Genomic DNA, 192,389 nt, shown 5'->3' on the forward strand with positions numbered 1-192,389 from the left:
TGCAATGGCCTGAAAACAGCAAACATCCTTAAAATCTATGCTATTTAATTTATATTTACGAGGAATCGACGACCATAAACAGTTATTATCCTATTAACTTAACGGTATATCGACGATAAAAGTTATTAGAAAACGAGTTAGGCAACAATTGCACAAACCTACAATAATGAATAAACTTTTAGTATTTGGAACAATATTCCTTCTTTCATCAAATCTCTTTGGCCAAATAAGTGTTAAAGATTCTACCGTCCAAGTCATTGGATATTGGTCAAAACTAGAGACTCAATCATATGATGTTACCTATGACAAATACAAAGTAAAAAGCAAAGACACAATATCACGAGAATTAATGAAATATGAAGTGGATATTAAAGTAATAGACTCAACAGAAAACAGCTATATAATTGAATGGTTTTATAAAAACTACTCAATAGACACAGAAAATGAATTAGTTAGAAAACTAACATCAATTACTAATGATATTTCTGTAAAAATAAAAACAGATGAATATGGAGCATTTGTCGAGGTTGTCAATTGGCAAGAAGTTAGTGATTATTTAGGAAAAATTACTGAAACCCTTAAAAATGAATTAAAGGATATTCCTAACCACGAAAAAATAATAGCTAATGTTATGAACATATACTCTAGCAAAGAATCTATTGAGGCTAATGCAATTAAGGATGCTTTACAATTTTATAAATTTCACGGAGTAAAATATAAACTTGGAGAAGAGTTAACAGGAAAATTAGAAACCTCAAACAATTTCGGGGGAAAACCTTTTGAAACCGATGTTCATTATAGTTTAGACGAAATAAATGAAACTGATGGAAATTCAATTTTAAGGTCAAACGAAGTCATAAATTCACAAGAATTAACTGATGCCACTTACAATTATCTAAAAAAATCAGGGACCTTTGGAGATAAATTTCCGCCAAGAAATAAATTTCCTTCATTGACAAATGAAACGAATACAGCATCTAGAATTCACGGAGAAACTGGTTGGATTATATACAGTATAGAGACAAAAACTGTAACTGCGGAAGAAACAACAAATATTGAGGAAAGAATTATGGAATTAAAATAACTGTGCATAAAATCCTATATAACCTATAAAATAACACATCAGACCGACTGAACTATTTAGCTCAACTCATTAATAACAATCCACATCCATTATCAACCGCACACTTCTAAACTGTGCAATGGCTTGAAAGCTGGTTTTTACTTTAAGAATGGCGGTTTTAGTCTGGGAGATGTTTTGCTTTCGCGAAAGCTTCACCATCACATTTCTTCTGTACTGATTGCGCACACGAGCCACAGAGGGTGTTTCTGGACCCAATACGGCTTCATCGCCCAGCACTTGACGTAGCGCTCTTGATAACCAAATACTACTATCCTCAATCTTCTGGTAATCCCTATGCTTTAACGTAATCCTAATCAACCTATGAAATGGCGGATATTTGAAACTACGCCGATCCTCGAGTTGCTCCTCGTACATCGCCGTAAACTTATTTGCGCTTACCTGTTGCAATATTTGATGATAGGGATTGTAAGTCTGTACCAATACCTTCCCCTGTTTCTCGGTACGCCCTGCCCTACCCGATACCTGCGCTATGAGCTGGTAACTACGCTCGTGAGCGCGGAAATCTGGAAAATTGAGCATACTGTCTGCATTGAGAATGCCGACTAAGGATACGTTTCTAAAATCCAATCCTTTAGTAAGCATCTGTGTACCTACGAGGATGTCTATTTCTTCTTGCTCAAAGGCAGTAATTATCTTTTCAAATCCATACTTCCCCTTTGTCGTATCAGAATCCATCCGGCCTATGTTGAGCTCGGGGTAGAGTTCGCGTAGTTCCAGTTCTATCTGTTCGGTACCAAAACCTTTTGTGGTGAGGTCTGGACTGCCACAGGCCATACATTTTAATTGCATTGCAATGTGATAGCCACAATAGTGACACCGCAACTGATTGCGATATTTATGATACGTTAGACTTACGTCACAGTTGGGGCATTGTGGTGCGTGACCACAGGTCGTACATTCCAAAATGGGTGAAAAACCGCGCCTGTTCTGGAACAAAATCACTTGCTCTCCTAAAGAAATGGCATCGGTTATTGCTCGGAGCAAGGTATCGCTAAAATGCCCTGTCATCTCTCGCTTACGGTGCTTTTCCTTGATATCTACCAAGTTTATTTCTGGCATCAGGATGTTTCCGTGGCGCTGTTTAAGTTCTACAAAGCCGTATTTTCCAGATTTGGCATTGTATACCGTTTCTAACGCTGGGGTGGCGGATCCTAGTAAGACTTTGGCATTAAAGATATTTCCTAAAACTATGGCAGTGTCCCGAGCGTGATAGCGTGGCGCTGGTTCAAACTGCTTAAAACTGCTCTCGTGCTCCTCATCTACAATAATAAAATCTAGATTTCTGAACGGCAGTAAAATAGCACTACGCGCCCCGATGATAATTTGTGCTTTGTCTGCCTTCGCCAGTACATTGTTGTACACCTCTACCCGCTCGTGTATGGAATATTTGGAATGAAAAACGGCTACTTTTTCTCCAAAATACGCCTGCAATCTAGAAATAAGCTGTGTCGTCAGGGCGATTTCTGGAAGTAAGTATAAGACTTGGTTACCGGTATCCAGCATTTCTCCGATGAGGGAGACGTAGATTTCTGTCTTTCCTGATGCGGTTACGCCGTGCAACAGGCACACCTCTTTGATTTCGTAGCTCTCCTTAATTTCGGCGAGGGCGGTTTCTTGGTGTGGGTTTAGGGTTTTGGTGACCTCGGTATCTCCTTCGAATTCTATGCGGTCTTTTCGTTTTTCAAAAAGTTCGAATATTCCCTTGTCTACCAAGGATTGTAGTTGCGTTGCGGTGGCTTTGGCTTGCTTTTGGAGGTCGAGTGCTTTTATGGGTTTATTTGTTTTCGCTTTAAGCGAAAAAAACTGTAGTACCATTTCCCGTTGTTTGGGCGCTCGAGATAGTTCTTCCATAATCGCCGTAAATGAGGTCTCGCTCTCATAATCGGGATGCAGTTGTACAAATTTTACAATTTTAGGCTTGTACTGCTCGTAGATTTCCTCGCGCAGTGTGAGCGCTCCTTTCTCCAAAAGACTTTTTATGTGCGGAAATACCTTGCGTTTTTCCAAAATATCCATCACCTCTTGAATCTTAAGCTCCGACTGATGTTGTAGGGCTTCGTATATCAAGAATTCCTCGTCTTTTAGGTTTTGATCTTCGAGGATGGTTTCCGGATTTCGTACAACTATGGTTTCACTTTCTAGTAAAAATGCGCTGGGAAGTGACGCTCGCATTACTTGGCCCTCCGTACACATATAGTAAGAAGCAATCCACTTCCAGAGTTTAAGCTGTTCTGGCGTGACGATGGGCGTCTCATCTAGAATGTGCTCAATTTCCTTTGCCTCATATATCGTGGGCGCCGTATTGTGAATGTGCTTTACAATCCCAGCGTAGACCTTTGATTTCCCAAATGGAACAGCCACCCGCATCCCAGGTTGCAGGAACTGAGCTTCGGCTTGAGAAACACGGTAGGTAAACGTATTCTCGACTGGAATGGGCAGTATGACGTCTATGAAATAATTCACAGCGCTAAAATACGAAGATGTCTAATTACGCTTTCGCGAAAGCGTAAAAACTATCCAATCTAATATGGACAACTAATTAGTGTCTTGACGGAAATACGCCTTGTATAGCGATGCAAGGTGTTTCTAAAGGACTATTATCATCTCTGAGGTCCGGAAGCCCAAAAGTAGTCCTCCCATCTCCTCCATATTTAGTTCCGAGGAGTGCAAAGAGTGCCGTATTGTTGTTAATTTGTAAAATTTGACCTTCACATTTTTCCCAGTATCGCAGTGCAAAATTAAATCCGAATGTTTCTATTTGTCCAAGAAAAGGTTTCATAGTGTATTATTTTATGAGTACTATCCTAGCTGGAATAACTTACTTTGTTAATCACCACAAATAAACACAAAATATTGATTTACAGATACTTATTGTTGTAATATTAGGATTACAACGGCTTTTCTAATCATCGACACGTATCCACTCTTGCGTTCGGTATAAAAAAGCTATATACCCTCGCACCATAAGTGTATTAGGTTCATCTTTTTCCACCCAAATTTTTGCGGTATACTCCTTCCCTTTTTCAGGGTCAAAGATGGTTCCATCTTCATACTTGTCTCCATCCTTTTCAAGGTCTTTTATGATTGTAAGACCTATTAGTGGCTTGCCCTTATCTGCTCCCTTGCAGTAAATACAGGTTTTATCGCGATCTGCAGGATTAAGGATATTCGCAATTTTACCGTATACTTTCCCATCTTTTTGGTAGATCTCGACGATAGATTTTGCCTCACCTGTGTTATCATCTATGGTTTTCCATTTTCCAAAAACAGATGCTTCTTGGGCTTGCATACTGCTCGCTACAAAAGTCAAACAGAGTATTAAAAGTATTTTTCTCATTGCAAATTTTATTTAAAATGAAAACGGCGAATGATTCCATTCGCCGTTTTAAAATGATTTTTAAGGATTACTTTCCTAGCATCGCCTTTTTAAGATCTTTATCTGCAGGCTCTTTCCCCAACCAGATACCAAAAAGAGCTTTCTTAAAGTCCATACCTTCAATCACTCCAACTTCTTTTCCGTTTTTGTAAACTACAGATCCTTTTCCTTTTATGTAAGCAATGTCAAAAACGTTTCCATTTACAATCTCCTCATTAAAAAATCCTTTAAACTTCTCGATCTTATCTTTAAGTGGCGCAATATTTCCTCTCATAGAAGCATCAAAACCATCATTTACAGCCTCTACCATTTTTTCTTTAGAAACTAGTCCGGATACGATATGTAGTTTCATAACCATAGTCTCATCTGCATTTATGATAGTGTTTGCGTCTTTGCTTTTTGCTTTAAGATACAATCCGCCTGCATAAAGATCTATCCAGACTTTCTCTCTCATTCCTGCTCCATTGAGCATTAGGTCAGCTCCCTCGATAGTCATTGTGTTTGGGAGTGTGGCGTCACCTACTTGGGTTTGCGCTTTGGCAAAAGCAAAACTAAAAACAGTAACTAAAGCTAAAAATACATTTTTCATAATTTGTTTATTTATTTAAGGGTTGGTGCGATTTCCGCAATTTTCGTAAAACAGCGTTAAGCTCGAAGCCTAACAATATCAGGTTTGAATTTATCCAAATATATAACAACATTATTAATAGTGCACCTATGGAACCGTACAGCTCATTATAGTTTGAAAAATTATCAATGTAAACACCAAATAAATAGGTAGTTAACATAAATAATAGTGTGGTCATTAGTGCTCCTGGCGAGAAAAACCTGCTGTGTTTTCCTTCTTTGGTGCCAAAATAATATAACGTCGCTACCGTCACATAGATCATAATCGTAAAGAAAATGTAACTCCCTACACTCAATAAAACAATGTCTGTATCGTCACTCATAAAGTCCCTATCTCTTAAAGAATTGAGAACATATTCAAAATAAACCAATACTGTTATCGTAGTAACCAACAACAATGCCAAAATTATTGAAACACTCAGAGCTATAGCGTATTGCCTGAAAAAACTACGGTTTATATGCACATTAAAAGAGCCTTCAAAACCACTAAAAATGGCATTTACGCCATTTGCCATAAGAAATAGTGCAAGTATACCGGCAAATGATAAAAGTCCCGCTCGCTCGTTCTGCGCAATGTCAGAAATTATGGGTTGAAAAAAACCTTGCGACTGACTAGGAATAAGTTCATAGATGAATGCCATAAACTTAAGATTAAAGTCATCTATGGGCACATACGGAATCAAGTTTAACAAAAAAAGTAGCGCAGGAAAAAGCGCCATAAAAAAACTGTATGCGATAGAACTCGCTCTTGAGGACAATGCTCCTTCAAGAATTCCTGTAAAATAGGTTTTTGTGAGATCATAAGCCGTCATTCCTTCAAAACCTGGAAGCACGATTTTCTGTAAACCCTCTACTATATAGCAAAAAGGCTTAAATCGCATTAACTTCTCTTCCAGCGTCTTTTCGGCCATTAGACTGCTTTAAGACTTAGGTCTAAATTGTATACAGAATGTGTGAGGGCACCACTAGAAATATAATCTACACCGCACATCGCATACTCGCGTATGGTCTTTTCATTTATCCCACCAGAAGACTCCGTAAGGCACTTATCGCCAATTAATTTTACAGCCTTGCGCGTATCCTCATAATTAAAGTTATCTATGAGAATGCGATACACGTGCTCGTGATTTTCTAGGATTTCTTCGATTTCAGTTAAACTCCTTGCTTCGACAATTATCTTTAAGTCGCGGTTTGTTTCTTTAAGATAGTGCACCGTTTTTAGGATTGCTTTAGTAACTCCACCAGCAAAATCTATATGGTTGTCCTTAAGCATAATCATATCGTACAGGGCAAAACGGTGATTCTCGCCTCCACCAATTTTTACCGCCCATTTTTCTAGGGCTCGTATCCCTGGTGTTGTTTTTCGGGTATCTAGAATTTTAGTTCCCGTTCCTTCTAGAAGGTCTACAAAAAATTTTGTTTTGGTTGCTATGGCACTCATACGTTGCATTGCATTTAGGACTAAGCGTTCGGCTTTGAGGATGCTTTGGCTACTTCCCGAAACGTAAAATGCAATGTCGCCGTATTTTACAGATGCTCCGTCCTCCAATAGAGTTTCTATTTCTAATGAAGCATCTACGTGGTGGAATACCGCTTTCGCGAAAGCGATACCCGCCAAAATCCCTTCATCCTTCACAAGTAGTTTTGCCTTACCTGTCGCTGTTGCTGGAATACACGCCAGCGAACTGTGGTCACCATCTCCCACATCCTCTCGAATTGCATTCTTAATTATACCTTGAATTTCTTTATCAAACTGTTCCTGAGAAATCATAATCTTGCTTTGTGTAAAAATAGCAAAACCGCCGAAACCTTAATTAAATAGTCGATGATAGTTGCTACTTTTGGAATATGAATATAAGACTATTGTGCATAGGAAAAACGGATAACAAGCAATTGCAACAGCTTATAGATGAATACAGCAAGCGCCTTAACTTTTACATAAAGTTTTCCATCGAGATTATTCCAGACATCAAGAATGTAAAAAACTTGAGCGAAATCCAGCAAAAAGAAAAAGAAGGCGAGCTTATTTTAAAGAAAATCAGTCCCCAAGACCATCTGATCCTCCTCGATGAAAATGGAAAGGAATTCTCTAGCGTAGGATTTTCTAAGTTTCTGCAAAAAAAAATGAATGCAGGATTAAAAACACTTGTCCTTGTCATAGGTGGACCATACGGCTTTTCTTATGAGGTTTATAGCAAGGCTCAGGGGAAAGTTGCATTGTCTAAAATGACTTTCTCACATCAAATGGTGCGCCTTTTTATTACGGAACAGTTGTATCGCGGTTTTACTATTTTAAAGGGAGAACCATACCATCACCAATAAATCTGTTATATTTATACGAATTCTAACCACCTAATTTCTGATTTTATGAAAAATGCTTTCTATCTGCTTTGTGTAATTCTCATTTCAAGTTGCAACTCTTCTAAAAGTAAATCTACCCAACAAAAAGAACTTAACTCTGGCACCTATAAGGTGACTAGGATAAATAGCGACGACGTAACCTCAATGGATGTGACCTTTATCTTAAACAAAGAAGAGAAAAGAGTTTCAGGTAATGCAGGCTGTAACGATTACTCTGCAACCATTACTATGGAAGGAGCTACAATGACCACAAGTGAAGCTGCAATGACTAAAAAATACTGCGACGGTAAAATGGAAGTTGAAAAAGCCTTTGCGAGCGCACTTAACGGAGTTCAATCATATAAAATGGAAGGAAACGTAATCTCTCTTTTGGATAGTAGTGGAGAAGCTATTATAGAGATGAAATAAAAATATCTATTCCACAAAAAAAGGGTTGCCTCTGGCAACCCTTTTTCATTTTATGATATTTTTTTTAATTACTTAAGAATGATCTTCTTTGAAGTCTTAGTTCCATCGTCTAGACTCTCTACATTTAAGAAGTAGATTCCAGATGGGTTACCTCCTAGCTGTATCATTTCAAGAACACCGTCCATAGTTCCAGACTTAACTTCTTGTCCTAGTACGTTGTATACTGTATAGATAAGTTCATCACCGCTTCTGTTAACGATACTCAACTCTCCATCTGTAGGATTAGGATATACAGTTACAGAATCGTTTAAAAGATTATCTGCAAGACCAAGAGCCTGACTAAGTGTAGAAATTTCTGTAACTCCAGAATCTGTAGGATCTAACCACTGTGCCAGACCATTATTATTGTAAGAAACAGCAAAACGACCGTAAGCATCCCAACGACCATTATCATTTGTACCCGCGCAAGCTGCAAGACCACAACATAGAGTACCTATAAGTTGTCCATCTTCATTATATAGTGCAGATCCAGAAGAACCACCTTCGGTAACTCCTTGTTCCCATCCAGTTTCTCCACCTGTATCCATTATTCTCCAGAATTTCTGACCACCATCTTGTTTAAGAAGACCTTCATCGTTTCTACAAACTTTCATAATGTCCCCAGCTGGGTGGTGTATACCAATAGTATAGTCCGGCTCCTCATCAGATACATCCCATCCAGAATATTCAATCTCCCAATCTTCACCAATTCCTCCAGTAATTTCAAATAATCTGTAATCACTCTCTCCATTTGTAGATAAAAGCGTTGCACCAGAGGTTGAATTAAATGATCCATTTGTACTATTTGTAGTTGTAGCACAAGAAGGATCTGGACTTATCCAGTTAAATCTAAACGAAGAAGAAGCCGCGTTAAAACCACAATGATTTGCAAATAAGAAATATGGAGTTTCATCTAGTGCTGTATTGTTAAGTAAAGTACCAGTACAAAGACCACCGCCTCCTATTACGAGACCTACAGAATGCTTTAAAAGTTCCTTTACAGGATCAAAGTCAGCTCCTATAGAACAATCAACATCAAGATTACAAGCACCAGAATCATTTAGCCCTTTATTAAGTAAGTCAGAATCTGTAACTGATCTGTATCCGTGAACAACTTGTCCTACATTAAGTAAACCTTGTCCTCTTACAGCAGCTGGCTCGTGATACTCAATCCAGATATTATCACCTTCTACCCACCAAGTTCCTAATACTCCTTCTTCTTGGTTCATTTTACTTGTGTAAGCTCCTAAAAGGTGCTCACGATCGTCAGAGTATAAGTATACAGTTGCTCCTTCTGGAAGTTTATATTGGTCAAAAACAAAATTCAATGTTTTTGCACCTTCAGACCGAACGTTCACCTTCCATACACCATCTCCGTTCTCTAATTCTGTCCAATTACCAGCAGACTCAATTCCAAAATCGGTTAAGAATTCATTTCCAAAACGGTAAGGTTTTGATTTATTTAAATCATTAATTTCATCTTCAGCTTTCAGTGCTTCTAAGTCAAATGATGCCATAATCACAGGAGCAGCGTCACTTTTAGTAGCTACTTCCCAGCTCAAAGGAGTTCCTTCGTTTGTTACCTGAGCAATAGACGACAGACCAAAAAGAGCTGTCAATGCAAAGGCAAATACATAATGTAGATTTTTTTTCATTGTAGTTTATTTAAAATTAAATTTTACTCATTGAGTAACTTGTTATCAAAAATAAGGTGTTAGAATCAAATTAACAAAATAATAACATCCTAATATTATGTAATACGACGTTAATATGATATCTAAATGGGTTAGCATTGTTTAATTTTGCCAAAAACTGAATTTCAGCTATGGGTCCTTATACAGGTACAAAAAAGAAAAATAGGTTACAGCTACTACATCAGTACTATCAGTATACTGGGTTTTACACTTTTCTCGCAGATGCGATGAAAAAAGCACTTCCCCCTATTTTACTTGTTGTAGCGGGTATTGCTGCCATTCATTTTTTTGTGTATGATATCAACGATGCCCTAGAGTATGTCATAGCTAACTACTCTAATTTTCTTATTCTCACCGTCTTTTTCGTCTCAGAGTCTATATTAGGTATTATCCCTCCAGAATTATTTATTGCGTGGAGTGATAAGACGGATGCTCCTATTTTTTATCTCTCTATGATAGCTGTACTTTCCTTTGCAGGTGGTATTGTTTCATATTTTACAGGGAGAGCAGCACTCAAGATTCCGAGAATATATGAATATCTTGAGGTGAAGATGGCAAAGCATTTAAAAAACGCGCGTAAATGGGGAGGCTTCCTAATCCTCGTGGGAGCTCTGCTTCCACTACCCTTTGCTGTTGCTAGTCTGGCTGCTGGTATGATTAGGTTTAATTTTAAATACTACCTTCTTTTTGGCTTGGCGCGCTTTGTACGTTTCGCTATTTATGGAGCAGCTATTTTTAGTCTCGTAGAAGGATGAAAATAGTCTTTGCCACACACAATCCCAATAAACTTAGAGAAATACAGGCATTAGTGCCTTCACATATTACTTTAGTGAGCCTTACTGATATAGGCTGCACAGAAGATATCATCGAAGACGCACCTACTATTGAGGGTAATGCGATTCTTAAGGCTAAATATGTAAAGGATAAATACGGTTTTGACTGTTTTGCAGATGATACGGGTCTGGAAGTCAACGCACTTAATGGAGCTCCAGGGGTATATTCGGCGCGATACGCAGGTGAACAGAAGAATGCTCTGGATAATATGAATAAGTTACTTATCGAGCTAGCGACTAAGCACGATCGAAGTGCGCGGTTTAAAACGGTTATCGCTTTCGCGAAAACTTGTCCCGAACTTGATTCGGGAGCGGACAAAATCCAAACGTTTGAGGGAATATGTAAAGGTCAGATTACCCGGGAGAAATTGGGAGACGGCGGATTTGGCTATGACCCGATATTCCAACCTGATGGTTTTGATGCCACATTTGCCCAAATGGCAATGCAATTAAAGGGTAAAATAAGCCATCGCGGTAGGGCTTTTGAGAAGTTTGTTGACTTCTTAGGTCAGTAAACACAACAGTTCACACTATCCTCATAAACTAAATCTACATTATAACTTGGAATCCACTATTTAGGAGTACTTTTGCACTTTGAAAAACCTCAGGGTGAGGTTATGCCGAAATCATCGGCACCGTGTTGAAAGAAGCAATTGGTTATTATATGTCGTTGCGCTTCATACAGCACGATAACATATAATTATATATCAATGACATTTGATCAATTGGGCCTAAGTGCGCCCTTACTACAGGCAATTGCCGATATGGGCTTCGAAACCCCATCAAAAATCCAAGAAGAAGCAATCCCACAACTCCTCGCTGAAGATCGCGATATGGTTGCGCTAGCTCAAACAGGTACAGGAAAAACTGCAGCCTTTGGCTTTCCGTTACTACAGCAAATAGATGCTGACAGCAAAACAACACAAGGACTTATTATTGCCCCAACTCGTGAGCTCTGTTTACAGATTACAAACGAGATGAAACTCTATTCAAAGTATCTCAAAGGTGTACGTGTCGTAGCAGTTTATGGAGGTGCAAACATACAAGAGCAAGCCCGTGAGATTAGTCGCGGTGCTCAAATTGTAGTAGCTACACCTGGACGTATGCAAGATATGATGCGCCGTCGTATGGTCGATATCTCTAAGTTGAGCTATTGTGTACTAGACGAAGCAGATGAAATGCTCAATATGGGTTTTTATGAAGATATCACAAATATCCTTGCCGATACACCAACAGATAAATTAACGTGGCTTTTTAGTGCGACGATGCCCAAAGAAGTATCTCGTATCGCAAAGGAGTTTATGCATAATCCCCTTGAGATAACAGTTGGCCATAAAAATGAAGGTGCAAAAAATGTTTCTCACGAATATTTTGTCGTGCATACCAGAGACCGTTACCAAGCGTTAAAGCGACTTTCTGATGCAAATCCAGATATCTTTTCTGTGATTTTCTGTCGCACAAAGAGAGACACTCAAAAAGTTGCAGAGCAACTTATAGAAGACGGTTATAACGCAGGAGCTTTACACGGAGACTTGAGTCAAAACCAGAGAGATTTGGTGATGAAAAGTTTTAGAAATCGCCAAATCCAAATGCTTGTCGCTACAGATGTTGCTGCACGTGGGATTGATGTAGATGATATCACACACGTGGTAAACTATCAACTTCCAGATGAGATAGAAACTTACACACACCGTTCAGGACGTACTGGACGTGCTGGAAAAACAGGAACTTCACTTGTAATTATCACAAAAAGTGAGATGCGCAAGATCAAGCAACTAGAAAAAATATTAGGAAAGAAATTTGAGCAAAAACAAATTCCTGACGGGACAGAAATTACACAAGTCCAGCTATTTCACCTTGCAAACAGCATTAATAAGACAGAAATCAATCACGAGATTGATGCATACTTACCAGAAATAGAAGAAGTGCTAAAAGACAACACCAAGGAAGAGCTTATTAAAAAGGTCTTTTCAGTGGAGTTTACACGTTTCTTTAATTATTACAAGAAAGCAAAAGACCTTAACCAGAACGCTGTAGCTCACGCTAAGGAAGCCTCTGGAGATACAACTCGTTACTTTATAAATGTAGGGCGTAAGGATGATTTTGACTGGATGCAACTTAAGGATATGCTTAAGGAAATGACAGGTCTGGGTCAGGATGGCATTTACCGTGTAGATTGTAAAGACGCATTTTCTTTCTTTAATACAGATACAGAGCATAAAGAAAAAGTCTTAGCTCTCTTTGAAGATTATCAAATTAATGGTCGTCGTGTCAGCGTAGAAGAAACACAAGGTGGCGGTGGTCGTGATCGTAATCGTGGCGGCGGCGGTGGTCGTGGTGATCGTGGTGATCGTCGTAAGAGTAGCGGCGGTAGTGGCGGCTTTAGAGGAAGACGTGACGATAGCGGTGGCGGAGATAGAAGAAAAAGAGACAGTAAACGCTCTGGCGGAGGGTTTGGCGGAGGTCGCCGTCGTGATGATACTAGATCTAGCGGGGGTAGCGATCGCCGTCGTCGTGATGATGGTGGTTCTGTTGCTTACGGAGGAGATCGTAGAGATCGCCGTAGTGATGAGAACAGATCTAATAGCGATGACAGAAGTTCTAGACGCTCTCCCGACACTTCAAGTGAAAGCGGAGGAAAAAGCCCATTTTCAGGAAAAAGACGTCGTCGCAACTAGATAGATCTCTAAATACGGAATTATTATTGAGCCAAATTGTTATTTTTAATGTAAAAATTTCGATTTGGCTCGATTTTTTATATGGAATGTATAAATTGCCATTGCTATGAAAGAAAACCTACTCCTACTTTTCCTTTTTATAGGATTTACAGTGTCTGCACAAGACACCCCTACTGAGGAAGTCTCCCTCGAATCTGGAATTATTAATGGTACCGTTTTAAGTGCTGCAGATGACCAACCGTTACAAAACGTAAATATTGTTAACCTCAATAATGTAAAAGGGGCTATTACAAATCTCGAAGGCTACTTCGAAATCCCTGCTAAGGTCGATGATACACTTTACTTTTCGTATTTAGGGCATAAAAGCCTTCAAGTACGAGTGAGTGCAGATTGGGTACGTTTTGGTGATGTCAAAATTAAAATGAACGAAATAGGAATTACCCTAGAAGAAATAACAGTGCAAGAAATACAGCTCACGGGATATCTAGAAATAGATGCAAAGAAAATTCCTATCTACAACAACTCACGCTATCGCATTGCGGGACTCAACTCTGGTTATGAAGGAGGAAGTAGTGAACCTGGAGCGATAAGTCGTGCACTTGGGGCTATATTTAATCCTGCAGATTTTCTCTACAATATATTCGGCAAGAAACCTAAGGAAATGAGGAAGTTACGTAAGATGAAAGAAGACGATAAAGTACGTAACCTTCTAGAAAAAAAATATGACCGTGAGACGCTCGTTGCTCTGTTGCAAATAGATCGCAACGATATTGATGCCATTTTATTAAACTGTAATTATTCTGATAACTTTATAGTGACCGCAAATGATCTTCAGATTTTAGATGCTATGTCAGAATGTTATGAGGAATACCAAGTGTTACAACAGAGAGATTAATTCTGAAGAATACGCTTTCGCGAAAGCGTAAAAAACCTATTTTCCCTCCTGATTGTAACGCTCCATCACACCATCTATATCCTTGATCATCTTTTTGGTCCAAGTTAATTTTTTGTCAAAAAGCTCTTGCTCCGAAAATTTCCAATCTATTGCTGAAGTTTTAAGCTTATTTGTAATATGCTGCAAGGTAATGGCCGCAGAAACAGAAATATTAAGGCTTTCTGTAAACCCTACTGTAGGAATATAGATGTAGTCATCTGCCTCATCAAGAACTAAGTCGCTAAGCCCTTCTGTCTCTCTCCCAAAGAAAATGGCGGCTCTCTGTGTGATGTCAAAATCTTCTAATCTATGTGCGCCCTTATGTGGAGAAGTTGCTACAATACGATATCCTGCCTTCTTAAGTTGTTTTATGCAATCTGAAGCACTTAAGTGTCGCTTAACATCTACCCATTTCTGAGCGCCCATTGCAATTTCCCTATCGATACGTTTTGCATTAACCTCCTCAATAACGTGCAACTCTTGGATACCAAATGACTCACAGCTTCGTATCACCGCGCTTGTGTTATGAAGTTGATACACATCCTCTACCGCAACCGTAAAATGCTGTGTGCGCTCTTTTAGAACTTTGTCAAAAAGTGCTACACGTCTTTCAGTTAAAAATGATTCTAGGTATTCGAGTAATTTATGATCCATTGTGGTTGTTAAGGTTTCAAAGATACTGTACTTTTAAAAGAGGTAAAACGTATGCTATGAGCAAGAAAAAAATTGTTGTCCTCACTGGAGCAGGTATAAGTGCAGAAAGCGGTCTAAAAACCTTTAGAGATTCAAATGGTCTCTGGGAAGGTCACGACGTGATGGAAGTTGCTACACCTCAAGGCTGGGAGGCAAATATGAAGCTAGTTTTACAATTTTATAACGCTAGGCGCAAACAATTACTAGAGGTAAAACCTAATGAGGCTCACAAGGCGCTCGTAGATTTAGAAGAAAAATATCACGTCGCTATCATTACTCAAAATGTAGATGACCTGCACGAGCGGGCTGGAAGTACAAATATCATTCATTTACACGGCGAGTTGCTCAAGGTTCGTAGTACTTTAGATGATAAATTGATCTTGGATTGGAAAGATGATCTCAATGAGGGTGATATGTGCAAATTTAACCACCAGTTACGGCCGCATATCGTATGGTTTGGGGAAGCTGTGCCACTATTAGATAATGCGGCAGTATTAGTAAGTGAAGCAGACATAATCATTATTATAGGTACATCTATGCAGGTCTATCCTGCTGCCGGCCTCATAGATTATTCTCAACGGGACGCACAAGTTTATTTTATAGATCCGCATCCCTCTATAAAGGCCCAAAAGAATCTTGAAGTTATTGCAGCAAAAGCCACGACTGGTGTTTCACAACTTGTTGAGCGTTTATTAAAAGAGAGCTAATAATGACCTTAAACGAACTCTATAAGGAATTAAATTATGTGAACCATAGTCGTGAGAAACGGGCATATTATGCGACAATGGTACGTAACGACCCCGCATTATTCCCTCTTGTTCTTGAAATACTCTTTTTGGTAGATGATTCAGCCTCAAATAAAGCTGGTTGGATAGCAGAATTTACCTGTAAACAGGATATTGCAATGCTCTATCCTCATCTCGATATGTTCACACATAATATGCCTATGGTCTATCAGGATAGTGCCCTGAGACCCGTGGCTAAAATATGTGAATATCTTATACTGGAATACTATAAGATAAAAAAACCGCTTGCGCGAAAATCTCTAAAACCTCACCACAAAAAACGTATCGTTGAAGCTGGTTTTGACTGGCTTATCACCGACCAAAAGGTTGCTGTTAAAGCCTACACGCTTACTACACTATTCTGGCTAGGTACAGAAACAGATTGGGTGCATCAAGAGCTCAAAAAAATAATGGAACAAGACTATGCTAACCAAAGCGCCGCTTACAAAGCAAGATGCAAGCACACTTTTAAAGCAATTGAGATTTTTAATAGACAGAAAATGAAGATTATTTAAGGCGAAGAAATCTTGCGAGGCTTTCTTGACGTCTTTTTGCAATAGGAAGTGAGATGTGGTCTCCAAGCTCTACGTAATTACCAGCCGACTTATTTATATTCTGTACATAATTGAGATTTACGATATAAGAATTATGAATTCTAAAGAACACCTTGTCATCTAAAAGTTGCTCGTACTCGCCAAGATTTTTACTAGATACAACCTTTCTCTTATCTTTAAGATGAAACTCAGTATACTTGCCGTCAGACCGACAGTAGGTAATGGTATTGGTTTTAATAAATTCAATCTTATTTACTGTAGGAATCGCTATAAAATCTTGATTTAGTTTTTCAGTAGTCATTGCCTCGACTAGAGCCGATAGTCTTTTCTCTTCAATAAATTGGTTATTCTCAACGCGCTCTGCAGCGTGATTTACGGCTAAGATGAGTGCTTCTATTTCTACAGGTTTTAGCACAAAATCTACGGCGTTATATTTGAATGCTTTAATTGCAAATTCGTCAAATGCAGTCACAAAAATAATCTGCATATTAGTAGTGTCGATGGATTCTAAAACGTCAAAACCAGTTCCTTCGTCCAATACAATGTCCATAAACAATAAGTCTGGCTCAAGTTGTGGAATGATTGCTATGGCATCCTCCTTTGTATCTGCCTGTCCTATAACTTCTACCCGTGGGCAGTATTTTTTAAGAAAATGACTCAGCAACTCTATATTATTAGGCTCATCATCTACCAGTACAGCACTTAACTTTGACATTATAAATTCAATGTTTATTTATCTGAAGATACTAATAATTTGACTTTATCGTAATTAAAGTAAGGTTAATATTTTCGCGAAAGCATAACTAAAATATTAATTTAGGGGTAACTTTAATATGACCCTCGTTCCTATCGATATATCCCCTTCATACAAGTCTATGATTTGAAGATTAACGTTTTTATTAGTGTATCGGTTTATGATTTCTATACGCTCTTTTAGAATTTTTGTAGCCCACGATTTGTGGGTCTTTCTATTTTTTGCTTTAAGCGCTATCGCAGCCTTTCTACCGATTCCATTATCTGTAATGGATCCAATAAGATGTCCATTTTCCTCCTTGAATTTTATTTCAATTTTTGCCTCGCCATCTCTTTTGGGAGCCAGACCGTGGATTATAGCATTCTCGACAATAGGCTGAAATAACATGCAGGGAATTTGTATACTCGCGATGTCGAGGTCTTCTGGATCAATCGTGATTACAGTTTCTAAGGATCGTGCCTGACGTATCTTTTCTAAACTTAAATATGCTTCTAGATACTCTATCTCCTCGCTTAGACTTATAGTGTCTGTACGGCTCATATCGAGTGATGAGCGTAGCAACTTAGAGAAAGAACCTAAATATTTATTTGCTTCCTTTTCTCCTTTAAGAATCATTGTACTCTGCAGTCCATTAAGTGCATTAAACATAAAATGCGGATTCATCTGAGCTCTAAGAGCCTTTGCTTCCAACTGGTCTACCTGACGTTGCTGTCTATATTTCTCTTTCCAACGATATTTTCTGAACTCGTAAAAACCGATAAGCATAAGCGCTATTCCAGCGATATTAAGCAAGAGGAACCACGTGGTTTTATAGAAGACCTGCTCAACCTTTATGGGAATGGTTATTTCATTTACCGTAGGGCTCCCTGAAGAATCGTCCCCGCGCAGGCGTAAGATATACTCCCCTGGCGAAAGCGCATTCAACTGTAAAGAATTAGACGCTCCCAAATCTATCCAATTAGGATTAAGTCCCTCTAGTTTATATTCATAAGTTGCTTCTTCTGCGTTAAAGAGATCCGTAATGGCAAAACTTATATTGAGAAAAGTTTTGGAATAAGGAAGAACTAAATTATCTAAGCGTCTTTTAACATTATAGGTTTCCGTAACTACTTCTTCTTTCTCATCATCATAAAACTGAGCACTTACGATCTTAATCTGTGCATCAGATTTCTTAAAAGTTAAGTCGGCAGAGGTAAAATAGGCTACACCATTAAGTCCTCCGAAAAATAGCGCATCAGATTTACTTTTGAAGTATGAGGTTTGATTAAATTCATTTTCTGGTAGTCCGTCTTTTTCATAAAAATTATAAAACCAATCATCTATCTTATGATAACAAGTCAGGCCTCCAAAAGTGCTAAGCCAGACACCTATGTCATCTTCTAATATTCCGACTACTGTATTATTTGCTATTCCATCTGCTTTATCGTAATGCTCCCAAGAAGTTAGGTCACTATTTAAGATTACCAGCCCAGCATCGGTACCTAGATAATATGACCCATCGTGCCCCTTATGAATAACATATATGGTACGTGCAGGAAATGGCTTTATCTTATCATCAGGTGAAAAATGAACTACCAGACCACTCTCAAGGTTCTTATAAAGTAGTCCATCGCTAGATGTGGCCAGTAATAAATATCGATTCTTCTCATCTAAGTAAATGTCCTTAATAGTATATGCTGCAAGATCAAATCCTGGCAGGATATCATTCATTTCCTTAACTTCTTTACTAATCCTATCAAAAACGAAGAGTCCTTTGTTAGTTCCTATAAAAAATTGGTCCGAACCTGTTGCTACGAGTTTTTGTGAGGTAAGTAACCGACCCTCATTTTCTCCTTCTAAAATGTAGGGAGTAGAGACTCTCGTGTTCAAATTTATACGCAACAGCCGCCTTGTTTCACCTAAGTTCCAAAGAATACTATCGTTCTCAACGTATAAACTCCGATTGAGATTAAGTAACTTATTGGATTGATCCCTTAACGGCAGATCGACCATAGAAACTTGCTCATTACTATCCATCTCATACAATCCTCCATAAGTTGCAAATAAAATATTTCCATTTTCCTTTTGTGCCATTCCTCTAACACTAACTCGGGAAGCTTGTATCGGTAATTGATCGCTTGTTAATAACGTTTTAAAGGGGAGCTGCTTATATTTTAATTTAAAGGCTCCTCCTAGTGTCGATATATAAATGGGAGCATCACTAGTAGAAAAAATACGCTGTACAGACCTTTGAAAAGTTACTGGTTTAAGGATTGAATTCAATTTCTTTTTTTCCCTGTCGAGTACGTAAAAATTTACTTTAGCACTATTGCTAGCATCAATTTCAGAAACTACGACTCCTTGTTGCATATCTGGCAACCCTGATTCTGTTAAGACCTGAAAACGTTGTGACGGTAAGACTAATACTTGACTCTCAATGCTAGATAAAACGTCAAAGGGGTATTTTTTATCATTATGACTATAAAAACCTGAAGTTCTAAGAGGCATTACAGCACCATCAGGAATAACTTTTAAATATGCCCCATCTGCTAATTGATCCCTAAGAGATTCATACGATTTTATAAATGTTATTGCATCATTCTCAAACTTTAAAACTTTATCAAATTGAGTAAGAATTACTCCATTTAATCCAACTCTGTTTTGAAATTTAATGCGATAACTATCAAAATCATCTGTTGAGACTGGAGTTACATATAGGTCGTCATCTAGTTTAATAGGAAGTAAACTATCAGATTTAGAGTTATAGCGCACCACATACTGACTGTTTGTAGTAAACAGCATCGTACCGTCACTAGTTTCATAAATACTGGTAAACCCTAAAGCCTCTTTTGTATTCGGATTAGATAATTGCAACCACCTCCCACTTAATGTTTCTTCTGAAAACTGATAAAGCCCAAGGCTTGTAGCAACCCAAACTGACCCGTCACGAGACTGATAAATATCCCTAGAAGGATTGGGACCCAACTCTTCTGGAGGAGGAGAAAATGAATGCGTCATCTCCTCTACACCGTAATACTTTACGATACCATTTGCTGTAGTATACCAAGGAAAACCATCTATACCCATACAGAAAATGGTAGATACAGCTGCCGAACCTCCATTCCTATTGATCTGAATCTCGGCAACCTCTAATTTTCCATTTGATTGTACTTGCCCAAAAATGGCTGATGGAACCAAACTTGTTAGAGATAGCCAAACAAAAATTATACTTAGTGAGATTCGGTATATCATAGATGTTTTAAATATAAGATTTTGTGGGGTTTATTTTTATTCTTTCGCGAAAGCGTACACCGCTCAAACCTCAATTGGAATATTATTGTCGTAGCTTTCCCATAAATTCCAGATTATTATGAAAGTAACATTTGTTGAAAAAGGGTTTATTCTTGCGGGTTTGAGTAATATTCTTGGAGTTCTTTTGTTTTCAAGATTATTTACAAATGAGGTTATGATGCATAGCCAGCCTGAGGTTATGAGCTATTTTGGCCTCATATCTATTATATTATGGGGACTTGCGTATATCGCAGTTTATCAAAGTTATGAGTATGTACCCTTATTGCTGCTTGTTTTTGTTATAGAAAAGTTTATTTATGTTATCCTCTGGTTGCTTTGGATAATTACCCATTCTCTAGCTATCACATACGAAAAGGACCTATTTGCCGGCATTTTTTATACAATTTACGGGGTAAATGATTCAATTTTCGGAATTTTCTTTGCGTGGGTGTATGTTAAGATGAAGTCTGTGCAAACTAAATAATTAACCTTAGAACTATTTGAAATATGAAATACAATATTTTAAATGTTGAAATTAAAAAAGGTCATAATTATACTTGCGTATGATTATAACCTTGATAAGTTACATTTTTTATAAGTCATAATATAAATCTATATAGCCTCCATCCCAGCTTGAGCAACGGTATGGTCATTTTCGACAGAGCTTCCGCTTACTCCTATGGCTCCTATAATTGCCCCGTTAGCCCCGCTTATTGGTATTCCACCAGGGAAAGAAATAAGCCCTCCATTAGAGTGTTCTATGTTAAATAGCGGCTCGCCAGGTTGAGATAATTTTCCTATTTCGCCAGATGGCATATCAAAAAAACGGGCTGTCCTTGCCTTTTTTAAAGCAATGTCAGCGCTTCCAAGCCAAGCCCCGTCCATCCTTGCAAATGCAACTTGATTTGCTCCAGCATCGACAACACTTATATTCATTTTTGCGTCTATCTCTAGCGCCTTTGCCATTGCTTTTTCTATGACAGTCTGGGCTTGCTTTAGTGTGATATTCATAAAGTTAGTTTTAATGATTAGTTTATTTCTCTCTTACTATTTGCTTAAAGATACCTTATGAGAGCTCCGAAACCATTTAAACTTGCATAAGAATAGGTTAAATGTTGTAAAACAGCGCTTAATTAAAAGCTTTGGGGAGAAGTTTGCTTTCGCGAAAGCGTAAAAAAAATGCTATTCATCAGAAACAGGCATTTTTTTAACATACTCAGAATATATCCAACCCGTGGTGCCATCCTTGCGAGTTACCTTACACCACGATAACGTATCAGAAGCTGGCAACAGCAACATAACACGCTCTCCCTCTTTCGGAAAGAAGTCAATAATATCGGCATTAAGGTTAGGTTTTTCTCGCATATTAACATCGCTTCCCGTAATAATTGCATTACCATATAAAGAGTCTGTTGTGGTAGTTGCAAATTCGGACATAGGAGTCGGTTCTATTTTATCGATCATCGGGGGCTCTGTCTTACTAGGATCATTGTTATTCCAGGTAGCATATACAATTGCGATGGTACCGATTATTATTACGGTAAATCCTAATAGCATAAAAAGCGTTTTCTTTTTGCGCTTTTGGAGGGCTTCTTCTTGTTCCTGTTCAAAAATATCCAGACGTTCCCTTTGAGCTTCTTTCTTTTTGGCGATAAGCTTTTTTGACCAAGCTCTAGAAGTGTAAACTGTATCATTATCGCCAGCATAGTATCCTGTAAACTTTTGATTACCCGAATCATCGACTTCTAAAATTCGATTTAAATTGTCTTTGATAAACCTTTTGTCACCGCTCGCAAGGCTCTCTATAATAAGTTTAAGTTTTTTACCCATAAAATTTGACACATTGCATTTACTCTAAGATATTAAACTCGCAACAAATAACCTTCCCCAGCTCATATAATTAATGAATTTTGAAAACAGGTAAGACTTTAATCAATTACGTTAATATCAACACCTTATATCAAAACTTTTTAGCCCCCAATTACGTTTATCATGTATATAACTTAAATTATAAGGAGGTACGTATGAATAAGGAATAACCGAAAGAAGTCATTGCACAAAACATGTAATGCAAATTAATGATTTAATTATTCACTAATAATTGAATTAGCCAAAACAAAAGTGCTGGGAATCGTTCTCGGCGCTTTTTGTTTTGTAACAATTTATCATTTAAACCTACTTATAAGTATCAATCAAACTTTAAGAAAAATGCAAGCACACGAAATAGACTACGAGATACACGGAGAAGAAATGCAATATGTCGAGATAGAGCTCGACCCACAAGAAGGCGTCATTGCCGAAGCGGGAAGCTTTATGATGATGGAAGATGGTATAAAGATGAATACCATCTTTGGCGATGGGTCAAAAAATGACAATACTGTTATGGGGAAGATATTTGGGGCAGGGAAGCGATTACTCACAGGAGAAAGCTTGTTTATGACGGCTTTTTATAATGATGTTTCTTTTGGCAAGAAAAAAGTAAGCTTTGCTTCGCCGTATCCCGGTAAAATCATTCCTATTGATCTTGCCCTTAATGGCGGAAAGTTCATTTGTCAAAAGGATGCTTTTTTATGTGCTGCAAAAGGTGTTTCTGTGGGGATCGAATTTTCGCGAAAGCTAGGAAGAGGACTTTTTGGCGGTGAAGGATTTATAATGCAAAAACTTGAAGGGGACGGACTTGCTTTTGTACACGCAGGGGGAACAACTCTGATTAAAGAACTTGCACCGGGTGAACGGCTAAAAGTCGATACTGGTTGCATCATAGGATTTGATAATAGCGTGAATTATGATATTGAATTTGTAGGAGGAATCAAAAACACCATCTTTGGTGGTGAAGGGCTCTTCTTTGCTACGCTCACTGGTCCTGGAACAGTTTACATACAATCATTACCGTTTTCCAGATTGGCAAATAGAGTCATCGCAATGGCGCCTAAAGCGGGAGGGAAATCAAGAGGAGAAGGCTCCATCTTAGGCGGACTTGGAGATTTACTTGATGGTGACAATAGGTTTTAAATATAGTGCCAACGCTTTGTTTAAAATTAACACGTTAAAGTTTAAAATTTAACGTGTTTTGTTCAACAAAAATTACTACTTTTAAAGAGAACAAACGATCAAGCCTATTGAGAAATTACTACTTTTTTAATTTAACCTAAACCTAATTCGAACTATGGCGAGAGCAATGTTTGAGTACACCAAAACTATCTTGAATAAAGTAAGTTTTGATAGTGTGTTGTTTTGTAAAGAATTACAAAAAGCAGTAAAGAGACTACTCCCCTATGAAATAGAGGAACTTAAAATCTGGGTAGATAATTTACTTGTCGATAAACCAGATTTAAATCATTGTCTCGTTTATCTAAACCCTTAAAAGCAAAATGTCCCGTTAACCACGGGACATTTTTCGTTAATATTTAAAGGAATTTAATGCTTTGCCCCTTTCTCTATCCCTTGTGACGATGTCTCAATAAACTCTCGTATGTCATCATTAGCCTTGATCAAGTCCTCATTACGTAAATACATCATATGACCACTGCGATATCCCTTAAAGCTCAAGCGATCTGCCAGTTTACCAGAAGCATTGAGTTGCCACATAATATACTTTGCATTAAAATATGTAGTTGCCCCATCATAGTAACCACTCTGAACCATTACGTTAAGATTAGGATTTACACCCATAGCTCTACGTAAACTAGCTCCAGAATTATTATTCGTTCTATCCCAAGGTCGCACGGGTCCAAACATATTGTAACTTAAGTCAGTTTTAAAACCGAGTTCCTGACTGTAATAATAATTAATCGCTGGAGTAAAGGAATGTAACCAGGATGTGAGCTCGCTATTGTAATCTGGTCTATCGCCAGCCTCTTTTACATCAAGTCCTTTATATCGAGAATCTAGTCTTCCTATGGTTAGTCCATCACGATCGCGCAACAAGTCTTTCCAGAAATAATTAAAAGGTACCTCAAGGTTATGCTGTCGTATCGTTTCTTCCGAAAGTCCTGAAAAATATGCCATTTTCTTAATCGCATTCTCTTTTTTATCCTTTTCAAGATAACCTGATTTTACGAGTAACGGCAAGAGCTCATTTACTGCATAGTCTTCACTTTGAGCTAGAACTTCTGGAAGATCTTTTTGCTGAAGTGCCGCAGGAAGCATCTTATGGTACCAAGCGGCAGCGGTAAAATAGGGTAATCTATTTGCCACCTCTACGGGTCCGTCAAATTCAAATCCTATCTCAGTAGGAGAAACAAGTATGACCCCGTTTATAAACATCCATTTACTGTCTTGAAGTGCGGCGGCAAGCCCAGATACGCGAGTGGTACCGTAACTTTCTCCTATGAGGAACTTTGGTGAGCGCCAGCGGTTGTTGCGTGTCACAAATGTGTTTACCCAGTCTGCTAGGTATTTTATATCTGCATTTACGCCAAAAAACATTTTTTTATCAGGCATTTTGCCATCTTCCCCTGGTAGCATTCGGCTGTAGCCAGTGTTTACGGGATTTACAAAAACGATATCTGCAACATCAAGAATAGAATTTGGATTGCTTTTTATTCCATAAGGCTGTACGGGAAAACCCTCATCATCTATTTTCAGAATGCGCGGTCCCGTATAGGCAATGTGCATCCATACAGATGCAGAGCCAGGCCCTCCATTAAAAGAGATTACCAGCGGGCGCGTTTCATCATTTGAAATATCGCTCCGTTTGTAATAAGTATATAAAAGACTTGCTACGGGCATTCCTGCGTCATCCCAAACAGGTTGAAATCCCACGGTCGCAGTGTATGGAATCGTCTTTCCTTTTATCATCGTGCTGTGTTTAGACACGATTGTGGTATCTACGGGAACGTGTATTTTTTGTGAGAACGCTTTCGCGAAAGCAAAAACAAAAACAAACCCAACAAGAATAGTTTTAAGTTTCATAATATCAATTTAAATTAAGTATGGATTTTAGTAAAAGCCCAGAACCTATAGCAATAGCAAAGCTCAGCATCGTTCCGATAAGCACATATTCTGTTTTAAGGTAATCGCCATCTTTAAAGCGTAATATGGATTTTGCCGTAATTAGAAATCCCACTGCGCTAAATTGTCCTATGAGAATAAATACAATTACCATCCACCGTTCTGTAATTCCTATGAGTCTTCCCGCATTGGGCAAATCCTCAGATTTTCCAGTAAATGATACTGAAAACAGATTGAAAATCTCGCGTATCAGAATATTAGCGGGTTTTGTGCAAAAGAGAAAAATTGCAAATATTACAAAGTATGATATGTACGAAATATCAAAAATTATGGGCTCCCAAGTAAAAAGCTTTAAAAATAGCCAACTCATCACCACATAGGTTACTATATGAAGAAACTGGTCTATAAAAAAGGCTCCTTTTTTTAGTGCTTTACTTTTTAGTAATAAAGGTTTACAACCATCAATAACCCAATGTAGCAAGGCTGTTCCAAGCGCAAAGGGTAAGAAGCGATAATCAAAAGCAAACACAGCTGCACACCCAAATACAATGAGAATATGCCATTTAAGCATCGGACTTCTAAACCCATGCTTTGCCTTAGACTTCGCAATTTTCTTGCTTTGGAATGTATAATCTGCAAAGAGATGCGCGATAGTTTGCAAAACTACAAGGGTGTACATAGCGTTCATTTATATGCAGATAAAGTATTATAAAAGTACGAAACAGATTTCTCTATAGCATTCCACCCCGAAGCAGTGGAGTGTTGATTTACAGATGACTGACTGATTTCTAATTGTTTGGCAATTTCCTTTTCACTATTTCCCATAAGTTTGAGGAAAATTACTTCACTCTGTTTACTTGTAGCTCTTGCGAGAATATGGTCCAGTAATCCTAATATCGTTTCCATTGCTTCATTAAGGACTTCTTCTTTTGAACTAAAGAAAAGGGTGTTTTTAATTACAATACGTTCCTTATTATGTGTGCTTTCATCACTTATTGCTCTACCACTGCGGTAAATAGCATCTCCATCTATAACATTACTCTCCCTGTCGAACCTATCTAAAGTACCTAATCCCATTGCAAGACGTATGCTGTATGTCTGAAAAACCTTAGAACGTGTATTAGTAGCTTTCTCTTCTATTTCTAGAGATTTAATAAATGTTTTGATGATAAGAGCTACAACTAGTCCATTTTCAGGGTCTGGAACAACTGTTTCGAGATAATCACCTTTTACTAAACGGCTAAAGGTGTTATAACGTTTCTCCATATCCTTGAATAAACTTTGGATAGATTGCTCCAGCTCCTGCTTTTCTGCTGTAGATAAGCTGGTATATGAGATAAAATCTCCTGATATAACAATGTAATTTTTCATTATAAGTAAATATGCTTATAAAGCCCAAATATAAGTAAATATGCTTATAAACAACATTTATAAGTGAATACGCTTATAAATATCATTTATAAGTGAATACGCTTATAAATTATTGATGTCCCACGTGACAGCCACATCCTGGGATTGTAAAGCTATTTGTTTCCTGATGCCAAGGGAAAGATTCGCTCTGCATTGTATTCTCCCACCAGAACATACCACGCTCCTTAGGTTCATTGCCTATTTCATTCATCGTGGCAGTTTCATACAGACGGCCATTAACCATAGTATGTGTAACATTTTCCGTGTTTCTAATATCCTCTAGCGGATTTCCATCTATGATTATTAAATCTGCAAGTTTTCCAACCTTTAAAGAACCGATATCATTTCCAGCCCCGATGTATTGTGCAGCATTTAATGTTGCTGCACGTAGTGCTTCCATATTTGTCATACCGCCTTGGTGCAACAGCCACGTTTCCCAGTGCGCTCCAAGACCCTGTAACTGACCGTGAGCGCCCATATTTACCTTAACGCCCCTATCTGTGAGTTCTTTTGCCACTTTAGAAACCGCTACGTGACCGTTTTCATATTCCTCGTCTGGTACCATTGTGCGGTGTCTCGATCGGGAATCGACGATGGCTCTTGGGGTGTACTTTAAAAGTTTTTCATTCTCCCATACGTTGTCTTTTTGGTAGAAATAATATTCACCATTCAATCCTCCGTAGTTTACAATAAGCGTAGGCGTATATCCCGTACCACTTGCACCCCATAATTCATATACATCCTTATATACCGGAGCGACAGGAATATTATGCTCAACACCTGTATGACCGTCCATAATCATTGTCATATTATGGTAAAAAGTAGAACCTCCTTCTGGTACTACATTTATTCCCAGTTCTCGAGCGGCCTGCATTACCTGCTGGCGTTGCTCACGACGTGGCTGATTGTAACTCTTAACAGACTTCGCGCCAAAAGCCATCGTCCTACGTATCGCAGACTTAGCATCATCTAGATTATTAATCACCGCTTTAAAATCCCCATCGGCGCCGTAGAGGATGAAGCCTGTGCTGTAAAGACGAGGTCCTACCATTTCGCCACTCTTAAGTAATTCACTCAATGAGAAAACCGTTTCTGTGTTTGCACTTGGGTCGTGTGCGGTCGTTACTCCAAAGGCAAGATTTGCATAAAATGGCCAATGCTTTTGAGGGTTCAGTCCATCTCTAAAAGCTCCCACGTGGGCGTGTGCATCTACAAGGCCAGGCATAATTGTTTTTCCACCTACATCGATGACTTTTGCGCCTTTAGGCACGGGAACTTCGTTTCCTATTCCTACGATTTTGTTACCTGTCACGGCAATCGCTCCGTTCTCAATGACGGTATCACCTTCCATTGTGATAATGTGGGCATTTGTAAAAACGATAGAGCCCGATGGTTTATCTGTTTGTATTTCAAGGCCAATCTTAGTTCCTGAAGTGGTCATATCCTCAACCTTCTCTGGCGAACCAGGCAGGTAGGTAAATCTGTCTTTTACTTCATTTACAAAGTACTCCTCACCCAGCGTCCACATCACTTTGTCACTCTCTGGCGACCAGTGAATGTTAATACCCGCATCCTTTGCAAACTGTGATACCGGAACATATTTAGAATTATTGTCCAAGTCTATCTCCTGTCCGTTCATCACTAAAGGTGCAAGAAATGCCTTGTGCAGATTTGTGTAAGCAATCCATTTGTTATCTGGACTGGGAACGAGTCTGTTCGCATATTTTGATTTTACGTGTACACGCTTGTCTTCTCCATTTAGGTCTACAGAAACAAGGCTCTTTGTGAGATTTCCAAAATACTCTCCTCCCTCTTGCAAAAAGATTCGTTTTCCATCTGCGCTATAGGTTGGGAAAGCTCCGTCTTGCGTGATGAGTTTTGGCGTTCCGCCCGAGACGGCGATGGTGTAGATTCCTGGTGTTTTGGCATAAGCGAGCCCTTGATCTGTATTTCTAGATTCTTTACGGTAGATGATTTCTTTTGTGGTGTTTGGTTGCGCTTTCGCGAAAGCGGGAGTACGATAAATCCCCTTTTCACTAGTTACCTTCTGAGATACCCCTCCATTTATCGAAATCGTGTGAATCGCCCCGTACTTCTCATCATTCCAAGTCACATACACCAGCCGTTGCCCATCTTCCGAGAAGGAAGGCTCAAACTCGTAATCGTTTTCTTGAGTGGTTAATCGCTGTGGTTTTCCGTCTGGTAAAGCCTTTTTCCAAAGCTTCCCGATAGCGCTAAAAACAAGCGTTTTGCCGTCTGGCGAAGTAACTGCACTTCGTATCATCTTTGCATCAAACGTTTCGGGAGCTACAGGTGAGTCAAAATGTACTGTTTCGGCAATTTGTAACTCCACATCTGCGGTAAACGGGATCACGCTAGATTCGTAGGTTTCAATATTTACTTTATTTATTTTTCCGTTTGCCCAGAATACGATTTCCTTACCGTTAGGCATCCAGTCAAAGTTAGGATACACCCCAAAAATCGCCCACGCTTCCTGCTGGTCTTTATTGAGCTTATCGTATACCGGCCATTCTTCGCCAGTTTCTAAGTTGTGTATGTACAGCACACTTTTAGTACGCACGCGCTTTACAAAGGCAAGCTTCTTACCATCTGGCGAAACGGTAGGACGCGCGGCTCCACCTGGTCCATTAATAAGAGTTTGGATTTTTCCATCCTCAAAACGGTAGCGTTGCACCACATATATCTGACTATTAGGGTCTTTGTTGTATTGGAAATTTCCGCCAGGATAAACGTCCTCGCTGTAGTAGAGATATTTTCCATCTGGAGAAACGGATGGTTCGTTTACGTCTTGCTGATCATTCTTACGCTCCGTGAGTTGCAGTCCGGAACCTCCTGTGATATGATATTGCCACATCTCCCCTGCTCCCAGAGATCGTCCAGAAGTAAAATGTTTTCTAGCGATGAGGAATTGCCCATCTGGTGTCCAGGTGGCATTGTTTAGGAGTCTAAAATCTTCTTTTGTAATTTGTTTTGCATCGCTTCCATCTGCATTCATTGTCCAGATGTTGTCTCCTCCGCCAGCGTCGCTGGTAAAAGAAATTTTTGTACCGTCAGGAGAGAACTTAGGCTGAATTTCAAAAGGAATTCCTGTGCGCAGTGCTTTTGCCTTTCCTCCAGTCACGGGAATGGTATAGATGTCTCCCATCAGGTCAAAAACGATGGTCTTGCCGTCTGGGCTTACGTCTAGGTTCATCCACGTCCCTTCATCGGTCTCAAAGGAGTGTTTTTTATAGTTGAATTCATCGCCCGGTGAGGAAACGTCCCATTTCTCTTCGGTTTTATCTTTGTCTTTTGATTTTTTCTTTTTGCGCTGGGCGGTTGCGGTTAAGGTCACAAAAAGTGCAAGTAAAATAGTCAGGAAACGTGTAGTCATTGTGGTTGAATTTTTGAAACCACAATTTACACAATTAAGCAATAAATACTTTTAGCGGTTTGTAAGATTATGGAAGAAGTGTTTCCATCACCTCAAGATATTCTGGAAACTGAATCAGATTATTATGTCCACCTTCGGGAACCGTGGTTAAATCTTTGTCAGACTTGCTTATATGATCAAAAAGTCTCTTCCCGTGATCATAGTCCACTACGCCATCATCAGTTCCGTGTATGATGGAAATAGGCATCTGCACATCATTTATGAATGAATACGTCGGAAACTTGTATTTCAGCAAATGTTTGAGTGGCAGGAATGGAAATCTAGATTTTGCCTCATCCTGGATGCTATAAAATGGAGTTTCAAGAATAAGCTGTTCGGCGGGATTTTTACTGGCTACATAAGTTGCAAACGTCGTCCCTAGACTACGTCCGTAGATGTGCAATGGGGTTGTGGAGTATTGCGCTTTCGCGAAAGCGTACCACTTCAAACTATCTTCATACAACGCCTCTTCCGAAAGTGTGCCACCACTTTTCCCGTACTGCCTATAATCCATCACAATAACCGAATACCCTTTCTCTACGAAATATGTGGTTATCTCGCCCCAACGTTGCACGTCACCAGCATTACCGTGATAGTAGAGCATTGCGCCTTTTGCGTTTTCAACAGGAAAATGGATGCCGTGCAATCGTTGCCCGTCCTCAATGTCGAGATATACTTCCTCAAAGGTATTCTCAAACTCAAATTCGTAATCCTGTACGAGCCGGCTAGGGTGGAAAATCAGGTTTTCTTGAAAAAAATAAAGTCCCCCGCAGCCGATTGCATAAAGATTTGCCACGATAAAAAGGAGAATAAGGGGTTTTTTAATCTTTCGCATTCTTGCGTTTTGAGTTGTGTTTTACCTTGTAACTGGTGCTCTCTAAAATAATAGGTTCTGACCTTTCATTTAAGATATTTGAGAGCATCTTGTGATAGCTTTCAAAGTTATTTAAATTCTTATGACCACCGCCTAAAACCGTATGCAAGGTGGTAATTTTTGGTTGGATTTTAGACAAGCGCACGCTCGTTTTATAGGGAATCAATTTGTCGTCTGTGCCGTGAATGATATGAATAGGACAACGCACATATTTTAACCATTTATAAGTAGGAAGCGGATATTTCATAAGCCAGCTCAGTGGCATAAAGGGTGCATACTGGCCAGCAACTTTAGTAAGACTGTAATATGGCGCGTCCAGAATGAGCATTCTGGGATGATTTATGGAGGCGAGTTTTGTAGCAAGACCAGAACCCAGACTTCTACCATAGACGATGATGTGCTTTTCGTCCACGTGCTCCTTGAGTTTGTTGTATACTAACTGGACATCTCTTTTTAATGCCTTTTGCGTTCGGCGACCGCTACTTTTTCCGAAACCGCGGTAGTCCATCATCACTACATCGTAGCCGTTACGGGTGAAGTCTACCGCAAACTTTCCCCAGCCTTTTATGCTTTTTGAGTTTCCTTTGAGGTACAGAACTACGCCTTTAGGGTTTTCTATTTGGAAATGGAGTCCGTTCAGGATGGCGCCGTCGCGGGTTTCTATGTTGTACTCCTTTGTCGTTTGGTTTTCGTAGTAAAATTCAAAATCTGACGGTAGTTTTTCGGCTCTAAAAAGGAAATAATCTTGTAGGTAAAAGACGAGTATGCTTATCAAAGCATAAATTCCTATGACTACGAGCAATATGTATAACCATCCTGGCATCCCTTAAATATACTATAATTTAATTCTTGTGCGTGGTGTGGGTGAGATATACGCTTTCGCGGAATTTACTCTGAACTTGATTCAGAGCGCAACCAAACAGAGCATTTAACAGAATATTAAGAATGCTAGAAACGTTGGATTGTATATTTAACGACTTCAAAAACAATCAAATAATGATACAAATTAAAAATGTAAAAATGTATGCTCTTGCCCTTTGTGGTATGGCATTGTTCTTCACATCTTGTGGAGATGAAAATTCTAAGGATGTTGCGGTGGCAGATGATGCCTCGCTCTCCATAGATTATGAAAAATATGAGCTAGAGAATGGTCTAGATGTGATTTTACATAAAGATAGTAGTGATCCTATTGTTTCGCTAGCGATTCAATACGGTGTAGGTTCTAACCGTGAGAAAACAGGTAGAACAGGATTTGCTCACTTGTTTGAGCATATGCTTTTTCAAGAGTCTGAAAACGTGCCACAGGATCAATTCTTTAAAACTGTGCAAGACGCTGGTGGAACACTAAACGGTGGAACGTGGAAAGATGGAACAATCTATTATGAGACAGTGCCTAACAATGCCCTTGAGACGGTGCTTTGGCTAGAGTCTGACCGTATGGGATTCTTAATTAATACGGTAACGGAGAGTGCTTTCTACAATCAGCAGGAAGTTGTGCAGAATGAGAAAAGACAGCGTGTAGATAATAATCCTTACGGACATACGAGTTGGGTTTTAGATAAAAACATTTACCCAGAAGGACATCCTTATAACTGGCAAGTGATAGGTGAATTAGTAGATCTACAAAATGCAACCGTAGAAGATGTACGAGAGTTTTACGACAAATATTATGGACCTAATAATGCAACTTTAGTACTTGCGGGAGACTTTGATACTGCAGAGGCTAAAGAAATGATTGAGAAATACTTCGGCGAAATAAAAAGACGTCAAGAAGTTCCAGCTCTGGAGCCACAACCTGTGACAATTGCTGAAACGAAGATGTTGTACCACGAAGACAATTTTGCGCAAGCGCCACAATTGCACCGAGTGTACCCTACCGTACAGCAATATACGGATGATGCTTACGCTTTAGATTTCCTTGCCGAAATTATGTCTAGCGGAAAAAAAGCGCCTTTATATAAGGTACTCGTAAAAGAGAAAGATCTTACTTCCAGAACTACAGCTTACAACAATAGCCAAGAGCTAGCCGGAGAATTCCACATTATCATCACAGCAAATGGCGGTGTAGATTTAGATTCAATCGCTTCTGGTGTAGATGAAGGTATTGCTTTATTTGAGAAAAATGGTGTTACTGAGAAAGATGTGGAACGCATAAAAGCAGGTCTTGAAACGCAGTTTTACAACGGTATCAGTAGTGTAAATGGGAAAGCATTCCAACTAGCGAGTTACAATGTTTTTGCTGGAAGTCCAGATTTTATCGAGAAAGATATTGAAAACATAAAAGCTGTAACTAAGGAAGACGTAATGCGCGTTTTTGAAAAGTATGTAAAAGGGAAGCCTTATGTGCAAACGAGTTTTGTTCCAAAAGGTCAGATGGACTTGATCGTCGAAGGTTCTACTAAAGCCCCAGTCGTAGAGGAAGAGATCAAAGAAAACGTAGAGACTAAGGTTGTAGATACAAAAACTGAAGTAGAAAAAACTCCTTCTAACTTTGACCGTTCTGTACAACCCGCTTCTGGAGATTCGCCAGCACTTAATATTCCTGACGCCTGGACTGCTGAGCTCAGTAACGGGATGGAAGTCTACGGAATCGAGCAAAACGAAATTCCTACTGTAAACTTTAGCCTTATTATCGACGGAGGTCATTTACTTGATAGTATGGATAAGAATGGAGTTGCAAACTTGATGTCTGATATTCTTATGGAAGGAACGGCAAACAAGACTCCAGAAGAGCTAGAGGAAGCCATCGAACTTTTAGGCGCTAGTATTAATATGTATACCACTCGTGAATCTATCGTAGTACAAGGGAATACGCTTACGCGAAATTTTGACAAAACAATGGACCTTGTAGAAGAAATTCTTTTACAGCCACGTTGGGATGAAGAAGAACTTGCCCGTATTAAAACGGCAACTATAAACGGCATCCAACGTAGCTCGGCAAATCCTAATGCTGTTGCAAATGAAGTATACAATAAAGTACTTTATGGAGAGGATCATATCTTTAGCTACCCAACAAGCGGTACCGAGGAGTCTGTTAAAGCGATTACAATGCAAGACTTGAAGGATTATTACAACAAGTACATTTCTCCTTCTGTAAGTCGTTTTCACGTGGTAGGTAAAATAGAGAAAGCAACTACACTCAATGTTCTTGAAGATTTAGAATCTAAATGGGAAGCAAAGGAAGTTACTATTCCTGAATTCCCTGTCGCAAATAATAGAGACAAGTCTTCGCTTTTATTTGTAGATATCCCTAATGCAAAGCAGTCGGTAATTAACATAGGGTATATCGGGTTACCTCGCACAAGCGAAGACTTCTACCCTGCCGAAGTGATGAATTACAAACTAGGAGGTTCTTTCTCCGGTTCTGTAAACTTAATATTACGAGAAGAGAAAGGTTACACTTACGGAGCACGCACTGGATTTAGTGGTTCTAAGATTCCTGGAACCTTCACGGCTTCCTCTAGTGTACGCACAAATACTACAGGTGAATCTGTAGAAATATTTAGAGATGAGATTAATAAGTACAAGGAGGGGATTTCTCAGGAAGATCTGGACTTTACTAAGAACGCCCTCATTAAGTCTAATGCACGTCGTTTTGAAACGCAATTTGCATTGCTAGGAATGTTACAAGAACGTAGTGCATATGATTTACCTGCAAACTATATTGAGGGTGAAGAAGCGACCATTAGAAATATGACGCTTGAGCAACACAAAGCACTTGCAAATAAGTATCTAGATGCAGATAAGATGGTGTATCTCGTCGTAGGAGACGGAGCAACACAGTTTTCTCAGTTTAAGGATATGGGCTTTGACGAAGTGAAGATGGTAGATAAAGAAGGAAATGAAGTCAAAATGTCTGACGTAAAACAATAATCTAATAGCTTAGTTTATTTAAAGAGAGTCTAGCAATAGGCTCTCTTTTTTTATGCACTCACAATTTCTAAAACAACGTTATAGTTATGCTTCAGACTGTCCGAGGCTTACTTATTCTAAAATATCTTAACAACCCAGCGTTAAATAGTATTAAAACAACACCTACCCTTTCATTCTGTCCATAAATTAGAGAAGAACTTTAAATTAAGATATTATGGAAAAGCCAAATAACGAAGACAGATCTGCAGAAAAAACAAGCAAAAGAGAACAAGCCATTAACATAGGTGAAACTCAAGGAAAAGAAATTAACCATCAAGTGAAGGACAAAAAAGAAATTCATCAACCACGGGATAATGCCTAATCAGCATCAAAAGAATATTTTAAACGTCTTAATTTAAGGCGTTTTTTTATGATTGAATATCAGTTCGCTTTCGCGAAAGCGTAAAAAATCTACCCTCTCCTTATTAAGGTAAATGGACCTTTAAAAACCCTCCCATCTGCAAGTTCAATGTGGTACCAATATCCATTTACAGGAAGTGGGTTGCCATTATAATTACCATCCCAGCCAGCACCGAGGGGTGCGACATTAGCCAGTAATTTACCAAAACGGTCAAAGATCAAAATTTCTTTTACCGTAGGGAATTCTCTGCTCAATCCTTTTATACGCCAGAAGTCGTTAATACCATCACCGTTTGGCGTGAAGAATCTTGGAATACCTATGACTGCTATTTCGTCTACAACAAATCCGCAACCGTTCTTATCTCGCACATAAACATTTATAATTCCGGGTTCTACGTTTTCAAAAAATGGACTTTCCTGATAAGGTCCAGCCGGCGAGGTAATGCTATATTCATAGTCCCCTTCCCCACTTGCTGTTACTAATAAGGTGTTGTTCTCAGAGACATCTGTAACTTCTATCTCCTCTATCGTTGCAATATTAGAAGCAAAAGCTGTAAAATCTATAGTTGTAGTGCATTCGCGCATTCCTTCTTCAGAGCTGTATGCATAAGCAACTTCTAAGGTATAATTTCCTGGTTCCTCAAGTGTCAAAAACTTATTTTCAGATATGACCATCCCTGATCTTGACCAAGAGTAGCGATCAAATCCATCTGGTGCCGTAAGTTCCTGCGGTACTTGATTAAGACAAACCAAGAACTCACTAGGAAAATCAACGGTAGGAGTAGCATCTATTACAAGATCAATGGTTACGATACTCACACAATCATTTTCATTTTCTGAGCGAACATATAAGGTTGTATTAGGAAAATTTACAGCTGTAAAAGGAAGCGAGTTCTTTTCTAAAATAGCATCTTCTCTACTACTATAAAAACTAATCTCCATATCGCCTGGAAAAAGGTCTTGAGCGATGCTTGCAATATTAAATAAGGCACTTGGAGCTGCTGCTTCAGTACTTTCGTCACAGGCGTAGAGTGTAGTGATTTTTGGTAAACTGGATAATGTAGGCTGTACGATGAGTTCGAGACGACCAATATTCCTACAGCCAGAATCAGTTCTAATTTCAACAATTAATTCCTGACTAAAAGGAATAGTATTTTGATACCCAACTAGATTTATTATAGGCCTTTCGTTACTTAAATCTAAATCATTCTCATAAAATCTGATCTGGATATCTTCAATTCCCTCTGTAAATACATCTATAGTCTCTTCAAGGTTGAAAAAAGTAATACCGTCTGTAGAGTCGTTTACGTCAATATCACATTGCGTTAAAGATTGTATTTGTGCTGCGGGAAGCTCAAGAACGGTCATGAAGCCAAACCCTTCCAAAGGACAATCGCCATTCATAGGATCTATCTCTACGCGATACAAACCAGAGTCATCAGCCCCAACATTGTTGACCGCGCATTCTGGGCCGCTACAGTTAAGGATAGTTTCTGCCACACCATCATCAAAAAACCAAGTATATGTACTTCCAGGAATGGGATTCTGAACTTCAAAAGTAAATTCATCATCCGTACATAAGGTCACTTGATCTAAAGGCACTCCTTCATCATTGGTAAGACCTGTAATATCTACAACTTCATTAAAAAGTGATTGAATAAATGGAGGCAAGCCAAAATTAGAACTCCTACCTCCTAGTGGTACTGCACGCCTTCTGTAGTCTGCTCCTTGACCCACGGTATTAGGGTTCTCAATAACATTTAAAGATGTTTCAAAACTAGAATGATAAATTTTACCATTTGCGGCAAGTTGTAAAGCACCAGAAGATGTACTACCCGTCGATAATGTACTGGAGGAAATATCACTAATTGATAAATCATATTGAAACACATTATTAATATTTCCCGTCTGCACCGTAGCATAAAAAACTTGACTATTAGGGGAAAACTCGACTCCATAGGGAGTTCCAGAACTGATATCTAATTCGATTTCGTTTGTAACAGCTCCAGTAAGTGTATTAAAATCATAAAGTAACAAAGCTCCTGGGGCATCCGTATCTACAATACTAGAAAGATTTTGGTGTGCAATACCCAGTCGAGTTCCATCTGGAGATGCTTTCAAATATCCTATAGCATTACGACGATGTACAGGAAATGGAACTTCTAGAGCCGTTTGCGAAACGACCGCATTACTATCTACTCCAGCTGCAGAGACGTTAAAAGAATAAAATGAATCTCCAAAATGGGTAATGACCCAGATGGCGCTACAATCTGCAGCGCGTACTGCAGTAATTTTTTCGGAATTTGGTATGAGTAGCGGCATTCCATCATTGCCGTGTTCTATAACACTTCCATTGGGGCCTTCATCGAGGTCAACCACATAATAGTTAAGTCCCTTAAGTTTATCTAAATCGGTCAGAGGAGTCTCGCCTGGTTCCAGAGCTGCAACGGTAAAAATGTAATAAATGGTATTGCTATCTGGCTTAGGAACAATAATCGCAGACTGTGCGCTGGATGGATCGCCCAGTAATCCGGACCCACCAGGCATCACTTGGTGCGTCCTATCATAAACCGTTACCCCATCTGTGTAAAAAAGTAAACTTCCAAAACGGTCTGATATCGCCGCACACCCTTCTAAGGTATTTAAGGACCCGTCTGATAATGTTTCAACACTTCCATCGGGATTAAATCTTATGCCCGCATTAGATCCAAAATACCAATGTGCGGCTTCACGTTGGGCTTGAACTGCTGTTAAAAACAGGAAAAAAAATATGATGAAAAGCTGTCGCCGCATCTTAATTTATTAAGGTATTAAAATACAACTTATCCTAAAGGTACTGAAGTTAATTTACAGATGAATAGCGCAATTGAGGTGAGTTTTTACGCTTTCGTAAAAGCGTACATATAAAATTTAATTAACCATACAATATGAGGCATTATTAAAAAAAGCCTTTGCGACGAGCAAAGGCTTTTACATTATTAAGAGCTGCAATTACTTAGCAACAACTGTTTTATTGAGACTTTTAGTCATTTCTATTGAAATCGCAGAGCGTTCAAATTTAAGTTTGCCTGCTCCTGACTCAATAATACAGGTACCATCGTTATTCATAGTTACTACTTTACCGTGTAAGCCACTTTTAGTAACAACTTTTGCCCCCACTTTTAGACTTGCGTCAAATTCTTTTTCTTGCTTTATTTTCTTACGTTGTGGTAACACAATAAAGAAAATGATAAATACTGCAAAGAGTAATATCGGGCCTGCAAGTTGTCCTAAGTCACCCATAAGAATTACTTAGTAGCTCCAGCTGGTGCAGCTACAAAAGCTTTGATACGGATAGTCTCCTTACCAGCTTCAGTATTTGCTTTTATAGTAACAGTTTTTGTTACTTGATTTGTTCCGCTTCCGTTATATTTTACAAGAAGCTCTCCAGTCTCACCTGGTGCAACAGGGTCCTTAGAATATTGAGGTACAGTACAACCACAAGAGCTTTTTGCATCTACTATCACTAAAGGAGCTTTTCCTGTGTTAGTAAACGTAAATTTGTGCTCTACTGCAGTTCCCTTGTCGATGTTTCCAAAATCAAATTCAGTCTCGTCAAATGACATTACTGGGTACTCCGTAGCTTTGGCATCACGAGCCGCTGCAACTTCAACATTCTCTTCTTTTACTTTGCTAGTTGCATCTTCCTTACAAGATGTAAAGATCATAGCAGAAAGTACACCTAGTACTAAAATACCTTTTTTCATTGTTTATTTTTTTAAAAAATTAATGCACAAAAGTAATAAAAAAATTATTCCTGCAACCCTCTTCCTGTTTTCTTTAACGTATCATCATTCTTGTATTGTTTTACAAGTTTATCTAGAATACCATTAATAAAAATGCTGCTTTTGGGTGTAGAATACTCTTTTGCAATCTCAAGATACTCATTTATTGTTGCCTTTACTGGTATTGATGGAAATTTTAAAAATTCACATAGCGCCATTTTTATAAGTACAAGATCTACATCTGCGATACGTTCTTTATCCCAGTTAGGAGTGTTTTCTGTAATCTCCTGTGTGAGAAAATCGTCATTTGCTACGGTTTTGGACAGTAATTCCTGTCCAAACTCTCGATCATCTTCATTTTTGTACAAATCTGGAAGTAAAGAGCTATCAGGTGTTGCGGCTTTAATTTTTTGCAATCTTCTAAGAACGGCCATATTTACAACAGGCAAATCATCTAGCCAGGTCAGACGCTTATCTTCCAAATAGTCGTATAACTTATCGTTTGGAGCAAGAATATCTGTGTAAAATTTTATAACAAAAGCTCGATCTGTTTTAAATTTTTGTTCACTTTCAGACATATAGTCCTCATAAAGCTCGCTCTCTATTAGGGCGTTATAAATAACTGCTACATACTCATCATCCAATCGCCAGTTTTTGAGCTTACGTTTGTCTAATGTTTCTTGTAATATTTTATTTTCAGCGAGTTTTAGAAGAACTTCGTTTTCGATAAATTTCTTATTCGGGTTGATATCTTCTTCGGTAGCAAGAATTTTTTTTGAGTGCATTTCTTGTTTTGCTTTCGCGAAAGCGTGTACCTCAACAATCATATCCAGCATCAAGAGATACAGATTGTAGATTTCCTTTATACTCTCTTCCAGAAATTTTTCTTCCTGGGGAAGTGAGCTTTCTGGGCGGCATCCCATTGCATAAATAGATTGCATTACCTTCACACGGATGTGGCGTCTGTTCAACATATCACCAAAGAACTTTAAGAGTAAGACTTGCGTTTTAATTTATTTAAAACCACGGCAAAAATACTACTTTCTATGTAACCTGAATATTAAGTTTTAAATTAAAAAAGCATAAAAAAAGCAGGAATAAATTCCTGCTTGCTACTATTATAAAAAATTGAAATGTGCTACTTATTTGCTGCTTTGCGAGCAGCAATACGCTCAAGTGCAACTTCAAGAGCTGCTTGATGGGTAGTAATTCCTCGCATTTCGGAAGTGTTAAGAATTTCTAATGTTGTATCGTATATATTTTCTGTTTTGCGCATAATCTCGTGTCTATCATATTTTTCGAGTTCTGCATATACATTTATGATACCTCCTGCATTAATTAAAAAATCCGGAGCATATGTAATTCCTCTTTCTTGAAGTAGTAAAGCATGTTTATTCTCATCTGCTAGCTGATTATTTGCTGCTCCAGCCACAATTGTAGCATTGAGCTTATGAAATGTATCATCATTTATAGTTGCTCCTAATGCACAGGGTGCGTAAATATCTACATCTGCAATATATGGATCGTTACCTCTATATACTGTTGCGCCATACTTCTTGCTTACTTCTTCTAGTCGGGCTTCATTAATATCACTTATAATTACTTCACCACCTTCATTTGTAATATGCTCAACCAGCACTTCTCCTACGTGGCCTATTCCCTCGACTAGTACCTTCTTACCTTCTAAATTATTTGAACCATACGTAAATTGAGCTGCGGCTTTCATTCCCATAAAAACACCGTAGGCAGTTACGGGAGAAGGATTTCCAGCACCACCCTTATCTTCAGATATTCCTGTGACATATGGAGTTACTGTTCTTACCAGGTCCATATCTGCGGTTTCCATACCTACATCTTCTGCTGTGATGTATTTACCACTTAAGGAATGTACAAATTCTCCAAAACGTTTCATTAACTCTGGTGTCTTTTCGGATTTTGCATCTCCTATGATAACGGCTTTCCCGCCGCCCAAGTTTAATCCTGTAATAGCGGCTTTAAATGTCATTCCTCTGGAAAGTCGAAGTACGTCATTTAATGCATCCCACTCCGAGGCATAGTTCCACATTCTCGTTCCTCCTAATGCAGGTCCCAATACCGTATTGTGAATTCCTATGATAGCTTTTAATCCTGTATCTTTGTCATTGCAAAAAACGATTTGCTCGTGATCATTAAAGGAGGTCTGACCAAAAACTGGTGATGCTTTTTTAAGCTTGCCTGGAGAAAGAATATCTACCGTCATAGATTAATTTATGTTAAGAGTTAATTTTCGACTTTATGATTTTACGGCACTAAAATAATGAATTATTCAATTTACAACGTTATAGCGTGTGCAAATTGCGAATTTGTTAATAAATCCAATTTTTAAAATAGTTTAATGAAAGCACTTAAGTCGCTCAATAAATATTTCTTACGATATAAATGGCGCCTTATTCTAGGCTTTTTTATTGTCATTGCGGCACGCGTTTTTGCGGTAGCAAATGTCAATTTTATAGGAAAAATTGTAGATGTTGTTCGTTCCTATTTAAAAGGAGATATTACCCAAGACCTTTTAAAAAGCGGACTTCTAAAATATTTACTTTTTCTTCTAGGGGCTACTGCCCTATCTGGACTTTTTACCTTCCTTATGCGACAAATGATTATAGTGGTGTCTCGATTTATCGAAGCAGATCTTAAAGACGATGTTTATGCACAATATCAACGTCTTTCCTTAGGGTTTTACAAGAAGAATCGTACGGGAGACTTGATGAACAGAATTTCTGAAGACGTGAGTAAAGTAAGAATGTATGTGGGTCCTGCAATTATGTACTTACTCAATGCGATCGTACTTTTTGCAACAGTAATACCCTATATGTATGTCACTGCACCCAGTCTTACACTATATACGCTAATACCACTTCCCGTTCTATCCCTTGCAATTTATAAATTGAGTAGAGAGATTCATAAACGCAGTACTATTGTTCAGGAATATCTTTCTAAGCTTACGACCTTTACTCAAGAATCCTTTAGTGGTATCGCAGTTATTAAATCCTACACTATGGAGGGTCAGGTGTATGGAAATTTTGCACAGTTGAGTGAAGATAGTAAGGGTAAGAATCTAGATTTAGTAAAAGTTCAGGCCTTCTTTTTTCCGCTTATGGTTGGGTTGATAGGCGCTAGTAACCTACTCGTAGTTTTTATAGGAGGGAAACAATATCTGGATGGCACTATTACAGAGTTAGGAACGCTGGTAGAGTTTATCATGTTTGTAAATATGCTCACGTGGCCTGTAGCTACAGTGGGTTGGGTAACCTCAATTATTAAGGCTGCCGAAGCTTCTCAAATAAGAATCAATGAGTTTCTGGATGTGCAACCTGAGATCCAAAATCATATAGAAGTTGCAACTCCCATACAAGGAGACATTACTTTCAAGGACGTAACCTTCACCTACGATGATACGAACATCACGGCACTTAAAAATGTAAGCTTTGAAGTTAAGAACGGTCAGACACTGGCTATTATAGGTCGCACAGGTTCTGGAAAATCTACAATTCTTGAACTTATCGGTAGATTATATGATGTGACTTCGGGTAAGATTATGGTAGATGGTACAACGATTACTCAGGTAAATTTAAACAGTTTACGTTCCAGCATAGGGTATGTGCCGCAGGATGCTTTTCTCTTTAGTGATTCGATAAAAGAAAATATTAAATTTGGAGCCACAGAAGCTACGGATGAAGAGGTTACCGCTTTCGCGAAAGCGGCCTCCGTACACCATAACATCATAGATTTTAAGAATGGTTACGATACAGTCCTGGGAGAGCGAGGCATCACTTTATCCGGAGGTCAAAAACAGCGCGTATCCATTGCCAGGGCACTTATAGGTAATCCAAAAATTATGCTCTTAGATGATAGCTTAAGTGCCGTAGATACGGAAACAGAGGAAGAAATACTTACGAATCTGGCAAAAATTGCCGCGCATACGACTACCATAATCGTGAGTCATCGCATCTCTTCTGCAAAAAATGCTGACCATATCATCATCCTAGATGAAGGTCGCATCACACAGCAAGGCACTCATAATCAGCTCGTAGCACAAGACGGTTACTACAAGGAACTTTATAAGAAACAAATGGATGAGAAAGAAAGTTAAAAAATAATTGGGCAATACTCATTTTTTTACCATTTTTGAGCAACTAATTAAATTTAAACTAAAACGAAAGATTGACTATGAGTGATTACGGAACGCGTGAGAATGAGGAGATATACTCTAAGGTACTGAGAGCAGGAAGACGCACCTATTTTTTTGATGTACGCTCAACTAAGGCGGGAGACTATTACCTAACGATAACTGAGAGCAAGAAGTTTACAAATGACGATGGATCTTTTCACTTTAAGAAACATAAGATTTACTTATATAAAGAAGATTTTGAAGGATTTGAAGAAATCTTAAAGGAAATGACCGGTTACATTCTAGACGAAAAAGGTAGCGAGGTCATAAGCGATCGCCACCAAGCAGACTATACAAGACCAGAAACAAACGACCAAGCGCCGAGCACTGAAGAAACTGCAGAGGCTCCAACAGCAGAGAAATTTACAGACGTAAGCTTTGATGACATATAAATTATTATAATCACAGTAAAAAAGCCGTTTCAGCATTTCTGAAACGGCTTTTTATTTTTATGATTTTCTTCTACATCATTTCTGCAAAATGTATCCTTTGTGATGTGCCACAAGGCCATCTATAGGTCTTTTCAACACTTTACCAATCTTGAGTTCGTAGTCCTCAAGAACAGCTTTTAATTCCTTTTTTAGATAAAAAGCAATAGAGCCCACAAAATGAACAGGCACTTCACGAGCATCGTCAAATTGCAAGACCTGATTCTCAATAAACAGCGACAACCCTCTTTTGATTAATCCTTGACAATACTCTTCATCCTTATTCTCTATAAGAAAACGAGCAAAAGTCGCCAGATATGTGTTAGGATTTGGATTTTTATACAAATGATTTTTTACAGTTTCCGAACTTAAGTCATACGCCTTACCAAACTTCTCAGCCAGAGCTTTAGGAAATTTGTTAAAATGATAATCTCTTATGAGCTGGCGTCCAAAGTAATTTCCACTCGCATCATCCATTAAGATATATCCTAGCGAAATAACGCGTTGATCTATTTCTTTACCATCATAATAGCTACAATTAGATCCTGTACCAAGAATACACACTATAGAAGGTGTATCATTCTGGGCAACTGCGTATATAGCGGCGTAGGTATCCTCTTTTACTACAATTTCGTCTGCAAGTGAAAAGAAATCATCAAAAACTTCTTTTATAAGCTTGCGAGGTTTTTCTACCCCGCAACCAGCACCGTAGAAATAAAGCTTTTTTACTTCCTGCCTGTGTTTATAAAGTTCAAAATTATTGATGATGCGCTCGCGCAAGATTTCTTGAGATAAGACCTGTGGATTTAGACCTAGTGTCTGGGTTTGAAAAAGTTCATTCCCGTCGTCAGACAAGGCGATCCAGTCGGTCTTAGTGGAGCCACTATCAACAATTAATATCATCTCTAAAAGGTGTGAATTAGATGTATAAATACGCTTAAGCGAAAGCAATCTATTCAGACGTTTTCGCGAAAGCGTAAAAAATCAAATATTACAGTGCATTTACTTTTTGCGCAAGATCTACAAGCTTATTTGAGTATCCAAACTCGTTGTCATACCAAGAAACTAACTTAAAGAACCTCGAGTTGAGCTCTATAGATGCATCTGCATCAAATATTGAAGTACGATCATCACTTACAAAATCTTGAGACACCACACCTTCTTCAGTATATCCTAGAATTCCTTTCATCGAACCTTCAGATGCTTTTTTGAAAGCTGCTTTAATTTCTTCAAGAGAAGTTTCTTTTTTTGTACGAACTGTTAGGTCTACAACAGAAACATCTGCTGTTGGTACTCTAAAGGCCATTCCTGTGAGCTTTCCATCTACAGCTGGAAATACTTTTCCTACAGCTTTTGCAGCTCCGGTAGATGCTGGGACGATATTTACGAGTGCGCTACGCCCTCCTCTATAATCTTTTTTAGACGGACCGTCTACTGTAAGCTGTGTAGCCGTTGTAGCGTGTATTGTTGTCATAAGTCCTTCTTCAAGTCCCCAGTTATCTTCAACAACTTTAGCAAGTGGAGCAAGACAGTTAGTTGTACAAGAGGCATTCGATACGATCTTATCTGAAGCCTTTAATTCATTATCATTTACACCCATAACGAACATTGGTGCATCCTTAGATGGTGCTGAGATTACAACCTTCTTTGCTCCCGCTTGGATATGATAGTCTGCTGTTTCTAATGTTGTGAATATCCCTGTGCACTCTGCAACAACGTCTGTTCCAACTTCGTCCCATTTAAGATTTTTAGGGTCACGTTCTGCAGTAATTCTTATGGTTTTTCCATCTACTACGAGGTGTCCATCTTTTACTTCTATGGTACCGTCAAAGCGTCCGTGTACAGAATCATACTTTAAAAGGTAAGCAAGGTGATCTACGTCAAGAAGATCATTAATCGCTACTACATCTACATCTGCCCGTTTAACCGTCGCTCTAAAAACGATACGACCTATACGTCCAAAACCATTTATTCCTAATTTTAAATTTGCCATTACTCTTTCAATTTTAATGTTATGTGGTCATAATATCTGACACACGGATAAGCTCTTTATTTAGTTTAGTTTTTCCTTTAATCGCTTCTTCCAGTGGAGTGAGCGACATTTTATCGTGTATGGTACCTACCATATAATTAGATTTTCCTTCCATTAGGGATTCTACGGCCTTTACACCCATCCTGCTGGCAAGCACACGATCGTAACAGGTAGGAGAACCTCCACGTTGCATATGTCCTAGTACAGAAACACGCACATCATACTCTTCTAGATTTTCATCTACGTAGTCCTTAAGTTCAAAAACGCTTTTTCCTATTTTATCACCTTCGGCTACAACTACGATACTTGAGGTTTTTCCACTCTTCTTACTGCGTTCAAGGGATTCTACCAGACGGTCTATACCCATATCTTCTTCTGGAACCAAAATCTCTTCTGCTCCTGCTCCTATTCCTGCGTTTATAGCAATATGACCTACGTCACGCCCCATTACCTCAACAAAGAAAAGTCTGTCGTGAGAATGTGCTGTATCTCTTATTTTATCGATTGCTTCGACCGCAGTATTAAGTGCAGTATCGTATCCTAAAGTCCTATCCGTACCGTTTATATCGTTGTCTATAGTACCAGGTATTCCCATAACTGGAAAACCATACTCGCTATTAAAAACAAGCCCACCTGTAAAAGTACCGTCTCCACCTATTAGAACGATACCATCTATTCCCGCTTTAGTTAAATTATCGTAGGCAATCTTGCGCCCTTCTGGAGTCATAAAGCGCTTACATCTTGCAGACTTAAGGAAAGTTCCGCCTTTGTTAATAACACCACGTACACTACGGGCATCGAGTGCTACAAAATCTGCATCTAGCAGACCGTCATAACCTCTATATACTCCTACACAATCTATTTTGTAATAAGCACAAGTTCTTACTACAGATCGGATAGCCGCATTCATTCCAGGGGCATCACCACCAGAAGTTAAAACAGCGATTTTCTTCATTTTGTCTATCATTCAATCTCCAATTGTTGTTAAAATTAGGAAACTAAATCTAGATAATTCAAGTATTAACGGGCTTTTTAGACGGATTGTCAATTTCAAACGTTTTCGTTTGACAACTTTTTTCTCTATGTCGCTCTAGAAACTGAAAAACAGGAATGAAATTAAGAAATATTAGGTTTTGGGGAGTGGTTACGCTTTCGCGAAAGCGGACAATGCTACCTTTAGAAAAAGCTTATGCCGTCACCCACATTTTCGCCGAAAGGCTAGTTCTTAAAAGTTACACCGTCTGGGCCGATTTTCTCATTTTCTGAAGGCCTCTCACGGAGTTCATTTTCGACGCTCTTGTTCTTTCCTTTAAAGATTTTATTGATGAGTTCCTTAAAGGTATTAAAATCAACCGAATAGGAAATACCTGCGCCTTGCGTATAGCCTTCGGTCTCACCTATGAATTGAATATCACTCTGACGATTAAAGACCTTTGCTCGTAATGTTCCATCCTCATTAAGTAAGAAATCTACCTCGACATCTCCCACAATGACCGATTCACTCACGCCGCCTGTAGGCACCCCAACTTTACCGTTTATAAGCACTCGATTAGAAATTTGAGTAGATAATGTAAACCCGACACGGCCAGCACTCTGCCGGTTAGGATCACGGTCTGCAGCGACGATGTCTACACCCACGTCAAAAACTTCGCCATTATTATTAAATAATATCCCACTTAATATAGAGGAGCCGGTTTCAAAAGCGTTATTTACTAATGCGGCATTGCTCACATTACTTACAGATGCCCCACTCAAAAATGAACTTTGTGATACCAATGAAATAGCATTAAGTTCTCTTGTATTCCTATCCTGTAATAAAAACTCTAACTCTGATGTCACCGTACTACCAGAATTAGGAAAATTAATATCAAAGTCGATGTCAGGCTGTATGAGCTCACCATTAAGATTAATAACAACCTCAACAGGAATCTTTCTGTTAACTGAGGATGTCTCCAGTAATATAGATGGATTTGCATTAGTACGATACACGGCTTTTACATCTAGTAATGCTCGCTCAGGATTGCCATCCCAGCGAATGTTTCCCAAAGGTTCTACATCAAATTGCTTAGAAACCAAGCCTCCATATTTAAAAAAGAATTTGCCTTCATAGGCCACAAAATCTCCCCACATATTGAACTTTCCATTGGTATTTATTTCCATATAGATTGTTCCTGCACCCCGACCAGTAAGGTAACTACCGTTTACTTTGTCTACTACAATTTCAATAAGTGCATCGTCATCTATGTCTAGGTCAAAATTGAGTTCTAATCCATTATCGCGTGCCGTCTGTACTACTTCACCGTTTATTTTTGCCTCTTTTTCTTCAGGACTTAGGAAATGTATGTAAGAGTTATCTCCTATTGCTTCTGAGTCATCTATGGGAACGTAGAATTTAGTTCCTTTTTCAGTCTCGGCTGTAACATCTATGACGAGATTATCAGTAGGTCCTTTTAGAGAAGCACTACCGGCTATAAAACCTGTCCCATAGTATAATGCCTCTAATTCCTCTTTTGTATCGAGTACTAAGAGTCTATCTGTACTAATGCCTAAGTCTAACTTCCAGTCAGAAAATGAAGTGTGAGATATGGAGCCATCTAAAATACCACGGGTCTTGTACTTTATATCTTCTAAGTCTACCGCTTTAAATATAAATTTTTGCTTGCTCAATCCTATGTTTGATGTACCTGCAAAATCATAATCTGTATTAAGATATGGGATTTTTAACCCTGCATTTTCTAGTGTAAGGTTTCCATTAATATCTGGATTTTTGTAATCGCCTTTTACAATAGCATTACCACTTGCAAGTCCCCTGATATTTGTAATCACATCTCCTCCCAAAGCATTAAAAGGACTTAAATCAAAATCTTTTAATGCAACATCAAGATTTATTGTAGAATAGCTACTCACATTAATTGTCCCTGTGGCACTTAATGATTTTAACTTATCATTTTTGAGAACAGTCCTTACATCATAACTGGAAAGCGATGTATCTCCCTCTACTTTGAGATCTAAAATTCCTAAGATGGTTCCATTTACACCAATGTTATCTACAATTATTGAGGAATTAGGGTAGTAAGCTCCATTTTTTTGAAGTAAATCTAGTTTACCATTTACGCGACCTTCAAGGTCAATGTTCTCAATTTCAGGAGTGATTTTTTTGAGATCGACGTTTGTAAACTTAGCCTCAATGTTCTTATAAGTAGAATCTCGCAACTGCCCCTTTAACGCTATACGTTCATCTTTATGGCTGAGCACCAATGTTTTGATATCAACATCCTTAAAGTTATTATCAAAGACGACGCTATTATTCTTATCGTTTGCCTCGTTTATAAACCACTCATTATTCTTAAACTCGATTTCTGACTTCTTAAATCCTAGCACAGAATTACCATCTGCATTAATGGTATGATATAAGGAGAGATTAAATGCATCGTCATTGCGCTTCCCTCCTGTAAATTCTGAACGCATAAACAGCGTGTCTTTAAGCGTCACATTAATGAGGTTAAAATCTGAGACGGCATAAAAACCAGCGTCTATACTATCTGCAGCAACGTAGGTGTTAAAGAGCGGGTTCTTATTATCTACTTTTACTTCTATGGCCTGCGCCATTCGTCCGAAGGCTTCAATCTTTGGCGACTTGAAAGTAAGTTTAAACTCAGAGTCGTTTGAAACGACACTACCACGAATGATGGTTTCTGGTTCAAACTCTATTTCTGGAACAAAAACCTCAACAATTTTATTCTTTATATCAAAGTCAAAATCCATATACTGACCTTCTGTGGTAATTTCTGGCTGATAGTTTGTATATAGACTTCCGATAGCATTTTTAAAAAGCGGAACAACCTCTCTAAAATCCCAGACACCCGTTACTGTCCCACTAACAATATCTGGAGAATTTATCTCTATAGTTCTAACGCGTTTATCATCAAAGACAGACGTAATTTCAAAATCTTTAAACTCATATGTAGCATTAATGTTCTGAAAACTTGCATCTGTAAATGAAATACGCCCAAAGGCATCATCTATCCCAGTTCCCTTCATATCCATAAGCACCTCGCCCTTAAGAATAGCAACACTATCTTTAACAAGGTTGAGCGCATTTAAATCTGCATAAGAAATGTCTGCAGTAAAATCATAATTATTTACAGCTTTAGTCACATCAATTAGTCCTTGAAGATCTGCATTGAGATTTTTATCCTTGACAAAAATCTCACCATTAAAAACTGGTGCTTTAAGGTTTCCGAACACCGTAATATTGCGATAGGTGTAATCATTAAACTGGACGCTACTAATTTCACCAGACAGCTGTGTTTTGAGGTTGTCTTGAATAAAGCCCACGCCCTTTACATCTAAATCTAGAGTTGTTTTTCCTAGACTCTTTACATCTGCAAAGCGGCCTACATTAAAATTATCCAACTTTACATTGCCATTGTAAATGGTAAACTCTGTATTTTGAATATTATCTAATGTCACATCCAGCGTTGCTTTTCCTAACCCCGTACTTAGCGTTCCTTTTGTGTCTACACTACTTTGGGTAACTACATTTCTCCCGCGCAATTGGACCGTTCCCAATCGCGACAAGGAGGCAGGAAGTGCAGATAATACGTCTGGGAGTAATGCTTTAAGGTCAAAATAATTGGTTTGGATAAGATTGTAATTTCCAGAAATTTCAAAATCTCCGCTTTCTACAAGTCCCTTAAAGTTAACATCTCCGTAAACCTTCGAGTTCTGTAGACCCGTTAACTCCAAATTGGGAACATTAAAATCGTTCAGCGTTCCTTTTAAGTCACCTTTTAAGGATAGCATTTTATTTGGAGCTAGTCCATCATAAAAGGGTCTGATATCGTTAGTTGATATTTCCGCTTTCGCGAAAGCAGCTTCAACCCCAACTCTCGTATTAAAATCATCTAGCGCACCATCCCGAGTATCTAGCTTTATAGTCCCCACTATAGCCGAATTTTCCGTCTTCAAGTCAAAATCTGTAAGCGTAATTAGTTCCGGATCGTAGTGAATTTGACCTTTCAGATCCGAAATTTGATATCCTCTACGCGCTTCGAACTGCAGATGGTCTATATAAGCATCTACCGCTTCCCCCTCCAGCTTAAAATCTTGCCAGTCTGTATTAATATTGCGATAATCTATGACTAGCGGATTCTCTAAGTCCTCATTCTCAAATCGAAAAGCGCCGTTCTCTATCTCGATATCTGGTGAACTAAGAAGAAATACTTTCCCAGAAGGCGGTTGTCCCGTATTAAATTTGCGAGAGAAGAGTGAAAGATTGTCCACTTCATCATCTTCATATTTTTTGATGTAAAATTTTACACCTTCTAAATCTATCGAACCTAGCTCCATCGTGCCGTCAACCACATTCTTAATACTGAGTATACTTGTGGCGAGTGTTCTTGCGTAGATTAGCGTATCTGCCTTATGATCTTTTATATAAACACCCTTAACATTCACATCGCCATTCCACTTAAGTCCGATTCTTTGAATGTTTATATCCGTATTATATTGTTTGTTAATTTTACTTGTCGCAAAATGCGCAAGCCTCGTCTGTACACTAGGAATTGAGAATAATAGCAACAACAGTCCAAATAGCAATAATAAGACAAGCAAAGTGCGCAAGGCGATTTTGCTTATTTTTTTGGTACGGGAGGTTGTCTTAACTTTGTCTTCTTTCACAAGTATTTTGCCCTAGCTCATGTCCTTAAAAAATGATTGTTTTATTCTAGCGATTGAGTCCTCTTGCGACGACACATCTGCTGCTGTATTGCACAACGATAAAGTGTTGTCTAATGTTGTTGCTGGTCAGGCAATTCACGAGCAATATGGCGGTGTGGTTCCAGAACTTGCCTCTCGCGCACATCAACAACATATTGTTCCTGTAGTTGCCGCAGCCTTAAGGCAAGCAAATATCGATAAAAAACAACTAAATGCCATAGCATTTACTAGTGGTCCTGGACTACTAGGATCCTTACTTGTGGGCACCTCATTTGCAAAGTCACTCGCATTAGGTTTAAACTTACCACTTATTGATGTAAATCATATGCAAGCTCATATTCTCGCTCATTTTATTGATGAGGAAGGATATGAGAAACCATCATTTCCCTTTCTAGCAATGACTATTTCTGGAGGGCATACTCAAATTGTACGTGTAGATGACTATTTTGAGATGACCGTCATAGGAGAAACCATAGATGATGCTGTAGGAGAAGCCTTTGATAAAAGCGCAAAGCTACTAGGCTTGCCCTATCCAGGTGGACCCTTTATAGATAAATATGCTGCCCTTGGGAACCCCAAGGCTTTTCCGTTTACTAAACCTAATGTCCCTAAGTTAAATTTTAGTTTTAGTGGTTTAAAAACCCAAATAATGTATTTCGTACAACGCAATACAGAAGCTCAATCAGATTTTGTAAATGAGAATTTGAATGATATTTGTGCTTCGATTCAGTACACTATCATAAACATAATTTTAGACAAACTTAAAAAAGCTGTCAAGGAAACTGGAATTAAAAGTATAGCCATAGGTGGAGGTGTTTCTGCAAATAGCGGAATCAGAAAAGCAATTAAAGACGGAGAAGCAAAATGGGGGTGGAAAACATACATCCCAAAATTTGAGTACACCACAGATAATGCAGGGATGATTGGGATTGTAGGATATCTTAAGTATCAGAACCTAGAAAACAAAAACTCTTTTGTAGATCAAGGAGTGTCAGCACAGTCCCGTTTAAAAATTTAATATGCAATTATTTTACAACTCAGACATAGAGCTCCTAACTAAAACTTATTCGTTTCCCAGAGATGAGAGCAAGCACATTGTTCGCGTACTTAGAAAGCAGGAAGGAGATACATTGCATATCACAAATGGAAAGGGTTATATTTTTAAAGGAACTATTACTGCTGCAGGACAAAACAAGTGCATAATTGAGATAAAAAGCTTTGAGCAGCAGGCACCACTACCCTATTATCTTCATCTAGCAGTTGCCCCGACTAAGAGCAACGATCGTTTTGAATGGTTTTTAGAGAAAGCTACAGAAATAGGAATCTCTGAAATCACACCATTACTATGTGATCATAGTGAACGCAAGGTTATTAAGCAAGAACGCTTTGAAAAAATAATTCAAAGCGCAATGAAACAGTCGCTCCAAGCACACTTACCTAAACTTAATCCGCTAGCCTCCTTTAAAGATTTTATTAATGACGCTTCTTGCGAACATAAATTTATTGCTCATTGCGAACCCACAAAAAAAAATAAACTTAGCCATAGTGCTGCTTTAAAGAAGAAAGTACTAGTATTAATTGGCCCAGAAGGTGATTTTTCTCCAGAAGAAATTTCTAGTGCGGCAGAAAATAAATATATTGCAGTCACGTTAGGGAGTCAGCGATTGCGAACAGAAACGGCAGCTATTACCGCCTGCCAATTAATTTCTTTTCTAAACGATAATTAAACCAACTCAAGACATGTGAGGTTGGTCTATTATGGAAAATATAGAGAATTGAACAACACATATATTCAAGTAATGGACCGTCGCCTCATTAATGCAAACAGAAAACCCGCTTAAAAGCGGGTTTTCTTATTTCCAGGCTATCTAAACTATAATATTTTACTTCTTTACTGTAAATACAAACTCGGTATACTTACCTAATTCTGAACTCACTTTTATGGTTCCGTTAAAACTATCTACCAACTTCTCAACCGTAGAGAGACCTATACCGTGCCCCTTTTCACCATCGCGATCTAAGTGTCCTATCGTACTAAATAAGGTAAAAATAGTGTCTAATTTATCCTCCTCAATTCCTCTTCCATTGTCTCTAACAGAGAACTCAAAGTAATTTTCCATTTCACGTGCACCAATACTTATTATGGTACGCTTTTTATCATTGTATTTAAGACTGTTACCTATTAAATTGAGAAAAACCTGCTCTAACGCAGAGCGATTGCAATGTATCTCAAAATTAGTATCAGGCAAGTGTACTTCGCATTCATATTTTATATCGAGTAAATCAACAAGATCTTCAAGCATCTCATTGAGCTGGAAGTTATGCGCATCGTCTCTATCGTAAGCCGTACTTTCATAATGCGCAAGTATATTTGTTATGTACTTACTCATAGAAAGTGAAGATTTCTTTAAGTACCCTAAATAGGTTAAGCCTGTCTCATCAAGCATTCCCTCGTATTTCTTTTTAAGAATATCCGAAGTCAAGATCAGATTTGAAAGTGGCATTTTCAGGTCGTGCGATACAGTTCCTGCAAAATCTTTTAGTAAGTCATTATGCTTTGAAAGGCTATTCTTAGCTTGTTCCAGCGCACTATTCTTTAACCGAAGATCAAACAAACGCTCTACTTGTTTTCCTAAACTCTTGAGAGCCATCCTTTGTCCTTCATCTAATATCTTAGGTTTACTATCAATTACACAGAGGGACCCCATAGCCATTCCATCTGTAGTTAAGAGTGGTATACCCGCATAAAAAACAACAGGCTCATCTGCTTTGGTAAGCGGGTTCTCTATAAATCTAAGATCTTTTCTTGCATCTGGAATTTCGAGAATTTCATTTGGCTTTAAGATAGCATGAGCACAAAAAGAATTGTCGCGAGATGTTTCACACAGAGTCGTCCCTTTTTTAGACTTAAACCATTGACGATCCTTGTCTATGAGAGAAATTAAAGAGACCTCTGTTTTACATATATATGCAGCCAGAGCCGTAATATGTTCATAATCCCCATCCATTGGGGTATCAAGAATTTCAAGACTATGCAACGCTTCAAGACGTTGTGCTTCATTTTTGGGAATAGCTGCTACAATCATTTTGAAGGTTTTAAATTGTTGAACAAAACAAAGATAAAATAAAACATTAACACAATTGGACGGGATTCAATCTCAGTGAACACTATTGAAAGAATTTATATCCTAATTACGCTTTCGCGAAAGCGTATAAATCATAAATGGAACTACAAATCCAATTAATTGATCAAATTATTTTTTAAATATACTATGCACGCATAATATAATTTGTATATTTACAACGTTTTCGCAACCAAAATTCATGAAAGACAAAACAATAGATTACTGTTTAAGAGCCACTTGGCAAGCAGTTATGAAAATGTACAACGAGCAAGCCTCTCAATTTGACGTGACAATGGCTGTTGGATTTGCACTTCTCAGCATTGATCCTGATCAAGGTACGCCATCTACAGCATTAGGGCCGAGAATGGGAATGGAAGCCACTTCCCTATCGCGCACACTCAAAACAATGGAAGAGCGTGGACTTATAGAGCGTAAACCTAATCCTGCAGACGGACGTGGCGTCCTTATACATCTTACCCCTTTCGGTAAAGAAAAAAGAGATTTTGCAAAGGCTCAAGTAAAAACCTTTAATGGTGCCGTGCGCAACAATATATCAGAAGAAAAGGTAAATCATTTTTACGAGGTAATAGATACCATAAATGACCTTATCCAAAATAGAAAAGTATTTAACCAAGAAGAAACTATACTAAAATAATGGCAAAACGTAGAATTAAGAAAGTCGCCGTCATCGGTAGTGGAATTATGGGAAGCGGTATTGCTTGTCATTTTGCAAACATCGGTGTAGATGTCCTATTATTAGATATCGTACCGCGCGAACTAAACGACAAAGAAAAAGCAAAGGGACTTACTTTAAAAGATAAAGTAGTACGTAACCGTATGGTAAATGAGGCGCTAGCAACTGCGCTTAAAAGCAAACCCTCTCCTATTTATAGTCAGGATTTTGCAAACCGCATCACAACAGGAAATCTGGAAGATGATATTGCAAAAGTAAAAGATGTAGATTGGATCATAGAGGTTGTTGTTGAGCGACTGGATATCAAGAAGCAAGTATTCGAAAATCTTGAGAAACACAGAACTCCAGGAACACTTATAACATCAAATACCTCTGGAATCCCTATTAAATTTATGTCCGAAGGACGTAGCGACGATTTCCAAAAGCATTTCTGTGGGACGCACTTCTTTAATCCTGCGCGTTACCTCAAGTTATTTGAAATCATTCCTGGACCAAAAACCGATCAGGACGTACTAGATTTCTTAAATGAATACGGAGAGAAATTCCTAGGTAAGACCTCTGTAGTTGCTAAGGACACCCCAGCATTTATTGGAAACCGTATTGGGATTTTCTCGATTATGTCACTCTTCCACACCGTAAAGGAAATGGGAATGACCATCGAAGAAGTTGATAAACTAACAGGTCCAGTAATAGGTCGTCCTAAGTCGGCGACATTTAGAACGGTAGATGTTGTTGGTTTAGACACACTCGTACACGTAGCAAACGGTATCGCAGAAAACTGTCCTGACGATGAGCGTAAGGAGCTTTTTGCTCTTCCAGACTTCATCAATACGATGATGGAAAACAAATGGCTAGGTTCTAAAACGGGTCAAGGGTTCTATAAAAAGACAAAAGATGATAAAGGCAATACCGCCATTTTATCTCTCGATTTAGAAACACTAGACTACCGCGCAAACAAGCGTGCTAAGTTTGCAACGCTCGAACTTACAAAGACGATAGATAACGTTGCAGACCGTTTTCCAGTGCTCGTAAAAGGGAAAGACAAAGCCGGAGAGTTCTACCGCAAGTCTTTTGCCCATTTATTTGCTTACGTACAAAACAGAATTCCAGAAATTACAGATGAGCTTTACAAGATAGACGACGCGATGAAAGCTGGTTTCGGCTGGCAGCACGGACCGTTTGAAATCTGGGACGCCGTAGGCGTTGACAAAGGAATCGAACTCATGAAAGCCGAAGGTCTTGAAGTTGCCTCTTGGGTGACTGAAATGAAAGCCTCAGGAAGTGAGAGTTTCTATACAGTAAAGGATGGAGCTACTTACTTTTATGATATTCCTTCTAAGACACAGACTAAAATTCCAGGTCAAGATGCATTTATCATACTAGACAATGTGCGTAAGACGACTGAGGTGTTTAAAAACTCAGGTGTTTCTGTCCAAGACCTAGGCGACGGAATCTTGAATGTTGAGTTCCGCTCTAAGATGAATTCTATAGGTGGCGATGTACTTTCTGGACTAAACAAAGCCATCGATATGGCAGAGAAAGATTATGATGGTCTCGTTGTAGGTAATCAAGGAACTAACTTCTCTGTAGGGGCAAACATCGGGATGATCTTTATGATGGCCGTAGAGCAAGAATATGATGAGCTTAACGCTGCCGTAAAATATTTCCAAGATACGTGTATGCGTTTACGCTATAGCGCAATACCAACTGTAGTCGCTCCTCACGGAATGACGCTAGGTGGTGGCTGTGAGATGACCCTTCACGCAGATAGAGTTGTTGCTGCAGCAGAATCTTACATCGGTCTCGTAGAGTTTGGTGTAGGTGTGATTCCTGGTGGTGGTGGTTCTAAAGAAATGGCGCTACGTGCTTCTGACACTTTCGTGAAAGGTGACGTACAGCTTAACGTTCTTCAAGAGCACTTCCTTACTATCGGGATGGCAAAAGTTTCTACATCGGCTTATGAAGCTTACGACACAAATATCCTGAAACACGGAAAAGATATTGTCGTGGTAAATCGTGACCGCCAGATTGCAACAGCAAAAGCCGTGGCAAAACAAATGGCAGATCAAGGATACACACAACCAGTAAAACGTAATGATGTTTTAGTATTAGGAAAACAGGCCTTAGGGATGTTCTTAGTAGGAACAGACTCCATGCAAGCCTCTCACTATATCTCTGAACACGACCGTAAAATTGCAGACAAGCTTGCCTACGTAATGGCAGGTGGAGATTTATCTGAACCTACTAAAGTGTCAGAGCAATACTTACTGGATTTAGAGCGTGAAGCTTTCCTAAGTCTTACAGGAGAACGCAAGACATTAGAACGTTTAGAGCATATGATTAAGAAAGGGAAACCGTTGAGAAACTAGAGTTTCTTAGATGTGAGACGTGAGATTTGAGATTTGAGACGCTCACTCTCTTTAACCATTTTATCTCATTTCTCGCATCTAAATACTAAAATCTAATAAAATGCACGATTTTCAAAAATTACTAGTCTGGCAAAAAGCGATGGATATTACAGAAGATGTATATCGCCTTTCTGCACTATTCCCAAAAGAGGAAAAGTACGGACTTACTAGTCAAATAAGACGTTGTGCAGTTTCAGTTCCTTCAAATATAGCAGAAGGCGCGGGCAGAAATACAGATGGAGAATTTAAAAATTTTCTAGGTATTGCAAGCGGCTCTTCAAATGAGCTTCTTACGCAGCTTATATTATCAAAAAGATTAGAACTCGTTAATGATAACCAAGTTCAACCGATTATTAAAGATTTGATTGAGGTTCAAAAGATTAATTACTCGTTAATTAGAAAATTTTCAAAGTAAAAAATCTAAAATCTCATATCTAACATCTAAAATCTACAAAATGAAAACAGCATACATAGTAAAAGCCTACCGTACCGCAGTAGGTAAAGCCCCAAAAGGAGTTTTTCGCTTTAAGAGAGCAGACGAACTCGCAGCAGAAACCATTCAATATATGATGGATGAGCTGCCTAATTTTGATAAAAAGCGTATAGACGATGTCATCGTGGGTAACGCTATGCCAGAAGGATCTCAGGGTCTTAATATGGCACGTTTAATCTCTCTTATGGGATTAGACATTATTGATGTACCTGGAGTAACGGTAAACCGTTTTTGCTCCTCAGGTATTGAGACCATCGGGATGGCAGTAGCAAAGATTCAAGCCGGAATGGGCGATTGTATAATCGCTGGTGGTGCAGAATCTATGAGCTCTGTGCCTATGACAGGTTTTAAACCAGAACTAAACTACGACATCGTAAAATCGGGTCACGAAGATTATTACTGGGGAATGGGAAATACGGCCGAGGCAGTAGCTAACGAATACAAAGTATCTCGAGAAGATCAAGATGAGTTTGCCTACAACTCTCATATGAAAGCCTTAAAAGCACAGGCTGAAGATCGTTTTAAAGACCAAATCGTACCTATAGAGGTCGAGCAAACCTTTGTAAACGCAAACGGGAAAAAAGAGTCTAAAAAATATACGGTAACTAAAGATGAAGGCCCACGTGCTGGAACGAGTAAAGAAGTACTCGGCAAGCTACGACCTGTTTTTGCAGCAAACGGCAGTGTTACCGCGGGTAACTCTTCACAAATGAGTGATGGTGCCGCTTTTGTACTCGTTATGAGTGAGGAGATGGTAAAAGAATTAAATCTTGAGCCTATAGCACGTATGGTCAACTATGCAGCAGCAGGTGTACCTCCTCGCGTGATGGGAATAGGACCAGTCGCTGCGGTGCCAAAAGCACTTAAACAAGCAGGATTAAAACAAAGCGATATAGAACTTATAGAATTAAACGAAGCTTTTGCGTCACAATCTCTAGCTGTTATTCGTGAGTTGGACTTAAATCCAGATATCATAAATGTTAATGGTGGTGCTATTGCTTTAGGTCACCCGCTAGGATGTACAGGTGGTAAACTTTCTGTACAATTATTTGACGAGATGCGTAAGAGAGATATGGCTGGCAAATATGGTATGGTGACTATGTGTGTTGGTACTGGACAAGGAGCAGCTGGGATTTACGAGTTTTTGAAGTAAGGGAATGATTTCGCTTTCGCGAAATGATGTATGACTTAGCCTTCGGCTTGATGTACGATGTACGACTAAAGTGGTTTGAAATGGAAGTTGATTTCGCTAGGGCGAAATGATGTCGATGTATAACATAGACGATATCTCTATAGATAAATATGAATAGTAGACATAATTTTAGAAAACTAGGGATTTGGAAAGAAGGTATTGAGGTTGCTAAGGAGACTTATGCAACTACTAAGATATTTCCTAAGTCTGAAATGTATGGGTTGAGTAGTCAAATGCAACGATGTGCTGTATCTATTCCTTCAAATATTGCCGAAGGAACAGCAAAGAGTAGTAATAAACATTTTAATCAATATTTAGAAACTGCGCTTGGATCTGCATTTGAATGGGAAACACAGTTGATTATTGCTTATGAAATAGAATATATTTCAGAGGAAACTTTTAGTCACCTTGAGAATAAAATTCAACGAATACAGAATATGATTTCTAATTTTATGAAAACAATCGTTTAAGTCATAAATCGTATATCAGCAAAGCGCAGCGAGCAAGTCTTACATCGCGAAGCGTAGCGGAGCAAGAATAGAGTAGATTATAGAAGATTAAATACAACAGAGAATATTTTCGCGAAAGCGTAAAAAAATAATTAATAAAGAATAACACAAAATAAACATAGAGAACAGATTTTAGAAGGACGATACAACACTCCTATCTAACGTCTAAAATCTCAAATCTAATATCTAATTATGGCAACAGAAACAACAGAAAAAGAAATCCTACGCGGTGGTCAGTTCCTCGTTAAGGAAACAGCATGTGAAGACGTGTTTACGATGGAAGACTTAAATGAAGAGCAACGTATGATGCGTGACTCGACCAAAGAGTTTGTAGATCGTGAGTTATGGGCACACTGGGAGCGTTTTGAGAAAAAAGACTACGCTTATACTGAAGAAACGATGCGTAAAGCTGGTGAACTCGGACTTTTAGGCGTTGCTGTACCAGAAAAATATGACGGTCTAGGAATGGGCTTTGTCTCTACAATGCTCGTTTGTGATTACATTTCTGGAGCTACAGGATCATTTAGTACGGCATTTGGAGCGCATACGGGAATTGGTACCATGCCTATCACGCTTTATGGAAACGAAGAGCAAAAGATGAAGTACGTACCAAAACTTGCTACTGGTGAGTGGTTTGGTGCATACTGTCTTACAGAGCCAGGTGCTGGTTCTGACGCAAATTCTGGAAAAACAAAAGCAGTTCTTTCTGATGACGGAAAAACATACAAAATTTCTGGCCAGAAAATGTGGATCTCAAATGCTGGATTCTGTAACCTATTTATCGTTTTTGCTAGAATAGAAGATGATAAGAATATCACAGGGTTTATCGTAGAAAATGATCCTTCTAACGGCATCACATTAGGTGACGAAGAAAAGAAGTTAGGTATTCACTCTTCATCTACGCGTCAGGTATTCTTTAATGATACTGTGGTTCCTGTAGAAAATATGCTTTCTGAGCGTGGTAACGGTTTTAAAATTGCTATGAACGCCCTTAACGTAGGTCGTATTAAACTAGCTGCGGCTTGTCTAGATGCGCAGCGTCGTGTGATTAATGAAGCAACTACCTATGCTAAGGAACGTGTACAGTTTAAAACACCTATCATCAACTTTGGAGCGATTAAGAGTAAGCTCGCTATTATGGCGACAAATGCTTATGCAGATGAGAGTGCTTGTTACCGTGCTGCAAAAAATATAGAAGACCGTATCGCAATGCGTGAGGCGGCTGGAAACACCCACCAAGAAGCAGAGCTTAAAGGTGTAGAAGAATATGCTATAGAGTGTTCTATCTTAAAAGTTGCCGTTTCTGAGCACGTACAAGCGTGTAGTGATGAAGGTATCCAGATTTTTGGAGGAATGGGCTTTAGTGCAGACACCCCAATGGAATCTGCCTGGAGAGATGCACGTATTGCTCGCATTTATGAAGGTACAAATGAGATAAACCGTATGCTTGCGGTAGGAATGCTTGTAAAGAAAGCGATGAAAGGTCACGTAGACCTTTTAGGTCCTGCAACAGCGGTAGGTGAAGAACTTATGGGAATCCCAAGTTTTGACACTCCAGATTATAGCGAACTCTTTGCCGAAGAGAAAGAAATTATCAAGAAGCTTAAGAAAGTATTTTTAATGGTAGCAGGAAGTGCGGTACAGAAATTTGGCCCACAATTAGAAGAGCACCAGCAATTATTACTTGCTGCTTCAGATATCTTGATCCAAGTATATATGGCAGAAAGTGCGTTACTACGTACCGAAAAGAATGCTAAGAAAAAAGGTGAAGATTCGCAGAAAACAGAAATTGCAATGACGCAATTGTATCTGTACAATGCAGTAGACATCGTAGCCACAAAAGCTAAGGAGTCTATTATCTCTTTCGCCGAAGGTGATGAGCAACGCGTAATGCTTATGGGACTTAAACGTTTTACAAAGTATACCAATATGCCTAACATCGTTGCCCTTAGAAAGCAAATTTCTAGCGATCTTGAAGAGAACGGAAAATATCGTTTTGATGGGTAGACAGGAATGTATTTGTCACTTCCGCGTAGGCGGAAGTCTCATTTGATTACCGAAATACTTTATCAATACATTTTTATAATTCGCTTTATATGTCCAAGTCTTTAGCTTGGCGCGAAAAATCAAAACCACCTGAGTAATTGGGTGGTTTTTTTGTGGGGAGCTATATGGACTTCTCTGTAGACTTCTTTGGTATTTTCGTTAATGCAAGAATTCATAAGTGAATTAAGAAAATATACAATTATTCTATTTCTCTACTTCTATATGCAAAAGACCTTCAGAGTATCCACCTATAAACCCAATTATATTCTCTACTTTCGTCACTAGAAAAATTAAGTTTTAAGAATGGCTAATAAATATCTGAATTTTATAACCGATGAACATCTCTTAAATTGTATTGAAAACCTTCACAAATCATATTTGAAGGCTAAAGCAAATGTGAGTAAAAAGAAATTTTACAAAAATAAAATAGATACAATTAAATTAACTTTTGATAGTAAATTCAATGATTTAGATGAAGAGACACTCATAAAAACAGAAATAAATCGTCAGATAGATAAATCTATAAATAACTCCATTGGTACATTTCACGAACAAATTTTAGGAGGCATTTCTGGTTACGAAATAGGAAATTTAAGTGGTTTTGATATTAAAGCAAGTAATGACACTCTATTTGCTGATATTAAAAACAAGCATAATACTATGAATAGTAGTTCGGCTGAAAGCTTATTTCAGAAATTAGCCAAATATGCAGATACCTATAAGCAAGCTAATTGTTATTTGGTTCAGATTCTTGCAAAAAATAGCTTTAATGAAAAATGGTTTGGAGAAATAAATGGTAAAGAATACAGTCACAGTAGAGTGTACAAAATATCAGGTGATCAATTTTACAAATTACTATCTGGCCAAGAAGACGCTCTCTTTCAATTATACAGTGTTTTACCTAAGGCTATTACTGATTATTTGAAAAAGCAACAAAATGAGAAATCACATACTAATTCGGCTCTTGAAGAAATTTCAACTAGTTCAAGTCAAACTAAAAGAACTATTTTAAACGAAATTACTTTTGAAAATTTTAGCTACTACTTAGGTTTTGACAAACTTAAATAATAAGAGTTCAGGAACTTTATAACAGAATACCCAACTTCCTGCCCCAAATTACAAGGCACTGCATTACCTATTTGTTTATACTGTTGTGAAGTAGAACCTGCAAACTCCCACTCATCAGGGAACGTTTGAATTCTAGCATACTCTCGAACTGTGAACGGTCTTGTTTCATCAGGATGGCAACGTTCTGTTTGTTTCTGAGCAGGACTACACGTTAAAGTTAAGCTTGGTTCGTCCCAACCAATACGCCTTGCCATACCTGTTTTTCCGCCTCCTAAGTAGAAACTACCTCCCATATATTCCTTTTGCAAATCAAGTGGAAGGTCTCTCCAATATCCTTTAGGTGGTATCAAATCCAAAATTTGCTTCTTATATTCCGGATATTTTGCTCCTTCCGATTTTGGAACTTTCTTATTGTATAGTTCTCCTTTCTTAAGAGCATCTTTAAGATTATAAACCTTTTTATGTGGAGTAGGATATTGATAATCTATATTAATATCTTTTCTTATGCCCACTAAGAACAGACGTTCGCGCTTTTGCGGAACACGATAATGAATTGCTTTAAGAACTTCTACAGGAACTACTTTATATCCAATTTCGTCAAGAATTGATTTCATTCCTTCGAGAGTTTGTCCTTTTTCGTGACTTAAAAGTCCTCTCACATTTTCACCAATACAAATAAGTGGTTGCACCTCTTGAACTACTCTCGCAAATTCATAAAATAATGTTCCTCTCGCATCATTTAAACCTAATTTTTTTCCTGCATAACTAAATGCTTGACAAGGAAATCCTCCAGTAACTACATCTACGGAATTCCTATAATCTTTAAAATCAAAATTTTTGATATCTCCTTCTAATACATTCCAATTTGGTCTGTTATTTCTAAGGGTTTGACAAGCCCATTTATCTATTTCATTTAGTGCAACACATTTAAGTCCTGCTTTTTCCATTCCGACCGCTAAACCACCAGCCCCAGCGAATAATTCAAGTACAGAATATTCCTTTTTAGGTTCAACTACATTAGAAACTGGAGTTTGAAAATTTTCATCGAGTAATTCACCCATAAATAGTTGGATATCCGTTTTTCTATAAACACGATAGTTCGATCCAGGTTCTCTTACAGCGTTTAATACTCCATCATTATCCCATCTTCTTAATGTTTCTTTACTCTTCCCAACTATCTCTGCAGTCTCAGATAATGACAAATATTCTTTCATAACCAACTTATTAAACATTATACAATGGTTACAAAAATATAACGTTTATTTGAAAGATTAAACGTAACTTTAAATTATTATTGAAAATAAATAGAAACATTAATTTGAATCAAAATGAAATACCCACAAACCGAAGAAGAACGCATAAAACTAGCTCACCCCTACTACAAAATAATGGAGCTAAATAAGGAAACGCTCTTAAAAGAGTTAGCATCTTGGAGCCGTACAGAACTAATTGAATGGCTTTGCTGGAATGATAGAAATGGTGTTTACAAAGACCAAGAGCGTATTGACGAAGGAGGTGATCCTATGGACAGAGATTACGCACTAGAAACTATGACAAGACAAATTCTTCAAGAAGATGAGTGATTATCTACTTACTGTTTATTGTGAACTACTTTACTCTTTGTGAAAGAACAAGCCAAAGATGAACACAAAAACACATTAGGTTATGTTTTTATAGGCCTTGGTAGACTAGAAGCGTATTCAGGCGCAAAACCTATGAATATTAACTGGAGACTTGAAGAACCGCTACCACCCTATTTATGGAAGGATAGCGCTAAACTAGCGATATAATAAAACGCAAATTTCCCCCATCACACCTCATACACCACTGTCCGAATCAACCCATCACTTTCTGCAACACAGCACAACTCCCGCTGGGTTTTAGCATTAAACTCAAAAGGAGCGGCTGTAATATCTACCCCACTTTCCTTTTTAAGCCGTGTCCCTTGACCTGAAATAATATCCACGTTGGGCGTAAACGTGCCGTTTGGGATATGTTCGGTTAAAATTACGTAAGCATATTGTGATAATTTATCGAGTATGGCCTGTATTTCAGCATTAGAAAGGTGTTGTAAGACCTGGCGCACGAGTGCACAATCGGCGTTGGGTAGTGGGTCTTTAGCGATATCTTGGCATAAAAAAGTAACGCTCGTATCAGTTACCGTTTGCTTATGATACGCGATGAGTTCTGGAACAATATCTACCGCAAAGTACTTAGCCGTATGCGCTACGAGTTGACTGCCTACGTTAAAGTCCCCACATCCTAAATCGCACACCATTGGTGGCTGGTCAAAATTGCTTAAAAACGCCTGCACTGCCGTCACATAAGGCGCCGTTATGTGCTCCTTATGCGATCCTTCTCCAGAATAAAAAGGCGTCGTGCCAGCACCCCAAAGCTGTTTTGCATACACTTGCTGCATCGCATCTTTAGTAGGCCAAGGTTTCTTATGTCGTTTATGCGTGCTCAAGAGGTTGAAATTAGAATATTATATACAAAGAAAGTCATATAATTTGTCTTGTGTGCGTACGCTTTCGCGAGACCTGTCCCGAGCTCGCATCGGGAAGCGTAATCTCAACACCCTAACCCCTCAAAATCTACTAGATAATCGCATATCTTTGCCCCAGCAAGACTCACCTATGTCCTATACCCTTTTATCGTCGCCGCTGCAAGGTTTTACAGATTTCCGCTTTAGGAATGCGCAGCAAAAGTTTTTTGGAGGGATAGACACCTATTATGCGCCGTACATTAAAATGGGTAAGAAGCAGATCATTAAAGGCTCTTACCAGCGTGACCTCAATCCTGAGGTGAACACGACATTAGAAGTCATCCCGCAAGTAATGACCGCAAATGCCGATGATTTTATATTTGTCATCAAGTATATACAATCGCTAGGCTACAAAGAACTAAACTGGAATCTAGGCTGCCCCTACCCGATGGTGACTAAAAGTGGGATGGGCTCCGGCCTGATTTGCAATACTGAAAAAATAGACCATATTCTAGACCGTGCCCACAGCGAGACCGATTGTACCATCTCTATGAAAATGCGTTTAGGGTACGACAGTCCTAATGAGATTTTAGAATCTTTTAAAGTGCTGGACAAATACCCACTTAAAAATGTAGCCATACACGCGCGTCTGGGCAAACAGTTATACAAAGGCGGTACTGATTTAGAAGCTTTTCAGCGTTGTGTAGATGTGGCTAAACATACCTTGTACTACAATGGTGACATCACCTCAGTAGCGAGTTTTAAAAAACTACGGGAGCGTTTCCCAAGTATTCAGCATTTTATGATGGGCAGAGGTCTCATCGCAGATCCATTCTTACCGAGTATGATAAAAGCAGATACGACGGAGTATCCTGCAAATAGGTGGGATATTTTTCGCGAATTTCACGATACGATTTATCACCAGTATGATGCCGCGCTCTCTGGCCCTACGCCTATCAAGATGAAAATGTTAGGCTTCTGGGAGTTTTTCTCTCAATCTACCCACAATCCTCAAAAGGTATACAAAGCAATTAAGAAAGCTGGCAACCCTTTTAAATACCAGCAGGCGGTTAGCGAGATTATTGCACAGCAAAAACGTTTGTAACGTTAAAATAAAATAAGTAAACTGCAACCATACACGATACATACCTTGTACACTGAGCGTGCGTACTTCTGTATATAATGCTATTTTTATAGTATCTAGTTCTTAGCATTTATTTTATGAAACACCTACTCACGTTACTATGTGTACTGCTCTTGATTTCTTGCGATACTGGTCCCACATTTTCTTGGAATCCTGAAATCGAAGAAACGGTTAGTGGTGATCTCACCGCTTGGCTTAAAAGCGCACCCTTTGACGGGCTCTGGGATCCTAATGATAATGACCGTGGTGACGTTTACATTACCAACGCACGAGAGGTATTTCCTTTTATAGGTGAGCTTATTAATGAGGATAATAATTTAGTCCTGATTAGCGAAAAAAACAGACCGTTTTACAAGGAGCAGCTTGTTGTTTTTAAAGACCCTACTTGGGGCGAAAGCGTGGTTTATGGAAGTTTACTTTACGATAGCCAAGAACTGTTTATGCGTAAGTCTTATTCAAAATCGGCAAATATTATTACAGATGGTCTGGCAAATATGAACAACCGTAATTACGCCAGCCTTGGGGCGACTGAACTGATTGCTACTACAGCAGACCATAAAACAGCTGCCTATTGGGTCCAGGCAAACAATACGACCTACTTAATGGGGTTTTATCAGAAAGACCAGCTTGCCTTTCAAGTCGCTTTTCCCTGCCCGATGACTAAAAAAGAAAAAGGACTGGCACAACTTAAAAAAGTAGCAGCAACCTTACAGTTAGACATCCCAGCCTGGAAAAATGCTGCCGCTGACGACTTAGCGAGAGCAGACCGTACAGATGCTTTCTGGCAAGATCCGTACATTCCGCTGTTTTACTCTCGAGGGTTAATGCCTATTATAAACATAAAACTCAAAGGCACCCTTTTTGAAAAGGAGACATTTAATAGACAGTCGCGCTCTTCAAACAAGGCAAGCATAAGCCACGTAGCTGGTGACAAAACCTACACACTGACCATAAGCAAAGAAGACACGGAGTTAAGTGCACTCGCTTTTCGCGAAAGCGAAACCAGCAAACCACTACCAGGTGCCGTAGATAAGGACCGAGAGTACATACTTGAAACTACCGAAAGTGGCGCAATGACCCAAATAAAAGCCACCACCTATTACAAAGACCATCAAGTATTTGTATTTACCTACACCTACCCCACTGCTCAAACTGATCAAGCCGCAGTACTTAACACCGTATTGCAAACCATAAAAATAAGTCGTTACACCATTTAAGTCGCAGGCTATGTACAATCTAGAAGACATTTTTGCACTAGTACAAGCAGGTAAAAAACTGGAAGCCATAAAGCGGTTACGGCTTATGTATACTGGTTTAGGATTAAAAGGTGCACACGATATGGTACAATCAATAGCAGATGGGTCATTGACTCGTGAAGAAGCCATAGAAAAACTAAAAAATCATACTCGCCTCACACAAGCAGTTCCTGAAAACGGAAATATAATCATCGAGAAAAGCACAAAAGACAAGGTTATAGGTTGGCTGGCGGTGATTGTACTTCTTATCTTGATGTTTATCATTATGTATGCCGTTGGCACTTTCAATATCTAAAAACAAACACGATGCACAAAGCTTTTTTAGGTTTCTGTTTCCTTGCATTAGTTGTTGCAACTGGCTGTACAGAGCGACTTCCGACAGACCACAAATTAAATCCACTCGCCTACGAAGCGATACCTTACAAAGGCGGTGAGCAACTTATCTTTCAGTCAGATAGTCAACAATTAGATACGATTTTTATTACGGGAACCACGACTGCGATGGTGCGTGGTGGTGACCCTTTTAGCATAAACCCAGATCGTTTTGAACACCTACGCATAGATTATACAACCACCAGAAAACCCAGCGAGCAAGGGCTACTATACCTAAGCGGTTCTGGTGAGACGTACAACCTACGGTTTGAATTTGACGCTGGGCACTCGCGCTTGCTTTTAAATTACGACTTCTATAAAAGTGAATACGACACCATACCATCTACCCGCCTTCGTATTATGGATAGTCTCTACACAGATGTAAAAACCCTACACACAGAACCCTATTATGAAGACAGACCAGAGCGCATTCTCAACTTTTACTGGAGCACCTCGAGCGGACTTTTAGGTTGGGATACGCCAACTGATACCTGGAGACTTATCACAATTAAAAAATAGAAATATCCTGTTTTATAAGATAGGCTGCTACCCTACCTTTGCAGCATAATTTATATAATGACCATCGTTTCAAAAGACATTGCGCACGCAGCACAATTACTAAGACAGGGAGCACAAGTTGCTATCCCAACCGAGACGGTATACGGTCTTGCGGCGAATATTTATGATACCACGGCGGTGCAAGGCATTTTTAAAATGAAGCAGCGGCCATTATTTAATCCGCTTATTGTGCATACGTTTGGGGTGGAGCAGCTGGAGCAGTTTGTAAGTTATATTCCGCTTAAAGCGAAAAGGCTTGCGGAGGCCTTCTGGCCTGGTTCGCTCACCTTAGTTTTACCTAAAAAATCAAACGTGCCAGACATTATCACGGCCGGTAAAGACACGGTTGCTGTGCGTGTCCCTAATCACCCGCTTACACTTGATCTATTGCGTTTGCTGGACTTTCCGCTGGCGGCGCCCAGTGCAAATCCTTTTGGATCCATAAGCCCCACCACAGCGCAGCACGTAAAAAATTACTTTGACGGTACACTTAAAATGGTACTAGACGGCGGCCCGTGTCAGAATGGGATAGAATCTACCATTGTAGGTTTTGAAGGCGATGAGCCGGTGATTTACCGCTTAGGCAGCATCTCTGTAGAGCACATTGAGGCAGTCATTGGTCCAGTGCCTGTTAAAAACAAAAAAGAAAACGCCCCACAAGCGCCAGGCATGTTATCGCGTCACTATGCACCAGATACACGCACGTTTTTAGAGGAGGATATATACGCTTTCGCGAAAGCGTATCCAGAAAAATCCATTGGCGTCATTTCATTTTCTGAAGTATTTACAGCGCCTAACATTAAGGCAATAGAAGTGCTTTCTCCCGAGGCCAACTTGCAAGAAGCGATGTCTAATCTGTACGCTGCATTGCACAGCCTAGACGCAAAAGGACTAGACATCATCGTCGCACAACGCTTTCCAGACACAGGATTAGGAAAATCTATGAACGATCGCCTAGAGCGCGCTACTAAAGGGAAATAAAATAACGGTCTACTCAAGCGCTCACGATAACCTGCTGGACGGGAACTCCTTTCATTTGTACTCATCCCATTACAAAACCAATTAAATCAATGCTTTCGCTAGAAGAAACTCTTGTGATGACGTATTTTTATAAAAGATACGAATCGTCATAAATAAACCCCTTTGTCACAACAAATAACGACCATTACGCTTTTTAAATATGCAGGACTTCGCAATAAGTTTTGGGCATTTTTAATGATGCAACGGGCGCATACAAAACTCGCTGGCGTAAACGGACAGCAGTTCTATAAACTAATGGGCAGTGGCAAAGGAATGGGCTTTAACCCACTACCCGACTGGTCTATCTATTCCTTATTACAAATATGGGATTGTGAAGAAGATGCAAAAGCATTTTTTAATAATGCTCCTATCATCGAATCATATAAAGAACACACCACCGAGCAATGCACGCTCTTTATGCGCAGCATTAAAGCACACGGCGAGTGGAATGGAAAAAATCCTTTTGAAAAAAGCACACAACTAGACCCAGAAAATCCTCAAGTAGCCATTATCACACGGGCAACTATAAAACTGAGTAAACTACACACCTTCTGGAAATACGTGCCTACCTCAGAAAAACCGCTTAAGAAAAGTAAAGGGCTTATCTATACAAAAGGTATAGGTGAAGTACCGTTAACCCAAATGGCCACCTTCAGCCTTTGGGAAACTATGGACGACGCAAAAGCATTTGCCTACAGCAGTAAAGAACATCAAGTAGCGATACAGAAAACAAGAAGTTTAGACTGGTATAAAGAAGAGTTGTTCTCTAGATTTCAGCCATATAAGGCTATAGGAACTTGGGAAGGAAAAACGCTAATTACTAGCTCTTAAAGTGATATTGGAGTCGCTACAACGGTCATAATACCGAGAGATCGTGACTTTTGTTGCCACTTCTTAAAGGTAAAAGGAATCATTCCAGTAACATAACTGAAAAATTCTTCTTCCATATTTTTGTCCCAAGCAATACCTTTTTGTTCCATCGCGCTCATCCAGTATAGCACGTAAGGATCTAGTGTACCGTAGGTGAGAATCTTTGTCACTTCCCAACCGCTTTGATTAAGTAATTTATGAATCGCCTCAGCAGAAAATAAAGAAGTATGACGAGGCGTGTGCCAGCCAGCCCAGTGTTCTTTGTATTTTTCTCTACTTTCAGATTGAAAATTAGGCACTTCAAATATGAGTGTTGTTGAGTCTTTGGCTAGCTTTCTTAGTATTTTGAGATTTGCAACTGGCTCATAATCGTGCTCCAGATAATGCCACATTGTAATAACATCTGGCGAGTGGGATAACTCTAAATCTGACACCTCGCCTACTTGTAATTTTAAATTTGCAAAACGCGCTGCCTCGTCTTTCCATCCATTATTAGAAAAATCAATCCCATTTCCTTTACAACCATAAAGAGCGACTGTTTGTTCCAAAAAAGTAGGATTTCCACAGCCTACATCTAGAATTATATGCTCTGTAGAGAGCTTATGAAACTTATTAACCATAGTTGCTCTGCGCGTATCTAGTTTTTCTTGGCTTTTTAGGACCATCTTCTCATATTTTCCCCAAGCCTTTGGACCACGATACGGTAAGTAATAGTCTGTGTAATACTCCTTTAATTCAGACTCAGAAACTCTAGGATTTAAAAAAACAAGGGCACACGTTGAGCACTGATCAAAGTTAAACACCTCATCTGAGGGATGCATCTGTGCTTTCGATTTTATAAAAGAAGTAAACGTTTGTGACTTACACACGGGACAAGCCGAAAGGTGTTGCATACTTAAGAAAGTGGCTTATTAAAGGTAAAATAGGGTTAGTAGCAATGCGTTTACGCTTTCGCGAAAGCGTATTAAAAAGGGTTAACCTGTAATAACTATATATTACTACAGCGTATAATAGACTGCAAAATAGGTAAAAAACACAAGCTGGCACACATACAAGTGTACAGAAAAGAACGTGTCTCCCTTAACACACATACGCTGAAAGATGAAGTGTAACACACTCGCAATCGCAAACCAAGCGATATAATTTTGGAGCGGTGCTACCCCGCCATCAAACGCCCAAAAGTCAAATATGGGAGCGGCAACTTCTATCATAAAATCAAGAAAAACCATTAAAAATGCGCCCAAAAAGACTTTGAGCCACTGGTTTATTTTAAACGTATTTGCCATCGCACCAGTAATAAAAACAAGTATCGCCCAGTTTACCCCGATAAGATAAGGTACGCCGTCTAGTTTCCAACCGAGGTTGTCACCATAAGCATAGGGACCAAAAAGAAAATCATTATGTACCCCAACCCATTCTACAAACATCCCTGCGCTAAAAAAAGTGAGCAGCAATAGCGAAGTCTTGAGCGTATTAATTTTGTAATTTAAAACTAAAAGTGCGATCGCGATGATGAGATTAAGCGGAGTTTTAGTTACAAAAAACTCAAAATAACCAGCTGTAATCCCAATAATTGCCGAAATATGAAAAAGCCACAAGGTGCCGATAGAAAGCCACTTGGCATCTAATTTCTGCATAAAACGGGGAAGTTGTATACTCAAGCTCATACGTCTGGAATTAGGTCATTCACAATCTTTGCAGATTGTAAACATAAGGGAATCCCTCCTCCAGGGTGTACTGAACCACCACAGAAATAAAGGTTTTTCATTGTAGAAGAAAAATTAGGATGGCGCAGGAATGCTGCAAACTTTGAGTTACTGGCGGCTCCGTAAAGCGATCCTCGGTGCGAACTTGTTTTGCGCTCAATCGTAATTGGGTCAAGTACTTCTTCTACTGTAATTAGAGATTCTAAATCAACCTTAAGCATGTTATTGAGCTTTTTTATAATGGCCGCTCTTGCTTTAGTTTTTAAAGCCTCCCAATCTTGATTAAAATTGCCAGGAGCATTAATCATAACAAACCAGTTCTCGCAGCCTGCAGGTGCATCAGCTGCTTCTTCTTTACTGGTGATGTTTATGTAGACTGTAGGATCGTCTGACAAGGATTTCTCTTCAAAAATCTGCTTAAACTCTTCTTCATAGTTATCACTAAAAAAAATGTTATGTAGATCTAGTTCTGGGAATTCTTTATTCACTCCCCAATAAAATATAAGCGCAGAGCTAGAACGCTCTTGTTTTAGCACTTTGACAGGCTTTTTTTCTTCCTTTAGTAAATGTTGATAGGTAGAAAATATATCCATATTTGACACAATGATGTCGCCATCGTACGTGCCTTGAGAAGTAATGATTTGAGTTGCTTTATTACCAGCTCGCTTTATCTCTTGAACACCTTCACTTAATCTAAATATGATGCCTTGATCTAGAGCAAGTTTGTAGAGACTCTCGGTTATAGAAATCATTCCTCCTTCTGGGAAAAAGGTACCGTAATACATCTCTAAATGCGGAATCATAGACATAATCCCTGGTGTCTTATATGGCGAAGAACCATTGTAGGTAGCGTACCGATTAAAGAGCTGGACTAAGTGTTTATTTTTGAACGCTTTTTTATTGGTGCTGTCTAAAGTCGTATTTGTATCTAACTTATAACTCTGTACCAATGATGTTAAGGTCTCTACAGAGAAGTAGGTGCTAAATTTATGTAGTGATTTTTCTAAAAAGATAGAAGCCGTTAAGTCATACTTTTCTTTTGAAGCGTCTAAATATTTTTCAATCGCGCGAGTTGGTGTTTCAAAGGTTTCTGAAGCTTGTTTTACAAACTCCGCTTGATTTGCCACGGCGCTAAACGTTGTAGTATCTTCCCAAAAATAATTGCACAATACATCCTTACGCTTGTAGTTAAAATAAGTTTTAGGATCTATATCATATAATTCAAAAAGCTCATCTACCAGATGCGGCATTGTAAAGAGTGAAGGTCCTGCATCCCAGCGATAGCCTTCTTTTTCAATGGTAGTCAATTTTCCGCCCACATAATCATTTGCCTCAAATACAGTCACTTCATAGCCTTTTTTGCGCAACCGCAATGCAGAGGCAATGCCTGCAATTCCAGAACCTATGATTAATGCTGTTTTCAATAGCCTATGCTTTGTTTGTTACAAGTCACTTCTCGTGTAAACAAAGATACATAGTTACTTTTGTAATGTTTAATGATTTTTTATTTAGAGTAAACAAAATAAATTTATTAATAATGTTGATTAAGAATAGGTTTCAGTTATTTAAGTCAATTACAAAAATTTACTTCTGCTTTCCTAGCCAGACCACATAATTCACAACCTTTTGCAGCGCCTCATTGTTCCCATCATTAGTATCATTTATAGCAATACTACAGTTATACTTAGGGAAATGCATAAATAACGTTCCCCAAAATCCAGAGTGTGTATAGGCAACTATGCCGCTTTGCTTACCTTGAATACTGCCAAACCCTAATCTTGCTTCTGGCAACGGTTTCCCATGTGGGTCATATTCCTTTTCCAGTAACATCACGCCAAGACTGTCTTCATTTTCATAAATCTTTCCATTAAAAAGTGCTTGAAGAAAAATACCCAAATCTCGAGTGGTAGAAGCAAGTCCTCCACCTCCATACAAGTCTACAGAGTTATCCCAGTCTGTAGCATCTATAGTTCCCATATATCTTTTTACAGAAGGTAGCAATCCATCGGGTCTAGGCTCTAAGGATTCTAACCAAGTCGTGCTCATTCCTAGCTCATCAAATTTTAAGAGACTTCTTAAACCTTGAGCAAGGTTTTTGTTTGTAAGTTTTTCTATGATTTCGCCTAGCAATACAAAACCAGTATCACTATAATGATACGCTTCTCCCGGTGGTCCGTGTGGTTTCCCGTGGTCCATCGCAAATTGAATTTGCTCGGTGCGCGTCCACCGTTTTGATGGATCTTGGGAGGCGACCTCAATATATTCTGGACCACCTTCGGCGTAGTCGTACAGGCCGCTAGAATGAGTTAGGCAGTGACGTAAAGTAATCGCATCAGGATTATAACCTCCTTTTCTGAGGATATCGATATGGGCTGGTGAAATATACATTGATATAGGATCTTCTAGCGATAGTAATCCTTCTTCGCGCAAGCGAACGATGGCTGTTGCCACAAAGACTTTAGTGAGACTGGCAATTCTAAAAGGCTGGCTAGCGTCTAATTTAGTATTTCGCTCTAAACTGCCGTATCCCGCGGCACCAGTAAAATCAATATTCAATTCGGGTGAAATCACAGTCAATGAAAGTCCCGCTGAGTCATCTTCTCCTGTACCAATTTCTTCATCCAAAATACGCTGTAAGTTTACCGCTGGATTAGTATCGTACATTACGTTTTTTTGAGTGGTTGCACAACTGGCAAGTGCAAGGGACGCCGTGATACAAATATGTCTAAAAGTCATTCTGATTAATTTTTGGTAAAGGTGACGCTTTCGCGAAAGCGGTCATTGTAAAAATTCGTCATAAATAAGAAGGACGAACTTGAATAAAAGCGGGAGTATTTAATAGTTGCGCCGGCGTGTGACTCGTATAGCGTTTTATCTCCTTAATAAAATGGGACTGATCGTAATATCCATACTTTGCTACATAATGCTGCCAGTCACTATTACGAGTTACATACAATTCTCGCACAGCGAGTTTATAGCGCTGTAAGGATTGAAAACGCTTAGGGGTAAGCCCTGTATCTCTTTTAAAATAGCGCTCTATCGTGCTGTACGAATAATTTGTAGCTTCCATAATCGTACGAATGTCGAAGCTCGCACTTACCTCTTGTGCCATTTCTACAACAAAACCCTCAGCCTCTTTGTTATAATGTTGGAAGAACCAATCGTCTAGCGCAGTAGCGATTTCAATGTCATCAAGCGTTCTTAAATGCGCTATAAAATGGATGATTTCGAGACCAAAGAAGTACTCGACAGGAGCTACTGCATCGCGCATTAGGCTTTTTGCATCCTTCTGTACAAAAGGCATTAAGGAAGAAAGTGCACGAGATTTAAACTTGACAATAATGCATTTTTTGAGCGATGACAAATCGATGTGCAATTGCTCTTGTATAAAACTGAACAACATACTCTGATCCGAGCGATACGTTTTACCCAAATACGTCATTGTAAAATGACCGTCTAAAACAATAATCATATCTGGTGTAACGCCAGGATATGCGTACATTAAGGGACTATTCATCGCGGTAATAGCGGCGTGATCTAAAACCCAATAATGGTCTATATGCTTTTGTATAGCTGCTATCGCAGGCTCGAAAATCATAAACCGAAACTAGCAATAAAAAGGAAGCTCTCAAAAGAAATTCTTATGCAATATGAGTTTAAGGTATCTTTGCTATTCGCAACCCTATTTCTAGTTTTTGGAAGATATTTTACTCATAACGCCGCCCTTTACACAGCTTAACACGCCTTATCCAGCGACGGCGTACATCAAAGGTTTTTTGAATACAAAAGGAGTTCCGAGTTTCCAGATGGATTTAGGGATTGAGGTGATTCTTGAGCTATTTACAAGTGCTACGTTTACAGCGATTTTTGACGAAATAAAAAAGTCAAACATTGAACTCTCCCACAATGCTGCACGCATACTCGCTTTAAGCAAGCAGTATACGCAACCTCTAGATCGTGTAATTGCTTTTTTACAAGGCAAAAATCCTACGTTTGCGCGTCAAATATGCACCGCTAATTTCCTACCGCGTGCCTCTCGTTTTGAGCAGCTGGATGATTTGAATTGGGCGTTTGGCGAGATGGGAATGCAGGACAAGGCAAAACATCTGGCGACCTTATATTTAGAAGATCTTTCAGACTTTCTTGTGGAGTGTGTAGACCCACATTTTGGGTTTAGTCGGTATGCCGAAAAGCTGGGACAGAGTGCAAATAATTTTGACGAACTGTATGAGCGTCTGCAAGATGATCTAACCTATATAGACCAGATTACGATTGCTTTGTTGGAATTACGCTTTCGCGAAAGCGTACCCGAATTAAATTCAGGACGCGCACCCAAACTCGTTTTACTCTCAGTGCCATTTCCCGGAAATCTGTATAGCGCCTTCCGTTGTGGGCAATATATAAAAACGCATTTTCCGGATGTAAAAGTTGCGATGGGCGGTGGTTTCCCAAATACCGAATTACGGTCTATCACAGATGCTCGCGTATTTGAATTTGTTGATTACATCACTCTAGACGACGGCGAGTTGCCCGTAGAACTTTTGATAGACGCAGTTGTTAATAAAAGCCCAGAACCAACTTATAAACGTACGTTTTTACTAGAAAATGGCGAGGTGGTTTATAAAAACGACACGCTAAAACCAGAATATAAACAAGCCCAGCTAGGCACTCCAGACTATTCTGATTTGTTACTAGAAGAGTATATATCTGTCATTGAGATTGCAAACCCAATGCACAGCTTGTGGAGCGATGGTAGATGGAACAAACTCACGATGGCGCACGGTTGTTACTGGGGCAAGTGTACATTTTGTGATATCTCGCTAGATTATATTAAAATTTATGAGCCTATTGCCGCGACGATTCTCGTAGATCGTATGGAGCAGCTGGTAGCGCAAACTGGCGAGACTGGTTTTCACTTTGTAGATGAAGCTGCACCTCCAGCACTTATGAAAGCTGTTGCCCTAGAAATACTCAAACGTGAACTCGTCGTAACTTGGTGGACAAACATTCGGTTTGAAAAAAACTTTACCGCAGATTTATGCGTGCTCCTTAAAGCTTCTGGGTGTATTGCTGTTTCTGGCGGTCTGGAAGTAGCGTCAGATAGATTACTTAAACTTATAGATAAAGGAGTAACTGTGGCGCAAGTCGCTCAAGTTACTCGTAATTTTACTGCTGCTGGAATTATGGTGCACGCCTATTTAATGTATGGTTATCCCACGCAAACGGTACAAGAAACGGTAGATAGTCTGGAGATGGTACGCCAGTTGTTTGAGCTTGGGATTATACAATCTGGATTTTGGCATCAGTTTGCGCTTACCGCACATAGCCCTGTAGGTTTGGAACCAGAAGCTTATGGAATTACACCACATTATAATGAGATCTCGTTTGCAAATAACGACGTTGACTTTACAGACAGCACGGGAATAGACCACAGTGCTTTTAGTTATGGACTCAAGAAATCACTTTTTAATTATATGCACGGGATTGGTTTTGACTTATCCTTGCAAGAATGGTTTGATTTTGAAATTCCAGAAGCTACTATACAGCAACATTATATAGAAGATTGTCTCAATGTGTCTGCAGAGCTCACTGTAAAACCTACTGCCAAAATCATTTGGTTAGGAACCACGCCTATAGTCGACTCATTTACGAAGAAAAAGAGAGCGATGTCCAGGCTTACCTTTCACGAAGTAGACGACGTGTTTGAAATCGTATTAGCACAAGAACAAGCCGATTGGCTCTTGGAAATATTACCAAGCTTACAACCTTCTAGCGGTAGAACGCAAACTTTTGCCACGATTAAAAAGGATTTTGAGTCTCGCTTTGAACATTTTGAACTGTTCTGGTTCTCAAAGCCTATGGGAACATTGCGGGAAAGTGGACTTTTAATCTTATAATCAGTCGTACAAAAGACTTCAAAAAAAATACTATGGAACTAAAGAAAATGAATAGCCCAATTAAAATAGACATCGTCTCAGATGTGGCTTGTCCGTGGTGCTATGTAGGGAAACGTAGACTAGAAAAAGCATTAGAACTTTGGGATGGCACGCCTGTAACGGTAGAGTGGCATCCGTACCAATTAGATCCTACGATGCCAGCGGCTGGAAAAACGAGAGATACCTATCTCGTAGATAAATTTGGCAGCATTGACGGAATGAAAACAATGACTGACCGACTAGAAGAAGCTGGAAAAACAGTAGGCATCGATTTTAATTTTGGTAAAGACTGGCTGGCTGTAAATACATTACCATTGCATAAAATGCTACTCGTAGCAGGTCAAGAAGGCTTTAAAGATGCATTAAAAGAGCGTTTTCTCAAGGCATATTTTGTGACCTTAGAGCCACTAAATGACGTTAAGGTTCTAGAACATATTGGAGCAGAATTTGGTTGGGATGCTGAAAAAGTACAAACTATAATCGAAGATCAAGAACTTGCTAAAGCCGTCCAGCAAGAGATCGCCCACTATCAAAAACTAGGAGTTACAGGAGTTCCATTTTTTATACTCAATAACAAATACGGTATAAGCGGTGCGCAGCCGCCAGAAGTGCTACTCGATGCGCTAAACCAACTTTCTAAAGAAATGGAAATGGAAGACAGTCCAACTGGCGAAGCTTGCGGTATAGACGATGAAAATTGTTAATCACTTTTAAATAAAAATTTTGCCTTTATGAGCGATTATAAAAATGTTTTAGGAGAACCGCTTATTGCTTGCTGCACAGATCCTATGACCGGGTATTTTAGAGATGGATTATGCAGAACGATAGACCACGACCGTGGTACGCACGTCGTATGCGCAATAATGACCGAAGCGTTTCTTACCTACACGAAGAGTAAAGGTAATGACCTCTCTACTCCCATCCCACACTGGAACTTTCCTGGTCTTAAACCTGGTGATGGTTGGTGTCTTTGCATTTCTCGCTGGCTAGAGGCAGAAAAAGCTGGAGTTGCTCCAAAAATAAAACTCGAAGCCACTGCAGCAGAAGCACTCAAATACACGTCACTAGACTTACTAAAAAGCTACGCATTATGAAAAGAAAGCTAGTATATGTGATTGCAAGTCTTACGCTTTTTATTACAGCGTCCTGCAAAGGACAAACTGAAAGCACATCGCAAACAGAAGAAGCAGTATATACCTATAAACGTGGAGACCCTAACGGCATAGGTAAATGGTACATGGGTCGGCAAATTGCGCACGTCATGGGCTTTCAAGGAATAAACTGGCTAGAACGGTCAGAGCGTGAAGAAGAAGAAAACACAGCTACACTTCTTAAAAACATGAATATACAACCTACCGATGTCATTGCAGACATAGGCGCAGGTTCTGGTTATCACGTCTTTAAAATGGCGCCAATAGCAAGCCGAGGAACGGTCTACGCAGTAGATATTCAAGATGAAATGGTACAAACCATCGTAGATCGAAAAGCAGCTGGCGAAATCGCTAATGTAGAGGCGATTCTAAGCACAGCAAAAGACGTCAGATTACCAGAAAACAGTATAGACAAAATCTTGATGGTAGACGTTTACCACGAGTTCGAATTCCCAATGGAGATGGTCGCGTCGATGAAAAAAGCACTAAAGCCCAATGGCAAAATCTTCCTTATAGAATATCGAGGCGAAGATCCTGATGTGCCTATAAAAGAAGTTCACAAAATGACTAAAGCCCAGGCAGTAAAAGAAATGAAAGTCGCTGGATTTAAGCTAGAGGAAAAAATAGACAACTTACCGTGGCAACATTGTATGGTGTTTGTTAAGGAATTGCTCTAAAATTCCGGTGAAAAGCTCAACGCTTAACACTGTAAATGAGGTAATAATTCAATTCACTTTCTTTATTTTTATACTCCTAGTTAAGATACACCTATTTAAGAATCTACTCATCAGCATCTATGTCTCAAAAATCAACTAAAATACCTAACGGCGTAATGCTCAACGCATATCCAGATAGCATAGGTACAAAACTAAGTGATACTGTAGCTCTATTAAAAAGACCTGAATTCAAGGATGTTTTTTCTTTGTTTTATGCGCTCCCTACGTTTTTTAATAGCGATCTGGATCGTGGTTTTTCAATCATAGATTATGACCTAAATAAAGATCTCGTCACACCAGAGGATCTAGAGACCTTAGAGGAACTTAATGTGATGCTCAAGTTTGACATTGTACTCAATCACCTTTCTGTGGGTTCGCCGCAATTTCAAGATATGCTTACGCACGGGGATGACTCTAAGTACAAGGATTTCTTCATTAATTGGAATCAGTTTTGGGAAGGAAATGGCACTAAAAACGAGCAGGGCATCATCGTCCCAAAAAAGGAGTATCTCGATAAGCTCTTTATGCGCAAGCCCGGCCTCCCTATTCTCAATGTACTATTTCCCGATGGCAGCGAGCGCCCGTATTGGAATACATTCTATCAGCAGGTGACCTTCCACCCTATCCAGCAAAAAGATTTAGAAGGTATTGATATTTCAGAAGATGACCGAGCGCATACTGTATCGCTGGTAAATGATGCGATTGGAGCTGGAGAAGAACTGTCTAGTATACGCTTTCGCGAAAGCGTACGACCACACAAAAAACACATACTCACCGTCGTAAATCAGAAACGCACCTACCTGGGCCAGATGGATGTAAATGCAAATTCTGAGCTTGTTTGGGATTTTTACGATGAGACGCTTAAGAAAGTGAGCGCGTTTGGCTGTAAAATATTACGTCTGGATGCTTTTGCTTATTTGCATAAGGAAGTTGGGAAGACTAACTTTTTTAATACGCCAGGCACTTGGGATCATCTCGAACGCATCAGAAAAATTGCCGAAAAATATGAGCTTGTTTTACTTCCAGAAATACACTCAGAATACGGTTTAGGATTGCACGACGAGGTAGCGAGTAAAGGCTACCAAATCTATGATTTTTTCTTCCCAGGATTAGTCATTCATACCCTAGAAACCGCGGATGCCACTGCGCTGGTCAAGTGGGCAAATGAAATAGTGACTAAAGTTTACAAGACCGTAAATATGCTAGGCTGTCACGACGGGATTCCCGTTCTAGATCTCAAAGGCGTTGAGAAAAACGGCGAGTATCATAAAGGGTTGCTTCAAGATGCTGAGATAGAAAATATCATCAATATCATTCTGGACCGTGGTGGTCGGGTCAAGAATATTTATGATCCCGAGGGAAATAAAATTTCTTATTATCAGGTAAATGCGACATTTTATAGTGCTCTGGGTGAAAACGATGACAAGTTACTTCTTGCGCGTGCGTTACAGCTCTTTATGCCTGGAATACCACAGATATGGTATCTTGATTTGTTTGCTGGAAAAAATGACTACGTCGCTGCAGATGCTGCTGGTACTGGCGGTCACAAAGAAATAAACCGAACGACATTATCACAAGAGGATATAGAAGCAGGTTTGCAAAAAGAAGTTGTGCTTAGACAGCTAGAAATGTTGCGTCTACGCAATACACATCCGGCATTTAACGGGAAGCTCTCGGTGACAAATATCAATAAAGACTACCTTGAAATTTCGTGGAAAAACGGGGACGAAATTGCGCTACTCAAGGCAGATCTGAGTGATATGACTTTTGAAATTACTGTCTCATAACTCAAATTTTACCATTTTCACCACGACGTATCATCTAACCTTTAGAAACATCATAAATCCGTATCTTCATAACTCATTAAATTTTGGAGATATGAAACCGCTCAAAAAAGAAGACATTGCTCAGGAGGTATTTGACCTATACGACGATTATGCCCACAATAAAATAGACCGTAGGATATTTATGGAGCGTCTATCAGTTTTTGCTGTTGGCGCCGTTACTCTTCCTGCCCTAATGAGTTTTATGTCTCCAGATTATAAAACGACAACAACGGTATCTCAAACAGATCCCAGGATATCAAGTGAATATATTCACTTCGATTCTCCTAAAGGCGGTGGTTCGATTAAAGGTCTTTTATCCATTCCTAGAGAAAACCCTGGGAAGTTGCCCGGTGTTATTGTCGTTCACGAGAATAGAGGTCTCAACCCTTATATAGAAGATGTAGGAAGGCGAACTGCCGTAGCCGGTTTTATTTCGCTCGCACCAGATGCGCTATCTCCATTAGGAGGTTATCCAGGTAATGATGATGATGGGCGTACAATGCAACGCAAGCGCGACCGCCTTGAGATGCTGGAGGACCTTATTGCCGCCTACCACTACGTAAAAAATCACGAACAATGCAATGGTAATGTTGGTGTGGTGGGATTCTGTTTTGGCGGTTGGATTTCAAATATGATGGCCGTGTTGTTACCAGACTTGGGTGCTGCGGTTCCTTTTTATGGGAGACAACCAGAAGAAGATCAAGCTAGGGAAATCAAAGCCCCATTATTACTGCAATATGCTGGTTTAGATGAGCGCGTTAATGCAGGTTGGCCAGCTTATGAGAAAATCTTAAAAGCCGAAGACATAACACATACAGCACACTTTTATGGTGGCGTAAATCACGGTTTTCATAATAATACGACACCTCGATATGATGAAGAAGCAGCAACGTTAGCTTGGGAGCGAACGATTGCTTTCTTTAATGAACATTTGACGGATTTTTAATTAAATATTTTCTAGGTGCGCTTTCGCGAAAGCGAATAACAACGTCCGTAATTCGGTTTATTAAAACGCTCTCTTGTCAAAATAAGATCTATAATGAAACATCTTCTCCTCTTAATTACTTTCTTAACGATTACTGTAACATCATTGGCCCAAACCTTCACAGGTCCCAAAGATGATATAGACCAGATTCTCAAAAATATTGAAACCTTCTCAAGTCAAGTGATGGCAGGAGATTATGTTGCTGTAACAGCAAACTATACAACTGATGCAAAAATTTTTCCTAATAATCAAGATATTCTAGAGGGAACGGAGGCCATCAAAAACTACTGGAAACCTAGAAACGACAACAAAATCATTTATCACAAGGTAACACCCAGCGAAATCAAAATACTAGGTAACGAAGCCTATGATTATGGATATTACGAGGGAACTACCCGTCTAGCAGACGGTACAGAAACATCTTGGCGCGGAAAATATGTCATTACCTGGAAGAAAGTCGATCAAGCGTGGAAAATTTATCTAGACATTTGGAATAGTATAAAATCATAGTTACGCTCCTGCCTGCCGGCAGGCAGGTTCGCGAAAGCGGAAACCATTACCATTACCATTACCGAAACTTAATCACCAAAGAATTTGCAACATCAAAATACCACCAAAATGAAAATCAAACACACCTACCTCCTACTTACTTGCCTACTTGCCACAACGCTCATCGCGCAACAAAAGGAAGATCCTATCATAAATGCTTTGATTGCTGAAGCAACCCAAAATTCACAACTCGAGGAGCTTGCCCACGAAGTAACAGATGTTGTAGGCCCACGACTTGTAGGAACACCGCAAATGCAAAATGCGCACAACTGGGCTGTAGAAAAGTATAAATCTTGGGGCATTGAGGCTCGCAACGAGAAATGGGGCGAGTGGCGTGGCTGGGAACGTGGCATCTCACATATCGATATGTTAGAACCCAGAGTTCAGAGTTTGAGAGGAACACAGCTTGCCTGGAATCCTAGTACATCAAAAAATGGTGTGACCGCATCCGTAATTACACTTCCAGAAGTTGTAAATGCTGCAGCTTTTGAAAAATGGTTGCCCAGTGTAAAAGGAAAAATTGTACTTATCTCAAAACCTCAGATTACAGGAAGACCTGATTACAATTGGGAAGAGTTTGCCACAGAAAAGTCTTTTGAAAAAATGAAAAGACAACGTGATTCACTTTCAAATCTTTGGAATGATAATATGCAACGCACAGGTTACAATAGCAGAGAGTTACCAGAAATATTAGAAAAAGCCGGTGCAGTGGGTATTGTTACTTCAAATTGGTCTAGAGGTTTTGGAGTAAACAAAATCTTTAGTGCCCGTACAAAAAAGATTCCTACGGTAGACCTAGAACTTGAAGATTATGGAATGTTGTATCGTCTTGAACAATCTGGCCACACTCCCAAGATCAATATCACTGCTATATCAAAAGAACTAGGCGCTGTGCCAACGTTCAACACCATTGCAGAAATTAAAGGAACAGAAAAGCCAGATGAATACATTATTCTCTCAGCGCACTTTGATTCTTGGGATGGTGGTACAGGTGCGACAGATAATGGCACGGGAACCATTGTAATGATGGAAGCGATGCGCGTGCTAAAAAAAATATATCCCAATCCTAAACGTACTATACTTGTTGGACTTTGGGGAAGTGAGGAGCAAGGATTAAATGGTTCCAGAGCATTTGTAGAAGACCATCCAGAAATCGTGGCAAAACTACAAGCCTCTTTTAATCAAGATAATGGTACGGGACGTGTCGTAAGACTTAATGGCGGCGGATTCTTAAGAAGCTATGACTACCTAACAAGATGGTTACAGCCAGTTCCTGATGAAATAAAGGACGAGATAGAAACTACTTTTCCGGGAGCACCCGCCCGCGGAGGATCAGATTATGCTTCGTTTCAGGCTGCTGGAGCACCTGGATTTAGTTTAAGTTCGCTCAACTGGTCCTACTGGAATTATACGTGGCATACGAATCGTGACACGTATGATAAGATCATTTTTGACGATGTGCGTAATAATGTGATTCTTACAGCCATCCTTACCTATATGGCAAGTGAAGATCCAGAATTTACCTCTAGAGAACAAGCTGTATTGCCTATAGATAGAAGAACTGGAGAACCTAGAGATTGGCCTACACCTCGTAGTCCGGTGCGTAAAGGCGGTATCGATTAATTATGTACTAACATATAGTCACATTGCATAAATTCAAAATACGCTCCTATGGACCATCACGGATTAATTGCCCATTTTTATCAATCCTTTGCTCAAGGCGATGCACAAGCAATGACTGATTGTTATCACGAGAATGTTATGTTTTCTGACCCTGCTTTTGGAACCTTGCACGGAGATAAAGCAAGAGCAATGTGGTTTATGCTCCTAGAGCGCAGTAAAGGAAATATTCAGATTTCCTATAGCAATATTAACGCACACGGAAATTCAGGAAGTGCAGATTGGAGTGCCAGGTATCCCTACGGTGCCAAGAAACGTCCAGTAGTAAACAACGTCGCCGCAACGTTCACCTTTAAAGATGGAAAGATTAAAGAACACCACGATAGTTTTAGCCTTTATAAATGGTCGCAACAGGCATTAGGATTATCCGGTTATCTTTTAGGGTGGTCAGGGTTTATGAGAAGTAAAATACAAGCGCAAACCAATGGGTTACTGGAGAACTATATGAAGAAAAACTCTTTCAGTTAACATCACAATAAAACCATATTTGAGTAATACAGAGAGATTTAAATCAATCCCGTACATTGTACTTCTTATCCTTGCGGGAGAGGCGGTATTTATACTTCCTTTTGTTCTCGCCAGAGTATTTAGAGCAACCGTTTTAGATGTTTTTGAAATTAACAATACGGAAATAGGGTATTGTTTTTCTATTTATGGTCTTGTAGCACTTGCCTCTTATCTTTTTGGTGGTCCGCTGGCAGATAGATTCCCTCCTCGTAAATTAATGGGAGTTGCTTTAGTACTTACTGCCCTGGGCGGACTAGTGTATGCAAATGAACCTTCATTAAGTACATTACAATATTTATATGGCTTCTGGGGATTTACAACTATCTTTTTGTTTTGGGCAGCGATGATAAAGGCAACCCGAGTTTGGGGTGGCACTAAAAATCAAGGGAAAGCCTTTGGATTTCTAGATGGCGGTCGCGGCCTTGTCGGGGCATTATTTGGAGTTTTAGGGGTTGCTGTATTTTCGCTTTTTGCAAATGTAGACGGGACAGAACTCTCTTTAGCACAGCAAAAAGAAGCCTTTCAATATGTAGTATATATCTCTGCGGCGATTGTCGCATTCATTGGAGTGCTCGTCTTTTTCTTTTTAAAGAGTGATGTAGATGAGAAAGAGATTGTTGTAGATAAAATTACAAAAGAGAATATTAAAACCGTTTTGAAACTTCCGAGCGTCTGGTTACTGATGATTATTATTCTTTGTGCCTATGTTGGCTATAAAATCACAGACATCTTCTCCTTATACGCACGGGAAGTTATGCTATATAACGAAGTAGATGCTGCCAAAACTGGAACCTTCCTCCTCTTTATTCGTCCCGTAGTGGGCGTTGTCGTAGGCTTTCTTGCAGATAGGTCACGAGCATCATTGTATTTATGTATAGGCTTTTTACTCTCGATTATTGGAGCAGTGCTATTTGCTTCTGGCATTTTACTGGAAGGCGATACCTTTTTGTTTTTCCTTACCATCATAATTACCGCATTAGGTGTTTATGCCGCACGGGTACTTTACTTTGCTGTGATGAAAGAAGGTAATATCCCACTTGTGCTTACAGGAACTGCCGTTGGTATTATCTCCTTTGTAGGGTATACTCCAGATATTTTTGCCGGACCGCTTATAGGCTATTTTCTCGACGGAATGCCAGGACGTGCGGGTCACGAAGCGGTGTTCTGGATGTTGGCTGTGTTTTCTGTGGCGGGTGGGGTTGCATCTTTTGTGTTTTATAGATTATCTGGGAAGACGGGAGATTGATTTAAATATTACTTTCGTAGTAGTAGGGTTTATTTATCTTTATTAGATACTGATGATAAATAGCCGATGTTATCCTGTGGATTTTACTGAATATTGATAATAAAAATACTTTATAACAAGTTAGCATTAACTCCGGCAAAAACCGCATACACAAAACAGACCGACAATGAAATTGAACATATTTTCATTCTTAATTATATTAACTTTTCTATCCTCGTGCAACGGACAGAACAATTCAAAAGTCCATAGCAAAAAAGAGAATACAAGTGTAATTGACATTACAAAAGTTGAAACTACTAAGGAACTTGGAGAAAATATAATGCTTGTATATCACGATAAACAAAACAATTATTGGTTTGGAAGTTCAGAAGATGGATTATATAAGTATGACGGTAAAAAAATTCTTCATTTCACAACTAAAAACGGTTTGCCCAATAACGGAATTGGTGAAATTAAAGAAGACCATTTAGGTAATATTTACTTTAATACAGGTGGTGGCATTATAAAATCTGACGGTGAAAATTTTAATTTATTACAGGTAAATGATTTCGAGAGCAATTGGCAATTGAAACATAATGATTTGTGGTTTAAAGATGGTTGGGATTCAGGATATGTGTATAGATACGATGGAAGTTATTTGTACAAACTAAAGCTACCAAAGACAAAAATTGGAGAAGATCATTTATTAAACTATCCAAACTATCCAAATCCTTATACAGTCTATAGCATATACAAAGACAATAAAGGCAATGTCTGGTTTGGAACAGGAGGATTGGGAGCGTTCCGATATAATGGAGAATCATTTGACTGGATTTTAGAAAAAGACGTTGTAGAAATTTTCAACGAACCCAACGAAGGCTCTAATGGAGTGCGGTCAATTGTTGAAGATAAAAATGGCGATTTTTGGTTCAATACCGAATATCGTTATAGTATCTATGACAACGCAACATTAAATAGTAATAAATTTTATTCTAGACATAAAAGTATAGGCGGGTTAGATGGTAAGAAGGATAGAGATTTGGACGAGTATCTAGCAACAGTAAGAGACGATAATAAGAATTTGTGGTTTGTAACCTATCTTAATGGCGTATGGAAATATGATGGATCGGAAATTACACATTATACTGTTCAAGATAATATAAAAGACATCACTTTATTCAGCATTTACAAAGACAACAATGGCGACCTTTGGCTTGGCACGCACGAAAACGGAGTATTTAAATTCAATGGACAAACTTTTGAAAGATTTAAACCATTCTGAGCGACAGAATATAAGCTCCTAAAGTGTTGTATTAACAAAAAAAATCAATTAAAATTTTTTCAAGTCAATCTATTAAGACTTTTCTCATATACATTCTATTCCGCTTTCGCGAAAGCAAACCCCACAACCCCACCCTCCACGTTAAACTCATCCTAATCCTCATAAAAAACTTCCCGTCCCAGCGTTCATTTCTTAACTTTAAAAGAAAACCTAGAAATGAGCAAAACAAAAACAATACTTTTAAATAAAAGACCCGAAGGGAAGCCTCAACTTTCTGATTTTAAGTTTACAGAAGAAGAAATCCCAGCGCTAGATAATGGTGAGGTTTTAATAAAGTCACTTTTTGTTTCTGTAGACCCTTATTTACGCGGGAGGATGCGCGATGCAAAATCCTACGTTGAACCCTTTGAATTGCACAAACCCATAAGTTCTGGCGTAATAGGCGAAGTCACGGAATCTAAAAACTCCAAATTTAAAAAAGGAGATTATGTCTCTGGAATGCTGGCCTGGAAACAAGTCCAAAAATCGAATGGTTCTGGATTAAACAAAGTCTCTAAGGAAGATGCTCCGCTCCCAGCCTATTTGGGTGCGCTGGGAATGACGGGGCTTACGGCCTATTTTGGTCTAGAGGAAATAGGAAAGTTGCAAGAAGGCGAAACCATTTTAGTCTCTGGTGCCGCTGGCGCTGTAGGAAGTGTCGTGGGTCAAATTGCAAAAACTAAAGGCTGTCGGGTCATAGGCGTCGCAGGTACCGATGAGAAGATTGAGATGCTCAAGGAGGAATTTGGCTTTGATGATGCGTTTAATTACAACACGGAGAAGAGCTTTTCTAAGGCCATAGGAAAAACCTGTCCAGATGGTGTAGATGTATATTGGGATAATGTAGGCGGCAGTCTTTCTGACGCGGTATTCTTCCACATCAATTAGAAAGCGCGTATTATTAATTGTGGGGCTATTTCTATTTATAATGATACCGAAGTGGCAAAAGGTGTGAGTCCGCAGCCATTTTTGATTAAAAATAGTGCCTTGATGCAAGGGTTTATAGTTTCTAATTATATGGAGCGTTTTCCGGAGGGCATCAACTTTTTAACTAAACTGTATCAAGAAGGAAAATTGAAACACGAGGAAACGGTGGTCTATGGTTTTGACAACATCCCACAAGCGTTTATAGACCTTTTTGATGGAAAGAACACAGGAAAAATGGTGGTCGATGTGTTACAATCCTAATTATAGATTAATTTTATAGCTATGAATGCACAACTAGAGCACATAAAATCCTTAAGTCAAAACGGCAAGAAACTCCACGCTATAAAGGAGTTAAAAGAGCATTATAACATCGGTTTAAAACACGCCAAAGATTTAGTTGACGGACTAGAAGATAATTCGATCCAACTGGAACACGCCGAAAAAATCATTGCCCAATACCAAAAAAGTGGTGTCGTAGAGAGGCAGGATGGTGTGGAACGCAATCAGGTAAAAAAACAGTCTACACTCATCAAGAAACCTAAAAAGAATTATACGAAGCTTATAATACTGATCATAAGCATTTTAATTTTAGTGTATTTCTTTTTTGTAAGGCAAGAAATTTAAACGCCAAATAAAAAAAAAGCGCCAATTGGCGCCTTTTTATACTATAGAACGGTATGAAACTATGCGTTTTCCACTTGTACTTTTGTCAAAGCATCTGCAATAATGTGCTCACCGTTTAGAATTTCAAATACCTCACGATTTGCCACATCGTCGTGCAAACTTCTTACTAATACTTGCGCAACATCACCACGAGGGATTTCTCCGTCACGAGACGATAAACTTTTCTCCAAAAAGATTTTTCCCGTTGGCGTTTCATTATTTAATGCTCCTGGCCTAACGATGGCGTAAGTTATTCCACTATTGGCAAGATATTCATCTGCATCTCTTTTGGCTTGCAAATATTCTTTCAGCTCGCCATCATCCTGTGGATTGTCTGCTCCCAATGAGCTCAACATTACAAATTTTTTGATTTTATGTTTTTTGGCCGCATCGGTTAATCCCATTGCTCCTTTTCTGTCTACTGCGTCTACGGCCTTTCCTCCTGAGCCCGCTGCAAAAATCACTTTGTCTATACCTTCTGTCACGTTTGATATATCTTCAGTTAGATCTCCCATAACTGTTTTTATACCTTCAGTTTCAAAATCTGAACGTTGTGATTCTTTACGAATCATTGCAACGGGCTCAAAGTATTGATCGTTCTTTAATAAATTAATAATATGTCTTCCGGTGGTGCCTGTTGCACCTGCAACTAATATTTTTTCCATAATCTTAAGATACAACTATCGCACTCCGTTTTCAATTTTAGAACGCCGTTTAACCTAGGTTTAGGATAGTGTTAGGTTAATTTTTGATAAGATTTTGTGGTGAATGATTACGTTACTTCGACTGCGCTCAGTATAAATTTCGCGAACCTGCCTTCCGGCTGGCAGGAGCGTAAAAAAAAAGAAACCCCAATAATTGCTTATCGGGGTTTCTAACCTAAACTTAACTTAACTAATTAGGGGGACATTTACTTAAACTTATTGTTTATGATATTGGATATACGCCAGGAAGTTTATCTCTGGATGTTTTGAGTTAAAATAAAATTAAAAACACCATTCAAGTTTCTAATAAACAGGTTTTTAAGTAAAAACATTTTTCGAAAATGAAATTTATTGTAAGTATTTTAATTTGGTGCTGACTGAATGGCCATAAATTATAAGCTATGCTATCACGACATAAATCTCTATTTAATCTCATCAAAATTTTCAGAAGTAGTTCTCGTAAAATCTCGCGTAACATTAGTACAAAAACAGAATGCGCAACGCATTTTCTTGCTGATTTTTATTGCGAGACTAAACTTTACAATGGCTCTAACTTTTAAAATAAAATCGCTAGAAAATCCTAGCCGCTAAAACATTATATTATTATGAAAAAATTTATTGCAGTATTTGCCCTTATCCTATCTGTTTCATTTGCCGCACAAGCACAAGATAAAATGACAATGGATACCACCATTAAATTAGAACAAACTCCTGGAGAGTTTACACAAAAAACCCTTACAGTTCCTGCTGGAACATACACCTTTGAGATTGCAAACAATAATACTGGTGGCGATGTAGGGTTTGTTCTTGTAAAAAAAGGTGAAGATATTTCTAACCCAGCAAATCACATTAAAACTGCTTATGTAACGGCTGTAGTACCAAATAATGAAACAGGCAATTCTAATCCTACAATCCTTGAAAAAGGGGAATATGTTTATTTCTGTCCACTTAATAAAACTGCAACAGACAACACGCTCATTGTAGAGTAAACGATTATTGCACATAGCTTCACTATCGCCCGTGGGTTTTTCCTGCGGGCGATTTTGTTTATACCTATCTTTGCTCTAAAATCTATTATAATGACAAAACAACTTTTCCTCGCCATAGCTGCACTTAGTATCCTAGCTTGTAAAAATGATACAACAACGACACAAAATACTGAAGAAGCCATAACTGCAACTCAAAAATTAGCCGAACTCACCGAAGCAGAAAAAATTGCTATGAAAAACGGTTTTGAGAACTGGAGGGATGTAAAACAGATAGATTTTACCTTTAACGTAGACCGTGGTGGTAAGAATGTAGCCCAGCGCTCTTGGTCTTGGAAACCCCAATCTGGCGATGTTACAATGATACAAGGAGAAGATAAGGTTACTTATAACCGTGCATCGATAGACAGCACTTCTATGCGGGCAGATCAAGGCTTTATAAATGATAAATTTTGGTTACTTGCGCCATATCAGCTGGTTTGGGATGAGGGGACGACCATAAAAGTAAGCGATACCGCTACTGCCCCACTCTCTGGAAATAAAACAAAGATGCTTACCATTACCTACGGAAGCGACGGAGGTTACACACCTGGCGATGCATATGATTTTTATTATGATGACGATTACATAGTAGACGAGTGGGTTTTTAGAAAAGGAAATAGCGAGGAACCTTCTATGATGACCACTTTTGAGGGATATCAAGAGTTTCAAGGTCTTAATATCGCTACAGAGCACAAGGATAAAGAAGGGAATTTTAAGCTTTATTTTACAGATATTAAAGTGACAAAGTAGTCTTCTTATTACTTTACCGCAACCACTTCAATCTCAATCAGCGCTCCGGCAGCTAGTGCCTCTGCGGCAAAAGTGGTACGCGCGGGTTTTTGAGGAAAATAGGTTTTATACACTTTATTAAAAGCTTGAAAATCGTCAATATTATCTAGAATAACTAGCGCCTTCACAACATTGCTCATATCCATATCATGCTGAGCCAGCACCGCTTTGATATTTTCTAGCGTTTGTTTCGTTTCGATGGTGATTCCTCCTTCTACTAGTACTCTCTCGGTATGATTCATTCCTATTTGTCCAGATAAGAAATACAAATTACCCACTTGGACAATGTCAGAAAAAGGTGCGTTTTCCTTTTTGGGCTCGTGTGTTTTATGGAAGGTAACTTCAGTAGGAACGGAATCCTCTTTATTAAAATGCGCTTCTGTTGCTTGGGAACAGCTGGAGAGCATAAATGACCATACAACAATGTAAAAGAGTGTTTTCATAAGTTCTGTATTTGACACTATAAATGTAGCAGATTAATCTCTTAATTTTTTAGCGGATTGCTTATTTTTATGGCTTCACGGTTAGGCTTTGTGAAGGAAGTGTGTTTTTATGCGCTTTCGCGAAATTAATACTGAACTCGTTTCAGTAGCGTAACCACAACAACAAGAAATGGATAAGAAACAGGAATTTTTTGATTCGATAGTAAAGGGAAATACTTTTAAGGGCGATTACATCACTATGGGAGCCGCAATGCTAGATGGTGAGACCATTACAAATGCGCACGTAAAAGTGCCTCTCAAAACCTTAAACCGTCACGGCTTAATCGCAGGAGCGACGGGAACGGGAAAAACAAAAACCCTACAAGTCATTGCCGAAAACTTATCTGACAAAGGTATCCCCGTGCTCCTTATGGATATGAAAGGAGACCTTTCTGGAATTGCAAAAGCAAGCCCAGGACACCCTAAGATAGACGAGCGCCACGCCAAAATAGGATTGCCGTTTAATGCCAAAGACTTCCCCGTAGAAATCCTGACACTATCCGATCAAAATGGTGTGCGATTAAGAGCAACTGTAAGCGAGTTTGGTCCCGTATTGTTCTCAAGAATTCTAGATGCAACCGTTGCCCAGTCCGGAATAATTTCTATACTCTTTAAATATAGCGATGATAATAAGTTACCGTTACTTGACTTAAAAGATTTCAAAAAAATCCTACAATACGCCACAGATGAAGGCAAAGAAGAAATAGAAAAAGACTACGGTCGCATCTCTGCCGCTTCTGCGGGTTCTATTTTGAGAAAGATTGTAGAATTAGAACAACAAGGAGCCGATATCTTTTTTGGAGAAAAATCTTTTGATACAGACGACCTTTTGAGAATTACAAATGACGGTCGCGGGATGATTAATATCATACGACTTACAGATATTCAAGATAGACCAAAACTATTCTCCACCTTTATGCTAAGCCTTCTGGCTGAGATTTACTCCACGTTTCCAGAGCAAGGAGATAGCGACAGACCAGAATTAGTCATCTTTATAGATGAAGCGCACTTAATTTTTAAAGAAGCATCAAAAGCCTTACACAGCCAGATAGAGAGTATTGTAAAACTAATACGCTCTAAAGGTGTGGGATTATACTTTGTTACCCAAAACCCTACAGACATTCCGGAAGGGGTTCTGAGTCAGCTAGGGTTAAAAGTGCAACACGCCTTACGAGCTTTTACTGCAAAGGACAGAAAGGCCATAAAACTTACGGCAGAGAATTATCCAGATTCACCTTTTTATGACACTAAGACGGTGCTCACTTCGCTAGGTATAGGAGAAGCACTTGTCTCTGCGCTAGATGAAAAAGGACGCCCTACGCCGCTTGCTGCCACAATGTTACGGGCTCCTATGTCGCGTATGGATATTCTTACAGATAAGGAGCTGGAAGAAATAAACGAAAGCTCGAAACTTGTAAAAAAATATAGTGAAGTCATAGATAGAGATAGTGCTTATGAGTTGCTCAATAAAAAAATAGAAAAAGCAAACGAACAAGAGGCAAAAGAAAAGGCTCAAGAAGAACGTAAAAAAGCTGAAAAGTCATCATCCCGTTCGCGTTCATCGGGTCGCCAGACGCAGAGCGCCACCTCAAAAGCCATTGTTAAAGTATTGACAAGTGCAACGGTAATTCGCGGCGTTTTTGGTATTCTTGGCAAACTTTTAAAATAGTAATCACATCAAGCATCTTGACTAAAATGATTAAAAAATACCTCTTATTTTTAATTTGTGTTGTACTCTTTGTAGCGTGCACGGAGACAGATCCTTATGCAATCACAGATAATAGTATTGGTCCACTAACTAAAACCACTCAATTACGTGATTTAGAAAAAGTATTTGAAAATGATAGCGTTATCAATACAGAACGTCGATCAAAATATAAAGGAGTAGGGAGTCCAATTAATATTTTTGAAAAGAATACGGGAAAGAAACTACTCAGTATAATGCCTAGTAATAGTGCAGATACGAGTTACATAGAAAATATTCAGATTTTTGATGAACGTTACAAAACGGCTAAGGGAATAAGTTTAAAAAGTACTTTTAAGGATATTACAAAAAATTATACCATAAAGCGTATAGATAATCTTATAGGTGCAGCCGTAATTTTTGTAAATGAGAGCGATGCCTATTTTACAATAGATAAAAAACTCTTGCCGCCAGACCTAATGTTTGACTCTGATAAGAAGATCGAGGTTAACCAAATTCCTGATGATACCCCTATCAAATACTTTATGGTGGGATGGTAAAGAACAAAACATATAAAATACAGGATAACCCTTTTATAGTTCCCACAGATGACGGCAAACACATCGCCGAACATTACGGACTAGCAACAGATGGAAATTCTAATATGAGCATCGCTCATATGGTTGCACCACCTGGATGGAGCGAGCCTTTCCAAACGCCAGATTTTGACGAAATTACTTTAATCGTAAAAGGCAAAAAACAGTTTGTCATTGCAGGGGAAACAATAATACTTAAAGCTGGACAATCCATAAAAATTGATAGATACACACGAGTACAGTATAGTAACCCTTTTGACACTCCTTGCGAGTATATTTCGATTTGTACACCTGCGTTTTCGGTAGATTCCGTTCATCGTGAATAAAATTTTTTACTTGAAGAAATACTTTAAAAAAGCGCTTCCTAAAATAATTGGCACCGCCATAAATATTCAATCCATTTACAATCCAAAGAAAGCCGCCTTGCGCGCTTTTCTAATTTTTAGCGCTCCACGATTGGGGCGCGTTCAGGAAAATCAAATTCCTTTTTTAGAAACTGGAAAAGATAATCGTCTTAAGAGTGAAAAATTAGACATACAAGGATATGCGTGGCGTGGTAAAGGAAAAACAGTCTTGCTTATACACGGCTGGGAGAGTAACACTCATCGCTGGTTTAAGCTTGTGGAGGATCTTCAAAAACAGGATTACAATATAGTTGCCATAGATGCTCCCGCGCAGGGATATTCAAGTGGTAAAATCCTTAATGTCCCAAAATATGCTCAGGCTATAGAAATGGCCGTTCAGAACTACAATCCAGAAATTATTATAGGGCACTCACTAGGTGCGCTTTCGGTAATTTTTCACAATTATACCTACAATCCAGAACAAGTAAAAAAGTTTGTTTTATTGGGGTCTGCATCAGAACTTAATGAGATTATGATAGATTATAAAGGCATCCTAGGACTTAACGACAAAGTAATGAGATATCTAGAAAAACTCGTGGTAGATACTTTTGGGTATAATTTTAAGGAGTTTTCTGGTGCCGCTTTCGCGAAAGCGATAAAATCCCCTACCCTTATCATACACGACAAATACGACAGCATCACACCCGTAAAAGCTTCTCAAAATATCCATAAAAATATCGAGCATAGTACCTATGTCGAAACGGAAGGTTTTGGACATTCACTTTACCAAGATGCCATAAGAGAAAGAATACTTGAATTTATTGCTTGATGCCATTTAATTACTCTATTACCTAAAATATAAAAGCTATGCGCCCTTTATTCTTCATTTCGTTATTTATCATATCCCTAAGTGCTAAAAGTCAGTCACAGGATTTTAAAACTTTAGATAAGTACTTTGAGATCCTTGCCGAGAATGACAAATTTATGGGGTCGGTGGCGATACAAAGAGATAGTACGATCCTCTTTGAAAAAGCAATTGGACAACGTGATATTGATAACAACCTCGACACAAATATAAACACGGTTTTTCGGCTGGGTTCTATAAGCAAGATGTTTACGGCGACCATGATTTTTCAGATGGTCGAAGAAGGAAACATTGGATTAAACACAACGCTAGCAGAGTATTTTCCACTTATTCAAAACGCAGAGGATATCACGATAGGTCAAATGTTGCGTCACGAGAGCGGACTTTTTGACTTTACAACCGATGTAAAATATACAAGCTATATGTTTACAGAAAAAACGCGTGACGATCTGATATCTATCATAAGAAGAGGAGAACCCGCCTTTGCACCAAGAGAACGAGCAGATTATTGTAATACTAATTTCCTTCTTCTCAGTTATATTATCGAAGATGTAGATAAACGTCCTTACTCAGAAAGTCTAATGGCTCGAATTACATCAAAAATGAATGCCCCAAGTATTGCCCTGGGAAAAGACGCAGTTACCGAAAATAATGAGGCCTTATCCTATATTTATCTAGGCGACTTCTGGCAAGGTGCAGGTGAAACAAATATGAGTATTCCTATGGGAGCGGGTGCCATTGTGGCAAATGCAAAAGATGTAAATACGTTTATAACAGCATTATTGAATACTGAACACCTCATCACAGAAGCATCTAGAGAGCAAATGATAAAGACGGTAGGAGAACGCTATGCACATGGCATTTTTAAATTACCTATGGAAGATGTCGTAGCCTACGGCCACGGTGGATCCATAGATGGTTTTAGAACACGCACAGCCTACCTCCCAGAACAGAATATCGCTATCACCATTTTGTCTAATGGTTTAAACTATGATATGACAGAAATTGCAAACATTACGCTAGATGCATCTATGGGAAAGGAAATCACCCTTCCACTTTTTGCCGATATAGACCTGTCTCTAGAGCAACTTACTATGTATCCTGGAATATATCACTCGACCGATATTCCATTAGAAATTACAATTACAACTAAAGATGACCGTGTAGTTCTACAAGCTTCTGGACAACAGGCATTTTCCCTAGATACAGAGAGCGAAACTACATTCTCTTTACTTGCTTTAGGACTCGAGATTGAGTTTACTGAAAAGAACAATGGAAAGTATACTACGTTTGTACTGAGACAAGCTGGAGGTAGTTATACCTTTAATCGTAAGGAATAGTAGTTTTCTAAAGGTCTTGTTAAGTCGCAGAGCCATATCCCAAATTATTATTAATTCCGCTTTAAACTGTTGTTAAACGGATGGTGTTGCCACGGGTGTTTCATTACATTTAGATGAAATAACTTAACAACTATACCATGATAAAAATTATAGGAACAATCGCACTACTTGCTGGAGCCATTATGCTCGTCGTTGGAGTTTTAGGGATTTTTGGAAGCCTATCTACCGGATTGAGTCCTTGGGCCTTTGCTATACTTGGAGTTATATTCTTTTTTGCAGGTACCTCATTATTAAAAAATAGAAAAGATACGGATGCAATAAACGCAGATAAGTAAAATAAGAAATTATAAATCATCATTTAAAAGTGTATTTTTAATAAACCAAATACACTTTTTTTATGCTCAGACCTTTTCACCTTGCCGTACCCGTAACAGACCTTGAAAAAGCGCGCGTTTTTTACAGAGATATATTAAAACTTAAAGAAGGTCGCAGTAGTGACCATTGGGTAGATTTTGACTTTTTTGGCCATCAGTTCGTGATTCATTACAAAGAAGGTGGTAATTCCAATAATGACTCAAATGAAGTCGATGGTAAAGCGGTGCCAGTTCCTCATTTTGGTGTTGTTCTGGAGTGGGATGATTTTCACGCTTTCGCAAAAGCGATATCATCTCACGTTACCTTTGTAATCGAACCATACATCCGCTTTGAAGGGCAAGTGGGCGAGCAAGCCACGATGTTCTTTTATGACCCGAGCGGTAATGCATTAGAATTTAAAGCCTTTAAAGACGATAGTCAACTATTTGCTACCTAACTAAAAAATCCATTAATGCCTAAAGACCAAGCCATATCCCCAAAACTCATACGTCAACTCTTTATTTTAGGATTGATTATCCTGCTAGGATACCTTATTTTTAAAGAGATGGCCACCTATCTCTCTGGAGTTCTTGGAGCCATAACATTATACGTTCTTTTAAGAAAATGGCAAGGTAAACTTGTAAAACGTAAGTGGAATTCCTCTCTCGCGGCAGGTTTCCTTATGACACTTTCTTTCCTAGTAATTTTAATACCTATTGCTGGGCTCGGACTTATGCTTACCTCAAAAATTAGTAAAGCTGTAAATAATAGCGAGAAGGTCGCAGGTATTGTCAAAGAAAAAATAGGCGAATTCGAACAGCAATATAATCTAGATATTGCAAGCTCCATGGACACAGGAGCGATTGCAGACTGGGTAAGTTCAAATCTTCAAGACCTTGCTGGAAGCACCTTTAATGTATTTATTGCTGTTGGAATTATGTACTTCCTACTCTATTATATGCTTACAAACAGGAAAGCACTACGTGAGAGCCTAATGGAGTATATTCCTTTAAGTGGTGATAACCTAAAACTTATAGGAAAAGATAGTGTTAATCTTGTAAAATCTAATGCCATTGGTATTCCACTTGTAGCCTTACTTCAAGGAGTCGTAGCATTAATAGGTTTCCTTATTTTAGGAGTAGAAGACCCTTTCTTTTGGTTTGCAATTGTTGCAGTAGGCTCTATGATTCCCTTTGTGGGATCTGCACTTGGAATAATTCCCGTTTGTATCATTCTTTATGCATCTGGAGACGTTTGGCAGGCAATAGTTCTCGCAATTTACGGTACTGTGGTCGTGGGAGCTACAGATAACTTATTCAGGCTTGTAATCCAGAAAAGACTTGCAGATATACATCCGCTTATTACTTTAATTGGAGTAATTGTTGGCGTTCCTATTTTTGGTTTTATTGGTCTTATTTTTGGCCCCATTTTAGTGAGTCTTTTTGTTCTAGTAGCAAAAATTTACAAGCAGGAATACGGGAAATCCATATCAGGCAAAGAGGGGGAAGTACTATAACCAGCTTTCACTTTAAATAGGTTCTATCAAATTACGTATCTTCGAAACACCGAATCATCTAACATAACATATGCAAGTATTAGGTATCGATATAGGGGGCTCAGGAATTAAAGGAGCTCCAGTAGATTTAGAACGTGAAGACTATCTAGCAGAACGTTTTAGAGTAGAAACTCCGAGGCCCGCAACCCCGCAAGCAGTTGCCTTGAGCGTTCAAAGATTAGTAGACCATTTTAACTGGAAAGGCCCTATCGGCTTTGGATTTCCTACTGTAATTGTAAACGGCCAGGCAAAGGCTTACGGCAATATGCATCCAGACTGGCTCGGTGTACAAGTAGATAAACTCTTTGAAGATCAGACAGGACTTCCTTGTACGGTAATAAACGATGCAGATGCTGCAGGATTAGGAGAAATGCGATACGGCGCCGGTCGTGATAAAAAAGGTCTCGTAGCTGTGATCACAGTAGGTACAGGAATAGGTAGCGGTCTCTTTTATAACGGAAAACTCATACCCAATTTTGAATTAGGACGTATACGCTATAAGAAAAAACCTATCGAAAAATATGCCGCTAACTCGGTGCGTAAAAAGGAAGGTCTCACTTACAAACAATGGGCAAAACGCTTTAATTTCTTTTTAGAAAATGTCGAACTCATGTGCACTCCAGACCACTATATCATAGGTGGTGGTATAAGCAAATATATGGATGAATTTAAGCACGTATTTACAACACAAATTCCCATAGAAGCAGCCCAAACTAAAAACCACGCAGGAATCATAGGTGCGGCCTTTGCTGCGATGGAGCGAGAGAAATAGGCTATTTACGCTTTCGCGAAAGCATACCTTTATGAAAAAAAATATTACGACTATTATATTTGACCTTGGGGGCGTTCTCATAGATTGGAGCCCTGAGTATGTGTATCTTAAAGAATTTAGAGGCGATCGAAAGAAAATGGACTGGTTTCTAAATCACGTATGTGCCTGGGATTGGAACGTAAATCAAGATGCGGGTTACCCTATTGCCAAAGCTACACAAGAACGTATCGCTCTTTTTCCTGAATATAAAGAGCTCATAGAAATGTATTATGGGCGCTGGGAAGAAATGCTAGGATTTACGCACGAGGGTACACTCAATATTCTCAAACAACTTATAGATAACCCAAATTATCGCGTCCTAGCCCTCACAAACTGGAGCGGAGAAACTTGGCCTAAGGCCATCGCCAAGTTTCCCTGGTTACAATGGTTCGAAGGTATTTTAGTATCTGGCGACGAAGGTATGCGCAAGCCATTTACAAAAATTTATGAACTGATGCTATCCCGCTACAATATCAATGCCGCTGAGGCGGTCTTTATAGACGACAGTTTAAAAAATATACACGGTTGTGAAGAAGTAGGCATTACCGGAATTCACTTTAAAGATGCTCCTACCCTAGCCGCACAACTTAGAAATTTGGGTATTTCCATAAAGCTACAAAATATTTAAAATGATCACCATTTATCACAATCCCAGATGTAGCAAGAGCCGACAAGGACTCGGCATCCTTGAGGAATCAGGTAAGGATTTTGAGATTATAAAGTATCTCGACGATCCGCTATCTGAAAAGGATCTTGCAATCCTTATTAAAAAACTTGAAATCGCCCCCATAGATTTAGTTCGGACAAACGAAGCTATTTGGAAAGAAAAATACAAAGGAAAGCAACTTACAGATGACGAGATTATTAAAGCGATGATGAACTACCCCAAGTTAATAGAACGTCCCATAATTGTTTCAGAAAAAGGTGCCGTAATAGGAAGACCTCCAGAAAACATTCAATCCATACTATAAATCGTGGCGTTGCTTGAATCTAAACGTATTCCAGTATACATTCAGGGTACACACCGTATTGAGATTCCAGATGACATAGGAAATACCTTTAGAGAAGCGGGTCATACTCGAGTTGCTGTGACCGCTTATTTTGAAAAAAATTCTTTTGCTTTTCACGGTAAACTCCATAAATATAAAGAGGAGTACGTCATAAGTTTTGGAAAACGCTACCAAAAAGAACTAGGCATTTTCCCGTCAGATTTCTTTGAAGTACAACTTAGAGAAGACACCTCAACTTACGGAGTAGAAGTTCCAGAAGCCTTTCAGGCGGTGCTAGACAGTGACCCAGATGGTGCATCACTATTTGAACAACTTACAGATGGAAAAAAACGAAGTCTTATCTATTTTGTAAAACGCATAAAGAGAGAGCAAACTCAAGTAGACAAAACACTTATTATTTTTGAGAATCTCAAAAGAGGGATTACAGATCAACGGGAGTTAGTTAAACCTTTTTAAGAGCCTACATTAAGAAATTGTAAACTTCTATCCTTCCTACGCAACGTTTTTTTCCTTAGTACATCTTTAAGGAAATAAACAATTTATGAAAACCATAAAACTACTTACACTATTCCTATGTTTAGGAGTATTACAGAGTTGCTGTGTAAATGGCGACTGTGACGAGGATGATTTTGTCGGAGAGCCTGGCTTTTCTGAGTCTGCTTATGAACCTATTGCACTCTCAAGAGCAGATTTTGAAACGAGCGTGAAGTTACTTCCGCCAAAACCTATTGCCAATTCTGGTAAAATTTACGTGCTCAACGGTTTACTATTTGTAAACGAAAAAAACGAGGGTTTCCACGTATTCCAAAACGAGGACCCATCAAATCCTACGCCACTTAATTTTATCGAAGTTCCAGGATCTACAGATGTTTCCATAAGAAATGGAATCTATTTTGTAAACCAAGCCGTAGACCTCATTGCGATTTCTTTTGAAGCACGAGTAAGCGAACTCAACGTTTCTAAACGTATTCGAAATGTATTCCCAGTAAAAATATCGCCAGATGGATATTATCCTAATGTTGCACAGGACTCCGTCGTTGTAGGTTGGAAATTAAAAACACAAGGATAATGAAAAAGATTATATACATATTAATGTTAGGAGCATTACTGACTAGCTGTAGTTCTGATAGCTCAGATTCAAGTGTAAACGAGTTTGCGGGTGATAATGATGGGCAGGGAGGTTCTCTAGCAATTTTTGCGCTTAAAGGAGAACATCTTTATGCTGTAGATGAGAGTGACTTAATTGTTTTCTCCGTAGCTACTCCATCTGATCCAGTTCAAGTGAATCGTGTAAGCATTGGTTTTAATATTGAGACTATTTTTGGATATCAGAACTATCTCTACATCGGTTCTCAAAATGGAATGTTTATATATAGCATAGACAATCCTGAGTTTCCCGAGTATTTGAGCTCTGTAGAGCACTTTACGGCTTGTGATCCCGTAGTTGCAAACGACACTACGGCATTTGTAACACTTTGGTCAGATTTGGGTTGTGGTAACAATGTCAATCAACTGGAGGTGTATGACGTTACTGAGATTACAAATCCAGTATTGCTGAGCACTCGTGAGCTCACAGGACCTAAGGGAATGGGACTTTTTGGCGATTATCTATTTGTATGTGATGATGAAATCAAAATTTTTGACGTCTCTGACCCCACAAATACGGTGCTTGTACATAATATAGATAGACTCGCTTTTGACGTAATCATTCAGGGAGATCTATTGATTGCCATAGGCGAGAATGGTGTGTATCAGTATCGTCTCGATACATCGGATATCACAAATACTACTTCGTTGAGTACGATTACGATTTAAAACGGTTTTTATTATTTTGCATAATGGTCCGCTTTGAGGAGGTGTTTATTACGCTTTCGCGAAAGCGGACTTTGCATTTTACCAGAATGGTTCTCCAGAAAAGATGGATATCGCTTATGAAAGCCCTGAAACGGTTAAAGGTTTTATAAACTTGATTCAGAATGTTAAAACAATTGTATCTTAGATTCCTAAACCATAAAACCAACAAAATGAAAAAAATAGCAAGCATAGCCTTTATGAGTCTAGCCATACTAGCAACAAGCTGTAAAAAAGATAAAAAAGAAGATAATAACGCCGAAGATAAGGTTGAAGCAACTACATCAGAAGACAACAGCTCAAATATAAGCGAAGCTGCTAAAGAAGAGAAAGTTACTTTTAAATTATCTCCCAAAAGCGGAAGCAAAGCCTCAGGAAGCGTTGTTTTTAAGGAGAATGATGGTAAAGTCACTTTTACAGCCGTAATTGGCGGTCTTGCCGAAGGTACCCACGCCATCCACATACATGAAAGTGCAGATTGCTCTTCAGAAGACGGAAAATCTACTGGCGGTCATTGGAATCCTACAGGAAAACCTCACGGAAAATGGGGCGATGCAGGAGGATATCATAAAGGTGACATCGGAAACTTTGAAGCAGATGAGAATGGAAATGGGACCATCACAATGACCACAGACGAGTGGTGTATAGGCTGTGATGATGCTAGTAAGAATGTTTTAGGAAAGGCGATTATTGTACACCAAGGAGTAGATGATTTTACGTCTCAACCTAGTGGTGATGCTGGAGCGAGAATAAGCTGTGGCGGGATTATCCAATAAAGAAAATAGCACGAATTGATGAAAGCCAGCAAAATGCTGGCTTTTTTTTTATATCTAATTTCTATTACGGTTGTCTTTAAAGCTAAGACTATTTCGTATTAATTTTAGAATCGATGACCTCTAATGCGCTGGCAACAGTATCCATTTTTTCAATCTCATCGTCTTCTATCGTGATGTCAAAATGATCTTCTACATCCAGAACCACATCTACAAGGTTTGCAGAGTTGATGTTTAATTCATTTATTAAATGACTATTAGGTGTTATCTCATCTACAGAAACATCTTCTGGTAAATATATCTTAATGATATTCTTAAGTTCTTCGTAATGTGAATTCATAGTATTCCTTTTTCTTCGAATTTAGGCAATTATCTGGTCCTAATCATATTTTTTAAAAATCATACAGCAGTTTACATCTCCAAATCCAAAACTCGCTTTTGCTAAAATCTTTAAGGATAAATCCATTGTTTTTCTAGGGATTCTGGAAGCAGAAACAATTTCTAAAATTTCTGGATGAATTTCTCCACAATTTACGTTCCCAAAAATCCAACCATTGTCTAACTCTAAAATTCCTGCTACGGTTTCTATTGAACCTGCTGCTGCCAGACAATGCCCTGTCATACTCTTGAGAGAGTTTATGTATGGGAAATCGTCTCCAGAGCGACCTAGAGCTAAGCTCCAGTTCTTAACTTCTGTTGGACACATTCCCGTAGCTGTAAGGTGTCCATTTATAGTATCTATATGTTCGGGTTTTATTCCTGATGCCCGCACAGCAGCTTGAATGCATTTTTGTACAGCCTCACTATTAGGTGCTGTCATACTTCCAGAACCGCGCTGTCCTCCACTATTTACAGCACCACCTAAAACTTCTGCATAAATGTATGCGCTCCTGGATTGAGCACTTTCCAGACTCTCTAAAACTAAAGCTCCTGCCCCACTACCAGGTACAAATCCGCCAGCGTCTGCAGCCATTGGTCTACTACCTTTTACTGGGTCATCATTATGTTTTTTATCCAGTACCCTCATCGCATCAAATCCAGCCCAGATGTAAGGTCCAGAGTCATTACAGCCTCCAACAATCATACGTTCTGCTTTTCCAGCTGCAATACGTTCATAACCCATTAATATACTTTCTGTACCTGTCGTACAGGCACTAGAATTTGTAGTGACTTGATTTCCAGCACCTATATACCCACCTAAGTAAGCGCTTATGCCGCTAGACATTGTTTGGATTACCACAGAGCTTCCTAGGCGCCTTACTTTGCCTTGGTCTGTCATCTCAATAGCCGTTTTGAGCTTGTCTACACCTAATGTCGATGTGCCAAAGATGATCCCAGAATCATAATCTACGGTATCTTTATCTCCGGCTTCCAAGCCCGCGTCCTGCCAGGCGTCTATTCCCGCGATCATCCCGTAATAAATTCCTGTTGCTTGTAGATCTCTAAGTTGCAAAGGCGTAAAGTATTGAGAAAGTAACTCCTCCGTTATTTCTGGTTGTCCCGCAATCTGACATCCAAAACCTAAGTCTGCAAGCTGTTGATGGAATGTAACCCCTACTACTCCATTTTTAATACTCTCCGTAAATTGTGAAAGCCCTACACCATTAGGTGCGCAAACTCCTAAACCCGTAATAACAACTCTTTTATTCATCTCTCTTATCGTATATCATCCCTGAAAGTTCGCCACTACAAACAATCACTCCTTGTACATTTTGCATCATCACTTTGCATTTGAGTTTACCAAAACGATAATAAAGCTTTTTACTCTGTACAACTACTTTTTCTCCGGGAAGAACAGGTTCAAAAAACTCCATTGTAGATTGTACCAGCGCAATTTTTGTCTCTAGCAATCTTGATTCATCACCTATTAAGAATATTCCCAAACTTACTAATCCTATTTGTGCACAACATTCTGTTAGAATAACTCCTGGGGTTATAGGGTTATTCTTAAAGTGACCTTTATAAAAAAAAGAATTCTTTGGGAATGTATAGTTACCTCGCACTCCTGTGCCTTGCACCTCCTCGATTTCATCTACAAATAGAAATGGATCGTCGTAGGGAAGTATGGATATGATTTGCTCTGTATTCATCGTATGTGCTCTCCTCCGTCCACAGGAATAACCGTACCATTAATCCATCGAGCTTCATCGCGACATAATAGATACACAGCGTTTGCAACGTCTTGAGGCGTGGTTAATCTTCCATACGGATTACGCCTTAAGGTTTCGGACTTCATCATCTCACTCCCTGGAATCATTCGTAAACTTTCTGTATCCGTAACCCCTGCTTTAATACAATTTGCCTTGAGGTGTATAGGGGCAAATTCTAATGCGATGCCTCGTATGATACTTTCTAGTGCGGCTTTGGCAGCAGCGACGGCTCCGTACTGGTGCCAAGCCCGTGTACTACCCTCGCTTGTAAATGCAATGACTCTGGCGTCGTGGGTAAATAATTCCGCTTTCGCGAAAGCGGAAACCCAATCATAACAATTTATCGCCATTGCATCTATAGTTAACTTGAAATCTTCATTAGTCAGGGTTCTTTCCGTCTCGTGATATAGAGGTTTTAGGTTTCCTCTTGCAATACTGTGCACTAGTACCTTAAATGCTCCAATTCCTACATTTTTAAGTGCCTCCTGAACAACTGCCGAACGTTTTTCTGCGTTCATCGCATCTATATTGAATTGATAAATTTTTGTACCCTGTTCCTCTAATTTTCTTGTAATACTTTCTAGGTCGCCTAAAACACTTCTCCTACTGCGATGCACGATGAACAGGTGCATTCCCTCTTGGGCTAACTTTTGAGCCGTAGCAAGTCCCAAACCGCTACTACCGCCTAAAATTATAGCCCATTTATTTTTATATGATTGTTCCATTTAGATTACCATTTAAGTAACACCCTTTGCGCAGAAAAACCTGGTCCAAAACTGAGCATAATTCCTAAATCTCCTTCTGGGAGCTTCCGGTCCAGAAATCGCTCTAAAACGTATAGTACTGTGGCACTACTCATATTACCGTAGAGACGTAGCACTTCTTTTGTGTCGTCTATATTTTTTCCTAATTTACCGAATAAGTCCTCCACGGTTTCAACAATCTTGCGACCACCTGGATGAAAAATAAGGTGATTTACATCCTTTATGTCATATCCATTCTCCTTAAGAAAAGGGTGTATGATGTCTGGGAATTTATCGGCGATTTGTTCGGGGACTTTCTGATCTAAAATCATCTGCAAGCCAGTATTTACCAACTTAAAACCCATCATTTCTTGGGCATCATAAAAATGATACATTGCCGTGTCTACGATTTCTGGCCCACTATCCTCCTCTTTACTAGATAGAAAAACGCAAGCTGCTCCATCCCCAAAAATAGCAGCACTTACCACATTTACCATAGAATAGTCTGTGTGTTGAAATGTTGCTGTAGGGCTTTCTATTGCAATAACGGCAGCTCGCTTGCCAGGGTTTGCCTTTAAAAATTCATTTGCATAAACCACACCGCTTACTCCGGCCGCGCAGCCCATTTCTGTGACAGGAAGTCTAATGATATCCTGTCTGAGCTTTAAGGAGTTTATTAAATAAGCATCAAGAGAAGGAATCATAATCCCTGTGCAACTTACGGTAATGATAAAATCAATAGATTGAGACTCCCAACCTGATTTTATTAACGCTTTAGAAAGTACTTGCTCCCCTAATTTTACAACTTCTCTTGTATAAATATCATTTTTATCTTGAAATGTGGTTGCCGTAAAGACTTCTTCAGGAGCCATAATGCTGTAACGTTTATCTACAGCAGCATTCCCAAAAATCTTCTTTACCTTGCGTTTAAATCGATCTTCTTGTCCTTCAAGCCAGATATCCAGAAATGGTAAGATCTCATCAGTCGTTCTGGAATATTGAGGCAACTGTTTTGCAACAGTTGTTATTTTTACACTCATACAGTCTTTATTATCCATAGATAGCGGAACGCCCATTTCCAAGTTATGGAGTGATTCTTAAGATCCAACTCCCTGGCGTATGCTTCTAATTCTTTTCTCTTAAACGAACGGGCTATGGAAATACGCCCATCGTGTTTTGCAATTTTACTTTTCATAAAAATACGACTAAATACCTTAAACAACTGATAGGCAACCGCACTCCTTTCTAAATCATTTACCACAATCGCGATACCTGCAAGTTTTTGGAATTTTTGCATAAACTGAATAATTTCCTCATCATTAAAATGGTGCATCGTGAGCGTACATAGCAATATATCGCAATCATACGCTTTTTCATCTACTTCTAGAATGTTACGTTGCTCGAAACTTATGTTCGGAAACTCGGTAGATAGGTTTTTTCCTAATTGTATACTTTTTGCGTTGAGATCTACTCCGATAAGATGTAAAGCGTTAGTATGTTTCTCAAAATATCGAGCTATGCGCCGTAACATCTGTCCGTCACCACAACCAAAATCTACAATACTCCACTCTTTTTTATCTGGAAACTCCTCAAATAATTTTTCAATTGCTTTCACAGTTATTAGATTGCCATTGAGCAGTTTATTCACTTTTGTTATATCATTGAGCGCAGGAATAAGTTCCGAGGTAGGCAGCTCTGGATTATCCATGAGCTCTGGCGCGCTGCTTCTGTGTGTTAGGTCTAACATTATATCGGAGTACCGTGAGTTGATTTAATAACTTTGGTTAATGTTCTGGGTGAACGCCTTAAAAAATTTACCGCAAGTTTGGTAATAATAGTACTTTGTAAGCCGCGCTGTATGATGCTACCATTGCGCATTCTTGCATTGAAGGTGTGATTCCATTCTTGGGTAAAACTTGTTTCTAAGTGAGCGCGCGTTGTTTGTTCTTCAAAATGGCTTAATAGGGCTTGTGAAACTATTTTTGCACTATGTATGGCCATTGCCATCCCATTACCACATAGCGGATGAATAAGTCCTGCGCTATCTCCTACCATTAAAATATGATTTTCTACAGCGGTTTTCTTTTCAAACGATATTTGACTAATAGATAATGGCTTTTCGAAAACCATTTCAGATTCGGAAAAGAAAGATTTTAATTTGCTGTTTTGTTCTAGAACTTCTTTTTGATAGATCTCTAGCGATTTGTATTTTTTAAATGACTCATAATCTGCGAGGTAGCATACATTTATTTTATTACCTTCAACTTTAGATAAGCCACAATATCCTCCTTTAAAGTGGTGTAATCCTACCAGATGGTCTGGAAAATCTGCCTTATAATGAGCTTTAACGCCAAGCCACGGAGATTTGTGTTGGATAAACTTTCGCGAAAGCGTAATATCAAGTCCGCTTCTCTTTCCGTAGGCTCCTATGATATAATCTGCGGTGCAAGTGCCCCATATTTTTAAGGTCAGCTCGAAGATATTGTCACTAAAAGAAACGGACGTCACTTCATCTTTAATAACATCAACTCCCAAGGCGATTGCACGATCATAAAGTAGTTTGTCAAAAGTATACCGACTCATACCAAATCCCCCTAGTGGCAACTCTGTCTCTAAACCATTTCCATAAAATCCTGTGAAGTGGAAATGCGTAATATTTGTAGCTCCGTGAGCAAAAGGTTCAATACCCAAATGTTTCAAGTAAGGAAGCACCTCATTAGATAAATATTCTCCGCATACCTTATGTTTAGGGTAGGATTGCTTTTCTATAAGTTGCACAGCACATCCTTTACCAGCAAGATGAATTGCGGCCGTTAATCCTGCAATACCTCCGCCTATAATTATTATGCTGTCTTGTTTTTTCACGCGTCCCGAAGATAGAAAGAAAAAAAGCCTCAATGCAAGAGCATTGAGGCTTTATAAAATATTTACAATAAGTTTTATTGACCGTTTCCGGCTTCTTTTATTGCATCTTGCTTCATTTGCTCATTTGGAACAATTGCAAGAGCTACTCTTCTATTCTTTGCTCTACCCTCAGCAGTTGAATTATCTGCAGCTGGTTGAGTTTCTCCGTACCAAACTGTAGTAAATCGTCCTGCAGAAAGACCATTACTTACAAAGTATCCAGTCACAGCCTCTGCTCTATTTTTAGATAATGTTAAGTTTGAAGCATCTGACCCTACACTATCCGTGTGACCAGCTACAATAACATTCGTTTGCGTATACTCTTTCATCACGGTAATTAGCTTGTTTAACAACACTTGTGACTCTGCGTTTACATTATACTTTGCGGTGTCAAAATAAACTCCTGAATTTTCATCAAAAGTTACAACTATACCATCATCTATACGCTCCACTTGAGCTCCTGGGATTTCTTGCTCTATCTTTTGAGCCTGCTTATCCATTTTGCTTCCTATAAGGACGCCAGCACCGCCTCCTACTACGCCACCTATAACGGCACCTAGTTCAGAATTATCACCGCTTCCTACGTTGTTTCCTATTACGGCTCCAAGGATTGCGCCACCTGCAGCACCTATTACGGCACCTTTTTGTTTATTGTTTGCATTCTTTGTTGCCTCGCAACCTACAAGCATTGTAGCACTCATTGCAACTACTGCTAATGTTTTAAATATATTTTTCATTCTGTTATTTTTAAGGTTTGTTAAATCTACGGTCTAGTTTCCTATCTGGATTACTCGGCGTTCTTAGAAAAGTTCATTTTAATTGTAAATGGACTCCCTTCTAATTGCACCGTTTGTCTGATTTGTAACTGATCATCAGATAGGTAAGATAGTGCTAGTCTAAATCCAGTATTGTTCATAGTAGACTTCATTTTCTCATCTGTAGGTTTCAGCATAATATCGTAGTTAGATGCGTTATCCCCAGTATCTGGTATGGTCCATACAAAATATCTTTTTCCAGTAGGACAACTTGTATTTGAAATTTCGTAGTTCCCAAAATTGTTATTTGGGATAAAACGCCACTGGCTTCCTTCAAGACATTCGGCAGAGGTATCTTCAAATATGGTAACGTTAAAGGTTCCTGGTCTGTCATAACTTATGTCGTTAAGTGTCCAGTACCCTTTAAGTGTTTTTTTTGATTCTTGAACCGTTTTACTTGGTCCACAGGCTGTAGTAACAATTGCTGCAAAAGCAATTAATAATATCTTTTTCATTTGTTTGATTTAAGTGATAAAAATAGAGCCTCTCAAAACTGAGAGACTCCTTAATTGTAATATTTCTATTTTATTTTCTAAATAATCTACTCAAAAGTGAAAGCACAAATAGAATAATAAAAATGAAGAATAAAATTTTGGCGATGCTTTCTGCGCCACTAGCGATTCCTCCGAATCCAAAGATGGCAGCGATAATTGCAATAACGATAAAAATAATTGTCCAGCGTAACATAGTCTATTGGTTTTATTGATTAGTATGTCTCAAAACTACATACCCTTTCTGCTTAAGAAAGCCAGATTAATAATCTTTAACTAGCAACTGTTAATGACTTCTAAGTTTGAGGAGAAAAAGCAATTTTTAACGCAAAAAATTAACAGAATTAAATGTTAAGAATGGGCTGGGTGCTGGGTGCTGGGTGCTGGGTGCTGGGTGCTGGGTGCTGGGTGCTGGGTGCTGGTAATAAATATAATCCCAAACCTAATTCAAAAAAGAAATAATTAATAGGCTAGAAGCTCCTCGAGTGTTTCGAGCAATCTAGATTTGGACAGATATTGCTTCTCGAGTTCAGCATCAAAAGGGATTGGCGTGTCTAGACTTGTCACCCGGCGTACAGGAGCGTCAAGATGTTCAAAACAATCTTCCACAACCATTGCCGAGATATCTGACATCACAGACCCAAAAGATGAGTCCTCCGTAAGCAACAAGACTTTTCCCGTTTTCCTTACCGAAGCGTATATAGCTTCTTTATCTAATGGTTGGAGCGTTCTTAAATCTAGAACATCTGCGTCGATATGTGATGCGGTTTCTAATAATTCTAAAGCCCAATGAACACCTGCGCCATAAGTGATAATGGAAACCTGATTACCTTCCCTTAAAAGCGCTGCTTTTCCTAATGGTATGGTATAATAGTTTGTAGGTACTTCCTGACGGATACTTCGGTAGAGTGCTTTATGTTCAAAAAATAAAACTGGATTTGGGTCTTCGATGGCGGTGGCTAGTAGACCTTTAGCATCTGCTGGAAAGGCTGGATAGACCACTTTTAAACCTGGCGTGTGCGTGAACCACGCTTCGTTTGTCTGCGAGTGAAAAGGTCCCGCGGCAACTCCTGCACCGCAAGGCATACGAATAACAACAGCTGCAGGTTGTGACCATCGGTAATGTGATTTAGCCAGATAATTTACGATGGGATTAAAACCAGAGGTTGCAAAATCTGAAAATTGCATTTCCATCATTGCTTTCTTTCCGTTAATCGCAAGTCCCATTGCCGTTTCGACGATGGCACTTTCACAAATGGGAGTATTGCGCACTCGGTCGCGCCCAAACTGCGCTACAAATCCATCTGTGATTTTAAAAACGCCTCCATATTCGGCAACATCTTGCCCCATGATAATAAGGTCGTCGTATTTTTCCATAGACTGCCTTAAGCCCTGTGAGATAGCGTCTATGAGTCGGAGTTCTTCTGTTGTGGTGCTGGGTTCGCTTTCGCGGAAGCGGAATGGCGCATACACATCTTCCATTTCGGTTTCCAAATTTGGAACAATAGCATCCTCTGCATAAGCGGCATCCAGACCTTCGTTTATTTCGGCTAGGATTTCTTCGCTATACTGAACGTTGAGCTCCTCGGTAAGGATATTTTCATCCATTAAGAATTGCTGAAAGTTAGTCACGGGATCTTTTGCTCCCCACTCGTCCATCAACTCCTGCGGAACATATTTTGTACCGCTCGCCTCCTCGTGCCCGCGCATCCTGAAGGTTTTGAACTCAATGAGCACAGGTCGTGCATTGTTGCGCATACTTTCTGTAATCTCAGAAATTTTCGTGTATACCTCGAGGATATTATTACCGTCTATTATGTGGGATTCCATCCCGTAGCCCTTAGCACGGTCTGCAAGGTGCTCGCAGTTGTATTGTTCACTCGTAGGCGTAGATAGGCCGTAGCCATTATTCTCAATACAAAATAGCACGGGAAGTTGCCAAACGGAAGCGACATTAAGCGCCTCGTGAAAATCTCCCTCACTCGTACCTCCTTCCCCAGTAAATACTGCCGTAACGGCTTTTTCATTTCTGAGTTTGTGCGCTAGCGCGATCCCATCGGCCACGCCCAACTGTGGACCTAAATGGGAAATCATTCCTACAATCTTATATTCCTGTGTCCCGAAGTGAAAACTACGGTCACGACCTTTTGTAAAGCCACTCGCCTTGCCTTGCCATTGGGTAAACAATCGATATAACGGGATTTCTCGTGTTGTGAAAACACCTAGGTTGCGATGCATGGGGAGAATGTATTCCTCAGCTTGCATTGCGCTCGTCACACCTACAGATATGGCCTCCTGCCCTATTCCTGCAAACCACTTAGAAACCTTGCCTTGACGTAATAATATGAGCATTTTTTCCTCTATCATACGCGGTTTAAGCATCGCGCGATAGAGCTTCAAAAGGGTGGTATCGTCCAGAGATTTACGGTCATATGTAAAGGGTACTGTAGGATTTGTGGTAGTCGCCATTAGGTATGTTTCTGTAATATCAAATGTAGGGAATTATTGGAAAGTGATTAGGACTGTTAGATGAGAATTACGCCTATAAATTTATTGTACCTTACGATAGAGAATAATGACCAACTGAACTAATCCCAACCAATAATCATATGAATAAGTCTATTTTTTTTGCAATCCTTTTTACTCTTATAGTATGTAGCTGCAAAAATGAATCTGCTCCCATTGCTGGGGCACAAGCCAGTCATCAAGATTGGGCATTTACCAATTTTACAAAAATGGATAGTATTAATCCCATTTTAAAACCAACGGTCACCCAAGCCTTTACTTGTCCTATCACAAAAACACAAAGTAATTGGGAAGCTAGAAACGTGCTGAACCCATCTGCGATTGTACATAATGATACGGTGTATTTGTTTTACAGAGCACAAGATGATATGGGGACGTCACGCATAGGGCTAGCTACAAGCATAGACGGTCTAAATTTTGCAAAAGAAAAAACGCCAGTTTTCTATCCAGATAATGATGCGATGAAAGTGTACGAATGGAATTACAAGAAACTAAATACAGATGAGCTTCTCGAAGAGTGTAAGACGTGCTATTTTGACGGTGTAGAGGACCCTCGTATTATCGAGAGTGAAGAAGGTAAGTATATAATGACCTACACAGCCTATGACGGAAAAACAGCTCGTCTTGCCATTGCCTCCTCTACAGACCTGCGCACGTGGACCAAGCACGGCCTTGTATTACAAGGAGAAAAGTATGAAAACTACTGGTCAAAATCTGGAGCTATTGTGATTCAAGTGGAAGATTCTAAAAATGTTGCAAAAAAAATAAATGGAAAATACTGGATGTATTTTGGCGATACAAATCTATTTATAGCTACCTCAGATGATCTTATACATTGGGAAGTATCTGAAGATGCAGAAAATCAAAAAATAATCTCTGTGCTCCATCCTCGTAGAGGGTATTTTGACAGTCGTTTGGTAGAGCCAGGACCTTATGCAATGTATAAAGAGGAAGGTATATTATTAATCTATAACGGGAGCAATGCGGCAAACTATAATGATACAAGCCTACCCAAGTTTACCTATGCGGCTGGTCAGGCGTTATTTGAAAAAAACGAACCTTTTAAACTCATTGACAGAACGGATCAATACTTTATTCATCCAGATAAGGATTATGAAAAAGTAGGCGAAGTAAACGAAGTGTGTTTTGTCGAAGGTTTAGTCCAATTTAAAAACAAATGGTTCTTATACTATGGCACCGCCGACTCTAAAATTGCGGTTGCCGTACACGACGTAGAAAACTAAGGATGTACCAAGCACTGTTTAGAATGCCAGAGTCGCTTCCTTGTGCGCAAGTACCCACAGCTCCACTTCCTCAGAGCCTCGCCAGTGTTGCTCGCGTTTAGTTTTATCAGAAGCATTTTTAACTCTTTTCTTGTAGCAGCGTTCTAACTGGAACCTATCGCTATGTGCTAGTTCGGCCTCTATGGGATGCTCTTTTGTGACATTTGTGATACGTGCAATGTTAGAAAATAAAAGAACGAGTTTTCCATCTGGTAATAAGAGTTCTTTCGCTTTCGCGAAAAATTCAGGAAACATTTGTTCATCATAATACATTGCATCATCCACATCTTTAAGACTTTCTGAAACTGGCAACCACGGGGGATTGAAAACAATAAGCTCCGTGGGTTTGTCAAATTTTCCAAAAAATGGTGCGTGGTCCAACTCAATCTTACGCGAGAGTTTGGTTACCCCCATAGATTCCATTAAACCGAAAATAGCATTAGGATTTGTGTCTGTACCAAATACTTTTTGAAAACCGTGTTGTACCAATTGCAAGGCGAGAACGCCGCTACCTATTCCCACATCTACGGCAGTCTTTTTAGGACCCTCATATCGCTTTAACCAATTATCAAATACCTCCAAATGCTCAAAACGCGTAGGAAAATATATTCCATAAAAAGGATGTACTTTATTACGCAGGACTGGTATTACGATTCCATTTTTATACCATTGCCAGGAGCTGTTCATTCCTTGTGCTTTTGGGAATGGCAAGTAAAACTCTTCGTGCTCAGGATAGAGTTTTTTTAGCCAACCTATCGCTGGTGCTTTTTTAACTATTAATTTATGGTCTATAACTTGGATAACAATGAGGTTAGACAGCCTATAATACTCAGCACGGTGCGCATATTGCTCTCTAAATGTGTCATTAGGCATCTTCTTATCCAGATAGTCCTTAACCGCCTTGAGTAATTGTAAGCCGTCGCTATAAAATCCCGAAATCAAAACTTCTTTCCCTCTTTCTAATGTCCTAAGCGTACGGCTTACGTCTGTCTCGCGCTCAAAAGTTGCAAATGGCTTTTCAAAAAAGATAGGTGATGGTCTGTTAATCTGAGGGGTAATCGTCATTCTTTTATTTTTTAGGGATGCCCCTGTGATTTTGTAAGGTAAGTCAACTATCTGCCAATCACAGGAAATACCATAAAAGACTTCTATTTAATTTTAATAGATAGATTTCCTAATTTCTTTTTGTAGTTTACAGGAATGATATATCATAGAATAATTTTACAGCATATCGACAACCATAAATAGACACAATACATAGAATTTTACGGTATACCGACGATAAAAGTTGTTACATAATTGGTTAGCAACAACTCAAAGACTACCAAAAAGTCATAAAACAGATGAAAGTAAAATTGAACTTATTCATTTTTTTTAACGCATTGATTTTATTGGCATCCTGTAATGGACAGACTTCCGTTAAACTAAATAAACAAGCTAAGGCTCAAAACATTCTTAAGGGTGATACCGTGCCAGTAATTGGTAATAACGTAATGGTAATTTTTCAGGACAGTAGGAACGATTATTGGTTTGGTAGTTGGGAAGCTGGAGTATATAAATACGATGGACAAACAATAGTTAATTACAACATAGAACACGGTTTGTTAGATAACAGGGTAGATGAAATAAAGGAAGACGAATTTGGTAATATCTATTTTTCCAGCGCAAACGCAATATCTGAAATATCAAAATTTAACGGAAAGACATTTACAACCTTAAAGGCCATTCCAAGTGAAAATTGGAAACTTAACTCTGGTGACATTTGGTTTAAATCTTCTTATGAAGATACGGGAAAAGTATATCGTTATGATAGTAGTACTTTGTTCGAATTACAGTTACCACATCCACCACACCTCACAAATCCATTTGCTGTTTACAGTATCTACAGAGACAAAGAAGATAATATTTGATTTGGAACTAATCCTGTAGGAGTTTGTCGATATGACGGAAAATCATTTCAATGGATAACGGATGAAGATGTAACAGAGTTTCGTAACGAGGGAGCAAACGGCGTACGTTCCATTACAGAAGACAAAAATGGCGACTTTTGGTTCAATACAGAATATAGATATAGTGTTTACGACAGTGCTACAGTAAAAGGCAACAAATTTTACACAAGACGCAAAAGTATAGGCGGTTTAGACGGAAAAAAGGATAGTAATTTAGATGAATATTTATCAACAATAAGAGATAACAATAATAATTTGTGGTTTGCAACTTACCGTGATGGTGTTTGGAAATATGATGGAATAAAAATCACGCAATATTCAATAAAAGAGAAATCCAAACAAATTGCTTTATTCAGCATTTATAAAGACAACAAAGGAGACCTTTGGCTTGGGACTCACGAAAATGGAGCGTATAAATTCAATGGAACAACATTTGAAAAATTTAAAAATAATTAATCAAAAAAAAGAGCTACAACAAACACATCATAAAAACAATAAAATGAAAAGCCTATATCTCTCCCTATTTCTGGCGCTATACGTTATGTTATCGTGCAATGCCGTGATAGCTCAATGTGATAATGTCTCTGTTGATGACCTTATAAATCCAGGTCCGTTTCAAGTAGCTACACTTACTGAGGCAGATGGATTACGCAATGGCCCAGAATATAATGGTGCAACGGTTTACTATCCTACAGATGGTATACCCCCTTACGTAAGTATTGCAATTGTACCTGGATTTACAGCGCTACCGTCTAGTGTACAAGAGTGGGGACCGTTTTATGCGTCTCACGGTATTGTTACCATTATAATAGGAACAAACTCTCTGGTTGATTTTCCTGAGGAGCGAGCCATCGCCTTGCTAGATGCCTTAGAAACCATAAGACAAGAAAATGAGAGGGAAGACTCACCTTTAGTTGGTGATTTAAATTTAGATCGGCTCGCCGTGAGTGGGTGGTCTATGGGCGGTGGTGGTGCGCAGCGCGCAGCGGTATTGGACAATACGATTGCTGGGGTAATTGCTTTATGCCCATTTTTAAGTAACCCACAACTTGAACATTCAAGTCCTATACTCATCTTAAGTGGCGAAAATGACCCCACAGCTCCACCCGCCCAACACGCAGATGTGCACTATAATGCCACACCAATAACGACAGATAAACTCTTATTTGAGATTGCAAATGGTAATCACTCCGTTGCAAATACACCTAACGGTGGAGACGGTGCCACAGGACAATTAGCACTATCGTGGCTTAAACTTTATGTAGAGGGTAATGAGTGTTACTGTTCCATACTTGAAGATGACCTTTTAGATAATCCTACCGCAGCATCTAAGGTAGAGCAGGATTTTTTATGCAGCTCACTTGGTCTAAATAGATTACAAAAGGTAAGTGAAGCCTATCCTAATCCTGCAAAAGATATGATCAATATTCCCGGTAATGGTAAAGTTCAATATCAATTCATTTCAGCTCTAGGGCAGGTGATGCTTAATGGAGAGCTTACAGGCAATGATAAACAGATAGATATATCAGAATATCCTGAAGGTTTGTACTACTTAATCATAAATGGCAAAACTTTTAAGATTCTTAAGGAAAATAGATAAAGTATAATTTTATCTAAGAAGATTTATTTTTAATATCATAACACAAACTCCGCAACCGCCAGCGCGACCGCATCCTCCTTGTTTGTAAAAGGGCTTACGTAGTTTGCAATATCTTTAACGTTTTTAGTTCCATTTGCCACTGCAACGCCCCAACCAGAACGACGTAACAACTCTACATCGTTATGGTTATCGCCAAAGGATATTACATTTTCTATATCAAAATCAAACTCAGCAGCAAGCAAGAATTCTAGCGCTTTTGCTTTGTCTATGTTTTTAGGAGTAATCTCCACATAGGTATCTTTAGAACGGTAAAAATGAACAGTATCAGAAAAATCTGCTTCTAAAAATGTTATGATTTCGTCTATTTCGGCAACGGCACCCATACACATCAATTTGTGGATGCCTAAATTTTCAGATTCCAAAAAACGGAGACTTTCGGTTACTGATTGATATTTAGGGTGGACTCGCGTGTTATTTATTTCGCGTAAGCTCCACGCGTCCTCCTTGTCTGTAAACCAATGGTTGTGACTGTAAATGCTCAAATTATAACCGCGGCTCTTGTGATGTGGAATGAGTCTTTCTAATACTTCGGTGGAGAAGTTATTGCTTTGTAGCTGCTTTCCTCCTTTACCTAATATGAGTCCGCCATTGTAGGCTATTAATGCTTCTCCTTTTATACCGAGACCATCTTGTAAATAGCCCATCGCATTAGGCATTCTCGCCGAGGCGAAGATGATGGGTAAGTCCGCTTTCGCGAAAGCGGAAACAGTAAGCTTACTTAGCCATCTCTCAGCATTGAGTAACGTTCCGTCTATGTCTGTGCAGAAAGCTTTTATCTCATTCTTCATACAACAAAGATAAGGAGAGCATGTAGATGAGGGATGAGGGATGAGGGATTAGGGATGAGATTTGAGATTTGAGATTTGAGATTTGAGACAAAATCAAAAATCCCCACCGTTGCCGATGAGGATTTGTAATTATGATTCGATAGTTGTCTAAAAACCCTTTGACTCCGCTAAGGGTTCGGTAATTGCTATCGATTCTCAAGAAGTAGAGCGCGTCTACTTCAGAATTCTTAACTTAAGTAATTTTGTTACGCTTACGATCTACCTCTTTTAAGTATACTTTACGTAATCTTAAATGATTAGGTGTAACCTCTACATATTCATCCTTTTGGATATATTCCAAAGCTTCCTCTAAAGAGAATTTAATTGCAGGAACAATCTTAGCCTTATCATCTGCTCCAGAAGAACGTACGTTAGACAGTTTTTTGGTTTTTGTAATATTTACAGTCATATCATCCTGACGAGAATTCTCACCGATAACCTGTCCTTCATAAATATCCTCTCCTGGATCAACAAAGAATTTTCCGCGATCCTGAAGCTTATCGATGGAGTAAGGAATCGCATTTCCGTTTTCCATAGATACAAGCGACCCGTTTATTCTTCCTGGAATATCTCCTTTAAGCGGTTGATATTCTTTAAATCGGTGTGCCATAATTGCCTCTCCAGCTGTAGCAGTAAGCAACTGATTACGTAATCCTATGATACCACGTGATGGAATCATAAATTCTATAATCATACGCTCACCTTTTGCCTCCATAGAGAGTAATTCTCCTTTACGCATTGTTACAAACTCCACGGCACGTCCAGAAACAGTCTCAGGAAGGTCAATTGTAAGTTCCTCTATAGGCTCACACTTTAATCCATCTATTTCCTTTATAATTACTTGAGGCTGACCGATTTGTAATTCATAACCCTCACGGCGCATTGTTTCTATTAATACGGAGAGGTGCATTACACCACGTCCATACACTAAAAACTTATCTGCACTATCTGTATCATTTACACGAAGAGCAAGGTTCTTTTCTAGCTCCTTTGCTAGACGATCCTTAATATGACGTGACGTTACAAATTTTCCGTCTTTACCAAAAAATGGCGAATCGTTAATTGAGAATAACATACTCATCGTAGGCTCATCTATTGCAATAGTTGCGAGACCTTCTGGGTTTTCAAAATCGGCTACGGTATCACCTATCTCAAAACCTTCTAGTCCTACAATCGCACAGATATCTCCTGCTTGTACGCTCTCAACTTTTATACGACCTAAACCGTCAAAAATATGTAACTCTTTAATTCTAGTCTTTTTGATAGTCCCATCGCGCTTTACTAGGGCAACAGGCATATTTTCTTTAAGCTCACCACGGTTAAGACGACCTATAGCGATACGTCCTGTAAATGAAGAAAAATCGAGTGATGTAATTAACATTTGAGTAGAACCTTCTTCAATTTCTGGCGCAGGGATATGCTCCATCACCATCTCAAGTAAAGGCTCGATGCTGTCTGTAGGCTTCTGCCAGTCGTCAGACATCCAGTTATTTTTTGCACTACCGTACACAGTTGGGAAGTCTAGCTGCCACTCCTCTGCTCCAAGCTCAAACATTAGGTCAAAAACCTTCTCGTGTACTTCTTCTGGCGTACAGTTTTCCTTATCTACTTTATTTACAACCACACAAGGCTTTAACCCAAGATCAAGTGCCTTTTGCAACACAAAACGCGTTTGTGGCATCGGTCCTTCAAAGGCATCTACAAGAAGACACACACCATCTGCCATATTTAGAACACGCTCTACCTCTCCACCAAAATCGGCGTGACCAGGCGTATCTATAATATTAATTTTTGTGCCTTTGTACATTACCGAAACGTTCTTAGACGTAATGGTAATCCCACGCTCACGCTCTAGGTCGTTATTGTCCAGAATAAGCTCACCCTTAGACTCGTTCTCTCGGAAAAGTTCACAGTGATACATAATCTTATCAACCAGCGTCGTCTTACCGTGGTCTACGTGTGCAATAATTGCGATGTTTCTAATATCCATACAAATGCCCGCCTAGGCGGAATCTTTAAATTAATACCTCAAAACACCTGTGCATCAGGTGCCTATTTTGGCGGTGCAAAAGTACTACATATTAACGAGATAAAATCCTAATAGATGAGAATAAGAAAATAGTAACAATTTAGTAATATGACTTGGGCATTCCCTACGGTCAGGCTATCCGCTCATACTCCTCCTCATTATGGACGTTTCGATACATCCCGACTTGACGTCGGGACACTCAACCACCTCCATTCGTGCGGGGTAACCGCTGCTATCCTTAACGCGGGGAGTTCACACGATTCAAAATTCAGAAATGGTTATTTAATAACAAGGCCACAATCAATGCAATGTGCTTCTTTTTTAGAGAAAGCACTCCCACAAGCAGGACAACAATCGCTTACTATAATTTCAGAAGGAGGTAAAATAGATTTAAATTGATTAATAATCTCTGGTCGTACTTCTTCTTTTAATTCCAATCGACTCTTATTAAAAGGAAAAAACAAAACAGACGCTTTCCCAATGAGCCAAAAGAACCGATGTTCTTCCGTCTTTGAATCCAAAGTTTCGACAAATTCATATCGAGTAGCTTCAAGCGACCATCGTATAAACAAAGACTCCAATTCAAAAGGTGCATTTTTTAATTCCCCAGCCGAAAGTACTCGATGCGTCAAGTATCGCTGGTGAGTTTCTTCTAATATCGTAAACCGTTCTGCAGGTGATATGGAATCACCCAAAACAATATTCTTAAAAACATATTTCATCAGAAAGTACCAAACAAAAATAATAGCAAGCGCAATTCCAATGATACTTAATAAAAGAATTCCGTTGTCGACCATTTGAAAGATGAAGTCTGATAGAAGATTAGAATTTGTATATTTCTGACATCAATAACAAAATAATGAAATTAAGCTTTTTCTTACTAGTACTTGGATTCATTTTATCAATGCACAGTCAGACCAATACTATTCAAATAAGACTCATTGACCAAAATATCGGTTACCCAGCTGGAGACGCTGTCGATACTGGTTATATTCCTGAGTCTAATGACGATGGTCTTAATCAAATATTTATTGAAAACGGTGCTACCGCATATTATCCTGGACAACATTATGTTCAAGAATTAGGGCCAAGAGTTCATTTTGTAGAGTGCAATTGTGACACGGGCAATTTTGCCCAAGAGCTAAATGATTATTTAAGTGTTGTAGAAATAGCAACTATCAGCCCTGAGAATGGAGCATACACTGATCTTATGGAATATCAACTTTTAGACGAATTCGATGGCGATTTGACAGGAAATACTACCGCAAATGGAAACCTCATTACCACAAACGACCGATTAAACGAAATTTTTGAAGAATATTCTGTTTACTTCTCAGAGCAATTTTTTGCGACATCACAGCAGTCACATTTAAGGAGAATATATGATGCAGCTTGTAATTGTAATGTTGTAGATCTAAAAGCTGCACTAGATGCAGAACCCGATATTATTGAAAGTACACAATTTATATATTTTGGAATCTTAGGGCTAAATGACATCACAAATTTAGATTTCAAATTTTATCCAAATCCAGTTGAAAATAATATTGAGATAACAACCACAGAGAAAATTGAAACATTTACCCTAATGAATAGTTTAGGTCAAACAGTTTCCAAATCCAAAAATATCAATAACCTAAATCAGGTATTAATTACCTTAGAAACTGGAATGTATTTGCTCAAAATCACTACAACCAATCAGAAAGAGGGCAATTATCGATTGGTAAAAAAATAGTTATTCAATAACCCTACATCCGCTCCGGCATCTCAATCCCCAGCAATCCAAAGCCACTTTCTAAAACCTGAGCAACTTTCCCACTCAAGGCTACGCGAAAAGCCTTTGCATCCATATCGTCAGTTCCTAAAATGGTAATCTGCTGGTAGAACGAGTTGAACTCTTTGGCAAGGTCGTAGGAATAATTTGCAATTATGGCAGGGCTATGATTTTCGGCAGCTAGGGCAATGGTTGCAGGATATTCCTGTAATAGTTTGAGCAACTCTTTTTCCTTCGCCTCGAGCGTATCATAAGAAAAATCTGTGGCTACCTTCACCTCCTTAGCCGTTCTTAATATAGATTGAATCCTAGCAAATGTATATTGAATAAACGGTCCCGTGTTTCCCTGGAACTCCACAGACTCGGCTGGATTAAAGAGGATGCGCTTTTGTGGATCTACTTTCAGAATATAATATTTTAAAGCTGCTAGACCTATCATTTTATGTGTCCTGGCTTTGTCTTCATCTGAGAGACCTTCCAGCTTTCCTTGCTCCTCGCATATTGCTCGGGCGGTATCTGTCATTTCCTGCATCAAATCATCTGCATCTACCACCGTTCCTTCTCTGGATTTCATTTTTCCTGAAGGCAGATCTACCATACCATAGCTAAGGTGGTACAGATTTTTTGCCCAATCATACCCAAGTTTTTTAAGAATCAAGAACAACACTTTAAAATGATAATCCTGCTCATTTCCTACGGTATAAATCATACCGCCTACATCTGGATGATCCTTTACCCGCTGTATCGCCGTCCCAATATCTTGGGTCATATATACGGCTGTTCCGTCAGAACGTAGTACAAGCTTCTCGTCCAGACCATCATCTGTAAGGTCACACCATACAGAGCCGTCTTCCTTCTTGTAGAAAACGCCTTTTTCCAGTCCTTCCTCAATATTATCTTTTCCTAATAAATAGGTATTGCTCTCGTAATAATAGCTATCAAAGTCTACGCCCAGATTTTTATAAGTGACCTCAAAACCTTTGTACACCCAACCATTCATCTTCTTCCAGAGTGCAACGGTTTCAGGATCGCCAGCCTCCCATTTTAAGAGCATATCTTGCGCCTCAAGTAATAACGGTGCTTGTTTTTTTGCCTCCTCTTCGGTTTTACCTTGAGCGATTAACGTGGCGATTTCTTTTTTGTATTCTTGGTCAAACTTTACGTAATAATTCCCAACTAGTTTATCCCCTTTCAAACCTGTAGACTCCGGAGTTTCTCCATCTCCATAACGTTCCCAAGCCAGCATAGACTTACAGATGTGAATCCCGCGATCGTTTATGATTTGCGTTTTGTACACTTTCTTGCCCGAGGCTTTGATAATTTCAGATACTGAATATCCTAAAAGGTTGTTACGTATGTGTCCTAAGTGAAGCGGTTTGTTCGTATTTGGTGACGAATATTCTACCATTACTGCTTTTCCCTCTGGAGCGCTGGTTCCAAAGTTTTCATCGCCCTTTACACTCTTAAAAAAGTCTAAGTAATGTGCATCTGCAATAAGCAGATTCAAGAAACCTTTGACAACATTAAATGCTGTTATTTCGTCCACGTTTTCGACCAGATATTCGCCTATTTGGGTTCCTATCTGTACGGGATTTCCCTTTACCACGCGCAACATTGGGAAAACGACTACCGTGATATCTCCTTCAAACTCCTTACGCGTAGCTTGGAATTCTACAGACCCCAATTCTGCATTAAAGATGGATTGAACGGCATTTTTTACGTGTTCTGTTATGGTTGCTTGTAAGGACATAATGATTGCTATGAATGCTTTTGATTTTTGAGATTACGCTCTGAAATCACTTCAGAGTAAATTTCGCGAAAGCGTACTAAACCCCAAAAAATACTTCTATTTTAAAAACGAGATATCCGCCTGCGCGGATATTTTTATGAAATACAAAGATATGCCAAAATTCAAACCTAGCCTTCCTATAAAGCACCTAAACCCGTATCTTTAAAAGAAAAAAATGTTACTGAATGTTTCTTACAACAACCCAGAAATACGCCGAAAGATAGATAAGGAAGTTGGTCCTGCCTTTGGCTTGCGAGAAAGGATAAAACAACGGGGTATTGGCTTAGGACACCTCATCATTACGGACTCGAGTATCCAAGTACAAAATTTGCTAGCGCTGGATAAGTACACAAATAAGTGCAATATAGAATTGCGCCCTAATGGGATTATTGTGGGTTTCCGTGCATTGCTGGATTCCTACGGGCTCATTATTCCGTACTGGAAATTAAACCTTTATAAAGGTCGTGCAGAGGAATACAGCATTTATCGCGACAACTATTTCATTAAAATAGAGGCTAAAGCTAAAGACAAAAAAGTCCACAATTTTATGAAGCGCATCCTTGAGGCAAAAGCCTCTCAAGCACCCACAAATATAGAAGACTTATGAAAGTCCTCATCACTGGAGCAAACGGATATATAGGAATGCGGTTACTACCGCTATTGCTAGAGGAAGGTCACGAGATTATTTGTACTGTCCGAGACGCTGGGCGACTTTCGGTGTCAAAATCTGTGCGCAAGCAAATTACCATTATCGAGATAGATTTTTTAAAAGAGCCGGACTTATCGCTTTTACCCAAAGACCTTGATGTGGCGTACTACCTCATACACTCGATGAGTAGTTCGACTCGGGATTTTGATGAAAAAGAAGAGACATCTGCGCTCAATTTTAATACCTATATCAATGCCACAGATTGTAAGCAAGTTATCTACCTAAGTGGCATTGTAAATGAGGAGAATCTTAGTCGGCACCTGTGGTCACGTAAGAACGTAGAGGATACGCTGTATAAAGGAAACGCCTCGCTTACCGTCTTAAGGGCAGGAATAATCGTGGGTTCGGGCAGTTCGTCCTTTGAAATCATTCGGGATTTATGCGAGAAGTTGCCCGTAATGATTACGCCTAAGTGGGTAAAAACCCGTTGCCAGCCCATCGCCATACGCAATGTTATACAATACTTAATGGGCGTATTGGGGCGAGAGGACTGCTACAATGACTCCTTCGACATCGGTGGACCAGACATCTTGACCTATCGAGAGATGATGAAGGGCTACGCAAAAGTACGCGGACTCACCCTGCACATCCTCACCGTTCCCGTGATGTCACCTAAGCTTTCCTCCTACTGGCTTTATTTTATCACCTCGACCTCCTACAAACTTGCGCTCAATCTAGTGGATAGTATGAAAATTGAGGTCATCACCAGAGACAAGCGTCTACAGGAAATGCTGGACATAGACCCAATTCCGTATGAGGAAGCGATTAGACTGGCTTTCGCCAAAATTGAACAAAATCAAGTTGCCTCCAGCTGGAAAGACAGCCTCGTGAGCGGTCGTATCAAAGTAAATCTGGACGATTATATCCAGGTTCCAAAGTTTGGTTGCCTGCGGGATAAACAAACACGTAAACTTAAAGACAGAGACCTCGCTCTCGAAAACATATGGGCCATAGGCGGAAATCGCGGATGGTACTACGGCAACTGGATGTGGAAAATACGCGGATATTTTGATAAGCTCATAGGTGGCGTTGGATTGCGTCGTGGGCGCACCCATCCCGATAAAATTTATAGCGGGGACGTGCTGGATTTTTGGCGCGTGTTACTTGCAAATAAGGAAGAACCCAGACTTCTACTTTTTGCCGAAATGCGCGTTCCAGGAGAAGCTTGGCTGGAATTTTATATAGATGACGATGACGTACTCCACCAAACAGCTACTTTCAGGCCTAAAGGTTTATGGGGTCGCTTATATTGGTACTCGATGATACCCTTTCACTATTTTATTTTTGATGGTATGATATCGAGGATTGCAAATAGGAAATACTCGTGAAATTTACTCTGAATACATTTCAGAGCGAAAAATCAAATAAAAAATCTCCTAGCCGAACCCTGAGCGTAGTCGAAGAGTGAGCACAGTCGAAGGGTTAGCGTAGTCGAAGGGTGACCTCTCCCTACTCAAACCGTATCGCCTTAACCGGACTAATCTTCGTAATGAGGTAAGAAGGAATAAGCAACACCACTGCACAAAGCGTAAATACTCCTAGATTAAGTAGTAAAATATACACCCAGTCTATGTAAACTGGCGCTTCCTTCACATAATAGGTCGCAGGATCAAGAGTGACCACCCCAAAATAATGCTGGATAAAAATAATACCTAGCCCGATGAGATTTCCCCAGAAAAGCCCGAGCCCAATAAGGTACATCGCATTATAAATAAAAATCTTGCGCACACTCCAATCTGAACTTCCTAAGGCTTTTAAGACACCTATCATTCGGGTACGTTCCAAAATAAGAACAAGCAAAGCTACGATGATGTTAATGCCTGCGATAAGAATCATCACAGCCATTATCAAGTACGTATTAAAGTCAAACAATTTAATCCACTCAAAAATCTGGTAATTGCGCTCGCCTATAGTAATTGAACGCAGGAAAGAACCAGAGTTTTCGTAAACGTCATTATTTATTTCCTGCACACGGTCAAAATCGGTTACGAACACCTCGAAAGCACCCACCTCATCCTTTTCCCAGCGATTAATTCGGATGATGTGGCGTATATCTGCCATCAGATAGACCTTGTCAAATTCTTGATAAGCACTCTCATAAATTCCCACAATGTCCAGTCGCAAGGGTTTTACATCCTGCTCTTCCTCTCGAACAAAATAAACCAACACTTTATCTCCCAGCTTAAATCCCAGCCTATTGGCCAGATATTTACTAATGAGCGTCTCGCCATTTAATTTTTGCTGGGTAAAATCTGGTTTTCTCCCCTCAATGATATAATCTTCTATGCGCGACCAGTCATAGTCGGCGCCGAGGCCTTTTACGAGGACGCCTTCAAAGTCTGTCGGGGTTCTAATGATACCGCCCTTTACGGCTACACCTTGGATATGTGCTACTTCTGGAACGGCTGTAAATGCTGGATAAAAGTCTTGTTTTGTACTTACGGGATTTATGGTTTCGGCGCTGTTGTTTCCGTCAAAATTTGAAATGAGAATATCACCTCCAAAAGCAGATACCTTCTCACGAATAGTCTTTTGTAACCCGATGCTTGTCGCCACAGAAACCAGCATCATCACCATCCCGAGGGCAATGGCAACAATGGCAATTTTAATAATCGTCGAAGATGCACTACTTTTATACGATGCGGTGCTACTCAGGCGTTTTGCTATAAAATATTCCAGATTCAAATGCTCAATCTTTTGCTCAAAAATACCTTTTTTTTAATGCTCCCGCTCCTTATTTCTTGTGGAAATAATGTGGGTGGTAGTGATAACGCTTTCGCGAAAGCGGACTCATTCCCACAAAATTCAAAATTAAAAATTCAAGATTCAAAAATTGCTGATTCTTCTATTATCGTAGGAGCAAATAGAATTGACGAATATCTGCCACTTCTCCAAAATAAAAAAGTAGGAATCGTCACAAACCAGAGCGGACTTATTTTCAAATCCTATCCTCACAACAAGGAAAATGCTACTCATATTGTAGACTCCCTTATTGCACGTGATATTGAGGTTATAAAGATTTTCTCGCCAGAACACGGTTTTCGCGGTGACGGAGATGCGGGTGAAAAAATAAAAGATGGAAAAGACCCGAAGACAGGACTTCCCATCATCTCCCTGCACGGAAAAAACAGAAAACCGAGCCAAGAGCAACTGGATGGATTAGACATCATCGTTTTTGATATTCAAGATGTGGGCGTTCGGTTTTATACTTACATTTCTACACTCACCCACGTAATGGAAGCGACAGCAGAAAAAGGAGTTCCCGTCATTGTGCTCGATAGACCAAACCCAAATGCCCATTATATAGATGGTCCTACTTTACAAAAGCAACATTCTAGTTTCCTAGGAATGCACGAGATCCCGCTCGTTTACGGGATGACGATAGGAGAATATGCCCGTATGGTAAATGGTGAAGGCTGGCTCAAAGACAAGATGCAATGCGAGCTTACCGTAATCCCGCTTGAGAACTGGAGCTATCAATCTAAATATTCACTCCCCACGAGACCTTCCCCGAATCTTCCGAATGATAAATCTATAAACTTGTATCCCAGTCTCGGCTTTTTTGAAGGAACGACTATAAATGCTGGTCGCGGTACCGAAATGCAATTTCAAGTTTTTGGTTCACCACATTTACCTAAAGAATATTATCCGTTTACGTATACGCCAGAGCCTAATTTTGGCTCTAAAGACCCCAAAGAAAAAGGAAACCTTTGCTACGGTTTAGACCTAAGAAATGAACCGTACCTAAAACGTGTCAACCTAGAATGGCTGGTAGAAGCCTACAACGCAAGCAATGACAAAGTAAACTTCTTTAAAACAGACGGTTTTACCCTACATGCAGGAACAACCGAATTAGAAAAACAAATTAAGGAAGGATACACTTTTAGAGAAATTAGAAAAGGCTGGTTTAAAGATATTGAGAGCTTTAAGAAAACAAGAGCAAAGTATCTTATATATGAATAAGGAGCAGAAAGAAGATTTTTACCGCCGATTATCAGCTTTATTCTCTAAATATGAATCCATACTTACAAGTCCAGAACAACTCGAAATACTGAAAAAGGGTTTTGCATTTTCTGATATAGATTATAACGCAGATGTACTGATTATGGGGATGAACCCCTCACTGCGCACGAATTTCCTTTCTGAAGATGGTTATTCCTATGACTACCCATTGCAATCTCAAGATATGTACTTTAAGAAATTCTATAAATTATTAGAGCCATATTCTGAACATAAAATATCCTACACAGACCTATTTTACCAAAAACACTCAGAACAAGTAAAACTCAAATATTTCTTAAAAGACAAAAACGGAAGAGAATTTCTACAAGAACAACTCGAGCTCACCAAAGCACAAATCATTAAAACACAACCCAAACTTATATTACTATTCAACAAGCAGGGTGCAGATTTCTTTAGAACGCCTTGGCTTCCCGTACAAATCGAAAGCGTAGAGAACACTCCTATTCCAGAACTAAAAAGCATAAATTTTTACGCTTCCGACGGAAGCTCAATATGTAAGCTTCTAGCCTATTTTTCGACCTATTTAGGGTATCGTACCTCAAAGAAAGCACTTGAAAAAGTGCATCGAGAAATTCCTGAAATCTTTAAGTATCTTAGCAATTACATTCAAAATTGACTTTTTTGCGCTTTCGCGAAAGCGTAAACACCCTAAAATCCATAAATTCACGTTATCCATAAAAAACTATGACAATGAATATAAAAGCCCTACTAATCCTACTACTCTCTGTTCTTACCTTTTCTTCTTGTACAACAGATATAGATGATGAAATAAGAATCTCTTCTGCTACAGAAATTTCGGACTTCGTATATCGTGGCTTAAACTTTTGGTCACTTTATAAAGGAGATGTGCCAGCACTTGCAAACGACGCGTTTGCATCTGACGGTGAGCGCAGAGAATTCCTAGAACAGTTTGCAACTCCTGAAGATGCCTTTGAAGCGTTAAAATCTCAAAGAGACCGTTTCAGCATATTGAGGTCAGATTATATTGAACTTGAAAATGCTCTTGCTGGAATTCGAACCTCGACAGGGATGCGATTTTCTATTGTAGAAGACCCAAATAGTAATAATCTTTTTGGCGTTGTACGTTATGTAATTAATAATAGTCCGGCAGCTACTGCTGGAGTAGAGCGTGGTATGCTTTTTACTGCTGTAGATGGTGTAGCTCTTACAGACAACTCCGACCTAAATGCAATTTTTGGAGCAGACGCATATACTATAAACCTTGCAGATTACGACGGTACGAATTTTACTTTAAATGGCAATGATATTCCACTAACTCAAGCACAACTTAACATCAACCCTGTACATAAAGTCTCTGTGACTGAGGTGCAAGGAAAAACAATAGGTTACCTGCATTACACAGGTTTTACAAATGAATTTGATACACAGCTTAACGAAGCTTTTGGAACATTTAAGGCTTCGGGTGTGACAGATTTGATTTTGGACTTACGTTATAATGGTGGTGGTTCTATAGAAACGGCAAATGACCTATGTACGATGATTACAGGGCAGTTTGAAGGTCAGGAATTCATAACCCAGGAGTACAATGAGGATCGTAATCCAGACAACGAGTTTACACGTCGCTTTAATAATAATTTAGGTAGTGGCAATGATGGTCCCGCAATCAATAGCCTAAACCTTAATGAGGTTCAAGTTATAACCACGGGCAACACAGCATCGGCCAGCGAACTTATCCTGAGCGGTCTCCGCCCATATATCTCGATTAATCAAATAGGAACCACGACCGAAGGAAAATTTGAAGGTTCATTCTTGCTATATGATGCCCCAGCTCCTAACTTTAGACGCTCAGATGCGAACCTAGGACATCGTTACGTAATGCTACCTCTCGTCTTAAAATCCATAAACGCCGATGGGTTTACCGATTACTTTAACGGCATTGCACCCAACACAGAAATTTCAGAAAACGCCTTTAACTTGGGCGTTCTGGGAGAAACCAGTGATCCATTAACGCAAGCGGCTTATGATGCTATTTTGGGAAGAAGAAGCTCCATTGATTTAGACTTCCCGCGATTAAACTCGGCTTATGAAAGCGATGAGAATGACCTGCTTTACCAACGTATGATTGTGGATTAGTAATGCATATACCGCTACCGAAAGGAATTTGGTATAAATTTCTGCAAATCTCGTGCTGAGCGAAGTCGAAGTAGCGAAAACACAATAAAATAAAATCGCCTGAGTGCTATACTCAGGCGATTTTTGAATTTAGTAGGATACAATACTCTTTACTCCAAACTACTCATTTAAATACACATTCCCAGGTATAATCCCCACTTCTAAAGTTGCATCCAGATTCCCTGTGGCTAGATCATACACCTCTACCGTTCCATTACTTGCAAAGTCTCCTGCATTACAACCGTATAGCTTATCACCTATTACGTTCATATTATAGAAAAAAGATGAAGTAAATAGTGGACTAGGAGGTGTTGACGGATTGACGGTATTTTGAGAAAAAACGGTTCCATCTAGAAAATAAATGAGATTATCACCATCTGTATTGAGATAGTTAGGGTGTTGTGTCGTTTGAAAGTCCATTTGCATTTCAACAGTATTAGTCACCGTATTAACACGAGCTAATGACCCAGCAGTTTCGTTACCTGTAAATGCAGGACTTCCTCCGGACAGTACCCAAAGATCATCGCCTACAAGTTGAAGCCCATTAGGAACATCGCCTACAGTTATTTCAGAAATAACTCCATTCGTCATAGGGTCAATTACCGAAACAATATTGTTTACTCCAAATCCTCCTTTATGAGCAACGTATAAACTTGTTCCATTGTACACTATAAGTTCTGGTCCTTCACCTACTGGAATGGTTGTCGTCACCGTATTTGTATTAAGATCTATAATAGCGATAAAATCATCTGTAGCTACAGATGGGTCACCCCAGTTTGTAACATATCCCACTCCTCCTATAGATGTCAAATAGCGTGGATTATTCAATCCTGCTTCTATTCGACCAGTTTCTTGGAAAGAAAAACGGTTTACAACGGTAATACGATTTGCATTGTTTGCAATGACATAAGCTTGGTCACCATTAAAACCTATGGATTGTACAATATTACCGAGGTTATCATTATTTACATCTTGGTAAATATCATTTTCAATGGTTTGTAAATCTGCACTAGCAAAACTTACAGTACCAAATCCACCCTGAAAAGGCCCTTCATTAGAAATTAAAAGTCCATTTGCAAACGGGAACGTATCATTATCTATGATTGTTACTGTAGCACTTACTTGATTTTCTGGAGAGAGTGCGACATTCTCACGTGATTTTAAAGTAACCGTAAATGTTTCATCGCCTTCGACCATATCATCCTCGTTAATAAAAAAAGAAATGGTTGCTTCGCTAGCACCTGCAGGTAATGTCACAGAGTTCGGATCACCCACACCAAAATCTACAAGACCTGCAGTTCCAGTTATTTCAAAAGTAATTTGCTCAAGAACATCAGCAACAGGAGCGGTAATAGTAAAGTTTACAGTACCGTCGCCTTCCAGAACGGATTCACGATCGGCAGTAATAGTATATCCACTTTCAGATATCGTATCATCATCGTTCTCACACGAAATTGCAAAGACCGAAAACACGGCTAGTAAAAATAAAATCTTGAAGTTTTTCATAATTTAAAAAGAATAGGTGGTTTGAATTAAAAAATTGCGACCTGGATTAGGTCTAAAGGCTACCGTTTGGTAGTTTTTGTTAAATATATTTTTCGCTTGAAGCGAAAGCGCAACCTGATGCGCCTGTTTATCTAATAATTTAAAATCGAGGTTAAAATTGGATACAGCATACCCGCTCAAGGTTTGCTTATTATCGGTAGTGATAAAGACCTCATCATTGTACAAAAACTGATATCCCGCCGAAAGAAAACGCCAGTCATAACCCACTCCGCCCACAACTTTATGTACAGGCACATAAATGAGTTGGGTTTCCTTTTCCACATCTGTAGCTTTCGTATAGCCGTACTGTCCAGAAATTGAGGCTGTATGCTCTCCAAAAGTGTGTGCGTAATTTGCTGTAACTTCAGCACCATAATTTTGTACTTCATTTACATTAACGGGCATAAAAACTCCTGAATTGTTGGGTTGCCAGTTTATCTGGTTATCAGACTGGATGTAATAGGTTGTAATGTGTCCCTGCAAGTTTTTTAATGTAAACTCGTGCCCCATTTCAGCTTGATAGCTGGATTCAGGCATTAAATCTGGATTTCCCATAGCGCCAGCGCCGTTCCAGAATAGGTCATTAAAAGTGGGCACTCTGTAATTACGAGAAGCATTGACGGATAGTTTGTACCCTAATGCGCCACTCGAATCGCGTGGTAAAAAAGCGTAACCTGCATTTACTCCAAAAAGAATAGGACTATCAAAATCTGGTGTAGTCTCTTGTCTTATCTGAATTCCATAATCCAACTTTTTAGTCACCTGATGTTGCCAAAGCCCGACCACTGCAAAGGTATTTCTTGTGCTCTCAACAATATTGGAACCCTCACCGTTTACCGACGTATAGTCTACAATCGTTTTAAGGCGTTTGTTTTTCCCAAAACGGTAGGTAAAATCATAGTTTGCCGTGTAGCGTATCGCCTTCCCAGAGGAAAAATTGTCACGATTGTCACTGTCTGTATAAAAACGATATTGCTCATAAATATGCGCGAGTCGTAGCTTTGAGTCAAAGTTCTTGCTCAACACATCCCATTCTCCCAGCGTCCTAGTATTTCTATCTTGATATCCTGCGGTTGAAACGGCGGTGAGCGTTCCAGAGAATTCGCGGTCGCCTAAATATGAGTTGTGATAGACCTTTATAAGTTGTTTCTTATCGCCCAAATCTGGCAGTACAAACCCAAAGTTTGCATTGAGGTTTACGGTTTCAAAAGCTCCATTCTCATTTACGCTATCCGTGTCTAAATACTCAAAATCATTTTCTGATTCAAAATAGTCCACAGCAACATCTGCATAAAACTTTTCGGTACTATATCTCGTTTTTAAATTGCCGAATGGCGTATTAAAACTCCCGTATCCTAATGTGACATCATTCTCAAATCTATTTGAAAAACTGATGTCATTATTGAGGTGTACACTCCCACCTATCGCTCCGCTCCCGTAAGGAATGCTTCCACCACCACTGCGCACAGTGATATTGTCGTAGTTTCTGGAGGAAATGGTATTAAAATCCGTTTGACCTAATAATTGAGAATTAATGTTGATACCGTTCCAGACCACCGCTGTTTGCTGTGCAGATGTCCCTCTAAATGACGGTGATGAAACACCACCTATTCCATTTTCTCTAAAGTAAATGAGGGAGTTATTGCGCAACACATCTGTAAGAGCCGTCTTTTGCAAGCGTATCACAGAGTCTTGAAGCGTTTCCACCCGTAAGCCCTGCGAGAAATCACGCAGTTTTACATCGCTCACAATCACCTCTGGCAACACTTGAAGCGAGTCCAGTTGCGCATACAGTGATGAAGTAATGCTACCCATCAAACATAAAAATGCTATAAAATATCTCATCATTCAGCCATCTTTTACCCGAAGACAGTGATTGTTTGTTAAGAATTAAGGCAGGTCTCCTGACTTGCTTCGCGTTGCGCCTTCCCACCCTAACACCTTAGGACAGTGGCTTGTAGTTGCAACGCTTTCTGATTGCTCAGACACAGCTTACAGTTGCGGGAACAGCTCTCGACTTGAACGAGATTCCCTTTTAATCGGCGCTGGGGTGTTCCGGCTACCGAACCAAAATTCGACGCAAAGATAGCTGTTTCTTTTATCCTTTTGAGTGTGGAATGAAATAATGGTACTTTTGGAGGTGAAATCAAAAACGAAATCGAAGTCGAAAAAAGACGTAGGACTTGATGGCTGGCGCCATCTGACGTAGGACGTAGGACAAAAAAAGCACAATCTGTGGTTGAGTAGTCCGCCTTTTCGGCGGATTGTATCGAAACTACCGCAATGAAAACGAAAAACGAAATCGAGAACGAAATCGATAGAAAAATTTAAGGTGGTTGAGTGATTTTAAACGAAGCGACAGCGCAGTTTAAAATTGTATCGAAACTACCGCGATGAAATCGAAAACGAAAACGAAAATCAAAACCATACCCTTGAAAAACACCCTCTTCATCATCAGCCTATTCATTCTGTTTTCTTGCAAACAGCAAACACGAGTCGAAACGTCCAAAACGGCTTTAGTTTCATCTCCTACAATCACTCAGGCGCAAGGTTTCAGCATTGCAGACAATGGGGATTACAAGACGATACGCGTGACGGGAGCTTTTCCTGAGCAAGAACGACCATACACTTATATTGTGATGGATAGTTCGCTTTCGCGAAAGCGGAAACAAGAAATAAAAAAGTTTTCTGCGTCAGCGCATATTGAAGTTCCTGTTTCTAGTATTGTAGTAACGTCTACTACGCATATTCCTTCATTAGAAATGCTGGGTGTGATAAATGCGCTGGTTGGGTTTCCGAATCACGACTACATATCCAGCCAAAAAACGCGTGACCGCATTAAGGCGGGAGCTATCAAAGAATTGGGACAAAATGAATCCATAAATACCGAAGTTACGATAGACCTAAATCCAGATGTTGTGGTAAGTTTTGGCGTAGAAGGTGAAAATAAAGCGATGGAATCTATTGCTAGATCAGGAATTCCGGTGCTTTACAATGGCGATTGGGTAGAGCAAAACCCGCTAGGGAAGGCGGAGTGGATCAAGTTTTTTGGAGTGCTTTTCGGTAAAGAAATAGTGGCCGATTCCATTTTTGCGGAAATAGAAAGAGACTATATAGAAACTAAAAAGCTGGCGCAAGGCGTACAGAAAAAACCCACGGTGATGAGCGGTGCGATGTTTAAAGACGTGTGGTATCTCCCGCACGGAAACAGCTGGCCCGCCAAAATGATAGCCGATGCCGGTGGTAACTATTTATGGAAGGACACCGAGGGTACTGGAAGCATCTCCCTAAGCATCGAATCTGTACTGGAAAAAGCACAGACGGCAGATTTCTGGGTGGCTCCCGCACAGTATGCTAGCTATTCCAAACTGGAAAAAGACAATCCTGTATATGCCAAATTTGAGGCTTTCCAGAACCGAAAAGCCTACACCTTTGCCACAAAAAAGGGAGAAACCGGCGGATTATTGTACTACGAACTTGCTCCAAATCGACCAGATTTAGTACTCAAAGACCTTGTACATTTCTTGCACCCCAACCTTCTACCCGATTACGAACCTCAGTTTTTTACGCCTCTTGGAGAGTAGCAGGTCATATCGCACAACGTTTCTTGTCCTTATCGTAGGATTAGTGGTTTGCTTTCTGGCAAATCTCAGTTTAGGGTCTGTTGCTATTCCTATAAAAGATGTTTTTGCCAGCCTCACAGGAGGAGAAGTTTCAAAATCCTCGTGGGAATTCATCATCTCCGACTATAGATTACCCAAAGCAATTACGGCCATCATCACCGGTGCTGGACTTGCAGTTTCTGGATTGCTTATGCAAACGCTTTTTCGCAATCCGCTGGCGGGGCCATTTGTGCTCGGAATTAGTAGTGGAGCAAGTTTTGGGGTCGCGCTGTATATTTTGGGCGGGACGGCCTTGGGAATATCGGCGGGAGTGCTCGGTGGAAAATGGGGATTGATTGCTTCGGCGAGTTTGGGGAGTTTTGGGGTGTTGCTTATTGTCCTTGCCGTGGCAAGTCGCATACGTGATACGATGGCGCTTCTTATTATTGGGCTAATGGTAGGAAGCCTTACGAGTGCCGTCGTCAGCATTCTAGCCTATTTTAGTAAAGCCGAAGAACTGCAACGCTACGTGTTTTGGAGTTTTGGAAGTCTGGGCGACCTTTCTTGGCAAGGTGTTTCTATATTGACAATTTGTTTTACGGTTGGTATTTTAATCTCCATATTCTGTTTAAAATCACTCAATGCGTTTCTTCTGGGTGACGCTTACGCGAAAACGCTGGGCATCAAACATTCCCGAGCGCGATTATTAATCATTATTGCCACGAGTTTACTAGCAGGGAGCATCACCGCGTTTGCAGGGCCTATCGCTTTTGTGGGACTTGCTGTTCCACATTTAGTACGCCAAGTTATTCCTACCTCAAATCATATTATCTTGTTGCCATCAGTCATTCTAGGCGGTGCAATTTTAATGCTTGTTTGTGATACCATTGCGCAGATTCCGCATAGTGAGTTCACGCTTCCCATAAATGCAATAACTGCGATTGTGGGTGCTCCGGTTGTGATTTGGTTACTGGTACGTAAAAAGAAATTGATGTTTTAATGAGCAATGAAAAGCAACATAGCGTCCTTTTTACAAATCGATTGAGCGTAGGCTACTCCGGTTCATCATCTGATGTGGTTGTAGCTTCTGACATTTCCATAGAATTGAAAAAAAGCCAACTCGTAGGGCTTATCGGTATCAATGGTTCGGGAAAATCTACTTTGCTCCGAACAATTGCCGGATTGCAGGAACCGCTTTCTGGCACTATTGAGATTGCTGGTAAATCTATTACAAATTATACACCCGATATTCTTGCGCAATCGTTAAGCGTAGTGCTTACTGGACAGGCAATTTCTAAAAACCTGACCGTTCTGGAACTGGTGGCGCTGGGGAGACAGCCGTATACGAATTGGCTCGGCACATTAACTGATAATGACAAATCCATTATCAAATACGCCCTTGAAGCCACCGAAACATTAGAGTTTAAAGACAGAAAATGCTACGAGTTAAGTGACGGCCAATTACAGCGTGTCCTCATTGCGAGAGCACTCGCACAAGACACCCAGCTTATCCTTCTAGACGAGCCGATGACCCATCTGGATTTACACCACAAAGCTTCTATTTTACAACTCCTAAAATCCATTGCCCACGAGCAAGGTAAAACCGTATTGTTTTCTACTCACGATATAGAATACGCGCTACAACTCTGCGATAAGGTTGTTGTGATGCAAGAGGGTCTCGCACGATTTGATACTCCGCAACAATTGATTGAGGACGGCGTAATAGATGGGTTATTTCCGTCTAAAACTGTTCTTTTTGATAGGGAGTCGATTCGGTTTTCTATTGATAAATAAGTTTGGAATTTGACTGTGAGGCGCGGTTAATTTTTATCTTTACTTTTAGAAGTTAATTATGCTTTCAGAACTGCTATATCCGTTTTTCGGTTGGATGTACCTTTGGGTACGTTATCGAGATAGCGCAAAGATCAAGAATGTTCTCGAAAAAGAATTTGACGGGAGCTATTATGATTGCGGAGCGATTAAGATGCTTCAAGTATTTGGTTATTTATTCATCAGTCTTTTGATTGTATTTTTAGTTTCTGTAGTCTATTCTACAATTATTAAATCCCTTAGTTAATTCATTTATGTCCGAAACGCTTACCTTTTTCATTATCGCCATCATCTGCCTCATTGTAGGCGCTGTGCTGGGTATGTTCATTGCAAATCTGAAAAAGAAAAGTGAGCTGGGCGGGATTACAGAACGGCTCAATCAGGAAGAAATGAAGGTGGTGGAACTTAGGGACGCTTTCGCGAAAGCGCAACAAGAAACCACGCAACTCCGCTCTGAAAATGCAACGCAAATCGAAAAGTTACGCAGTCAGTTTGGAGAAGAAATCAATACGGTACGCAAGGAAAAAGACTTCTTCCAAAACGAACTTACCGCACGAAACGTAGCTTTTGAAAATCTCGAAAGTCGGATGAACGAGAAGACCGAAGAACTCGAAAAACTACAGGAAAAGTTTACCAAAGATTTTGAGATTGTCGCACAGAAGATACTAGATGACAAGTCAAACAAATTTACGCTTCAGAACAAGCAGAACCTAGATATCATCCTGAAACCACTACAAGAAAAGATACAGCATTTTGAAAAGCGTGTCGAGGAAACAAACAAGGAAGCGATAGATCGAACATCTGCGCTACGTGAGCAAATTAAGGGACTCACGGCACTTAACGAGCAAATGTCTAAGGAGGCAAACAACCTTACTAAAGCCCTTAAAGGAGACAGCAAGACACAAGGAAACTGGGGCGAACTCGTACTCGAACGTGTGCTTGAAAAATCGGGGCTAGAAAAAGATAGAGAGTACTTCTTGCAACAAAGTTTTACAAACGAAGATGGAAATCGCGTCTTGCCTGATGTGGTGATTCACCTGCCAGACAACAAGAAAATGATTGTAGACAGTAAAGTGTCCTTACGTGCCTACGAACGTTATGTAAATGAAGAGGATCCGCACTTGAGAGATGGTCATTTAAAAGAACACGTAAATGCCCTGAAACGTCACGTCGTACAACTGGGCGCCAAAAATTACCACGATCTCTACCAGATAGAAAGTCCTGACTTTGTCCTGCTTTTTATCCCTATAGAACCTGCCTTTGCCATTGCGATAAATAGTGACAACCAGCTCTACAATCAGGCGTTTGAGAAGAATATTGTTATCGTTACTCCTTCTACCCTACTTGCAACCTTACGCACCATAGACTCTATGTGGAACAACGAGAAACAACAACAAAATGCACTGGAGATTGCCACTCAAGCAGGAAGATTGTATGATCAGTTTGTAAATCTTACAGACGATTTAATTAAAGTGGGGAATCAACTCCGTACCGTGCAAGGAAGTTATGATGGTACAATGAAGAAACTCACGGGTCAAGGCAATTTGATAAAAAAGGTGGAGAAACTCAAAAAATTAGGAATCAAACAGAAAAAACACATTAACGAGAAACTTGTAGAAAGAGCCACGGGCGACGATACACTATCTCTAGAAGAATAGCCTTATGAAAAAAATTCTCATTACCATCCTGCTCGTGATTGTAGTTCTGGCAACCATCTGGTACGCATTTATCTATTTTGTTCCCTATAGTGAAGGAACTCGCTCGGGAGAACTTATTAAGGTTTCTAACAAAGGCGTGATTTTTAAAACCTGGGAAGGCGAGATAAGTCAGGGGATTAGTGGTGCTCAGATTTTCAGTTTTTCTGTTTTGGACAAGGAGGAGGAAGTCATTAAAAAACTACAGGAATACCAAGGTAGTTACGTTAAGCTGGAATATGTAGAACGTTTTGGCACCTTTGCCTTTTGGGGAGATACGAAATATTTTATCACAGGAGTTGTAAAAGAAAAATCCCCGCATTTTAGCAGGGATTGATGTTTTTTTGCTTTCGCGAAATTTACTCTCAACTTATTTCAAGAGCATTAAAATCATCTTATTCTTTTATAATACGCTTACTCGCAATTCCATTCTCTGAGGTGATTTGAAGGATATACATCCCCGCTTCTAAATCCGAAATATCTACAATACTTTCATTTGCCGAAAGTTCTTGCGAGCGTATGCTTTGCCCGAGTACTGAAAATATTTCCACTTGCGCCCGTTCTGATGTGTGAACAAATGAGATGTTTACTATGTCGCTAGCAGGGTTTGGAAATAGTTTTATATTCTGAGCAAATAAAGCATCATCCACACCTAAATTAAATCCGACAACTGTAGACCCGCGATTATTACTTCCGTGCGCCCCGAAGTTTAAACTTGAAGGGCTCCGTGCCCAAACAAGCATAATACTGGCATCATCTGGGTCAAAAGTGTAATCTGTATCATCGCTTCCCGTAAGTCCTCTTGTTGCGACTACCGTGCGCTCACCTCCACTAACATCATCCGATACTAAAGTCCAATCCTGGGTATCTGTGGGTGGCGTCGCTCCTACTCCGGTAAATCTACGATCATTAAATCCTGTGCTGTCATAAGTAACCACATCTCCTCCATTAGTCATAGAGGTGACGCCAAAACCTACACCTAACCAAATATTATCTGGACCTATCATCGTAAGTGTTACACCATCATCATCTATATCTAGTTGGGCCGAGTAACCTGCCGAAAAAACAACCTCGCCCGTGGTTACTTGGGCATTTGATATCCCAAATGTTAGTAGTGCCATTAATAAAGTAATTTTTTTCATAAGTGTTTTTTTAGAAGGTTAGTAAGCGTTTCATTTTTCATTAAAATAGCATAATCCAGCGCGGTATTGCCTCGATTATCCTTAAGCGATGTATCTGCTTTGTAATTGAGCAACAAAGTTGCAATTTCATTTTGCTGGAACATTGTGGCATACAAGAGGGCGGTAGTTCCGTTTGCATCTGTCACATTGGGATCTGCACCATATTCCAGTAGCAATTGTACAATTTTTATCGCACCCTTGACCGTCGCTGCCATTATTGCACTTCCGTAGTTACTTTCCTCGTTTATTGAAGCGCCGTTTTTAAGTAATTCTTTTGCAACTTCAAAATTAGCGTGATATGCTGCTAAAATGAGCGGAGAATAACCCTCGGCATTTTTTGTGTTTAAAGTATCAGGATGCTTTGCCAGTAATGTAACGAGCTCATCACTTGTCCCATTTCTGGCAATATCAAAAACATCTTGTGCTAACGCCTTCTGTAAAAACAGTCCTAATAAAAAAATAATAAAGAAACTTACTTTAGCGCTCTTCATAAAATGTCATTCGTTTTAAACTTAAAAGATAAGTCATTTTATCTTTATACGAGGCAAAGCTCTCACATGTGAACACTTTTCTAGACCATATACGAAAAAACGTCCTCTAAAGGACGTTCAGTAATTTAAACTATTTGTAATATTTATTGTTTAATCAATCGTTCGGTAATGGTTCTATCACCTTGATAAAAGGCAACAATATAGACTCCAGTCGGTAGTTTGTCTATAGGAATATCGGTCTCGACTTTTGAAAGCGGTGCCGAAAACACCTCGTCTCCTAGGATATTAAAAATGGATAGCTTTACCAGTTCACCAGACCTATTGGTCACTTTTACAGCATCCTTTGATGGATTTGGATAAAACGAAAGTTCATTTTCTGAGAGAACATCTGTATTACTTTCAGAAGCCATTTCTTGACCAGAGGCAAATTGTATTGTGGTTACAAATAGTAGAAAACAAAGTAGTTTTTTAATCATCGCTTTGGGGTGTCGCGGTTAATATACTAGCAATGTAAATGAAATTATTTAACAATTTTCAATTTGAAAGAATAATCTTACATAAAAAATGCACTTTGTCGCCAAAGTGCATTTAAATGAATGTATTATTTAATCTTTTGCTTTCGCGAAAGCGTACTCAAACTTAGTATCTACTTACTCAGGTACATTTTACGTCTTGCATAAAGATCATAAAAAGCATCATCACGCAAATTATCGATAAAGAGTATACTCTCCCCCGTACTCTTCATTTCTGGTCCAAGTTTCTTATTTACATTATGGAATTTGTTAAAAGAGAACACAGGTTGCTTAATCGCATATCCTTCTAATTGTGGGTTAAAGGTGAAGTCTTTAACCTTTTTCTCTCCTAGCATAACCTTAGTCGCATAGTTTACATATGGCTCTTTATATGCCTTTGCAATAAAAGGAACCGTGCGGGAGGCTCTCGGGTTTGCCTCGATGATATATACCTTGTCATCTTTTATAGCAAACTGAATATTTATAAGACCTACGGTTTCAAGCGCGAGTGCTATCTTCTTGGTGTGATCTTTTATTTGTTCTAAAACAAGATCCCCCAAATTAAACGGTGGTAATGTTGCGTTTGAGTCTCCAGAATGAATGCCACAAGGCTCAATATGCTCCATAATACCGATGATGTAAACATCCTCTCCATCACAGATAGCATCTGCCTCAGCCTCTATCGCTCCATCGAGATAATGATCTAAAAGTAATTTATTGTTTGGGATCTTGCGCAATAAATCTACCACGTGCTCCTCTAGTTCTTTGTCATTAATTACAATTTTCATTCCCTGTCCTCCTAATACATAAGAGGGTCTTACAAGAATGGGGTAATCTAGTTTTTGTGCTACTGCAAGAGCCTGATCTGCAGTTTCGGCAACGTCAAACTCTGGATAGGGGATGTCTAGCTTTTTTAGCAATGAAGAGAAGCTTCCGCGATCTTCGGCAAGATCTAGTGCTTGGAAACTCGTTCCTAAAATCTTAATACCATAGCGATCAAGCTTTTCGGCTAGTTTTAGAGCGGTCTGTCCTCCTAACTGAACGATTACACCTTCTGGCTTTTCGTGCTGGATGATATCGTAAATATGTTCCCAGAAAACAGGCTCAAAATATAGCTTGTCTGCCGTATCAAAATCGGTCGATACGGTTTCTGGATTACAGTTAATCATTATAGTCTCATAACCACACTCTGCTGCCGCAAGAACACCGTGTACACAGCAATAATCAAACTCGATTCCCTGACCTATTCGATTTGGGCCCGAGCCTAAAACAATTATCTTCTTTTTATCAGATACGATGCTTTCATTATCTGCATACTTCTCACCGTCTGCCGTTTCCATCTCGTTCTCAAAAGTGGAGTAGAAATAAGGTGTCTGAGCCACAAACTCTGCCGCACAAGTGTCGACAAGCTTGTACACTCGCTTTATTTTTTGCTCTTCGCGCTTCTTATAAACCTCGCTCTCCAGACATTTGAGCATATGTGCAATCTGACGATCTGCAAATCCTCTTTGCTTAGCCTCTAGCATTAATTCGCGAGGTAAAGAATCTATATTATATGTAGAGATTTCCTTCTCCATCGCATACAGTTCCTCGTATTGTTTAAGGAACCACATATCGATTTTAGTAATTTCATGTATACGACTCAACGGAATTCCCATTTGTATAGCATCATATATCACAAATACACGGTCCCAGCTAGCATATGTTAGCTTCTCGATAATCTGGTCGTAATCTTTGTAACCTTTACCATCTGCCCCTAACCCGTTTCTTTTAATTTCTAAGGATTGCGTGGCTTTATGAAGTGCTTCTTGAAAAGATCTTCCGATTCCCATTACCTCTCCTACAGATTTCATTTGCAATCCTAGCGTACGGTCACTTCCCTCAAATTTATCAAAATTCCATCGTGGTATTTTTACAATCACATAATCCAGTGTAGGCTCAAAAAGCGCAGAAGTAGATTTTGTGATCTGGTTATCCAGTTCATCCAGGTTATACCCTATGGCTAGTTTAGTTGCAATTTTTGCAATAGGATACCCCGTTGCTTTAGAAGCCAGTGCAGAAGAACGTGATACACGTGGATTAATTTCGATTGCAATGATTTCTTCTTCATTATCAGGATTTACGGCAAACTGTACATTACATCCACCAGCAAAATCTCCGATGCTGCGCATCATATGGATAGCCATATCTCGCATCTTTTGGTATGTAACATCAGATAATGTCATTGCGGGTGCTACGGTTATTGAATCTCCAGTATGAATTCCCATAGGATCCATATTTTCAATAGCGCATATAATAACTACATTATCATTACTATCCCTTAAGAGCTCGAGCTCATATTCTTTCCAGCCTATGAGCGCTTTATCTATCATTACCTCGTGCACAGGTGACGTCTCCAGACCTCTGGATAATAATTCGTCAAAATCTTTTTCTTCAAATACAAAAGAAGCACCAGCTCCTCCCAAAGTAAAAGATGAGCGTATTACAAGCGGAAATCCAAATTCTTGAGCAATCTCTTTTCCTTTCAAAAAAGAATTAGCACTAGATTGCGGTGCCATAGGTATTCCTATCTCTCGCATCAAAGTCTTAAATTGGTCTCTATCTTCAGTAATATTTATTGCAGCAATGTCAACACCAATGAGTTCAACCCCAAAATCTTTCCAAATACCTTTCTCATCTGCCTCAATACATAAGTTTAATGCAGTCTGACCACCCATGGTAGGAAGTACAGCATCAATATTAGGATGCTTTTTCAGAATCTGTACTATGGACTTTGTATTTAAAGGCAACAAGTAAACGTGATCTGCCATAGACGGATCCGTCATAATCGTAGCCGGATTTGAATTGATAAGAATGGTTTCAATTCCATCTTCTGTTAGTGAGCGCAAAGATTGTGAACCTGCATAATCAAACTCGCAAGCTTGACCGATAACGATAGGGCCAGACCCTATAAGAAGTATGGATTTTAAGTCTTTGTTTTTAGGCATTTCGAAAAAGTATTATGAGGAATGTAAATTTATGAACTGACAGGGTATAAAAAAAGGTGTTACTTAGTAAAAAGCAACACCTGATATGAACACCTTTAGGATGTCATTATTTTTTATGTCTGAGTTCAGAAGATACACTGATTTTCTTTCTTCCCTTAGCACGACGACGTGCAAGAACCTTACGACCATTTGCACTAGCCATACGCTCTCTGAATCCGTGCTTGTTTCTTCTTTTTCTTTTTGACGGTTGAAACGTTCTTTTGCTCATTTTGTATCTTCTTTTTGACGTTGTTACGTCTACAAATTAATTCTTTCTTTATCGCTTTAAAAGCCGGGTGCAAATATACAACAAGTTTTCACTTCTCCAACAGCAAAATTTAAAAAAATTCACATCCTTTTTACTACCTTTGAAGTCTCAAATAAAAAATGAAAAATGACCAAGAAATTAACACTTCTCATAGCTCTGTTTACTATAACGTTAACCACGTTTGCCCAAGTAAATCTTAGATATGATGTAAATATAGGTGATGAATTTACAATAGCGCAACGAGCCACTCAAACTATAACTCAAGATATTCCAGGTATGAAGCAGGTCATAGAAAATGACCTAAGAGGAACTATGTCATTTAAGGTACAAGATGTGAAAAAAGATACAATTGTATTTAACATGAATTTTAAAACATTTGCTATTAAGATGTCATCACCCCAGCACGGTGTAATGATGAACGTAGATACTTCGATAGAAGATGATGCCAGCTCAGAACATTTAATGTTTAAAGGTATGCTCAATCAGCCCATTATTATAAAAATGCTTAGAACAGGTAAAATTGCTCAAGTATTAAACGGTGAAGCTGTTATAGAAGGTATGATAGATGGTCTTGGAGTAGATGATGAATCGATGCGCGAGCAGATGTATGAGCAATTGTCAAAGGAATGGAGCGGCGATGCCCTTGCAAAAAGTTTTGAGCAAATGACTTATAATTACCCTAATAAGACAGTTAAGGTTGGTGATACTTGGAAAAATAATTTTAAAGGAGATGGCAAAATAAATGCAGATAACACCTGGAAATTAGACCAGATTAATACAGATACTGCAGTAATATCTGGACAAGCTCTGATTACAATGGATCTCACAAATCCTCAAATCGAAATGATTTTAAAAGGAACACAACAAACAGCAATTCTATCTACAATAAAGTCTGGTTTCCCAAAGTCGATTGAGGTAATAAGCACAGCTTCTGGCGACGCAACGACTCCCGCGATGCCTGGATCGGTAATTCCAACAAGGTTAGAATCAAAAACTACATACACACTACAATAATATGTTCAATAAAAATATTAAAATAGTACTTGCTGCAGCCTGTATCGGTATTGCCGTTTGGCAGTTTATGGAGAATGAGATAGGCAATGGGATAATGCTCATATTACTTGCAGCAATCTTTGTCCTCCTTTATTTTAAAAATGAAGTTATTATACTTGCTTTCTTAAGGCTGCGTAAGCAAGATTTTGAAGGAGCTCAAAAATGGCTTTCCAAAATTAGAAACCCTGAAGGTGCTCTTACCAAGAAACAATTAGGGTACTACAATTACCTTCAAGGTCTTATGGTGTCTCAAACAAACATGACCCAAGCAGAAAAGTATTTTAAAAAGGCTATAGGGCTCGGTTTGTCTATGAGTTCTGACCTTGCGATGGCAAAACTTAATCTCGCAGGAATAGCGATGACAAAAAATCGTAAAAGAGAAGCGCAAATATTACTGAAGGAAGCCAAAGGCCACGACAAACACAATATGCTTGCCGAACAAATAAAAATGATGGAGCAGAATATGAAACGTGCAGGAAACCAACCCAAGCAACAATACGGCGGTGGTAGAGGACGTGGCGGCAGAAGATAATTTTTTGTAGCACGCTTTCGCGAAAGCGGACTTCCCATATTCATCAAACAAGGCGCATTTTCTGTCAAAAGAGCAATTGTTCTACACAGAAAGTGCGCCTTTTGTGCGCCTCGACCCAATTTATTTCCCCTTGAACGAAAAAATTTTAACATATCCTCAACCTACCCTATGTTTGTAAGGTCTATAAACGATAATTGTATGGGGAAACAATTACTTTTAGCTTTGCTTTTTATTGCCACACTCGTATCCGGACAATCTAACCAGATTTTCTTTTCGGAGTCGCTAGACGCCCATCTACCAAAATACATTCAAGATGCAGAGGTGGCCATTAGGAATAAACAGCAAGACCGTATAAAAGTTCTTTTTCAAGAACTGGTAGACGATGCGCTTATAGGAACCTACATGAATGATTTCAGCGCAAAGAACCTAAACAAGAATGAAAAGAGCTTTTCAGACTTTGAAAAACCCGTAGTACTTCTTACTTATTCTGCGTGGTGCATACCAAGTAAAGGTGAGCTTCCCGCTCTTAACGATCTCGCCAAACAATATAAGAAGGAGATAGACATTGTTGTCTTATTCTGGGATGACCACAAGACTGTACGCAAAGCCACGCGAGACTATCACAGAAATATTAATGTACTTTATGTAGACGAAAAAGATAATAGTGGAACGCACATTATTAAAAATTTGAAGCATTCTCTGGGTCTTCCACTAGTCTTTACACTTAACTCCAAAAAAGAAATTATTAATATCCAGCGACGTATTGCAAATAAGATGAGTGTTTCAGATGCTCAGTCCTATGAAGAAAATCACGCGCTGATTAGAGAAAATATTACACAATTACTTTTTCACCAAAGTAAGATAGATGAGACTATCCCGGTAGCATCGTTTTAAGTTGGTCTTCAAAAATAATTTTTAGAGCGAGCATAATCAACAGAACGGCAAAGATTTTCTTAAGCACTTTCTCATTGATATTTACCGCTAGTTTTGCCCCTAGAAATCCTCCTATCACAAAAAACAGCGCAATCACAGCCGCATATTTCCAGTTTACGTAGCCCTCTTGATAGTAGGTATAGGCTGCTAGTGCGGTGACAGGCACTGCAAGGACACTTAAGCTCGTTCCCTGTGCTTCAAACTGGTTAGATCCCAATAAAAGGATCATTAAAGGAACCATAACCACTCCGCCTCCTATTCCCATAACACCACTAAGTAATCCCGCAATGAGACCTATGATTATGAGAGAAATTATAATTGTAGTATTCATCGTTATCGTTGTTTTGTCCTCTAAAAATAGGCATTAATAAATGGTCGCTAAAAAAAATAGGGAACTGATTTATAAAAATCAATTCCCTATTAAAATGATAGATTTAATAGTGAAATCTAATTACCCATACCATAAACCTCTGGTTTGGGAATCTCTATAAAGTATTGTTTTCTACTTTTATTATTAAGGTGATCCTCTCTAAGCCAAGGATTGTGAATTTTCAATATCTTATAATTGATCCCGTAACCTTCTGCAAATTTTACAAAATCAGTCACAGCAGTATCTACTGATACTTTATAAGTTTCTATGGGCTTATACAAGTCATCATTTGTAAAGTTAAAACCATATTTTTTAGGATTTTTAAGTATTTCCTTGAGTGCAATTATTCTAAAAACATAGCGCCCAGTCTCTTCACCTAAAAGCAAATCGTAATAGTCATTTACATTTTGTGCATCCATTCTTCGGGATACTCCAGCATTACCTGCATTATATGCTGCAGCCGCTGCGGTCCAACTACCGAAACGTTCTTTTGACTTTTTAAGGTATGTCGCTGCTACGCGTGTGGACTTCTCTATATGATAACGTTCATCTACATTATCATTAACCTCCAGCCCATACTCTTTCCCTGTTCCGCTTAAAATTTGCCAGAAACCTGTTGCCCTTGCTGGCGAAACGGCCTGCGTAAGACCACTCTCTATAACTGCTAAATATTTAAGATCATCTGGCACGCCTTCCTCTTCAAGTATGGATTCTATTAATGGGAAATACTTGTTTGCTCTTTTAAACAAAAGTAATGCGTTGGACTGCCAGTACGTGTTTACGAGTAATTCTCTATCCATACGCTCTCTTATGTCCGGATACTGCACAGGTACCATTTCACCCGCAAAATTTAAACCATCTGGCATAGGTAGCGCATAAACATTATAGTCATTTACCATTTTTGTCGCTTTGTCTAAGCGCTCCCCTCCTATCTCAACTTTATCTGAGGTGGTAGATGTCACTTGTACAGCATTTATGGTTACTACTGCAATCGCAGCAACCCCAATGATTGCTAGTATATTTTTTATCTGTTTCATAGTTTTCGTTTTAAATCAATTTAATCATTTTCAATAAGTTGCAAAAGGTTTTTGTTAAACCATTTTGCCTTTGTTAGAATCATTATGTGTGTTCCGCCAGGAATTGTAATACAGCTCTCAATATAACGTTTTGGGAAAACAGCATCTGCATCTCCGTGTATATGAATTATACCTTCTGGCGGATTTTCTTGATCCCAACATATCATATTTTCGACAGCCCAACGCATATAATGTCTATCATTCATAGATAGGTATTTTTGGTAAAGTGCGACCCGGTGTTTAACGCTTTCTCCTAAAGCATATTTTGCGAGGGTGTCAATATCTTCAACTAATCTCGTGGGTAGGATTTTATAAAGTTTAAGCTTTCGCGAAAGCTTCATTCTACGCGGTAACTCGTGCTTGCTTTTTACACTACTTACTATAATGAGCTTTTGCACCTTAATATGTTTTGCCATCTCTTGAACGATAACTCCTCCAAAACTTACCCCTAACAGCACAATGTCACTATGCTTTACAAAAGCTGTCATTCTGAGCGCATAATCTTCAATAGATTCTTTAGAATTAGGAACTATCCATTCTAAACGGTGAACGGTTACACGATCCTTAGGTAATATAATGTGCTCAAAAATAGATGGGTTTGCCGCCATTCCTGGCATAAGATACATGTGCGTCATATAACGTTAATGTAAGGGTTTAACACAATCACAAACCCCTATATCGGGATTTTTTTGTAACTTTGCAACACTTTAATACTAAGAAATCATAATGTTTAATCTTTTTGACAATTTGATCTTTACACTCCAAAGCTAAAGAGAGATTTCTTAATCAGTAGTTAATTATACTTTAAATACTAAATACATTTCAAATTTATGGAAGCAATGGCAGCGATTGAATTGACAGACAATGAATTTTTGAGACAATTTGAAGCCACCTTTGACGGTAAAATGGCAAAGATGGAATACTCCGCTCAAGACAGAAAGATCTTCCTTACAAAAATTGTAATGCCCGCGGGCACTGAGGAACATATGAATGATTTTATTATCGCCGTATTTAACGAAGTAAAAGAACGAGAGATCAGCCTTGTTCCTACAAGTCCGGAAATAGCAAAATTTATGCGCGCAAATCGTAGAAAGTACAAAAGGTTACTTCCCGTAGGAATCAATATTTAACCTATCACAATCTTACTAAAAAACAAAACCACCCGTCGGGTGGTTTTGTTCTTTAAGAGTAACACCTCATCAAATAGTAGGTAACCACAATTCATCCATTTTAATTTATGCTTCTGCAATAAAAAAGCCCTCAAATCAATGAAGGGCATCTACGCCCTAATAAATTAAGATTTATAGGTCTATCGCAATCGATCTATCAGAGTTGTAGAGATCCTCATCGCGCTTGATTGCTTTGTTTGCCAGGCGCCATAAAAACGATACGTACAGCTTCATTGTAGAAAACGGAAAATTCACAGGTTTTTCCATAGAAAAAAATGAACAAACCTGTGAATAACCACCCAACCTATTGGGATCAAAAAAGCCCCTCAAATAAATGAAGGGCTTCTACGCACTAATAAACTAAGATTTATAGGTCTATCGCAATCGATCAACAGATTTTACGAGATCCTCATCGCGCTTGATTGCTTTGTTTGCCAAAGCAATAAAAACGATAGAAACAAGCGGAATGATCATCCCAATACCCTTCTCAAGGACCGCCGTCCCTCCGGATAAGATTTGCGAGTGATATACCAACACACCTAATAAAACAAAGTTCAATAAGATATTGAGACGCCCCAAAACAAATTGATTCTGCCTCTTTTTATATAGAAATATCGTTATAAATGATAGTAACGCACTACCAGCAAAAAGACCAAGATACAACATATTGTCTTCCGCCCAAACTGCTTCTCCGTTTTCGTCTGCAAATAAGCTAAACCCATAAGGTAACCCTAAAGATACTGCTGTAGCGATAAAGAGATAAATAGTCTGAATGCGTTGAATCATTTTCTAATAGTCCATTTGATAGAGACAAAAATAGCACTCTTTTATGATTTTGCTTAGAAAACATTAAAAATAAAATTGTATCATTGCAAAGACAACACGTAATAAGCTCTCCGCTTGTCACTTAATTGCCACCCTTATTTTATTGATTTCTTCTTTCAATAATTATTACACACAATCATTTATTAATTCACTCTAGCTACTAGATGTTCGAGATTTCAGATTTAAAAACAAAGAAACTTCCTGAATTACAGGAAATCGCGAAAGGTATGAATGTACCTAAATATCGCACCCTTAAAAAACTAGACCTAGTTTATAAAATTCTTGATGTACAAGCGGCCAATCCCGCAGTTGTTGCTGCTGTAAAAGCAGAAGCATTAGAAACTCCTGCAAAGTCACCAGACGATGCAAAATCCCCAGCAAAGGAACGTGCTCCACGACAACGTAAGGAAAGAACGGAGCCTAAAAAGGTCACAGAAAAGAAACAGGAAGACACTTCCTCTAAAGATGAAAAATCTGTAGAAAAGAAGCCTGTTAAACGTGAACCAAGAAAGTCTAACGACAGTAACCGTCAGGATAAAAATAACGATTCAAAAGGACGTCCAGAGCGTAGCAACGATTCTAAGTCCAACAATAATCGTCCAAAACGTGACAACAATAGTCGCGATAACAACAATCGCAATCAAAATAACAACCGCAACCAGAACAATTCCAGAAATAACGGAAATAGTAATGGTAATGCGGGCAATAAAGATAATCGCAATCGCTACCGCGAGCCAGATTATGAATTTGATGGCATCATTGAGAGTGAGGGTGTATTAGACATCATGCAAGACGGTTATGGATTCTTGAGATCCTCTGACTACAACTACCTTTCCTCTCCAGACGATATTTATGTATCACAATCTCAGATCAGACTTTTTGGTCTTAAGACTGGAGACACGGTACTAGGAGTCATACGCCCACCTAAGGAAGGAGAAAAATATTTTCCGCTTATTAAGGTAAGTAAGATAAATGGTCTTAACCCTAATATTGTGCGTGATCGTGTCTCGTTTGAGCACCTAACACCACTTTTCCCACAAGAAAAATTCAATATTGCAGACCGCCAGTCCAGCATTTCAACCCGAGTAATGGATATGTTTGCTCCTATTGGAAAAGGGCAACGTGGTATGATCGTATCACAGCCTAAAACAGGTAAAACAATGCTTCTTAAAGATGTGGCAAATGCTATTGCGGCAAACCACCCTGAAGTATACCAGATGATTCTTCTTATAGATGAACGTCCAGAGGAAGTGACAGATATGCAACGTAATGTAAAAGGAGAAGTTGTTGCTTCGACCTTTGACAAAGAAGCACACGAACACGTAAAAGTGGCAAACATCGTTCTCGAGAAAGCAAAACGTCTTGTAGAATGTGGTCACGATGTAGTGATTCTTCTAGATTCTATCACACGCCTTGCAAGAGCCTATAACACCGTACAGCCAGCTTCTGGAAAGATTCTTTCTGGAGGGGTAGACGCAAATGCACTTCATAAACCTAAACGTTTCTTTGGAGCGGCTCGTAATATCGAAAATGGGGGATCACTTACCATTATCGCTACAGCACTTACAGAAACAGGTTCTAAAATGGACGAAGTAATCTTTGAGGAATTCAAGGGAACTGGAAATATGGAATTACAACTGGATCGTAACATCTCGAACCGTCGTATCTTCCCGGCCATAGACCTTACCTCATCGTCTACACGTCGTGATGACCTGCTTCACAGCTCAGAAACTTCAAAACGTCTTTGGGTACTACGCAAGTATCTTGCAGATATGAACCCTGTAGAAGCAATGGAATTTATGAGCGATCGTATTAAGAGTACTCGTAATAACGAAGAATTCTTAATCTCGATGAATAGCTAGAGAAACTTGAAAATCGAGAAATGATATTATCAATTCCCTTAACATTTGTTGAGGGAATTTTTTTTCTACGCTTTTTATAAATACGTCTTCAGCGTATCGCGAAATTTACTCTGAATTTGTTTCAAGAGCGGGAATCAAATCCTCAAGAAGTTTGCCTCATAATCTTTATTTTTTCTTATCTATCTTTACGGGGTATCAATGATAATAATCCGCTGTTATCCTGAGAATTTTACGGTATATCGATGATGAAAGTTACTATATAACGAGTTACCCACAATTATGAAAAAAATCCTGCTAGCATTAATAATTTGTCTTTTAAGCTTCAGTAATTATGCTCAAGAAAAGATTACGGCTGAATTAGAAAAAGCTTACGGAGAAGAAAAATATGATTTGATTATTTCCGAGCATTCTGAAAAGGCAAGTGAATATCCAGCAAAAGCAATTTATTATGTTGGAATGGCTTACTATATGAAGGCTGACGATAATAATGCACTTAAACTAATGGATTTGTCAATCACAAAAGACAAAACAGACCCAGACGCTTATTTCATAAAAGGAATGACCTTGAATTATATGGGACAATTCGACAAAGCAATTGAATATTTCAATAAAGCAATTGAATTGGATATAAGTAACTCAAATTATTTTAGTGGTTTAGGAGATTCATATATAAGTCAAGAGAAATATAAAAAAGCACTTTCTGCTTATATAACAGCTACGGAAAAAAATGAACCAATAGACAGACCTTTTACTATGATTCCACAAATCTATGCGGAACTAAATCACCCTGATAAGGCTTTAGAAGCCTTTTATAAATCAAAAGAGACTATCTCAAAAGAATCTGATTCATACATAAACGCATTGTACAATATCGGACTTTACGAGTTTCTAAATAAAGACTATGACAAATCCGAAATTGCTTATAAAGAATTAATTGAGTTAGCACCAACCGACTATAATTCTTACGCTAAACTAATTCAAGTTTATTATGGCAAAAAAGAGTACGAAAAAGCAAAACCGTTTAAAGAGAAACTTTACAAAGCCTACGAACAAGGAAAATTAACGGATAATCTTAAAAGTATGTTCTGTTTTGACCAATTCGATTGGAATGACAAGTTAATTCTTGCTTACGAACGATTTGCAGTTAATGAAGGTAAACTCTATTACAAGCATATATTTTACGTTACAAATGAAAAAGGAGAAACTGAATTTACAATCCAAACGGAAAACTCACCTATTTCAGTTGAACTTGGTTACGAAAAGTACATACTTGGAATGGACAAAAATGGAACACACTATACATTCAATTACGGAATTAAAGAAGATTTCGATTATGATTATTTAAAGAAAATGGTTTCAAAAATATTGAACGAAGAAATTAAAGCAACAGCAAGTTCAAGAAAAGGAAAAAATTAACTGTGGGTAACACTTTATAAAACTGATGCCCAAACAGTAACAAGGTACACCATTCTAACATCAGTAAAAAACAAAAAAGTCAGAACCAATAAAAATTCTGCCTTTTCTATCGTCTTCTCTTTCTTTACGAGATATCGACGACAATAATTCATTATTATTTAGAATGCTTAAGGCTATATCGACGATAAAAGTTACTATATAACGAGTTGTGGTTAATTATGAAAATATTGCTAAAATTGACATTTGTACTTTTAATTTTGACTTCTTGCAAGTCGAAAAAGTCATTATTGCCAGACTATTCAAAAAGTGCTTTTGAGCCGATTACGCTAATTAAAAAGCACATTGAAAATTCGGAAAAGGAATTTGACGTGGAAATAAAAAATAGTCACGGAGGAAATTATGTTGTGAATTCAAAAGTTAACGTTCGACAAGATAGCGTTCGGATTGAAAACGATATTCGGAATAACTTTTACGGAACAAAATCGGACACAATTCTTACTTTTTTGAAAACTGATTTTATCAAGTTACTCGATACCGAATTGTCTTATGCTAACACTCAAATAAAAATTGCTGGAAATTATCAGGATATTAAAATAACTGTTGCGGATTCTACTAATGTATTTTATACTCGTCAAGGATTTGGAATTATGCGAGTTATGGAAAAAGGAATATCCAACACGAGAAAAGCGGAATAGAAAACGGAACAGAGCGGAAAATAACTAATGGCAACACCGGTAACCGTTGCACAAGCCACTAATTTCTAAAAATATGACCTCAAATGCGCCCTTTTAAGGGCGTTTTTGATGATTGTTATATTGCACTCGGCTCAAATTTGAGGAGCTCAGAACAAGGTAGATTGTACGCTTTCGCAAAAGCAAAACAAAAATCTAATCCTCCAATAAGTCAGGCCTACGCTCTTTAGTACGCTCATACGCCTGCTCTTCTCGCCAAGCTTCGATTTTAGGGAAGTTACCGCTAGTCAAAAGTTCTGGAACTTTCCAGCCCTTATACTCTGCTGGGCGGGTGTAAATGGGCGGCGCAAGTAAACCATCCTGAAAACTATCTGTAAGTGCCGAGGTTTCATTACCTAGCACGCCAGGGATCAATCGGATAACTGCATCGCACAAAATAAGTGCTCCCAGCTCACCACCGCTTAAAACGTAGTCTCCTACAGAAATTTCTTTTGTAATAAAATGGTCGCGCACGCGCTGGTCCACTCCTTTATAATGACCGCAGAGAATTATGATGTTTTCTTTGAGCGACATCGTGTTTGCCATCCCTTGATTTAAGGTCTCGCCATCTGGGGTCATATAAATCACCTCATCGTAATCTCGCTCAGACTTAAGCTGAGTAATGCATTTATCTATAGGTTCAATCATCATGACCATCCCTGCACCACCGCCAAACTGATAATCATCTATCGTTTTATAATTATCTGAAGTATAGTCCCTCAAATTATGAAACTGCACGTCTACGAGACCTTTGGCAATAGAGCGTTGCATTATGGAAGCTTCAAAAGGGCTTTTTAATAGGTCTGGTACAACGGTGATGATATCTATGCGCATTGCTTAATATTGTGGGGATGAGTAGGACGATAAACCTAAATTATATATTGGACCAAAAGTAATGTAAATCTGGGTCTTTCTTAAATCCTTCGCGTTCATAAAGCTGTTGCGCTCTATTTGTGGTTTCTGTCTGAATGACGATTCCTTTTTGATTGGTTGCTTTGCAAAAGTCTTTGGTAGTATCTATGAGTGACTTTCCTATGCCCTTTCCTCTGTGGTCGGGATGAATAAATAAATCATTGAGCAACAGCATACGCTCCATACTCACAGATGAAAAAATGGGATAAAGTTGTGTAAAGCCTACTGCCTTTAACGTTTTATTTTTTGCTTTCCCACCTTCGCTCGAGCTTCGGTCGGCAGGCGCGAAAGCAATATAAATCACACTCTCGGCTAACTCTATACGCTTTTGAATAAACTCACGCGCTCCCTCTACATCACTTTCCTGTCTATAAAACTGACGATACCCATCAAAGAGTGGAACAATCAAATCTAAATCTGCTATAGTTGCTTTGCGTATTTCCATAAAAAAATCTGTATTCGAAAATACAGATTTTATATCCTTTTTTTGAGAAACGTCTTTTTTACCCTTTTTGCGCTTTGAGCAACTTATTGCGCTCGTCTTGCAACTGGCGACCTAGTTTTTGCTCCTTCTCTAATGCCATCTTGCGGTACTCGTCAAAATCTGCCTCAACCTCATCTAGTTTATAACGTGACTCCTTAGTCACAGCGTTGCTATTTTTAAATTTATAGATGAAAAATAACAATCCTAAAAGTAAAACTCCCACGATACTCCACATCATTGTACTATAGGAACCTTTACTCATAAGCGTACCAAAGAAATTCATAGAATCCTTCTCTTCATTGATAGCAGTAAGGGTCGCCTCTGTATCGCCTAGGCTTTTAGTAAGCTCACCTATTTTTGTCTTTTGGGTAGCAATCTCACCTTTTAAAGAACCTATTTCTTCTTGTAGCCTATCGATGCGCTCTTTCACATTACCTCTAAGGGAAGTGAGTTTAGATCTTTCGACAACTTCGTAAGACTTTCCATTTGCATTATAATTTCCCGAGCCTTCGATGATTTCATCTATCTGATTTTCGAGAGAAAGTGGTCCATTATTTTCCGTCTCTTGTGCCTGTAGCGAGAGTGTAGCAATAGTGCAAATTGCTATGAGGTAGTGTCTAATTGTATTCATAGTTGGGTGTGTTAGTCTGTGTACAACGGCGTGTAAAATAGCATATTATTAAGTAGGGCTACAAAAATACGTTTTTTCTCGACATCATAACACTATGCCTAAAACCATAGAAATATTGTAGCTCTATCTACTATCGCAAAATTCCAAAAATGCTGTAATCATCGCCGTTAACAAACTCATAAAAGAAAACCCACTCGAGTGGAGCAGGCTTTCTAGAATAGGTGTTTGTAAGCGTAATTGTTATTTTCTGATTTTTATGCTTTTTACTAATACATCCTTAGCGTATCGCAAAAGTTACTCTGAACTCGTTTCAGAGCGAACCCGCTCGTATCTTAATAGTACGTAAACCTACGCACCTTAGCAATATATTTTGCCAGTCTTATCACTTGATGGCTGTAACCATATTCATTATCGTACCAAACATAAATTACAGCATTTTTACCATCTGCTCTTACGATTGTGGCATTGCTATCATAAATACTAGGCGCCGAAGATCCTACAATATCACTAGAGACGAGCTCATTATCTATGGAATATTTTATTTGCTCAACAAGGTTTCCTTCGAGCGCGTATTTTTTCATAATCGTATTCAATCCTGCGACAGAGGTTTTCTTTTCTAAATCTAGATTCAAAATTGCTAATGACCCATTAGGCACTGGTACTCGTATGGCATTTGAGGTAAGTTTTCCTTCAAAGGATGGTAATGCCTTACTTACTGCAGCACCCGCACCTGTTTCCGTAATGACCATATTTAAGGCTGCAGCGCGACCACGACGATACTTGTTGTGCATATTGTCTACAAGGTTTTGGTCATTTGTATAGGCGTGAATCGTCTCGAGATGCCCGCTCTGAACCCCTAAAGAATCATCTATCGCCTTAAGAATAGGTGTTATCGCATTAGTCGTACAAGACGCCGCCGAAAAAATGTTAACCTCATCTGGGCTATGGTCTAAATGATTTACTCCGTGTACGATATTAGGAATTCCTTTGCCTGGGGCAGTAAGCAATACTTTCTCTACACCCTTCCCTACTAAATGACGGCTTAGTGCTTCTTTATCTCTAAAAGCTCCCGTATTATCTATGACGAGCGCATTGTCAATACCGTAGGTTGTATAATCTATGTCTTCTGGTGCGTTTGCACTTATGATTTGAACGGTTGTTCCGTTTATGATAAGAGCCTGCTTCTCTAAATCTACAGCAACTGTTCCTGCAAAATCGCCGTGAACAGAGTCATTTTTGAGAAGCGAAGCGCGTTTTTCCAGCACCGTCTCTGTAATTGCCCCACGAGTGACTATCGCGCGTAGTCGTAGCTGACTTCCTTTACCAGTTTTAGTCATTAACTCTCTAGCTAGCAATCTACCTATACGGCCAAAACCGTACAACACTACATCCTTTGGCGCAATGATACCGTAGTCTTGCGCACCCTTAAGCTTTTTAGAAACAAAGCTTGTAGCATTTATACCTTCTGGCTCTAGGTGATACTCATAGGTAAGCTTTCCTATATCGAGCTTTGCTGGTGGCATATCCAGCTTTTTAATAGCTTCAGCAATCTCTACGCTATCAAAAATGGATATTGGTTTATTTACAAATGCTCCTGCGTATTCGTGTAGGTCTAGAATCTCACTCACATTTCTGTCTATGAGCGCATTTCTAAAAAGCACCAATTCGATGGAGTTGTCATACCATAAATCACTCACAATCTTTATAAAAGCTACTGTTGCTCTTCGTCTATCGGCTTGGAATGCGAGTTCTTTTTCGTAGGTATCTTGCTTTGACATAGTTATTTATCGTTGTTTTTTGAATAATTTATTTTGCTACCCCAAACAAGTTCAGGCTAAAACTGTAACAAGCTCAACTGAAGTAACAAAAATTTTAGTCGTCTAAATTTTCGGCAAAAGTATTATTTTCTTTGCGTTACGCAAACGTTTTCGTAATTTAATTTAGGGCATAAAAAAATCCCCTCAAGTGGATGAGGGGATTGAGCGTATTACGCTTTTTATAAATACGTCTTCAGCGTATCGCGAAAGCGTACTTATACTATTAAGAAGCTAACTAATCTTCAAAAATAAAACGATTACGTTCTCCATTGATAATAACTACAATACTTATAGGCTCGTTAGGGTCTCTCGTTTTCATTACTTCCGAAACGTCGTCCACGTTGCTTACTTTGGTCTGATCAATTTCCGCAATGATGGCTCCTACTAGTTGCTGGTAACTAGCGCGTCTTAAGTCTGGATTAATCAACCTGCTTATGACAACACCTTGGTCTGCTCCAAAACGTTTTAAGTCTGCATCTGTAGCATTTTTAACCTCAACACCTAGTTTACTAAGCTCATATGTGGGAGATTTAAACAACTTTACGGGTAGTGTAATCTCACGATTGTTACGTAGAACACTTACGTTTACAATATCATCAGGCTGCTTTGTATTTACATAACCCGTAAGGTCAGAAAACTTACTAATCTTAATGTTATCGATCATTTTTATAACATCTCCTTTCTGTATCCCAGCCTTCTGTGCTCCAGATTCCAGCTCTACTCCTGCTACGTAAAATCCTTCGGTAGTCCCGAGATCGTATTCTTTATTAAGACGAGGAGTAACTGGTCCTCCTTGAACTCCAAGTATCCCCTTCTGTACGGAACCATACTCTAATAAATCATTTACAATCTTACGTGTGTTGTTAGATGGAACGGCAAAAGCATATCCTACATAAGATCCTGTTTTTGACGTGATGGCCGTATTTATCCCGATAAGCTCTCCTTTTGTATTTACTAAGGCTCCTCCACTATTTCCAGGGTTAATAGCTGCATCAGTCTGGATAAAGGACTGATTATTCATATCATACTCGTTTATATCCCTAGCTTTTGCCGAGATGATTCCTGCAGTAACCGTCGATGTAAGGTTAAAAGGATTTCCTACAGCGAGCACCCATTCTCCTACCTTGGCCGCGTCACTATCACCAAAGGTGATATAGGGAAAATCCCTGTCGCTCTCAACCTTGAGCAAGGCTATATCTGCCTGTTCAGCGCGCCCTACGATTTCGGCCTTAAATTTTCTGTTATCATTAAGAACAACCTCGACCTCTGTCGCACCAGCTATTACGTGATTGTTTGTCACGATATAGCCGTCTGCACTTATGATGACGCCACTACCTGCTCCTACGATCCCCTGGCCTCTCTCGCCAGTGCCACGCATTGCCTCCATCATATTACGAGGGCGCACATACTCCTGCATATTTTTTACGTGTACTACGCCATTGAGAGTTTTCTCTGCTGCTACCGTAAAGTCTATACCCTCTGCAGCTGCATTATTAGGATTATAAGAAGCTTGCACAAATGCTGGAGCGGCTATAGGTGTTACCGCTTCAATATGTGTTGTTTCTTCTTTTTCTATAAATAATTTATAAGAACCTAGCGTTATTACGCCTGCTAGAATGGCGATTGTAAGTGAACCTGCTAATTTTTTCATCATCAATTTCATTTAAGTTTTAGGTACATGTTCTAACTCATAAAATTAAAATAATCGTATGCGCGTTATTCACATTTAACTGCCTTTTAACAGCACCTGCCATATCCTAATTTCATATTTTTGTCGCTCATCATATATAATTCATGACAATCCCTTTCTCAAAATATCAAGGAACCGGAAATGACTTTGTCATCATAGATAACCGACAGGAATTATTTGCCAAAAATGATACCAAACTCATTGCGAGGATGTGTGACCGAAAATTTGGCATAGGAGCAGACGGATTGATACTGCTTGAAAATCATCGAGATACCGATTTCCGAATGGTGTATTATAATGCAGACGGGAATGAAAGCTCGATGTGTGGTAATGGGGGGAGATGTATTGTTGCTTTCGCGAAAGCGTTATCCCTCATATCCCACTCCACAACTTTTATGGCCATAGATGGCTTGCACGAGGCGCAGATTAAGGGCGATATCGTGTATCTAAAAATGCAGGATGTAAATAATATAAAATCTACTGCCGAATACACTTTTCTTGACACCGGCTCCCCGCACCATATCGAATTGTGTGAAGACGTAAAAAACATAAATGTAAAAGCAGAAGGTGCAGCCATACGATACAGCAGCCTTTATGGAGCGGCGGGAAGTAATGTAAATTTCGTCACACCGCTTCAAGAGGATACTTTTGCCGTACGGACCTATGAACGCGGTGTGGAAGACGAAACTTTAAGTTGCGGCACAGGAGTAACAGCTGTGGCGCTTGCGATGCACAAACAAGGAAAGACACATTCTAAAAAAATAGAACTTCAAGTAGAAGGCGGTAAGCTCTATGTGAGCTTTGAACCTTACGAGGATGGGTACCACAATATTTATCTTATAGGCCCGGCACAACTTGTCTTTAAAGGAACTTGGGAATGTTAACATTGCAAGGCGAACATATAAAGCTCAGAGCGCTGGAGCCAGAGGACCTCACTCACGTACATCGTATTGAGAATGACGAAAAGCTCTGGCATCTTAGTGAGACCGTTACACCCTACTCCGTACACAGTATTAAGGAATATGTAGACAACGCCCATCGTGATGTTTACGAGGTGAAACAATTACGCTTAGTAATATGTGATGTAACTACAGATGCCTTTGTAGGATTTATTGATTTATTTGATTTTGACCCACTCAACTTGAGAGCTGGAGTAGGTATTGTGATTGAAAGTACTGATGACCGTGGTCAAGGGTACGGAAAAGAAGCGCTTCAATTACTATTGAAGTATTGCAAAAAACACCTGCAATTGCACCAACTCTTTGCAAATATAGGTGCAGACAACCCAAGCAGTATAAGGCTCTTTGAGAAACTAGGATTTGAGCTCATAGGAATTAAAAAAGACTGGAGACGGTCCGGAACAGATTTTATAGACGAATTATTATATCAACATATTTTATAAATGTATATCAAACGTATCATTCTTGCCATCGCGGTTATCGGAGTTCTTGTGGGAGCAATTTTTGCGTATAATGTGTATGATGCCATATTTACAGATAATACGGCATTCAATAACGAAGAAGCCCATCTTTATGTAGGTAGCAATACTACCTTTAAAGATGTATTGGAAGATATTGAGCCCTTGTTAAAGGATCCAGAAAGTTTTGTCAAGGTTGCAGAAAAAAAAGGATATACTGGTAATGTAAAATCTGGTCATTTCATTATAAAAAAAGGAATGAACAATAATGAAATCATTAATTCCATACGCAGTAAAAACATACCTGTCAAGGTTGCTTTTAATAATCAAGAACGTATAGAAGATCTTGCGGGGCGTATTGCAAATCAAATTGAAGCAGATAGCCTTTCATTAATTACGGCAATGCTCGATACGGAATACCTTTCTGAACGCGGTCTTAATGAAGATACTGCACTCACGATGTATATTCCTAACAGTTATGAAGTCTACTGGAACACAGATGCGCAAGGCTTTAGAGCAAAAATGGCAAAAGAATATGACCGTTTCTGGACCAATGCTCGAAAAGCAAAAGCAAAAGCACTTAATCTAACTCCCGCCGAAGTTTATAGCATTGCCTCCATTGTACAAAAAGAAACTGCAAAAAATGATGAACGCCCCAGAGTTGCTGGTGTATATCTGAATAGACTGAGAAAGGGAATAAAACTAGATGCAGACCCTACGGTAATCTTTGCCGTAAAAAAGAATGAAAACGATTGGAACAAAGTAATTAAGCGAGTCTTGTATAAAGATTTAGAAACAGACTCTCCTTACAATACGTATAGAAATGCTGGTGTTCCTCCAGGCCCTATATTTATGCCAGATGTCACGGCTATAGATGCGGTGCTGAATCCTGAGAAACACGATTATTACTATTTTGTGGCAGATGTTGAAAACTTTGGATACCACAAGTTTGCAAAGACACTGTCGCAGCACAATGCAAACAGCGCCGCATATAAACGCTGGATAAGTGCTCAGGGGATCAATCGTTAAACTCCTCTTAATACAACCGTTAACGTTTCAAAAATGAGAGCTGTGAGCTCTCATTTTGTTTTATATTACGACTAGTTCAATGAGAGAGCCTTAGGGCTTTTGATAATGCGAACTATATGTTCTTTAACATACAATGTATATAACCATTAGCCCAAGGGCTTATGACCTCCATTGAGGACTTTGCCACACGAGGTGGCAGGTAATTATAATTTAATAATCTCATTAATATGAAGAGACGTTATATACTACTGTTAGTTTTACTTCCTGTTGCGTTTATGACGTTTTCAGGTTTCACAATGAATAATAGTAAAACTATAGCCGATTTTTCATTTGAGCCATCATCGTATGATGTGCCTTCAATTGAGGAAGTAAAAGGTGATTTTCCTGGTGGGCATACCAGCCTAACTTTAGGAAAAACATATTTAGGCTTTAAAGAAGCTCTTGCTTTTAGCGAGTCCAGCGGTAATTATTTTGCAGTGAATAGACTGGGGTATAAAGGTAGATACCAGTTTGGAAAATCTGCCCTTAAATGGGTAGGAGTGAAAAATTCAAAGCAATTTATGCAATCGCCTTTGTTACAAGAAGCTGCATTTGATGCGCTTGTAGCAAAGAACAAGTTTGTCTTACGCAATCACATTGCAACCTACAATGGTAAGACAATAGGTGGCGTAAAAGTTACCGAAAGTGGACTTATAGCAGCAGCACACCTTTGCGGTGCAGGAAATGTTAAAAAATTCCTTGAGACAAACGGTGAGTACATTTTTGCGGACGCAAATAATGTACCCTTAACGAAATATCTGAATCACTTTAAAGATTACGATACTTCAACCGTTCCCGCAAATGCTAATGCAAAAGTTTCATAAGATACATTCAAGTTTTGTATTGCATTATGTAATAACAAAAAGCAAATGTATTTTGATAGTAATTACCCAAAACCCGAGCACAGTCTCGGGTTTTCTTTTTTATAATATGTTGATCGCTTTCGCGAAATGTACTCTAAACCTGTTTCAAGAGCGCAAAACGCAACATTATTCCACCCAATATTTCTTTTCCCACCACTCTATAGCCTGTTGTTAAATATTTGTTAGCCAGTTCAATTATATGGAAATCCCCATCTAATTTTGCATAAAATAGATTGTTAGTGAGGTGTGAGGTGATGCATATAGTGGCAAGGTCATTCGGCAAAAATGTAAATTGAAGTAGATCTGTATATCAAGAAGATTGCAAGTGCAACAATTACAGTTAGTTGCGTAGTTTGACAGCTTATTGAGCTTGTGAACGAAAATATTTGCTAGATTCAATTAAAGTTGTACCTTTGCACGCCGAAATAGACAGCACCCGAAGAGGTTAATTTTAAGCAACCTTGGCAGTCGAAAATCGTTTATATGATACGAAACCTGGTTAAATTCACCGTGCTTCCATTTATGATAGCACTTATTGCACTAGGAAATAGATCTGAGAAAAAGGAAATTAATTTCTCTGATTATTCAACTGAAGGATTAAACCTTCAGTACACTGTTCCTACTCAGGAAGAGTTAAACCCATTACCTATCGTTACACTTGCTGCACCTATTCCATTTGCTGGCAACTTATTTGTAGGTTTTAAAGAAGCACTAGCTTTTAAAGAATCTCAGGGAGACTATTTTGTCGTAAACCAATTCGGATATATGGGAAAATACCAGTTTGGAAGTTCTACCCTTGACCTTCTTGGTGTAAAAAACAAAAAATCATTTTTGAAAAATCCGTTGTTACAGGAGAAAGCCTTTGTAGCAAATGCTTCTCGTAATAAATGGGTTCTAAGAAAAGATATTAAACGATTTAAAGGAAAATGGATAGGCGGTGTAAAAGTGACCGAATCTGGCATCCTTGCTGCTGCGCACCTTGCAGGACCAGGAAGCGTAAAGAAATTTTTGCGCTCTGGCGGCGAAAACGGATTTAGCGACGCGTTTGGTACATCTATTCGCAGTTATATGAAGCGTTTTTCTGGGTATGATGTTTCTTTTATTAAAGCTAATAAAAAAGCGAGAGTGGCTCACAAATAAGCCGTCGATTTTAAAACTAAAAAGCCGCTAGATTTAGTTCTAGCGGCTTTTTAGTTTTAGATTAGTCTATGCTACCATTTAATAATAGAACTCGCCCAAGTAAATCCGCTTCCAAAAGCAGCAAGCACAACCGTATCTCCTTCTTTTATTTTTCCTTCTTCCCAAGCCTCAGTAAGGGCAATAGGAATAGACGCCGCCGTGGTATTTCCGTAGCGTTGGATGTTATTATATACTTTGTCATCTGCCAACTTGAACTTCTTTTGTACAAATTGAGAAATACGAAGATTTGCCTGATGCGGTATCAACATATCTATATTTTCTGGAGTGAGGTTATTTTTTGCAAGCCCTTCCATAATTACTTCAGAAAATCGTACTACTGCGTTTTTAAACACAAACTGACCATTCATATAAGGATAGTAAGGAATATCCTCTTGCGGATTTTTCTCAATAATTTCAGGAACCCATTGCTCCGTGCTCGGGCCCTTTAGAGATAACTCAAGCGCATGCGCTCCTTCACTATGTAAATGGGAGGATAAGACACCCTTTGCACTATCTTCTTCTCTTGTGAGCACCGCTGCACCTGCACCATCTCCAAATATTACCGAAACAGAACGACCTCTAGTGGTAAAATCTAATCCGCCACTATGATTTTCGGACCCGATAACAAGAATATTTCTATACATTCCAGATTTTATAAACTGGTCTGCGGTTGCCAGTGCATATATAAATCCAGAGCATTGATTACGCACATCCAACGCGGGAACGGTATCCATCTCCATAATATGTTGTACTTGGACACCACAGCCTGGAAAATAATAATCTGGGCTGAGCGTAGCAAAAACAATCATATCTATGTCTTTATTAGTTAATCCTGCTCTCTCTATAGCAATAGCAGCTGCTTTTGCTCCCATTCTTGCAGTAGAATTACCATCCCCTTTTTTAATATGCCTACGCTCCTTAATACCTGTACGCTCCTGTATCCAAGCGTCGTTGGTATCCATAAGTTTGGATAGATCATCATTAGTCACTACATTTTCAGGAACATATTTGCCTAAACCGGCGATACGAGAATTATACATATATAGGTGTGTTTAAAGTTGTATTTGAGTTTGCCATTTGATTTAAAAACACATCGATCGTGTGGAGAGGCGTCTCTCAAATACATCCCGTAAATATAAAGTATTACATAATCTTGCAAAAGCACCTAGAAATACTTTACTATGCTAGCATAGTAAAGTATGCTATTAAATCTCACTTAAAATAGTTTGCACAAATCCTTTAAGAAAGAGATGTCATTTTCTAAAAGGATCTATTGTATACAAGTCGCAATCCTGGAAACATTTGTTAATCAAAGACCATAATCTAAGACAGGGCTTCGTACAACATTACACACTCTACCGCCTCCCTCACATCATGTACTCTTAAAATTTTAGCGCCTTTTTGCAATGCAACCATATTTAGCGCTGTTGTTCCGTTGAGTGCATCTTTCGAGGTTACATTTAGGGTTTTATAAATCATTGACTTTCTTGAGAGACCAGCCAATACAGGGACATCAAGCATTTGTAAATGATTGAGCTGAGCTAATAATTCAAAGTTTTGTTCTGTGTTTTTGGCAAAACCAAAACCAGGATCTATGATGACATCATTTATTTTATGAGACCGAGCAACCGCAATACGCTCGCTGAAATATTGAATCACCTCCTTAGTCACATCCTTGTAATGCGTTAGCGTTTTCATAGTTTGAGGTGTTCCACGCATATGCATCATTATGTAGGGAACACGCAACTCCCCTACCGTTTGCACCATCTCGTCATCTAGATTTCCTGCGCTTATATCATTTACGATAGATGCACCTTCGTTAATAGCAGTTTTTGCAACTCTAGCCCTGAAGGTGTCTATGCTCAGCAGAATCTCTGGAAAATTTTCAACCAATTTTTGAACAACGGGAATTAGGCGATTTAGTTCTTCGCTTTCTGAGATATGAACTGCTCCAGGTCTTGAACTGTATGAACCCACGTCTATAAACGTTGCTCCTTCTTTGAGCATTTTTTCCACTTGACTGAGCGCATCGTCCATCTTTTCATAGCTCCCACCGTCGTAAAAAGAATCTGGGGTAAGGTTCAGGATACCCATCACCTTGGGAGTATCTAAGTCTATTAAAGTTCCTTTGCAGTTTATGGTCATTTGGAAATTTTGATGATTGTCCTTCGGCTGTTTTGGTCTACTTTGTAGGTTCTTAATGGGTTTGAGTACGCTTTCGCGAAAGCGTAACCCATCACACTCAACAAACTTCTCAAGGCATTTTTTACTTTGCCTATTTTAAGCGAAATTTACAACAAATCCACAGAATTCTATGAAAGACACGGAGGCGCAATACGATGCAGTAATCGCAACTTGTAGAACATTGTTTACCAACAAAATGAAAGATTATGGTAGCGCGTGGCGCATCTTGAGGCTTCCAAGCCTTACGGACCAAATCTTTATTAAAGCACAGCGCATACGTGGATTACAGCAAAATGCAGAACGAAAAGTAGATGAAGGCGAAGTTTCTGAATTTATAGGTATCATAAATTATAGTGCGATGGCACTCGTACAATTAGAAAAAGGAGTTGTCGAGCAACCTGACTTAAACCTTGAGCAAGCGATTAAAGCTTACGATGAAAAGATTGCCCAAACCAAAGCGTTAATGCTAGCAAAAAATCACGACTACGGCGAGGCCTGGCGTGAGATGCGAGTTTCTTCTCTCACAGATTTAATCTTGCAAAAACTGCTTCGTGTAAAGCAAATTGAAGATAATGAAGGAAAAACGCTGGTGTCAGAAGGAATAGATGCAAACTATCAGGATATGATAAATTACGCCGTTTTTGCTCTAATATTACTGGAAGAAGTTTAATTAAATGATACCGCATAGCGGTAGTACTTATGAAAATACTCGTAACCATTGCTCGCATTTTTGTGGGTGTCCTTTTTATTTTTAGCGGTTTTATAAAACTGAATGACCCTGTGGGTTTTGGCTACAAGTTGCAGGAATATTTTAGTCCAGAAGTTCTCAATCTCGAATTTTTATCGCCCTATGCCCTTCTTATGGCCATTATCCTTGTGGTAGTCGAAGTTTTGCTGGGTGTTGCCCTACTCATAGGATATGCCAAAAAAATTACGCTCTGGCTATTGCTAGCGATGATTGCATTTTTCACCTTTCTCACCTTCTACTCTGCTTATTTTAATAAAGTTACGGACTGCGGATGTTTTGGTGATGCTATTCCGCTCGTGCCTTGGGAGTCATTTATCAAGGATGTGATTTTGCTCATTCTTATTATCTTCTTAATGCTTTTCCAAAAGCATATTACCCCTCTTTTTAGTAAGACGGCGCGTAGTATTATTGTTTTCGTTGCATTTTTTGCCTCAATGATCTTTGGCTATTATGTGTTAATGCACTTGCCTTGGCTCGATTTTAGAGCCTATAAAGTTGGAAATAACATCGCCGAGGGAATGAAAATTCCTGAAGGTGCTCCAGAAGCCATTTTTGAATATGACTGGAAGTTTAATATAGATGGGGAAGAACAAATCATTACAACAACTGGCGGTTATCCACAGGTAGAAGGCAAATTTATAGGGTATGAAACCCGCCTGGTTCAAGAAGGTTACGAGCCACCTGTACACGACTTTACGATAGAAAAAAACGGTCAAGATTACACGACCAAATTTCTAGAAATGGAAAACCTTATCGTCATCGTAGCCTACAACATAGACAAAACAGAGACCGAGGGTTACGGTAACATTAAGCGGGCGGTAGAGCGCGCGATGAAAGCTGGTTACACCGTGATAGGAATGACGAGTAGCGGTGAGGATGTTTATAACGCTTTCGCGAAAGCGTACGAACTCCCATTTGACTTCTACTTTACAGATGAGACGGTTCTTAAAACCATTATTCGCTCCAATCCAGGAATTGTAAGTCTGAATAAAGGAACCATCATCCAAAAGCTACACTACAACGACGCCGAAGATTTAGAACTTAAAGAACTACCTACTGCAAATCCTAAATTAGACGTTGATCTCAAATTTACCTTAGACAGTATCGCCGTGCTCGACCAGCGATATCGTAAGTTAATGCAAACAAACGACGAGGCCGAACGAGCAGAAATGGGAAAGCAAATGGGCTTACAACCCGAGGATTACACCGGTAATCTCTGGGAGCGTCAGATTGCTATAGACACAATGAGCCTCAAAATGGTAAAGCGCATTATAGCAAAGCACGGCTATCCAGGTAAGACTCTTGTAGGCGAACCGACGAATACCTCTGCTTGGTATGTAATACAGCACAATCCAGAAGAAATTCCAACATATTTACCGCTTATGCAAGAGGCTGGAAAAAACGGCGAACTACCGTTTACGCTAGTTGCAATGATGGAAGACCGCTATCTTATGAATGAGGGCAAACCCCAAAAATATGGCACACAAGGAATGACATATGGCGGTAGTCCATCGTTTATTTGGCCCATTGAGAATCCGGAAGAAGTAAATGAAAGGCGCGCCGAAGCAGGTTTTAACCAAACCATTGAGGAATATGCTTCTGATTTATTTGGAGAGGATTTTAATTTTGAGAACATCTCTCTACAAGAAGCCGAACAGCGTCGCATCGCGTCTACAAAATAATTTATGGCAGGTTATCTATTAAAGAAATTAGGGTATGCGCTGTTAACATTGTTTGGCGTGGTGACCGTTATTTTTTTATTACTCAATGCCTTACCAGACGACCCAGCAAAGATGATGCTGGATCAAAATCAAAATGAGGAAACGCTAGCTAAAGTTCGCAAGAAATATGGTTTTGACCAACCACTTACGACTCAATACCTCTATTACCTGAACGACCTCTCCCCTATCTCTTTTCATAAGACTAATGAAAGTCATTACACGTTTCTAGCTGACAATAAATATAAAGAAGCGCAACTTTTTACCCTAGGAAAATGGACAACGGTTTTAAAACGTCCTTACCTAAGAGAAAGCTTTCAAAAAACTGGTAAACCTGTCTCAGAAGTGATTGCAGAAACCCTGCCCAACACCGTTGTTCTGGCTGTAAGCGCTATTACCATTGCGATTATAATAGGAATTATTTTGGGGATTGTCTCTGCGCAAATGCGGGATACTTGGGTAGATAGATTGATACAAGTGGTGAGCACGTTTGGGATGAGTGTCCCTAGTTTTTTTAGTGCCATTATTTTTGCTTGGCTTTTTGGGTATGTGTTACATGAGTACACAAATCTCAATATGACAGGAAGTTTGTATGCTATGGATGATTTTGGCGAAGGAGTGACCATCCAATGGAAAAATCTGATTCTGCCTGCTTTTGTCCTCGGAATACGACCGCTAGCGGTGGTAATACAGCTGATGCGCAATTCGCTTCTTGAAGTTTATAATCAAGAATACATCCGTACTGCGAGAGCAAAAGGACTATCCTCCATACAGATTATAAAAAAACACGCTTTAAAAAACGCTTTAAATCCTGTTGTTACCGCGGTCTCGGGATGGTTTGCCTCGATGCTTGCGGGAGCCGTTTTTGTAGAATATATTTTTGGGTGGAACGGTTTAGGAAAAGAAATAGTAGATGCACTTAATACCAAAGACCTCCCTATCATTACTGGAGCGGTGCTTATAATCGCAACCCTTTTTATCTTGATTAATATTCTGGTAGATGTCATTTACGGCTGGTTAGATCCAAAAGTTAGAATGAATTGATTAACTTAAACTTAAGCTCGTTTCTAAAAAATTGAATGAAACACCATCTACTCCAATAACAAAACTAAATAATTCAATACACTTACCTTTGTGGTACAAAATAGAACATTATGAGAAAAAATATAGTAGCCGGAAACTGGAAAATGAACAAGGATCTCCCAGAAACTATTGCGCTGGCAGAGGAACTTAAAAAACAAGAAAATACAGGAACGGCAGAGGTTATCGTGGCTCCTACGTATGTTAGTTTGTATGCGGCTTATGAACGCTTTCGCGAAAGCGGAATTACCGTCGCCGCCCAAAATATGCACCAAGCTACAAGTGGTGCTTATACTGGGGAAATAAGCGCAGGGATGCTTAAAAGCGTAGGTGTAGAAACGGTCATTTTAGGCCACAGCGAGCGCCGTGCCTATTTTGCCGAAGGCGATGAACTCCTTGCCAAAAAAGTAGACACAGCTCTCGAAAATGAAATGCGCGTAATTTTCTGTTTCGGAGAAGAACTAGAAGAACGAAAAGGAGAAAAACACTTTGACGTTGTGGAAAGCCAACTCAAAAACGCCCTTTTTCATCTCCCAGCAGATGCCTGGAAACATATTGTTCTTGCTTATGAACCTGTATGGGCCATCGGAACTGGTGAAACCGCATCTCCTGAGCAAGCGCAAGATATGCACGCATTCATTAGAAAGACTGTTGCAACAAAATATAACGAAACCGTTGCCGATGATGTAGCCATACTCTACGGTGGCTCAGTAAAGCCTAATAATGCAAAAGAAATTTTCTCAAAGCCAGATGTAGATGGTGGACTCATAGGCGGTGCTTCACTTAATGCAGAAGACTTCTTTGCAATCGTAAATGCGTTTTAAATAAGTTTTGGCTTTTGGCTTTTGGCTTTTGATAAACGAAACTAACAAACAAGAAAGAGCGACACATTGTGGCTCTTTTTTTATGGGTTTCAATTTTCAGTATCTTTAATGTATAAAATAACTGCTATGAAAATTTTACTCGGTTTTACATCCCTTATATTCCTATTTACATCTTGCGGAACACAACAAACGATTACTGCTCAAAATACAGACGGTTCAGTTACACTATTTGATAATGGTGCTAGCCACGTTATCATTGCGCCAAATGGCAATGTAGGCATCGGGCAAAAAAATCCGCAGGATAAGCTGGAGGTCAATGGGCAGATACACGCAAAGTCTGTAAAAGTAGATTTAAAGGAGTGGGCAGATTTTGTTTTTGAAGATGGTTATGATTTGACTCCATTGCCCGAGCTTGAGCAATTTATTAAAACGAACGGCCACTTACCTGACGTACCTTCGGCGGGCGAGGTTGCAAAGGATGGGATTGAACTCGGTGCGATGAATAGATTGCTACTTCAAAAAATTGAGGAACTCACACTGCACCTCATTCAAAAGGAAAAAGACATAGACTCGCTTTCGGCTAATTATTATAATCTTTTAAAGCGCGTAAAAGTTCTAGAAACTAAGACCCCTAAAGAAGACTAATGCGGTATTCTCTTGTAATTGCTCTTGTTGTTTCCTTTTTCGCGAAAGCGTTATTATCATCGTTATATGCACAAGATGACAGGTTTTACATACGCGCCGTTACTGATGATATTGAGATTCCAACCTCAGCAAGTGATTCTGTGGTGAGCTACGAAGGAACCGATACCCGATTGCAAAAGCTGTTTAACAAGCACAATGTAAAAGTCTTTAGACGAGGCTTCAAATTTGCTGAGAGAGACAAACTAAAACGCACCTTTTTTGGGATTGCGACAACGCAAGAATTTCAAAGTGACTTATTAAAACTGACTGATCTTTTTGAATTTGGCGAAAGCTTTACTGCCCAAAGTCTCAAGATTTATGAACCCAACGATTATGGACAAACCAGCGTCACTGGGCAAGGGCTAGGTGCAAATGCATTCCTGGATTATTACGATTTTATAGATGTACCAAAAGCGTGGTACTACACCACGGGTAGTCCAGATATTATCGTTGGTATTTCTGATGCTATTGTAGACCCAGACGATCCAGAGTTTGCCGGCAAAACAAAACAGATTACAAAAAGTAGTTATTCCCACGGACACGGGATGAGCGTAGGAGCCACAGCGGTGGCAAATGGCGATAATGGGATAGGAATTCCAGGTGTATGTTACGATTGTAGCGTCGTAACTGCAAATTACGGTAGCTTTAAAGAGCTCAAACCACTTGTCACGCTGGCAAATGCGGGAGCAAGAGTCATTAACTGTAGCTGGGGAAGCACCCGATACTATGATACTGCACAAGAGGTTATCTATGAACTTGCGGCAAAAGGTGTTGTGGTGGTCTCGCTACCTCACAATAAATCGTATAATAAAACCAAAGGGAAAATGATACACTATCCCGGCGGTTATGATAAGGTCATAAATGTAGGCTCCATACAGCATCGTAATCCTGATGCGTTAGAGTCTGTAAAGATAGAAGAGCGCAATGGTAAATATTACTTTGCAAACGTGGCAAACTATCTGGGTGCTCACGGTGGTTTTAAGGATAATGACCTGACTAAGGAAATGAAGTTTTATGAAATTTCTATAAATAACCTAGACTCCACGGTAGATATTATGGCGCCTGGAACCTTTATATTCAGATACGGGCGTTACGCAGAAAATAAGCGCGAGGCTCTATATAATCTATCACCAGCTACATCCCCTTCGGCGCCTCTGGTTACGGGGACTATCGGCTTGATGTTATCCCTTAATCCCTGCCTTTCGGTAGACGAGGTGGATAGTATTATAAAACTAACTTCCACAAATATTGACTCTATTTATGTAAATAAACCTTACTATGGTAAATACGGAGCAGGTACTTTAAACACGGGACGTGCGGTCAAGATGGTACACAATATGCTGGAGTTTTCTGAGTATGCAACGATCCAGAATCAAGATTTTGCTAGATGGGATTTAACGATGGATGCGCCTTATAAAGTAAAATTGCGAGAAGTCCGCTTTCGCGAAAGCGTAAACCTCAACATTACCGCTCGCGAGGAAATTAAGATCGAAGAAGAAACTGTACTTTTGCCCTCCGAAAATGGAAGTATCTTTTTAGGTATTGATCCGAAAGCCAGATACGACTGTAAAAATTTCTCACAATGACCCCGATTTATCTAGAATATACCTTTGAAGTAACGCCAAAAGACCCTGGAGCAGATATCCTTATTGCACAACTTGGAGAGGCTGGATTTGAAAGTTTTGTAGAAAATGAAACTGGTGTTGTTGCCTATATCCAAAAGCACGAGGCGTTTCCAGATGCTGACGAGATTGAAGATTATTCGACAATTTTATCTGTGGTTGACTTGATGGAATCTAAGCTTTTTAAAGTGAGTTATACCGCTATTGAAATTGAACAAGTAAACTGGAATGAGGAATGGGAAAAGCATTTTGAGCCCATCGAAGTAGATGGGAGATGTGCGGTGCGAGCGCCCTTTCACGACAAAACCGATGTGGAATATGATATCGTGATAGAGCCTAAAATGTCCTTTGGCACAGGCCATCACGAGACCACACATATGATGATTAAGCATTTGCTTAAAATGGATGTTACTAATAAAAAAACACTGGATATGGGTTCTGGAACAGGTGTTCTCGCTATCCTCGCCGAAATGCTCGGAGCACACCCCATAGACGCTATAGACATAGACAACTGGTGCTACCTGAACGCTGTCGAAAATGCCGAACGTAACGGGATGAAACACATCACGGCTCTTGAAGGTGATGCAAGCTTGCTTAAAGGAAAAAAATACGACCTCATCATCGCAAACATAAACCGAAACATCTTGTTACAAGATATCCCGACCTACGCAAACTGTCTCACGAACAATGGTGTCTTGCTACTAAGCGGATTTTACACAGAGGATATTCCGCTCATTTCAGAAAAGTGCAATGAGCATAGTCTTTATTTTATTTCCAATTTTGAACGCAATAATTGGGTCGCTTGTAAGTTTGAAAAACGTAACTAATTTTATTATTTTAGTACTGTTATGAAGTTGAATATGTCTACGAAAGAAAAATACCAAGAGGATTTAGACGTCCTGACAGAGGATACGCCTAAACACGAGATTATACTCTATAATGATGACGTAAACACCTTTGACCACGTTATAAACACACTTGTCTATGCCTGTGATCACGAGGAAGAACAAGCACATCAATGTGCTTTACTTGTTCACTATAAAGGGAAATGTTCTGTAAAAAGTGGTGAGTATGACGATTTAAAGCCTCGCTGTTCTAAGTTGTTACAGGCTGGGTTGAGTGCGGAGATAGTGTAGATGATTTATTATTATGACGAAATTTTTAAAAATCAGTATACTGTTATTGAGTATAACCTTAGCATCTTGCGGCGCATCTAGGAATATAGATAATAGCAAGAGAGATGGTAGTTCCTTTGAGAAAGCGATTCTTGTCAAGAGTATTTCAGAGGAATACGACTATGTAAGATCAAACTGTTCTGGATGTCAATTGAAAGGGCAAGCACTTGTCTTTGACAAGAAAAAGCCCTATGATATTCTCACCGCTACTACACCTGATGGTAAAGAAAAACAGTACTATTTTGATATTTCAAAATTTTATGGGAAAGGGTTCTAAATATTATTTGTTTAGAAACACGACTTGTCATAACATTTCCCAAAAATAAATTGCCCTTCCCTACTCCTTTGCTTATTTTTGTGTTGCATTTTTAAGCATTAAAAATTCAACTATGAACTTACACGAATATCAAGGAAAGGAAATATTAAATAGTTTTGGCGTGCGCATACAGCGCGGTCTTGTGGCAAGTACTCCAGAGGAGGCAGTAAACGCCGCAAAAAAACTTACCGAAGAGACAGGAACCGGATGGCACGTCATTAAAGCGCAAGTACACGCCGGTGGCCGTGGAAAAGGTGGCGGAGTAAAACTTGCAAAAAACCTTGATGAAGTAAAAACTATAGCTGGAAAAATCATCGGGATGAATCTGGTAACCCCTCAAACAAGTGCCGAAGGTAAAAAAGTTCACCAAGTACTCATCGCCGAGGACGTATATTACCCTGGAGATAATGAGCCAGAAGAATATTATATGTCTGTGCTCCTTAACCGTGCGACAGGTCGCAATATGATTATGTATTCTACCGAGGGCGGTATGGATATCGAGACCGTGGCAGAGGAAACACCGCATCTTATCTTTCACGAAGAGATCGATCCTGCCGTTGGACTTCAAGGCTTTCAAGCACGTCGCATTGCCTTTAACTTAGGGTTGAGCGGTACCGCATTTAAAGAAATGACAAAGTTTGTATTTGCGCTTTACAAAGCCTACACAAATTCTGATAGCTCACTTTTTGAAATCAATCCTGTGTTGAAAACGAGTGACGATAAGATTATGGCCGTAGATGCTAAGGTATCTCTGGACGACAATGCACTTTTCCGTCATAAGGATTACGCTGCGATGCGTGATAAGCGTGAGGAAAACCCAGTAGAAGTTGAAGCTGGTGAGAAGGGATTAAACTACGTAGACCTAGACGGAAACGTAGGATGTATGGTAAACGGTGCTGGACTTGCAATGGCAACAATGGATCTGATTAAGCAAGCTGGTGGAGAACCTGCAAACTTCTTAGATGTAGGAGGAACTGCAGATGCAGAGCGTGTAGAGGCTGCCTTTAATTTGATACTAAAAGACCCTGCTGTAAAGGCAATCTTGGTAAACATATTTGGAGGTATTGTGCGTTGTGATCGTGTAGCACAGGGAATTGTAGATGCTTACAAGAATATGGGGACGATAGATGTGCCTATTATCGTACGCCTTCAAGGAACCAATGCAGACATCGCAAAAGAATTAATTGATAATTCTGGGCTAGATGTACAAAGTGCAATCGAGTTTCAAGAGGCTGCAGATAAAGTGCAAGCCGTGCTGAACAAATAAAATTTATAAACACTATATCTTTTAATCCCGTTTTCTACTAAGAAAGCGGGATTTTTATTGGACTATACTTCTATAAAAAAAACCATCTAAATAAATTTAGATGGTCCTTTTTCAGTTAAGTAGGTTTTTAATATCGTCGTTTGGAGCTTCGATACTAAAGGTTATTAATCAAATCAACTTATGAATTGGGGTTCACAATAATGATGATGTAAATATAATGCGGATAATCTTATAAAACAAACAAATTGTGTATTTCATCATACTAAATATGTATTTCGTCGACGTTTTTAATATCATTTACAACTTAAACAACTCAAATACAGCAACTTGATCATAAATGTTAAATTTTAATATAATTTCTCTACACAATTCATTATTGAGCCTAAATTAAATTTTTACAAGATTAAACCTTAAGTCCTATCTTTAGTCAAAAGCTTGTGATAGAGACCGAAATATCAGAACAACGTCTTATATCTCTTCTTAAGGAAGGAGATACTGGCGCGTTTTCTACTCTGGTAAAACAATTTCAGGAGCGTTTATATTGGCACATTCGGAATATCGTAAAGAATCACGATGACACGGATGACGTGCTACAAAACGTCTTTATTAAAGTATATCGCAATATAGACAAGTTTAAGGGAGACAGTAAATTATACACTTGGCTCTATCGTATTGCTAGTAATGAGGCTATCACTTTTATCAATAAACGAGCAAAACAGCAATCCATCACTTCAGAAGAATTGCAGATAAGGACTATAAATAATCTAGAAAGTGATGTTTATTTTGAAGGTACCGAAATTCAGCTTAAACTGCAGCGTGCTATTGCCACGCTACCATCTAAACAACAGCAGGTGTTCCAAATGAAGTATTTTGAAGATATTACTTATGAAACGATGAGCGAAATTTTAGAAACCTCTGTTGGAGCACTTAAGAGTTCCTATCATATTGCGACTAAAAAAATTACAGAACATTTAAAGAATAATTAAACCTTGCGGACATTTTAATGTCATATGATTATGAAACCTAAAGATTTACATAACGACAAACCTAACTTTAAGTTACCAGATGGCTATTTTAATAGTTTTGCTGAGGAACTGAGTGCTCAGATTGCTCTAGAAAAAGTATTGGGCGGAAAGGCGAAGTTAGGTTTTGATATCCCAGAGGGTTATTTTGAAAGTTTTGAAGGTAGAATGAGTACGCTTTCGCGAAAGCGCATACTTAATAATAACACAGAAAACACCAAGGTCATTAAACTTAACTCAAAAAAATGGCTCTGGACCGCTGCTAGTATCGCCGCAATAGCATTAGTTATTATCAGTGTTTTCCCTTGGTCAACTGCTGAATCACCTACATTTGATTCATTAGAAATTGCCGAAATTGAAGCTTATGTGGAAGACCGAGACATTGCATTTTCAGATTATGAGTTAGGAGATATGCTTACTGATGATGCCTTTGAAAGTCTAGAAAGCACAGCATACATAGAGGATGCAGCGCTTGTAGAATATTTAGAAAATAACTTAGAAGATGGTTCCATCTTTATAGAATAAAAATTATGAAATTAAAAATGCTCATACTTGCTGTTTTTATTACAGCATCACTAGCGGCTCAAGAGGATCGTAAGGAGAAGATTAAGGCACTTAAGGTAGCTCACATCAGTCAAGAACTGGAACTTACTCCTAAACAAGCTCAAGAGTTTTGGCCCATTTATAACGTATACGAGGCCAAAATGGATAAAATACGCGATACAGAACGTACAATGATGCGATCATTAAAAGAAGATTGGGAGCAACTCTCAGAAACACAGGCCAAAGATGCGTTGCGCACCATTCTCAAGGCTGATCAAGACAAGAACAGTGCGAGGGAAACACTTATAACGCAACTTAAGAACACGCTTTCTTCTAAAAAGACCCTTGTTCTTTTAAAAGCTGAAGAAGATTTTAAACGCAAGCTTATTAAGCAATTAAGGGGTGACAGAAAAGGCTCAAGACCAGACCGCAATTAACGAAAAGTCAATCGTGCAAAAGTGTTTCTGCCACCAGCGTAGGCTACAGAGTCATTTAAAAAGCGGAAGCTCAAGAAAGATTCTTTGGACAATTCCTGCCAGCTCTCACCGGCATCCTTAGAGTATGATATTCCCGTAAACCCTAAGGCAACAAGTTCCTTTCCATCACTATTAGGTACGTACTGAACACAACTTTTATATCCGTGATTTGTTCCGCTCGCAATAGTTTCCCAAGTCTTTCCTCCATCTGAGGTAACCGCTATGTTATTTGTATTTGCATCTGGCTCTGTATAGTCTCCGCCATAGATAATCCCGCTCTCCCTATCGTAAAAGTCTAGAGAATATGCGCCTTTTGTCGGAGCTCCCTGTACAATAGGCGTATCGTAAACTTCCCAAGTTTTTCCTCTATCGGAGGAGTAAAAAACTCTTGACTTTATTCCACCAGAGGCTATCCACGTGTGATTTCCTATTGTTTTTATGTTTGTATCGCTAGCCGCAAAAGCAGCTTCTCCTTCAACAATTTCAGGTAAATCTGAACAAGGGACTTTGAACCACGACTTTCCTCCATCTCTAGTGATTATAACTGATAGGCAGTTCTCTGTTGGGTCGCCCATTGCAATCCCTTCGTCGTCATTCCAAAAGGTCATTGCGTCGTAAAAGGCCTTCTCGTGGTCTTCTTTATAAATAAGTTCAATTTCCCCAGACTTCTTTGTAATTCGGTATAATAAAGCTGGACTTTCGATACTTAGGATAAAAAAATATTCTTTGGTGCTCGCAATAGATCTAAATGCTAATAGCTTTCCTTCATAATTTACAACTCCAGTTCGATCCTCGTTAAAAATTGAAGGAAGTACATCTCCCTTTTTAGTTTTGAGGTGGCTCTCTATTGGAAAATAGCCGTAATGCCCATTACTTCCTGCGTACATCACCCCGTTATAAGAAACATCTACTGCCCTTATGCTTGAGGAATCTTTTCGCAATACTTCGATGTCCACTTTAGTAAAATTGTGAGCACGTTCAACCAATACGTTATTATTAACATTAGTTTGTACGTTTTTGCAACCGCCTAAAAAAGTTCCAAAAACTACCAAATAGTAGAGATATCTCATCTTTAAATTTTGCTTAAAAATAGCACTATTCCCTTTAGAAGCAATACCTTTGCGCCATATTTGAGATTATGAGATTGTATAGGAATTTGGTCTTTGCTTCAGTAGATGCGTTGAATGAAATATTTAACGAAGAAAAGCAGGCCGATAAAGTTTTAAAAGGAACGCTTAAGAGGGATAAACGCTGGGGTGCACGTGATCGCGGTTTTATCGCAGAAACCGTTTATGACATTGTACGATGGAAACGCCTTTATGCAGAAATTGCAGATGTTAAAGCTCCGTACAGCCGTCAAGATCTCTTTAGAATATTTGCTGTTTGGGCAACCCTACGCGGTATTGAAATACCAGCAGATTGGAAACAGTTTGAGCCTATCCCGACCAGACGAATCAAAGGAAAATTTGACGAGCTTTCTAAGATTAGAAAATTTCGCGAAAGCATACCAGATTGGTTAGATGAATTAGGTGAGAAGGCACTAGGAAAGCAATGGGATAAAGAACTTGCAGCACTTAACCAGCAAGCTCCTGTTGTTCTGAGAGCAAATGCATTGCGCACCACTCCGAAAGATTTAAGAAATAATCTTGCAGATTTAGAAATAGACACGACTCTAGTAGATGGGCATCCAGATGCCGTACAACTGGTAGAACGTAAGAATGTTTTTACCACTCCTATTTTTAAAGAAGGCCACTTTGAAGTGCAAGATGCCTCTTCTCAAAAAGTAGCACATTTTCTAGATGTAAAGCCAGGAATGCGCGTGGTAGACACCTGCGCAGGTGCTGGAGGAAAAACATTGCATCTTGCTGCCTTGATGGAAAATAAAGGGCAGATTATCGCCTTGGATATTTACGAGGGTAAACTAAAAGAACTAAAACGTCGTGCAAAACGCGCCAGAGCACATAACATCGAGCCTCGTGTTATAGACAGTACAAAGGTTTTCAAGAAACTTTATGGCACCGCAGACCGTGTCCTTATAGATGCTCCTTGCTCTGGTCTTGGGACTATAAAGCGTAGTCCAGATATAAAGTGGAAGCTAGAAGAATCTTTTCTAGAAAAAGTAATGCGACGTCAGGCACAATTATTGGAGTCATACAGCAAGATTTTAAAACCTGGCGGAAAAATGGTATACGCTACTTGCTCGATACTTCCTCGGGAAAACCAAGAGCAAGTAAGAAATTTCTTAGCAACTCCAGAAGGTGCAGATTTTACACTAGTAAAAGACGAAAAAGTAAGCCCTGCAAAATCTGGCTATGATGGATTTTATATGGCGTTACTTGAAAAGAAAAAAGAAGAGAAAAAATAAAAATCCTTGAAAAAGGAAAGTAGCTTATGAAAACGAAAATTACCCTATTACTTTTACTCATCGGGCTCACCAGTATTGCACAGCAATCTTACTATGATGATGTCGATATTACTTTAGAAGGTCAGTCACTTTACAACGAACTTCAAGATAAAGTTTCCTCTGGTCTCAACGCAAACTATACATACGGCGACTTTAGGGATACTCTTAAAATTACAGATGCAAATCCAGACGACAGCTCTGAGGTATTGCTCATCTATGGTTTTAATGATAATGATGGTGACTGTACGACAGACCTCACAAGAGACAATGATAACTTTGGTGGAAATGCTTGCGAGTATAACCGTGAACACACCTTCCCGAGAAGTCTTTCTGATCCTCCTATGGGTAGTGCGAGTAATGGTTCTAATGGAATTGTGGCAGACCCGCACAACCTGCGACCTAGTGACGTACAACGCAACGGGAATAGAGGTTCTAAGAAATTTGCAGACGGATCAGGAAATTCTGGAGATGTCGGCAGTGGTAACTGGTATCCTGGCGACGCCTGGAAAGGAGATGCAGCTAGAATCGTGATGTTTATGTATTTACGCTATGGAGAGCGGTGCTTACCCGAATTTGTAGGTGTAGGTGCCACACAAGGAAGTACGGAAATGCTCCAACTATTCTTAGAATGGAATGCAGAAGATCCAGTTTCTGAGGTAGAAATGCAGCGCAATCCACAGCTGGAGACTGAGTACGGAAGTCGCAATCCTTTTATAGATAACCCTGCGCTTGCTACAAGGATTTGGGGAGGTGTTCAGGCTGAGGACCTTTGGGGAACCTTTAGTGTGACAGATGAGAATGCCATCTCTTTTAGTCTTTATCCTAATCCGGCTAGACATCTAACAACGATATCAAGCGCAACACCATTTAAGAACATCACTGTTTTTGATATCACTGGAAAGAAAGTGTATGAGTCCACTTTTGCAAAAGCACAATTAAATAACTCTATCCCAGTGCGCAATCTTGCAAAGGGAATGTACCTCGTGCAGGTTGAGAAGACAGTACAGAAATTAATAGTAAGATAGGTCTGAAAACCTGTTGACAATATCAAAAAGCGCGCTTCATACAGCGTGCTTTTTTCGTATAAAACGTTTAAATTTGTGCTTTGTCACACGCTACAAAACACAACGAATGATCCACTTCTTTGGCAACCCTAACAGCACTGTTTATGCGGTGCAAGCAACTCAAGAATTTAATCAAGAAGATACCGCAAAGCTTGTATGGCTTTTCGGCAACTCTCAAAAAATAGAAGCGTCTCATATTGACGCTTTTTTTATTGGCCCTCGTGCTGCGATGATCACTCCGTGGAGTACAAATGCAGTGGAGATTACTCAAAATATGGGCATTTCGGGTATTGTGAGGATTGAAGAGTTTTCCGCTTTCGCGAAAGCGGACTCAGCAGCACTACAAACAAACACGCAACCTTTTCCGTCCATAGAGGGCACACCGACAGTCGTCACCGAAAGCAAGCCATCGTACGACCCTATGATTTCTCAAGAATATAGGACATTAAATCAAGATATATTTAAAATAGATGTGACTCCCGATCCTATTCTTCCTATTTCAGATATTGCGGCATACAACGAGCAAGAGGGGTTATCGCTTAGTGATGAGGAAGTAGAATACCTTGAAGGTGTAGCAACAAAAATAGGACGACCACTTACAGATTCTGAAGTTTTCGGCTTTAGCCAGGTGAACTCAGAGCACTGTCGTCATAAAATTTTTAATGGAACATTTGTTATAGACGGTGAGGAAATGCCTTCTTCTCTATTTAAGCTCATTAAAGAAACTTCAAAGGTTCATCCTAATACAATTGTCTCTGCCTATAAAGATAATGTTGCTTTTGTAGAAGGTCCAAGAGTAACTCAATTTGCTCCAAATACGGCCGATAAACCAGATTTTTACACAGAAAAAGATTTTGATAGTGTTATCTCCCTCAAAGCCGAAACTCATAATTTCCCGACAACAGTAGAGCCCTTTAATGGTGCTGCGACAGGATCTGGAGGAGAAATACGTGACCGTCTAGCCGGAGGGAAAGGTTCTTTACCTCTTGCAGGAACGGCAGTTTACATGACACCCTTCTCAAGACTAGAAGGAGATCGCCCTTGGGAAAAGAATATGGAGGAGCGCAAGTGGCTGTACCAAAACCCGATTGACTTACTTATAAAAGCTTCAAATGGCGCTTCAGATTTTGGAAACAAGTTTGGACAACCTTTAATTGCAGGCTCTGTCCTCACCTTTGAACACCAAGAAGATGGCCGAAGATTAGGGTACGACAAAGTGATTATGCAAGCTGGAGGTATTGGATACGGGAAACGTGATCAAGCGATAAAAGATGTACCACAAGAAGGAAATAAAATTGTCATCCTCGGTGGAGAAAATTACCGCATCGGGATGGGAGGTGCCGCTGTTTCCAGTGCAGATACTGGCGCTTTTGATTCTGGAATAGAGTTAAATGCTGTACAACGTTCCAACCCAGAAATGCAAAAACGTGCGGCAAATGCCATACGCGGGATGGTAGAAAGTGATATAAATTCTATCGTTTCTATACACGATCACGGCGCTGGAGGTCACCTCAACTGCCTTTCTGAACTTGTAGAAGACACTGGCGGACTTATAGACTTAGATAAATTACCTGTGGGCGACCCAACCCTTTCTGCCAAAGAAATTATAGGAAACGAGTCCCAAGAACGTATGGGGCTTGTGATAGGCAAACAGGATATTGACACCCTAAAACGCATTGCAGACCGTGAACGCTCTCCTATGTATACCGTAGGGGACGTTACTAACGATCATCGATTTACATTTAAGAGCAAATCCACTGGCAGAAGTCCTATGAATCTTGCCCTAGAGGATATGTTTGGCAGTTCGCCTAAAACGGTGATGACAGACAAGACCGTAGTTAGAACCTATAAAAATCCTGATTATCAATTAGAAAACTTTCACGATTACCTAGAACAAGTGTTACAACTTGAAGCGGTGGCCTGTAAAGACTGGCTTACGAATAAAGTAGACCGTTGTGTAGGTGGTCGCGTGGCAAAGCAACAATGTGCCGGACCACTGCAATTACCTCTTAATAATGTAGGTGTAATGGCACTCGATTTTAAAAGTGCCGAAGGTATTGCAACGTCTATAGGCCATTCGCCTGTGAGCGGTCTTATTGACCCTGTGGCGGGAAGTAAGAACAGTATTGCAGAGGCACTTACAAATATCGTTTGGGCACCGCTCAAGGATAATTTAAAATCGGTTAGTCTTTCGGCAAACTGGATGTGGCCTTGTAAAAATGAAGGAGAAGATGCTCGTTTGTATAAAGCGGTTGAGGCAATTTCTCAAATGGCAATCAACCTAGGCATTAACGTTCCTACGGGGAAAGATAGCCTCTCCATGAAACAAAAATATCCAGATGGCGACATTATCGCACCTGGAACGGTAGTTATTTCGGCGGCTGGAAGTTGTAATGATATTAATAAGGTCGTAGAACCTGTTTTACAAAAAGACGGCGGAGCCATTTACTACATTAATATGTCTGGTGATACACACAAACTAGGAGGTTCTAGTTTTGCACAAGTATGTAAAACGATAGGAAATGAAGCGCCTACGGTGGTGGATGATGTCGCTTTCGCGAAAGCGTTTAACACCTTACAAAACCTTATTAAGGATAATAAAATACAAGCGGGACACGACGTTGCGAGTGGTGGATTAATCACAACACTCCTAGAACTTTGCTTTGCAGATGTTGATTTGGGAGCAAAACTAGATTTTACCGCACTTGGAGAAAAAGATATCATAAAATTACTATTTGCCGAAAATGCAGGAGTTGTTTTCCAGGCAGATGCTTCAGTCGAGAAAGTATTTACTGATAATAGTGTTGCATTCACCAAAATTGGAACAGTAACTGAAACGGCAGAACTCGTGATAGAAAGTAATGGCGTTGAAATAGGATTAAATATCGCCTCACTGCGCGATACTTGGTTTAAGACCTCATATTTATTAGATGATAGGCAAACTGCAAATAGCCTTGCAAAAGACCGATTTGACAATTATAAGGAGCAACCTTTACATTATAATTTTCCAGCTAATTTTACAGGAAAACGACCTACGGTAGACCCGGCAAAACCTAGACCAAAAGCAGCCATACTCCGCGAGAAGGGAAGTAACTCTGAGCGCGAAATGGCAAATGCGATGTACATAGCTGGTTTTGACGTGAAGGATGTTCATATGACGGATCTTATAGAAGGGCGTGAGAATTTAGAAGACATTCAATTTTTGGGCGCTGTAGGAGGCTTTTCTAATAGTGATGTTTTAGGCTCTGCAAAGGGCTGGGCAGGAGCCATAAAGTATAATGATAAGGCAAATAAGGCGATAAAGAATTTCTTTGCCCGTGAGGATACACTTTCTGTTGGAATTTGTAATGGTGCCCAGTTGTTTTTAGAGCTGGATCTCATAAATCCGGAACATAAAAATCTAGCAAAATTAAAACATAACAGGAGCCAAAAACACGAGAGTAACTTTACCTCTGTATCAATACAAAAGAACAATAGTATCATGCTGTCATCTCTGGAAGGAACAACGCTGGGCGTTTGGATCTCACATGGTGAAGGTCGTTTTAACCTACCGATGGCGCAAGAAGATTATGACATTGTTGCCACATATGGATATGATGGATATCCAGCAAATCCCAACGGCTCAGATTACAATACCGCAATGATTTGTGACCCAACGGGTAGACACCTTGCAACGATGCCACACATAGAGCGCTCTATTTTTCCCTGGAATTGGGCTCATTATCCAGCAGGAGCCTCTGATGAAGTAAGTCCGTGGGTAGAGGCGTTTGTAAATGCACGGATTTGGGTAGAAAAAAACAGCTAATTGAGTAATTAGAAAACAATACAAAAACCGGTATTCGCAATATGAATATCGGTTTTTTTAATAGCTCAAATATTTAAAAATTTATGGAAGCACTCACACTAACAACCCCAGCCCTACTCTTCTCGGCAATTTCTTTGATAATGCTGGCTTACACCAATAGATTTCTTGCTTATGCTGCATTGATTCGTAGCCTGAGCGAAAAGTTCAAAGTGGAACAAAATGATATACTAGAATATCAAATCCAAAACCTTAGAAAGCGTTTATATCTTACAAGATCTATGCAAATATTTGGAATTGTGAGTTTGTTGCTTTGCGTCCTAACAATGTTCTTAATTTATGTAGGGCAACAAGGTATTGCTGTTTGGGCTTTTGGAGCGGGGCTAATCTGTCTTATTATTTCACTCGGATTACTGATTCGTGAAATCCAGATTTCGGTAGAGGCGCTTGAGGTGCATCTGGGCGATATGGAAAATCTTTCTAAAAAAGAGTAAGATTTTCTATTTCATCGGGTCGTGTCCCCAATTTTTAAGACTGTACCTCCAGTCTGATTCTTTGATATCTCCATCTGGTTTTTGAGCCTTGTGACGTTTTATATACCCTACAACCTTATTCATATGCTCATAATTGGTATCTGTTAAATCATCTTTTTTCTTGCGTTTAATCTTGATGATTTTTTTTCCGCTTTTATGACCTATAGCTTCTCCATCACCACTATCCTGACCTACATTTTTTGACTTATCTGTTTCTAACCAATCTTCGAGCGCACTTGGCGTCATATTAACTAGGTCGTAGAATTCGTCGTAAATTTCTTCATTTGTTTTTGACATAACTCAAATTTTTATAAAGTTCTGGATTTTATGCCCTCCTGAGCGTTAGGGAAAATAAAAATTGATGTTAAATACTCTAAAAACACATAGTTATCTTGAGCTTAGTCTCGGCAATAACTCTTTTTACAAAAGCAGACTAGATAAATCTATTTTTTTTGAAACATAGCATTAATGAGCATTATCGTTAGATCGACAGAATATTATCTTTGTGATTAGTTGTACATTTACTACCCATTTCAAGTAGGAAAATCACTACTTAAAATGTTATATAGTTACAATTTGTTACCAAAATTCTTATTCCCCACAAATCTTAGACTTCATGAAACACTTTTTATTTTTAATAATCCTTGCATTTACAACGGTTAGCGTTGCTCAAATGGAAAGAGAAACTTATCAACGTGCAAAAATTTCGTTTAATGAAGATATAGATTTAAGTCGCCTTGATGCCTTAGGTATTGCTACTGATCATGGGATTAGAAAGAAAGACCACTACCTCATAGCAGAATTTTCAAAAAATGATTTAGAACTAATTCGTAGCAATGGCTTCCAGGTGGATGTTTTGGTTGCAGATGCTAGAGCGTTATTTTTAGAGCAAAATCGAACAAACAAAAGCACTTACAAACGTTCAAGTTGTGATGGAGACTTAGGTAATGACTACCCGACTCCAGCAAACTTTAATCAAGGTTCTATGGGGGGATACCTTACATATCAGGAAGTTCTGGATGAGCTCGATGACATGAGAGCATTGTATCCAGAACTTATTTCTGAACCGTCTGACATAAATGATTTTGTAACCGAAGGGCAACCCAATGATGCTGTGACACCATCCATAGGTGGTAATGGTATAAAATGGGTGCGTATAAGTGATAATGCAGACACCGATGAGAATGAACCAGAGATTCTATACACTTCAATTCATCACGCTAGAGAACCCATGTCATTGATGCAAAACATATACTATATGTGGTATTTGTTAGAAAACTATGATACCGACGAAGAGATAAAAAGTATTGTAGATAATACGGAACTATACTTTGTACCAATAGTTAATCCTGATGGCTATTTACATAATGAGTTTACTAATCCTAATGGAGGAGGATTCTGGCGTAAAAATCGTAAAAATGGAAATGGAGTAGATAATAATAGAAATTACGATTACTTTATAAACGGAGATTCCGATAACGGTGTTTGGGGCGGAAGTGGCTCTTCTGGCAACCCATCATCAGATATTTACAGAGGCCCAAGCCCAATTTCAGAAGTAGAAAATCAAGCTATAAAATGGTTGCTGGAGCAACATAACTTTGTGATTGCACTTAACAGTCATACCTCTGGCGAATTGTTATATTATCCATTTGCATACAATGGTCAGGCAACACCAGACGAGGCCATTTTTGTAGATATGGCAGCAGAACTCACCTCAAGAAATGATTATTTTGAATTAAGAGATTGTTGTTTCTCCGGAGATAGTGATGATTTTATGTATGGTACTGTGGGCACTCACAATCCCATATTTGCATTTACTCCAGAAATAGGAACTTCCTTCTGGCCACCAGCAGGTAATATTGATCCCGTTTGTAAGGAAATGATGTATCAAAATATAACGGCTGCTCGAATGGCAAACAACTACGGTCGTTTACACGAGACAGCAGCTTTGTTTACTGGTGATGAAACGAGCGCGATTGCAAGTTTTGAAATTAAAAACTTCAGCGTTAGTGGTGATGGTAATTTTACGGTCTCTCTCAACCCTATCACGGAAAATATTACAAATTCTGGGACTCCCGTAAATTTTAATAATCTTGAGCTTCTCGCAATAGAAACTGGAATTATCACCTATGAGATTGACCCTGCTACTACTTATGGTGATCCCGTTGTATATGAACTCATAATAAATAACGGTTTATATGACACCGCGCTGCGAGTAGAAAAAATATACGGATCAGCAAATCAAGTATTTACAGATGAAGGTGATAGCGTGTCGGTAAATTTTGACACAGATTCTTGGGGCACTACAAGCTCATTTTTCGTCTCTCCTTCAAGTTCTATTACAGATTCACCTAATAGGAATTACAGAAACAATGAAAATAATACTATTGAGCTTAAGGAGCCTATCGAGTTAACGGACGCAATCAGCGCCTCGGTAAGTTTTCAAGCACGATGGGATATTGAGGCAAACTTTGATTACGTCCAATTTCAGATTTCTACAGACGGTGGAAATAACTGGGAAGCACAATGTGGGGAATTTACCTCGACGGGTGCAACTGCTCAAGACGAAGGACAACCTTTATACGATGGTGTTCAGAATGACTGGATTCGAGAGCAAATTGATCTTAGCGCTTACCTAGATAATACCATCCTAGCACGTTTTCAGCTAGTGACGGATGGCGGAAATACAGCAGACGGATTCTATTTTGACGATTTAGAGTTTACGGTTCTTAAGGATGAAGAATTGAGTGTTGATGATACCGCTTTCGCGAAAGCGTTCTCAACATACCCTAATCCTGTTTCCAATGCATTTAATATTGTAACATCATTAAATGACTATACAATGACAATGTACAATTTGCAGGGACAACGCATTAAAACAATATCAAACTTGAGCGGTAACCAAACCATAGATTACAGCATTTACGCCAGCGGAATGTATTTTGTACAGCTCAAGTCCCAAGGAAGAGTGACAACCGTTAAAGTCATAAAAAAATAAATTTAGAACAAAATTGAAATTACGAAAAAGCCTTTCAATTATGAGAGGCTTTTTTATTGATAATCAACGTACTAAGAAATTCGTAATTTATTTGGAACTCATTTTATGAATTCGGCAACAAAAGACGCCTTTTTTTATTATTTTGCATACTCAATATAGCAACATATGGAAATTACGAGACTCTTTGACTTCCCTTATTATCAACTTGAAAAGAAGAACCTGCCTGACGCCCTTAATATTAAGAAAGATGGAAAGTGGATCAGTACCTCAACTCAAGAATATATAGATAAAGCAAATGCCCTGAGTCGTGGGTTACTACGATTAGGCGTTAAGGCAAACGATAAGATTGCCATAATCTCTATGAACAACCGTACAGAATGGAATATCTGTGATATAGGGATTTTACAACTTGGAGCTCAGAATGTTCCTATTTACCCTACAATTTCTCAAGAGGACTATGCTTATGTACTCAATCACTCTGAGTCTAAGTATTGCTTTGTTTCCTGTACGGAGGTCAGAGATAAAGTAATGGCGATAAAAGACCAAGTTCCATCATTAGTTGAGGTCTATTCCTTTGACACTTTAGACAATTGTAAAAACTGGTCTGAAGTTTTAGAACTTGGAGCAGATAAAAGCAATCAAGAGGAAGTAGAGCAACATATGGCTGCTGTTAAAACCGAGGATCTTGCAACGCTTATTTATACGTCTGGAACTACAGGAAGACCTAAAGGAGTGATGCTCTCTCACAAAAATATCGTGAGTAACGCGCTCGCAAGTTCAGAAAGACTTCCTATACCTCCAGATAATGTGCGGGCCCTTAGCTTTTTACCAGTATGCCACATATATGAGCGTATGTTAATGTATTTGTACCAATATAGGTGCGTTTCTATATATTTTGCAGAATCGCTCGAGACAATAAGTGATAACCTTAAAGAAGTAAAGCCTATAGTAATGACTGCTGTACCACGTTTGCTTGAGAAAGTATACGATAAGATTATTGCAAAAGGAGCAGATCTTACTGGTGTCAAGAAAAAACTATTCTTCTGGGCAGTAGATTTAGGCCTAGAATACCAACCTTATGGTCAAAACGGCTGGTGGTACGAAAAGAAACTAGCGCTTGCGCGAAAGTTAATCTTCTCAAAGTGGAAAGAAGGGCTAGGTGGAAACCTACAACTTATCGCCTCAGGAAGTGCAGCCTTACAGCCCAGACTTGCTAGAATTTTTAACGCAGCAGAAATGGGAATTATGGAAGGCTACGGTCTTACAGAAACTTCTCCAGTATGTTCCGTAAATGATATGCGTGATGGTGGCTTTAGAGTAGGTACAGTAGGAAAATTGCTTCCTGGTGTAGAGGTTAAGATTGCAGAAGATGGTGAGATTCTCGTAAAAGGTCCCAATGTAATGATGGGCTATTACAAGGACCAAGAAAAGACTGATGAAGTTATAAAAAACGGATATTTCCATACCGGTGACATAGGTAACATAGACGAAGATGGCTTCCTTAAAATTACAGATCGTAAGAAGGAAATGTTCAAAACATCTGGAGGAAAATATGTAGCTCCACAGTTATTAGAAAACAGGCTTAAACAATCTACATTTATAGAACAGATAATGGTTATAGGTGATGGAGAAAAAATGCCTGCCGCACTTGTGCAACCTAATTTTGAATACCTCGAAAATTGGGCTAAGAAAAAGGATATTACCTATGCTAATCACGAAGAACTGATTGTAAACGAACGTGTCCTAAAACGCTATCAAAAAGAAATAGACGAGGCTAACGAAAGCTTTGCTAAATGGGAAAAGGTAAAAGTATTCCGTCTAACGAAAGATGCCTGGAGTGTAGAGTCTGGACACCTTACCCCGACAATGAAATTAAAAAGAAAGGTGATACGGGAGATTTATAAAGACCTATACATTGATATTTACGGAAATAAACTATAATTGAATATCTAATATCTAAAAAGAGGCTGTCTGAAAACTATTCGGACAGTCTTTTTTTATTAAGGGCTATTTCTATTATTCAATCGTAAATGTTTTACAAGTGCTATTTGTTATCAGTTAGTAGTTATCAGTCTGCTTTTAGATAGC

The 192,389-nt window shown here is 39.2% G+C and carries 183 protein-coding genes, 2 pseudogenes and 1 riboswitch; of the genes and pseudogenes, 111 read left to right on the forward strand and 74 right to left on the reverse strand.

The window, feature by feature from the left end:
* Positions 1-166 precede the first annotated feature (166 nt).
* Positions 167-1,084: a hypothetical protein gene (locus EAX61_RS05435; protein ID WP_121916660.1), complete on the forward strand. Its 918-nt coding sequence runs from the start codon at positions 167-169 to the stop codon at positions 1,082-1,084.
* Between the two features lie 69 nt (positions 1,085-1,153).
* Here the strand turns inward: EAX61_RS05435 and priA are convergent, their stop codons facing one another.
* The 6 genes from priA to nadC all read right to left on the reverse strand — a co-directional run bounded on the left by priA (position 1,154) and on the right by nadC (position 6,918).
* Positions 1,154-3,607, reverse strand: coding sequence for a replication restart helicase PriA (priA, locus tag EAX61_RS05440; protein ID WP_121916661.1), 2,454 nt, complete (start codon positions 3,605-3,607; stop codon positions 1,154-1,156).
* A 76-nt stretch (positions 3,608-3,683) separates the two neighbouring features.
* The gene (locus EAX61_RS05445; RefSeq protein ID WP_121916662.1) at positions 3,684-3,923 is read right to left on the reverse strand and encodes a phage tail protein; all 240 of its coding nucleotides are present in this window, start codon (positions 3,921-3,923) and stop codon (positions 3,684-3,686) included.
* 123 nt (positions 3,924-4,046) lie between these two features.
* Entirely contained in the window at positions 4,047-4,481 is a 435-nt protein-coding gene (locus EAX61_RS05450) for a DUF2147 domain-containing protein (RefSeq protein ID WP_121916663.1), read from the reverse strand.
* Between the two features lie 67 nt (positions 4,482-4,548).
* Entirely contained in the window at positions 4,549-5,109 is a 561-nt protein-coding gene (locus tag EAX61_RS05455; protein WP_121916664.1) for a chalcone isomerase family protein, read from the reverse strand.
* Positions 5,110-5,116: 7 nt separating this feature from the next.
* Positions 5,117-6,058: a YihY/virulence factor BrkB family protein gene (locus EAX61_RS05460; protein WP_121916665.1), complete on the reverse strand. Its 942-nt coding sequence runs from the start codon at positions 6,056-6,058 to the stop codon at positions 5,117-5,119.
* On the reverse strand, positions 6,058-6,918 hold the full coding sequence (nadC, locus tag EAX61_RS05465; RefSeq protein ID WP_121916666.1) for a carboxylating nicotinate-nucleotide diphosphorylase: 861 nt from the start codon (positions 6,916-6,918) through the stop codon (positions 6,058-6,060). The genes EAX61_RS05460 and nadC overlap by 1 nt, the downstream gene beginning before the upstream one ends.
* A gap of 77 nt (positions 6,919-6,995) precedes the next feature.
* Here nadC and rlmH point away from each other — a divergent pair, with 77 nt between their 5' ends.
* Positions 6,996-7,469, forward strand: a complete 474-nt coding sequence (rlmH, locus tag EAX61_RS05470) for a 23S rRNA (pseudouridine(1915)-N(3))-methyltransferase RlmH (RefSeq protein WP_121916667.1) — start codon at positions 6,996-6,998, stop codon at positions 7,467-7,469.
* Between the two features lie 45 nt (positions 7,470-7,514).
* The gene (locus tag EAX61_RS05475) at positions 7,515-7,916 is read left to right on the forward strand and encodes an META domain-containing protein (protein ID WP_121916668.1); all 402 of its coding nucleotides are present in this window, start codon (positions 7,515-7,517) and stop codon (positions 7,914-7,916) included.
* Between the two features lie 68 nt (positions 7,917-7,984).
* On the opposite strand, the gene EAX61_RS05480 is transcribed toward EAX61_RS05475, so the two are convergent.
* The gene (locus tag EAX61_RS05480; RefSeq protein WP_121916669.1) at positions 7,985-9,610 is read right to left on the reverse strand and encodes a T9SS type A sorting domain-containing protein; all 1,626 of its coding nucleotides are present in this window, start codon (positions 9,608-9,610) and stop codon (positions 7,985-7,987) included.
* Positions 9,611-9,780: 170 nt separating this feature from the next.
* Here EAX61_RS05480 and EAX61_RS05485 point away from each other — a divergent pair, with 170 nt between their 5' ends.
* The 4 genes from EAX61_RS05485 (at position 9,781) to EAX61_RS05500 (ending at position 14,055) form a co-directional block, all read left to right on the forward strand.
* Positions 9,781-10,404: a YqaA family protein gene (locus EAX61_RS05485; RefSeq protein WP_121916670.1), complete on the forward strand. Its 624-nt coding sequence runs from the start codon at positions 9,781-9,783 to the stop codon at positions 10,402-10,404.
* On the forward strand, positions 10,401-10,997 hold the full coding sequence (locus tag EAX61_RS05490; RefSeq protein WP_121916671.1) for a non-canonical purine NTP diphosphatase: 597 nt from the start codon (positions 10,401-10,403) through the stop codon (positions 10,995-10,997). The genes EAX61_RS05485 and EAX61_RS05490 overlap by 4 nt, the downstream gene beginning before the upstream one ends.
* A 195-nt stretch (positions 10,998-11,192) precedes the next feature.
* Complete coding sequence (locus EAX61_RS05495; protein ID WP_121916672.1) at positions 11,193-13,160, forward strand: DEAD/DEAH box helicase; 1,968 nt, start codon at positions 11,193-11,195, stop codon at positions 13,158-13,160.
* A 106-nt stretch (positions 13,161-13,266) separates the two neighbouring features.
* Positions 13,267-14,055 carry a carboxypeptidase-like regulatory domain-containing protein gene (locus EAX61_RS05500; protein ID WP_121916673.1) on the forward strand — a complete coding sequence of 263 codons (789 nt, stop codon included), beginning with the start codon at positions 13,267-13,269 and terminating at the stop codon, positions 14,053-14,055.
* Between the two features lie 36 nt (positions 14,056-14,091).
* On the opposite strand, the gene EAX61_RS05505 is transcribed toward EAX61_RS05500, so the two are convergent.
* Positions 14,092-14,748: a TrmH family RNA methyltransferase gene (locus EAX61_RS05505; protein WP_121916674.1), complete on the reverse strand. Its 657-nt coding sequence runs from the start codon at positions 14,746-14,748 to the stop codon at positions 14,092-14,094.
* Between the two features lie 56 nt (positions 14,749-14,804).
* Here EAX61_RS05505 and EAX61_RS05510 point away from each other — a divergent pair, with 56 nt between their 5' ends.
* Both EAX61_RS05510 and EAX61_RS05515 read left to right on the forward strand, forming a co-directional pair.
* The gene (locus tag EAX61_RS05510) at positions 14,805-15,494 is read left to right on the forward strand and encodes an SIR2 family NAD-dependent protein deacylase (protein ID WP_121916675.1); all 690 of its coding nucleotides are present in this window, start codon (positions 14,805-14,807) and stop codon (positions 15,492-15,494) included.
* A gap of 2 nt (positions 15,495-15,496) precedes the next feature.
* Positions 15,497-16,087 (forward strand): adenylosuccinate lyase, encoded by a 591-nt coding sequence (locus EAX61_RS05515; protein WP_121916676.1) that lies wholly within the window; start codon positions 15,497-15,499, stop codon positions 16,085-16,087.
* Here EAX61_RS05515 and EAX61_RS05520 read toward each other — a convergent pair.
* Both EAX61_RS05520 and EAX61_RS05525 read right to left on the reverse strand, forming a co-directional pair.
* The gene (locus EAX61_RS05520) at positions 16,080-16,841 is read right to left on the reverse strand and encodes a LytR/AlgR family response regulator transcription factor (protein WP_121916677.1); all 762 of its coding nucleotides are present in this window, start codon (positions 16,839-16,841) and stop codon (positions 16,080-16,082) included. The genes EAX61_RS05515 and EAX61_RS05520 overlap by 8 nt on opposite strands.
* A gap of 96 nt (positions 16,842-16,937) precedes the next feature.
* Positions 16,938-20,111 (reverse strand): histidine kinase, encoded by a 3,174-nt coding sequence (locus EAX61_RS05525; protein WP_121916678.1) that lies wholly within the window; start codon positions 20,109-20,111, stop codon positions 16,938-16,940.
* A 118-nt stretch (positions 20,112-20,229) separates the two neighbouring features.
* On the opposite strand from EAX61_RS05525, the gene EAX61_RS05530 reads away from it, so the two are divergent.
* Complete coding sequence (locus EAX61_RS05530; protein ID WP_121916679.1) at positions 20,230-20,634, forward strand: hypothetical protein; 405 nt, start codon at positions 20,230-20,232, stop codon at positions 20,632-20,634.
* A gap of 128 nt (positions 20,635-20,762) precedes the next feature.
* Here the strand turns inward: EAX61_RS05530 and EAX61_RS05535 are convergent, their stop codons facing one another.
* Both EAX61_RS05535 and EAX61_RS05540 read right to left on the reverse strand, forming a co-directional pair.
* Positions 20,763-21,161, reverse strand: coding sequence for a GlcG/HbpS family heme-binding protein (locus EAX61_RS05535; protein ID WP_121916680.1), 399 nt, complete (start codon positions 21,159-21,161; stop codon positions 20,763-20,765).
* 171 nt (positions 21,162-21,332) lie between these two features.
* Positions 21,333-21,980, reverse strand: coding sequence for an SH3 domain-containing protein (locus EAX61_RS05540; RefSeq protein WP_121916681.1), 648 nt, complete (start codon positions 21,978-21,980; stop codon positions 21,333-21,335).
* A gap of 378 nt (positions 21,981-22,358) precedes the next feature.
* Between EAX61_RS05540 and EAX61_RS05545 the strand changes: the two genes are divergently transcribed.
* Together EAX61_RS05545 and EAX61_RS05550 are read left to right on the forward strand one after the other, a co-directional pair.
* The gene (locus tag EAX61_RS05545; RefSeq protein WP_121916682.1) at positions 22,359-23,162 is read left to right on the forward strand and encodes a TIGR00266 family protein; all 804 of its coding nucleotides are present in this window, start codon (positions 22,359-22,361) and stop codon (positions 23,160-23,162) included.
* A gap of 154 nt (positions 23,163-23,316) precedes the next feature.
* The gene (locus EAX61_RS05550) at positions 23,317-23,514 is read left to right on the forward strand and encodes a hypothetical protein (protein ID WP_121916683.1); all 198 of its coding nucleotides are present in this window, start codon (positions 23,317-23,319) and stop codon (positions 23,512-23,514) included.
* Between the two features lie 53 nt (positions 23,515-23,567).
* Here the strand turns inward: EAX61_RS05550 and EAX61_RS05555 are convergent, their stop codons facing one another.
* From EAX61_RS05555 to EAX61_RS05580, 6 genes are all read right to left on the reverse strand, one after another.
* Positions 23,568-25,064: a S10 family peptidase gene (locus EAX61_RS05555; protein ID WP_121916684.1), complete on the reverse strand. Its 1,497-nt coding sequence runs from the start codon at positions 25,062-25,064 to the stop codon at positions 23,568-23,570.
* Between the two features lie 4 nt (positions 25,065-25,068).
* A complete protein-coding gene (locus EAX61_RS05560; protein ID WP_201739421.1) occupies positions 25,069-25,782 on the reverse strand; it encodes a DUF3307 domain-containing protein in 714 nt (237 codons plus the stop codon).
* A gap of 5 nt (positions 25,783-25,787) precedes the next feature.
* The gene (locus EAX61_RS05565; RefSeq protein WP_121916686.1) at positions 25,788-26,474 is read right to left on the reverse strand and encodes a fumarate hydratase; all 687 of its coding nucleotides are present in this window, start codon (positions 26,472-26,474) and stop codon (positions 25,788-25,790) included.
* A gap of 109 nt (positions 26,475-26,583) precedes the next feature.
* Positions 26,584-29,907, reverse strand: coding sequence for an amidohydrolase family protein (locus EAX61_RS05570; RefSeq protein ID WP_121916687.1), 3,324 nt, complete (start codon positions 29,905-29,907; stop codon positions 26,584-26,586).
* A 67-nt stretch (positions 29,908-29,974) separates the two neighbouring features.
* Positions 29,975-30,781: an alpha/beta hydrolase gene (locus EAX61_RS05575; RefSeq protein WP_121916688.1), complete on the reverse strand. Its 807-nt coding sequence runs from the start codon at positions 30,779-30,781 to the stop codon at positions 29,975-29,977.
* On the reverse strand, positions 30,768-31,643 hold the full coding sequence (locus EAX61_RS05580; RefSeq protein WP_121916689.1) for an alpha/beta hydrolase: 876 nt from the start codon (positions 31,641-31,643) through the stop codon (positions 30,768-30,770). The genes EAX61_RS05575 and EAX61_RS05580 overlap by 14 nt, the downstream gene beginning before the upstream one ends.
* Positions 31,644-31,816: 173 nt before the next feature.
* On the opposite strand from EAX61_RS05580, the gene EAX61_RS05585 reads away from it, so the two are divergent.
* Together EAX61_RS05585 and EAX61_RS16540 are read left to right on the forward strand one after the other, a co-directional pair.
* The gene (locus EAX61_RS05585; RefSeq protein WP_121916690.1) at positions 31,817-34,693 is read left to right on the forward strand and encodes a M16 family metallopeptidase; all 2,877 of its coding nucleotides are present in this window, start codon (positions 31,817-31,819) and stop codon (positions 34,691-34,693) included.
* Positions 34,694-34,907: 214 nt separating this feature from the next.
* The gene (locus EAX61_RS16540; protein WP_201739422.1) at positions 34,908-35,054 is read left to right on the forward strand and encodes a hypothetical protein; all 147 of its coding nucleotides are present in this window, start codon (positions 34,908-34,910) and stop codon (positions 35,052-35,054) included.
* 89 nt (positions 35,055-35,143) lie between these two features.
* On the opposite strand, the gene EAX61_RS05590 is transcribed toward EAX61_RS16540, so the two are convergent.
* The 5 genes from EAX61_RS05590 to EAX61_RS05610 form a co-directional block, all read right to left on the reverse strand.
* Positions 35,144-37,885, reverse strand: coding sequence for a T9SS type B sorting domain-containing protein (locus EAX61_RS05590; RefSeq protein WP_121916691.1), 2,742 nt, complete (start codon positions 37,883-37,885; stop codon positions 35,144-35,146).
* Positions 37,886-38,083: 198 nt separating this feature from the next.
* Complete coding sequence (gene yajC / locus EAX61_RS05595; protein WP_121916692.1) at positions 38,084-38,374, reverse strand: preprotein translocase subunit YajC; 291 nt, start codon at positions 38,372-38,374, stop codon at positions 38,084-38,086.
* A gap of 5 nt (positions 38,375-38,379) precedes the next feature.
* Positions 38,380-38,838 carry a DUF1573 domain-containing protein gene (locus EAX61_RS05600; protein ID WP_121916693.1) on the reverse strand — a complete coding sequence of 153 codons (459 nt, stop codon included), beginning with the start codon at positions 38,836-38,838 and terminating at the stop codon, positions 38,380-38,382.
* 44 nt (positions 38,839-38,882) lie between these two features.
* Positions 38,883-39,830 (reverse strand): transcription antitermination factor NusB, encoded by a 948-nt coding sequence (gene nusB / locus EAX61_RS05605; RefSeq protein ID WP_121916694.1) that lies wholly within the window; start codon positions 39,828-39,830, stop codon positions 38,883-38,885.
* 164 nt (positions 39,831-39,994) lie between these two features.
* Positions 39,995-41,095 (reverse strand): Glu/Leu/Phe/Val family dehydrogenase, encoded by a 1,101-nt coding sequence (locus EAX61_RS05610; protein ID WP_121916695.1) that lies wholly within the window; start codon positions 41,093-41,095, stop codon positions 39,995-39,997.
* Positions 41,096-41,230: 135 nt separating this feature from the next.
* Here EAX61_RS05610 and EAX61_RS05615 point away from each other — a divergent pair, with 135 nt between their 5' ends.
* Entirely contained in the window at positions 41,231-42,985 is a 1,755-nt protein-coding gene (locus EAX61_RS05615; protein ID WP_121916696.1) for an ABC transporter ATP-binding protein, read from the forward strand.
* Between the two features lie 77 nt (positions 42,986-43,062).
* Entirely contained in the window at positions 43,063-43,455 is a 393-nt protein-coding gene (locus tag EAX61_RS05620) for a PUR family DNA/RNA-binding protein (RefSeq protein ID WP_121916697.1), read from the forward strand.
* 75 nt (positions 43,456-43,530) lie between these two features.
* Here the strand turns inward: EAX61_RS05620 and EAX61_RS05625 are convergent, their stop codons facing one another.
* The 4 genes from EAX61_RS05625 to EAX61_RS05640 all read right to left on the reverse strand — a co-directional run bounded on the left by EAX61_RS05625 (position 43,531) and on the right by EAX61_RS05640 (position 51,205).
* Complete coding sequence (locus EAX61_RS05625) at positions 43,531-44,394, reverse strand: N-acetylglucosamine kinase (RefSeq protein WP_121916831.1); 864 nt, start codon at positions 44,392-44,394, stop codon at positions 43,531-43,533.
* 88 nt (positions 44,395-44,482) lie between these two features.
* Complete coding sequence (gap, locus tag EAX61_RS05630; protein WP_121916698.1) at positions 44,483-45,484, reverse strand: type I glyceraldehyde-3-phosphate dehydrogenase; 1,002 nt, start codon at positions 45,482-45,484, stop codon at positions 44,483-44,485.
* A gap of 19 nt (positions 45,485-45,503) precedes the next feature.
* Complete coding sequence (gene pfkA / locus EAX61_RS05635; RefSeq protein WP_121916699.1) at positions 45,504-46,490, reverse strand: 6-phosphofructokinase; 987 nt, start codon at positions 46,488-46,490, stop codon at positions 45,504-45,506.
* A gap of 251 nt (positions 46,491-46,741) precedes the next feature.
* Positions 46,742-51,205, reverse strand: a complete 4,464-nt coding sequence (locus tag EAX61_RS05640) for a translocation/assembly module TamB domain-containing protein (protein WP_236641988.1) — start codon at positions 51,203-51,205, stop codon at positions 46,742-46,744.
* 19 nt (positions 51,206-51,224) lie between these two features.
* Here EAX61_RS05640 and tsaD point away from each other — a divergent pair, with 19 nt between their 5' ends.
* Positions 51,225-52,262 carry a tRNA (adenosine(37)-N6)-threonylcarbamoyltransferase complex transferase subunit TsaD gene (gene tsaD, locus EAX61_RS05645; protein ID WP_121916700.1) on the forward strand — a complete coding sequence of 346 codons (1,038 nt, stop codon included), beginning with the start codon at positions 51,225-51,227 and terminating at the stop codon, positions 52,260-52,262.
* Between the two features lies 1 nt (position 52,263).
* A complete protein-coding gene (locus EAX61_RS05650) occupies positions 52,264-52,971 on the forward strand; it encodes a 16S rRNA (uracil(1498)-N(3))-methyltransferase (RefSeq protein WP_121916701.1) in 708 nt (235 codons plus the stop codon).
* Positions 52,972-53,127: 156 nt separating this feature from the next.
* On the opposite strand, the gene EAX61_RS05655 is transcribed toward EAX61_RS05650, so the two are convergent.
* Positions 53,128-54,330, reverse strand: a complete 1,203-nt coding sequence (locus EAX61_RS05655; protein WP_121916702.1) for a GAF domain-containing sensor histidine kinase — start codon at positions 54,328-54,330, stop codon at positions 53,128-53,130.
* Between the two features lie 238 nt (positions 54,331-54,568).
* Here EAX61_RS05655 and EAX61_RS05660 point away from each other — a divergent pair, with 238 nt between their 5' ends.
* The 7 genes from EAX61_RS05660 to EAX61_RS05690 all read left to right on the forward strand — a co-directional run bounded on the left by EAX61_RS05660 (position 54,569) and on the right by EAX61_RS05690 (position 62,779).
* Positions 54,569-55,024, forward strand: coding sequence for a MarR family winged helix-turn-helix transcriptional regulator (locus EAX61_RS05660; protein WP_121916703.1), 456 nt, complete (start codon positions 54,569-54,571; stop codon positions 55,022-55,024).
* Positions 55,024-57,432: a 3-hydroxyacyl-CoA dehydrogenase/enoyl-CoA hydratase family protein gene (locus tag EAX61_RS05665; protein ID WP_121916704.1), complete on the forward strand. Its 2,409-nt coding sequence runs from the start codon at positions 55,024-55,026 to the stop codon at positions 57,430-57,432. The genes EAX61_RS05660 and EAX61_RS05665 overlap by 1 nt, the downstream gene beginning before the upstream one ends.
* A gap of 100 nt (positions 57,433-57,532) precedes the next feature.
* The gene (locus EAX61_RS05670; RefSeq protein ID WP_121916705.1) at positions 57,533-57,886 is read left to right on the forward strand and encodes a four helix bundle protein; all 354 of its coding nucleotides are present in this window, start codon (positions 57,533-57,535) and stop codon (positions 57,884-57,886) included.
* A gap of 40 nt (positions 57,887-57,926) precedes the next feature.
* Positions 57,927-59,117, forward strand: a complete 1,191-nt coding sequence (locus EAX61_RS05675) for an acetyl-CoA C-acyltransferase (RefSeq protein WP_121916706.1) — start codon at positions 57,927-57,929, stop codon at positions 59,115-59,117.
* A gap of 149 nt (positions 59,118-59,266) precedes the next feature.
* Positions 59,267-59,626: a four helix bundle protein gene (locus tag EAX61_RS05680; protein ID WP_121916707.1), complete on the forward strand. Its 360-nt coding sequence runs from the start codon at positions 59,267-59,269 to the stop codon at positions 59,624-59,626.
* Between the two features lie 231 nt (positions 59,627-59,857).
* Complete coding sequence (locus EAX61_RS05685; protein WP_121916708.1) at positions 59,858-61,672, forward strand: acyl-CoA dehydrogenase family protein; 1,815 nt, start codon at positions 59,858-59,860, stop codon at positions 61,670-61,672.
* A 342-nt stretch (positions 61,673-62,014) separates the two neighbouring features.
* Positions 62,015-62,779, forward strand: a complete 765-nt coding sequence (locus EAX61_RS05690) for an Eco47II family restriction endonuclease (protein ID WP_121916709.1) — start codon at positions 62,015-62,017, stop codon at positions 62,777-62,779.
* Here EAX61_RS05690 and dcm read toward each other — a convergent pair.
* Positions 62,752-63,999 (reverse strand): DNA (cytosine-5-)-methyltransferase, encoded by a 1,248-nt coding sequence (dcm, locus tag EAX61_RS05695; protein ID WP_201739426.1) that lies wholly within the window; start codon positions 63,997-63,999, stop codon positions 62,752-62,754. The genes EAX61_RS05690 and dcm overlap by 28 nt on opposite strands.
* 108 nt (positions 64,000-64,107) lie before the next feature.
* On the opposite strand from dcm, the gene EAX61_RS05700 reads away from it, so the two are divergent.
* Both EAX61_RS05700 and EAX61_RS16440 read left to right on the forward strand, forming a co-directional pair.
* A complete protein-coding gene (locus EAX61_RS05700) occupies positions 64,108-64,362 on the forward strand; it encodes a hypothetical protein (RefSeq protein ID WP_121916710.1) in 255 nt (84 codons plus the stop codon).
* Positions 64,363-64,401: 39 nt separating this feature from the next.
* The gene (locus tag EAX61_RS16440) at positions 64,402-64,569 is read left to right on the forward strand and encodes a hypothetical protein (protein WP_161555199.1); all 168 of its coding nucleotides are present in this window, start codon (positions 64,402-64,404) and stop codon (positions 64,567-64,569) included.
* 20 nt (positions 64,570-64,589) lie between these two features.
* On the opposite strand, the gene EAX61_RS05705 is transcribed toward EAX61_RS16440, so the two are convergent.
* Positions 64,590-65,246, reverse strand: a complete 657-nt coding sequence (locus EAX61_RS05705; RefSeq protein WP_347337922.1) for a class I SAM-dependent methyltransferase — start codon at positions 65,244-65,246, stop codon at positions 64,590-64,592.
* Between the two features lie 169 nt (positions 65,247-65,415).
* Between EAX61_RS05705 and EAX61_RS05710 the strand changes: the two genes are divergently transcribed.
* The 6 genes from EAX61_RS05710 (at position 65,416) to EAX61_RS05735 (ending at position 70,445) form a co-directional block, all read left to right on the forward strand.
* Positions 65,416-66,369 carry a tRNA dihydrouridine synthase gene (locus EAX61_RS05710; protein ID WP_121916712.1) on the forward strand — a complete coding sequence of 318 codons (954 nt, stop codon included), beginning with the start codon at positions 65,416-65,418 and terminating at the stop codon, positions 66,367-66,369.
* 116 nt (positions 66,370-66,485) lie between these two features.
* On the forward strand, positions 66,486-67,625 hold the full coding sequence (locus EAX61_RS05715) for a hypothetical protein (protein ID WP_147448342.1): 1,140 nt from the start codon (positions 66,486-66,488) through the stop codon (positions 67,623-67,625).
* Positions 67,626-67,635: 10 nt separating this feature from the next.
* Positions 67,636-67,959 carry a hypothetical protein gene (locus EAX61_RS05720; RefSeq protein ID WP_121916714.1) on the forward strand — a complete coding sequence of 108 codons (324 nt, stop codon included), beginning with the start codon at positions 67,636-67,638 and terminating at the stop codon, positions 67,957-67,959.
* An 11-nt stretch (positions 67,960-67,970) separates the two neighbouring features.
* Entirely contained in the window at positions 67,971-68,555 is a 585-nt protein-coding gene (locus EAX61_RS05725; RefSeq protein ID WP_121916715.1) for a hypothetical protein, read from the forward strand.
* A 57-nt stretch (positions 68,556-68,612) separates the two neighbouring features.
* Positions 68,613-69,575, forward strand: coding sequence for an L-threonylcarbamoyladenylate synthase (locus tag EAX61_RS05730; protein ID WP_121916716.1), 963 nt, complete (start codon positions 68,613-68,615; stop codon positions 69,573-69,575).
* Between the two features lie 162 nt (positions 69,576-69,737).
* Positions 69,738-70,445 carry a DUF3291 domain-containing protein gene (locus tag EAX61_RS05735; protein ID WP_121916717.1) on the forward strand — a complete coding sequence of 236 codons (708 nt, stop codon included), beginning with the start codon at positions 69,738-69,740 and terminating at the stop codon, positions 70,443-70,445.
* On the opposite strand, the gene EAX61_RS05740 is transcribed toward EAX61_RS05735, so the two are convergent.
* From EAX61_RS05740 to EAX61_RS05760, 5 genes are all read right to left on the reverse strand, one after another.
* Positions 70,442-71,377, reverse strand: coding sequence for a class I SAM-dependent methyltransferase (locus EAX61_RS05740; protein WP_121916718.1), 936 nt, complete (start codon positions 71,375-71,377; stop codon positions 70,442-70,444). The genes EAX61_RS05735 and EAX61_RS05740 overlap by 4 nt on opposite strands.
* Before the next feature lie 105 nt (positions 71,378-71,482).
* Positions 71,483-72,121: a carotenoid biosynthesis protein gene (locus EAX61_RS05745; RefSeq protein WP_161555200.1), complete on the reverse strand. Its 639-nt coding sequence runs from the start codon at positions 72,119-72,121 to the stop codon at positions 71,483-71,485.
* 26 nt (positions 72,122-72,147) lie between these two features.
* Entirely contained in the window at positions 72,148-73,614 is a 1,467-nt protein-coding gene (gene crtD / locus EAX61_RS05750) for a 1-hydroxycarotenoid 3,4-desaturase CrtD (RefSeq protein ID WP_121916720.1), read from the reverse strand.
* Between the two features lie 160 nt (positions 73,615-73,774).
* A complete protein-coding gene (locus tag EAX61_RS05755) occupies positions 73,775-74,926 on the reverse strand; it encodes a serine hydrolase domain-containing protein (RefSeq protein ID WP_121916721.1) in 1,152 nt (383 codons plus the stop codon).
* A 58-nt stretch (positions 74,927-74,984) separates the two neighbouring features.
* Entirely contained in the window at positions 74,985-75,788 is an 804-nt protein-coding gene (locus EAX61_RS05760; RefSeq protein ID WP_121916722.1) for an AraC family transcriptional regulator, read from the reverse strand.
* A 97-nt stretch (positions 75,789-75,885) separates the two neighbouring features.
* Here EAX61_RS05760 and EAX61_RS05765 point away from each other — a divergent pair, with 97 nt between their 5' ends.
* The 13 genes and pseudogenes from EAX61_RS05765 to EAX61_RS05825 all read left to right on the forward strand — a co-directional run bounded on the left by EAX61_RS05765 (position 75,886) and on the right by EAX61_RS05825 (position 89,637).
* Positions 75,886-78,087, forward strand: a complete 2,202-nt coding sequence (locus EAX61_RS05765; protein WP_121916723.1) for a B12-binding domain-containing radical SAM protein — start codon at positions 75,886-75,888, stop codon at positions 78,085-78,087.
* Positions 78,088-78,119: 32 nt separating this feature from the next.
* Positions 78,120-78,830 carry a DsbA family oxidoreductase gene (locus EAX61_RS05770; RefSeq protein ID WP_121916724.1) on the forward strand — a complete coding sequence of 237 codons (711 nt, stop codon included), beginning with the start codon at positions 78,120-78,122 and terminating at the stop codon, positions 78,828-78,830.
* Positions 78,831-78,857: 27 nt separating this feature from the next.
* Positions 78,858-79,220: a DUF2237 family protein gene (locus EAX61_RS05775; protein WP_121916725.1), complete on the forward strand. Its 363-nt coding sequence runs from the start codon at positions 78,858-78,860 to the stop codon at positions 79,218-79,220.
* Positions 79,217-79,954, forward strand: coding sequence for a class I SAM-dependent methyltransferase (locus EAX61_RS05780; RefSeq protein ID WP_121916726.1), 738 nt, complete (start codon positions 79,217-79,219; stop codon positions 79,952-79,954). Before EAX61_RS05775 ends, EAX61_RS05780 begins: the two co-directional genes overlap by 4 nt.
* A 119-nt stretch (positions 79,955-80,073) precedes the next feature.
* Positions 80,074-81,780, forward strand: a complete 1,707-nt coding sequence (locus EAX61_RS05785) for an alpha-amylase family protein (RefSeq protein WP_121916727.1) — start codon at positions 80,074-80,076, stop codon at positions 81,778-81,780.
* Between the two features lie 91 nt (positions 81,781-81,871).
* Complete coding sequence (locus EAX61_RS05790) at positions 81,872-82,765, forward strand: dienelactone hydrolase family protein (protein WP_121916728.1); 894 nt, start codon at positions 81,872-81,874, stop codon at positions 82,763-82,765.
* 93 nt (positions 82,766-82,858) lie between these two features.
* Entirely contained in the window at positions 82,859-83,314 is a 456-nt protein-coding gene (locus tag EAX61_RS05795; RefSeq protein ID WP_121916729.1) for a YybH family protein, read from the forward strand.
* Positions 83,315-83,422: 108 nt separating this feature from the next.
* Positions 83,423-84,976, forward strand: a complete 1,554-nt coding sequence (locus tag EAX61_RS05800; protein WP_121916730.1) for a M20/M25/M40 family metallo-hydrolase — start codon at positions 83,423-83,425, stop codon at positions 84,974-84,976.
* A gap of 48 nt (positions 84,977-85,024) precedes the next feature.
* On the forward strand, positions 85,025-85,501 hold the full coding sequence (locus tag EAX61_RS05805; protein ID WP_121916731.1) for a nuclear transport factor 2 family protein: 477 nt from the start codon (positions 85,025-85,027) through the stop codon (positions 85,499-85,501).
* Between the two features lie 19 nt (positions 85,502-85,520).
* On the forward strand, positions 85,521-86,786 hold the full coding sequence (locus EAX61_RS05810) for an MFS transporter (protein WP_121916732.1): 1,266 nt from the start codon (positions 85,521-85,523) through the stop codon (positions 86,784-86,786).
* 166 nt (positions 86,787-86,952) lie between these two features.
* Entirely contained in the window at positions 86,953-88,047 is a 1,095-nt protein-coding gene (locus tag EAX61_RS05815) for a ligand-binding sensor domain-containing protein (RefSeq protein ID WP_121916733.1), read from the forward strand.
* Positions 88,048-88,263: 216 nt separating this feature from the next.
* A pseudogene (locus EAX61_RS05820) lies at positions 88,264-89,274 on the forward strand (NADP-dependent oxidoreductase).
* 21 nt (positions 89,275-89,295) lie between these two features.
* On the forward strand, positions 89,296-89,637 hold the full coding sequence (locus EAX61_RS05825; protein WP_121916734.1) for a ribosomal protein L7/L12: 342 nt from the start codon (positions 89,296-89,298) through the stop codon (positions 89,635-89,637).
* Between the two features lie 59 nt (positions 89,638-89,696).
* Here the strand turns inward: EAX61_RS05825 and EAX61_RS05830 are convergent, their stop codons facing one another.
* Positions 89,697-90,341 (reverse strand): SDR family oxidoreductase, encoded by a 645-nt coding sequence (locus EAX61_RS05830; RefSeq protein WP_121916735.1) that lies wholly within the window; start codon positions 90,339-90,341, stop codon positions 89,697-89,699.
* A 644-nt stretch (positions 90,342-90,985) separates the two neighbouring features.
* Here EAX61_RS05830 and EAX61_RS05835 point away from each other — a divergent pair.
* Both EAX61_RS05835 and EAX61_RS05840 read left to right on the forward strand, forming a co-directional pair.
* Positions 90,986-91,369, forward strand: coding sequence for a cupredoxin domain-containing protein (locus tag EAX61_RS05835; protein ID WP_121916736.1), 384 nt, complete (start codon positions 90,986-90,988; stop codon positions 91,367-91,369).
* Positions 91,370-91,459: 90 nt separating this feature from the next.
* The gene (locus EAX61_RS05840; RefSeq protein ID WP_121916737.1) at positions 91,460-92,158 is read left to right on the forward strand and encodes a hypothetical protein; all 699 of its coding nucleotides are present in this window, start codon (positions 91,460-91,462) and stop codon (positions 92,156-92,158) included.
* 8 nt (positions 92,159-92,166) lie between these two features.
* Here EAX61_RS05840 and EAX61_RS05845 read toward each other — a convergent pair whose 3' ends face one another.
* On the reverse strand, positions 92,167-92,640 hold the full coding sequence (locus tag EAX61_RS05845; RefSeq protein WP_121916834.1) for a RidA family protein: 474 nt from the start codon (positions 92,638-92,640) through the stop codon (positions 92,167-92,169).
* A gap of 169 nt (positions 92,641-92,809) precedes the next feature.
* Here EAX61_RS05845 and EAX61_RS05850 point away from each other — a divergent pair, with 169 nt between their 5' ends.
* The 15 genes from EAX61_RS05850 (at position 92,810) to EAX61_RS05920 (ending at position 103,865) form a co-directional block, all read left to right on the forward strand.
* Positions 92,810-94,348 (forward strand): helicase HerA-like domain-containing protein, encoded by a 1,539-nt coding sequence (locus EAX61_RS05850; RefSeq protein ID WP_121916738.1) that lies wholly within the window; start codon positions 92,810-92,812, stop codon positions 94,346-94,348.
* A gap of 26 nt (positions 94,349-94,374) precedes the next feature.
* Positions 94,375-94,923, forward strand: a complete 549-nt coding sequence (locus EAX61_RS05855; protein ID WP_121916739.1) for a hypothetical protein — start codon at positions 94,375-94,377, stop codon at positions 94,921-94,923.
* On the forward strand, positions 94,917-95,285 hold the full coding sequence (locus EAX61_RS05860; RefSeq protein ID WP_121916740.1) for a cupin domain-containing protein: 369 nt from the start codon (positions 94,917-94,919) through the stop codon (positions 95,283-95,285). Before EAX61_RS05855 ends, EAX61_RS05860 begins: the two co-directional genes overlap by 7 nt.
* 10 nt (positions 95,286-95,295) lie before the next feature.
* Positions 95,296-96,132 (forward strand): alpha/beta hydrolase, encoded by an 837-nt coding sequence (locus tag EAX61_RS05865; RefSeq protein ID WP_121916835.1) that lies wholly within the window; start codon positions 95,296-95,298, stop codon positions 96,130-96,132.
* A gap of 38 nt (positions 96,133-96,170) precedes the next feature.
* Positions 96,171-97,508: a serine hydrolase domain-containing protein gene (locus EAX61_RS05870; protein WP_121916741.1), complete on the forward strand. Its 1,338-nt coding sequence runs from the start codon at positions 96,171-96,173 to the stop codon at positions 97,506-97,508.
* A 137-nt stretch (positions 97,509-97,645) separates the two neighbouring features.
* Complete coding sequence (locus EAX61_RS05875; RefSeq protein ID WP_121916742.1) at positions 97,646-97,843, forward strand: hypothetical protein; 198 nt, start codon at positions 97,646-97,648, stop codon at positions 97,841-97,843.
* Between the two features lie 62 nt (positions 97,844-97,905).
* Complete coding sequence (locus tag EAX61_RS05880; protein WP_121916743.1) at positions 97,906-98,319, forward strand: VOC family protein; 414 nt, start codon at positions 97,906-97,908, stop codon at positions 98,317-98,319.
* Positions 98,320-98,334: 15 nt separating this feature from the next.
* Positions 98,335-99,378: an AI-2E family transporter gene (locus tag EAX61_RS05885; RefSeq protein ID WP_121916744.1), complete on the forward strand. Its 1,044-nt coding sequence runs from the start codon at positions 98,335-98,337 to the stop codon at positions 99,376-99,378.
* Between the two features lie 70 nt (positions 99,379-99,448).
* Positions 99,449-100,189 carry a polyphosphate--glucose phosphotransferase gene (gene ppgK / locus EAX61_RS05890; RefSeq protein WP_121916745.1) on the forward strand — a complete coding sequence of 247 codons (741 nt, stop codon included), beginning with the start codon at positions 99,449-99,451 and terminating at the stop codon, positions 100,187-100,189.
* Between the two features lie 31 nt (positions 100,190-100,220).
* Positions 100,221-100,856: an HAD family hydrolase gene (locus tag EAX61_RS05895; protein ID WP_121916746.1), complete on the forward strand. Its 636-nt coding sequence runs from the start codon at positions 100,221-100,223 to the stop codon at positions 100,854-100,856.
* 1 nt (position 100,857) lies between these two features.
* Positions 100,858-101,199, forward strand: a complete 342-nt coding sequence (arsC, locus tag EAX61_RS05900; RefSeq protein WP_121916747.1) for an arsenate reductase (glutaredoxin) — start codon at positions 100,858-100,860, stop codon at positions 101,197-101,199.
* A gap of 9 nt (positions 101,200-101,208) precedes the next feature.
* Entirely contained in the window at positions 101,209-101,694 is a 486-nt protein-coding gene (locus EAX61_RS05905; protein WP_161555201.1) for a YdeI/OmpD-associated family protein, read from the forward strand.
* An 85-nt stretch (positions 101,695-101,779) separates the two neighbouring features.
* Positions 101,780-102,307 carry an LVIVD repeat-containing protein gene (locus tag EAX61_RS05910; protein ID WP_121916749.1) on the forward strand — a complete coding sequence of 176 codons (528 nt, stop codon included), beginning with the start codon at positions 101,780-101,782 and terminating at the stop codon, positions 102,305-102,307.
* On the forward strand, positions 102,307-103,053 hold the full coding sequence (locus tag EAX61_RS05915) for an LVIVD repeat-containing protein (protein WP_121916750.1): 747 nt from the start codon (positions 102,307-102,309) through the stop codon (positions 103,051-103,053). Before EAX61_RS05910 ends, EAX61_RS05915 begins: the two co-directional genes overlap by 1 nt.
* Positions 103,054-103,262: 209 nt before the next feature.
* Complete coding sequence (locus EAX61_RS05920; protein WP_121916751.1) at positions 103,263-103,865, forward strand: superoxide dismutase family protein; 603 nt, start codon at positions 103,263-103,265, stop codon at positions 103,863-103,865.
* A gap of 88 nt (positions 103,866-103,953) precedes the next feature.
* Here EAX61_RS05920 and EAX61_RS05925 read toward each other — a convergent pair whose 3' ends face one another.
* The 11 genes from EAX61_RS05925 to EAX61_RS05975 all read right to left on the reverse strand — a co-directional run bounded on the left by EAX61_RS05925 (position 103,954) and on the right by EAX61_RS05975 (position 113,434).
* A complete protein-coding gene (locus EAX61_RS05925; RefSeq protein WP_121916752.1) occupies positions 103,954-104,202 on the reverse strand; it encodes an acyl carrier protein in 249 nt (82 codons plus the stop codon).
* A 39-nt stretch (positions 104,203-104,241) separates the two neighbouring features.
* The gene (locus EAX61_RS05930) at positions 104,242-105,513 is read right to left on the reverse strand and encodes a beta-ketoacyl-[acyl-carrier-protein] synthase family protein (protein WP_121916753.1); all 1,272 of its coding nucleotides are present in this window, start codon (positions 105,511-105,513) and stop codon (positions 104,242-104,244) included.
* Positions 105,506-105,952 carry a 3-hydroxyacyl-ACP dehydratase FabZ family protein gene (locus EAX61_RS05935; RefSeq protein ID WP_121916754.1) on the reverse strand — a complete coding sequence of 149 codons (447 nt, stop codon included), beginning with the start codon at positions 105,950-105,952 and terminating at the stop codon, positions 105,506-105,508. The genes EAX61_RS05930 and EAX61_RS05935 overlap by 8 nt, the downstream gene beginning before the upstream one ends.
* A complete protein-coding gene (locus EAX61_RS05940) occupies positions 105,949-106,737 on the reverse strand; it encodes an SDR family oxidoreductase (RefSeq protein WP_121916755.1) in 789 nt (262 codons plus the stop codon). Before EAX61_RS05940 ends, EAX61_RS05935 begins: the two co-directional genes overlap by 4 nt.
* Before the next feature lie 5 nt (positions 106,738-106,742).
* On the reverse strand, positions 106,743-107,795 hold the full coding sequence (locus EAX61_RS05945) for a type III polyketide synthase (RefSeq protein ID WP_121916836.1): 1,053 nt from the start codon (positions 107,793-107,795) through the stop codon (positions 106,743-106,745).
* Entirely contained in the window at positions 107,792-108,502 is a 711-nt protein-coding gene (locus EAX61_RS05950; RefSeq protein WP_121916756.1) for a methyltransferase domain-containing protein, read from the reverse strand. The genes EAX61_RS05945 and EAX61_RS05950 overlap by 4 nt, the downstream gene beginning before the upstream one ends.
* Positions 108,502-109,620, reverse strand: a complete 1,119-nt coding sequence (locus tag EAX61_RS05955) for an NAD(P)/FAD-dependent oxidoreductase (protein ID WP_121916837.1) — start codon at positions 109,618-109,620, stop codon at positions 108,502-108,504. Before EAX61_RS05955 ends, EAX61_RS05950 begins: the two co-directional genes overlap by 1 nt.
* 74 nt (positions 109,621-109,694) lie before the next feature.
* Positions 109,695-110,396 (reverse strand): YiaD family glycine zipper/OmpA-like lipoprotein, encoded by a 702-nt coding sequence (locus EAX61_RS05960; RefSeq protein WP_121916757.1) that lies wholly within the window; start codon positions 110,394-110,396, stop codon positions 109,695-109,697.
* A gap of 50 nt (positions 110,397-110,446) precedes the next feature.
* Entirely contained in the window at positions 110,447-110,929 is a 483-nt protein-coding gene (locus EAX61_RS05965; protein WP_121916758.1) for a lipocalin family protein, read from the reverse strand.
* 70 nt (positions 110,930-110,999) lie between these two features.
* Positions 111,000-111,161 (reverse strand): DUF1328 family protein, encoded by a 162-nt coding sequence (locus EAX61_RS05970; RefSeq protein ID WP_121916759.1) that lies wholly within the window; start codon positions 111,159-111,161, stop codon positions 111,000-111,002.
* A gap of 266 nt (positions 111,162-111,427) precedes the next feature.
* Positions 111,428-113,434 carry an alpha-ketoacid dehydrogenase subunit alpha/beta gene (locus EAX61_RS05975; RefSeq protein WP_121916760.1) on the reverse strand — a complete coding sequence of 669 codons (2,007 nt, stop codon included), beginning with the start codon at positions 113,432-113,434 and terminating at the stop codon, positions 111,428-111,430.
* 140 nt (positions 113,435-113,574) lie between these two features.
* On the opposite strand from EAX61_RS05975, the gene EAX61_RS05980 reads away from it, so the two are divergent.
* Positions 113,575-114,735, forward strand: coding sequence for a glycoside hydrolase family 130 protein (locus tag EAX61_RS05980; RefSeq protein WP_121916761.1), 1,161 nt, complete (start codon positions 113,575-113,577; stop codon positions 114,733-114,735).
* An 18-nt stretch (positions 114,736-114,753) separates the two neighbouring features.
* Here EAX61_RS05980 and EAX61_RS05985 read toward each other — a convergent pair whose 3' ends face one another.
* The gene (locus EAX61_RS05985; protein ID WP_121916762.1) at positions 114,754-115,839 is read right to left on the reverse strand and encodes a methyltransferase; all 1,086 of its coding nucleotides are present in this window, start codon (positions 115,837-115,839) and stop codon (positions 114,754-114,756) included.
* A gap of 278 nt (positions 115,840-116,117) precedes the next feature.
* On the opposite strand from EAX61_RS05985, the gene EAX61_RS05990 reads away from it, so the two are divergent.
* The 4 genes and pseudogenes from EAX61_RS05990 to EAX61_RS06000 all read left to right on the forward strand — a co-directional run bounded on the left by EAX61_RS05990 (position 116,118) and on the right by EAX61_RS06000 (position 118,323).
* Positions 116,118-116,684 carry a two-component regulator propeller domain-containing protein gene (locus EAX61_RS05990; protein WP_121916763.1) on the forward strand — a complete coding sequence of 189 codons (567 nt, stop codon included), beginning with the start codon at positions 116,118-116,120 and terminating at the stop codon, positions 116,682-116,684.
* 54 nt (positions 116,685-116,738) lie between these two features.
* A pseudogene (locus EAX61_RS16745) lies at positions 116,739-116,834 on the forward strand (hypothetical protein); the annotation flags it as partial.
* A gap of 144 nt (positions 116,835-116,978) precedes the next feature.
* Positions 116,979-117,179 (forward strand): two-component regulator propeller domain-containing protein, encoded by a 201-nt coding sequence (locus EAX61_RS16620; protein ID WP_236641989.1) that lies wholly within the window; start codon positions 116,979-116,981, stop codon positions 117,177-117,179.
* Positions 117,180-117,222: 43 nt separating this feature from the next.
* Complete coding sequence (locus tag EAX61_RS06000; RefSeq protein WP_121916839.1) at positions 117,223-118,323, forward strand: poly(ethylene terephthalate) hydrolase family protein; 1,101 nt, start codon at positions 117,223-117,225, stop codon at positions 118,321-118,323.
* Positions 118,324-118,358: 35 nt separating this feature from the next.
* On the opposite strand, the gene EAX61_RS06005 is transcribed toward EAX61_RS06000, so the two are convergent.
* The 3 genes from EAX61_RS06005 to EAX61_RS06015 form a co-directional block, all read right to left on the reverse strand.
* Positions 118,359-119,171, reverse strand: a complete 813-nt coding sequence (locus EAX61_RS06005; RefSeq protein WP_121916764.1) for a Cof-type HAD-IIB family hydrolase — start codon at positions 119,169-119,171, stop codon at positions 118,359-118,361.
* Positions 119,172-119,403: 232 nt separating this feature from the next.
* Positions 119,404-121,200, reverse strand: a complete 1,797-nt coding sequence (gene typA / locus EAX61_RS06010) for a translational GTPase TypA (RefSeq protein ID WP_121916765.1) — start codon at positions 121,198-121,200, stop codon at positions 119,404-119,406.
* Positions 121,201-121,517: 317 nt separating this feature from the next.
* Complete coding sequence (locus tag EAX61_RS06015; protein WP_121916766.1) at positions 121,518-122,036, reverse strand: hypothetical protein; 519 nt, start codon at positions 122,034-122,036, stop codon at positions 121,518-121,520.
* A 107-nt stretch (positions 122,037-122,143) separates the two neighbouring features.
* Here EAX61_RS06015 and EAX61_RS06020 point away from each other — a divergent pair, with 107 nt between their 5' ends.
* Positions 122,144-122,971, forward strand: coding sequence for a T9SS type A sorting domain-containing protein (locus EAX61_RS06020; protein WP_236641990.1), 828 nt, complete (start codon positions 122,144-122,146; stop codon positions 122,969-122,971).
* Between the two features lie 13 nt (positions 122,972-122,984).
* Here the strand turns inward: EAX61_RS06020 and argS are convergent, their stop codons facing one another.
* Positions 122,985-124,760: an arginine--tRNA ligase gene (gene argS, locus EAX61_RS06025; RefSeq protein WP_121916768.1), complete on the reverse strand. Its 1,776-nt coding sequence runs from the start codon at positions 124,758-124,760 to the stop codon at positions 122,985-122,987.
* A gap of 214 nt (positions 124,761-124,974) precedes the next feature.
* Here argS and EAX61_RS06030 point away from each other — a divergent pair, with 214 nt between their 5' ends.
* The gene (locus EAX61_RS06030) at positions 124,975-125,406 is read left to right on the forward strand and encodes a hypothetical protein (RefSeq protein WP_121916769.1); all 432 of its coding nucleotides are present in this window, start codon (positions 124,975-124,977) and stop codon (positions 125,404-125,406) included.
* Entirely contained in the window at positions 125,403-126,836 is a 1,434-nt protein-coding gene (locus EAX61_RS06035) for an SDR family oxidoreductase (RefSeq protein WP_121916770.1), read from the forward strand. The genes EAX61_RS06030 and EAX61_RS06035 overlap by 4 nt, the downstream gene beginning before the upstream one ends.
* A 121-nt stretch (positions 126,837-126,957) precedes the next feature.
* Here the strand turns inward: EAX61_RS06035 and EAX61_RS06040 are convergent, their stop codons facing one another.
* Positions 126,958-128,193 (reverse strand): ABC transporter permease, encoded by a 1,236-nt coding sequence (locus EAX61_RS06040; protein WP_121916771.1) that lies wholly within the window; start codon positions 128,191-128,193, stop codon positions 126,958-126,960.
* A gap of 36 nt (positions 128,194-128,229) precedes the next feature.
* Here EAX61_RS06040 and EAX61_RS06045 point away from each other — a divergent pair, with 36 nt between their 5' ends.
* From EAX61_RS06045 to EAX61_RS06055, 3 genes are all read left to right on the forward strand, one after another.
* On the forward strand, positions 128,230-129,471 hold the full coding sequence (locus EAX61_RS06045; protein WP_121916840.1) for an exo-beta-N-acetylmuramidase NamZ family protein: 1,242 nt from the start codon (positions 128,230-128,232) through the stop codon (positions 129,469-129,471).
* Positions 129,464-130,147, forward strand: coding sequence for a hypothetical protein (locus tag EAX61_RS06050; protein WP_121916772.1), 684 nt, complete (start codon positions 129,464-129,466; stop codon positions 130,145-130,147). Before EAX61_RS06045 ends, EAX61_RS06050 begins: the two co-directional genes overlap by 8 nt.
* Before the next feature lie 74 nt (positions 130,148-130,221).
* On the forward strand, positions 130,222-131,625 hold the full coding sequence (locus EAX61_RS06055) for a S41 family peptidase (RefSeq protein ID WP_161555202.1): 1,404 nt from the start codon (positions 130,222-130,224) through the stop codon (positions 131,623-131,625).
* Positions 131,626-131,784: 159 nt separating this feature from the next.
* Here EAX61_RS06055 and EAX61_RS06060 read toward each other — a convergent pair whose 3' ends face one another.
* Together EAX61_RS06060 and EAX61_RS06065 are read right to left on the reverse strand one after the other, a co-directional pair.
* Positions 131,785-133,170, reverse strand: a complete 1,386-nt coding sequence (locus EAX61_RS06060) for a DUF5074 domain-containing protein (protein WP_236641991.1) — start codon at positions 133,168-133,170, stop codon at positions 131,785-131,787.
* 3 nt (positions 133,171-133,173) lie between these two features.
* Positions 133,174-135,057, reverse strand: a complete 1,884-nt coding sequence (locus EAX61_RS06065; RefSeq protein WP_121916774.1) for a TonB-dependent receptor plug domain-containing protein — start codon at positions 135,055-135,057, stop codon at positions 133,174-133,176.
* Between the two features lie 29 nt (positions 135,058-135,086).
* A riboswitch (cobalamin riboswitch) is annotated at positions 135,087-135,296 on the reverse strand.
* A 345-nt stretch (positions 135,297-135,641) separates the two neighbouring features.
* Between EAX61_RS06065 and EAX61_RS06070 the strand changes: the two genes are divergently transcribed.
* Genes EAX61_RS06070 through EAX61_RS06095 form a run of 6 tightly spaced genes read left to right on the forward strand, consistent with a single transcriptional unit; the run spans position 135,642 to position 140,672 of the window.
* The gene (locus tag EAX61_RS06070) at positions 135,642-136,793 is read left to right on the forward strand and encodes an ABC transporter substrate-binding protein (protein ID WP_236641992.1); all 1,152 of its coding nucleotides are present in this window, start codon (positions 135,642-135,644) and stop codon (positions 136,791-136,793) included.
* A complete protein-coding gene (locus EAX61_RS06075) occupies positions 136,783-137,811 on the forward strand; it encodes a FecCD family ABC transporter permease (RefSeq protein ID WP_121916776.1) in 1,029 nt (342 codons plus the stop codon). The genes EAX61_RS06070 and EAX61_RS06075 overlap by 11 nt, the downstream gene beginning before the upstream one ends.
* Positions 137,811-138,605, forward strand: a complete 795-nt coding sequence (locus tag EAX61_RS06080) for an ABC transporter ATP-binding protein (RefSeq protein WP_121916777.1) — start codon at positions 137,811-137,813, stop codon at positions 138,603-138,605. The genes EAX61_RS06075 and EAX61_RS06080 overlap by 1 nt, the downstream gene beginning before the upstream one ends.
* A 58-nt stretch (positions 138,606-138,663) precedes the next feature.
* Positions 138,664-138,888, forward strand: coding sequence for a hypothetical protein (locus tag EAX61_RS16445; protein ID WP_121916778.1), 225 nt, complete (start codon positions 138,664-138,666; stop codon positions 138,886-138,888).
* A gap of 7 nt (positions 138,889-138,895) precedes the next feature.
* The gene (locus tag EAX61_RS06090; protein ID WP_121916779.1) at positions 138,896-140,299 is read left to right on the forward strand and encodes a DNA recombination protein RmuC; all 1,404 of its coding nucleotides are present in this window, start codon (positions 138,896-138,898) and stop codon (positions 140,297-140,299) included.
* A 4-nt stretch (positions 140,300-140,303) separates the two neighbouring features.
* Positions 140,304-140,672, forward strand: a complete 369-nt coding sequence (locus EAX61_RS06095) for a 6-phosphogluconate dehydrogenase (protein ID WP_121916780.1) — start codon at positions 140,304-140,306, stop codon at positions 140,670-140,672.
* A 58-nt stretch (positions 140,673-140,730) separates the two neighbouring features.
* On the opposite strand, the gene EAX61_RS06100 is transcribed toward EAX61_RS06095, so the two are convergent.
* The 5 genes from EAX61_RS06100 to rpmH form a co-directional block, all read right to left on the reverse strand.
* Entirely contained in the window at positions 140,731-141,477 is a 747-nt protein-coding gene (locus tag EAX61_RS06100; protein ID WP_121916781.1) for a T9SS type A sorting domain-containing protein, read from the reverse strand.
* Entirely contained in the window at positions 141,474-142,007 is a 534-nt protein-coding gene (locus tag EAX61_RS06105; protein ID WP_121916782.1) for an ankyrin repeat domain-containing protein, read from the reverse strand. The genes EAX61_RS06100 and EAX61_RS06105 overlap by 4 nt, the downstream gene beginning before the upstream one ends.
* A gap of 143 nt (positions 142,008-142,150) precedes the next feature.
* Positions 142,151-142,483 (reverse strand): T9SS type A sorting domain-containing protein, encoded by a 333-nt coding sequence (locus tag EAX61_RS06110; RefSeq protein WP_121916783.1) that lies wholly within the window; start codon positions 142,481-142,483, stop codon positions 142,151-142,153.
* A 170-nt stretch (positions 142,484-142,653) separates the two neighbouring features.
* Positions 142,654-145,506 (reverse strand): carbamoyl-phosphate synthase large subunit, encoded by a 2,853-nt coding sequence (carB, locus tag EAX61_RS06115; RefSeq protein WP_121916784.1) that lies wholly within the window; start codon positions 145,504-145,506, stop codon positions 142,654-142,656.
* Between the two features lie 106 nt (positions 145,507-145,612).
* Positions 145,613-145,774: a 50S ribosomal protein L34 gene (rpmH, locus tag EAX61_RS06120; RefSeq protein WP_117934753.1), complete on the reverse strand. Its 162-nt coding sequence runs from the start codon at positions 145,772-145,774 to the stop codon at positions 145,613-145,615.
* Positions 145,775-145,939: 165 nt separating this feature from the next.
* On the opposite strand from rpmH, the gene EAX61_RS06125 reads away from it, so the two are divergent.
* The 3 genes from EAX61_RS06125 (at position 145,940) to EAX61_RS06135 (ending at position 148,292) form a co-directional block, all read left to right on the forward strand.
* Positions 145,940-146,827: a DUF6263 family protein gene (locus EAX61_RS06125; protein WP_121916785.1), complete on the forward strand. Its 888-nt coding sequence runs from the start codon at positions 145,940-145,942 to the stop codon at positions 146,825-146,827.
* A gap of 1 nt (position 146,828) precedes the next feature.
* Positions 146,829-147,398 (forward strand): DUF2892 domain-containing protein, encoded by a 570-nt coding sequence (locus EAX61_RS06130; protein WP_121916786.1) that lies wholly within the window; start codon positions 146,829-146,831, stop codon positions 147,396-147,398.
* A 198-nt stretch (positions 147,399-147,596) separates the two neighbouring features.
* Entirely contained in the window at positions 147,597-148,292 is a 696-nt protein-coding gene (locus EAX61_RS06135; protein ID WP_161555203.1) for a TlpA family protein disulfide reductase, read from the forward strand.
* Here the strand turns inward: EAX61_RS06135 and EAX61_RS06140 are convergent.
* From EAX61_RS06140 to EAX61_RS06150, 3 genes are all read right to left on the reverse strand, one after another.
* Entirely contained in the window at positions 148,270-148,662 is a 393-nt protein-coding gene (locus EAX61_RS06140; RefSeq protein WP_121916788.1) for a sulfite exporter TauE/SafE family protein, read from the reverse strand. The genes EAX61_RS06135 and EAX61_RS06140 overlap by 23 nt on opposite strands.
* Positions 148,663-148,778: 116 nt before the next feature.
* Positions 148,779-149,738, reverse strand: coding sequence for a lytic transglycosylase domain-containing protein (locus EAX61_RS06145; RefSeq protein WP_121916789.1), 960 nt, complete (start codon positions 149,736-149,738; stop codon positions 148,779-148,781).
* Positions 149,739-149,758: 20 nt separating this feature from the next.
* Positions 149,759-150,412 carry an alpha/beta fold hydrolase gene (locus EAX61_RS06150; RefSeq protein WP_121916790.1) on the reverse strand — a complete coding sequence of 218 codons (654 nt, stop codon included), beginning with the start codon at positions 150,410-150,412 and terminating at the stop codon, positions 149,759-149,761.
* 195 nt (positions 150,413-150,607) lie between these two features.
* Here EAX61_RS06150 and EAX61_RS06155 point away from each other — a divergent pair, with 195 nt between their 5' ends.
* Positions 150,608-150,907 (forward strand): N-acetyltransferase, encoded by a 300-nt coding sequence (locus tag EAX61_RS06155; protein ID WP_121916791.1) that lies wholly within the window; start codon positions 150,608-150,610, stop codon positions 150,905-150,907.
* A 414-nt stretch (positions 150,908-151,321) separates the two neighbouring features.
* On the opposite strand, the gene EAX61_RS06160 is transcribed toward EAX61_RS06155, so the two are convergent.
* A complete protein-coding gene (locus EAX61_RS06160) occupies positions 151,322-151,732 on the reverse strand; it encodes a DUF4293 domain-containing protein (RefSeq protein ID WP_121916792.1) in 411 nt (136 codons plus the stop codon).
* 203 nt (positions 151,733-151,935) lie between these two features.
* On the opposite strand from EAX61_RS06160, the gene rho reads away from it, so the two are divergent.
* The 3 genes from rho (at position 151,936) to EAX61_RS06175 (ending at position 155,744) form a co-directional block, all read left to right on the forward strand.
* Positions 151,936-153,633 (forward strand): transcription termination factor Rho, encoded by a 1,698-nt coding sequence (gene rho, locus EAX61_RS06165; protein ID WP_121916793.1) that lies wholly within the window; start codon positions 151,936-151,938, stop codon positions 153,631-153,633.
* Positions 153,634-153,912: 279 nt separating this feature from the next.
* A complete protein-coding gene (locus EAX61_RS06170) occupies positions 153,913-155,049 on the forward strand; it encodes a tetratricopeptide repeat protein (RefSeq protein ID WP_121916794.1) in 1,137 nt (378 codons plus the stop codon).
* Positions 155,050-155,336: 287 nt separating this feature from the next.
* Positions 155,337-155,744 (forward strand): hypothetical protein, encoded by a 408-nt coding sequence (locus EAX61_RS06175; RefSeq protein ID WP_121916795.1) that lies wholly within the window; start codon positions 155,337-155,339, stop codon positions 155,742-155,744.
* Positions 155,745-155,936: 192 nt separating this feature from the next.
* Here the strand turns inward: EAX61_RS06175 and trmD are convergent, their stop codons facing one another.
* The 5 genes from trmD to EAX61_RS06200 form a co-directional block, all read right to left on the reverse strand.
* Positions 155,937-156,614, reverse strand: a complete 678-nt coding sequence (gene trmD, locus EAX61_RS06180) for a tRNA (guanosine(37)-N1)-methyltransferase TrmD (RefSeq protein ID WP_121916796.1) — start codon at positions 156,612-156,614, stop codon at positions 155,937-155,939.
* Positions 156,615-156,654: 40 nt separating this feature from the next.
* A complete protein-coding gene (locus tag EAX61_RS06185) occupies positions 156,655-157,137 on the reverse strand; it encodes a GNAT family N-acetyltransferase (RefSeq protein WP_121916797.1) in 483 nt (160 codons plus the stop codon).
* Positions 157,138-157,195: 58 nt separating this feature from the next.
* Positions 157,196-157,807 carry a cytochrome P450 family protein gene (locus EAX61_RS06190; protein ID WP_121916798.1) on the reverse strand — a complete coding sequence of 204 codons (612 nt, stop codon included), beginning with the start codon at positions 157,805-157,807 and terminating at the stop codon, positions 157,196-157,198.
* A 332-nt stretch (positions 157,808-158,139) separates the two neighbouring features.
* Entirely contained in the window at positions 158,140-159,585 is a 1,446-nt protein-coding gene (locus EAX61_RS06195) for a glyceraldehyde-3-phosphate dehydrogenase (RefSeq protein ID WP_121916799.1), read from the reverse strand.
* A gap of 274 nt (positions 159,586-159,859) precedes the next feature.
* On the reverse strand, positions 159,860-161,278 hold the full coding sequence (locus tag EAX61_RS06200; RefSeq protein WP_347337923.1) for a trypsin-like peptidase domain-containing protein: 1,419 nt from the start codon (positions 161,276-161,278) through the stop codon (positions 159,860-159,862).
* 140 nt (positions 161,279-161,418) lie between these two features.
* On the opposite strand from EAX61_RS06200, the gene dapF reads away from it, so the two are divergent.
* The 5 genes from dapF to EAX61_RS06225 all read left to right on the forward strand — a co-directional run bounded on the left by dapF (position 161,419) and on the right by EAX61_RS06225 (position 165,802).
* Positions 161,419-162,198 (forward strand): diaminopimelate epimerase, encoded by a 780-nt coding sequence (gene dapF / locus EAX61_RS06205; RefSeq protein ID WP_121916801.1) that lies wholly within the window; start codon positions 161,419-161,421, stop codon positions 162,196-162,198.
* Entirely contained in the window at positions 162,192-162,716 is a 525-nt protein-coding gene (locus EAX61_RS06210) for a GNAT family N-acetyltransferase (RefSeq protein ID WP_121916802.1), read from the forward strand. Before dapF ends, EAX61_RS06210 begins: the two co-directional genes overlap by 7 nt.
* Positions 162,717-163,760: an endolytic transglycosylase MltG gene (gene mltG, locus EAX61_RS06215; RefSeq protein WP_121916803.1), complete on the forward strand. Its 1,044-nt coding sequence runs from the start codon at positions 162,717-162,719 to the stop codon at positions 163,758-163,760.
* A gap of 227 nt (positions 163,761-163,987) precedes the next feature.
* Entirely contained in the window at positions 163,988-164,623 is a 636-nt protein-coding gene (locus EAX61_RS06220; RefSeq protein WP_121916804.1) for a peptidoglycan-binding protein LysM, read from the forward strand.
* Positions 164,624-165,145: 522 nt separating this feature from the next.
* Entirely contained in the window at positions 165,146-165,802 is a 657-nt protein-coding gene (locus EAX61_RS06225) for a peptidoglycan-binding protein LysM (protein ID WP_121916805.1), read from the forward strand.
* A gap of 71 nt (positions 165,803-165,873) precedes the next feature.
* Here EAX61_RS06225 and EAX61_RS06230 read toward each other — a convergent pair whose 3' ends face one another.
* Both EAX61_RS06230 and folP read right to left on the reverse strand, forming a co-directional pair.
* Positions 165,874-166,881, reverse strand: a complete 1,008-nt coding sequence (locus EAX61_RS06230; RefSeq protein WP_121916806.1) for a 3-oxoacyl-ACP synthase III family protein — start codon at positions 166,879-166,881, stop codon at positions 165,874-165,876.
* A 283-nt stretch (positions 166,882-167,164) separates the two neighbouring features.
* A complete protein-coding gene (gene folP / locus EAX61_RS06235) occupies positions 167,165-167,986 on the reverse strand; it encodes a dihydropteroate synthase (protein WP_121916807.1) in 822 nt (273 codons plus the stop codon).
* Positions 167,987-168,155: 169 nt separating this feature from the next.
* Between folP and EAX61_RS06240 the strand changes: the two genes are divergently transcribed.
* The 13 genes from EAX61_RS06240 to EAX61_RS06300 all read left to right on the forward strand — a co-directional run bounded on the left by EAX61_RS06240 (position 168,156) and on the right by EAX61_RS06300 (position 179,461).
* Complete coding sequence (locus EAX61_RS06240) at positions 168,156-168,695, forward strand: DUF1599 domain-containing protein (protein WP_121916808.1); 540 nt, start codon at positions 168,156-168,158, stop codon at positions 168,693-168,695.
* A gap of 29 nt (positions 168,696-168,724) precedes the next feature.
* Entirely contained in the window at positions 168,725-170,455 is a 1,731-nt protein-coding gene (locus tag EAX61_RS06245; RefSeq protein ID WP_121916809.1) for a BT_3928 family protein, read from the forward strand.
* Between the two features lie 3 nt (positions 170,456-170,458).
* Positions 170,459-171,535, forward strand: coding sequence for an ABC transporter permease (locus EAX61_RS06250; protein WP_121916810.1), 1,077 nt, complete (start codon positions 170,459-170,461; stop codon positions 171,533-171,535).
* 110 nt (positions 171,536-171,645) lie between these two features.
* Positions 171,646-172,395, forward strand: coding sequence for a triose-phosphate isomerase (gene tpiA / locus EAX61_RS06255; protein ID WP_121916811.1), 750 nt, complete (start codon positions 171,646-171,648; stop codon positions 172,393-172,395).
* A gap of 126 nt (positions 172,396-172,521) precedes the next feature.
* Positions 172,522-173,040: a hypothetical protein gene (locus EAX61_RS06260; RefSeq protein ID WP_147448344.1), complete on the forward strand. Its 519-nt coding sequence runs from the start codon at positions 172,522-172,524 to the stop codon at positions 173,038-173,040.
* The gene (locus tag EAX61_RS06265; protein ID WP_121916813.1) at positions 173,040-174,665 is read left to right on the forward strand and encodes a S8 family peptidase; all 1,626 of its coding nucleotides are present in this window, start codon (positions 173,040-173,042) and stop codon (positions 174,663-174,665) included. The genes EAX61_RS06260 and EAX61_RS06265 overlap by 1 nt, the downstream gene beginning before the upstream one ends.
* Positions 174,662-175,528, forward strand: a complete 867-nt coding sequence (gene prmA / locus EAX61_RS06270; protein WP_121916814.1) for a 50S ribosomal protein L11 methyltransferase — start codon at positions 174,662-174,664, stop codon at positions 175,526-175,528. Before EAX61_RS06265 ends, prmA begins: the two co-directional genes overlap by 4 nt.
* Positions 175,529-175,561: 33 nt before the next feature.
* On the forward strand, positions 175,562-175,837 hold the full coding sequence (locus EAX61_RS06275) for an ATP-dependent Clp protease adaptor ClpS (RefSeq protein ID WP_121916842.1): 276 nt from the start codon (positions 175,562-175,564) through the stop codon (positions 175,835-175,837).
* Positions 175,838-175,883: 46 nt separating this feature from the next.
* Positions 175,884-176,153 carry a hypothetical protein gene (locus tag EAX61_RS06280; RefSeq protein WP_121916815.1) on the forward strand — a complete coding sequence of 90 codons (270 nt, stop codon included), beginning with the start codon at positions 175,884-175,886 and terminating at the stop codon, positions 176,151-176,153.
* Positions 176,154-176,265: 112 nt separating this feature from the next.
* A complete protein-coding gene (gene sucC / locus EAX61_RS06285) occupies positions 176,266-177,459 on the forward strand; it encodes an ADP-forming succinate--CoA ligase subunit beta (protein ID WP_121916816.1) in 1,194 nt (397 codons plus the stop codon).
* A gap of 440 nt (positions 177,460-177,899) precedes the next feature.
* Positions 177,900-178,445: an RNA polymerase sigma factor gene (locus EAX61_RS06290; protein WP_121916843.1), complete on the forward strand. Its 546-nt coding sequence runs from the start codon at positions 177,900-177,902 to the stop codon at positions 178,443-178,445.
* A 30-nt stretch (positions 178,446-178,475) separates the two neighbouring features.
* The gene (locus EAX61_RS06295; RefSeq protein ID WP_147448345.1) at positions 178,476-179,006 is read left to right on the forward strand and encodes a hypothetical protein; all 531 of its coding nucleotides are present in this window, start codon (positions 178,476-178,478) and stop codon (positions 179,004-179,006) included.
* A gap of 5 nt (positions 179,007-179,011) precedes the next feature.
* On the forward strand, positions 179,012-179,461 hold the full coding sequence (locus EAX61_RS06300; RefSeq protein WP_121916818.1) for a sensor of ECF-type sigma factor: 450 nt from the start codon (positions 179,012-179,014) through the stop codon (positions 179,459-179,461).
* On the opposite strand, the gene EAX61_RS06305 is transcribed toward EAX61_RS06300, so the two are convergent.
* Positions 179,458-180,570 carry a WD40/YVTN/BNR-like repeat-containing protein gene (locus EAX61_RS06305; protein WP_121916819.1) on the reverse strand — a complete coding sequence of 371 codons (1,113 nt, stop codon included), beginning with the start codon at positions 180,568-180,570 and terminating at the stop codon, positions 179,458-179,460. The genes EAX61_RS06300 and EAX61_RS06305 overlap by 4 nt on opposite strands.
* Positions 180,571-180,638: 68 nt before the next feature.
* On the opposite strand from EAX61_RS06305, the gene EAX61_RS06310 reads away from it, so the two are divergent.
* The 4 genes from EAX61_RS06310 (at position 180,639) to EAX61_RS06325 (ending at position 187,264) form a co-directional block, all read left to right on the forward strand.
* Positions 180,639-181,865 carry an RsmB/NOP family class I SAM-dependent RNA methyltransferase gene (locus EAX61_RS06310; RefSeq protein ID WP_121916820.1) on the forward strand — a complete coding sequence of 409 codons (1,227 nt, stop codon included), beginning with the start codon at positions 180,639-180,641 and terminating at the stop codon, positions 181,863-181,865.
* Between the two features lie 26 nt (positions 181,866-181,891).
* The gene (locus tag EAX61_RS06315; protein ID WP_121916821.1) at positions 181,892-182,929 is read left to right on the forward strand and encodes an endonuclease; all 1,038 of its coding nucleotides are present in this window, start codon (positions 181,892-181,894) and stop codon (positions 182,927-182,929) included.
* A gap of 106 nt (positions 182,930-183,035) precedes the next feature.
* Positions 183,036-186,773, forward strand: coding sequence for a phosphoribosylformylglycinamidine synthase (gene purL / locus EAX61_RS06320; RefSeq protein WP_121916822.1), 3,738 nt, complete (start codon positions 183,036-183,038; stop codon positions 186,771-186,773).
* An 83-nt stretch (positions 186,774-186,856) separates the two neighbouring features.
* A complete protein-coding gene (locus EAX61_RS06325; RefSeq protein WP_121916823.1) occupies positions 186,857-187,264 on the forward strand; it encodes a DUF2721 domain-containing protein in 408 nt (135 codons plus the stop codon).
* Positions 187,265-187,270: 6 nt separating this feature from the next.
* Here the strand turns inward: EAX61_RS06325 and EAX61_RS06330 are convergent, their stop codons facing one another.
* Positions 187,271-187,600, reverse strand: coding sequence for a DUF3140 domain-containing protein (locus EAX61_RS06330; RefSeq protein ID WP_121916824.1), 330 nt, complete (start codon positions 187,598-187,600; stop codon positions 187,271-187,273).
* A 319-nt stretch (positions 187,601-187,919) separates the two neighbouring features.
* Between EAX61_RS06330 and EAX61_RS06335 the strand changes: the two genes are divergently transcribed.
* On the forward strand, positions 187,920-190,301 hold the full coding sequence (locus EAX61_RS06335; protein WP_121916825.1) for a M14 family metallopeptidase: 2,382 nt from the start codon (positions 187,920-187,922) through the stop codon (positions 190,299-190,301).
* Between the two features lie 165 nt (positions 190,302-190,466).
* A complete protein-coding gene (locus EAX61_RS06340) occupies positions 190,467-192,242 on the forward strand; it encodes an AMP-dependent synthetase/ligase (protein ID WP_121916826.1) in 1,776 nt (591 codons plus the stop codon).
* The last annotated feature ends 147 nt before the right edge of the window (positions 192,243-192,389 follow it).

It is taken from the genome of Dokdonia sinensis, from assembly GCF_003688895.1.
Taxonomy (GTDB): domain Bacteria; phylum Bacteroidota; class Bacteroidia; order Flavobacteriales; family Flavobacteriaceae; genus Dokdonia; species Dokdonia sinensis.

Coding starts and splice junctions, on each gene's coding strand:
- EAX61_RS05435 (WP_121916660.1), top strand. CDS start 167: ATGAATAAACTTTTAGTATTTGGAACAATATTCCTTCTTTCATCAAAT.
- EAX61_RS05445 (WP_121916662.1), bottom strand. CDS start 3,923: ATGAAACCTTTTCTTGGACAAATAGAAACATTCGGATTTAATTTTGCA.
- EAX61_RS05450 (WP_121916663.1), bottom strand. CDS start 4,481: ATGAGAAAAATACTTTTAATACTCTGTTTGACTTTTGTAGCGAGCAGT.
- EAX61_RS05455 (WP_121916664.1), bottom strand. CDS start 5,109: ATGAAAAATGTATTTTTAGCTTTAGTTACTGTTTTTAGTTTTGCTTTT.
- EAX61_RS05460 (WP_121916665.1), bottom strand. CDS start 6,058: ATGGCCGAAAAGACGCTGGAAGAGAAGTTAATGCGATTTAAGCCTTTT.
- nadC (WP_121916666.1), bottom strand. CDS start 6,918: ATGATTTCTCAGGAACAGTTTGATAAAGAAATTCAAGGTATAATTAAG.
- rlmH (WP_121916667.1), top strand. CDS start 6,996: ATGAATATAAGACTATTGTGCATAGGAAAAACGGATAACAAGCAATTG.
- EAX61_RS05475 (WP_121916668.1), top strand. CDS start 7,515: ATGAAAAATGCTTTCTATCTGCTTTGTGTAATTCTCATTTCAAGTTGC.
- EAX61_RS05480 (WP_121916669.1), bottom strand. CDS start 9,610: ATGAAAAAAAATCTACATTATGTATTTGCCTTTGCATTGACAGCTCTT.
- EAX61_RS05485 (WP_121916670.1), top strand. CDS start 9,781: ATGGGTCCTTATACAGGTACAAAAAAGAAAAATAGGTTACAGCTACTA.
- EAX61_RS05490 (WP_121916671.1), top strand. CDS start 10,401: ATGAAAATAGTCTTTGCCACACACAATCCCAATAAACTTAGAGAAATA.
- EAX61_RS05495 (WP_121916672.1), top strand. CDS start 11,193: ATGACATTTGATCAATTGGGCCTAAGTGCGCCCTTACTACAGGCAATT.
- EAX61_RS05500 (WP_121916673.1), top strand. CDS start 13,267: ATGAAAGAAAACCTACTCCTACTTTTCCTTTTTATAGGATTTACAGTG.
- EAX61_RS05505 (WP_121916674.1), bottom strand. CDS start 14,748: ATGGATCATAAATTACTCGAATACCTAGAATCATTTTTAACTGAAAGA.
- EAX61_RS05510 (WP_121916675.1), top strand. CDS start 14,805: ATGAGCAAGAAAAAAATTGTTGTCCTCACTGGAGCAGGTATAAGTGCA.
- EAX61_RS05515 (WP_121916676.1), top strand. CDS start 15,497: ATGACCTTAAACGAACTCTATAAGGAATTAAATTATGTGAACCATAGT.
- EAX61_RS05520 (WP_121916677.1), bottom strand. CDS start 16,841: ATGTCAAAGTTAAGTGCTGTACTGGTAGATGATGAGCCTAATAATATA.
- EAX61_RS05525 (WP_121916678.1), bottom strand. CDS start 20,111: ATGATATACCGAATCTCACTAAGTATAATTTTTGTTTGGCTATCTCTA.
- EAX61_RS05530 (WP_121916679.1), top strand. CDS start 20,230: ATGAAAGTAACATTTGTTGAAAAAGGGTTTATTCTTGCGGGTTTGAGT.
- EAX61_RS05535 (WP_121916680.1), bottom strand. CDS start 21,161: ATGAATATCACACTAAAGCAAGCCCAGACTGTCATAGAAAAAGCAATG.
- EAX61_RS05540 (WP_121916681.1), bottom strand. CDS start 21,980: ATGGGTAAAAAACTTAAACTTATTATAGAGAGCCTTGCGAGCGGTGAC.
- EAX61_RS05545 (WP_121916682.1), top strand. CDS start 22,359: ATGCAAGCACACGAAATAGACTACGAGATACACGGAGAAGAAATGCAA.
- EAX61_RS05550 (WP_121916683.1), top strand. CDS start 23,317: ATGGCGAGAGCAATGTTTGAGTACACCAAAACTATCTTGAATAAAGTA.
- EAX61_RS05555 (WP_121916684.1), bottom strand. CDS start 25,064: ATGAAACTTAAAACTATTCTTGTTGGGTTTGTTTTTGTTTTTGCTTTC.
- EAX61_RS05560 (WP_201739421.1), bottom strand. CDS start 25,782: ATGTACACCCTTGTAGTTTTGCAAACTATCGCGCATCTCTTTGCAGAT.
- EAX61_RS05565 (WP_121916686.1), bottom strand. CDS start 26,474: ATGAAAAATTACATTGTTATATCAGGAGATTTTATCTCATATACCAGC.
- EAX61_RS05570 (WP_121916687.1), bottom strand. CDS start 29,907: ATGACTACACGTTTCCTGACTATTTTACTTGCACTTTTTGTGACCTTA.
- EAX61_RS05575 (WP_121916688.1), bottom strand. CDS start 30,781: ATGCGAAAGATTAAAAAACCCCTTATTCTCCTTTTTATCGTGGCAAAT.
- EAX61_RS05580 (WP_121916689.1), bottom strand. CDS start 31,643: ATGCCAGGATGGTTATACATATTGCTCGTAGTCATAGGAATTTATGCT.
- EAX61_RS05585 (WP_121916690.1), top strand. CDS start 31,817: ATGATACAAATTAAAAATGTAAAAATGTATGCTCTTGCCCTTTGTGGT.
- EAX61_RS16540 (WP_201739422.1), top strand. CDS start 34,908: ATGGAAAAGCCAAATAACGAAGACAGATCTGCAGAAAAAACAAGCAAA.
- EAX61_RS05590 (WP_121916691.1), bottom strand. CDS start 37,885: ATGCGGCGACAGCTTTTCATCATATTTTTTTTCCTGTTTTTAACAGCA.
- yajC (WP_121916692.1), bottom strand. CDS start 38,374: ATGGGTGACTTAGGACAACTTGCAGGCCCGATATTACTCTTTGCAGTA.
- EAX61_RS05600 (WP_121916693.1), bottom strand. CDS start 38,838: ATGAAAAAAGGTATTTTAGTACTAGGTGTACTTTCTGCTATGATCTTT.
- nusB (WP_121916694.1), bottom strand. CDS start 39,830: ATGTTGAACAGACGCCACATCCGTGTGAAGGTAATGCAATCTATTTAT.
- EAX61_RS05610 (WP_121916695.1), bottom strand. CDS start 41,095: ATGACGGTAGATATTCTTTCTCCAGGCAAGCTTAAAAAAGCATCACCA.
- EAX61_RS05615 (WP_121916696.1), top strand. CDS start 41,231: ATGAAAGCACTTAAGTCGCTCAATAAATATTTCTTACGATATAAATGG.
- EAX61_RS05620 (WP_121916697.1), top strand. CDS start 43,063: ATGAGTGATTACGGAACGCGTGAGAATGAGGAGATATACTCTAAGGTA.
- EAX61_RS05625 (WP_121916831.1), bottom strand. CDS start 44,394: ATGATATTAATTGTTGATAGTGGCTCCACTAAGACCGACTGGATCGCC.
- gap (WP_121916698.1), bottom strand. CDS start 45,484: ATGGCAAATTTAAAATTAGGAATAAATGGTTTTGGACGTATAGGTCGT.
- pfkA (WP_121916699.1), bottom strand. CDS start 46,490: ATGATAGACAAAATGAAGAAAATCGCTGTTTTAACTTCTGGTGGTGAT.
- tsaD (WP_121916700.1), top strand. CDS start 51,225: ATGTCCTTAAAAAATGATTGTTTTATTCTAGCGATTGAGTCCTCTTGC.
- EAX61_RS05650 (WP_121916701.1), top strand. CDS start 52,264: ATGCAATTATTTTACAACTCAGACATAGAGCTCCTAACTAAAACTTAT.
- EAX61_RS05655 (WP_121916702.1), bottom strand. CDS start 54,330: ATGATTGTAGCAGCTATTCCCAAAAATGAAGCACAACGTCTTGAAGCG.
- EAX61_RS05660 (WP_121916703.1), top strand. CDS start 54,569: ATGAAAGACAAAACAATAGATTACTGTTTAAGAGCCACTTGGCAAGCA.
- EAX61_RS05665 (WP_121916704.1), top strand. CDS start 55,024: ATGGCAAAACGTAGAATTAAGAAAGTCGCCGTCATCGGTAGTGGAATT.
- EAX61_RS05670 (WP_121916705.1), top strand. CDS start 57,533: ATGCACGATTTTCAAAAATTACTAGTCTGGCAAAAAGCGATGGATATT.
- EAX61_RS05675 (WP_121916706.1), top strand. CDS start 57,927: ATGAAAACAGCATACATAGTAAAAGCCTACCGTACCGCAGTAGGTAAA.
- EAX61_RS05680 (WP_121916707.1), top strand. CDS start 59,267: ATGAATAGTAGACATAATTTTAGAAAACTAGGGATTTGGAAAGAAGGT.
- EAX61_RS05685 (WP_121916708.1), top strand. CDS start 59,858: ATGGCAACAGAAACAACAGAAAAAGAAATCCTACGCGGTGGTCAGTTC.
- EAX61_RS05690 (WP_121916709.1), top strand. CDS start 62,015: ATGGCTAATAAATATCTGAATTTTATAACCGATGAACATCTCTTAAAT.
- EAX61_RS05700 (WP_121916710.1), top strand. CDS start 64,108: ATGAAATACCCACAAACCGAAGAAGAACGCATAAAACTAGCTCACCCC.
- EAX61_RS05710 (WP_121916712.1), top strand. CDS start 65,416: ATGTCCTATACCCTTTTATCGTCGCCGCTGCAAGGTTTTACAGATTTC.
- EAX61_RS05715 (WP_147448342.1), top strand. CDS start 66,486: ATGAAACACCTACTCACGTTACTATGTGTACTGCTCTTGATTTCTTGC.
- EAX61_RS05720 (WP_121916714.1), top strand. CDS start 67,636: ATGTACAATCTAGAAGACATTTTTGCACTAGTACAAGCAGGTAAAAAA.
- EAX61_RS05725 (WP_121916715.1), top strand. CDS start 67,971: ATGCACAAAGCTTTTTTAGGTTTCTGTTTCCTTGCATTAGTTGTTGCA.
- EAX61_RS05730 (WP_121916716.1), top strand. CDS start 68,613: ATGACCATCGTTTCAAAAGACATTGCGCACGCAGCACAATTACTAAGA.
- EAX61_RS05740 (WP_121916718.1), bottom strand. CDS start 71,377: ATGCAACACCTTTCGGCTTGTCCCGTGTGTAAGTCACAAACGTTTACT.
- EAX61_RS05745 (WP_161555200.1), bottom strand. CDS start 72,121: ATGCAGAAATTAGATGCCAAGTGGCTTTCTATCGGCACCTTGTGGCTT.
- EAX61_RS05755 (WP_121916721.1), bottom strand. CDS start 74,926: ATGACTTTTAGACATATTTGTATCACGGCGTCCCTTGCACTTGCCAGT.
- EAX61_RS05760 (WP_121916722.1), bottom strand. CDS start 75,788: ATGATTTTCGAGCCTGCGATAGCAGCTATACAAAAGCATATAGACCAT.
- EAX61_RS05770 (WP_121916724.1), top strand. CDS start 78,120: ATGGAACTAAAGAAAATGAATAGCCCAATTAAAATAGACATCGTCTCA.
- EAX61_RS05775 (WP_121916725.1), top strand. CDS start 78,858: ATGAGCGATTATAAAAATGTTTTAGGAGAACCGCTTATTGCTTGCTGC.
- EAX61_RS05780 (WP_121916726.1), top strand. CDS start 79,217: ATGAAAAGAAAGCTAGTATATGTGATTGCAAGTCTTACGCTTTTTATT.
- EAX61_RS05785 (WP_121916727.1), top strand. CDS start 80,074: ATGTCTCAAAAATCAACTAAAATACCTAACGGCGTAATGCTCAACGCA.
- EAX61_RS05790 (WP_121916728.1), top strand. CDS start 81,872: ATGAAACCGCTCAAAAAAGAAGACATTGCTCAGGAGGTATTTGACCTA.
- EAX61_RS05795 (WP_121916729.1), top strand. CDS start 82,859: ATGAAACATCTTCTCCTCTTAATTACTTTCTTAACGATTACTGTAACA.
- EAX61_RS05800 (WP_121916730.1), top strand. CDS start 83,423: ATGAAAATCAAACACACCTACCTCCTACTTACTTGCCTACTTGCCACA.
- EAX61_RS05805 (WP_121916731.1), top strand. CDS start 85,025: ATGGACCATCACGGATTAATTGCCCATTTTTATCAATCCTTTGCTCAA.
- EAX61_RS05815 (WP_121916733.1), top strand. CDS start 86,953: ATGAAATTGAACATATTTTCATTCTTAATTATATTAACTTTTCTATCC.
- EAX61_RS05825 (WP_121916734.1), top strand. CDS start 89,296: ATGAATGCACAACTAGAGCACATAAAATCCTTAAGTCAAAACGGCAAG.
- EAX61_RS05830 (WP_121916735.1), bottom strand. CDS start 90,341: ATGGAAAAAATATTAGTTGCAGGTGCAACAGGCACCACCGGAAGACAT.
- EAX61_RS05835 (WP_121916736.1), top strand. CDS start 90,986: ATGAAAAAATTTATTGCAGTATTTGCCCTTATCCTATCTGTTTCATTT.
- EAX61_RS05840 (WP_121916737.1), top strand. CDS start 91,460: ATGACAAAACAACTTTTCCTCGCCATAGCTGCACTTAGTATCCTAGCT.
- EAX61_RS05845 (WP_121916834.1), bottom strand. CDS start 92,640: ATGAAAACACTCTTTTACATTGTTGTATGGTCATTTATGCTCTCCAGC.
- EAX61_RS05850 (WP_121916738.1), top strand. CDS start 92,810: ATGGATAAGAAACAGGAATTTTTTGATTCGATAGTAAAGGGAAATACT.
- EAX61_RS05855 (WP_121916739.1), top strand. CDS start 94,375: ATGATTAAAAAATACCTCTTATTTTTAATTTGTGTTGTACTCTTTGTA.
- EAX61_RS05860 (WP_121916740.1), top strand. CDS start 94,917: ATGGTAAAGAACAAAACATATAAAATACAGGATAACCCTTTTATAGTT.
- EAX61_RS05870 (WP_121916741.1), top strand. CDS start 96,171: ATGCGCCCTTTATTCTTCATTTCGTTATTTATCATATCCCTAAGTGCT.
- EAX61_RS05875 (WP_121916742.1), top strand. CDS start 97,646: ATGATAAAAATTATAGGAACAATCGCACTACTTGCTGGAGCCATTATG.
- EAX61_RS05880 (WP_121916743.1), top strand. CDS start 97,906: ATGCTCAGACCTTTTCACCTTGCCGTACCCGTAACAGACCTTGAAAAA.
- EAX61_RS05885 (WP_121916744.1), top strand. CDS start 98,335: ATGCCTAAAGACCAAGCCATATCCCCAAAACTCATACGTCAACTCTTT.
- ppgK (WP_121916745.1), top strand. CDS start 99,449: ATGCAAGTATTAGGTATCGATATAGGGGGCTCAGGAATTAAAGGAGCT.
- EAX61_RS05895 (WP_121916746.1), top strand. CDS start 100,221: ATGAAAAAAAATATTACGACTATTATATTTGACCTTGGGGGCGTTCTC.
- arsC (WP_121916747.1), top strand. CDS start 100,858: ATGATCACCATTTATCACAATCCCAGATGTAGCAAGAGCCGACAAGGA.
- EAX61_RS05910 (WP_121916749.1), top strand. CDS start 101,780: ATGAAAACCATAAAACTACTTACACTATTCCTATGTTTAGGAGTATTA.
- EAX61_RS05915 (WP_121916750.1), top strand. CDS start 102,307: ATGAAAAAGATTATATACATATTAATGTTAGGAGCATTACTGACTAGC.
- EAX61_RS05920 (WP_121916751.1), top strand. CDS start 103,263: ATGAAAAAAATAGCAAGCATAGCCTTTATGAGTCTAGCCATACTAGCA.
- EAX61_RS05925 (WP_121916752.1), bottom strand. CDS start 104,202: ATGAATTCACATTACGAAGAACTTAAGAATATCATTAAGATATATTTA.
- EAX61_RS05930 (WP_121916753.1), bottom strand. CDS start 105,513: ATGAATAAAAGAGTTGTTATTACGGGTTTAGGAGTTTGCGCACCTAAT.
- EAX61_RS05935 (WP_121916754.1), bottom strand. CDS start 105,952: ATGAATACAGAGCAAATCATATCCATACTTCCCTACGACGATCCATTT.
- EAX61_RS05940 (WP_121916755.1), bottom strand. CDS start 106,737: ATGGAACAATCATATAAAAATAAATGGGCTATAATTTTAGGCGGTAGT.
- EAX61_RS05945 (WP_121916836.1), bottom strand. CDS start 107,795: ATGAGTGTAAAAATAACAACTGTTGCAAAACAGTTGCCTCAATATTCC.
- EAX61_RS05950 (WP_121916756.1), bottom strand. CDS start 108,502: ATGTTAGACCTAACACACAGAAGCAGCGCGCCAGAGCTCATGGATAAT.
- EAX61_RS05960 (WP_121916757.1), bottom strand. CDS start 110,396: ATGAAAAATATATTTAAAACATTAGCAGTAGTTGCAATGAGTGCTACA.
- EAX61_RS05965 (WP_121916758.1), bottom strand. CDS start 110,929: ATGAAAAAGATATTATTAATTGCTTTTGCAGCAATTGTTACTACAGCC.
- EAX61_RS05970 (WP_121916759.1), bottom strand. CDS start 111,161: ATGTTACGCTGGACAATTATTTTTATCGTTATTGCAATTATCGCTGCC.
- EAX61_RS05975 (WP_121916760.1), bottom strand. CDS start 113,434: ATGGCGACTACCACAAATCCTACAGTACCCTTTACATATGACCGTAAA.
- EAX61_RS05980 (WP_121916761.1), top strand. CDS start 113,575: ATGAATAAGTCTATTTTTTTTGCAATCCTTTTTACTCTTATAGTATGT.
- EAX61_RS05985 (WP_121916762.1), bottom strand. CDS start 115,839: ATGACGATTACCCCTCAGATTAACAGACCATCACCTATCTTTTTTGAA.
- EAX61_RS05990 (WP_121916763.1), top strand. CDS start 116,118: ATGAAAGTAAAATTGAACTTATTCATTTTTTTTAACGCATTGATTTTA.
- EAX61_RS06000 (WP_121916839.1), top strand. CDS start 117,223: ATGAAAAGCCTATATCTCTCCCTATTTCTGGCGCTATACGTTATGTTA.
- EAX61_RS06005 (WP_121916764.1), bottom strand. CDS start 119,171: ATGAAGAATGAGATAAAAGCTTTCTGCACAGACATAGACGGAACGTTA.
- typA (WP_121916765.1), bottom strand. CDS start 121,200: ATGGATATTAGAAACATCGCAATTATTGCACACGTAGACCACGGTAAG.
- EAX61_RS06015 (WP_121916766.1), bottom strand. CDS start 122,036: ATGGTCGACAACGGAATTCTTTTATTAAGTATCATTGGAATTGCGCTT.
- EAX61_RS06020 (WP_236641990.1), top strand. CDS start 122,144: ATGCACAGTCAGACCAATACTATTCAAATAAGACTCATTGACCAAAAT.
- argS (WP_121916768.1), bottom strand. CDS start 124,760: ATGTCCTTACAAGCAACCATAACAGAACACGTAAAAAATGCCGTTCAA.
- EAX61_RS06030 (WP_121916769.1), top strand. CDS start 124,975: ATGTTACTGAATGTTTCTTACAACAACCCAGAAATACGCCGAAAGATA.
- EAX61_RS06035 (WP_121916770.1), top strand. CDS start 125,403: ATGAAAGTCCTCATCACTGGAGCAAACGGATATATAGGAATGCGGTTA.
- EAX61_RS06045 (WP_121916840.1), top strand. CDS start 128,230: ATGCTCCCGCTCCTTATTTCTTGTGGAAATAATGTGGGTGGTAGTGAT.
- EAX61_RS06050 (WP_121916772.1), top strand. CDS start 129,464: ATGAATAAGGAGCAGAAAGAAGATTTTTACCGCCGATTATCAGCTTTA.
- EAX61_RS06055 (WP_161555202.1), top strand. CDS start 130,222: ATGAATATAAAAGCCCTACTAATCCTACTACTCTCTGTTCTTACCTTT.
- EAX61_RS06060 (WP_236641991.1), bottom strand. CDS start 133,170: ATGAAAAACTTCAAGATTTTATTTTTACTAGCCGTGTTTTCGGTCTTT.
- EAX61_RS06065 (WP_121916774.1), bottom strand. CDS start 135,057: ATGATGAGATATTTTATAGCATTTTTATGTTTGATGGGTAGCATTACT.
- EAX61_RS06080 (WP_121916777.1), top strand. CDS start 137,811: ATGAGCAATGAAAAGCAACATAGCGTCCTTTTTACAAATCGATTGAGC.
- EAX61_RS16445 (WP_121916778.1), top strand. CDS start 138,664: ATGCTTTCAGAACTGCTATATCCGTTTTTCGGTTGGATGTACCTTTGG.
- EAX61_RS06090 (WP_121916779.1), top strand. CDS start 138,896: ATGTCCGAAACGCTTACCTTTTTCATTATCGCCATCATCTGCCTCATT.
- EAX61_RS06095 (WP_121916780.1), top strand. CDS start 140,304: ATGAAAAAAATTCTCATTACCATCCTGCTCGTGATTGTAGTTCTGGCA.
- EAX61_RS06100 (WP_121916781.1), bottom strand. CDS start 141,477: ATGAAAAAAATTACTTTATTAATGGCACTACTAACATTTGGGATATCA.
- EAX61_RS06105 (WP_121916782.1), bottom strand. CDS start 142,007: ATGAAGAGCGCTAAAGTAAGTTTCTTTATTATTTTTTTATTAGGACTG.
- EAX61_RS06110 (WP_121916783.1), bottom strand. CDS start 142,483: ATGATTAAAAAACTACTTTGTTTTCTACTATTTGTAACCACAATACAA.
- carB (WP_121916784.1), bottom strand. CDS start 145,506: ATGCCTAAAAACAAAGACTTAAAATCCATACTTCTTATAGGGTCTGGC.
- rpmH (WP_117934753.1), bottom strand. CDS start 145,774: ATGAGCAAAAGAACGTTTCAACCGTCAAAAAGAAAAAGAAGAAACAAG.
- EAX61_RS06125 (WP_121916785.1), top strand. CDS start 145,940: ATGACCAAGAAATTAACACTTCTCATAGCTCTGTTTACTATAACGTTA.
- EAX61_RS06130 (WP_121916786.1), top strand. CDS start 146,829: ATGTTCAATAAAAATATTAAAATAGTACTTGCTGCAGCCTGTATCGGT.
- EAX61_RS06135 (WP_161555203.1), top strand. CDS start 147,597: ATGGGGAAACAATTACTTTTAGCTTTGCTTTTTATTGCCACACTCGTA.
- EAX61_RS06140 (WP_121916788.1), bottom strand. CDS start 148,662: ATGAATACTACAATTATAATTTCTCTCATAATCATAGGTCTCATTGCG.
- EAX61_RS06145 (WP_121916789.1), bottom strand. CDS start 149,738: ATGAAACAGATAAAAAATATACTAGCAATCATTGGGGTTGCTGCGATT.
- EAX61_RS06150 (WP_121916790.1), bottom strand. CDS start 150,412: ATGACGCACATGTATCTTATGCCAGGAATGGCGGCAAACCCATCTATT.
- EAX61_RS06155 (WP_121916791.1), top strand. CDS start 150,608: ATGGAAGCAATGGCAGCGATTGAATTGACAGACAATGAATTTTTGAGA.
- EAX61_RS06160 (WP_121916792.1), bottom strand. CDS start 151,732: ATGATTCAACGCATTCAGACTATTTATCTCTTTATCGCTACAGCAGTA.
- rho (WP_121916793.1), top strand. CDS start 151,936: ATGTTCGAGATTTCAGATTTAAAAACAAAGAAACTTCCTGAATTACAG.
- EAX61_RS06170 (WP_121916794.1), top strand. CDS start 153,913: ATGAAAAAAATCCTGCTAGCATTAATAATTTGTCTTTTAAGCTTCAGT.
- trmD (WP_121916796.1), bottom strand. CDS start 156,614: ATGCGCATAGATATCATCACCGTTGTACCAGACCTATTAAAAAGCCCT.
- EAX61_RS06185 (WP_121916797.1), bottom strand. CDS start 157,137: ATGGAAATACGCAAAGCAACTATAGCAGATTTAGATTTGATTGTTCCA.
- EAX61_RS06190 (WP_121916798.1), bottom strand. CDS start 157,807: ATGAATACAATTAGACACTACCTCATAGCAATTTGCACTATTGCTACA.
- EAX61_RS06195 (WP_121916799.1), bottom strand. CDS start 159,585: ATGTCAAAGCAAGATACCTACGAAAAAGAACTCGCATTCCAAGCCGAT.
- EAX61_RS06200 (WP_347337923.1), bottom strand. CDS start 161,278: ATGATGAAAAAATTAGCAGGTTCACTTACAATCGCCATTCTAGCAGGC.
- dapF (WP_121916801.1), top strand. CDS start 161,419: ATGACAATCCCTTTCTCAAAATATCAAGGAACCGGAAATGACTTTGTC.
- EAX61_RS06210 (WP_121916802.1), top strand. CDS start 162,192: ATGTTAACATTGCAAGGCGAACATATAAAGCTCAGAGCGCTGGAGCCA.
- mltG (WP_121916803.1), top strand. CDS start 162,717: ATGTATATCAAACGTATCATTCTTGCCATCGCGGTTATCGGAGTTCTT.
- EAX61_RS06220 (WP_121916804.1), top strand. CDS start 163,988: ATGAAGAGACGTTATATACTACTGTTAGTTTTACTTCCTGTTGCGTTT.
- EAX61_RS06225 (WP_121916805.1), top strand. CDS start 165,146: ATGATACGAAACCTGGTTAAATTCACCGTGCTTCCATTTATGATAGCA.
- EAX61_RS06230 (WP_121916806.1), bottom strand. CDS start 166,881: ATGTATAATTCTCGTATCGCCGGTTTAGGCAAATATGTTCCTGAAAAT.
- folP (WP_121916807.1), bottom strand. CDS start 167,986: ATGACCATAAACTGCAAAGGAACTTTAATAGACTTAGATACTCCCAAG.
- EAX61_RS06240 (WP_121916808.1), top strand. CDS start 168,156: ATGAAAGACACGGAGGCGCAATACGATGCAGTAATCGCAACTTGTAGA.
- EAX61_RS06245 (WP_121916809.1), top strand. CDS start 168,725: ATGAAAATACTCGTAACCATTGCTCGCATTTTTGTGGGTGTCCTTTTT.
- EAX61_RS06250 (WP_121916810.1), top strand. CDS start 170,459: ATGGCAGGTTATCTATTAAAGAAATTAGGGTATGCGCTGTTAACATTG.
- tpiA (WP_121916811.1), top strand. CDS start 171,646: ATGAGAAAAAATATAGTAGCCGGAAACTGGAAAATGAACAAGGATCTC.
- EAX61_RS06260 (WP_147448344.1), top strand. CDS start 172,522: ATGAAAATTTTACTCGGTTTTACATCCCTTATATTCCTATTTACATCT.
- EAX61_RS06265 (WP_121916813.1), top strand. CDS start 173,040: ATGCGGTATTCTCTTGTAATTGCTCTTGTTGTTTCCTTTTTCGCGAAA.
- prmA (WP_121916814.1), top strand. CDS start 174,662: ATGACCCCGATTTATCTAGAATATACCTTTGAAGTAACGCCAAAAGAC.
- EAX61_RS06275 (WP_121916842.1), top strand. CDS start 175,562: ATGTCTACGAAAGAAAAATACCAAGAGGATTTAGACGTCCTGACAGAG.
- sucC (WP_121916816.1), top strand. CDS start 176,266: ATGAACTTACACGAATATCAAGGAAAGGAAATATTAAATAGTTTTGGC.
- EAX61_RS06295 (WP_147448345.1), top strand. CDS start 178,476: ATGAAACCTAAAGATTTACATAACGACAAACCTAACTTTAAGTTACCA.
- EAX61_RS06300 (WP_121916818.1), top strand. CDS start 179,012: ATGAAATTAAAAATGCTCATACTTGCTGTTTTTATTACAGCATCACTA.
- EAX61_RS06305 (WP_121916819.1), bottom strand. CDS start 180,570: ATGAGATATCTCTACTATTTGGTAGTTTTTGGAACTTTTTTAGGCGGT.
- EAX61_RS06310 (WP_121916820.1), top strand. CDS start 180,639: ATGAGATTGTATAGGAATTTGGTCTTTGCTTCAGTAGATGCGTTGAAT.
- EAX61_RS06315 (WP_121916821.1), top strand. CDS start 181,892: ATGAAAACGAAAATTACCCTATTACTTTTACTCATCGGGCTCACCAGT.
- purL (WP_121916822.1), top strand. CDS start 183,036: ATGATCCACTTCTTTGGCAACCCTAACAGCACTGTTTATGCGGTGCAA.
- EAX61_RS06325 (WP_121916823.1), top strand. CDS start 186,857: ATGGAAGCACTCACACTAACAACCCCAGCCCTACTCTTCTCGGCAATT.
- EAX61_RS06330 (WP_121916824.1), bottom strand. CDS start 187,600: ATGTCAAAAACAAATGAAGAAATTTACGACGAATTCTACGACCTAGTT.
- EAX61_RS06335 (WP_121916825.1), top strand. CDS start 187,920: ATGAAACACTTTTTATTTTTAATAATCCTTGCATTTACAACGGTTAGC.
- EAX61_RS06340 (WP_121916826.1), top strand. CDS start 190,467: ATGGAAATTACGAGACTCTTTGACTTCCCTTATTATCAACTTGAAAAG.